The organism is Paenibacillus sp. FSL P4-0127, from assembly GCF_038007325.1.
GTDB classification, from domain to species: Bacteria; Bacillota; Bacilli; order Paenibacillales; family Paenibacillaceae; genus Fontibacillus; species Fontibacillus macerans.
Genome location: NZ_JBBOWY010000001.1, coordinates 1,737,501 through 1,968,186 on the forward strand (window position 1 = coordinate 1,737,501; position 230,686 = coordinate 1,968,186).

The following is a 230,686-nucleotide window of genomic DNA, read 5'->3' on the forward strand; positions in this document are numbered from 1 at the left end:
AGGACTTCGAAGCAGGAGTGAAGTCGATTCAGGGGTAGGGGAGCGTTGTGTATGCGTTGAAGGTGTACCGTAAGGAGCGCTGGAGAGTACACAAGTGAGAATGCCGGTATGAGTAACGAAAAGATCAGTGAGAATCTGATCCGCCGAAAGCCTAAGGGTTCCTGAGGAAGGTTCGTCCGCTCAGGGTAAGTCGGGACCTAAGGCGAGGCCGAAAGGCGTAGTCGAAGGACAACAGGTTGAAATTCCTGTACCACCGTAATCCGCTATGAGCGATGGGGTGACGCAGGAGGGTAGTGACGCGGGGCGATGGAATGCCCCGTCCAAGCAGTGAGGCTGGTGTGTAGGCAAATCCGCACACCGTAAGGCTGGGCTGTGATGGGGAGGGAAAATTTACAGTACCGAAGGTCATGATCTCACACTGCCGAGAAAAGCCTCTAGCCAGGAGAAGGTGCCCGTACCGCAAACCGACACAGGTAGGCGAGAAGAGAATTCTAAGGCGCGCGGAAGAACTCTCGTTAAGGAACTCGGCAAAATGACCCCGTAACTTCGGGAGAAGGGGTGCCCCGGTAGGGTTTATAGCCCGAGGGGGCCGCAGTGAAAAGGCCCAAGCGACTGTTTAGCAAAAACACAGGTCTGTGCGAAGCCGCAAGGCGAAGTATACGGGCTGACGCCTGCCCGGTGCTGGAAGGTTAAGGGGAGCGGTTAGGGGTTAAACCCGAAGCTGTGAACCGAAGCCCCAGTAAACGGCGGCCGTAACTATAACGGTCCTAAGGTAGCGAAATTCCTTGTCAGGTAAATTCTGACCCGCACGAATGGCGTAACGACTTGGGCGCTGTCTCAACGAGAGATCCGGTGAAATTTTAATACCTGTGAAGATGCAGGTTACCCGCGACAAGACGGAAAGACCCCATGGAGCTTTACTGCAGCTTGATATTGGACTTTGATACGATTTGTACAGGATAGGTGGGAGCCTAGGAAGTGGGAGCGCAAGCTTCCATGGAGGCGCCGTTGGGATACCACCCTGATCGTATCGGAGTTCTAACCCGGTACCGTAAGCCGGTACGGGGACCGTGTCAGGCGGGCAGTTTGACTGGGGCGGTCGCCTCCTAAAGAGTAACGGAGGCGCCCCAAGGTTCCCTCAGAATGGTTGGAAATCATTCGCAGAGTGCAAAGGCAAAAGGGAGCTTGACTGCGAGACTGACAAGTCGAGCAGGGACGAAAGTCGGGCTTAGTGATCCGGTGGTACCGCATGGAAGGGCCATCGCTCAACGGATAAAAGCTACCCTGGGGATAACAGGCTTATCTCCCCCAAGAGTCCACATCGACGGGGAGGTTTGGCACCTCGATGTCGGCTCATCGCATCCTGGGGCTGAAGTAGGTCCCAAGGGTTGGGCTGTTCGCCCATTAAAGCGGTACGCGAGCTGGGTTCAGAACGTCGTGAGACAGTTCGGTCCCTATCTGTCGTGGGCGCAGGAAATTTGAGAGGAGCTGTCCTTAGTACGAGAGGACCGGGATGGACGCACCGCTGGTGTACCAGTTGTTCCGCCAGGAGCACAGCTGGGTAGCTAAGTGCGGACGGGATAAGCGCTGAAAGCATCTAAGCGTGAAGCCCCCCTCAAGATGAGATTTCCCAATTAGTAAGACCCCTTGAAGACGACGAGGTTGATAGGCCTGAGGTGGAAGTGCAGCAATGCATGGAGCTGACAGGTACTAATCGGTCGAGGGCTTATCCAAAACTCTACCCACCAAAGTGACGTGAAGCTTCGAAGCTGAGTCCGAGTACTTTGGCGGGGCCCAAAAATATACCCCAAAAAGTGACGCGAGGCTTCGTAGGTAATTCCGATTACTTTTCGGGGACCCCGGGAACTGAATAGGGGCTAACACGCAAATCAAGTTTCGTATCCAGTTTTCAAGGATTAACCTTGAATCGTTTGGTGGCGATGGCGGAGGGGTTCCACGCGTACCCATCCCGAACACGACCGTTAAGCCCTCCAGCGCCGATGGTACTTGGACCGAAGGGTCCTGGGAGAGTAGGACGCCGCCAAGCATGAAGAAGAGCACCGCCGATCACTCGGCGGTGTTTTTTGTATTTTCGGAATGCTGCAGCGGGATGAGATGGATAGGGTACTAAGTTATACAGCAGACTCCGAGAGGATATTTCCGACTTTTTTTAAAACCCAGCTTTTCGAATCAATACTGTTGCCCACCTATTGCCCATCGGAACTCTAACGGTTGCAGCAGCGGCTATTTTACGAAAAGGGGCCTTATCCAAATTCTAACGGTTGTGAGCGCCCTTATCTGCCTGAATTTAAGCAAAATCAGCCGGATTTCAGTGAAATAAGCGCCGTGGCATCCGTTACAGTTTGAAATCCAACGTTTTTGGAATAAATAGCGGTTGTGGCAACCGTTAGAATTGTTTCGTGGTCGGAGATGTATCTGTCAGACCAGAATTTGATGCAATATTAGCGGGAAATCCCCGGGTAATGACGTTTAATGTCATTTGGGGGCAAAAGGGGCCAAGCTTGTTTCGCTAAAATGTCGAAAAACCGATTAAGCAAGTCCAATGGGCCGGATACTGCGTTTTTCGCTTTTTTGATGCCCCTGGAGCACGAATATTTTCGCCGCTGGTCGATCACACTGAAATTGATTGCGGAAACCCTCTTGGCAAATGATCAAAATATGGTATAATGAGAATAAAGTCAAAGAAAGTCAAAGTCAACAGAAGCCCGGTGGCGGCATATTCTGCTGATAGCCGGTAGAACAGTACAGCATGAGTTTTTAGGAGCTTCACGTTTGGAACAATGGAGGATGAGTGAATGCGTAATATCTCAGATATCATTGAAAAATATCTCAAGAGTATTTTGCATGAAAGTCCTGAAGGAACGATAGAAATTCAGCGTAACGATCTTGCCGACCAGTTTTCCTGCGTGCCGTCGCAGATCAATTACGTGATCAGTACACGGTTCACGCTGGAGAAAGGGTACCTTGTCGAAAGCAAGCGCGGCGGCGGCGGTTACGTGCGGATTCGGCGGATTGAGCTGCCGGGTCCAACCTCGCTGCACACCCACCTGCAGCAAACGATCGGGGACGAGATCGGGCAGACCGCGGCCGAAGGGCTCATTTATCAACTGGAAGAAGCCCGGTTCTTAAGCCGCCGGGAAGCGGCGCTGATGCGTTCCGCCATCTCCCGTGACGTCCTGGCGATCAAATTGCCGTACCGCGACCAGATTCGGGCAAAACTAATGAAAGCGATGCTGATTGCTTTGTTGAGTTAGGGTGAGCGGAGGTTATTAGCAGTCAATCCATAAAGGAGGGACACCTATGCAATGTCAAGAATGCGGCAAGCGCCCGGCAACCCTGCATTTCACCAAAATCGTGAACGGGGAAAAGACGGAGTTTCACATTTGCGAGGCCTGCGCCCGTGAAAAAGGGGAGATGCTTCCGGGGACCTCGGGCGGTTTTTCGATCCACAACTTGCTGTCGGGTTTCCTGGATTTGAGCCCGTCAAGCAAAGGCCAGATTTCCGGAACCAAAAGTCCCGAAAGCGTACGCTGTGAAGAATGCGGCATGACCTACTCCCAGTTCAGCAAAATCGGCCGTTTCGGCTGCAGCTCTTGTTACAAATATTTTAACGACCGCCTGGACCCGCTCTTCAAGAGAGTTCACGGCAACACGGTCCATGTCGGGAAGGTGCCGAAGCGGACCGGCGGCCACATTCAAGTCAAACGCAAGCTCGACGATCTTCGACGCGAGCTGCAGTATCGGATCCTGCAGGAAGAATTCGAGGAAGCCGCAGCGCTGCGGGACCAGATCCGCGAGCTTGAGAAGAATATTTCCGCAGAGTAGGAGGGATGCAGGGTGTCAAAACTCCGTTTTACAGAACAGCCGCTAAGCGAGTGGATGAGACGGGAGGGCAAACAGTCGGACATCGTCATCAGCAGCCGGGTGCGGATCGCCCGCAACCTCCAGCACCAGCCTTTCCCGATGCTGGCCACCAACCAGCAGTCGGAAGAGGTGCTGAAGCAGCTGCAGACCGTGCTGTCCGACGAGCGCTTGAAGTCCTACGGCAAGCTTCATCCGGTCCTGCTTGCGGACCTCGACGAGCTTGACAAACGGGTGTTGGTGGAAAAGCACCTGATCAGCCCCAACCTGGCGAACGAATCCAGAAGCGGGGCGGTGTTCATCAGTGAAGACGAAAGTCTCAGCATTATGGTGAACGAAGAAGACCACCTGCGAATCCAATGTTTGTATCCGGGATTCCAGGTGCAGGAGGCTTGGGAGAAAGCGACGGCGATCGACGATATTTTTGAAGCTCATGTCGATTACGCTTTTGACGATCGCCGCGGTTACTTAACCAGCTGCCCGACGAATGTCGGCACCGGCCTGCGGGCTTCGGTGATGATGCACCTTCCGGCATTGGTACTGACGCAGCAGATCAGCCGGATTTTGTCGGCGGTGTCGCAGGTGGGATTGACGGTGCGCGGCATCTACGGGGAAGGCAGCGAAGCGACGGGCAACTTGTTTCAAATCTCAAATCAGATTACACTAGGACAAAGCGAAGCGGAGATTATAGAAAATTTATACGGGGTTGTCCTGCAGATCATTCAGCATGAGAAAACGGCCAGAGAGAAGCTGATCGGGGAATCTCGGCTTCGGATGGTGGACCGGGTGATGCGCTCCTACGGGATTTTGTCGCACGCCGCCATCATCGATTCCAAAGAAGCCGCGCAGCGGCTGTCCGACGTCCGGCTCGGCGTGGATCTCGGACTGATCGATTCGGTACCCACGGAGGTGCTGAACGAATTGAACGTGCTCACGCAGCCTGGTTTTTTGCAAAAGAAATTCAGCGGGAGCATGTCCCCGGGAGAAAGGGATATGTACCGCGCCAAACTCATTCGTGAACGAATGGGGAAATAAAAGGTAAATTAACTATGGAGGTGTAGGAGAAGATGATGTTTGGAAGATTTACGGAACGCGCCCAGAAGGTGCTGGCCTTAGCCCAGGAAGAAGCCGTAAGGCTTGGACATAACAATATCGGCACGGAGCACGTGCTGCTTGGCCTCATTCGCGAAGGCGAAGGCATTGCCGCCAAGGCTTTGATCGGGCTCGGACTTGGCCTGGAGAAAATCCAGGACGAAGTTGAAACCTTGATCGGCCGCGGACAAGAGCAGCCCACCAATATCGCCTATACGCCGCGCGCCAAAAAAGTAATCGAACTGTCGATGGACGAAGCGCGCAAGCTGGGCCATACTTACGTCGGCACGGAGCATATTTTGCTCGGGTTGATTCGTGAAGGCGAAGGTGTCGCCGCGCGCGTACTGAACAACCTTGGCATCAGCCTGAATAAGGCGCGCCAGCAAGTGCTGCAATTGCTCGGCAGCAGCGAAGCCGTCTCCAGCCATCACGGCGCGCCGGCCAATGTCAATACGCCAACCCTGGACAGCTTGGCCCGCGATTTGACGGCCTCCGCCAAGGAAGGTAACCTTGATCCGGTCATCGGCCGCAGCAAGGAAATCGAACGGGTTATTCAGGTGCTCAGCCGCCGGACGAAAAACAACCCGGTCCTGATCGGGGAGCCGGGGGTCGGTAAAACGGCGATCGCCGAAGGGTTGGCGCAAAAAATCATCAACAACGAAATTCCCGAAACGCTGCGCGACAAACGCGTCATGACGCTCGATATGGGCTCCGTCGTAGCGGGAACCAAATATCGCGGCGAATTTGAAGACCGCCTGAAAAAAATCATGGACGAAATCCGCCAGGCCGGCAACATTATCCTGTTCATCGACGAGCTGCATACGTTGATCGGGGCCGGCGGCGCGGAAGGCGCGATCGACGCTTCGAACATCCTGAAGCCGGCGCTGGCCCGCGGCGAACTGCAGTGCATCGGGGCGACGACGCTCGATGAGTACCGCAAGTACATCGAAAAAGACGCCGCGCTGGAACGGCGCTTCCAACCGATTACGGTCGACCAGCCGTCGGTGGAAGAAGCGATCCAAATTCTGCACGGGCTGCGCGACCGCTATGAAGCGCATCACCGCGTGAAAATCACCGATGAAGCGATTGATCAAGCCGTTAAGCTGTCCGACCGCTATATCCAGGACCGCTTCCTGCCGGACAAAGCGATCGATCTTATCGATGAAGCCGGGTCCAGAGTAAGGCTCAACACCTATACGGTACCGCCGAATCTGAAGCAGCTGGAAAGCCGGCTCGAGGACATCCGCAAGGAGAAGGACGCGGCCGTGCAAAGCCAGGAATTCGAAAAAGCGGCGGCGCTTCGCGATACCGAACAGAAGATCCGCGAAGAGCTTGAGCTGACGAAAAACCAATGGAAAGAAAAACAAGGCCGCACCGATTCCGAAGTGACGCCGGAAGATATCGCCCAGGTCGTCGCCAGCTGGACGGGAATCCCCGTGAACAAGCTGAAGGAAGAGGAAACGGAACGCCTGCTCAATATGGAGAGTATTCTGCATGAGCGGGTGATCGGCCAGGATGAAGCGGTGAAAGCCGTGAGCCGGGCGATCCGCCGGGCCCGCGCAGGCCTTAAGGACCCGAAACGGCCGATGGGTTCGTTCATCTTCCTTGGCCCGACGGGCGTCGGGAAAACCGAGCTGGCCCGAGCGCTGGCCGAAGCGATGTTCGGCGACGAGAACGCGGTGATCCGCATCGATATGTCGGAGTACATGGAGAAACATTCGACCGCCCGCCTCGTCGGAGCGCCTCCGGGATATGTCGGCTATGAAGAAGGCGGCCAGCTGACCGAGAAGGTGCGCCGCAAACCGTATTCCGTCGTGTTGCTCGATGAAATCGAGAAAGCCCATCCGGAAGTGTTCAACATCCTGCTGCAGGTGCTGGAGGACGGCCGGTTGACCGACTCCAAAGGCCGGGTCGTCGACTTCCGCAACACGCTGATTATCCTGACTTCGAACGTGGGCGCCGAAGCGATCAAGCGCAATACGCGCCTCGGCTTCACGGCGGTGCAGGATGCGGGAGCGGATTACGACAACATGAAGGGCAAAGTGATGGAAGAGCTGAAGAAGAGCTTCCGTCCGGAGTTCCTGAACCGGATCGACGAGATTATCGTGTTCCACTCGCTGGAGCAAGAGCATATCGGTCAAATCGTCTCGCTTATGTCCGAGGAGCTGCGCAAGCGGCTGCGCGAATACGACGTTGACTTTACGCTGACCGATAAAGCGAAGGAGTTCCTGGCCAAAGAGGGCTACGATCCCGCCTACGGGGCGCGGCCGCTGCGCCGGGCGATCCAGAAGCACATCGAGGACCGCCTGTCTGAAGAGCTCTTAACCGGCAACGTCAAGAAAGGCGATTCGTTGACGATCGACGAACAGAACGGCGAATTGACCGTAGAGCGCACAGGAACTTTTGTCAAAAATGCGTAAATCTAGGCTAAAAAGTCCTTGACTTTTAGGTAAGGCCTAAAATAGAACCATGTTAAAGCCGATGAAATATATGAAAGGCAGCTTCCAAGCGGTGCTTTGGAGCTGCTTTTTTTCATCCAGTTTCTTTTTTTGCAAAGGCTTTAAAAACTTTACGTGAATTCTCAAAGAATGGTAAAATTTGAATATACATCAGCGGAACCGGATTTGCAAGATTTGTCATATTTTGCGTCGATGAGAAGGAGAGATAAATGGTTAAAGTAAAAACAAAGTTTTTTTGCGGCGAATGCGGCTACGAATCGCCCAAATGGTACGGCAAGTGTCCGGGGTGCGGCGCGTGGAACTCAATGGTGGAGGAAACGGTGAAAACCGTCAAAACGCAAGGGCTGAATTCCGGGTTATTTCATGCGAAAGAAAAGCCGCTTTCGATCATAAATATAGAGAGCGGCAAGGAACCCCGGATTCAAACGGGAATCGGTGAGCTGAACCGGGTGCTTGGCGGGGGAGTTGTCCCCGGGTCGCTGGTGCTCGTCGGCGGAGACCCCGGAATCGGCAAATCGACGCTGCTGCTGCAAACGTCTCATGAATTGGCCCGGTCCGGGCTTAAAGTATTGTATATCTCGGGGGAGGAATCCGTACGCCAGACCAAACTGCGGGCGGAGCGTCTCGGCGCGCTTTCTCCCGAACTGTTCGTTTTGTGCGAAAGCAGCATGGACGGCATCGAAGAGGCGATCGAAAGCGTTGCGCCGGATTTTCTCGTCATCGACTCGATTCAGACGGTGTACCTGCCGGAAGTGACCAGCGCGCCGGGCAGCGTATCGCAGGTGCGGGAATGCACGGCCCGGTTCATGCGCATCGCCAAAGGGCAGGGAATCGCCACCGTGCTGGTCGGACACGTGACCAAGGAAGGCGCGATCGCCGGCCCGCGGCTGCTTGAGCATATGGTTGACTGCGTGCTTTATTTTGAAGGGGAACGGCATCACTCTTACCGCCTGCTGCGGGCGGTCAAAAACCGTTTTGGCTCGACCAACGAAATCGGCATTTTCGAGATGAATGAATCCGGCCTGACCGAGGTCGCCAACCCGTCGGAGCTGTTCCTGTCGGAACGGCCGCTTGGGGTGGCGGGCTCCACGGTCGTGGCCAGCATGGAGGGAACGCGGCCGATGCTGGTGGAACTGCAGGCCTTAATTGCGGCCACGCATTTTCCCTCCCCGCGCAGGATGGCGACCGGCGTGGATCATCAGCGCATGAACCTGATTCTAGCCGTGCTCGAAAAAAGAATGGGCATGTTCCTGCAAAATCAGGACGCCTACGTCAATCTGGCCGGCGGCGCCAAGCTGGATGAACCGGCGGTGGACCTGGCGATCGCCGTCAGCGTGGCGTCCAGCTTCCGCGATATACCGACCAAGCCGTACGACGTCATATTCGGAGAGGTGGGCTTGACCGGCGAGGTAAGGGCGGTGTCCCGGGCCGAGCAGCGGGTCAAGGAAGCAGCCAAACTGGGCTTTAAGCGGGTGATTTTGCCGGAGAAGAGCATGAAAGGATGGAAAGGACCGCAAGGAATCGAGTTGATTGGCGTAAATACCGTTGCAGATGCGCTAGCTGTTGCGTTAGATTAGGGGGCATTGAATGATGAAAGAAACTACCCAAACGGAAAAAATGAATGAATTGCTGAGGCTAGTCGCTCCGGGGACGGCCTTTCGCGACGGGCTCGAAAACGTGCTCCGGGCCAAAACCGGGGGGCTGATCGTCGTCGGCTACAGCCCGGAGGTGATGGAGGTCGTGGAGGGGGGCTTCTCCATCAACTGCGACTTTTCGCCGAACTATCTCTATGAGCTCGCCAAAATGGACGGGGCGATTATCCTCAGCGAAGATTTAAAGCGGATTCTGTACGCGAACACGCAGCTGATCCCGGATTCCTCCATCTCCTCCGCGGAAACGGGGATACGTCACCGCACCGCCGAACGGGTGGCCAAACAGACCGGCAAGCTTGTCGTTTCCATCTCCCAGCGCCGCAACATCATTACGCTGTATCAGGGAAACATAAGGTACGCGCTTAAGGAAATCGGCGTTATTTTGACCAAGGCGAATCAGGCGATTCAAACGCTGGAAAAATACAGAGCGGTGCTCAATCAGGCTTTGACCAATTTGACCGCCTCCGAATTTGAGGAGCTGGTCTCATTGCCCGAAGTGGTGAACGTGATTCAGCGGGTGGAGATGGTGATCCGCATCAAGATGGAGATCAAGCGGTACATTAACGAGCTCGGGACGGAGGGGCGCCTGATCAGCATGCAGATGGAGGAGCTCGTCAGCAATATGGAGGAAGAAGCTTGGCTGTTGTATAAAGACTACGCCAAAGAAGACAGCGACGAGGCGATTCGCGAGATTATTTTGGGCCTCAAGCGGTCGACCGATGACGAACTGCTTGACGACAATCACATTACCCGGCTGCTCGGTTATCCCGCCGCGATGGCGACGTCCGAGGAACTTATTTCTCCGCGCGGCTACCGGGTGCTGAATAAAATCCCGCGTCTGCCGAACGTGATCATTCACAATTTGGTGGAGCGGTTCCATCAGCTGCCGAACGTCATGATGGCCAGCATCGAGGAGCTCGACGAGGTGGACGGGATCGGCGAAGTTCGGGCACGGGCGATCAAGGAAGGGCTGAAACGCCTTCAGGAACAGGTATTCATTGACAGACAAATTTAATTCCCCTATCATCTGCGGATGATGTTCGGGAATATCTTTCGAGGTGAAAGAAATGTTTACGAAATCGATTCCTAACATGTTCACCTTGGGGAACATGCTGCTCGGAATGCTGGCGATCATAATGGCGCTGGAAGGACGTTACAGCTTAGCGGCCATTATGGTGATCGTCGCCATGCTGCTCGACGGATTGGACGGACGGGTCGCGCGGGCGCTGAATGCCCAAAGCGAATTCGGCAAAGAGCTCGATTCCTTATCGGACATTATTTCATTCGGCGTCGCTCCTGCACTGATTATGTATTTGGTCTCTTTTCCGGAACTTCAGCCCGGTTTGGCGTGGGTGGTGACGGCTCTTTTCCCGATGTGCGGAGCTTTGAGATTAGCAAGGTTCAACGTGCAAAAGGGAGCTCCGGGATATTTTGTCGGATTGCCGATCCCGGCGGCGGGCGGTGTGGCGGCCACCCTGTCATTGTTTAATAAAGATATCTCGGCGGTTTATTGCGCAGCGGCCATGGTTTTGTTGTCTTATTTGATGGTCAGCACCGTCAGGTATCCGAATTTCAAAAAAATCGGCCTGCCGAAAAAAGCGGTCGTATATACGCCCATCGTCGTCATCGCCGCCGTTGTGCTCGCCGTGGCATTTCCGGATCAGCTTTCCAAGCTGATTTTCATTCCGCTGCTGCTGTACGCCGCCTATGGACTGCGGCAAAATATCGGCAGGGTGCTCCGCCGTAAACGAAGAGACGAAAACGAAACGGAAGAATTGTATCGGCCGAAACGCTGATATGCGAAAAAAGGCATGGATCTCCGCCGGACGGAAGGATCGATGCCTTTTTAAGTATAAGTATGATAAGCGCTGCTGCGGTTGACTTTACGGCATGAGAAACCCTCTCTGTTACCAAATGCAAAAGCACAGTTCATTTATCGTAAATCTCCGTTTTTGGGCGATTGAAATGCAAAAGCACATCTGAATATCGGTAATTTGAAGAAAAAGTGGCTTTTAACCGGAAATGAACTGCACATTTGCATTTGACGAGCCGATTCAGGGGCACTTAGGCGAAAAAGGCCTGCACTTTTACATTTCGTGGATTGTTAAGCGCCTTAGTGTCACCGGCAGCCCCTTACGATAAATTAAAAAGTCCCAACGTGGCGCATTTCTGGGATTCCCGCTCGATGATCTCGTCCATTTGAATCCCGAGCAAATTGCAAAGGGCGGACATATAGAAAAGGTTGCGTCCGAGCTCATTGATAATGGCGTCTTTGCAGTTTTCGCATAACTCGCCATGAACATGCTTGGCAATCGTCTCTTTCGCGTGCTGCAAGTCCATGCCCGGCTCGAAATCCTGCTTGGTGGCATGCAGCTCGATGCAGCCGCATTCGGTGACGGACTTGGTCACGGAACGGACGGCGGCCGCGTTGGTTTGTCCCATTTTCGACAAAACATCCAGCAAACTGCGGTGACGGAGCAACAGTTCGGAAACTTGTTCTTGAAAAGACTGAAGGCTTGGTGCGCTCATTTTCCATCCACCTCAATATATATGAATTGAATTCATTATATGCCACATTTTCCCCACTTATCAACCAGAAATCCCATAGCGATGGGCCTTCTCCTTCATATCGGCCGTTTGCCGTTTTCCAAAAAAAGTTATCCCCCACCGATTACGTCTCCAAAATTTGGATCATACTGGATAACGAAGATAGTTATTCAGGAGGTGAAGATAGACGTGCTGAAAAAATACTTACGGATCGCAGCCGGCCTGTGCGGCGCATGGTTCGGGTACACCGAGGGCGGATTGCTGGGCGTAATGCCGGAACCGGTTCGTTCCTGGTCCGACGGCATGAGCCCTTTGGCGGTGAACCTGATCATGGCGGCTGCCGGAGCCGCGCTGTTCATGTTCCTGTTTTCGCTGGCTGCAGATGTCGTATCCGCGAGAATTAAAGCGTGGATCGCCGCGTTGACCCGGATTCCGATGAATGACATGGCGGCCGGCGCGACCGGATTGACTGCGGGACTTCTTCTTTCTTTAATGGTCTATCCGCTTGCGACCTGGCTCGGATCTCTGGAGAGCTTCGCCCGGTTCGCCGTATCGGCGCTGTTTGGGTACATGGGGCTTTGCGTTGGACTTGCCAAGAAGGAAGAATTGTCATCATTCTGGAAATCGGGAAAATGGGGAGGCACCGTCCCCGAGGATGAACACGGGTCTAAAGAACATAAAATTTTGGACACGAGCGTGATTATCGACGGGAGAATCGCGGATATCTGCAAAACCGGATTCATTGAAGGGACGATCGTGATTCCCGAATTTGTGCTGGAGGAACTGCAGCATATCGCCGACTCCTCGGATTTGCTCAAACGCAACCGGGGGCGCCGCGGCCTGGACATTTTGAACAAAATCCAAAAAGAGCTGGACGTTAAAGTCATGATTTATGAAGGGGATTTTGAGGAGATCTCCGAGGTTGACAGCAAGCTGGTCAAATTGGCCAAGGTGCTGCAGGGCAAAGTCGTCACCAACGACTTTAACCTTAACAAGGTATGCGAGCTGCAGGGCGTGTCGGTGCTGAATATCAACGATCTTGCCAATGCCGTGAAACCGGTCGTGCTGCCGGGCGAGGAAATTATGGTACAAGTCATCAAGGACGGCAAGGAGCATGGACAGGGCGTGGCTTATTTGGACGACGGCACGATGATCGTTGTTGAAGGCGGACGCGATTACATCGGGATGATTACGGAGGTTCTGGTGACCAGCGTGCTGCAGACTTCGGCGGGACGGATGATTTTTGCCAAGCCAAAACTGTTGGAAAAAGCCCAGTAATTCGGTATGATGGGAATAAAAGCGCCGGGGGCGGGCCCCCGCGTTTTATTCTGGGCTAAGGTGAGGCAGATTACGATGGCGGCTGGGCAAAAAGGAATTTTCGGAGCGGTGGTGGTGGCGGCGGGACGGGGAAGCCGGATGGGAACGCGCGAAAGCAAGCAGTATTTGATGCTTGAGGACAAGCCGATTTTCATCCATACCCTCGAGGCGTTCGACCGCCATCCCGAGATCGCCGAAATGGTGCTCGTCACCGGCAGGCAGGATGTGGACCGCTGCCGGTCCTGGATTGCCGAATTCGGCATGACCAAACAAGTGCAAGTAATTCCGGGCGGCGCCGAGCGTCAGCAATCGGTATACCAGGGGCTGCTGCATATCAGTGCGCCATGGGTACTGGTGCATGATGGCGTCCGCCCTTTTGTTACGCGGGAACAAATCAGCGCCTGCTGCGAGGCGGCCATCGAGCATGGAGCGTCCGTACTGGCCGTTCCGGTGAAGGATACGATCAAGCAGGCCGACGGCCGGGGCTGGGTCGCGTCTACGCTGGACCGCCGCGTGTTGTGGGCGATTCAGACGCCGCAGGCTTTTCGCCGGGACGATCTGCTGGCCGCGCACGAACGGGCCGAGCGGGAGGGCTTCACGGGCACCGATGACTCGATGCTGGTGGAGCGGCTTGGCATTCCGGTCAAGCTCGTTGAAGGCGCGTACAGCAATATTAAGATTACGACGCCGGAGGACCTGGACTATGCGGAGTTTATCCGCGGGAAGGAGCGCCCGCAAGGGGAGGGGCACCCAGAAGTGAGGGAGTGCCCGGAAGGAGGGAACACCCGGAAGTGAAGGAGCAGTAGACTTGTTGTAGTCACAATACTTTCGGGATTTTCCGGTAGAAGTACAGGTTATCGATGGGGCTCCGGAGGCGGCGGAATTCTAACGGTTGCAGCAGCCGCTATTTTGCGAAAAAAGGCTTTTTTTATATTTTAACGGTTGTCAGCACCGTTATCGGCTTTAATTCGCAGGCGAAATAAGCGGCATGGCATCCGTTAGAACTTGAAAACAATGTTTTTGGGGCAAATAGCGGCTGTGGCAACCGTTAGAAAATTTTGTAGCTAGAAACGAAGCTGGTCAGATTTTTAGCAAACGTTAGTGCGTCGCTAGATGTGTTTTGTAAAAATTCGCAGGGAGAGGGATTCACACATGTTTATCGTGGGACAAGGTTTTGACGTGCATCAGCTCGTGGAGGGCAGGCCGTGCATCATCGGCGGAGTAACGATTCCGTATGAAAAAGGGCTGCTTGGACATTCGGACGCCGACGTGTTGCTGCATGCGGTAAGCGATGCGATATTGGGGGCGCTGGGGCTTGGGGACATCGGACGCCATTTCCCCGATACCGACCCGGCTTTTAAGGACGCGGACAGCGTCAAGCTGCTCGAACGCGTCTGGGAAATGGCCGTGGAGAAAGGATACCGGCTGGGGAACCTGGACGCCACCATCATTGCCCAGAAGCCTAAAATGGCGCCGTACATTCCGCAAATGGCGGAAATTATCGCCCGGGCGGTCGGGTCCGACCCGCGGCGGGTCAACGTGAAAGCCACGACGACGGAGCAGCTCGGCTTTACCGGGCGGGGCGAAGGGATTGCCGCCCAATGCATCGTTTCTCTTGTCTCCAATGGGGCGTCATTATAAGATTATCGAGTTTTGATATATAATACGTGTTTTCGCGATAAAAAGACGATTTTTGAACAACCTTTTATAGAGTTTTTGAGCGTGACTGTTTATAATCGTATACATCGTGTATTTATAGGGAGGGGATTGTGATGACAGAGGTTCGCGTGCGTTACGCGCCGAGTCCGACGGGTCATTTACATATCGGAAACGCCAGAACGGCGTTGTTTAATTATTTGTTTGCCAGACATCACGGCGGGAAATTCATTATTCGGATTGAAGATACCGACGTGAAACGGAACGTGGCCGGCGGCGAAGAAAACCAGCTGACCTATTTGAAATGGCTTGGCATGGATTGGGACGAAAGCGTGGACGTTGGCGGAGATTACGGGCCTTACCGTCAGACGGAGCGGCTTGATCTGTACCGTCCTCATGTGCAGGACCTGCTTGACCGGGGACTGGCTTACCGCTGCTACTGCACGGAAGAAGAGCTGGAAAAAGAGCGCGAAGAGCAGATGGCGCGGGGCGAAACGCCGCGTTATTCCGGGAAATGCCGCCATCTGACGCCGGAGCAGCACGCCGCTTACGATGCGGAAGGGCGGCCGTACAGCATCCGTTTCCGCGTCCCGGAAGGGCGCACCTTCGCGTTTGACGATTTGGTCAAAGGCACGATTTCGTTCGAGTCGGACATCAGCGGGGATTTCGTCATCGTGAAAAAAGACGGCATTCCGACCTACAACTTTGCCGTCGTGCTGGACGACCATCTGATGAAGATCAGCCACGTGCTGCGCGGGGAGGACCATGTATCCAACACGCCGCGCCAGCTGATGATTTACGACGCATTCGGCTGGGAGCCGCCGGTATTCGGGCATATGACACTGATCGTCGGCGAGAATCACAAAAAGCTGAGCAAGCGCGACGAATCGGTCATTCAGTTTATTGAGCAGTACGATCAGCTCGGTTATTTGCCGGAGGCGCTATTTAACTTTATCGCCCTGCTGGGCTGGTCACCGGAAGGCGAAGAGGAGTTCTTCACCAAGGAAGAGCTGATTTCGATCTTTGACGCGGGCCGTTTGTCCCGCAGCCCGGCGGTTTTCGACACGAACAAGCTGGCTCATCTCAACAACCATTACATTAAAAACGCCGATTCCGAGCGGATCGTCCGCCTGGCCATTCCGCATCTGCAGAAGGCCGGCCGGCTGCCGGCGGAGCTGACGGCCGAGCAGGAGGCTTGGACCAAAGCGCTGGTCGCGTTGTACCAGGAGCAGATGACGGCGGCTTCCGATATCGTGGCGTTGTCGGAACTGTTTTTCCGCAGCGATCTGGAGCTTGAGGAAGAGGCGGCCGCCGTATTGGCGGAACCGCAGGTGCCGGCCGTGCTGAACGCCTTCCTCGCCAAGGTGGAAGGGCTGGGCGAATACACCGTGGAAAATATCGCCGCCGCGATCAAAGAGGTGCAGAAAGAAACGGGCAGCAAAGGAAAAGGCTTGTTTATGCCGATCCGCGTGGCGCTGACCGGTCAGATGCACGGCCGCGACCTGAACCAGACGATTTTCTTGCTGGGTCAATCCAAGGTTGCGGATCGCCTTAAGGAGCGGATCGCCCGCCTGTAGCTATACTAATCTGCGGCAGCCCCGTGTTTTTTTAATTCTTGTCAGTTCATGAGCCTTTAGGTAATATAAAGGCAGATATACAACATCATTTAAGGCGGGCGAAGCGACGAAAGGGAAGCTTGACGGCCGCCTTAATTTCCACCGGCATAGATCGGGAGAAGTACGCTTGGAAGCCGTATTCACCAGAGAGGATAACCGGGACCCTTCATGCGGACCGCGCACAGAAGAATCCAGGCTGGAAGTTATCCGGATACGCCCGGCGGAAATGCACCCGGGAGCTGCGGAAGCGAGCACGCCTTGACCGGGCGAGGTAGCTTCCGCCGTTTCGTCCGCGTTAAGGACGGCGAAGAGGGAGGGGGGGCCGCCGCTCTGCCGGCCGCTCAAGCGATGCTGAAGTTCGGCCCAAGCTTGGGGCAACACGGACCGCACCGGGCGCCTGTCCGGGCGGCCTGCGGCCTCGGGCGCTGTGCGCCTGGCGCGCTGGCGAAGGATTGTACGGCCGCCCCATCCGAAGCAGAGTGGAACCGCGCGCAAAGCGCCTCTGCAGCGAAAAGCTGCAGGGGCGCTTTTCTTGTTTCTGTGCACCGGTGCTGATTGGATACTTCCAATAGATCAGGCTCGTTAGGCCGCAAAATGGGGGGCGGAATCTATTGGAACTTTTCCAATCGGCTCTCGCGCTCGGGGCACCAATTGTGGATGATCGCCATAGGAAAAAGAAGGTGGGGGGAAGCTATGTTCAAGAGAGTCAGATCCGATATCCAGGCGGTGTTTGATAACGACCCGGCGGCAAGAAGCTGGTTTGAAGTGATTTTTACGTATTCCGGCCTGCATGCGATTTGGAGCCACCGGATCGCTCACTTCTTCTACCGCCGCCGCTGGTTTACGGTTGCGCGAATCATCTCGCAGGTCAGCCGGTTTTTCACCGGTATTGAGATCCATCCGGGAGCCCGGATCGGCAAGCGGCTGTTTATCGACCATGGCATGGGCGTCGTCATCGGGGAAACTTGCGAAATCGGGGACGATGTGGTTATCTATCAGGGAGTCACCTTGGGCGGAAGCGGCAAAGAAAAAGGCAAACGCCACCCGACGATCGGCAATAACGTCGTGATCGGGTCGGGCGCGAAGGTGCTCGGCTCGTTTAAAGTCGGGGATCAAGTGAACATCGGGGCGAACTCCGTCGTCCTGAAGGAGGTTCCTCCCGGCAGCACCGTCGTGGGGATCCCGGGGAAGGTGGTCCGTCTGGACGGCAAGCGGCTCGACCGCCTCAGCCATCAGCTGCCCGACCCGATGGTCGACGCGATGCGGGAAATGCAGCGGGAAATCGAAGCGCTGCGGGGCGAGGTCCGCGATTTGAAGCAGCGGCTGCGCGAGGAGCAGCCTTCGGAGCTGTAAACGCCGCGTGAAGAGCGGCCCTTTAACCGTAAGAACTCCGCTGGTCATGGGCGTTTCACATACGCTTCGAACCGAGTAGGACTTTTGTCGAATAACCTTCAGTCGAAAGGAAAGTGAGTATGGCACTGCAGATCTTTAATACGTTAACCCGGAAAAAAGAAGAGTTTGTCAGCATCACCCCGGGTAAAGTCAATATGTATGTTTGCGGACCGACCGTTTATGGTTATATCCATATTGGGAACGCGCGGCCGATGATTTTTTTTGACGTTGTACGCAGCTATTTGGAAAACCAGAATTACGATGTGAACTATGTCGTCAATTTCACCGATGTGGACGACAAGCTGATCCGCAAAGCCGAGGAGCTGGGCAAAACGGTTCCTGAAGTGGCCGAGATGTTCATTCGGGCCTATTACGAAGATTTGGAAGGGCTTGGCATTCGGCGGGCCACGGCGAATCCGCGGGTGACGGAAAATATGGACGTGATCATCGGCTTCATCCGCGATTTGGAGCAGAAAGGTTTTGCTTACGAGAACGGCGGGGACGTTTTCTTCCGCACCCGCAAGTTCCCGGAATACGGCAAGCTGTCCGGCCAAAACATCGATGAGCTGCAGTTCGGGATCCGGATCGATGTGGATGAGCGCAAGGAGCATCCGGAGGATTTCGTGCTGTGGAAAGCGGCCAAGCCGGGTGAAATCCATTGGACCAGCCCATGGGGCGAAGGGCGTCCGGGCTGGCATATCGAATGCTCGGCGATGTCCCGGCTTCTGCTTGGCGATACGCTGGACATTCACGGCGGGGGCCAGGACCTGCAGTTTCCGCACCATGAATGCGAGGTCGCGCAGTCGGAAGCGGCTACCGGCAAACCGCTGGCAAATTATTGGATGCATAACGGTTATATTAATATCGGCGGCGAAAAAATGTCGAAATCGCTCGGCAACGGGGTTCTCGTCAAAGATTTGCGCGAAAAATACAAGCCTGAAGCGTTCCGTTATTTTATGCTGTCGGCTCATTACCGCAACCCGCTGAACTTTACCGAAGAGACGATGGTTCAGGCGGAGCGCAGCGTGGAGCGGATCGGCAACGCGGCGAACAATCTTCGCCACCGCCTGCAAGGGGCCGGAAGCGGAGCCGATGCGGCGGCGCCGGCCTGGGAAAGCAAGCTGGAGCAAATCCGCGATACCTTCCATGCGAAAATGCAGGATGATTTCAATACGCCGGACGCGATTACGGCCGTGTTCGAGTGGGTCAGCGAAGTCAATGCTTTGCTGCAGCAGCCGGAAGTCGGGCGGGCCGACCTGGAAGCGGCGCTGCGGCTGTTCGACGAGATGAACGGCGTGCTGCGGATTGCCCCCGCGCCGGCGGAAGCCGAGCTGCTGGATGCCGACATCGAGGCGCTCATCGCGGAGCGGGCGGAAGCGCGGAAAGCCAAAAACTGGGCGCGCGCGGATGAGATCCGCGACCTTTTGGTCGCGCAGGGCATCGTCCTTGAAGATACGCCCCAGGGCATGAGATGGCGCCGGAAATGACGGGACGAGGCCAAACGGATAAAGAACGCCCGGCGGGCGAGGCGGCTGAGGCTTCGGCAATGGGGAGCGCTGCGGACGGTATTGCCGCCTCCGGCGCTGCCGGCCGCGCTGTCGCGCCGGCCGCCATTCCCCCCGCGGCGCCCCTGTGGTTCCCCGACGCGCCCTCCAAACCGGCGCGGCTGCTGCCGCCGCTGGCGCTCGCCTACATCGGAGACGCCGTGTTCGAGGTCGCCGTCCGCCAGCATGTGATGTCCCGCGCGAACCTGCGGCCGCATCATTTGCACCGGGAGTCGACGAGGTACGTCTCGGCCAAAGCGCAGGCGCAGCTGCTCGCCTTGCTGGAGCCGCAGCTGACCGAGGACGAAAGGACAATCGTTCGCCAGGGCCGCAACGCGAAGTCGGGGACGATCCCGAAAAACGCCGATGTCCTGGAATACCGGCACGCCACCGCCTTCGAAAGCCTGGTCGGCTACCTGTACTATACGGGCGCCCACGACAGGCTGCGCCAGCTGGTGGCCCAAGGCTTTGCGCATTTGGATAGCGGAAGGCGGGATTGACAACAGCATTATTTTCATAACAACGGGAGACTTATGCGCTCTCTGGGAGGATTACGATGGAGGATCAAGAATGGATCGGCGGCAAGCATTCGCTGCTTGAGGCGCTGCATGCCGGCCGCGCGATCAACAAAATCTGGGTGGCGGAAGGAGCCCAAAAACACCTTACCCAACCGATTTTGGCAGAGGCCAAAAACCGCGGCATCGTCGTCCAGTTCGTGGACAAAAGAAAGCTGGACCAAATGGTGCCGGGGCTGCAGCATCAAGGGGTGGTCGCCCAGGTCGCCCCTTATGCCTATGCGGAGGTAGACGATTTGCTGGCCGCTGCCAACGAGCGGGGAGAAGCGCCTTTTTTGCTGATTCTCGACGAAATCGAAGACCCGCATAACCTGGGTTCCATTTTACGGACCGCCGAGTGCACGGGCGTGCATGGCGTTATTATCCCCAAGCGTCGTTCGGCCGCCGTGACGGCTACGGTATCGAAAACCTCGGCCGGGGCGGTGGAATATGTTCCCGTCGCACGGGTGACGAACCTGGCGCAGACGATGGAACGGCTGAAGGAGGAGGGGATCTGGATCGTCGGGACCGACGTAAACGCCAAGCAGGACATGTATCAAGGCGGCGGCGTGCTGAACGGTCCGGTGGCGGTCGTCATCGGCAACGAAAACAAAGGGATGGGGCGCCTCGTTCGCGAAACCTGCGACGTGCTGCTGAAACTGCCGATGAACGGGCGGCTGAACTCCCTGAACGCTTCGGTGGCCGCGGGAGTCATGATGTACGAAGCGCTGCGCAGACGACGCGCCGAAGGTTAACGGGTATGCGCGACCTGCGCGACGTGCTGCTGGTTGACGGGTACAACATGATCGGCGGGTGGCCCGAGCTGGCCGAGCTGTCCAAGCGGGACCTGCAGGAAGCCCGCGACAGGCTGCTTGAGCGGCTCGCCGATTATCAGGCTTTTTCCGGAAGGAAAGTGATCGTCGTATTCGATGCTTACCGTGTGCCGGGACTCGGCAAAACCTTCGCCCAAAATAAAGTGGACATGTACTTTACGAAGGAGAAGGAAACGGCCGATGAATGCATCGAGCGGCTGGTCGGCGAATTCAGTCACCGGCGGCGGCAAATTTACGTGGCAACAAGCGACATGGTGGAGCAGCATGTGATTTTCGGCCAGGGGGCCCTGCGCATTTCGGCCCGGGAATTGTTGACTCAGGTGGAGCAAAGCGAACAGGAAATCCAGCGCAAAATCGCCGAACGAAGCGAGAAATCCAGCCGGAATACGCTGGATGCCAAGCTGAGTCCGGAGGTGCGCCAGCTGTTTGAAAGATGGCGCAGGGAATAAAAGGGCATTCTTTTATTCTCCTCCCAAATACTCTTGACAAAGTTCGACTTTACATCTTTTGGTACTTTTGTTGTTGACGCTTTTATGGACCTTCATATATACTGTTCGTATTACTTGACTGAGTGACGGGGTACCGTGCGTTGCAGCCGGAGGGATTTGTGGTGAGTGTCAAACTCGAATCATGGGTTAGGTTTGACTATGAGATCCAAAATGACGAAGACATTGTCGAGGCGGTCCGCGAAGGCGACAGCGACGCGCTCGAGTACTTGATCAACAAGTACCGGAGTTTCGTGCGCGCCAAAGCCAGGTCCTATTTTCTGATCGGAGCCGATCGCGAGGACATCATTCAGGAAGGCATGATCGGACTTTACAAATCGATCCGGGACTTTCGAGGGGATAAGCTGGCTTCGTTCAAAGCGTTCGCCGAACTGTGCATTACGAGGCAGATTATTACGGCGATCAAGACGGCGACCCGCCAGAAGCACATCCCGCTGAATTCCTATGTTTCCCTGGACAAGCCGATCTACGACGAGGAATCCGATCGCACTTTGCTTGACGTGATTTGCGGTTCTCAGGTGAGCGATCCGGAGGAGCTGATCATTAACCAGGAAGAGTTCAGCGGACTTGAGGACAAGATGTCCGAGATTCTCAGCGACCTGGAGCGGAAGGTGCTTATGTTGTACCTGGACGGGCGTTCTTACCAGGAGATCGCCGTGGACCTGAACCGTCACGTCAAATCGATCGACAACGCGTTGCAGCGGGTCAAGCGCAAGCTGGAACGATATCTGGAAGTTCGCGACGGCAGTATTTAAGTGCGGGAACTGATTATTTTTCATATAAAATCGAGTTCAAAAAGTGCTATAAAAAAAGAATAGACGAGGGCGCCTGTATGTAACGGGAGGCCCTTTTTTTGGAAAAGTCCGCCCGTTCGCAGGCTCTACGCTTAAGGCCGATTTGAGGGCGCAGGGTTTATCTTCCAAAATCGTGACCAATACTATAAATATTCGTAGGGGTTGGCTTGTTGTCTCGTTGACACGACTATGGCCATGTGATAAAGTGTTTTAGGTAGGCCTAAATTTGTGCTTGCATTTTTTAGAATGCCGAATTTTAGGTCAATATAGAGACGCTCATAAGAATGTCTTCGGGAGGTGCACATCATGCGGGTAATAATTACGTTGGCTTGTACGAACTGTAAACAAAGAAACTACACGACAACGAAAAACAAGCGTAACCACCCCGACCGCATGGAGATGAAGAAATTTTGTAAGTTTTGCAACGAGCAAGTTCTTCATCGCGAAACCAGATAGCCTTTGGAGGTGTAGTCGCGCATGAAACGCAGTTTCAAGTCGTTTTTTTCTTTTTTCTCTGAGAGCTGGGCTGAGCTTAAAAAGGTTCGCTGGCCTAATCGTAAAGAGCTGACTAATTATACGCTGATTGTGCTCGGTACAATTGTCGTTGTGGCGATTTATTTTTGGGTTCTGGACATCGGCATTTCTGCTGTGATCGAAGCGATAATTTAAGAAGGGTCCCTAGGTGGCTTGATATGGAAAAAAGATGGTATGTCGTTCATACCTATTCCGGGTATGAGAACAAGGTCAAAGCCAATTTGGAGAAGCGTGTCGAGTCCATGGGCATGGAAGACAAGATATTCCGCGTACTTGTTCCGATGGAAGAAGAAGTGGTGAACAAAGACGGCAAGAAGAAAACCGTCATGCGCAAAGTTTACCCGGGGTATGTCTTGGTGGAAATGATCCAAACCGACGATTCCTGGTACGTTGTCCGCAACACGCCGGGTGTCACGGGATTTGTCGGCTCCACGGGTTCCGGTTCCAAACCTACTCCGCTGCTTCCGGAAGAAGTGGAGCAGATCCTGCATCATATGGGCATGGAAGAGCCGAAGCCGGTGATCGAGTTCGAACTCAAAGAATCCGTACGCATCAAAGTTGGCCCGTTTGCTAATTTTGTCGGCTCGATTGAAGAGATTTTAACGGACAAGAGCAAGCTGAAGGTTCACGTCAACATGTTCGGCAGAGAAACCCCGCTTGAGCTGGATTACACTCAGGTGGAGAAGATATAATTAAGTGTTCAAAAGATGTTTTTTTTGAACTACTTCTAAAGGTTTCTTAGGGTTTCAAAGTGGGAGGAACTGTGTTCCGTCTACCACTATTAGGGCAAGGAGGTGTTTTACATGGCGAAAAAAGTTATTAAAGTGGTAAAACTGCAAATTCCTGCGGGTAAAGCGAACCCTGCACCTCCGGTAGGTCCGGCGTTGGGTCAAGCGGGTGTCAACATCATGGCATTCTGTAAGGAATTTAACGCACGTACCGCCGATCAAGCAGGTTTGATCATTCCGGTTGAAATTTCGGTGTTTGAAGACCGTTCTTTTACTTTCATCACCAAAACTCCTCCGGCAGCCGTTCTGCTTCGCGTCGCAGCGAAGATCGAGAAGGGTTCCGGCGAACCGAACAAGAAGAAAGTGGCTACCGTGAAGCGCGACACCGTTCGTCAAATCGCGGAGCAAAAAATGCCCGACCTGAACGCAGCGTCCGTCGAAGCGGCTATGCGCATGGTTGAAGGTACGGCCCGCAGCATGGGCATCACGATCCAAGACTAAGTTTGGATCCACGGATGGAGTTTTATAAATGATCGAAGCATATTTATAAAATTCATCCCAAGTGGGAGGATATTCCGCTAATACCACAAAGGAGGACGAATTCATGGCTAAACACGGTAAGAAATACCTGGAAGCCGCTAAGCTGATCGACAGCGAAGCGACTTACGAGCCTTTGGAAGCCGTTGAACTGGTGAAGAAGGCGGCGACTGCCAAATTCGACGAAACCGTCGAAGCAGCGGTTCGTTTGGGCGTAGACCCTCGTAAACAAGACCAAGCCGTTCGCGGTGTGGTTGTCCTGCCTCACGGCACAGGCAAAACCCAACGCGTACTGGTATTCGCCAAAGGCGACAAAGCGAAGGAAGCGGAAGCTGCCGGAGCTGATTATGTAGGCGATCAAGACATGATCAACAAAATCCAACAAGGCTGGTTCGAATTCGATGTCTGCGTAGCTACGCCGGACATGATGAGCGAAGTTGGTAAACTCGGCCGTCTGCTCGGCGGTAAAGGCCTTATGCCTAACCCGAAAGCAGGTACCGTTACGTTTGACGTAGCGAAAGCCGTTCAAGAAATCAAAGCAGGTAAAATCGAGTACCGTCTGGATAAAGCAGGTCAAATCCATGCGCCAATCGGGAAGGTTTCTTTCGGTGCTGAACAACTGAACGAAAACCTGAAAGCTCTTATTGACGCGTTGAACCGGGCTAAACCGGCTGCGGCCAAGGGCGTTTACTTGAAAAATATCGCGATTTCTTCGACCATGGGCCCGAGCGCTCGCGTTAATACAGCATCTTACAGATAATACCAGTGCCCCGACGGCAATACGGATTGACAACAAAGTGAATCCGCTGGTATACTGAAATGGTTGTTTTGATGTGAGACTGACATGTGAATATGCTTACCGTAGACAGTAGGTGCCGCAAGGCTTAATTTCCTACCGAGGTGTTCTGATAGAACGTAATTTCATGCGGGTTTTCCGCGTGAAATGCTTCATTCAAGCCTTCGTGATTCTACGGAGGCCTTTTTAATGGTGTGAAAGGCTCATGCAATTCTAATAGGAGGTGTACAGTTTGGCAAACGCAAAAGTCATTCAAGCGAAACAAGAAGCGGTTGACGCGTTGACTGCGAAGCTGCGCGAAAGCGCAACGACCGTCGTGGCGGACTATCGCGGATTGAATGTTGCACAAGTTACCGAACTCCGCAAACAGCTTCGCGAAGCCGGCGTGGAATTCCAAGTGCTGAAGAATACGCTCGTTCGCCGCGCAACCGCCGCTGCGGAACTTTCTGAACTGGACGAAGTGCTGACCGGTCCAACGGCCATCGCTTTCAGTACGGAAGACGCAGTAGCTCCGGCAAAAATTTTGAGCGATTTCGCCAAAAAGAACGATGCATTGAAAGTGAAGGGTGGCGTGGTTGAAGGCCGTGTAGTTGGCGTCGACCAAATCAAAGCGCTGGCGGATCTTCCGTCCCGCGAAGGTCTCCTTTCCATGCTCCTCAGCGTGCTGCAGGCTCCGATGCGCAACTTCGCGCTCGCGGTCAAAGCCGTTGCCGAGAAAGAAGAGGGCGGCGCAACCGCTTAAGCCTCTTCGGCAGTTCGTGATTTGAAGTACCACAACCCATAAACTATTAAAATAATGGAGGTTCAACCATGAGTAAAGAATCCATCTTGGAAGAGATTAAAGGTATGACCGTTCTTGAACTGAACGATCTTGTAAAAGCAATCGAAGAAGAATTTGGCGTAACTGCAGCAGCTCCGGTAGTTGTAGCAGGTGGCGGCGGCGGCGGTGCCGAAGCTGCTGAACAAACTGAATTCGACGTGATCCTGACTAACGCTGGCGCATCCAAAATCAACGTTATCAAAGTGGTTCGCGAAATCACGGGCCTCGGCTTGAAAGAAGCCAAAGACCTGGTAGACAACGCTCCGAAGCCGCTGAAAGAAAAAGTGGGCAAAGAAGAAGCAGACGGCATCAAAGCAAAATTGGAAGAAGCAGGCGCAACTGTAGAAGTAAAATAATCGTCTCTTCATCTCAGGCAAACCCCTTGAACCCGATTCAAGGGGTTTGCTTTGCTGTTAAAGCTGCTGCCGAGCCCCTACTGGCTGCGATCGACTGTCGGCCTTCGAAATAGCGGAACTTTATGTACCTATTATACGAAGCCCCAGCATTTTCTCTCCATTAGCGGCACTTTGTGTACTTATTTTTCCAATGAATGGTTCAGAATGTGGCCATTTCCTTGTGACTGGAGAGAATAGCGGCATAAATTCCCCTTACTTCTCTTAAATGGGCTGATATCGCGAAAATAATGACATTTTTTGCACCTATTTTTTGGGGAGGGGGAGTTCTCGGTTAGGCAGTCTGATTTTTCTAAGTGTTCTCAGCGCAATACAAAAGAGCCGTGCTGGCTTAACGGCGGATGAATCGGCTAAAATAGTAAGGCAGGCGTTAGCCGGGAACGAATTAATCGATGTAACGGAGGACGGTATCGATGTCGGATCACTACTATTCCAGCAACCCAACGGCTGAGCATGACCGCAAAGTGTGGGACGCAACGCTGCGGGGGCAGACTTTCCGTTTTGTAAGCGATGCGGGGGTGTTCGCCAAAGGCGGCGTGGACTTCGGCAGCCGTACCCTGATTGAAGCAATGGAAATTCCGCAGGATGCCAAAGTTCTCGACGTGGGCTGCGGCTACGGACCGATCGGGCTTGCGGCGGCGAAGCTGGCCGGCCGGGGGCATGTGACGATGATCGACGTCAATGCAAGAGCCGTGGATTTGGCCCGGGAAAACGCGGAGCTAAACCAAGTGAGCAATGTAACGATTCTGGAAAGCGATTTGTTTGCGGCCTTGAAGGACCAAAAGTTTGATGTGGTGCTGACCAATCCGCCGATTCGCGCCGGCAAAAGCATCGTGCATGCGATTTTTGAGGGGGCTTATGAACGGTTGGAGTCCGGCGGCGCATTGTGGATCGTGATCCAGAAGAAACAGGGCGCCCCGTCGGCTAAGGCAAAGCTGGAGTCGCTTTTTGCGCAGGTAGAGGAAGTTACCAAAGATAAGGGATACCGAATCTATAAAGCGGTCAAAGCATAAACCTCATAAATTGAGGCCTGCTAATCGATAGTTGACTTGACAAATTCGCTATGTTATTATTATAAAATGTCAGCATTAGGATGCCCTCCTTGGCTTTAGTTGCCGAAAGTGTCAATAGTTATGCGTAAATCACGCATAAAAATCGGCTGTTTTACGTATAATATGCACATTTTGGGCAAACTATTGAATACGGGGTCATCAGGGCAGATAGACACGGATAAATGATGCTCTTTTTTCGAAGGCATTCGATAAGGGCTTTTCTTTATTTGTGGATGAATCCGTATGGTCCTATTATAAGGGTACAAACACGGGTTCGCAATGAATTTTTAAGTGAGTAGACATTGAGGGGTGAGTTTAAGTTGGCAGGACATCTTGTTCAATATGGTCGACGCACTCGGCGCAGTTATGCGCGAATTAACGAGATACTCGAAGTTCCGAACCTGATCGAAATCCAACAGAAATCCTACGAGTGGTTCTTGGAAGAAGGCCTGCGGGAAATGTTCCAGGATATCTCGCCAATCCAGGATTTCACCGGAAATTTGGTGTTGGAGTTCATCGATTACAGCCTGGGCGAACCGAAGTACACGGTGGATGACGCGAAGGAACGCGACGTAACGTATGCGGCGCCGCTGCGGGTTAAAGTCCGGCTCATTAACAAGGAAACCGGGGAAGTCAAAGAGCAGGAAGTATTCATGGGAGATTTCCCGCTGATGACCGAAACCGGCACATTCATTATCAATGGTGCGGAACGGGTTATTGTCAGCCAGTTGGTTCGCTCTCCTAGCGTCTATTTCAGCACAAAAGTGGATAAGAACGGCAAAAAGATGTACACCGCAACCGTTATTCCGAACCGCGGAGCCTGGCTCGAGCTGGAGACGGATGCGAAGGATATTATTTACGTGCGGATCGACCGTACCCGCAAAATCCCTGTCACCGTGCTGCTTCGTGCGCTTGGCTTCGGCACGGATGCCGAAATTTTGGATTTGCTGGGCAACGACGAATATATCCGCAACACCCTTGACAAAGACAATACGGATTCGACGGAAAAAGCGCTGATCGAAATCTATGAACGTCTTCGTCCGGGCGAGCCGCCGACGCTTGAAAACGCGAAGAGCTTGCTCGTGGCGCGCTTCTTTGACCCTAAACGTTACGATCTGGCCAATGTCGGCCGTTACAAAATCAATAAAAAGCTGCACATCAAAAACCGTTTGTTCAACCAGCGCCTCGCCGAGACGTTGATCGATACGGTTACGGGCGAAATCATCGCCGAAGCCGGTCAGATGGTGGACCGCCGTTTGCTGGATGAGATTCTTCCTCATTTGGAAGACAGCGTCGGCTTCCGGAATTACCATGTGACGGGCGGCGTGCTGGATTCGGAGGATATCCCTCTGCAGACGATCGATGTGTTCTCGCCGATCGAAGACGGCAAAGTAGTGAAGGTCATCGCCAACCGCAACATCGATAAATCGGTGAAGCATATCACCCCTGCTGATATTATTTCTTCGATCAGCTATTTTATCAATTTGTTGCACGGCATCGGCAGCACGGACGATATCGACCATCTCGGCAACCGCCGTCTGCGCTCCGTGGGCGAACTCTTGCAGAACCAGTTCCGGATCGGCTTGTCCCGGATGGAACGCGTCGTTCGCGAAAGAATGTCGATCCAAGACGCCAACGTGATTACGCCGCAGGCGCTGATTAACATCCGTCCCGTGATCGCTTCGATCAAGGAGTTCTTCGGCAGCTCGCAGTTGTCGCAGTTTATGGACCAGACGAATCCGCTTGCGGAGCTTACGCACAAACGCCGTTTGTCCGCGCTCGGTCCGGGCGGTTTGACCCGGGAACGCGCCGGCATGGAAGTGCGCGACGTTCACCCGTCCCACTACGGCCGGATGTGTCCGATCGAAACGCCGGAAGGTCCGAACATCGGTCTGATCAACTCGCTGTCCACGTTTGCGCGGATCAACGAATACGGCTTTATCGAAGCGCCATACCGCTGGGTCGATCCGAAGACCGGCACGGTTACCGACCAGGTGGCTTACCTGACGGCGGACGAGGAAGACAACTACGTCATCGCCCAGGCGAACGCGAAGCTGACCGAAGACAACAAGTTTGAGGATGAGTTTGTTATCGTCCGGTACAACAAGCAGTCCGACAACATTTTGACGATGCCGAGCAACCGGGTCGATTACATGGACATTTCGCCGAAACAGGTCGTATCCGTGGCGACGGCGCTCATTCCGTTCCTGGAGAACGACGACTCCAACCGCGCCCTCATGGGATCGAACATGCAGCGTCAGGCGGTGCCGTTGCTCATTCCGAAGGCTCCGCTCGTCGGAACCGGCATGGAACACAAAGCAGCCAAGGACTCCGGCGTCTGCATCGTCTCGAAATACGACGGCTTCATCGAACGCTCGGCCGCCAACGAAATTTGGCTGCGCCGCGTCGAAGTGGTGGACGGCAAGGAAGTCAAAGGCGACATCGTCAAATATAAGCTGCACAAATTCATGCGTTCCAACCAAGGGACCTGCATCAACCAGCGTCCGATCGTCAAACGCGGCGATATCGTCAAGAAAGGCGACATCCTCGCCGACGGTCCGTCGACGGAAATGGGCGAATTGGCGCTTGGCCGCAACGTGGTCGTGGCCTTCATGACTTGGGAAGGTTACAACTACGAGGATGCGATCCTGCTGAGCGAGAAGCTGGTGAAGGAAGACGTGTACACCTCGATCCATATCGAGGAATATGAATCCGAAGCCCGCGACACCAAGCTCGGACCGGAAGAAATTACCCGCGATATTCCGAACGTAGGGGAAGAGGCGCTGCGCAATCTCGACGAACGCGGCATTATCCGCGTCGGGGCGGAGATCGCCGCCGGCGACATCCTCGTCGGCAAAGTAACGCCGAAGGGCGTGACCGAACTGACGGCGGAAGAGCGCCTGCTGCATGCGATCTTCGGCGAGAAGGCGCGCGAAGTCCGCGATACGTCGCTGCGCGTGCCGCATGGTACCGACGGGATCGTCGTTGATGTCAAGGTGTTCACCCGCGATAACGGCGACGAGCTGCCGCCGGGCGTAAATCAGCTTGTCCGCGTCTACATCGCGCAAAAACGGAAAATTTCCGAAGGTGACAAAATGGCCGGACGCCACGGCAACAAAGGGGTCGTAGCCCGCATTTTGCCGGAAGAGGATATGCCGTTTATGCCGGACGGAACGCCGGTACAAGTCGTGCTTAACCCGCTCGGCGTGCCTTCGCGGATGAACATCGGACAGGTGCTGGAAATCCACCTCGGCATGGCCGCCCTGCAAATGGGCATCCACGTCGCTACTCCGGTATTCGACGGCGCGAACGAAGAGGACGTGTTCGACACGATGGAAGAAGCCGGCATGCAGCGCAACGGTAAAACGATGCTGTACGACGGCCGCACGGGCGAACCGTTCGAACGGGAAGTTACCGTCGGCGTCATGCACATGATCAAGCTGGCGCACATGGTTGACGATAAAATCCACGCCCGCTCCACCGGGCCGTACTCGCTCGTTACGCAGCAGCCGCTCGGCGGTAAAGCGCAGTTCGGCGGACAGCGTTTCGGGGAGATGGAAGTGTGGGCGCTGGAAGCTTACGGCGCCGCTTATACGCTGCAGGAAATTCTCACCGTCAAATCGGACGACGTGGTCGGCCGCGTGAAGACGTACGAATCCATCGTGAAGGGCGAAAACGTGCCTGAACCGGGCGTTCCGGAATCGTTTAAGGTTCTGATCAAAGAACTGCAAAGCTTGGGGATGGACGTCAAGATCCTGACCGAAAACGAAGAAGAGATCGAGATGAAGGAAATCGACGACGAGGAAGATGCCTCCGGCGATAAGCTCAGCCTCAACCTGGAAGGTTCGGAAGTCGGAGTAGAATAGAGCGTAGATAGTCAATATCAGGACTAGGTTAAGGAGGGATGCTCCTTGTTGGACGTCAACAACTTCGAGTTTATGAAAATTGGGCTTGCTTCCCCAGACAAAATTCGTTCTTGGTCCCGCGGAGAAGTGAAGAAACCGGAAACGATCAACTACCGCACGTTGAAACCGGAAAAGGAAGGGCTGTTCTGCGAGAAGATTTTCGGCCCGACCAAAGACTGGGAATGTCATTGCGGTAAATATAAGAGAGTTCGCTACAAAGGCGTAGTCTGCGACCGCTGCGGCGTCGAAGTGACGAGAGCAAAAGTGCGCCGCGAGCGGATGGGCCATATCGAGCTGGCCGCTCCGGTGTCCCACATTTGGTACTTCAAAGGGATTCCGAGCCGCATGGGCCTTGCGCTTGACATGTCGCCGCGTTCGCTGGAAGAGATCATTTATTTTGCATCTTATGTCGTGACGGATCCGGGTGAAACACCGCTGGAGAAAAAGCAGCTTTTGTCCGAGAAGGAATACCGCAGCTATCGCGAGAAATACGGTTACGGTTTCCAAGCCGGCATGGGTGCGGAAGCGGTGAAGAAGCTGCTTCAGGATCTCGATATCGACAAAGAGCTCGAATTTTTGAAAGAAGAGCTGCGCACGGCACAAGGCCAGCGCCGCAACCGGGCGATCAAACGGCTTGAAGTGATCGAAGCGTTCAAGAGCTCCGGCAACGAGCCGGAGTGGATGATCCTCGACGTGCTTCCGGTCATTCCGCCGGAACTCCGTCCGATGGTTCAACTCGACGGCGGACGTTTCGCCACGTCTGACCTGAACGATCTGTACCGCCGCGTCATCAACCGGAACAACCGTTTGAAACGGCTGCTTGATCTCGGCGCGCCCGATATCATTGTGCAAAACGAAAAACGGATGCTGCAGGAAGCGGTGGACGCCTTGATCGACAACGGCCGCCGCGGCCGCCCGGTAACGGGCCCGGGCAACCGTCCGCTTAAATCCTTGAGCCATATGCTGAAAGGGAAACAAGGCCGTTTCCGGCAAAACCTGCTCGGGAAACGCGTCGACTACTCCGGACGTTCCGTTATCGTTGTAGGACCGTATTTGAAAATGTATCAATGCGGCCTGCCGAAAGAAATGGCGCTGGAGCTGTTTAAGCCTTTCGTGATGAAAGAGCTGGTCAACAAAGGCCTGGCGCACAACATCAAGAGCGCAAAGCGCAAAGTCGAACGCGTAAGCCCCGAAGTTTGGGATGTGCTCGAAGAGGTTATTAAGGAACATCCGGTTCTGCTGAACCGTGCTCCTACGCTTCACCGTCTCGGTATTCAGGCGTTTGAACCGATTCTTGTCGAAGGACGCGCCATCCGTCTTCACCCGTTGGTATGTACGGCTTACAACGCCGACTTCGACGGCGACCAGATGGCCGTGCACGTGCCGTTGTCGGCGGAAGCCCAAGCGGAAGCGCGCATTCTGATGCTGGCTTCCGGCAACATTCTGAACCCGAAAGACGGCAAGCCGGTCGTTACGCCTTCGCAGGACATGGTTCTGGGCTCCTACTATCTGACGATGGACAACAAGGACGCTCAAGGCTCCGGCATGATTTTGTCCTCGGTCAACGAAGCGGTATCCGCTTATCAACGGGGAACGGCTTCCCTGCATGCGCGGGTGGCTATCCCGGCGAAAGCTTTGGGCAAAACGAGCTTTACGGAAGCGCAGCAAAACGCTTTGCTGATCACTACGGTCGGTAAAATCATTTTTAATGAAATTTTCCCGGCCAGCTTCCCGTACATTAATGAACCGACCCGCGTGAACTTGTTCCAAGGAACGCCGGATAAATATTTTATCCATGAAAAAGGCGTGGACATCGTGGAGCGGATCATGAATGCGCCGCAAGCGGGCGGGGTCGGCAAAGAATACCTCGGGGAAATTATCGGACGCTGCTTCGAAATCTACCAAACGACGGAAACTTCCGTCATTCTGGACAGAATCAAGCAAACCGGCTTTACTTACTCCACACGTGCCGGCGTAAGTATTGCGGTGGCGGACGTTATCGTTCCGCAGGAAAAGCAGGACATTCTGCGCGAATCCGAGGAGAAAGTACGGGTTGTCACCAATCAATACCGCCGCGGTCTAATCACGAACGAAGAGCGGTACGACCGCGTTATCGATATCTGGTCCAAGTGTAAGGATCAAATTACCGATATCCTAATGAAGTCGATGGACCGCTACAACTCCATCATGATGATGGTCGATTCCAAGGCGCGGGGGAACAAATCGCAGATCACCCAGCTGGGCGGTATGCGGGGCCTCATGGCCAACCCGGCCGGCCGCATCATCGAACTTCCGATCAAATCGAACTTCCGCGAAGGCCTCACGGTCCTGGAATACTTCATTTCGACGCACGGCGCGCGGAAAGGTCTGGCCGATACCGCGCTGCGGACGGCGGACTCCGGTTATTTGACCCGCCGTCTCGTCGACGTGGCTCAGGACGTTATCGTGCGCGAGGAAGATTGCGGTACGGATAAAGGCTTTACCGTCGGCGTGATTCAGGACGGCAAAGAGGTTATCGAAAATCTGTACGACCGGATCGAAGGCCGTTACTCGTTCGAAACGGTACGGCATCCGGAAACCGGCGAGATCATCATTCACCGGAACGAGCTGATCGATTCCGACAAAGCGCATGAAATCGTGGACGCAGGAATCACGAAGCTGCAAATCCGTTCCGTGCTCAGCTGCCGTGCCCGTCATGGCGTCTGCAAAAAGTGCTACGGCCGCAACCTGGCCACCGGCAAACACGTGGAGATCGGCGAAGCTGTCGGCATTATCGCCGCTCAGTCGATCGGCGAACCGGGAACCCAGCTCACCATGCGTACGTTCCATACCGGGGGCGTTGCGGGCGACGACATTACCCAAGGTTTGCCGCGGATTCAGGAACTGTTTGAAGCCCGGAATCCGAAAGGTCAAGCCACGATCAGTGAAATCGACGGCGTGATCAAGGAAATCCGCGAAGCGAAGGACCGCCGCGAAATCGAGGTACAAGGCGAAGCGGAAACGAAGGTCTACTCCGTCACCTACGGTTCCCGTCTGCGCGTAAGCGAAGGCGACCAAATCGAGGCTGGGGACGAACTGACCGACGGTTCCATCGACCCGAAAGAAATTTTGCGCATCAAAGGGATTCGCGGCGTACAGAACTACATTTTGCAGGAAGTTCAGCGCGTATACCGCAACCAGGGCGTAGAAATCAACGACAAGCACGTCGAGGTTATGATCCGCCAGATGCTGCGTAAAATCCGGATCGTCGATTCCGGCGATACGCCGCTTCTGCCGGGCTCTTTCGTCGATCTGCACGAGTACGAAATGGCGAACAAGGAAGCCATCTTGTCCGGCCAAGAGCCCGCTGTGGCCAAACCGGTTCTGCTCGGGATTACGAAAGCGTCGCTCGAAACGGATTCCTTCCTGTCGGCCGCTTCCTTCCAGGAAACGACGCGCGTGCTTACCGACGCTGCCATCAAAGGCAAAGTCGATAAGCTGCTCGGCCTGAAGGAAAACGTCATTATCGGGAAGCTGATTCCGGCCGGCACCGGCATGAACCGTTACCGCAGCCTCCAGTTTGAGGAATCTGAGCTGGACGAGACGAGCGAGGAAAGCCTTGAGCCTGTTTCCGTTGAATAAGTGATTTGAAGAGCTGCGCCGATGCGGCCCCGGGCGGTCTGATTACCTGCCGGGACGCATCGGCGTTTATTCTTTTGAAGCTGAGGAACGACAAATATATGCTTGACATCGCCTATACCGGAGTGCTACTATATCATAGTGCGTGAGTACGGATACCCTGTGCTTTGGAGGACGTTTAGGATGTCTAATGATAAAGGACTTCGGGACGCACCAGTGAAAATCGGCACCAAGCAAACCATGCGAATGGTAGAGCTAGGACGCGCCGTGGAAGTTTATGTGGCTGAAAATGCAGATCCACGTCTTACATCGAAAATCATCGCCTTATGCAATGAGCGCGGCGTCAAGGTCACTCTTGTGGACACGATGGCGGCTCTTGGCAAAGCCTGCGGGATTGAAGTGGGCGCGGCGATGGCGGCGATTGTAAAACCATAGCTGATCGAAATGTTTTTGCATTCGAGCGAAAGCTCGCCGGCAAAAACATTTCCTTTGCTCTTTTATGAACCGCCTGGGTCTGTGGGCTTAAGTAAACGGTTTGTAAAGCAATATGAATTCTGAGGAAGGGGGTGGCAACAACATGCCAACAATTAACCAATTAGTACGCAAAGGACGCCAAGAGAAGGTGTACAAATCCAAATCGCCAGCGCTGCAAAGAGGGTTTAACGCTCTGAAACGCGAGGCTACCGATTTGAGCTCTCCGCAAAAACGCGGCGTCTGCACTCGTGTAGGTACGATGACTCCGAAAAAACCGAACTCCGCGCTTCGTAAATATGCCCGTGTTCGCTTGACGAACCGTGTAGAGGTGACGGCTTATATTCCGGGGATCGGACATAACCTGCAAGAGCACAGCGTGGTGCTGATTCGCGGCGGCCGGGTCAAAGACCTCCCAGGTGTACGTTATCATATCGTACGCGGAGCTTTGGATACCGCTGGAGTTAACAACCGGATGCAAGCCCGTTCCAAATACGGCGCAAAACGTCCGAAAGCGAAAAAATCCTAAGATTAATCGCTATAGATGAGTGTTCAAAAAGTCAGGTTATGACTTTTTGAACTACCGTCTCAATGAAGTTCAAAAAGTCGGCTTTTCAGCACCGAGAAGGTTGGATGAAGCTAGGGACGAAAGGAGCGGAGCGTAGACAGATCTACGTGAGCAACGGAAGGCCCGGCTGAATTCAAAATTCGATGCCGAATACCCTTCTATGTATATCTACGTGATCCGAAGATGACTTTTTTGAACTACTGTTTCAATGGAGGTTCAAAAAGTTAGGTTTGGAGCACCGAGAAGGTTGGATGAAGCTAGGGACGAAAGGAGCGGAGCGTAGACAGATCTACGTGAGCAACGGAAGGTCCGGCTGAATTCAAAATTCGATGCCGAATACCCTTCTATGTATATCTACGTGATCCGAAGATGACTTTTTTGAACTACCGCTATTAGGTTTGAATTATTGCTGAAAGGGGGATAACTATATGCCACGCAAAGGTCCAGTTGCCAAAAGAGACGTGTTGCCGGATCCGGTGTATAACAGCAAGCTGGTTACCCGCTTGATCAACCGCATCATGATCGACGGTAAACGCGGTGTTGCTCAAAGCATTCTTTACAACGCGTTCAACATCATTCAAGAACGCACGGGGAACGACCCGATGGAAGTATTTGAAGCAGCGCTCAAGAACATCATGCCTGTACTGGAAGTTAAAGCTCGCCGTGTCGGTGGTGCGAACTACCAGGTTCCGATCGAAGTTAAGCCGGAAAGACGTACATCCCTGGGATTACGTTGGCTCGTAAACTACTCTCGCACCCGCGGTGAGAAAACGATGGAGGAGCGTTTGGCTGCCGAGATTATCGACGCATCCAACAACACAGGCGCTTCCGTGAAGAAACGCGAAGACACGCACAAAATGGCGGAAGCGAACAAAGCGTTCGCACACTACCGCTGGTAGGATTTCGCTCGTAATTCAAAACTTCTATTTTGAAGGGAGACAGATTCATGGCAAGAGAGTTCTCCTTGAAAAATACACGTAACATCGGGATCATGGCGCATATTGACGCCGGTAAGACAACCACGACGGAACGGATCTTGTTCTACACAGGCCGTACGCACAAAATCGGGGAAGTTCACGAGGGTGCTGCAACGATGGACTGGATGGAGCAGGAGCAGGAGCGCGGAATCACGATTACGTCCGCTGCGACCACCGCTCAATGGAAAGGTCACCGCGTAAATATCATTGATACCCCGGGACACGTCGACTTCACCGTTGAAGTCGAACGTTCCCTTCGTGTATTGGACGGGGCTGTAGGGGTATTCAGTGCAAAAGAAGGCGTTGAGCCTCAGTCCGAAACCGTCTGGAGACAAGCTGACCGTTACGGCGTTCCGCGGATCGCCTACGTCAACAAAATGGATATTATCGGTGCGGACTACCTGAACGTTGTAAATGATATGCGCGATCGTCTGCAAGCGAACGCAGTTGCTATTCAACTGCCGATCGGTGCGGAAAATGATTTTGTCGGGATCATCGACATCATCACGAAGAAAGCCTACATCTATAAAGACGATTTGGGTCAAAACATCGAAGAGGCCGAGATCCCTGCGGATCTTGCCGATAAAGTAGAAGAACTCCGCGCGGAACTGGTCGAGAAAGTTGCCGAGCTGGATGAAGACTTGACGATGAAATACCTCGAAGGCGAGGAAATCACCGTTGAAGAACTGAAAGCCGCACTGCGCAAAGGCGTTTGCGAAGTGAAAATTTTCCCGGTCGTTTGCGGATCTTCCTATCGGAACAAAGGGATTCAGCTGATGCTGGACGCCGTTATCGATTATCTGCCTGCACCGGTTGATGTACCGAACATTCAAGGTCACTTGGAAGACGGTACGGAAGTGGAACGCCATTCTTCCGACGAAGAACCGTTCGCGGCGCTGGCATTTAAAATCATGACCGACCCGTACGTGGGTAAGCTGACGTTCTTCCGCGTATACTCCGGTATTTTGCAATCCGGTTCTTACGTGCTGAACGCGACTAAAGGCAAACGCGAACGGATCGGCCGTATCCTGCAAATGCACGCAAACCACCGTCAAGAGATCAACGAAGTATACGCTGGTGACATTGCGGCGGCCGTAGGTTTGAAAGATACGGGCACGGGTGATACACTGTGTGATGAGAAGAGCCCGGTTATTCTTGAGTCGATGAACTTTCCGGATCCGGTTATCGAGATCGCCGTTGAGCCTAAGACAAAAGCCGACCAAGATAAATTGGGCGTTGCTCTTGGCAAGCTGACGGAAGAAGACCCGACGCTTCGCGCTTATACGGATGAAGAAACCGGCCAAACGATCCTTAAAGGTATGGGTGAGCTTCACCTCGATATCATCATCGACCGGATGCGCCGTGAATTCAAAGTTGAGACGAACGTGGGTAAACCGCAAGTTGCTTACCGCGAAACGTTCAGAACGCCAGCGCGCGTTGAAGGCAAATTCGTACGTCAGTCCGGCGGCCGCGGTCAATACGGTCACGTCTGGGTTGAATTCGAACCGCTGGAGCCAGGTACAGGCAACCAATTCGACAGCAAAATCGTCGGCGGCGCCGTACCGAGAGAATATATCGGTCCTGCACAGCAAGGTATCGAAGAAGCGATGCAGAACGGTGTTCTTGCCGGCTTCCCGGTAGTGGACGTGAAGGCGACGATCGTCGACGGTTCCTACCACGATGTCGACTCCAGTGAAATGGCGTTTAAAATCGCCGGTTCCATGGCGCTCAAAGCGGCCAAGGACAAATGTAATCCGGTTCTGCTTGAGCCGATTATGAAAGTTGAAGTAACTGTTCCGGAAGAGTACATGGGTGATGTAATGGGTATGCTGAACTCCCGCCGTGGTCGGATCGAAGGTATGGATTCCCGTGGCGGCGCGCAAATTATCCGTGCCAAAGTGCCTCTTTCCGAAATGTTCGGTTACTCGACCACGCTTCGCTCCGGTACGCAAGGACGCGGCGTATTCTCGATGGAACTTTCCCATTACGAAGAAGTTCCTAGAAATATCGCCGAAGAAATTGTGTCCAAGAACAAGGGCGGAGAATAATTAGTTGTACTTGCTGATCGGAAGAATTCATCTTCCGGTCGGTCAAACATAACAATCCATATTTTAAGGAGGAACTGTTTAAAATGGCAAAGGCTAAATACGAACGTACAAAACCGCACGTTAATATCGGTACGATTGGTCACGTCGACCATGGTAAAACAACTCTGACTGCAGCCATCACGACTGTATTGTCCAAAAAATACGGCGGTGCTGCCGTAGCTTTCGACCAAATCGACAAAGCTCCGGAAGAACGCGAACGCGGTATCACAATCTCGACGGCACACGTTGAGTATGAAACTCCGAACCGCCACTATGCACACGTTGACTGCCCAGGGCACGCCGACTATGTTAAAAACATGATCACCGGCGCAGCTCAAATGGACGGCGCGATCCTGGTTGTATCCGCAGCTGACGGCCCAATGCCGCAAACTCGCGAACACATCCTGCTGTCCCGTAACGTAGGCGTTCCTTACATCGTCGTATTCCTGAACAAATGCGACATGGTTGAAGACGAAGAGTTGCTTGAACTGGTTGAAATGGAAGTTCGCGACCTGCTGAACGAATACGAGTTCCCTGGCGACGACACTCCGATCATCCGCGGTTCCGCTCGTGAAGCTCTGCAAAATCCTGATGGCGAATGGGCTCAAAAAATCGTTGAAATGTTCGAAGTTATCGACGAGTACATTCCGCTTCCGGAACGTCCAATCGACAAACCGTTCTTGATGCCTGTCGAGGACGTATTCTCGATCACTGGCCGCGGTACCGTTGCTACGGGCCGTGTAGAACGCGGTACGGTTAAAGTCGGCGACGAAATCGAAATCGTGGGTATCCACGAAGAAACGAAAAAGTCCGTCGTTACCGGCGTTGAAATGTTCCGTAAATTGCTGGATTCCGCTGAAGCGGGCGACAACATCGGCGCATTGCTTCGCGGTGTTGACCGTAAAGAAATCGAACGCGGTCAAGTATTGGCTAAACCGGCTTCCGTTAATCCGCATACTGAGTTTACCGCTCAAGTATACGTATTGACGAAAGAAGAAGGTGGACGTCATAAGCCTTTCTTCACTGGCTACCGTCCGCAATTCTATTTCCGTACAACGGACGTAACAGGTGTTATCAACCTGCCGGAAGGTACTGAAATGGTTATGCCTGGCGACAACATCGAAGTTACGGTTCAACTGATCTCCCCGATCGCGATCGAAGAAGGAACTCGCTTCTCCATTCGCGAAGGCGGCCGTACAGTTGGATCCGGCGCTGTAGTATCCATCAACAAATAATAAGGCGCTTTTAAGCGGCTTTAACCGAAAAGGGCTTCTTCCCGGTTTACCGGGGAGGGGCCCTTTTTTTGTGCCATCGCTTGTAAGTTAGCAGAAATTATCCGCCGGAATTTCCAGGCATTGCGGAAATAATTTTCGAGCCGCTGAATATATATGGTTCAAAAGCTTGAAAGGATGTTGTCCATGACAAAAACGATGCTGAAAGCTCCGCTCCTTCTGCTGCTTACGGCATGGATCGCCGGTTTGCTCGCCGGGTGCGGCGGCGGACCCGAACCTAGTCAAGGGGCTGCGGCGAACACACCTCAGAAGGCTGGCGGTTCCGAAGGGGATCAAGCCAAGGAACCCGTCACGCTCCAGTTCTGGACCATCGCTTTGCAGCCCACGTTTAACGACTACTTTCATGAATTGATCTCACGCTATGAAAAAGAAAACCCCCACGTCACCATCGATTGGCAGGACTTCCCGTTTGACACCGTATCGCAAAAGCTGCTGACCAGCATCGCCAGCGGCAAAAGCCCGGACGTGGTAAACCTGAATACGGAATTTGCCAGCCAAATCGGCAGCAAAGGCGCGCTCGCCGATTTGGAAGAGTATCTTACTCCGGAGGAAAAAGCCGCTTATTTTGAAGGGATATTTAGTTCTACCGTTCTCGACGGTCACGCTTATGCCTTGCCTTGGTATACCGGAACCGAAGTGCTGTTCATGAACACGAAGCTGCTAAAGGAAGCGGGCTTGGACCCGAGCAAGCCGCCGCAAAGCCGCGAGGAGCTGGCCGACTGGGCACGGCAAATCAAAGCGAAAACCGGCAAAAACGGCTACGCCATCCAGCTGATCTCCAAACTGTTTGCGATCGACGGCATTCCGTTCGTCAACGAAGATAAAACGGCCGCCGCCTTTAACACGCCGGAGGCGGAAGCGATGCTGCAAAATTTGCGGCAGTTGATGGAGGAAGGCGTGATCATCAAGGATGATGCGAAATTTGACAAGCAGATTCAGTATTATTCCGCCGAGCAGGTGGCATTTGAGTTGGCCGGTCCTACCTTTATCAACTTCCTGAAAACATCCGCCCCCGACGTGTACAAAAATACCGTAGCCGTCCCGCTGCCCACGGGCAAAGCCAACCTGCGGCTTTCCAACTCGATGAACGTCGTGGTGCCGAAGGCTTCCAAACATACGGAAGAAGCCGTCAAGTTTGCGGTTTTCGTAACGAATGCCGAAAATCAAACCTCTTTTGCCAAATTGGCCAATACTTTGCCCTCCACCAAAGCATCGATCAAAGATCCCTTTTTTACCGAATCGGACAACACACTGGAGGCGCAGGCCAAAATCGCTTCCGCGCAAAGCCTGGATAAAGCGACGGACTTTATGGTCGGCGTGCCCAGCGCGACGGACATCAATGCCGCATTGGGCCGGGGGCTGCAGGAAGTGCTCCTGAACGGCCAGGATATCAAGAAAACGCTGGATAGCGTAGAAAGGGAAGTCAATACAATCCTAAAAAAGTAGAGTCTGATGGATTTGCGGGATAGGGGGTGAAACGCCTTGAAGAAATGGAGTCATTCGGAGACCTGGACCGCCTGGACGTTTATGACGCCCGGACTGCTTCTGATCGGAATATTCGTGTTTTGGCCGATCCTTTACGGAATACCGCTGTCATTTACCGATTATTCCGTTATTGCCGAAACGAAGTACGTGGGCCTGGACAATTATGCGGCCGCTTTTCAGGACCGGAATTTTCTGATCTCGCTGTGGAATTCGGTGAAATACGTGTTGATCGTTCCGTTCATCCAAATCGCCTCGATCCTGATGGCCGTGCTGGTGAACAGCCGCCTTCCCGGGGTGAAGGCTTTTCGGACGGCATACTATATTCCGGTCGTCACCTCGATGGTGGCCGTGGCGCTGATTTGGAGCTGGCTGCTCAGCAACAACGGGGTCGTCAATTACATCCTGATCCGGCTTGGCATCATCAGCGAACAGATTTCCTGGTTGGCGGACAGCAGCACGGCACTTTTTGTGCTTATGTTCATTACGATGTGGAAAGGCTTAGGGTATTACATGGTGTTGTACCTTGCCGGGCTGCAGGGGATTCCCGCGGAACTATACGAGGCGGCCAAAGTCGACGGAGCCGGCGTGTTGCGAGCCATCTACCGGATTACTTTGCCGCTGCTCCGGCCGCATATTCTGTTTTGCAGTTTGATTTCCCTGATGGCGGCGATCCGCGTGTTTGATGAGGTGTATATTCTGACCAAAGGCGGCCCCGGCACGGCGACCTTGACGTCGAGTGTTTATATTTTTCAAAAAGGGCTGGAACAGTTTAACTTCGGTTACGCTTCGGCGCTGGGGTTGATCGTCAGCATGATCATCGGGGTTCTCAGCGTCTTGATCTTCTATGTCAACCGGAAGGGAGGCGTCAATCCATATTGATGATCAAACCGTCTATCCCGAAAAGGGCATTTCGGCCGGGAACGGTCATCCGGTACGCAATCATTTACGTCCTGCTGGCGGCGCTGGCGTTATTTATGATGGGACCGTTTCTTTGGCTGCTCAGCGTGTCGCTGATGCCCGGCAAAAACGTGTTTTCGGTGCCGCCGGCCATTTTCCCGAGCTTTATCGACTTTGCCAATTACGCGGGTGTGTGGAAATTCATGGACTTTCCCAAATATATGATGAATACGGTCGTTATTACCGCGCTGGGGATTGCCGCGAATGTCGTCTTGTCCAGCATGACCGCCTATCCGCTGGCCGCCTTCCGCTTCAAAGGGCGAAATCTGGTGTTCGGCCTGCTGATTTCGACGATGATCATTCCTTCCTCGACGGCGATGATCGTTCATTATCTGACGATTCAGGCTTTCCGTCTGGGGGACAGCTACGTTGGCGTCGTATTGCCCGCGGCGGTGTCGGTGTTTAACATTTTTCTGATGCGGCAGACCTTTATGTCCGTTCCGGCGGATATGCGGGATTCCGGGAAAATGGACGGGGCCTCCGAGTTCCGGATTTTTTGGCAGTTGATGCTGCCTTTGGTGAAGCCCGGCCTCGCGGTTATCGCTTTGCTGGAGATGATGGCGTTCTGGAACAACTTCCTGTGGCCGATCGTCATTTTGAACGATCCGTCCAAATATCCGCTGGCGGCGGCTTTGACCTATCTCAACGGGCAATTCGCCTACAACTTCGGCTGGATTGCCGCCGGCACGATGATTTCCGTGCTTCCGATCATCGCCGTTTTTCTGCTGACTCAACGTTATTTCATCGAGGGTATGTCGGGAGCGCTTAAAGGATAAAAGGATTCCTTGCCTTCAAACCATGGCTGGAGGAGATGCCTGATCATGATCAAAATCGTTTATGTGCCTTTGGACGAACGGCCGTGCAATTTGTATTTTCCCCCGGCGCTGGCCGCCGGAACGGATTTTATGGTGGTGACGCCTCCCGTGGAGCTCTTGGGAAACAAAAAACGGCCGGCCGATACCGAGGGGTTATGGGATTGGCTGCTGCGGGAGGCGCGAGGGGCGGACGGTGCGATTTTGTCATTGGACACCTTGGTGTACGGGGGAATCGTGCCTTCCCGGCTGCACCGGCTGCCGTTCGAGGAATGCCAACACAGGCTCGGCCAATTAAGAAAATTGAAGGAGGTCGTTCCCGGGCTGCAGGTTTACGCGATGAATCTGATCATGCGCTGCCCGCAGTATTCCAGCAGCGACGAAGAACCTGACTATTACGGGGAATGGGGCCGGGAAATTTTCCGCCGGGGATACATTGGCCACCGGTTGCAGCTTGGCCTCGCCACGGAGGCCGAGAAGTTGGAGAAAAAGCAAATCGACGCGCAACTGCCCGCCGGTGTGTTGAGCGATTATTTGCAGCGGCGGGCGGTTAACGCCGAGCTCAACCGCTGCGCCGTGGAATTGGCGAAGGAGGGCGTCATCGATTTCCTTGTCATTCCGCAGGATGATGCCGCCCCGTTCGGATGGACCGCTTTGGATCAGCAGAAGGTTCGGGATACCGTCAAAGAGCTTGGCGTTTCCCTGAAGGTATACATGTATCCGGGCGCCGATGAGGCGGGCTGCACGCTGCTTGCCCGCATGATCAACCGGTTTAAGCAAGCCGTTCCCCTCGTATATCCGCGGTTTTCCAGCGTCCAAGGGCCGTTTGTGATTCCTTTGTACGAGGACCGCCTGCTGTTCGAGAGCGTAAAGTACCATGTGCTGGCGGCCGGCGGGTTGCTGTGCTCCAGCATGAGCGAAGCGGATATCGCCCTATTTATCAATGCTCCGGGGGAAACGATGATGGAAAGCGCGTCGCAGCATCATCCCAACGCGGGCTATAACGTGATGCGAAACACGGCCGAGTTGATCGAAACCGCGGATTATCTCATCGGCCGGTTCAATAAACCGTGCGTGATCGCGGACGTGGCTTTTGCCAACGGGGCGGATCTTGAACTGATCCGGTCGCTACGGGAGAAGAAGCTGCTGTTTCGAGTGGCGGGCTACGCGGGCTGGAACACCAGTTCCAATACGCTTGGCACCTGCATCGCCCAGGGCATGATTTACCGTCATTACGGGCCAAGCCGGGCTCATCTCGATTTCCTGTCCCTGCGCTATACCGAGGATGCCGGCTACTGCGCCTTTGTACGGCAGCACGTCAAAGAGCATAAGCTGCCCGGGCTCGGGATGGATTATTTTTCGGTCGACGGACCGCGCGGCGTGGCTGCCGGCGTTGTCAGGGAAGAGTTGGAGCGTTTCGTGGAACAGTATATTAATGATGAAACTTACCGCGTCAGCATCGATGATGTATTTTTGCCGTGGAGCCGGATGTTTGAAGTGGGGCTGAAAACGCATTTGATATCGTCATAGAGACCCCGGGGGCTATCTGTTAAATAGGAGAATGATCATGACGGATACGAATAAAAACGCGCGGTTTGCCAATATCAGAACCCCCATGGATTTGATCGCGGAAATCGGCAGCTATTACCCTTCGCTGACGAGATCGGAGCAGAAGGTCGCCAGGCGGGTGCTGGAGCATGCGGATGAGGTGCTGTATTCCTCGATTACCGAGTTTGCCGAAGCTTCGGGCGTCGGGGAAACGACGGTGATTCGCTTTTGCCGGAAAATCAAATTTAAAGGCTACCAGGAGTTCCGGCTGGCGCTGGCCCAGAGTCAAATGCTGCGCAAAATCGAGGAGAACAAACTCGAAGAGCGCGAGGCGCATTATATCGAGCGGGTGTGCGGCAACGTTGTGAAGGTGCTGCAGGCCAGCCTAAGTTTGCTTGACCGGAACACGCTGGAAGCGGCGGTCGAGTTGATCGACAAAGCCCGGCACATCCAGTTCATCGGCGTCGGCTCCTCCGGCATTACGGCACTGGATGCCAAAAACCGTTTATTGCGGTTGGGCAGACGTTCCGAAGCGGCCTTTGACAGCCATATGCAGGCGATGAGCGCCGTGCTGCTGGAGGAGGGGGACGTGGCCGTCGGCTTCAGCGTTTCCGGGAGCAGCAAAGATACGAACGACATTCTGGCCAAAGCCAAAAGCGGCGGAGCCAAGGTCATCGCCGTGACGAATTATGCCAAGTCGCCGATTACAAGCATCGCGGACCTAGTGCTGCTGACGGCGGGGAAGGAATCACCGCTTGAGGGAGGCTCCATGAGCGCGAAAATATCGCAGCTTTTTGTCATAGATCTGCTATGCGAAGGATTGTCCTTAAAGGATCTTGAGCGTGCGAAACATATGAAAGAGAAGACGGCCCGGGCCGTCATCGATAAAATCTACTGACAGACGGAGGGATGCAAGGCATGGAAAGAGAAAGAATAGCGGACGTTATCGTGCTTGGCGGTGGGCTTGGCGGCTGTATGGCCGCTTTGGCCGTCGCCAAGGCGGGTTATTCCGTCATCTTGACCGAAGAAACGGACTGGCTGGGCGGGCAGTTGACGAGCCAGGCGGTTCCGCCCGACGAGCACAAGTGGATCGAAAGCTTCGGCTGCACCGGAACGTACCGCGAATTCCGAAACCGGGTAAGGGAGTACTACCGGCAAAATTATCCGCTGACCGGACAGGCGATGAACGATCCGCTGTTAAACCCGGGCAACGGCTGGGTCAGCCGGCTGTGCCATGAGCCGAAAGCGGCGCTGCGGGTGCTCTGCGATATGCTCGCGCCCTATGTGAACAGCGGCCGAATCACGGTAATGTATCGGGTGCGCGCTGTCCGGGCGGAGACGCGTGGAGATGCGGTGAAATCCGTTGCCGTCAGAAGGCTGAACCGGGATGAGGAGTGGACGCTGCGGGGGACGTATTTCCTCGACGCTACCGAATGCGGGGATATTTTGCCCTTGGCCGGAGTCGAATACGTAACCGGAGCCGAATCCAAGACGGAGACCGGGGAGCCGCATGCGCTGGACCAAGCGAGGCCGTATGACGTTCAAGCATTTACGCATGTGTTTGCGCTTGATTATGTTCCCGGCGGAGACTATACGATTTGCAAGCCGGCGTCCTATGAGTATTGGCGGCGGTACACGCAGCCTCACTCGAGTCTGCCGAAGCTGGGCTGGATTGTGGGGGATGGGGTGGACCCGGATAACGACCAGGAGTTTACGCTGTTCCCGGACGACAGCGGGCGGCCGTCCCTTTGGACGTACCGCCGCATCATCGACCCCGCCCTGTTCTGCGGCGCACTTTATCAAAGCGACATCTCCCTGATCAACTGGGCGCAGAACGATTTCGACTTGGGCATGATCTACGAAGTGTCCGAGGAAGAACGCCGGCGGCATTTGGAAGGAGCGCGCGAGCTCAGCTTGTCCCTCCTGTATTGGCTGCAGACGGAGTCTCCGCGGCCGGACGGCGGGAAGGGATACCCGGGCCTGCGGCTCCGCGGGGATGTGCTCGGAACGGAAGACGGACTGGCCAAGTACCCTTACATCCGGGAATCCCGGCGCATTAGGGCCCTCTACACGATTACGGAGCATGACGTCAGCAAGGAGCTGCGCGGGGAGCTTGGCATTAAGCGGTATGAGGACAGCGTAGGGGTAGGCAGCTACCCGCTTGATTTGCATGCCACGACCCAATCGCGCCGCGGCTTCTATATACCGAACTATCCGTTCGAAATTCCGATGGGAGCGCTGCTGCCGGTGCGGGTGCAAAATCTGCTGCCCGCCTGCAAAAACATCGGGACAACGCAAATTACGAACGGCTGCTACCGGCTGCACCCGATCGAATGGAATATCGGCGAGGCCGCCGGGCACATGGCCGCTTATGCTTTGAAGCATCATATCCGGCCCCGGGAGATTCGGGAGCGGGAGTACCATTTAAAGACATTTCAGGCGTGGATCGAATCGCAGGGAGTCCAGCTTCACTGGCCCTCCTCCATTAACGATGAAATCTAGCGCAACGATACGTGCCATCATTACCGAAACCACCTGTCCCCCCCGGGGATTTGTGGTTTTATTTTTTAAGTGCATGTTCAAAAAGTCCGGTTTTCAGCACCGAGAAGGTTGGATGAAGCCAGGCGCTGAGTAGCGGAGCGTACGTTTTGGGTACGTGAACAACGGAAGGCCCGGCTGAACTCAAGATTCGATGCCGAGTTACTTCCTGATTCACTTCGTGATTAAAAGCGGACTTTTTGAACTACCTTAAAATAATTTCTTGCATTCCGCCTACCTTTTCTATATAATAGTGAATGTTGTTCTGTGACGTTGCGATGATGTGAGAGGTTACTGACACACCCGGCCCCTTTGCCATGGGAGGGCGTCAGAAAATTTTCACGGAGTATGTCCGATACTAAATTGGGCGATAGAAGGAGGGACTAAAATGGCAAAGCAAAAAATTCGTATTCGTTTGAAAGCTTACGACCACAGAATTCTTGATCAATCCGCAGAGAAAATCGTTGAAACGGCAAAACGTTCGGGTGCCGGCGTATCCGGGCCGATTCCGCTTCCTACGGAAAAACAAGTCATTACCATTCTCCGTGCGGTGCACAAGTACAAGGATTCCCGGGAACAATTCGAAATGCGGACGCACAAACGTCTGATCGACATTGTGAACCCGACTCCGCAAACCGTGGACGCCTTGATGCGCTTGGACCTGCCGTCCGGTGTAGATATCGAAATCAAATTGTAATACCCACATTATCGTAAGGTAATCAGGAAAGGAAAAGAGGTGTCAACATGAAAGGTATCTTAGGAAAAAAACTCGGAATGACTCAAGTATTTACCGCTGAAGGGAATGTCATTCCCGTAACGGTAATCGAGGCGGGCTCCAATGTGGTTCTGCAAAAGAAAGACGTGGAGAACGACGGTTATGAAGCCATTCAGCTCGGCTACTCCGACAAGAAGGAAGCCAGAGCCAACAAGCCGGAAGTTGGGCATGCGAAAAAAGCAGGCGCAACGCCTAAGCGCTACGTTCGCGAAATTCGCGGTGTTGATTTGGCGGGATACGAAGTTGGCCAGGAGGTCAAAGTCGATATTTTTGCCGAGGGCGAATTTGTTGACGTAACCGGCATTTCGAAAGGTAAAGGGTTCCAAGGCGTAATCAAACGCTGGGGACAAAGCCGCGGCCCGATGGCGCACGGTTCCCGTTACCATCGCAGACCGGGTTCCATGGGTTCGATCGCGGCCAACCGCGTATTCAAAGGCAAAAACCTGCCTGGACATATGGGACATGAAACCGTGACGATTCAAAACCTTGAAGTTATCCGCGTTGATGCGGAACGCAACGTTCTGCTCGTTAAAGGCTCCATTCCGGGCCCGAAAAACAGCTTCGTCAAAATCAAGCAAACCATTAAGAAATAATAGCCCTCAAGAAAGGAGGAACATCAAATGCCAAAAGTAGCACTTTTCAATATTAGCGGTAGCCAAGTGGGCGAAGTGGAATTGAATGACGCGGTATTCGGGATCGAGCCGAACACGCACGTTCTTCATGAAGCTGTTGTCATGCAGCGCGCTTCCCTGCGTTTCGGCACCCACAAAGTCAAAGGACGCTCCGAAGTTCGCGGCGGCGGCCGTAAACCTTGGAAACAAAAAGGTACGGGCCGTGCGCGCCAAGGTTCCATCCGTGCCCCTCAATGGGTAGGCGGCGGCACCGTGTTTGGTCCGACTCCGCGCAGCTATGCTTACAAGCTGCCGAAGAAGGTTCGCCGTTTGGCGATCAAATCGGCCTTGTCTTCGAAAGTGATCGATCAAGACATCATCGTGCTTGACGCGCTGAGCTTGAACGCTCCGAAGACGAAAGAGTTCGCGGCGATTTTGAACAACCTGAAAGTGGATCGCAAAGCTTTGGTTGTAGCTCCAAGCTACGACGACAATGTGGCGCTTTCCGCACGCAACATCCCAGGCGTTAAATTCGTAGCGGCAGACGGCATTAATGTTCTCGACGTGCTGACGCACGACAAACTGATCATTACGAAAGAAGCAGTTCAGAAGGTAGAGGAGGTGCTCGCGTAATGAAAGATCCTCGCGATATTATCAAACGCCCGGTGATTACGGAACGTTCGACCGAATATATGAATGACCTGAAATACGTTTTCGAGGTTGATATTCGCGCCAACAAAACCGAAATCAAACAAGCCGTAGAGTCGATCTTCGGTGTGAAAGTCAAAAACGTAAACACCTTGCGCGTACCAGGGAAGCTGAAACGTTACGGACGCTACTCCGGATACACTCCTGAATGGAAAAAAGCGTTTGTTACATTGACCGCTGACAGCAAGCCGCTCCAATTTTTTGAATCGGTATAAAATCGTTTAAAGTAAGGAGGGAAATCTCGTGCCTATCAAAAAGTACAAACCGACATCCCCGGCAAGACGCGCGATGAGCGTGTCGACGTTCGAAGAAATCACGACGGATCAGCCGGAGAAATCTTTGCTTGCGCCGCTGAGCAAAACGGCCGGCCGCAACAACCAAGGTAAAATCACCGTTCGTCACCATGGCGGCGGACATAAACGCAAATACCGCATCATCGACTTCAAGCGGAACAAAGATGGAATTCCAGGCCGCGTTGCTACGATCGAATACGATCCGAACCGCACCTCGAACATCGCTTTGATCCACTACGCCGATGGCGAAAAACGTTATATCATCGCTCCTAAGGGCCTGAAAGTAGGCGACGTGATCGAATCCGGCGCAGGTTCCGACATTAAAATCGGGAACGCGCTGCCGCTCGAGAACATCCCGGTGGGTACCGTAATCCACAACATTGAGTTGAAGCCCGGCAAGGGCGGACAATTGGTTCGCGCCGCCGGTACGGAAGCCCAATTGCTCGGTAAAGAGGAGAAATATGTAACGATCCGCCTTTCATCCGGCGAAGTTCGTAAAGTCCTGAAAGTTTGCCGCGCAACGATCGGTTCCGTAGGCAACGGCGACCACGAGCTCGTGAAAATCGGTAAAGCGGGACGCAGCCGCTGGCTCGGCAAACGTCCGGAAGTCCGCGGTGTCGTCATGAACCCGAACGATCACCCTCACGGTGGTGGTGAAGGCCGCGCTCCGATCGGCCGTAAATCTCCGTTGTCGCCTTGGGGCAAACCGACCCTGGGTTACAAAACGCGTAAAAAAGGCAAAGCTTCTGATAAATATATCGTTCGCCGCCGTACGAAGTAATCCGCATCACGCGGATCACTTCGCGGCTTGTGGATAAAACGGCGAATTCTGCAGTCAGACGAAGGGAGGATAAATGAATGGGTCGCAGTCTGAAAAAGGGGCCTTTTGTTGATGGTTACCTGTTGAAGAAAGTGGAGGAAATGAACGCGTCGAGCAAAAAAGTCGTGATCAAAACCTGGTCCCGCCGCTCCACGATCTTCCCGCAATTCATTGGTCATACGTTTGGTGTATACGACGGACGCAAACACGTTCCGGTATACGTAACCGAGGATATGGTCGGACACAAACTGGGCGAATTTGCCCCAACCCGTACCTACAAAGGTCATACGGATGACGATAAGAAAACGAGACGTTAATTCCAATAAGTTCTTCGCTTGAGAGGAGGTCATTACACATGGAAGCTAAAGCACATGCAAGATCTATCCGCATTGCTCCGCGCAAGGCTCAGCTCGTAGTCGATCTGATCCGCGGCAAGCAAGTCGGCGATGCGATCGCGATTCTGCGCCACACGCCAAAGGCGGCTTCCCCGATCGTGGAGAAGCTTTTGAATTCGGCGATTGCCAACGCTGAACATAACTATTCTATGGACGTTAATAAATTGGTGATTACGCAAGCGTACGTCAACCAAGGCCCGACGATGAAACGTTTCCGTCCGCGGGCAATGGGTCGCGCTAGCCGGATCAACAAACGCACCAGCCACATTACATTGGTGGTATCCGAAAAATAAGGAGGGAAAACGTGTGGGCCAAAAGGTAAATCCGGTCGGACTACGAGTAGGGATTATCCGTGATTGGGAATCCAAATGGTACGCTGGCAAAGATTTTGGTGATCTTTTGCTGGAAGACGTTAAAATTCGTGAACACCTGAAAAACAAACTGAAAGACTCCGCGGTATCTCGGATTGAAATCGAGAGAGCGGCAAATCGTGTGAACGTAACGATCCACACAGCCAAACCGGGCATGGTTATCGGTAAAGGCGGTTCGGAAGTGGAAATCCTGCGCGGGGAAATTACGAAAATCGCAGGCGGCAAAAAGGTTCACATCAACATTTCTGAAATCAAACACCCTGATCTTGACGCGATTCTGGTCGCAGAAAGCATCGCACAACAACTGGAACGCCGCGTTTCTTTCCGTCGTGCGCTGAAACAAGCGATTCAAAGAACGATGCGTTCGGGAGCGAAAGGGATCAAAACGGCAGTCAGCGGCCGTCTCGGCGGTGCTGAAATTGCCCGTACGGAAGGCTACAGTGAAGGAACTGTTCCACTTCATACGCTCCGCGCCGACATCGATTACGGTACGGCAGAAGCGCATACGACTTACGGCCGCATCGGCGTAAAAGTATGGATCTATCGTGGAGAGGTTCTTCCTACGGCTAAGAAACAACAAGCTGCTCAGGAAGGAGGCAACTAATCATGTTGGTACCAAAGCGCGTAAAACACCGCAAGCAGCAACGCGGTAATATGAGAGGCCAAGCTAAAGGCGGCACCGAACTGAACTTCGGCGAATTCGGCCTGCAGGCTCTTGAGCCGACTTGGATCACCAACCGCCAAATTGAAGCGGCGCGTATTGCAATGACGCGTTACATCAAACGGGGCGGTAAAGTATGGATCAAAATTTTCCCTGACAAGCCGATTACTCAAAAGCCTCTTGAAGTCCGGATGGGTAGCGGTAAAGGTAACGTAGAAAAATGGGTCGCAGTTGTGAAGCCTGGCAAGATTCTGTTTGAGCTTGCCGGTGTATCGGAGGAAATCGCACGCGAAGCTATGCGTCTTGCCGCCCACAAACTGCCGATCAAAACGAAGTTTGTGAAACGTGAAGAATTGGGTGGTGAAGCAAATGAAAGCTAATGAACTTCGCAACTTAACCACTGCAGAAATCGAACAAAAAATCGCCGGGTTTAAAGAAGAACTCTTTAACCTCCGTTTTCAGTTGGCTACCGGCCAACTCGATAACCCGACTCGGATCCGTGACGTGCGCAAGGAAATAGCTCGTGCTAAAACCGTATTACGTGAAAGAGAACTCGGGATCATCAGTTAAGAAGCGCCTAAGCGTTAAGCGAAATGCCAAGTCCAGGAAGGAGGCTAACCATGAGCGAACGTAACAGCCGTAAAGTGCAAATTGGTAAAGTCGTCAGCGACAAGATGGACAAAACGATCGTTGTTGCTGTAGAAACGTACAAGAAGCATGATCTGTACCACAAGCGCATTAAATACACGAAAAAATTTAAAGCGCATGATGAGAACAATACCGCGAAAATCGGAGATACCGTAAAAATCGCCGAAACTCGCCCGCTGTCCAAAGACAAACGCTGGAGACTCGTTGAAGTCGTAGAAGAAGCGGTTATTATCTGATAGCGAAGGCTACAGGCTGAAAGGAGGAAATATCGATGATTCAACCATTTACACGTTTGCAGGTTGCCGACAACTCCGGCGCGAAGGAATTGATGTGTATTCGCGTTCTGGGCGGTACCGGTCGTCGTACAGCACAAATCGGGGATCTGATCGTTTGTTCCGTCAAACAAGCAACACCAGGCGGCGTTGTCAAAAAAGGAGACGTAGTCAGAGCGGTTGTCGTTCGTACGAAACGTGCGGTTCGCCGTAAAGACGGTTCCTACATCGCATTCGACGAAAACGCGGCGGTTGTTGTCAAAGAAGACAAAAGCCCGCGCGGAACGCGTATCTTCGGTCCGGTTGCCCGTGAACTTCGCGACAAGGACTTCATGAAGATCGTTTCCTTGGCTCCGGAAGTTATCTAAATAACCCCTACCCCGATTTAACAGGAGGTGTAAACCAAGTGCCTAGACTGAAAAAGATCCTTGAATCTCATAACAATAAGCTTCACGTTAAGAAAGACGACACGGTCATCGTGATCTCCGGTAAAGACAAAGGGAAGAAAGGCCGCGTCATCGCCGCTTATCCTCGTGAGAACCGCGTGCTTGTGGAAGGTGTGAACATGATCAAGAAACACCAAAAGCCTAACCAGCTGAATCCGCAAGGCGGCATCATCGAGAAAGAAGCTCCGATTCACGTTTCGAACGTTATGCATGTTGATCCGAAGAGCGGAAAAGTAACCCGTATCGGTTACAAAGTATTGGACAACGGCAAAAAAGTTCGCGTAGCCAAGAGATCCGGAGAAGTAATCGACTAATCCAGGAATGTAAGAAAGGAGGTCCATGATTCATGGCAGCAAGATTGAAAGAACGCTTTTTGAACGAAGTGACGCCTGCTTTGGTTCAAAAATTCAACTATACAACCGTAATGCAAGTGCCTAAAATCGAGAAAGTCGTTATCAATATGGGCGTCGGCGAAGCCGTGGCCAACTCCAAGGTGCTTGATTCCGCAGTGAACGATATGCAGCTGATCGCTGGCCAAAAGCCGGTTATCACGCGTGCGAAGAAATCGATTGCCGGTTTCAAACTTCGTGAGAACATGCCGATCGGCGTGAAAGTAACGCTTCGCGGCGACCGCATGTATTACTTCCTAGACAAACTGTTTAACATTGCGCTTCCTCGCGTGCGCGACTTCCACGGCGTATCGACGAAAGCTTTCGACGGACGCGGCAACTATACGCTTGGCCTCAAGGAACAGTTGATCTTCCCTGAGATCGTATACGACCAAGTCGACAAAGTTCGCGGTATGGATATCGTTATCGTGACGACAGCAAAAACCGACGAAGAAGCCCGTGAGCTGTTGACGCAGCTGGGCATGCCTTTTGCAAAGTAACCAAGTCGTTATTCTCCGAAACTATCTGGGAGGTGTCAGGCTAAAGTGGCAAAAACTTCGATGAAAGTTAAACAACAACGTGCACCGAAATTCAAAGTGCGGGCGTACACCCGCTGTGAACGTTGTGGTCGTCCACACTCGGTATTGCAAAAATTCAAAATTTGCAGAATTTGTTTCCGTGAATTAGCTTATAAAGGCCAGATTCCTGGCGTGAAAAAAGCAAGCTGGTAATTTATCAACAACGGGAAGGAGGTTTACACGTATGACTATGTCAGATCCAATTGCAGATATGCTTACACGTATTCGCAACGCGAACACAGTGCGTCACGAAACGGTAGAACTGCCTGCTTCGACGATCAAGAAACAAATCGCTGAAATCCTGAAGCGTGAAGGTTTCATCCGCGATGCAGAATATATCGATGATAACAAGCAAGGGATCATCCGTATTTTCCTGAAATACGGCCCTAACAACGAACGCGTTATCTCCGGTTTGAAGAGAATCAGTAAGCCAGGCCTTCGCGTGTACACGAAAAGCAACGAAATCCCTCGTGTCCTCGGCGGTTTGGGTATCGCGATCATCTCCACATCCAAAGGAGTTATGACCGATAAGGAAGCTCGTCAGTCCAAAGCCGGCGGCGAAGTTGTTTGCTACGTTTGGTAATTAACGTCTTATCACAAGGAGGTGCAAATACATGTCTCGTATTGGTCGCAAACCAATTACAGTACCAAGTGGCGTGAACGTCACACTCGACAACACCGTGATTACGGTAAAAGGACCGAAAGGTACTTTGTCTCGTGAGCTGCATAAGGACATCAAGGTAACGGTTCAAGACAACGTGATTACCATTGAGCGTCCTTCTGATAATAAATTACATCGTTCTCTGCATGGCACGACCCGTTCGGTAGTGAACAACATGGTCAGCGGGGTAACGGAAGGCTTCTCGAAGTCGCTTGAACTGGTCGGCGTCGGATATCGCGCAAGCTTGTCCGGCAAAAAGCTCGTTCTGAACGTAGGTTACTCTCACCCGGTTGAAATCACTCCGGAAGAGGGCATCGAATTTGAAGTACCTTCGAATACAAAGATCATCGTTAAAGGGATCAATAAGGAGCGCGTAGGCGAATACGCCGCTAAAATCCGCTCCGTTCGCGAGCCTGAGCCTTACAAAGGCAAAGGGATCAAGTATGAAGGTGAACGCATCATTCGTAAGGAAGGTAAAGCCGGTAAGAAGAAATAAGTTTCTGCTTAGCGGCCCTGTCCTTCTGGCGTCTTGAAGGTAAACCGAAGGGAGTGAAAGGAAAGTCATGATTACAAAAGGCGATAAGAACAAAGCTCGTCTGAAAAGACATCTGCGCGTGCGGACGAAAGTTCAAGGTACGGCTGAACGTCCAAGACTGAACGTATACCGTTCCTCCAAACATATCTATGCCCAACTGATCGACGATGTGGCAGGCGTAACGCTGGCTAGCGCTTCGACCGTGGACAAAGAGCTGAACGGATCGATCGGCAACGGCGGCAACGTGGAATCCGCCCGTAAAGTCGGCGAACTGATCGCGAAACGCGCTGTAGGCAAAGGCTACAAGAGCGTTGTGTTTGACCGTGGGGGTTACCTGTATCATGGACGGATTCAGGCTTTGGCTGACGCAGCCCGCGAAGCAGGTCTGGAATTCTAAAATATTCACTAAAAGGAGGTTAACGACTTGCGTGTAGATCCGAACACTTTAGAACTGACTGAAAGAGTTGTAAATATTAACCGCGTAGCTAAAGTAGTTAAAGGCGGACGTCGTTTTAGCTTCAGCGCGCTCGTGGTTGTCGGCGACGGCAAAGGTTGGGTTGGCGCCGGCATCGGTAAAGCAGGCGAAGTTCCCGATGCGATTCGCAAAGGGATTGAAGATGCGAAGAAAAACCTGATTCACGTTCCGCTCGTAGGCACGACGATTCCTCACCTGGTTACCGGACATTTCGGTGCCGGCCGTGTGCTCCTGAAACCGGCGTCTGAAGGTACCGGGGTTATCGCCGGCGGTCCGGTTCGCGCTGTGCTTGAGCTGGCTGGCGTGGGCGACATTTTGACAAAATCTCTAGGTTCTTCGAATTCCATCAACATGGTCAATGCGACTTTGGAGGGTTTGTCCCGTCTGAAACGCGCTGAGGATGTTGCGAAATTACGCGGTAAAACCGTCGAAGAACTTCTCGGTTAAGGAGGGAATCTCATGGCTAAACTGCAAATTACCCTCGTGCGTAGTTTGATCGGTCGTCCGGAGAACCAACGTACTACCGTGAAAACCTTGGGTCTTCGCAAAATCAACCAAACCGTGGTTCACAACGACAATCCGGCCATCCGCGGCATGGTGAATCAAGTAAGCCACTTGGTTTCGGTTAAAGAAATCGAAGCCTAACAGGTTTTGAGTATTATATAAGAACCAACAATAAATAAGGAGGTGCAACGAACGATGAAGTTACATGAGCTTTCTCCGGCTCCCGGATCCCGCCACGAGCGCAAGCGCGTTGGCCGCGGTACGGGGAGCGGAATGGGTAAAACGTCTACCCGTGGTCACAAAGGTCAAAACGCTCGTTCCGGCGGTGGTGTCCGTCCGGGATTTGAAGGCGGTCAAAACCCGTTGTATCGTCGCTTGCCGAAACGCGGATTTATTAATCCGACGCGGAAAGAGTATGCGATTGTCAACATCCAAGATTTGAACAAATTTGCGGCGGATACGGAAGTAACTCCTGAACTGTTGTTTGAACAAGGAATCGTGAAAGACGCGAAGAGCGGCATCAAGATTCTCGGCAACGGCGAAGTTACTGTCAAATTGACAGTGAAAGCGAACAAGTTCTCCCAATCTGCGGTAGAGAAAATCGAGGCTGCCGGCGGTAAAACCGAGGTGATCTAATGTTTAAAACCATTAAGAACATATGGCATGTTCAGGACCTGCGCACCCGCATTCTCTTTACGCTGTTTATTTTTCTCATTTACCGAATCGGATCTTTCGTTCCGGTTCCGGGCGTTGATGCGTCGGTATTTCAGACGGTAAACGAATCGGGAAACAATCTGCTCGGGCTCTTGAACACCTTCTCGGGAGGCGCTTTGGCGAATTTCTCGATCTTCGCCCTCGGGATCATGCCTTATATCACGGCTTCCATCATTGTGCAGCTCTTGTCCATGGACGTCGTTCCGAAGTTTGCGGAATGGGCTAAACAAGGGGAGCACGGGAAAAAGAAGATGGCCCAGGTAACCCGCTACGGTACGGTTATATTGGCTATCGTTCAGGCGTTTGCCACATCGATTGGCTTCAATCGGTTGTATGGAACGCAAATGGTGCCTAACGCGACCTTTGCGGATTATCTGGTTATTGCGATCGTGTTGACCGCAGGCACTTCGTTCTTGATGTGGCTTGGTGAGCAAATTACCGATAAAGGCATCGGCAACGGGATCTCGTTGATCATCTTTGCCGGAATCGTTGCGTCGTTTCCTACGCATATCACAACGATCGCCCAATCGGAATTTATCGTTGAAGGGCAAGCATTCATGAACGTGGTGAAATCCATCGCGATTCTCCTCGTGTGCGTACTGATCGTCATCGGTGTCATTTACATCCAGCAGGCCGTCCGGAAGATTCCGGTGCAGTACGCCAAACGCGTTGTCGGCAATAAGATGTACGGCGGGCAAAATACGCATATTCCGCTGAAAATCAACGCCGCAGGCGTTATTCCGGTCATTTTTGCGGTCTCCTTGCTGCAGTTCCCGGTCGTGATCGCCAGCTTCTGGTCGACGCATGCCTGGGCGCAATGGGTCACCCACAACCTGTCCACGAATGCTCCGCTTGGAATCGTGCTGTATGTGGTCATGATCATCGGCTTTACGTTCTTCTATACGTTCGTACAGATGAACCCGCAGCAAATGGCTGAGAATATGAAGAAAAACGGCGGATACATTCCGGGAATTCGTCCGGGGAAAGCGACCGAAACTTATCTCATCCGGGTTCTAACCCGCTTGACGATGACCGGTTCCCTGTTCCTCGCGGCCATCTCCATTCTGCCTATGGGCCTCGGCGCATTGGCTAATCTGCCGCGTACGGTTCTTATTGGCGGTACTTCGATCCTGATCGTTATCGGCGTTGCGCTGGATACGATGAAGACGATCGAAGGTCAGCTGATCAAACGTCACTATAAAGGCTTTATCAATAAATAGGCGATAGGTACCAGGATCGGGCTGCTGCTGGGCTCGCCTGGGACCTATCGTGCTGTTTATTGACATGGTGCGATTTTTGGAGGGAGTGAGAGACATGAACCTGCTTTTCATGGGACCTCCCGGAGCGGGAAAAGGAACACAGGCCGAAGTCATTGTCAATGAATTCGGTATTCCTCACATCTCCACCGGCGATGCGTTCCGCTTGGCCATCAAACAGGGAACGCCCGTAGGGATGAAAGCCAAGGAGTATATTGATCAAGGCCTTCTGGTGCCTGATGACGTCACGGTGGGCATCGTCCGCGAGCGCCTGCAGCAGTCCGATTGCGAAAAAGGTTTTTTATTGGACGGCTTTCCAAGAACCCTTTCGCAAGCGGAATCGCTGGAGGAACTGCTTAAGGAACTGGGACGCAAGCTTGACCACGTTATCGACCTGAAAGTGGACCGGAACAAGCTGCTGGCGCGGCTGACCGGACGCCGGATTTGCAAATCCTGCGGCGCCACTTATCATGTGATCTTTAATCCTCCCAAGCAGGAGGGTGTCTGCGATAAATGCGGCGGCGAGCTGTACCAGCGCTCCGACGATACCGAGGAGAAGGTAGGCACCCGCTTGGACGAATATATCAACAAAACGGCACCGCTTCTGAAGTTTTATGAAGACAAAGGTTTGCTGCGCCAAGTGGACGGCGAACAGGAAATCGATGCGGTCTCGAAAGAAATCGTATCTTTACTGCGAGGTTAGGTGTAATGATCATCTGTAAATCCGAAACGGAACTGGGCTTTATGCGAGAAGCTGGGCGAATCGTAGCGGAAACGCACAGGCTCATGGCGCAATCGATTGAGCCAGGAATTACGACGGGGGAACTCGATCAGATCGCCGACAAATTTATTCGCAGTCAGGGCGCCGTGCCGTCTTTCAAGGGTTACAACGGTTTTCCTTACAGCATTTGCGCTTCGGTCAACGAAGAATTGGTACACGGATTTCCCGGCAAACGCAAATTGAACGAAGGCGATATCATCAGTTTGGATATCGGCGCGGAGTATCGCGGCTACCACGGCGACTCGGCGTGGACCTATCCGGTGGGCGAAATTTCGGCGGAAGCCAAGCGGTTGCTTGAAGTGACCGAAGGATCGCTGTACGCGGGCCTGGCGCTCGTCAAGCCGGATGTCCGTTTGTTCACGATTTCGCATGCGATTCAGCAGCATATCGAGGCTGCGGGTTTTTCCGTCGTTCGGGAATATGTCGGACACGGCATTGGATCCAAGCTGCACGAAGAACCGCAAATTCCGAACTACGGCATGCCTGACCGGGGGCCGCGGCTCAAACCCGGGATGGTCCTGGCGATCGAACCGATGGTTAACATGGGGAAAAGGTATGTCAAAACGCTGGATGACAATTGGACGGTCGTTACGGTGGACGGTTCGTTGTGCGCTCATTTCGAGCATACGGTGGCCGTAACGCCTGACGGTATGGAAATTTTCACAAAGCTGGACGCGTAGGTGATGAATGTGAAACAACGTTCGGAAGCGCAGCCGGGCCAATTGGTGAAAGTTCTAAAAGGCAGGGATGCCGGGACGGTGAATGTGATCGTGCAGATCGTGGACGACAGGTTCGTCCTGATCGCGGACGGGGACAAACGCAAGTTTGACCAGCCGAAACGAAAAAACCTCCAGCATCTTGAGCTACTGCCCACGGTCAGCAGCGAGGTTGTTCATAGTTTGCAGGAGAGCGGCCGGGTTACAAATGCGAAGCTGCGTCACGCCGTGCTTGTCTATTTGAAATCCGAAAGTTCCGAGGCTGAAGAGAAAGGAGACTGACTGTGGCTAAAGAAGATGTCATTGAAGTCGAAGGCACGGTCATTGAACCGCTGCCGAATGCAACATTCAAGGTTGAGCTGGAGAATGGCCATCAAATTCTCGCTCATGTTTCCGGGAAGCTGCGGATGCACTTTATCCGTATTTTGACCGGGGACAAAGTGGTTGTCCAACTGTCGCCTTATGATTTGTCAAAAGGCCGGATCACTTACCGTAAATAGTTGGCTCTGGCATATGCCGCTGTTTTGTGGTACAATATGCAGGTTGAGTTGTTTCAAACCAATGCTGACGAGAAAGTTTTACATCCGTAAAACTTGGTTTATCTTACGAAGAGCGTTTTGCTGCGCAAAACATGCTCGTGCTTTCGAAGTTAGTTTTACTTAACGTAAAACTTTTAGGAGGTAATCAACATGAAGGTAAGACCTTCTGTAAAGCCGATTTGCGAAAAATGCAAAGTCATTCGTCGCAAAGGCAATGTCATGGTGATTTGCGAAAATCCGAAACACAAACAAAAACAAGGTTAATAGAAGGGGGTGTAGCGTAAAATGGCACGTATTGCTGGTGTGGATTTGCCACGTGATAAACGCGTTGAGATCGCCTTAACTTACATTTTCGGAATCGGTAAAACGACTTCCCAGAAAATCCTGAAAGAAACAGGCATCAATCCGGACACTCGTGTTCGTGATTTGACGGAAGATGAGGTTAGCAAACTACGCGAAACGATCGACAAAACGGTCAAGGTGGAAGGCGACCTGCGTCGTGAAATTTCCTTAAATATTAAACGTTTGATCGAAATCGGCTGCTACCGCGGTGTGCGTCACCGTCGCGGCTTGCCGGTTCGCGGACAACGTACGAAAACGAATGCCCGTACTCGCAAGGGTCCTCGTCGTACGGTAGCGAACAAGAAGAAATAAGAAGGGGGGATAACAGACAATGGCTAAACCAAAAAAAGTCGTACGCACGAAACGTCGTGACCGGAAAAATATCGAATCTGGTGTGGCACATATCCGCTCCACCTTCAACAATACGATCGTTACCATTACGGATCCGCACGGCAACGCGATCTCTTGGGCAAGCTCCGGTAATCTCGGTTTCAAAGGCTCCCGTAAGTCGACGCCGTTTGCCGCGCAAATGGCCGCGGAATCGGCTGCAAAAGCGGCTATGGAGCATGGCATGAAGACTGTTGAAGTTATGGTCAAAGGTCCTGGCGCCGGCCGTGAAGCCGCTATCCGCTCGCTGCAAGCGGCAGGTCTTGAAGTAAACATGATTAAAGACGTGACTCCGATTCCTCACAACGGCTGCCGTCCTCCAAAACGCCGCCGCGTTTAATGAAGCCGTACTGAATGTGGTATAACAACAGCGCCACTTGGTAACAATGGTTGTTTAGGCATACTACATGATCGACTTCAGCAAACAAGGCAGTTTCAAAGGAACGACGTTTTGAAGGAGGGGTACTTCGTGATAGAAATCGAAAAACCAAAAATTGAGACCGTAGAAGTTAACGAAGAAGGCACCTATGGGAAATTTGTAGTAGAACCACTTGAGCGTGGATATGGCACCACACTGGGCAACTCGCTTCGCCGGATTTTGCTATCTTCTTTGCCGGGTGCTGCGGTAACCTCGGTCCAAATCGATGGAGTTCTGCATGAATTCTCGACCATCCCGGGCGTCATGGAAGACGTTACGGAAATCATCCTGAACCTGAAAGCTCTCTCGCTGAAAATCCACTCCGATGAAGAGAAAATTCTCGAAATCGATGCGGAAGGCGAAGGCGTGATTACGGCAGGGGATATCCGTGCGGACAGCGACGTGGAAATTTTGAATCCGGATCTGCATATCGCAACGATGGAACCGGGTTCGAGACTTCACATGCGCATTTATGCGGGCCGCGGCCGTGGTTATGTTCAGGCAGATCGGAATAAACGAGATGATCAACCGATTGGTGTCATTCCCGTCGATTCGATCTATACCCCGATTACTCGCGTCAATTATGTGGTGGAGAACACCCGCGTTGGCCAAGTGACCAACTATGACAAGCTGACGCTTGAAGTGTGGACCGATGGCAGTATCAAACCTGAAGAAGCGGTTAGCCTCGGCGCGAAAATTTTGACCGAGCATCTCTTCCTGTTCGTCGGATTGACGGACGAAGCGAAGGACGCTGAAATCATGGTTGAGAAGGAAGAAGACAAGAAAGAAAAAGTGCTTGAAATGACGATTGAAGAGCTTGATCTCTCCGTTCGTTCCTATAACTGCCTCAAGCGTGCCGGCATTAACACGGTGCAAGAGCTGACGACGAAAACCGAAGAAGATATGATGAAGGTGCGCAACCTTGGCCGCAAGTCTTTGGAGGAAGTTCAAGAGAAGCTCGAGGAGCTTGGTTTGGGACTACGCACTGAAGAATAAGATCACGATTCGTTTTAGCGAAGGAGGGAAAACTCATGGCATACCAAAAATTGGGCCGCGATTCCAGCGCACGTAAAGCTTTGTTCCGTGACCTGGTAACGGACCTGTTCTTGTACGAGCGCATCCAAACGACGGAGGCGAAAGCGAAAGAAGTTCGTTCGATCGCTGAAAAGCTGATCACCAAAGCTAAACGCGGAGATTTGCACGCCCGTCGTCAAGTGGCGGCTTACGTTCGCCGCGAATCGATCGACGGTGAGCAGGACGCAATCCAAAAGCTGTTCACTGAACTGGCGGCTCGTTACTCCGGGCGTCCGGGCGGATATACCCGTATCTTGAAATTGGGACCCCGCCGCGGCGACTCTGCTCCTATGGTTTATCTGGAACTGGTAGACCGGGCGTAATTTACGGGGATCTCCCCAAACAAAGCGTGTAAAACTCTCTGTCGGCTCGCCTTATGGCTAAGCTTTCGGAGAGTTTTTTTCTGTGAGTCTGCATAAGCTGAGCTTGAGACAGGGAGGAAAATAGGCAAGAGGCTGAAATGATTCTGAAGAAGCGGAGCGTTCGCCTTTGTGAGCGGATTTCTACCATGTTTGAATTTACTAAATCAAAGAAATCCGCGAACAGCAGCGATCGTAAGAACATTTCACACGTCTGCCTCCATCCGACCAGCCATTAATTCAACATATGTAGACCACTCAGCGACTCAGGAAGGAAGGAACCGATGCGCAACTTGCTAATGACCGTCAGTTACGACGGCACGAACTATTACGGTTTTCAAACCCAGCCAGGCGGCAACACCGTGCAGGACCATTTGGAAGCAGCGATCTTCGGGCTCACCGGGGAGCGGGTGAAAATCCACGGCTCCGGACGCACGGATGCCGGCGTACACGCCCGCCAGCAGCCGTTTAATTTCCCGACGGCGGCGAAGATTCCGGTGGAACGCTGGTGCCTGGCGCTGAACAGCCGTCTTCCTTCCGATATCCGGGTGACTTCGGCCAGAGAGGTGCCGCTATCCTTTCATTCCAGACGGTCGGCCAAACGCAAAACATATCGCTATACGATCAACGGGAACCGTTTTCCCGACGTGTTTCAACGAAACTACCAGCTGCACCATTACGGCCGGCTCGATATTGAGGCGATGCGCTTAGGGCTGGCCTTTTTGGTCGGTACGCATGATTACACCTCCTTCGCCTCGCGCCATTCCACGCAACCCAGTCATGTTCGCACGATTTATGATGCCCGGCTGGAAACGGAGACATCGCCGGATGCTTCCGGCAGTGATGGGCAGGGCGTTATTCACTTGTATTTTACCGGCAACGGCTTTTTGCAGCACATGGTTCGCATCATTGTAGGCACGATGCTGGAGATCGGAGAGGGCAAGCGTAAGCCGGAGGACATTCCGCTCATTCTCGAAGCGCGCAACCGCGAGGCAGCCGGCCCCACGGCCGAAAGCAAAGGCTTGATGCTGTGGAGCGTCGAATACGACGAAACAGCCCTTCAGTTGTGAAACCCCGGACGGACTCATACGTAACATATTTAAAAATGTGATTATTGGCATAGCCCAAGGAGGTTTTTTGCATGAAATGTCCGGTATGTAATGATGTGCGCATGAGAGAAGTGGAGAAGGATGGCGTCTTGATCGATGTTTGCCCGGATTGCAAAGGGGTTTGGCTGGACCGCGGCGAGTTGGAGAAGCTGATGAGCGAAGTGCGGGAAATCCGGCCGGCTTTCAACGAGTGGTACGAGCGGGATTACGACCGGCCAAAGCCGAAGTCCAACGAGGGGTACGGCGGCTACCCCCAACAGGGGCAACAGGGATATGATCCGCGATACTCGCAACACGGTTATGACAAACACTATAAGCATAAGAAGAAAAAGTCCGTGCTTGATGTGTTTGGCGATCTGTTCGATTAACCGCAAAGCGATATTTTAGCGGTAAAGCTTTAAAAAAAGCTTGCGTATTATTTGCCCTTCCTGTAAAATAAAAGTTGTGTTTTCTTGATGGCTCTCCCACAGCCCCGCTCAAGAGAACCGACCTAACATATGACATTGCATTACCAACTTGGAACGAAACGATCGAAGATAAATGTGCCGGAAGGTCCTGCGCCCGAAGAGCATGATCGTTTGCGGCATGATGGAAACATTTCGGAAGATATTGAAGGAGGATCATTACATGCGTACCACTTATATGGCGAAGCCGGGCGAAGTAGAGCGCAAATGGCATATCATCGATGCCGAAGGCAAGACGCTGGGCCGTCTGGCAAGCGAAGCTGCCGCTCTCATCCGCGGTAAACATAAACCACAATTCACTCCACACGTTGACTGCGGTGATTTTGTTATCGTCATCAACGCGGAGAAGATCGCCCTGACCGGCAAAAAAATGGACAACAAAAAGTACTATCGTCATTCCCTGCATCCGGGCGGTTTGAAAGTGACTACAGCCAAGGATTTGCTGAGAACGAAACCTGAACGTGTAATCGAGTCCGCCGTTCACGGCATGCTGCCGAAAACTCGCCAAGGCGAGAAAATGAAGCTGAGATTGAAAGCTTACGCTGGCACAGAGCATCCACATGCGGCACAAAAACCTGAAGTTTACGAACTTCGCGGATAATTAAAAGGGAGGACAGTTTCATGGCACAAGTACAATACTATGGGACAGGTCGTCGTAAACATTCGGTAGCTCGTGTTCGCCTTGTACCGGGTGAAGGACGCATTGTCATCAATAAACGCGATATCAACGATTATTTCGGTCTGGAAACGCTGAAGCTGATCGTAAAACAACCTCTGGCTTTGACGGAAACGCTCGGCAACTACGACGTTATCGTTATCGCTCATGGCGGCGGTATTTCCGGCCAAGCCGGCGCAATCCGTCACGGGATTTCCCGCGCTCTGCTCAAAGCGGATCCGGAATTCCGTCCGGCGCTGAAAAAAGCAGGCTTCCTGACTCGTGACCCGCGGATGAAAGAACGTAAGAAATACGGCTTGAAAGCAGCCCGTCGCGCTCCGCAGTTCAGCAAGCGCTAAACTTTATCAAAAGTGGTCAAAAACCCCGGAACTACGCGGTTTCCGGGGTTTTTCCTTTTCAAATGGTTTGATGCAATTTGACAGAACGAAGCCTCTTTTAACCCATTTTCTATGGGTTAAATGGTGGACAACCACCCCCAAAAGAGGGCTTATGGGTTAAAAAATAGGACAACCGAGACGTGATTTTGGGCTGCTAAGGGGATGTTTATTTATACATCTCCAAAATACCTTTTCCGTGAAAACGGTTTGTCTGAATCTGACCTAATTTGAACAAAAGAGAATAAATTTAATCGCCAAGCGCTCAGTATTTTTTACTGGGCACTTTTTGCATTTCCGGGGAATTTCATTCCGGGATAAGAAAAGGCCGTCACTTTCAATTTTTGAAGTGGCGGCTTTTTCTATTTCCAGAAGCCATAGAACAATTTAGAAATGAGGTGAAGTCATTGAACACGCAAATCATCGCCATCGCCAACCAGAAAGGCGGCGTTGGCAAGACAACCACCTGCGCGAACCTGGGGATTGGGCTGGCGCAGGCCGGAAAGAAAGTGCTGCTGATCGACGGGGACCCGCAAGGCAGCCTGACCATCAGCCTGGGCCACCCCCAGCCGGACAAGCTGCCCTTTACCCTGTCCGACGCGATGGGCCGTATCCTGATGGACGAGCCGCTACGCCCCGGCGAGGGTATCCTGCACCATCCGGAAGGCGTTGACCTGATGCCCGCCGACATCCAGCTCTCCGGCATGGAGGTCTCCCTGGTGAACGCCATGAGCCGAGAGACCATCCTGCGGCAGTATCTGGACACGCTCAAGGGACAGTATTCCCACATCCTGATTGACTGCCAGCCCTCCCTGGGTATGCTCACGGTCAATGCCCTGGCCGCCGCCAACAGGGTCATAATCCCCGTCCAGGCAGAGTATCTGCCCGCCAAGGGCCTGGAACAGCTGCTCCAGACCGTAAACAAGGTGAAGCGGCAGATCAATCCCAAGCTCCAGATTGACGGCATATTGCTGACGATGGTGGACAACCGCACCAACTTTGCCAAGGAGATCGCCGCCCTGCTGCGGGAGACCTATGGCAGCAAAATCAAGGTGTTCGGGAGCGGGATTCCCCATTCCGTCCGGGCCAAGGAAATCAGCGCCGAGGGCAAGAGCATTTTTGCCCATGACCCCAATGGCAAGGTGGCCGAGGGGTACAAAAATCTGACCCAGGAGGTGATAAAACTTGAAAAGCAGCGCGAAAAAAGTAGAGCTGGCCTCGGTAGATGATCTGTTCTCCACCGAAGAAGGCCGTCAGGATGCCAAGCTGGAGAAGATTCAGGAAATCCCGCTGTCTGAGCTGCATCCTTTCAAAAACCACCCCTTCAAAGTCAAGGATGACGAGGCCATGATGGAGACCGCCGACAGCGTTCGGCAGTATGGTGTTCTGGTTCCGGCGATTGCCCGCCCGGACCCGGAGGGCGGCTATGAGCTGGTGGCCGGTCACAGACGGCACCGGGCCAGTGAGCTGGCCGAGAAAGAAACCATGCCGGTCATTGTCCGGGACCTGGACGATGATGCCGCCACCATCATCATGGTGGACAGCAACTTGCAGCGGGAAAGCCTGCTCCCCAGCGAGAGAGCCTTTGCCTACAAGATGAAGCTGGAGGCCATGAAGCACCAGGGGGAACGCTCTGACTTAACTTCTCGCCAAGTTGGCGAGAAGTCGCAGACTTCTATTCAGCTTGTTGCAAGCCAAGCCGGTGAAAGCCAGAGGCAGGTGCAACGCTATATTCGCCTGACGGAGCTGATTCCTGAACTGCTGAATATGGTGGATGAAAAGAAAATTGCCCTCAATCCGGCCTATGAGCTGTCTTTTCTCAAAAAAGAGGAACAGCGGGACTTGCTGGACGCGATGGACAGCGAACAGGCCACCCCCTCTCTCTCCCAGGCCCAGCGGCTCAAGAAATACAGTCAGGAGGGGCATCTGACCCTCGATATGATGCGCGTCATCATGGGTGAGGAAAAGAAAAGTGACCTGGACCGGGTGACTTTCACCTCCGACACCCTGCGAAAGTATTTCCCCAAGAGCTACACGCCCCAGCGGATGCAGGAGACCATCATCAAGCTGCTGGAGGCGTGGCAGAAGAAGCGCCAGAGAGACCAGGAACGATGAAAGGAGCCGCCTATGAGGGATATTTCAGCCCGTGAGCTGAAAGGACACAACATTTTGGCCGTGGAGCGTTTTCAGGACAACACCCGCTGGATGATCGAATTTTCCATCCTGCGTCCCTGTTCCTACGGCAGCCCCGGCGATGAAATGCGGCTGTTTCTCACCGAGGACGGGTATCAGGCCGCTCTCGTAAGCCAGAAGCGCCGGGAAATCAAAATCAAGCGGTATGCCCGTGTGATCGAGGGCCATGTTCTCGACTTCAAGCCGGACAAGCGCCGCCGCCACCCGTAAACCCGCCACTACCACGAAAGGAAAGGAATGAATATGTGTACTGTCCAGAGCATCAAGGATGCTATCCGGGAAAACTGCCAGTCTCTGTATGACATGGAATCCACCGACATTGACCGGGTTTTGCAGACCCTCCCGTTTTCGGGGCATGATTCGTTGTTCGACCAGCCGCCGCTGCCCAAGCGTCCCTACCGGCCCCGGAAGAACACGAAAACCAAGAACAGCTGAACGCCACAGTCTTTTTTACGAAAGATTGTGGCGTTTTTCATGCCCTGAGAACAGAAAGGAGTGAAGTCAATGGCGGTCTTTCGGATTGAAAGAACCCGCGACTATACGGTTATGAGCAATCATCACCTGCGGAACCATGAATTGTCCCTGAAAGCAAAAGGGTTACTTTCCATGATGCTGTCCCTGCCGGATGACTGGAACTATACCACCCGTGGCCTTGCAAAAATCTGCAAGGAGGGCGTGGACGCCATCGGGAATGCGCTGCGGGAGCTGGAAACTGCCGGTTACATCGTGCGCCACCAGCTGCGGGACCGGCAGGGTCGGATCAGCGACACCGAGTATGTCATATATGAGCAGCCCCAGCCCCGACAGCCGGATACGCCCCAGCCGGATACGGATGCACCAGATACGGCTTCACCAGATACGGAAAACCCGTATCTGGATAAACCGGATACGGAAAAGCCCGCAGAATTAAATATAGAGAAATCAAATACCCAAAAATCAATTACTCATGGATCAAGTACCGATTCCATTCCCTTCCGGGAGCCCGCGGCAGCACAGCTGCCGGAACGGAAAGGAAGGGATGCGATGTCACTCACAGAGATGGAAAGTTATCGGGATTTGATTCTGGAGAACATCGAGTATGACCACCTGTGCCGGGAGTTTACCACCTACCAGGAGGACCTGGACGAGATTGTGGAGCTGATGGTGGAGACCGTCTGCGCCAAGCGGAAAACCACCCGGATCGCTGGAAGCGACTTCCCCCATGAGGTAGTCCGCTCCCGTTTTTTGAAGCTGGACAGCTCCCACATCGAGTTTGTCATGGAGTGCCTGCAGAACAACACCACCGAAATCCGCAACATGAAGCAGTATCTGCTTGCGGTGCTGTTCAATGCGCCGACCACGATCAGCAATCACTACACCGCACAGGTCAACCACGATATGTACGCAGGCGGCTGGTAAACAGCCGCTTTTGTGCTGCCCGGGCACACCGGGAGAAAGGATTTTGCCATGAAACGACCCCTTGCTTACATTACGGCTCCCTGGAGCAACAGCCAGTACGAGAACGCCGAGAACGCTGCGGCCTACTGCCGTCAGGTGTACGACGCCGGGTATTCGCCCATCTGCCCGGTGCTGTTCCTGCCCACCTTCCTCAAGGACGAGATTCCCCAGGAACACAAGGACGGGCTGGATATGGCGCGGGACTACCTGCGCCGGTCCCATGTGTTGGTGGTCTGCGGCCACGGTATCGACGAGACCGTGAAGAATGACATTGCCACCGCCGAGCGCCTGCGGATCACCGCCACCACCCTGGACGGCATCCTGACCGTGAAGGGCCAGGGGCGCGGGAAAGGAGGTGCGCGCCATGCCTGAGCGTAAGACCGTGGGCCAGCTGATGGAGGAAATGCGCCTCAAGGCCGGGGCGCAGAACTACCACGGCCACGAATACATGGATTTGCAACGGTTTGCCGAGAACACCCGGCACATGATTATCTTCGATGTGCTGACCCACGATTCGCCGGTGGGCTGGAAAGGCGAACGGACCCGCCTGTTTCTGACGGAGGCCGGATACCAGAAAAGCCTGGAGAACCAGGAAAAGGGCCACATCAAGATTCTCAGCCATGCCAAGGTGCGCCAGGGGCATCTGTACTATGACCGCTCCGACCAGCTGCGTTGAAAGGAGCCTGCCATGATGAAATACCTGCTGCGGCGGCTGGTGGTCCCGCCTTAGTATCAAGCGCCACCCCTGCAAAATCCGTGGAAAGGAGGCGATGACCTATGCAGGAGGAAGTGGAAAACAGGACTTTGACGCTGGTAGTCAGCGGAACAAAGTTTACCGGGCGGCTGTTTAAGGCCGCCATCACCAAGTACCTTGCCCACCGCAAGGAAAAGAAGCTGCAAAAGCAGAAAAGCCGGGATACCCCCGTGATTCCCCACGGCAAACAGACGGTGAAGCAGCTGATCGGCCAGAATCAGGGCGTTTCCAACATCGAGATCACCGACCCCTCCATCAAGGAGTTTGAGAAGATCGCCCGGAAATACGGCGTTGACTATGCGGTGAAGAAGGACCGCAGCAGCTCCCCGCCCAAGTACCTGATCTTTTTCAAAGGCCGGGATGCGGATGCCCTGACCGCTGCCTTTACCGAGTACACCGGCAAGAAGGTCAGAAAGGCGCAGAAAACAGAGCGTCCGTCCGTGCTGGCAAAGCTGAGCCAGTTCAAAGAGCTGGTGAAACACGCCGTCGTGGACCGGAACAAGCGGAAGGAGCTGGAACGATGAAAAAGCCGCTTGACATCAAAAAGCTCCTTTTGCTGAATATGCCGTATATCCTGATGGGACTGTTCGCCACCAACTTCGGTGAAGGATGGCGGATGGCCGTGGGTGCGGACGCTTCGGCAAAAATGCTCTCGTTCTTCTCCACGCTGCCGGTGGCACTGGCAAGCTGGTGGCCCAGCTTGCACCCTCTGGACCTGCTGGTGGGTCTGTGCTGCGGTGGTGGCCTGCGGCTTGCGGTCTATCTCAAGAGCAAGAACGCCAAGAAGTACCGGCACGGTATGGAGTACGGCTCCGCCCGCTGGGGAACCCATGAGGACATCGCGCCCTACATCGACCCGGTGTTCCAGAACAATGTGATTCTGACGAAAACCGAGAGCCTGACCATGAACAGCCGCCCGAAAGACCCCAAGACTGCCAGAAACAAAAATGTTCTGGTGATCGGCGGCTCCGGTTCCGGCAAGACCCGGTTCTGGCTGAAGCCGAACCTGATGCAGATGCACAGCTCCTATGTGGTCACAGACCCCAAAGGCACCATCCTGGTGGAGTGCGGCAAGATGCTCCAGCGCGGGACGCCCAAACTGGGCAAGGACGGCAAGCCCATGAAGGATAAGCGCGGCAAGGTCATCTATGAGCCTTACCGGATTAAAGTCCTCAATACCATCAACTTCAAGAAGTCCATGCATTATAACCCCTTTGCTTACATCCACTCCGAAAAGGACATCTTGAAGCTGGTCACGACGCTGATTGCCAACACCAAGGGCGAGGGCAAGGCCGGGGACGATTTCTGGGTCAAGGCGGAAACGCTTTTGTACTGCGCCCTCATCGGGTATATCCACTACGAGGCTCCGGTGGAGGAACAGAATTTCTCCACCCTTATCGAGTTCATCAACGCGATGGAGGTCCGGGAGGATGACGAGGAGTTCAAGAACCCCGTAGACCTGATGTTTGACGCGCTGGAGGCGGAGAAGCCAAATCATTTTGCGGTCCGGCAGTACAAGAAGTACAAGCTGGCCGCCGGTAAGACCGCCAAGAGTATCTTGATTTCCTGCGGTGCGCGTCTTGCTGTATTTGACATTGCGGAGTTGCGGGAGGTCACTTCCTACGATGAGCTGGAACTGGATACACTGGGAGATCGCCGGACTGCATTGTTTCTCATTATGAGCGACACGGACGATAGCTTTAACTTCCTGATCTCCATGTGCTACACCCAGCTGTTCAACCTGCTCTGTGAAAAAGCGGACGATGTGTACGGCGGGCGGCTGCCGGTCCATGTGCGGTGTCTCATTGACGAGTGCGCCAACATCGGCCAGATTCCCCGGCTGGAAAAGCTGGTCGCCACCATCCGCAGCCGCGAGATCTCTGCCTGCCTGGTGCTGCAAGCACAGTCCCAGCTCAAGGCCATCTACAAGGACAACGCCGATACCATCATCGGCAACATGGATACTTCCATCTTCCTGGGCGGCAAAGAGCCGACCACCCTCAAAGAGCTGGCCGCCGTGCTGGGCAAGGAGACCATCGACACCGTGCGCCCAGATAGGGCATTAAGTAAAGTAGCATAAGGCACTACCCCGTAAGATAACGCGGGAAACAACCTGCCCAACCGAAAGGCGAAAGCTGATACGGGAATGCAGCATGGCAGAAAAGCGGTAAGTCACCTAAAGATACTTTGGTGCGACTGAACCGCAATGTTAAGCGGATATGAGGCTCAAGTTTTGTTTACTGAACGCAAGTTTCTAATTCCTGTTATTGGTCAGGCGGAGGAATGTATCTGAAACCTCTGGCACGAGAACGGTTGACTATATGTGTCAGTCAATCGGTTATCACTATCGCCGTGCAATCTGTAGGAGAACCTATGGCAAAGAAACGAAAGCGAAGTCCGCCAATCCGCATTTGCCTGTACTTAATGCTAACTGGGGATACCCTAAACAGGAACGCCAGTAGGAGGAGGTGAAATACCGGCTATGGCAATAGCGCCTGAAAATCCTGCATGGGTACGGAACGCCCATAGTAGTCCGCGAGGGTTAATGACCCTTACATGGCGAAGGGGCGTAGTTATTGTGTACTAAAATTTACGTTGATTAGGGAGGAAAGCCTCATAATGCAACCAACAACCGACATTTTAGCAAGAATCAGTAGAAACTCACTCGCAAACAAGGATGAAATATTCACCAGACTGTATCGCTACCTGCTGCGCCCGGATATTTATTTCGTGGCATACAAAAACCTATACGCAAATAACGGCGCGGCAACAAAAGGCGCAAACGATGACACGGCGGATGGGTTCAGCGAAGTCAAGATCGCAAATATTATCCAGAAACTCGCTGATGAGACCTATCAGCCTACGCCGGTGAGAAGAACCTATATTCAAAAGAAGAGCAACCCGAAAAAAAAGCGTCCGCTTGGAATACCTACGTTTACGGACAAATTGATTCAGGAAGTTCTGCGGATGATACTTGAATCGGTGTATGAACCAGCTTTCCTGCCAGTATCGCATGGATTCAGACCCAAAAGGAGCTGCCATACAGCACTCAAATCCCTGAAAATGGAGTTTAACGGTGTGCGTTGGTTTGTCGAGGGCGACATTAAAGGTTGCTTTGACAACATTGACCACGCTGTACTTGTGGGGCTGATACAAAGCAAAATCAAGGATGCTCGAATCACTAAGCTAATTTATAAATTCTTGAAAGCCGGGTATTTAGAGGATTGGCAATACCACAAAACGTATAGCGGAACGCCGCAAGGCGGCATTATCTCCCCGCTGCTTGCCAATATCTATCTGCATGAGCTGGATAAATTTATAATGAAACTGAAAAGCGATTTTGACACGCACAACAAAGAACCCATAATGCCGGAATACCGTTTATTGAGCAACGAAGTCCAAAAGCTCTCCTACCATATTGGAAGAACTGACGGAGCAGAAAAAGAGCGGATGCTTGCGGAGTATAACCAAAAACGTAAGCTAATGCTGAAAATCCCCTGTACCGCACAGACTGACAAGCGCATCAAGTATATCCGATATGCGGATGATTTCATCATTGGTGTAAAAGGGAGCAAAGAAGATTGCCATTGGATAAAGAGCAAATTGTCCGAATTCATTGGACAAGTCCTGAAAATGAAACTCAGCGAAGAAAAAACGCTCATTACCCACAGCAGTCAGTGTGCAAGGTTTTTAGGTTACGACGTAAGGGTTCGGAGAAGCGGAGTCATTAAACGAGGCGGACCGGGCAATAAAACAAAACGAACACTCAACAATTCGTGCGAACTGGCAATACCCTTTGAGGACAAAATTCATAAGTTCATCTTTGCCAACAAAATTGCGAGGCAGAAAAGTGATGGGACATTGTTCCCGGTTCATCGCGCATCGCTCCTGCGACTCACAGATTTGGAAATCGTCTCTACTTACAATGCTGAATTACGAGGTATCTGCAACTACTACAGCATCGCAGGAAACTATTACAAGCTGTGCTATTTCTCGTATCTTATGAAGTATAGCTGCCTGAAAACTCTTGCGGACAAGCACAAATGCACCATATCCAAGGTCGTTTCCACGTTCAAAGACGGCAACGGAAGATGGGGCATACCTTACGAAACCAAGGCAGGAGCAAAGCGGTGTTACTTTGCAAAGTATTCCGAGTGCAAAGGCGCAGCCACCCCGGCAGATACAGTATGCAATGCAGCAGTTATGTACGGATATTCAAAAACAGCCTTTGAGCAGAGGCTAAAAGCAAAGGTCTGTGAGTTATGCGGAACTACGGAGAGCAATTGTTATGAAATCCATCATGTCAATAAGCTCAAAAATCTAAAAGGCAAGCAGCAATGGGAAATCGTGATGATTGCCAAACGCCGAAAAACACTGGTAGTATGCGAAAAGTGCCATCATGCAATACACAATCAGTGAGTTAATACTGACCAAACGATAACAGAGCCGGATACATTGAGAGATGTAAGTCCGGTTCCCGGAGAGGGTGGTGCAAACCTACCATAGCAATATGGCAAGGCGGCGCCTCCCTACTCCACTACAACACCGGCGAGAACCGTGGGCGGGAAACCTCCCATTCCCTCAACTACCAGAAGCTCGGCAAAGAGCTTATGAGCCAGGATGAACTGGCCGTCATGGACGGCGGCAAGTGCATCCTCCAGCTGCGTGGTGTGCGGCCTTTCCTCTCGGACAAGTACGACATCACCAAGCACCCCAATTACCCATACACCGCCGACGCGGACCCAAAGAATGCCTTTGACATTGAGGCGTTCCTGTCCACTCGTCTGAAACTCAAGCCCAACGAAGTCTACGATGTGTACGAAGTAGACGCATGAATCTGTTCCGCTGTGAAAGGAGTGGTCTTATCTATCCGCCTCAACTGCCCTTTTGGGGCCATCGGCGTACAAAGCGGACAATCACCAAAAAATAATGAAAAAAGGAGGACAGCCGGAATCAGGCCCCGGAAACCGGGTGCCGATTGTTCCGGCTTTTGTATGCCTATGAACCATGACTAATCAATCTTGCAAATGATTCCGGCTAATTTTGTATATGGCATTTTTCAATCAGGCTATCACCGTTCTTCAGACCCTCGTTATCGCCCTCGGCGCTGGTCTCGGCATCTGGGGCGTCATCAACCTGCTGGAAGGTTACGGCAACGACAACCCCGGCGCGAAGTCCCAGGGCATGAAGCAGCTCATGGCTGGCGCTGGCGTGGCCGTGGTCGGCATGGTCCTCGTACCCCTGCTCTCCGGCCTGTTCACCGTCTGATCGTTCCCGTCGTTAAGCTGTCATAAGAAATCCTTGCCGCCCCTGCCCCCAAGCGGGGGCGGCTGAAAGGAGGTTGACACCGTATGGATTTCTTACTCGATGCCCTTACTGACTGGCTCAAGGAAATGTTGGTAGGCGGCATTATGAGCAACTTATCGGGGATGTTCGATAGCGTGAACCAGCAGGTCGCAGACATTGCGACACAGGTGGGCCAGACCCCCCAGGGCTGGAACGGGAGTATTTTCAGCATGATCCAGAACCTCTCCAACTCCATCATGGTGCCGATTGCTGGCGTGATCCTGGCTATCGTGATGACGCTGGAGCTGATTCAGATGATTACCGACAAGAACAACCTGCATGATGTGGACACCTGGATGATCTTCAAGTGGGTGTTCAAATCTGCCGCCGCCATTCTTATCGTCTCCAACACTTGGAACATCGTAATGGGCGTGTTTGACGCAGCTCAAAGTGTGGTGGCGCAGGCGGCGGGCATCATCGGTTCCGACGCTTCCATCGACATCTCCTCTGTCATGACCGATATGGAGTCCCGGCTGATGGATATGGACCTGGGGCCGCTGTTCGGCCTGTGGTTCCAGTCGCTCTTTATCGGCATTACCATGTGGGCGCTTTACATTTGCATTTTCATCGTGATTTATGGCCGTATGATTGAGATTTACCTTGTGACTTCGGTGGCCCCCATCCCTATGGCCACCATGATGGGCAAGGAATGGGGCGGCATGGGCCAGAACTATCTGCGCTCGTTGATCGCCCTGGGCTTCCAGGCATTTCTCATTATCGTCTGTGTGGCGATCTACGCCGTGCTGGTGCAGAGTATTGCCACCGAATCCGACATCATTATGGCCATCTGGAGCTGTGTGGGCTATACGGTCCTGTTGTGTTTCACCTTGTTCAAAACCGGGAGCCTCGCAAAATCTGTGTTCAATGCACATTAACCAGGAAGGAGGTAATCCCTTTGGCTTATGTACCCGTACCCAAAGACCTGACGAAAGTCAAAACCAAGGTCGCGTTCAACTTGACCAAGAGGCAGCTGGTCTGCTTCGGCGGCGGGGCGCTCATCGGCGTACCGCTTTTCTTTTTGCTCCGGGGGCCTGCGGGAAACAGCGTGGCGGCCATGTGTATGATGCTGGTCATGCTGCCCTTCTTCATGCTGGCGATGTATGAAAAGCACGGCCAGCCTCTGGAAAAGATCGTGGGCAACATCATCAAGGTGGCCGTCATCCGGCCCAAGGAGCGCCCGTATAAGACCAACAACTTTTATGCCGTTCTGGAGCGGCAGGAAAAACTCGACAAGGAGGTGTATGACATTGTTCACGGCAATCAAAAGCTGGCTGCACCGGCTGTTCGGAAAAAACGAAAAGACCGCGCAGCCGGTTAAACCCAAGAAGATGAAAAAACTGTCCCGCGCCGACAGAAAGCAGATCGAGGCCGCCATCGCCCGCGCCAACCGCACGGACCGAAAAGAGAAGTCGGCTCAGGACAGCATCCCCTATGAACGGATGTGGCCGGATGGTATCTGCCGTGTGGCAGGCAGCCACTACACAAAGACCATCCAATTCCAGGACATCAACTATCAGCTCTCGCAGAACGAGGACAAGACGGCGATCTTTGAGGGCTGGTGCGATTTCCTCAACTACTTCGACAGCTCCATTCAGTTTCAGCTGTCCTTTTTGAACCTTGCAGCCTCCGAGGAAACCTTTGCCCACGCTATCAACATCCCTCTCCAGGGGGATGACTTTGACAGTATCCGGGTGGAGTATATGACCATGCTGCAAAACCAGCTGGCAAAGGGCAACAACGGCCTTATCAAGACCAAGTACCTGACCTTCGGTATCGACGCTGACAGCCTCAAGGCCGCCAAGCCCCGTCTGGAGCGTATTGAGACCGACATCCTCAACAACTTCAAACGCCTGGGCGTGGCCGCCGAGACCCTGGACGGCAAGGCGCGGCTGGCACAGCTCCACGGTATCTTCCACATGGACGAACAAGTGCCGTTCCGCTTTGAATGGGAGTGGCTGGCTCCGTCCGGTCTGTCCACCAAGGACTTCATCGCGCCGTCCGGCTTCGAGTTCCGCACCGGCAAGCAGTTCCGTATGGGTAAAAAATACGGGACTGTTTCTTTTTTGCAGATTCTCGCGCCGGAGCTGAATGACCGGATGCTGGCTGATTTTCTGGATATGGAAAGCTCCCTGGTGGTCAGTCTGCACATCCAGTCCGTGGACCAGGTGAAGGCCATCAAGACGGTCAAGCGCAAAATCACCGACCTGGACAAATCCAAAATCGAGGAACAGAAAAAGGCCGTCCGGGCCGGATATGACATGGACATCATTCCCTCCGACCTTGCTACCTACGGTGCCGAGGCCAAGAAGCTCTTGCAGGATTTGCAGAGCCGGAACGAGCGAATGTTCCTTGTGACTTTCCTGGTGCTGAACACGGCGGACAATCCCCGGCAGCTGGACAACAACATCTTCCAGGCCAGCTCCATCGCACAGAAGTACAACTGCCAGCTGACCCGGCTGGACTTCCAGCAGGAAGAAGGGCTGATGTCCGCGCTGCCTCTGGGCCTCAATCAGATCGAGATTCAGCGGAGGTTGACCACCAGTTCCACGGCTATCTTCGTGCCGTTTACCACCCAGGAGCTGTTCCAGAACGGCAAAGAGGCGCTGTACTACGGGATCAATGCCCTGTCCAACAACCTTATCATGGTGGACCGAAAGCTGCTGAAAAACCCCAACGGCCTGATTCTCGGTACGCCTGGTTCCGGCAAGTCCTTCAGTGCCAAGCGTGAGATCGCCAACTGCTTCCTGCTCACCAATGATGACATCATCATCTGTGACCCGGAGGCCGAGTATGCACCTCTGGTGGAGCGTTTGCATGGGCAGGTCATCAAGATTTCGCCTACCTCCACCAACTACATCAACCCGATGGACCTGAACCTGGACTACTCGGACGATGAAAGCCCGCTGTCCCTCAAGTCTGACTTCATCCTATCTTTGTGCGAGCTGATCGTGGGCGGCAAAGAGGGCTTGCAGCCGGTACAGAAAACCATCATTGACCGCTGTGTGCGGCTGGTCTATCAGACCTATCTCAACGACCCGCGCCCGGAGAATATGCCCATTCTGGAGGACCTGTACGACCTGCTGCGGGCGCAGGAGGAAAAAGAGGCACAGTACATCGCCACGGCGCTGGAAATCTATGTAACCGGCTCCCTCAATGTATTCAACCACCAGAGTAATGTGGACATCAACAACCGTATTGTCTGCTATGACATCAAGGAGCTGGGCAAGCAGCTCAAGAAAATCGGTATGCTGGTGGTCCAGGACCAGGTGTGGAACCGTGTCACCATCAACCGCGCCGCCCACAAGTCCACCCGTTACTACATCGATGAGATGCACCTGCTGCTGAAAGAGGAACAGACCGCCGCCTACACGGTGGAGATTTGGAAGCGATTCAGAAAGTGGGGCGGCATCCCCACCGGCATCACGCAGAATGTCAAGGACCTGCTTTCTTCCCGCGAGGTGGAGAACATCTTTGAAAACTCCGACTTCGTGTATATGCTCAACCAGGCGGGCGGGGACCGGCAGATTCTCGCCAAGCAGCTGGGCATTTCCCCGCATCAGCTCAGCTATGTGACCCACTCCAGCGAGGGCGAGGGCCTGCTGTTCTATGGCTCCACGATCTTGCCTTTCGTGGATCACTTCCCGAAGAATACCGAATTGTACCGCATTATGACCACCAAACCCCAGGAACTGAAAAAGGAGGATGAATGACCATGAAACCCAATACCGAACTGAACACCATGATGTTTTTTGACGATGCCCTGGAGAGTGAGCGCACCTATCTGCTGACCGAGCTGGCCGATGCCGTCAGCGAGACCCGCACGGCGGCGGATCAGGCGGCGGAGCTGAACGAGGACGGCGAGGCGGGCCTGCTGCGCCTGACAGAAATCTGGTGCGCCATGAACGGTGTTCCCGCCATCGTCATCTTCGAGGGCAGCCAGTCTGAGCTGCTGGCCAATGTGGTGGCGCAGATCTACGCCCATCTGCTTCAGCACCCCTTCCATGACCCTGTGGGGCTGGCCGTCTGTGTGGAGCTGCGCTACATGACGGACGCCCTCATGCTGGGGGAATGGTTTGAATAAGGAACCGCGCCTGCGCTTTACAGACGAGGAACGCTCTGACCCGGCGCTGGAGAAGCCCATTCGTAAGGCAGACAAGGCCGCCGCCAAAGCGGATAAGGCGCAGGCTAAAATCCCCAAAAAGCAGGTCCGGCAAAAGACGGTGGACCCGGAGACCGGCAAAGTGACTACCAAGCTGGTGCTGGAGGACAAGAAGAAGCCGCCCTCCAAGCTGTCCCATGCGGTGCGGGATACCCCCGCCAATGCCGCCCTGGGAAAACTCCACAAGGAAATCCGGGAGACCGAACAGGACAATGTGGGCGTGGAGAGCGCCCACAAGTCCGAGGAGGCTGCCGAGACCGGCGTTAGGCTTGCGCGGGAGGGCTACCGCAGCCACAAATTGAAGCCCTACCGTAAGGCGGCCCAGGCCGAGCAGAAGCTGGAAAAGGCCAATGTGAACGCCTTGTATCAGAAGTCCCTGCGGGAAAATCCCCAGCTTGCCAGCAACCCCGTCTCCCGCTGGCAGCAGAAACAGGCCATCAAAAAGGAATACGCTGCCGCCAAGCGCGCCGGTCAAGCTGCCGGGAACACCGCCAAGACTGCGGAGGCCACCGGCAAGGCGGCCAAGACGGTCAAGGAGAAAGCCCAGCAAGCGGGCGCGTTTGTCATGCGCCACAAAAAGGGCTTTTTGATTGCGGGCGCGATCTTCCTGCTGGTCTGTATGCTGCTCAACACCATGTCCTCCTGCTCCATGATGGCGCAGAGCATCAGCTCTGTGGTGTCCGGCACCACCTATCCGTCGGATGACCCGGAGCTGGTGGCGGTGGAGGCGGACTACGCTGCCAAGGAAGCGGCGCTGCAAGCCGAGATCGACAACATCGAAAGCAGCCATCCGGGGTATGACGAATACCGCTATGACCTGGATATGATCGGGCATGACCCCCATGAGTTGGCGGCTTATCTCTCCGCCGTGCTGCAAGGCTACACCCGGCAGAGCGCCCAGGCAGAGATGGAGCGTGTATTCGACGCACAGTATGAACTGACGCTCACCGAGGAAGTGGAGATACGATACCGCACCGAAACTTCCACGGACCCTGTGACCGGCGAGACAACCACCGAGGAAGTCCCGTATGAGTATTACATTCTGAATGTGAAGCTCACCAGCAAGCCCATTTCGTCTGTTGCCTCGGAGCTGTTGACCACGGAACAGCTGGAGATGTACCAGGTGTACCGGCAGACGCTGGGCAACAAACCGCTGATTTTCGGCGGCGGTTCCTCCGACACCAGTGATTCCGAGAGTTTAGCCGGTGTTGAGTTCGTCAACGGCACCCGCCCCGGCAATCAGGCCGTGGTGGATATAGCCAAAAGTCAGGTGGGCAATGTGGGCGGTCAGCCCTACTGGAGCTGGTACGGCTTCAATTCCCGTGTGGAATGGTGCGCCTGCTTCGTGTCCTGGTGCTACGGCCAGATGGGGCTGTCTGAGCCGCGTTTTGCCGCCTGCCAGTCGCAGGGTATCCCGTGGTTCCAGTCCCACGGACAATGGGGCGGGCGTGATTACGCCAATATCGCCCCCGGCGACGCCATCTTCTTTGACTGGGACCTGGATGGCAGCGCCGACCATGTGGGCCTTGTGGTCGGCACAGACGGCAGCCGGGTCTACACCGTGGAGGGTAATTCCGGTGACGCCTGCAAGATCAAGAGTTATTCCCTGACCTACGAGTGCATCAAGGGCTACGGCCTGATGAACTGGTAAGGCCGATTTATGAGAAAAGGAGTGATTGAAATGGCTAAGAACAAAATCCAGCGCATTGACCAGGAGATTGCCAAGGTCCGCGAGAAGATCGCGGAGTACCAGGATAAGCTGAAAACCCTGGAGGCGCAGAAAACCGAGGCGGAGAACCTGGAGATCGTCCAGATGGTGCGCGCCCTGCGGCTGACCCCGGAGCAGCTGAACGCTATGCTCTCCGGCGGTACGGTCCCCGGCATGGCCGCTGCCTCCGCCGACTACAACGAACAGGAGGACACCGACCATGAAGAATAAGAGAATTTTCAAGACCTTTTCGGCCCTCTGCGCCGCCCTGGTGCTGATGATGGGCCTTTCCGTGACCGCCTTTGCCCAGGGAACAGACCAGCCCCCGGCGGAGGACGCCACCAACGACGCCAATGTGGTGGTGGAGGAAATCGAGGACAGTCCGGCCCTGACCCCGGATGGCAACGCCGCCCTGGTGGATGACTTCGGCGGCAACAAGCAGCTTATCACCGTCACCACCAAGGCGGGCAACTACTTCTACATCCTAATTGACCGGGCCAACGAGGACAAGGAAACCGCCGTCCACTTCTTAAACCAGGTGGATGAAGCCGACCTGATGGCGCTGATGGAGGACAGCCAGACCGCCCAGGAGCAGCCCGCCACCTGTACCTGTACGGAGAAATGTGTGGCTGGTGCGGTGAATACGGCCTGCCCGGTGTGCGCCACCAATATGAGCGCCTGCACGGGCAAGGAGCCGGAACCGGAGACCCCGGAGGAAACCCCGGAGCCGGAGGAACCGGCGCAGAAAACCACGGGGCTGAATCCAGCCCTGCTTTTGGCTGTGCTGGCCCTGATGGGCGGCGGCGGTGCCTTTGCCTACTTCAAATTCATCAAGAATAAGCCCAAGACCAAGGGCAGCGATAATTTGGACGATTACGACTACGGCGAGGACGATACCGACCAGGAGGACGAGGACTCCTGGGAGACCGAGGAATCCGACGAGCCGGACGCTGACGGGGGCAGCGACGAGGAAAGCGAGGACAAGACGGTTTGACCCGCTTCACCGACAGCCCCTATGAACGCATGATGACACGCAGGCCGGAGGGCGGGAAGGAAACTTCCCGCTCTCCCTCTTTATCTCCCGGCCACCCCTGTTATGGCTGTGGGAATTACCGTGACGGTCAGCCCTGCGTGGGATTCTGCCACCGGCAGCTGACCGCATGGCTGCGGGAAAGGAGGATGAAAAACCATGAAGCTGGTGATCGCTGAGAAACCGTCCGTTGCCCAAAGTCTGGCCGCCGTGATTGGGGCCACCTCCCGCAAGGACGGCTATCTGGAGGGCGGCGGCTGGCGGGTCAGCTGGTGTGTGGGCCATCTGGCTGGTCTGGCCGACGCCGACGCTTATAACCCGGACTACGCCAAGTGGCGCTATGACGATCTGCCCATTCTGCCGGAACCTTGGCAGATGGTGGTGAGCAAGGACAAGAAGAAACAGTTTGATGTGCTGAAACAGCTGATGAACGCCCCGGATGTGACTGAGGTGGTGAACGCCTGCGACGCCGGACGCGAGGGGGAGCTGATCTTCCGCGCCGTCTACGAGCTGGCGGGCTGTCAGAAGCCCATGAAGCGGCTCTGGATTTCCTCGATGGAGGATTCCGCCATCCGGGAGGGCTTTGCAAACCTGCGCCCCGGCGCGGACTATGACGGCCTGCGAGATGCGGCCCTCTGCCGCGCCAAGGCGGACTGGCTGGTGGGTATCAATGCCACCCGGTTGTTTTCGGTGCTGTACCATCGGACCCTCAACATCGGGCGCGTCATGTCCCCGACGCTGGCCCTCATCGTCCAGCGGGAGGCCGAGATCGACACCTTTAAGCCGGTGCCGTTCTACACGGTCACGCTGGAGCTGCCCGGTTTCTCTGTTTCCGGGGAGCGCATGGCGGACAAGGCCGCCGCCCAGCAGCTGAAAAAGGCCTGCCAGGGTGCGGCTGCTACGGTGAAAAAGGTGGAGCGCAAGGACAAATCCGAGAAGCCGCCCGCCCTCTATGACCTGACCACCCTCCAGCGGGACGCCAACCGGCTGTTGGGATACACCGCCCAGCAGACCCTGGACTACCTGCAAAACCTGTATGAAAAGAAGCTCTGCACCTATCCCCGGACAGACAGCCGCTATCTGACTTCGGATATGGCGGCCAGTCTGCCGGAGCTGGTCCGGCTCACCGCTGGGGCGCTGCCCTTTGCCGGTGGTATGGAGATTTCCTGCAATACGGCCCAAGTTATCAATGACAAAAAAGTGACCGACCATCATGCGGTGATCCCCACCCGCAACCTCCAGGGCGCGGACCTGTCCGGCCTGCCGGTGGGTGAAAAGGCGGTGCTGGAGCTGGTGGCCCTGCGGTTGCTGTGCGCCGTGGCCCAACCCTATACCTTTGCGGAAACCGTCGTGACGGTGGAGTGCGCCGGAGCGGAGTTTATCGCCAAGGGCCGCACGGTGAAAAATCACGGCTGGCGGGCGCTGGACGCTGCCTATCGCGCAGGGCTGAAGAATGCGGAACAGGACAAAGAAACCGAGGACAAGGCGCTGCCGGAGCTGACGGAGGGCCAGAGCCTGTCTCTTTCCGACGCTGCCTTCAAGGAGGGCAAGACCACCCCGCCCAAGCACTTCACCGAGGATACGCTGCTTTCCGCAATGGAGACTGCCGGGAAGGACGATATGCCGGACGATGCCGAGCGCAAGGGGCTGGGAACCCCGGCCACCCGCGCCGGTATCCTGGAAAAGCTGGTGTCCACCGGCTTTCTGGAGCGCAAAAAGAGTAAGAAAACCGTGCAGCTCCTGCCGTCCCATGATGCGGTATCCCTTATCACCGTGCTGCCGGAGCAGCTGCAATCGCCTCTGCTGACCGCTGAATGGGAGTACCGGCTGGGCGAGATCGAGCGCGGCGAGCTGGCCCCAGAGGACTTCATGGCCGGGATCAGCGCCATGCTCCAGGAGCTGGTGAGGACCTATCAGGTCATCAAGGGAACCGAGTATCTGTTCACGCCGCCCCGCGAAGTGGTGGGCAAATGCCCCCGCTGCGGCGGCGATGTGGCGGAGCTGCAAAAGGGGTTCTTCTGCCAGAACGAGGGCTGCAAATTCGCTATTTGGAAAAACAACAAGTGGTGGGAGCTGAAGCACAAGCAGCCCACCAAGACCATCGTGACGGCGCTGCTCAAAGATGGCTGCGCCCGTGTGAACGGCCTGTACTCGGAAAAGACCGGCAAGACCTACGACGCCACGGTGGTTCTGGAGGACGATGGGAAGTACGCCAATTTCAAGCTGGCGTTTGACCGGCAGAAAGGAGGCGGCAAATGAAACTGAGCCTTTATGAACAGGAAACAATCATCCTCTACAACCAGGCCGAGGCCGCCGCCGAGGTCTATACCCATGACCCACGGCTGCTGGAAAAGCTGCGGCGGCTGGCGGAGAAATACCCGGACCAGATCGTAAAAAAGGACCGGCAGACCTTTCTCGTCCCTAAACGCTGCGTATCGGTCCGGGAGCCGTACAGCGCCGAGCGCCGCAAAGCAGCCAGTGAACGGGCCAAAGCTTTGGGCATTGTACCACCACAAAAGAAAAATACTTATTAAAGGGCCATTTCTTATAGACGCCTTATCTGAATGTGCTATAATGTGAATATAAATGTGAGGAGGTGCGCAATGGAAATTTCACAGGTTAAAGAAGATATTAGTATAAGCTATATTTCTGCGCTATGCGCATATTCTGGCATTTCTTATGACATTATACGGCATGATGATGATAGCACAGATGGAATACTAAAAAAGCAAATTGTGTTAGAAGATGGTCGTAAGTACAATGCGGAATTAAGGATTCAATTGAAATGCACATCTTCACTTTCTCAATACACCGATAATGGAAACACCATTAGTTATAAACTCAAGGTAAAAAATTATAACGATTTATGTTCTCCTTCTACAACCCCTGTCGTTTTAGGACTACTTATTTTGCCGGAATCTCAAGAAGAATGGGTTAGATGGTCAACAGAGGAACTTCTTTTAAGGGGCTGTATGTATTGGGCCAGTTTTTCAGGTGAAGCTGAGTCTCATAATAAGGATTCTGTGAATGTGAAAATTGACAAAAAGAATGTGATTAATGATTCAACTTTATGTGACATCTTAAATAAAATAGCAAAGGAGGAATGGGAATGATTTATTCCATTGATTTTTTGGAATTAACCGAAAAGATCAACCCGTTTGCCTTTGTGAAATATCTCAAAGATACAGGATGGACATATTACCCAACAAAAAAGGACTATATCAGGGTATTTCAACTTGAACGGGAAGACAATTTTTATCAAGTTACAATCCCTATGGAAAAGATTCTGCGAGATTACCGAGAGGCAATGTATAAAGCAGTTAGTATAGTAGCTGAAGTAGAATCTAAATCCATTGAGCAATTGATGCTTTATCTGTTAAATCCTAATACCGACATATTGAAGATACGGTTAGACAAAAAAGGTGTCGAAACAGGAAGTATACTATTTGACGATGCGATTAGGATGTATGAAAACGCAAAAAAACTATTAGCAGCAACAGCATTAGATATTATACACCCCAAAAAATATCACCAAGGGCGTGTAGATGATGCAATTTTGTCGTTTCTTTCTAATTGCCGATATGGGCAGACAGAGATTGGAAGCTATGTTGTCTCTGTTGTATGCCCCTTTGCCGAGCTTGATATAAGCAATGGTTTTCGCCAACTGAGTATTTTTTCTGAAGAGGAGGAATGCAGAAATTCTCTTACCAGAAAAGTTACAAGTCGTTTGATGACTAATGTTGCAACTATTAAAAAGCATATAGACGAGGGAGAGATCTCCCAATTACTTGACCTAAATGGCAATAATACAATAAGTGCAAATTTTTATGAAGCGTTGGTTGGGTTAAATTTAAGTTCTGAGAACACGGGTGTTGAGTTTTTAGCAGAATGGTCTCCTGTTGTAACCCCTCCAGCCAATGTGCAACAGCGAGTAATGCTGACCCATGATTACTATCAACCAATTCAGACGGCTATTGATAAACTGAAAGAGGAAACAAGCAAAGCAACAAAAATTATTGGTAGAATCAAAAAACTTGAATCCTCGCCAGATGTCCAAACAAGGACAACAGGCAAAATTACCGTTGTTTATCTTGATGAAGCAGAACAGCGTAAGACTGTTACTATTAAATTAGAAAAAGCTGATTATGATAAGGCGATTGAAGCCCATGAAAAAGGGTCTCATGTTGAAATAATTGGCGAACTATTACCCGGTAAAAGACCGACAATGGAATGTGAATCTTTTGGAATTATTGATTGACAACCTCAAAACACCATTTAAGAGCAACCGTTTTGGTTGCTCTTTTTTTGTTCAAATTTAGATGGAAGGATTAGAGAGATGGCGCAAAACACATTTGAGGCCGTCAAACAGTCCATCTCCGTCCGGGAAGCCGCACAGATGTATGGGATCGAGGCCAACCGGAGCGGCATGGCCTGTTGCCCGTTCCACGATGACAAGAATCCCAGTATGAAGCTGAACGAGGAATACTTCTACTGCTTCGGCTGCGGAGCCACCGGCGATGTGATCGACTTCACCGCTCGGCTATACAATCTGTCCCCCAAGGAGGCCGCTGAGAAGCTGGCCCAGGATTTTGGCCTGGCTTATGACAGTCAGGCCCCTCCCCGGAGGCGCTATGACCGGCAGAAAACCGAGGCACAGAAGTTCAAAGAGGATCGGGACCATGCCTTTCGTGTCCTGGCTGACTACTTTCATTTGCTCCGCAAGTGGGAAACGGACTACACACCCAAAACACCGGAGGAAAATCCACATCCCCGATTCATGGAGGCAATCCAGAAAAAGGACTATGTGGGCTATCTGCTGGATTTTTTCCTGGAGGATACCCCTGATGAACAAAGACTGTGGATTGCCGAACATCAATCAGAAATCGCCAATTTGGAAAGGAGAGTGAAAATCATGGCTGATAAGCCCACCAACCGGGAGCGGTTGCAGGAAATCACGGCAGGCATTGAACAGGGTATCAAGGAGCTGTTCGAGAGTGAAAAGTATATGCGCTACCTGTCCGTCATGTCCAAGTTCCACCGTTACTCCGTCAACAACACCATGCTCATCTATATGCAGCGCCCGGACGCCACCCTGGTGGCCGGGTTCAACAAGTGGAAAAACCAGTTTGAACGCCATGTGAAAAAGGGTGAGCATGGCATTACCATCATCGCCCCTACGCCCTACAAAAAGAAGATCGAGGAAATGAAGCGCGACCCGGACACCCAGGCTCCTATTCTGGACGCGGATGGCAAGGCCGTCATGGAGGAAAAGGAAATCGAAATCCCCATGTTCCGCCCGGTTAAGGTGTTTGATGTTTCGCAGACGGACGGAAAGCCTCTGCCGGAGCTGGCCTCCAGCCTGTCCGGGACGGTGCCGCACTTTGAGGCGTTCCTGGAGGCGGTGCGGCGCTCCGCCCCGGTTCCCATCGAGTTTGAGCCGATGGCTGAGAACATGGACGGCTATTTTTCCTCCGAACAGCAGCGGATCGCCCTCCGGGAAGGCATGAGCGAGGTGCAGACCATTTCCGCCGCCGTCCATGAGACCGCTCACAGCAAGCTCCACGACCCCAAAAAGCATGAAGCGGAGCCGACCTGGAAGATCGTGATGGTGAGCGAGGGCGGCACCAAGCAGGACTTCCGCCTGGACTTTGCCACCGAAGCAGAGGCGGAACAGGCCGCCGCCGAGGAAGGCTGGCGCTATGTGGACGAGAATCAGTTTGAGTGGCGGCTGGAGGTAGAGGAAGATCTGACGGCGATGAAACAGGCCGCCAAGAACTGTAACACTGAGGAAGTGGAGGCAGAAAGCATCTCCTATGCAGTCTGCCAGTATTTCGGTATCCAGACCGGTGAAAACAGCTTCGGATACATTGCTTCCTGGTCCAAGGATAAGGAGCTGAAGGAGCTGCGGGCCAGCCTGGAGACCATCAACAAGACTTCCTGCGAGCTGATTAACGACATCGAGCGCAATTACAAGGAAATCTGCAAGGAGCGTGGCATTGACCTGACTGCCGCCCCGGAGCCGGAGCAGACACCCCCGCAGGCTGCGGAAGAAGTATCCCAGCCCAGCGCCGAGTACCGGGAGGCCCTGCTGGTGCTGGATGATACCACCTATCTTCATGTTCAGCCCTGCGACACCGGCTGGGACTACACGCTCTACGATGTAGCGACCATGAAGCAGCTGGACGGCGGCCAGCTGGATGGGACCAACATGGGCCGTTCCGCAGCAGTCAGCCATATCTGCGAGGATCTGGGGATGGGCAGCAAGTCCATCAAGTATGCCCCGCTTGCCATGATCGAGACTTTGCAGGAGGCCGCCTACCAGCATACCGCAGAAGCTGCCGCTACCCAGCTGCCGGATGCCCAGGAGCAGGCGTTGGACGAATATCCCATGCCGGACCCGGCGCTGACCCAGGATGATCTGGAAAAGTGCGGATACCTGGACAGCGACCTTCTACCGCTCTCCAAAGAACGAGCCTATGAGCTGATGGAGCGTGACCTGACCGTTTACATTATCCAAGAGGGCGAGAATCCGGCGATGGCCTTTGATACCGCCGACCTGGACGCCCATGACGGCATCTTCGCCGTGTCCCGCGAGGAATGGGAGAAAAGCCCGGAGTTTGATAAGCTGGTCAAGGACCGCATGGCCCACCAGGAGGAACGGGAGCAGGCGTTTCTCACCCACAAGGGGGACTGCTTCGCCATTTATCAGGTGAAACACACCGACGAGCTGCGGGACATCCGCTACGAGGGCCTGGAATGGCTCCAATCCATCGGGCAGACGGTGCAGCGGGACAACTATGAGCTGGTCTACACCGCTCCGTTGCTGCCCTCTGATCTGAAAGGCGATACCGCTGAACAGCTCTTTTACCGCTTCAACAATGAACATCCTGTCGATTATGGCCATCCGTCCATGAGCGTAAGCGACATCGTTGCCATCAAGCGGGATGGCAAGGTATCCTGTCATTACTGCGACAGCTTCGGCTTTGAGCAGGTTCCCGGATTCCTGCCGGACAATCCGTTGAAAAATGCGGAAATGGTCGTGGAGGATGACTATGGCATGATCGACGGTATCATCAACAACGGCCCCAAGGAGCCGACGGTGGCCCAGCTGGAACAGCAGGCCCGCAGCGGCCAGCCGATCTCTCTCATGGATTTGGCTGCCGTCGCCCACCGGGAGGACCGAGAAAAGAAAAAGTCCGTCATGGAGCAGCTGAAAAGCCAGCCCAAGGCGGAACACAAAAAGACAGCGCCAAAAAAGAGCGCGGAAAGGGAGATTTGATATGGGAAACTTCACTTTTGAGGAAACGAACCTGCTTTGTATCTACAACACCGGCAGCCGCACCGGGCTGATCGAGGCTCTGACCGAGATGCGCGGTGAACTTTCGCCGGAGGAAATCGAGCTTCGGGAACTGACGGACAGCGCCCTGGGGAAACTCCAGGCTATGAGCGACGCCGAGTTTGCCGAGCTGGAGCTGTACCCGGATTTCGACGAGTAAAAACCACACCAAGACCCAGCGGGGCGGCCTGATGTGCCGCCCCATTTCTATTTAACATGAAGGGAGGACAGAAAACCATGCCATCCAAAGCTGAATTTTACCGGCAGATGGCCGAACAGGTATCGACCCGGCTTGTGGGCAGCTGGAAGGAATGGACGGCCTTTCTCACTACTGCCGCCCGCCTCTACAAATACCCGTTCCATGAGCAGATGATGATTTATGCCCAGCGCCCGGACGCCACCGCCTGCGCCGAGTACGACCTGTGGAATGAGAAAATGGGCCGGTATGTGCGTCGTGGCTCCAAGGGCATCGCCCTGGTGGACGATTCCGGCGACAGGCCCCGGCTGCGCTATGTGTTTGATATTTCCGACACCGGGACCCGTGAACATTCCCGCATCCCCTGGCTGTGGCAGCTGGAGGAGCAGCACATCGGGCCTGTGTCGGCCATGCTGGAGCGCAACTACGGCGTTGTCGGTGACGATCTTGCCCAGCAGCTCACCGATGTGGCCGGAAAACTGGCGAGTGAGTATTGGGACGAGCATCAACAGGACTTCCGCTACATCGTTGACGGTTCGTTTCTAGAGGAGTACGATGAACTCAACATCGAAGTCCAATTTAAGTCCGCTGCCACCGTTAGCATCGCCTACGCCCTGATGTCCCGCTGTGGGCTGGATACGGAACAATATTTCCAGCATGAGGACTTCATGCCGATTTTCGATTTCAATACCCCGGCCACGGTTGGGGCGTTGGGAACGGCGGTCAGCCAGATCAACCAGCAGGTGCTGCGGCAGATCGGCGTCACCATTCAGAACTATGAGCGCGAACAACTCGCGGAAAGGAGCGTTACACATGGAGAACAACCTGACTTACACGAGGAACGGCGATTACCTGATTCCCGACCTGAAGCTGAGCGAACAGCCGGAGAAGCCCCTGGGCAAGTACGGCAGGATGCGGAAAGCGTACCTGAAAGAACACCGGCCCCTGATCTACAACCAGCTGCTGCAGACCGAGAAGCTGTACCCGCACCTGCTGGAGATCGACGAGACGGCGAACAGCCGTCTGGAGCAGATGATGCCCCAGCTGGCGGAGTCGGCGGGCGCGACGGAGGAGCTGAAAGCCCGCGATCCGATGCGCTGGGTGGGCCTGATGAACACCTGCAAGGCCCAGGCCGAGGAGATTCTGATGGCGGAGCTTATCAACAGCTGACCTTAAACCTGTTCCTCTCCGAAGCGGAACAAATCCAAAGAATAGATGAAGCAGAGAATGTGCAAACATCCTCTGCTTTTTCTTTTGCCCAGACCGACATCGACCATGTGCTGCGGATGGGCGGTAACACCTATCGCCAGAGAGAGTGCATTGTCGCGGCCTTTGAGGAACAGAAATCCATTTCCGAGATTGCGGCCTATCTGCAAACCCTCTATATCGGTGGCAACGGGGTTGGCAGCATCACTGCATGGTATGCCGAGGACGGCATCCACCTGTCTCACGGAAAGTCTGCCCGTTATGATAAGTCTGCCCAGGTCATTTCCTGGGAGAGTGCCGCCGAGCGTATCGGGCAGCTTTTGAAGGATGGCCAATTTGCCACCAATGTGGAGCTGACCGAAGCCGAGGGCTATGAACGCTTCCGTTTGGCTGAAAAAATCTGGCATCTGTACCATGATTTCAGCGATGAAGCCAGAGAATCCGGGTATCTGCCCAGCCTTGCCAACAATCCGGGGCGCGGTTTCCCGGAAGAATCCGCATGGCTTACCGAGCAGCTGAAAAGCCCGGAGTTCCGCCAGACCCTTGCAGAAGAATATGCAGCATTCTGGACAGCCTATCAGCAGGACCGGGATTTGCTGCGGTTCCACTACCACAAGCCCAAAGAGATTTGGGAAAACCTGCAAGATCTGTCCTTACCCCGTACTACCTTTTCCTCTCAGCTGACAGAAGTACCTGCGGCCAAGCAGTTCATTTCCGATGACGAGATTGACGCCGCCATGACCAGAGGCAGCGGCGTGTCCGGTGGAAAAGGCCGCATTTTTGCCTTTTTCCAGGAAGTTCACACCGATAAGGAAAAGGTGGATTTTCTCCGGCATGAGTACGGGATCGGTGGGCGCTCCCATGCCCTGTCTGGCGCAATGGGCAGCCATGAAGATCGCGACGGAAAAGGTCTGCGCTACAAAAAAGGCGGCTGCCCGGATGTGCATTTCACCTGGGAGAAAGTTGCCAAGCGGATTACCGGACTGATTCAGAAGGGCCGCTATCTTACCGAACAGGAACAGGCGGAGTACGATAAAATCCAGGCAGAAAAGGCCCTGGCTGAAGGAGAAACCGTGGAAACGCAGCAGCCGGACCCGGCTGTGTGGGAATACAACGACATCAAGGAGCGCCACCCGGATGATATGGTCCTGTATCAGATGGGCGATTTCTTCGAGCTGTATGGTGAGGACGCCAAAGAAGCCGCGCCGGAGCTGGGGCTGCAACTGGTCTCCCGTGCTATCCCTGGCGGTGGTCGTGTGGAGATGTGCGGGTTTCCGGCAAACCGGCTGGAGCAGTACCTGGAACAGCTTCGCACAAAGCATGATGTGACGGTTTCCGCCACCCTGGAGGGCAGCGCCCAGCGCCGGGAATATTCCGTCCTCTCCATCGACCACGAAGCAGAACAGGACATCAGCGCCCATGAAGCAGAGTACGGTGCTGACGGGTTCCGGGCATTCCGGGATGAAGAAGCCATCCAAGCTGCCACCCTCCGGGAGCTGCATGAGCGATACAAACCCATCGTGCTGGAGGCTGTTACCCAGGACATCAGATACCGGAACGCCTGCGGACACAGTGACCATGAAAGCGCCGTAATCGAAGGGAGATCGGCTATCCAGGACTGGAATGGCAAGATCGAGAGCAAACACGCCGTTGTCCGCTACATGAAAGACCATGCGCGGGAAAAAGACACCGCTGCGTGGCTGGCCCGTGAGTTTGACGGCGGCGATGGTAAAACCCCGTTTGCGGTCCGCCCGGAAAGCCCCAACGGAACGGTGCTGCCCTGGCCCAAGGTACAGCGCCGGATCGCCCAGCTCATCAAGGAGGAGCGTTTCTACACCCAAGTCGAGCAGGACAATCTGGACGATGTGGACCCCATCGCCATCCGGGAGGCCCTGGCCCAGCGCGGCATTGTGGACGGCCATGTGGTGGACCCGGAAAAGCTGGACAACGATCCCTTTGTTCAGCAGGTCATGCGGGATGTGGAGGCCATATCCAGAGAGACCGCCCAAGCAGACCAACAGGAACGCCCCGAACCGGCTGCCGAACCCCCGGCTTATCACGCCGAGACCGTGGCCGTCTATCCAGGTGACAAGAACCATCTGCCCTATGATGTGGTGGTTCAGACCCTGCGTACCAATGAGCCGGAACCTCCCACACCTACCGCCGAGCCGGAAAAGACCCATGATGAAGTGCTGGATGAACACCCTGTATCCGTCCAGGTCAATGGCGAGTGGCAGACCTTCCCCAATGCCAAAGCTGCCGAGGAAGCCTCTTATGAGGAATCCAAGGCCAACCTGCGCCGCACCGCCGAGAATTTCCGTATCACCGACGATCACCTGGGCGAAGGCGGCCCCAAGGCCAAGTTCCAGGCCAACATCGAGGCAATCAAGCTGCTGAAATACCTGGAGGAAACCACCGGGCAGGCAACACCGGAGCAGCAGGAAGTCCTCTCCCGGTATGTGGGCTGGGGCGGCCTTGCCGATGCCTTTGACCCCGACAAGAAAAGCTGGAGCAAGGAATATGCCCAGCTGAAGGAGCTGCTGACCCCAGAGGAATATGCCGCTGCCAGAGGTTCTACCCTCAACGCGCACTACACCAGCCCTACGGTCATCAAAGCGATTTACGAGGCTGTGGGCCGTATGGGATTTGAGACCGGCAACATCCTGGAACCGTCCTGTGGTGTGGGTAATTTCTTCGGTATGCTGCCGGAGGAAATGCGGAACAGCCGTCTGTACGGCGTGGAGCTGGATTCCATCAGCGGGCGGATCGCCCGGCAGCTCTATCCCAAGGCCGACATCACCGTGGCCGGTTTTGAAACCACCGACAGGCGGGACTTCTATGACCTTGCCATCGGCAATGTACCTTTCGGCCAGTATCAGGTTCGCGACAAAGCCTACGACAAGCTGAATTTCAACATACACAACTACTTTTTCGCCAAAGCTCTGGACCAGGTGCGTCCCGGTGGTGTGGTGGCTTTTGTCACCAGCCGCTACACGATGGATGCCAAGGATTCCACCGTGCGCCGGTATCTTGCCCAGCGCGCTGAGCTGCTGGGGGCTATCCGTCTGCCTAACAATGCGTTCAAGGCCAATGCGGGGACCGAGGTTGTGTCGGACATCATTTTCCTGCAAAAGCGGGACCGTCCGCTGGACATCGTGCCGGAGTGGACGCAGACCGGGCAGACCGAGGACGGCTTTGCCATCAACCGCTATTTCCTGGACCACCCGGAAATGGTGTTGGGGCGACCCACCGCTGAAAGCACCCAATACGGCAAGCAGGATTACACCGTGGCCCCCATCGAGGGGCTGGAGCTGGCCGATCAGCTGCACGATGCCGTGAAGTACATTCGCGGCACCTACCAGGAGGCCGAGCTGCCGGAGCTGGGCGAAGGTGAAGCCATCGACACCTCCATCCCCGCCGACCCCAATGTGAAGAACTATTCCTACACCGTGGTGGACGGCGCTGTGTATTTCCGGGAGAACAGCCGCATGGTGCGCCCCGATCTCAACGCCACCGCCGAGGCCCGTGTCAAAGGCATGGTGAGGCTGCGGGATTGCGTCCAGGAACTGATCGACCTGCAAATGGACGCAGCCATGCCGGACAGTGACATCCGGGAGAAACAAGCGGAGCTGAACCGGCTTTATGACGATTTTTCAGCCAAGTACGGCCTTATCAATGACCGGGCGAACCGGCTGGCCTTTGCCGACGATTCCAGCTATTATCTGCTCTGCGCGCTGGAGATCGTGGACGAGGACGGCAGGCTGGAGCGCAAGGCGGATATGTTCACCAAGCGGACCATCAAGCCCCATGAGGCGGTGACTTCCGTGGACACCGCCAGTGAAGCCCTGGCCGTATCCATTGCGGAAAAGGCCCGTGTGGACATGGAGTACATGGAACAGCTCACCGGCAAGACCAGCGACGAGCTGGCTGCCGAGCTGCAAGGCGTGATCTTCCGTCTGCCTGGGCCGGTGCCGGAGGGAGAACGGCCTATCTATGTGACCGCTGACGAATATCTTTCCGGTAATGTACGGCGCAAGCTGCGGCAGGCACAGCGGGCCGCACAGCAGGACCCGGCCTTTTCCATCAATGTGGAGGCTTTGACCGCTGCACAGCCCAAAGACCTGGACGCGTCGGAGATCGAGGTGCGCCTGGGTGCTACCTGGATCGACAAAGAGTACATCCAGCAATTTATGTATGAGACCTTCAACACCCCGTACTATCTCCAGCGCGCCATCCAGGTCAATTATGCCTCTTACACAGCTGAATGGCAGGTCACGGGCAAAAACTCTGTATCCGAAAACGATGTGGCGGCCTACACCACCTACGGAACCAGCCGTGCCAACGCCTACAAGATTTTGGAGGACAGTCTGAACCTGCGGGATGTCCGCATTTACGACACCGTGGAGGACGCAGACGGCAGGGAGCGCCGGGTGCTGAACGCCAAGGAGACCACCCTGGCCGCCCAAAAGCAGCAGGCCATCCGGGACGCTTTCCGCGATTGGATTTGGAGAGACCCGGAGCGCCGCCAGGCCCTGGTGCGCCAGTACAATGAGGAAATGAACTCCACCCGGCCCCGTGAATACGACGGGTCTCACATCACCTTCGGCGGCATGAACCCGGCCATCACCTTGCGGGACCACCAGCTGGGCGCTATTGCCCATATCCTCTATGGCGGCAATACGCTGCTGGCACATGAGGTGGGCGCGGGCAAAACTTTTGAGATGGTGGCCGCCGCGATGGAATCCAAGCGCCTGGGGCTGTGCCAGAAATCCCTCTTTGTGGTGCCGAACCACCTGACCGAGCAATGGGCGTCGGAGTTTTTGCGGCTCTATCCCTCTGCAAAAATCCTGGTCACAACCAAGAAAGACTTTGAGACCCACAACCGGAAGAAGTTCTGCGCCAGGATCGCCACCGGTGACTACGACGCCGTTATCATCGGCCACTCGCAGTTTGAGCGTATCCCCATCAGCCGGGAGCGCCAGGAGCGGCTCCTTCAGGAGCAGATCGACGAGATCACCGAGGGCATTGCCGAGGTGAAGTACAGCGGCGGTGAGCGTTTCACGGTCAAGCAGCTGGAGCGCACCAAGAAATCCCTGGAGGCGCGGCTGGAAAAGCTCCAGGCCGAGGGTCGCAAGGACGATGTGGTGACTTTCGAGCAGCTGGGTGTGGACCGGCTATTTGTGGACGAGGCACACAACTACAAGAATCTGTTTTTATACACGAAAATGCGGAATGTGGCTGGCCTCTCCACCAGCGACGCCCAAAAGTCCAGCGATATGTTTGCGAAGTGTAGATATATGGACGAGATCACCGGCAGTCGTGGTGTTATTTTCGCCACCGGCACGCCGGTCAGCAACTCGATGACAGAGCTATACACCATGCAGCGGTATCTCCAGTATGACCGCTTGCAGGAACTGAGCATGACCCACTTTGACTGCTGGGCGTCGCGCTTTGGTGAAACGACGACGGCGCTGGAGCTGGCACCGGAAGGCACCGGCTACCGGGCGCGCACCCGCTTCTCCAAGTTTTTCAATCTCCCGGAGCTGATGAACCTGTTCAAAGAGGTGGCGGATATTAAAACCGCCGATCAGCTTCATCTGCCCACCCCGGAGGTAGAATACCACAACATCGTGGCCCAGCCCACCGAGCAGCAGCAGGAAATGGTGAAGGCGCTATCCGAGCGTGCTTCCCTGGTACACAGCGGCACGGTGGACCCCTCCCAGGACAATATGCTCAAGATCACCGGCGATGGCCGCAAGCTGGGCCTGGATCAGCGCATTATCAATCAGGCGCTGCCGGACGAACCCGGCACCAAGGTCAACCAATGTGTCGCAAACATCATGCAGATCTGGCGAGACGGCGAGGCTGACAAGCTGACCCAGCTGGTGTTCTGCGATATTTCCACGCCCCAGGCGGCCCCTTCCAAAAAGGCAGCCAAGGCGCTGGACAACCCCACGCTCCATGCGCTGGAACAGGCTGTGCCGCTGGAAGAGCCGGAGCCGGTCTTTACCATCTACGAGGACATCCGGCAAAAGCTCATCGCCCAGGGGATGCCCGCCGATCAGATCGCCTTTATCCATGAGGCCAACACCGAAGTGAGGAAAAAGGAGCTGTTCGCCAAGGTCCGTACCGGCCAGGTGCGCGTCTTGCTGGGCAGCACCGCCAAGATGGGCGCTGGCACCAATGTGCAGGACCGGCTTGTGGCGCTCCATGACCTGGACTGCCCGTGGCGACCGGGAGACCTTGCACAGCGCAAGGGCCGTATCGAGCGCCAGGGCAACCAAAATCCCCTGGTCCATGTGTACCGCTATGTGACTGAGGGAACCTTTGACGCCTATTTGTGGCAGACGGTGGAGAACAAACAGAAATTCATCAGCCAGATTATGACTTCCAAATCGCCGGTGAGAAGTTGCGACGATGTGGACGAAACGGCATTGTCCTTTGCCGAGATCAAGGCCCTGTGCGCCGGAGACCCCCGTATCAAGGAGCGCATGGACCTGGATGTGGAGGTCTCCAAGCTGAAGCTGATGAAAGCCGACCACCAGAGCAAGCAGTATCGTCTGGAGGACCAGCTGCTGAAATACTTCCCGGAGGAAATCGAAAAGCACAAGGGCTTCATCCAGGGCTTTGAAGCAGACCTGGAGACCCTGGCCGCCCACTCCCACCCGGAGGACGGCTTTGCCGGTATGGAAATCCGGGGCGATACCCTGACGGACAAGGAAAACGCCGGTGCAGCCCTGCTGGACGCCTGCAAGGAGGTCAAAGGCTCCGAGCCTGTGCAGATCGGCAGCTACCGGGGCTTCACTATGTCCGTGGAGTTTTCGGCCTGGAAACAGGAATATACGCTCCTGCTGAAAGGCCAGATGACCCACCGGGCGAGCCTCGGCACAGACCCACGCGGCAACCTGACCCGCATTGACAATGCGCTCTCTCAAATGCCCCAGCGCCTGGAGGCGACCAAGGCCCAGCTGGACAATCTGTACCAGCAGCAGGCTGCCGCCAAGGAGGAAGTGGGCAAGCCTTTTCCCTATGAGGATGATTTGCGGGTAAAATCCGCCCGTCTGGTGGAGCTGGATACGCTTCTGAACCTGGATGGCAGAGGCCGTTCCCAGCCGGAGTCCGTGATCGCCAAGAGCGCACGGCCCTCGGTGTTGGACAGCTTGAAGCGCCCGGTGCCGCCCCGCAGTCCCGAAAAGAAACCGAAACAGCATGAGGAGGTGCGATAACATGAAACCCAACGATCTGAATACGGCCCTCTATGAGAAGATGGCCGCCGAGCAGGACAAATACCGGGACTGGTTGAAAAGCCAGCCCCCGGCAGAGGTCCTGAACCACGCCTACGAATACACCATCCGGGAGGACATCGTGATGGCGATGGAGGAATTGGAACTGACCGACGCCCAGGCCCAGGCGCTGCTGGATTCGCCCACGCCGCTGGCCGATGTATACCGGCACTTTGAGCAGCTGGAGACCGGCTACATGGATGTGATCCGGGACAGCATTGAGAACCGGGCCGATGATGCGTGTAAGGCTCAGGCCGAACTGCGGAAGGCTGCCATTTATCCTCACTCCGCTGCCTATGCGAAAGAGCATGGGGAGCTGGAGCAGTACCGGGCCTCCAATCGGGCCAATCTCCAATGCAAGGAGGCCATTGAAGCAGCGGTGCGGGAACACTATGACGGGATGTATCTCAGCCACGATGCCGCCAAAGGTGTGATCGAGACCTACGGCATGGACCGGGTCATGCTGGTCCTGGCCAACACCGTCCAGCTCCAGGACTGGGATGGGCGCTATTCACCCCGTAACAAAGAATGGGCAACGACCATCCCCAACTACAACTCCGATACCGTTCGGTGCGGCTATGCCGTAAACAGCCACCCCGCTGTCCTGAATGGGTTTATTGATCTGGTGCGCGAGGAACATCTGCGCCGCCAGCCCTTGACGGCAGAGGACATCCAAGCAGAGGCGGAACGGATTTTGCGGGAGCTGCGTGCGCCGGATGTGCCGAACAGCCCCCACGGGACCCATTACATGGCCCGCATTTCCCCGGAGTTTCTGAATCGTGCCGGGAGCAAAGACCATGACCGGCTGATGAACCTCCTGCCGTTCCGCAGTCTGGCCTTTACTGGCATGAAAGGGCTGCCCGGAACCTATGCCACCATCCTGGCCAGCGAGGATCGCTCCAAGGAGCTGCGCCAGCCCCGGCCCTCTGTCCGGGAGCATTTGAAGCAGGAACCGAAACAGGCAGCCCCGAAAGCTCCGGCCCATAAGAAACGGGAGCCGGAACGGTGAGCGCCCCCAAGCGCAAGCGGGATGTCCAGGTGAATTTCCGGGTCTCCCCGGAGGAGCTGGCGTTGATTGAACAGAAAATGTCCCAACTTGGGACGAAGAACCGGGAAGCCTATTTGCGGAAGATGGCTCTGGACGGTTATGTGGTGCAGCTGGACCTACCGGAGCTGAAGGAGCTGGTATCCCTGCTGCGCCGGAGCAGCAACAATCTGAACCAGCTCACCCGCCGGGTGCATGAGACTGGGCGTGTCTATGACGCTGACCTGGAGGATATAGCCCAGCGGCAGGAGCAGCTATGGGAGGGCGTGAAGAAAATCCTGACCCAGCTCTCCAATCTTTCGTGACAGGGGTATTATCCCATCTGCGGAGGGAGGAACGGCGTTCTTTTCGCCGCGCCTCCCTCCGCTTTTTCTTTTTGCCTGTATCCTTGCCTTTTGACGGGCCTTGCCGGATAATAAAGGCAGATAGGAAAGTGTTCTCACATCTCACAAAGGAGTTGAGATACCGATGTTGACCTTTGAAAAGGTTTTAGAAATTTTCGAGGACTATCTGGCCCAGGATATGGAGCTGGAAGTTTACAAGAGCCGGTACGGATATGTCTGCGTGTCCTTCAACGGCTCGCCCCCGGACCCACCCTATTGCGAGGGTGATGTGTGCCGAACCCCGGAGGAACTGTTTGACCATCTGCTGGTCGAGTATGAATCCTTTGCCTCCATTCAGCTGACAAAGGGACGCCGGGAAGAAAACGAGGCCGACGAGGACCAGGTCCGCCGTCTGTGCCAGAAGTATTTGGATCGTCGAGAGGAGGCTATGAAATGACTGCATTGAAGCTGATTTTGAAGATTGTGATTGCGCCGGTGATCCTGCTTCTCACCCTGGCCATCTGGATTTGCGTGGGGCTGGTCTATGTGTCCGGTTTAGTGCTGGGGCTGCTCAGTACGGTGATTGCCCTGCTGGGCGTGGCCGTCCTGGTAACATACTCTCCGCAGAACGGCCTTATCCTGCTAGTGATCGCGTTTCTCATAAGCCCCTTTGGGCTACCTAAACTGGCCTTCTGGTTGCTGGGCAAGGTGCAGGATTTGAAGTTTACGGTTCAAAATGTGATATACAGATAAAACTATCTGGAAATCCCTCTAGCAGCACGATAAGGTTGCTTGCTAGAGGGATTTTTACTTGGGCGGAATTCTCAAAACAGCAATTCAAAATAGGAAAACAACGCGCAAAAAAATTGAAGGGTAATGAGACATGAGTTATACTATATATTACTAGAAATACGGACCAATAAATAGGATTGATGCCACCTAAATAATAAGGCGTGTTTTATTATATGGAACGAGTTACAAACAAGGGGGATATTATGTATCTAAAATATATTCAGATTGTTAATTTCAAAAATCTCAAAACAGCGCGTTTTGAATTTTCCAAAGGAGCCAATACCATAATCGGAGAAAATGATTCAGGCAAATCAAATGCGTTGACTGCTATTCGAATTCTTCTTGATGATAATTACTACTACAATACGAAACGTCTCAAAGAAACAGATTTTTCGTACGTTCTTGGAGACTGGAGAGGACATTGGATTATAATATCTGCTTTTTTTGACGAAATTTCAAGTGAAGATAAAAGTAATGAATTTTGTGCTGAACTTACTCCAGAACAGGAAAATGCTGATTTCTTAAAGTCGTATATTCGTTGTAGAGATAAAGATTTTGGAACAGTTTCTCTTTTTATTCGCCCTTGTAGAGCAAAAAGAGCAGAACTGGCTGAAGCTGCTCAAAATGGTACATTTGAGGCAGTTCGTTCTCAAATAAAATTAAGTGACTACGAATTTTATTATACATCACGTTCACAGGCAGATTTTACAAACGAAAATGTATATAAATCTATCGTTGGAGATATTTGCGCCGGCCAGTATGTAAACCCTGAGGATGATGACCAATCTGTTCTTGGTAGCAAAATCGATATCATGAACGTATGGCAGCATATATCAACTGTATTTATCGATGCTCTTCGCGATGTTGAGTCAGAACTTAGAAAACCGAAAAACCCCATCCGTCAAATTATTGACACTATTGAAGGAAATATTGAAGAAACTGATATCGATGATATAAAGAGAAAAATTTCCGAACTAAACCAAAAAATATCTCATATTCCTCAGGTTTCCGATATTGGGAGTCAGGTAAACCAAAAATTACTTGAAATGATTGGCGCAATTTATTCGCCAGAAATCAAGTTAGAGTCACGGCTAAAAGAAGATTTTGCTACACTTGCTAGGTATTTGACGATTTCTCCTTCCAATCAGAAGGATATAGACTTGTTGGGATTAGGGCATCTTAATATTTTGTATATTGCTATGAAGCTGGTTGAATTCGAGGTTAATCGTAATCGCGAACTTCTCAATATTATGATTATTGAAGAACCAGAAGCTCATATTCACACACATATTCAGAAAACCTTATTCAATAATCTCCAAGTTACACATACATATACCCAAGTTGTGATGTCCACACATTCAACTCATCTTTCTGAAGTATCAGATATTGAAAAGGTCAATGTCATGAAAAAAGTTGATGAACAGACATCGCTTGTAATGAAACCTACCAATGGATTGGATCAGTTTGGAGCAGATATTTTAGAATATAAAGGGATATCTTTTTCGAAAATACTATCGAGATATTTAGATGCAAAGCGGAGTGTTTTATTGTTTTCTAAAGGGGTTATTTTGGTTGAAGGGGACGGTGAAGAGATACTGATCCCAGCGTTGGTCAAAAAAGTCCTTGGAGTGTCTCTTGATGAGATGGGAATTGGTCTGATTAACATTGGAAGTGTTGGATTTGAAAATGTTGCATGCATTTTTGACGAATCACGATTACAGCGAAAGTGCTCCATCGTGACAGATTTGGATGTAGTAGTTGATGGAGCAAAAAAGTCAAGCCAAGTTGCAATGGATAGAGGTGCCTCGCGAAGAGAAAAGTTGTCCCGGCTCTTTGATGCAAATCCTTATGTTAGTGCATTTTATGCCCCGCATACCCTTGAAGTTGATTTCGCAAGCGAAGATAATAACAAACGTTTTGTTTGCGCAATCATAAAACGTGCATATAAAGATGCTGCTACAAAAGAGAAACATGTTTTAGCAGTTAAATCAGGAACAGAAGCAGAAAGATACGACTCGGTAATGACTGTTGCAAAGAATATCAAAAAGGGCTGGTACGCAACATTGCTCGCTGAGAAGATCGATGCTGGTGCCACGATTCCAATGTATATTCTCGATGCAATTGCATTTGTTGCAAAAGACATTTTGTCCGAGAAATTATTATGGAAAATGACAAGCTATTCTTTTAATGCGTACGATTTGGAAGAAGACTATGACGATTTGAAAACTGCATTTAAAGAAGCAAGAAGCTCAAAAGAAATTAGAGAAACAATAGAAATGTTCTGCGATGAGTTTCCGAATGATATGGTCTCCTTATTTATAGCTAAGGCAGGTGGTCTGAGTGTTTGAAGGTGTAGATGAAATACTTAAGGAACTTTCCCCTGAACAGCAGGCTGCATGTACAGCTCCAAATAATGTTTTGTTGACCGCTTGCCCAGGCAGTGGTAAAACTCGTACACTCACACACCGATTGGCATACCAGGTACTCCAAAAATCAGATTCAAGAAAGATAAAAATAGCAATTACGTATACTAATCGTGCCGCTGAAGAAATTATCAACCGTTTAGAAGACATGAATATTGACCTATCAAGCATTTGGGCAGGTACAATTCATCAGTTTTGTATGCGTTATATCATTCGTCCTTATGCCATGTATTCAAAAAGGCTTTGTAAGGGCTATCAAATCATTGACGATTATTGTAAGAAAAAGTATGGACGTGAGATAGCGGAGCGCCTTGGCATACGCCTTAGAAATTTTGATGATCCTTTTCAATACGAAAACATTAGGACTGAATACGAACGCTTATTAGAGAAAAAGAAGGAAATCGATTTTGATACAATTCTGCTTCTTTCAGAGGAATTGCTGTCGTCTTGCCCATTTATTAGTTCAAATATAGCATCAGTCATAAGTAGTATTTTGGTGGATGAATTTCAAGATACCAATGAACTTCAATACTTGATATTGTCAAAAATTTATAAAGCAAATAAGTCAATAACTTTGATGTTTGTGGGTGATGCTAATCAAGCTATTTATGGCTCTTTAGGTGGAGTGGCAAAAACCAAACAAGAGCTAGAAACACTTTATGAAACAGATTTTGATTCTATGTCACTAAGAGGCTGTTATCGTTCTACTCAGAGATTGGTGGATTTATATAGCAGATTCGAAGTTTCTAGAACTGAAGCTCACTCAGTTGCAAAGCATAAGGATGAACTTGGTGAAATACATTTTTTTGATTCCGTTTATTACACAGATCTGGCATCTGAAATTGCAGCCTTAATAAAGGAAGAACTTGAAAATGGAACAAAGGCTGAGGAAATTTGTGTTATTGCTCCTCAATGGGGTATGTTGTTCGATCTATCTAGAAAACTACGTATAATACTTCCGGACATTCCATTTGATGCACCAGATATTTCTCCAATAAAGTATGATCCCATGAATCCTTTGTTTCTGATAGCGAAATTGCTATTTCTTCCATCCGGAAAAAATGTGACGTTAAGAAAGCGAATTGCAACTGAATTTATTTCAATCGTTAGAGATGACTTCAGAATCATGGTGCCTGATAATATACAAAACTATGATGTCCTTTCCGCTGTTAATTGTTGTCGCGGCACAGATGCAGATGGCATAACCTGTTTAGGCTCCGCAATTGAAAAGGTTTTTGCAATTCTACATGTTAGAATAAGCAAAGAAGCAGCTTTGTCAGCATTAACAAATTCTTTTTTTGATGAAATTCGCTCAAGAGTAGATAGGTATGCGCTTTCCACAGATTTTAATTCAATCAGTAAGTATTTTGGAGAAAAAAATGGTGTGGTAATTTCTACCCTTCACGGCGTTAAAGGCGAAGAATATACTTCAGTTATAGCAGCCGGTCTGTTGAACGGATACCTACCGCATTGGGACTATATTCGGGATCCCATAAAAAAATTGTGTAGAAAAAATGAAACCTATAAGCTTCTTTATGTTCTTTGCTCTAGAGCTAAAAAGAATTTGTACTTATTTAGTGAAAGTGGGCGAACCACAAGAAACGGTTCCCAATATACTTCAACCGATGAACTTTCCTTAATTGCTGATATGCTCTAAAATTGAGACTAAATGATAAAAAATATACCTACGGCGGTCTGCTTCGGCAGGCCGCTATTCTTTTTCAGAGGAGGTTTGATAGCAATGGCGACCACGCGTATCATGCCGCTGCATATTGGCAAGGGCCGGACCGAGAGCCGTGCCATCAGCGCGATTATTGACTATGTGGCCAACCCGCAAAAGACCGACCACGGTAGACTCATCACTGGTTATGAGTGCGACAGCCGTGTGGCCGACGCCGAGTTCATGCTGGCTAAGCGTCAGTATATTGTCACCACCGGACGGGTCCGTGGAGCCGACGATGTGATCGCCTACCATGTCCGCCAGTCCTTCTGCCCTGGGGAAATCACCCCGGAGGAAGCCAACCGGCTGGGCGTGGAATTTGCCAAACGGTTTACGAAGAAAAAACACGCCTTCATCGTCTGTACCCACATTGACAAGGCTCATGTCCATAATCATATCATTTGGAGTTCAGTCAACCTGGACTGTGACAGGAAGTTTCGTAACTTTTGGGGCAGCACGAAAGCTGTCCGTCGATTGAGTGACACCATCTGCATTGAGAACGGGCTATCCATTGTCGAGAACCCAAAGCCACACGGGAAAAGCTACGATCAGTGGCTGGGGGACAAGGCGAAACCGTCCCATCGGGAATTGCTCCGTGCTGCCATTGACAACGCCCTGGCACAAAAACCTGCTGACCTGGACGAGCTGATGAAGCTGCTCCGGGAATCCGGCTGTGAAGTATCCAAGCGTGGGAAATCCTACCGTTTGAAGCTCCCCGGCTGGGGTAAAGTGTCCCGCTTGGACAGCCTGGGCGATGGCTACACCCTGGAGGACCTGCTGGCTGTCCTCGCTGGTCAAAAGGAGCATACACCCCGTCGGAAGCCGGTCAAGCAAGCAGATCCGCCGAAGGTCAATCTGCTGGTTGACATCCAGGCAAAGCTCCAGGCCGGAAAAGGTGCCGGGTATGCGCGGTGGGCCAAGGTTTTTAATCTGAAACAGATGGCGCAGACCGTGAACTATCTCACCGAGCATAACCTGCTGGAGTATGCGGTGCTGGAGGAAAAGGCTACGGCGGCCACGGCCCACCACAATGAGCTATCTGCAAAAATCAAGGCGGCGGAGAAACGCATGGCGGAGATCGCCATCCTGCGGACCCATATCGTCAACTATGCCAAGACCCGCGACACCTATGTCGCTTACAGACACGCCGGTTACTCCAAGAAATTCCGAGAGGAACATGAGGAAGAAATCCTGCTCCATCAAGCGGTCAAAAATGCCTTTGACGATATGGGTGTCAAGAAGTTGCCCAAGGTCAAGGAGCTGCAAGCCGAGTATGCCAAGCTCCTGGAGGAAAAGAAAGAGACCTATGTCGAGTACCGGCGCTCCCGTGAGGAAATGCGGGAGTTGCTGGCGGCAAAGGCCAATGTGGATCGGCTCTTAAACATGGAGGCGGAACATGATACGGGAAGAGAAAAAGACCACGAGCAGCGGTGAGCTGATCGTGGTCCAAAGCGTTCGCAGAACGCGCAGCCGCAGAATGAAATTCTGCGTTCATGGGGGCTTGGGGGATACCCTCAACAAGCAGCGCCGGAAGCCGAATGGCTATCCAGGGGCATTGCTTGCCTCTTTCCCGCAGGAATAAAATAAGCCAGTGACGAAACCTTCAAATTTCGCTCACTGGCCTACTTTGTTTCAAGTTTCTTGGAAAGTTCCTTTAGCTCCTCGGTAAATCCTCGCGTGTGGTGCAATAAGGTTTCTCGCATCTCCGGCGGACAGTTCATATACAGCAGCTTCATCTCATTCTGTCCTGCTTCGTCCGACGTGAGGTCCGGGTACATAAGCGAGTCCAGAGAAAGATGAACCACCTTTGCCAATGCTTTCAAGATCAGATAAGAAGGATTTCTCCTTGCTTTTTCAATATCGGCAATCTGTTTGGTAGAAACATGAGCTTCATCAGCTAACTGTTCCTGCGTCAGATTTTTTTCTTTTCTTGCTGCGCGGAGTGCCTCCCCCAAGGCAGCCAAATCATCAATCGGCATTATCGTTCACCTCAATAATATTGTATCGTTCCGGTTTGATTTGAGGAATAACCTTATCATTCCGGCTTACCAGCACGATTATACCGATTTTTTCGTTGGGAGCATGGTTGTAGGCTTGTATTCTTCGAGCGATAGAAATATAATAGAATGGATTGCTGGAGGTGTGAAGATGGATTACATGATGCTCAAAGAGGCAAGTGAAAAATGGAAAGTTTCAGTTCGACAGGTAAATTACTATTGTACCGATGGGCGCATCCCCGGTGCAGTAAAAATGGGAACTGTCTGGCTGATACCCAAAGATTCTCAAAAACCAGCTGACAAAAGATATAAAAGCACTCGCAGTAAGGAGGGTGAAGTCAAATGAAGCACATTTTCTTTGTAGAAGATGATTTAAGTTTAATCAATGGATTGTCATTCGCAATTCAAAAGCAAGGATATGAGTTGACGATTGCTCGTACAATCGCGGAGGCGGAACAACTATGGGCAAATGGTAATTATGACTTGGCGGTTTTGGATGTAACTTTGCCGGATGGTTCCGGCTTCGATCTTTGCCAAAAAATCCGGGCATCTTCTAAAGTCCCGATTATGTTTTTGACTGCTGCCGACGAGGAAACAAATATTATTATGGGCCTTGATATTGGCGGTGATGACTATATTACTAAACCGTTCAAGCTGGCCGTTTTTCTTTCGAGAGTCAATGCCCTTCTCCGTCGCAGCGAAAATTATAATCAGGCACAAGATAACAACACTGCCTTGAAATCGAATGGTATAGAGGTTCAGCTTCTCAAACAGGAAGTAACTAAAAACGGTGTCACAGTTAGCTTGACCGCCAGCGAATATAAGCTGCTGTGTCTGTTCATGGAAAATCCTAATATCGTCCTTTCACCTGAACAGATTTTGAGCAAGCTGTGGGATTGCGATGAAAAATACATTGATAACAACACCCTGACTGTATATATCCGGCGGCTTCGCACGAAAATCGAAGATAATCCTGCCGATCCTCAAAAAATAGTGACGGTTCGCCGCATGGGATACAAGTGGAACGAAACAGATAGAGGTTTGTTATGAAAATACTGGTCAATCGAAAAATCAACCGCCTTTTTCTGTGTCTATTGCTGATAATGGCAGTTTTCACCGCAACTGCAATCATTTTTATTGCTCTGAAATTGGAGAATACAGTCTTTTATGTGTTAGCAGCCGCCGTGTTGATGATACTGCTTGTTCTTATCGCCCTGTATTTGTATTTTCGAGAACAAAGCAAAATCATGAATGGAGCCATAGAGCAAATTCGGGAATACATTGCAGGAAACCGAAATGCGCGTATCGAGTGTGATGATGAAGGCGACTTATACCGGCTGTTCCATGAGGTCAATTCCCTGGTTGCGATTTTGAACGCTCATGCCGAGAACGAAGGCCGCGACAAAACCTTTATGAAGAATACCATCTCCGATATTTCCCATCAGTTAAAGACGCCTCTTGCTGCACTTAATATTTACAATGGTTTGATTCAACAGGAAGTGAGCGATAACCCGGAACTGAGGAAATTTGCCTCCCTCTCTGAGCAGGAACTGGATCGGATTGAAAATCTTGTGCAAAATCTTTTGAAAATCACTAAGCTGGATGCAGGGACGATCACTCTGGAAAAATCCATCCAATATGTTGCAGATATGATGGAATATGTTAAAAGGCATTTTTCCTATCAAGCACAGCAACAGGAAAAAACTCTCATACTCTCTGGCGATGACGAAATCACCCTTTTCTGTGACCAAACCTGGTTAATAGAGGCAGTCAGCAATTTGGTGAAGAATGCCATTGACCATACAAAGGCAGGCGCAACAATCTCCATTTCATGGAGAGCCTTTGCGTCTGTCATTCAGATCATTGTAAGTGATAATGGCAGCGGCATTCACCCGGAAGATCTGCCCCACATTTTCAAGCGGTTTTACCGCAGCCGGTTTTCAAAAGATATGCAAGGGATCGGGTTGGGCCTGCCGCTGGCAAAGGCCATTATAGAAGCACACAATGGAACGATTGAGGTGGATAGCACACTTGGGGTTGGAACAACCTTTACGATCAACTTTTTGATTCCTACAAAATTGTAGGGTTCCTGTCATAATGCAGTAGGGTTGACGTGCTACTCTTTCTATACCAAGACAGAAAGAGGTGTAATCTGATATGAATTTGTTAGAGGTCAAGAATATCTCTAAAACATACGGGACCGGCGAAGCTACGGTCCACGCTTTGAAACAGGCGACTTTCTCCGTCCCCAAGGGCGAGTTCGTTGCGATTGTCGGTGAGTCCGGCTCCGGTAAAAGTACGCTGCTGAACATGATCGGCGCGCTGGATACCCCCACTTCTGGGAAAGTGTTCATCGACGGCAAGGATATTTTCTCGATGAAGGAACGCAACCTGACGGTATTCCGGCGGCGGAACATCGGCTTCATCTTCCAGAGCTTCAACCTGATCCCGGAGCTGACGGTGGAGCAAAACATTATCTTCCCGGTGCTGCTGGACTATCAAAAGACTAACAAAAAGTATCTGGAAGAACTGCTGACGGTATTGGGCTTGAAAGAACGGCGCAACCATCTGCCCAGCCAGCTTTCCGGCGGCCAGCAGCAGCGTGTGGCGATTGGCCGTGCGCTGATTACCCGCCCGGCTCTGATCCTGGCTGATGAACCCACCGGCAACCTGGACACCCAGAATACCAGCGAAGTGATTGCCCTGCTGAAAGAAGCCTCCCGGCTGTATGAGCAGACCATCGTGATGATTACGCACAGCCAGAGCATCGCTCAGACCGCTGACCGTATCCTGCGGGTGTCGGATGGCGTGGTGACTGATTTTGGGAGGTGCCGGGAATGAGAAGTTATTTAAGCCTGATCCCAATTTCTGCAAGGGTTCACCGGCGGCAAAACCGCATGACGCTGCTCTGCATCATTTTCGCCGTGTTTATGGTCACGGCTATTTTCAGCATGGCGGAAATGGGCGCTCGGATGGAACAATCCAGACTGTCAGATAAGCATGGTGAGTTTTCGCTTATCAACAGTCTAATGGACACCGCAATGGGGCAGACATTGATGGTTACGGCGGCTGGAATGTTTCTGCTGGTTCTGATTGCCGGGGTATTGATGATCTCCAGCAGCATTAACAGCAGTGTGGCGCAGCGCACCCAGTTCTTTGGCATGATGCGCTGCATCGGTATGAGTAAGCAGCAGATTATCCGTTTTGTCCGCCTGGAAGCCTTAAATTGGTGTAAAACCGCCGTTCCCATTGGTCTTGTCCTTGGAATTTTGGTTTCCTGGGTATTATGTGCTGCTCTACGATTTCTTGTTGGGGAAGAATTTTCAAACATTCCGCTGTTTGGGATCAGTGGCATTGGAATAGTCAGCGGTATTTTGGTGGGTGTGATTACTGTCCTGTTGGCGGCGAGAACCCCAGCCAAACACGCTGCAAGGGTTTCCCCCGTTGCGGCGGTTTCTGGAAATTCCGAAAAAACAAAAACAGGTCATCACGCTGTCCATACAGTTTTTCTCAGGATTGAAACGGCGCTGGGGATTCACCATGCTGTGGCCGCAAAGAAAAACCTGTTTTTGATGACTGGCTCCTTTGCTTTGAGTATCATTCTGTTTTTGAGCTTTTCTGTGCTGATTGATTTTGTTGATCACCTGATGCCGCAATCGGCTGCCACCTCTGATATTGATATTTCAAGTAGTGACGGAGGCAATTCCATCGACAGCGATTTGGTACAGACGCTTTCAGCAATGGAGGGCGTAAAACAAGTCTATGGTCGCAGAAGCAGCTTCGACGTGGCTGCCGGTCTGGATGGTGACGCGACCCTTTCCAGCACTTTGGATTTGGTTTCCTTTGACGATTTTGACCTGAAGGCTCTCCAAAAAGACGGTACACTCCGCTGGGGAAGCGACTTATCAGAGGTTTATGGTGACAGCGAGTTTGTCCTTGCAACTTGGGATCAGAACAGTCCCTGGGCCGTGGGAGATACCATTCTCATAGGGGACGAGCAGATCACGATTGCCGGGCTGTTGAAATATGACCCGTTCAGTGGGGATGGTCTCACTGGTGGCAAGATCACCCTGATTACATCTGACGAGACATTTACCCGGCTAACAGGTATCACCGATTATTCGCTCATTATGATTCAGACTACTTCCGACGCAACGGATGAAGATGTAGCCGCCATTCGTCAAATCGTGGAGGAAAGCGGTTATACCATGAACGATAAGCGGGATGAACGCACATCTGGCACTTATTTTGCCTTTGTTGCCTGCGTCTATGCTTTTCTTGGCATTATCACGCTGGTTACTGTGCTGAACATCGTGAACAGCATCTCCATGAGCGTATCGGCCCGTATTAGGCAGTATGGCTCTATGCGGGCAGTCGGCATGGATGGCCGACAGCTTTCCAAAATGATTCTGGCAGAAGCCTTCACCTACGCCTTTTGGGGCTGTATTATCGGCTGTGCGGTTGGTCTGCCTTTCAGTAAAGTAATATATGACTTCCTTATCACGGATCACTTTCCTTATGCGTCCTGGAGCCTGCCTATCGGATCGCTGGCCGTCATCGTACTGTTTGTCATTGCTGCGGCGGTGCTTGCCGCATATTCTCCGGCCAAACGAATGCGGACAATCTCGGTGACGGAAACCATCAACGAACTGTGACAGGAATTATGAGCCGGTACAAACACAGGAAAAAACGTGCCATGAGAAAAACCATTTTGCGGTTGTTGCTCCTTGTAGTAGCCGTTGCGGTTATGGCGGGTTGCGTATTGATTGGCCGTGGTTACCAGATGTATCAGGCGGCGCTGACCCAGCAAAGTCTTGAAAGCAAAGTAGAGGAAATCCAGTCTGATTCGAGCTATACGGAGTTATCAGAACTTCCCAAAATATATCTGAATGCCGTTGTAGCCGTTGAGGATCACCGTTTTGAACAGCATTTTGGAATTGACCTGATTGCCATAGGTCGGGCTGCATGGAATAATCTGACCACCTGGAGCCTGCGGGAAGGCGGCAGCACAATTACGCAGCAGCTTGCCAAAAATATGTATTTTACGCAGGAAAAGAGCTTTATTCGTAAGGTTGCAGAAATGTTTGTGGCGTTCCAGTTGGAACACACCTACACGAAAGACGAAATCCTGGAGCTGTATGTCAATTCCATATATTTTGGGGATGGCTATTACGGCATTGGTGACGCCTGTAAAGGATATTTGAATAAAGCGCCCATTGAGATGACGAATTATGAGTGTACCCTTATGGCGGGCATTCCCAATGCCCCCTCTGTGTACTCCTTAACAGAAAACCCGGCCTTGGCGGAGCAACGGCAGAAATATGTGGTCAGACAAATGGTAAAATACGGCTATATCACCGAAGATCAGGCACAATCAATCTTCAAATAATTCAGCTATACAGGCAGCGGCCTTGATGGAACCATCAAGGCCGCTGTTTTTTAATTGCAATTCCTACAAAATTGTAGGGTCGCTGTCATAATGCAGTAGGGTTGACGTGCTACTCTTTCTATACCAAGACAGAAAGAGGTGTAATCTGATATGAATTTGTTAGAGGTCAAGAATATCTCTAAAACATACGGGACCGGCGAAGCTACGGTCCACGCTTTGAAACAGGCGACTTTCTCCGTCCCCAAGGGCGAGTTCGTTGCGATTGTCGGTGAGTCCGGCTCCGGTAAAAGTACGCTGCTGAACATGATCGGCGCGCTGGATACCCCCACTTCTGGAAAAGTGTTTATCGACGGCAAAGATATTTTCTCGATGAAGGAACGCAACCTGACGGTATTCCGGCGGCGGAACATCGGCTTCATCTTCCAGAGCTTCAACCTGATCCCGGAGCTGACGGTGGAGCAAAACATTATCTTCCCGGTGCTGCTGGACTATCAAAAGACTAACAAAAAGTATCTGGAAGAACTGCTGACGGTATTGGGCTTGAAAGAACGGCGCAACCATCTGCCCAGCCAGCTTTCCGGCGGCCAGCAGCAGCGTGTGGCGATTGGCCGTGCGCTGATTACCCGCCCGGCTCTGATCCTGGCTGATGAACCCACCGGCAACCTGGACACCCAGAATACCAGCGAAGTGATTGCCCTGCTGAAAGAAGCCTCCCGGCTGTATGAGCAGACCATCGTGATGATTACGCACAGCCAGAGCATCGCTCAGACCGCTGACCGTATCCTGCGGGTGTCGGATGGCGTGGTGACTGATTTTGGGAGGTGCCGGGAATGAGAAGTTATTTAAGCCTGATCCCAATTTCTGCAAGGGTACGGAAACGTCAAAATCGAATGATGATTCTTTGCATCATTATTTCTGTTCTGCTTGTAACTACAATCTTTAGTGCTGCGGATATGATTATCCGAGGTGAAACAGTTACTATGCAAGCTAAGCACGGCAACTGGCATATCCAGGTGAACAATATTTCAAATGAAATTGCTGAAGAAATCAGCAACCGTCCCGATGTCACCGCCGTTGGATGGTCAGCGGTATTCAATGAGGATGCCGACCAGCCCTATACCATAGGTGAACGAAAAGCAACACTATATGGCACGGATGAACACTATTTGGCGCAACTGGCCGATGGTATGGAGGAAGGCGTTTTCCCTCAGAGTGACCAAGAAGTGGTGCTCAGTTCAAATGCCAAACTCGCGCTGGAGGTGGAGTTGGGCGATTCTGTAACAGTTCAAACACCGGCGGGAAATGTGGATTTTATTATATCTGGCTTTGGTTCAGACGATCAGGAGTATTACGAAGGACAGACATATCTGGTTGCCGTTTATATGACAAAAGGTGCTTTTGTATCACTAATGAACGAAAATGGCGTTTCGGACTATGACCCTGCTTGCTATGTGCAGTTTCAAAACGCGGCCAAAGCTGCTGACGCTATTGCTGAAATTCAAGCACAGTACAATTTGCCAGAGGGCAGTATTCATGAAAATACAGCTATTATGGGCCTTGCCGGACAAAGCAGCAATGAATCCATGCGGAATGTTTACGGGTTAGCGGCCATCTTGTTTGTTATGGTTCTATTGGCCGGGGTGCTGATGATTTCCGGTAGCATGAACAGCCAGGTGGCTCAGCGGACAAAGTTCTTTGGCATGATGCGCTGCATCGGTACAAGCCGTAAACAAGTGATTCGGTTTGTAAGACTGGAGGCACTCAACTGGTGCAAAACAGCAATCCCGATTGGCCTTATTTTAGGTACAGTCATCACATGGGCCGTATGTGCATTGCTTCGCTACGGAATTGGCGGCGAATTTGCGGGTACTCCAGTCTTTTCGCTCAGCCCGATTGGATTGATTAGCGGTGCGGTGGTTGGCCTTGTGACCGTTTTGCTGGCGGCGCAGGCTCCCGCAAAACGTGCGTCAAAGGTTTCTCCAGTGGCAGCTGTTTCCGGAAACATCGAGTCAATTCCCACGACACACCACACCGCAAGACTGATTTTGGGAAAAGTCGAATGTACATTAGGCGTTCATCATGCAACTGCTTCTAAAAAAAATTGGTTCCTCATGACGGCCAGTTTTTCCCTGAGCATCATCCTGTTCCTTTGCTTCTCTGTGGGGCTTGATTTTGCTCATGAATTGGTGCCATCCCTGCGATCCTGGCAGCCGGATATTACTTTGAACGGGTATGCAAATGCCCTTCTGCTGGAGCCGGACCTGCTGAATGAGATTCAAGAAATCCCACATGTGGAAGGTGCCTATGGTGTCGCATATCTCGAAAATGTTCCTGCAACTTCATCCAGAGAAGGGATCGACCATGTTAGCCTTATGTCTTATACAGACTACTTGCTGGATAGCTCATCAGGTAGCGTAGTGGAAGGGGATTTGTCGGCCATCTACGGGAACAACAGACAGGTTATGACGATCAGCAACAAAGATAACCCTTTACAGGTTGGGGATACGATTCAGATTGACGGCAAGGAAGTTACCATTACCTGTGCTGTTTCTGATGGCGTATATTCCAGTGAATACAGTGTGATCTGTTCTCCTGAAACCTTTGAATGGCTAACAGGAGAAACAAATTACAGCTTGGTTGGCATACAACTGGACGCCGATGCAGACGATAAAACGATCCGGCAAATCAACAATCTGGTTAGCAATGATGTTATTTTTGATGATTTGCGGCAAGGCAATCAGGAAGATGCGGCGACTTACTTGGCTGCACAATTCATATTATATAGTTTCCTTGCAATTATCGCTATGATTACGCTGTTCAATATTATCAACAGCATTTCGATGAGTGTGACAGCCCGCATCAAACAATATGGCGCAATGCGAGCGGTTGGAATGGATGGCAGTCAGCTTGCGCGCATGATTACAGCAGAGTCTCTCACTTATGCCATTTCTGGCCTTGTAGTGGGTTGCGTAGCCGGATTGCTTTTGAGCCGATATTTGCACATCATGTTGCTTACGAAGTATTTTGGTACAGCCTGGAGCTTACCAGTACCACTGCTCTGTATTATTTTCCTGTTCGATTTTGCAGCAGCTTTCCTGGCAGCCTATGCGCCGTCTAAACGGATACGCGGAATGGCAATTACAGAAACCATCAACGAATTGTAATAAATACTAATCTGCCGCACGACGGCAAAAGAAAAAAAGCCGTCGTACAGCAGCCCTTTTGACACGCCCATATACCCAGCGGCGGCTTTGAGAAATCAAGGCCGCCGCTTTCTTTATGTCTGAAGGAAAGTGATACCAGGACCGGCGGCCCAAGGAGGGAGCCGCCATGAGAGCAGTAATATGTAGTTCATCAAAAAAAGCCTTGCTCATGCCCCGGCTCCCTATACTCCGCCACCGGCATTATCCTACCGGCTGACCGGCAGCTATAAAAGAAATGTGCTTGACGCCAGTTTCCCATTGCGGGAGACTGGCGTTTTTGTTTGTCGTTTTTTGTGGAATAGCCCCGAATTATGCCGGTGCCGTTCTCCGCCCCATTTCGGCTCACCCGTCAACTGGACCCGTGAACCGAAATGGAGGTACATAATGCAGAAGATCAATCTTCGGGAGCTGTATCCCGAAATTTATAAAACGGACACCTATCTGGAAGTAACCGATGAAGTGCAGGCGGTGTTTTTGGCCGACAAACGAGCGGAAGCACGCTACCTGCGGCAGATGTATAACTACAAAGCGCACTACTCCTTGGACTGTGATAACGGCATTGAGAAAGCTATTGTGCAGCACCCGCTTACCCCGGAAGAAATTCTGGAGGACAAGCAGCTCCGCAATCAGCTCTACGCTGCGGTGATGGAGCTGCCGGACAAACAGGCCAAGTGGATTTATGCCCGGTTCTACCTGGGAATGACCGTCAAGGAGATTGCCCAGGCGGAAGATATTGATCTCAGTTGGGTATATAAGAGCATCAAGCGCGGCTTAAAACATCTGGCCAAGAAAATGGAAAAAGTTTAATTTACATGGACAAAATATCGCCGTTTTCTTCACTACTATTAGAAGGACAATTCTTCCCCTTCATTGGTACATTGACAACCGAATAGACGGCATTTCTGGTACATAACCCATGTACGAGCGAATCAGGCGCGCCGCCAAGAAGGACAAGCCAAGGAGGTGATGAACCGGCTGTCCTGAGCGATCAACGCAAGCCTGAGACCCGGAGGCGGCACTTCGGGGCGCGGTGACTGCATGGGGGCCTAAAGATACTTCCTCACGGCCTCCTAAAGACTTGGGGGGAACCCTGCGGCGCACGAGTAAAACGACGCTGCAGAGTTATGACATCCGCGCCAGCGGAGACCAGGAATGTCCCTATCGTCAGGGGCGCGTGGCAAATGTGGCGAGTAAATCTTTCAAAGTCAGATACCATGCGCTGGCAGCTTCGGTTGCCAGCGCATTCATGTGATTTTGAAAGCCACAACCACATCCTTGACAGAAAGGGGGACTACCTATGGAAAAATTGATTTCGCGGAAAGAGGCTGCCAAATTACTGGGGATTAGCATTGCCACTTTGGATGCAGCTCGAAACAGTGGGCTAATTTCCTATGTTCAGTATGTGCAAAATGGTTGCGTGTACTTTACAGATGCTGGCCTTCAGGAGTATATCGCAAAATGCACCCATCGTGCAAAGCCGGTGGAAAAAAGCACTACATACCGTAAGCCGCGAAGCGCCAGAGCTTGAGCTATTCCGTATCCTTGCTGGAACCCAAAATGTCTGATAAAACAAAGTTACAGCGCTGGACATTATTCTTAGGAGGTGACGGAATTGGCAAAAAGAAAAAGGGCAATTCCTCAATATGGTACGGTCGTGCTTAACGGCATTGAATATTATAGAACCAGAGTCGAAGATTCGGATGGAAACAGAGTTGCGCTTTATGCAAAGACGCCGGAAAAACTCTATGACAAGGAGCTGGAGGCGTTAGAGCAGATTGACAGCACTACATTCCGCCGGAGATCGCCTACGGTTGCTGAATACTGTGAAAAATGGCTGCTGATGCAGTCTGTCCATGTTCGGGCTACCACCTTGACAGATTATACCTCCAAGGTGCGGCGGCATATTATCAGCGGGCTGGGAGAGAAGCGGATGGCTGATGTATCTCTGGATGACATTCAGCTTGCCCTTGTACCTGTTTCCAAGAAGTCTGCTTCGGTCTATAAATCTGTGGTGATCCTCTGCAAGTCCATTTTCCGGGCAGCCAAAGAAAGCCATGTGATTGACGAGGACCCGACCATCTATCTGGATGCAAAGGGCGGAGGAGTTCCCCAGGAAGAAAGACAAGCGTTGACGGATGAACAGGTCGAGCAACTTTTGAATACGATCCGGGACTTGCCGCCCTATGTATTCGTGATGATTGGTTTATATGCCGGTCTGCGGCGGGAGGAAATTCTGGCGCTGCAATGGGATTCCGTGTATCTGGATGCGGAGGCTCCGTATTTGACGGTACGACGGGCATGGCATACAGAGCATAACAGGCCGGTCATTCTTACCGAGCTAAAGACCAAAGCTGCACAGAGAAACATTCCTCTCCCGGTTTGTCTGGTAGAGTGTCTGAAAGAGGCAAAGAAAAAATCCACTTCGGATTATGTGGTTGCCAATGGGGACGGCGATCCGCTGTCCTACACGCAGTTTAAGCGACTGTGGCAGTATATTGTGACGAGGACTGCAAAGCCGAGAATGGCCAGAAAACTTGTTGACGGGAAGTATGTAAAATATATGCTTTACCCGAAACTCGGAGAAAAAGCCAGGAATAACGGCCATGTGGTATATAGCCTGGATTTTGAAGTGACACCGCACCAGCTGCGGCACACATACATCACAAACTTAATCCATGCTTCAGTGGACCCCAAAACAGTTCAATATTTGGCGGGCCATGAAAGCAGCAAAATCACAATGGATATTTACGCAAAGGTCAAATACAACAGACCCGATGATCTTGTCAAAACGATGGGCTGTGCCTTTGACTTATGGGACGCTGTGTAAGTCCCGAATAATTCAGAAAATGAAGCAAGAGCGAGACAAGGATGTCTCGCTCTTAGTTTTTCCTTGGCCGTATCTTTGATTCAATTTGAAATCTCTGATAAAAAGGAGGTGTAGATACATCACCACGCGAGAAAGGAAATTCATTATGGCAAAGAAGAAAAAACATACCTCAATATGGAACAGTCACACGAAAGGGTGTCCTGTATTACAGAACCCGGATTCTGGACGCAGACGGTAAGCAGGTGAGCTTGTATGGGACTACCTGTGAGGAACTGTACGATAAGGAGCAGGAAGCGAGACGCCAGGTAGCGGAGATCATCTTCCATCGGGAGCATCCTACTGTGGCCGAGTATTGTGAGAAGTGGCTGTTGATGCAATCCGCAAAAGTGTCACCGGCTACACTGAAGGGCTATGCCTCCAATATGAAGAACTACATCATCAAGCCTTTGGGAGATATGTATATGGAGGAAGTAACAGCGGATGATATTCGTCTGGCGCTGATCCCATTGTCCAATAAGTCCGAGAGCCTGCACAATACGGTGAATATGCTCCTCAAGTGCATTTTTTACTCGGCAGAGCGGAGCCAGTTGCTGGAATACAATCCGTGTGAGGGAATTTCGGCAAAGGGTGGGAAACCGACCCAAAAGAAAGATTCGCTGACAGACCAGCAGGTGGAAGTGCTGCTGGAAACCGTTAAAGGACTTCCGCCGTATCTGTTTACCATGATCGGTTTATATGCCGGTCTGCGCCGGGAAGAAGCTCTCGCCTTGCAATGGGATTGTGTGTTCCTTGATGCACCCACTCCATATATCTCTGTGCGGCGCGCATGGCGAGCAGAGCATAACAGACCAGTTATCTCTACAACGCTTAAGACGAAAGCGGCCAGAAGGGATATTCCCATTCCCAAATGCCTTGTGAATTGTCTGCGGGAAGCCAAGGCTGCCTCCAAATCGGAATATGTGATTGCCGATAGTGAGGGACAGCCCTTGTCATATTCGCAGTTCAAACGTGTCTGGCAGTACATCGTTGTTCGGTCTACCAAGGAGCGTACCTATTATAAGTATGTGAACGGACAGAGCATCAAGTACACTGTTCAGCCAAGCCTGGGAGGACATCAGAAAAACAATCCCAACATTGTGTATAGCCTGGACTTCGATGTGACACCGCACCTGCTGCGGCATACCTACATCACCAATCTTCTGTATGCAGGTGTTGACCCCAAGACGGTCCAGTACCTTGCCGGACATGAGAACAGCAAGACAACTATGGACATCTATGCAAGAGTAAAGTATAATAAACCAGAACAGCTATTCGATGTAGTAAATGCTGCATTTCATCAAGCTGTCCCCTCATAAAAGTGGCCTATTCTTTGGGTTAAGGAATAGGACAACCGAGGGGCCGAGGTTCAAAAAAGCCCGGAATATCAAGGAAAATCAGCGCTCAGACGATTGAAATACGGTCTCAAAGCCGCTCGTCGCGCGCCTCAGTTCTCGAAACGTTAATATTTGCAAATACAGCCCTTCTCCGATCCCGGAGGAGGGCTTTTTGCCTTTTCGTACATACACATAAAAGATGTCCCAATTCATATATATCATTGTAGCAATTTACACACTGGCCTAGTCTTTCCAAGTTGGAAAGCTGGGCTTTTTTCCAAAATGAAATTTTTGGGTTGACTTCTCATGTTTATGTTTTATACTTAAAAATATAATTCTAATCTGATTAGTCGGTTTTATTCCATTCTTAGACAAACCTGAACGGGAGGTCGGAATCATTGAATTTATTGGAAAAAGAACAGCTGATTCACACGAAGGCGGAGGAATTTGAAAACTCTACCCCGCAGGAAGTTATTGCCTGGGCGGTCGAGGCGTTTCCAAACATCACTTTCGCCTGCAGCTTCGGCGCGGAAGATGTCGTAATTGTAGACATGCTGCAGAAGATCAGTCCATCCACCGATATTTTTTATTTGGACACCGATTTTCACTTTAAAGAGACCTATGAGACGCGCGATGCGATTGCGGCCCAATATAATCTGGAGTTTGTACGTGTATCCCCGAAGCTTACGCCGGGGGAGCAGGCGGAGAAGTACGGGGATGAATTGTGGAAATCCGATCCGAACGCCTGCTGCAATCTCCGCAAGGTGGAGCCGCTGACCCGCGTGCTTGGCGGCTACGAGGCTTGGATTACGGGAATTCGCCGCGACCAGGCGCCGACCCGGGCCAATGCCAAGAAGGTCGAATACGACGCAAAATTCGGGCTGGTCAAATTTAATCCGCTGGCAGCCTGGACATCGGACGACGTATGGAACTACATCCGCGAGAACAAGCTCATTTACAACCCCCTGCACGATCGCAATTACCCGAGCATCGGCTGTAAGCACTGCACGCGGCCGGTTATGCCTGGCGAAGATCCGCGGGCAGGGCGTTGGTCCGGCACGGAAAAGACGGAATGCGGCTTGCACAAGTAAGACGCGGGTTGCGAAAGCTACAACCGAAATGGAAATTGGGGGAGATCTAATGACGGCGATATTACCGCATGGCGGCAGCCTGGTGAACAAACTCGTAACCGGCGAGGAGCGTAATGAATTATTGGCGTTGGCGCGGGAACTTCAGTCGATTCCTATCAATGCCTGGACGATATCCGATTTGGACCTGATTGGGGTCGGCGCTTTTTCCCCGTTAACCGGGTTTATGAACGAAGCGGATTACCGTTCCGTGGTACAGCGGATGCGTCTGGCCGACGGTACCGTATGGAGCATCCCGATTACCCTGTCCGTCAGCAAGGAGCAGGCGAAGCTGCTGGCCGTAGGGGAAAAGGTCGCGTTGACCGGAGAACAGGACGGCGTTATTTACGGGCTGCTTGAAATTGGAAGCATTTATGAAGTCGACCATGGGGAGGAAGCCAAAAACGTCTTCAAAACCGACGATATCGAGCACCCTGGCGTAAGAAAGCTGTTTGAACGTTCGCCGTATTATGTCGGCGGTTCGGTACAGGTGCTGAATCGGCCGCAGCCGGCCCGCTTCCGGGAGTTTTACTTCGATCCGGCGGACACGCGCCGTATATTCGCCGAGAAGGGCTGGAAGACGGTCGTGGGCTTTCAGACCCGCAACCCGGTGCACCGGGCCCATGAATATATCCAAAAGAGCGCGCTGGAGATCGTGGACGGCCTGTTTTTGAACCCCCTGGTCGGCGAGACCAAGTCCGACGATGTTCCGGCGGACGTGCGGATGAAGAGCTATTTGACGCTGCTCGAAAATTATTACCCTAAAGACCGCACGTTCTTGGGCGTATTCCCTGCGGCGATGCGTTACGCCGGCCCGCGTGAAGCGATTTTCCATGCGATGGTGCGGAAAAACTACGGCTGCACGCATTTCATCGTCGGGCGCGATCATGCCGGGGTCGGCGATTACTACGGAACGTATGAGGCGCAGGAGATTTTTACGAACTTTACCGCCGAGGAGCTTGGCATTTCGCCGCTCTTTTTCGAGCACAGCTTCTTTTGCACGAAATGCGGCAACATGGCTTCCAGCAAAACCTGCCCGCATCCGAAAGAGGATCATCTGACTTTATCCGGCACTAAAGTGCGGGGACTGCTCCGCGAGGGGATCTGCCCGCCGCCGGAGTTTACCCGCCCCGAGGTGGCCCAGGTGCTGATTGAAGGCATGAAATCGCAAGTAACAAGTTAACGGCCAGTCATATTTGTCCACCTTGTCCCATATCATGGTTAATGTCATGAGGGAGAAAGGTGGCTTTTTTATGGGCGGAAAAGATAAGGTAACGTTATGGATAACCTTGAACCATATCAAAAAAGCGCTGATCGGTGCAGTCCTTATTGCCCTGCTCATCGGCATAGCGATGTATCAAGCTCCTGCGCAAAAGGTGTGGAAATACTGGAGCCTTCCGCTTGCGGGGCGGATTATTGCGCTTGATGCGGGGCACGGCGGTCCGGACGGGGGCGCGGTCAGCCGGCAGGGGCTGATCGAAAAGGACATCAATCTGGCCGTATCGCTGTATTTGCGCGATTATTTGCAGCAGGCCGGGGCGGTCGTCGTCATGACGCGGGAAGTGGATAAGGATCTCGCGAGTGAAGGAACGCAAGGGTACAGCAAACGCAAAACGGAGGATTTGAAGCGCAGGGTCCGTTTTGTTGAGGAGAAGCAGGCTGATCTGCTGGTGAGCATTCATATGAACAGCATTCCGTCGCCGCGCTGGCGCGGGGCCCAGTCGTTTTACTACCCCAATCATGCGGATAGCGCCAATTTGGCGGCGCTTGTTCAGGAAGAGCTGAAACGCAACCTGGAAAATACGGACCGGGTCGCCAAGCCGTCGGATAAAACCGTTTATTTGCTGGAGGCGGTGCAGGTACCTTCGGTGCTCGTGGAGGTCGGCTTTCTGTCCAATCCCGATGAAGCCTCGCTGCTCGGCAGCGAAGCCTACCAGCGTAGAGTCGCCGCTTCGATTTATCAAGGGATACTGCGCTATTACTCCGGCGAAAAAATCAAAAGCCCAGCAGACGGCGTCAGGTAATGCTATAATAAACATCATGATGAACCAGCCAATTATCTGATGAAGTCGAGGTGCTTTCATTGTTAACGAAGGATGAACTTCAGGCTGCCTTGCGTCCCGTTGCCGAACCGACGACAAAGCGAAGCCTGGTGGAGATGCAATGGATTCGCGATATGATGATCAAAGAGGACCGGGTGGCTTTAACCGTAGTTTGCATGGACAAGGACAGCGGGGAACTGGCGCAAGTAGAGCGGGAAATCCGCTATCGTTTGGCCGAGGCGGGCGTGCCTGACGTACATATTCGATTCCGTGAAGCGTCGGAGCGGGAGCGGGAAGAAGCCGGCGGCTTCGGCGGCGGCGCATCCGGGCAGGCGGAAGGCGGCAGGGAACTGAAGGGTCACGGCGCCGGATTGGAGAGCCTGCCGATTCTCGATCCTGCGTCCGGCGTGCATTTTATTGCCGTGGCCAGCGGGAAGGGCGGAGTCGGCAAGTCGACCGTTACGGTAAATGTGGCGGCCGCGCTGGCCCGCCAAGGCAAGCGGGTCGGATTGATCGACGCGGATATTTACGGGTTCAGCGTGCCCGATATGATGGGCATTGAGGAGGCGCCCGGCGTGGAAGACGGGGCGATCATTCCGGTGGAGCGGTTTGGCGTAAAAGTCATGTCGATGGGCTTTTTTATTCAGGACAACAATCCCGTCATTTGGCGGGGACCGATGCTCGGCAAGATGCTGCGCCAATTTTTTAACGATGTTCATTGGGGCGAACTGGATTATCTGCTCCTTGATTTTCCGCCGGGAACGGGCGATATTGCGCTCGATGTGCACCAAATGATCCCGCAGAGCCGGGAGATCATCGTAACGACGCCGCATGCCACGGCGGCCTTCGTGGCGGCCAGAGCGGGGGCGATGGCGTTAAGAAGCGAACACGAGGTGCTGGGCGTCGTCGAGAACATGGCGTATTATGAATGCTCGAAATGCGGGGAAAAGGAATATATCTTCGGCAAAGGCGGCGGCGCCCGGTTGGCGGAATCGCTCCATACCGAGCTGCTCGCGCAAATTCCGCTGGGCGCGCCGGACAATCATCCGGCGGAGCCCGACTTCTCGCCTTCGGTATATAAAGCGGATACGCCGACCGGTAAACTGTATGATGAGCTGGCCGTAAAGATCGCCGGCAAATGCGAAAAAGACTGACCTCCGGCCAGTCTTTTTTCGTATTCGCGCGGGGTTTAAGACGAACCTCCGCCAGCGCCGCCGCCTTCGTTGCTCTGTCCGCCTTCGCCGCCGCCTTCTTGGCCGCCGCCTTGGCCTTCGCCTTGTTTTTTCGGCGCTTTTTCAACCTTCGGCTGCAGTTCTTCCTGAACGACCGTTTTCAGCAGTTCCCGCACTTCCATGCGGAACAGCGGGCTTTGCATCGATTCCTGCATGATGGTCATCGCTTGCTTGCGGTAATCCGGGGTTTTCGTCAAATCCAAAAACATCTTCATGACTTCCGGCGATTTCATCATGTCGGTCATCGATTTTTGGTACGTCGGATCTTTGATTAACTGCATATGGAGCTCTTTGTTCTGCGAACTGATGGCTTTGGCAAAATCCCCGGCAAATTGAGGATCGGTCATGATTTTCTCGATTTCCTTTTTATATTCCGGAGAAGTAATGGTTTCTTTAACGGCCATCCTCACTTCATTCGAGGTTTGCGACGGAAGGAGCATTTTCACGCCTAAGGTTCCGCCGCCGCTTCCTCCGCCGCTTCCGGAGCCGCTTCCTCCGCCCGAACCGGATCCTGAACCCGATTCGGAATCGGAGCCCGAGCTTCCGCCAGCGCCGCCGCTGCTTGGGGAGCTCAACGCTTCGTAGATCGCTTTTTTGCCTTCATCCGTTTTCAGGATATCGATCACCATCGATTTCGTTTCTTTATACCCTCCACCCTGGGAAGAAGAGGAGGAGCTTTGTTCAGAACCGCAGGCCGCCAGCGGAAGAGCAAATGTACATAAAAAGCATAAAAACCAACGGGTACCCCGCAATTTCATGGTTCCCTTCCTCCTTATCATCATTACTGCTGATTTTAGTATGCGGCGACAAAACGGAATTATCCCAATGAAAAGGCTGAAAAGAATGGTTTTTTGCCGGGATCGTTGGTAAAATATTTCGATAGTGGGGGTGTAAGGGCTTGAACCTGAAAAAATGGCTTTATCTGTTCTCGACTTCTATAGGCGTGGGCGCGGCCGTATCGCTGATCGTCGGCTTGCTGATTCAGTGGACCGGCACGGTAAAATATAACGGCGCAGCCGATGTTTTGGTGAATATTGGCATTTTGCTAGGCGTTGGGATTATGGTCAGCGTCTACTCGCAAATGGGATTTTTTGCGTACCTAATGATCAATTACATGGGGACCGGCGTATTTTCCAGAAGATCGTGGCAGTATGTACAACTCGTGCTTACGGCGCTGGCGCTGCTGGAGCTCCTGTTTTTCCGGACATTCGTCGGCGGAGACAAACGCGGGATTTCCGACATCGTCCTTGGCATCATCATACTCGCGGTGGCCATCGTAACCGCCTACTTCAAGGCCAAATTCACGAACGGAACGGCATGGATTCCTACCTTGTTTTTCATGGTGGCGGTTACGATCGTGGAAACCGTCGGCGTGCTGAAAATAGGGGTCGCCGAGGCGACGGCCTGGATCGTTGCCCCCCTCATCGCCTGCAACGCATATCAAATCCTGATTTTGCATAAAGTTCTAAAGTCGGAGCGTTAAGGATAGGATATACATAAAAAGGCCCAGCGATTCACTGGGCTTTTTTTATTCACTTCGCTGATCGCTTGCCGGGTTCATAAACCCGCGGCGAAGTCCAATTGCTCCTGCAGCCAGGCTTGATCGCGCACCTCGTTGCCCTGCACGTTCGCTTCCTGGAGCAGATCGGTGACCGTGACGAATTCGTAGCCTTTTTTTCGCAGCTCGTCGATGATGATCGGCAGCGCTTCATGCGTTTGCTTGACCGAATCGCTGGCATGAAGGAGGACGATGTCTCCGGGATGGGCTTTGTTTACGACGCGATCGGCGATCGTGCGGACGCCTTTGTTCATCCAATCCTGGGAGTCCGTATCCCATTGGATAACTTGGTAACCTTGGCTGGCCGCGATTTTCAGCACTCTTTTATCAAAATCGCCGTTTGGCAGTCTAAGCAGCTTCGGCGGTTGTCCGGTTACCTTGGTAAGAACGGCGTGGGCGGACGAAATTTGCTGCGCTATCTCTTCATCGGTGAGGCCGCTGTAGTTGACATGCTTATACCCGTGACTGCCGATTTCGTACCCCTGCTGCTGAATCGCTTTTACGAGTTCGGGGTGGGTTTTGCTCCAGGGGGCGGAAAGGAAAAAGGTGGCTTTTTGCACGTTTTTATCCTTCAGCACTTTGAGGATCGGTTCGGCACGTTTGTCTCCCCAACTGATATCGAAGGTCAGGGCGATGACTTTTTTGTTCGTGGAGACACTATAAATGGCTGAAGGCGCGCTTTCTTCGGAAAACACGGTAACTTGGCCGCGTTCCACGTAAATGACGCCGGCGGCAAACAGGGCCGCAGCGAAAACAAAGAAAAAACGTTTGATTTTCTTCCCGTTCAGGACATAGAAGAAATTGTTCATTAGCAATTTAGCCCCTCTCGTCATCAGAATGAAATGATCAGAACTGATCCGCTTGTACCAATGTATGCTTTTCTCACTGCATTATGACGCCCTTGTCCCTGAAATTAAGGAGGTTGCCATGTTTTCCTTTAAAAGATTTGTGACGGATTTGATGCTTTACCGCAAGGCTATGCTGGTTTCCCTTTTGATTTTTGCCGCAGGAGTCGCCTTGGGAGCCGCCAACGCCGATACGCTTACGCGGTTGATCCTGTCGGACTTGGAGAAATTAGGGGAATACAGCCGGCAGCTATCGCAAACGAAGACGCCTGAGCTGCATTTCTTCACGTTTATTTTCTTGAACAATGCCTTAAAAAGCGTTGCCATCATGGTTTTGGGCGGGCTTTTGGGAATAATGCCGAGCGTGTTTCTGCTGATGAACGGGGTGGCGCTCGGGTATGTGGTGGCGGCGGCCGCCAGCCGGGGGGAACATGTCTTGGATGTGATTGTACGCGGACTGCTTCCTCACGGCATTATTGAAATTCCGGCGATTCTGATCGCCTCCGGGTTTGGTTTGCAATTCGGTTATTTGGTCATCAAAAGTTTGGGCGAGCTGGGCGCTAGAGATCCGGGGGAAAGAACGGTCGATTGGCGGGGGTTTTTTAAGACATTCTTCCGCGGGGCTTGCTGGGTTGTACTGCTTTTGGTCGTCGCGGCCGTTATTGAAAGTACGCTGACTTTTTATTTGGTTCGATCTTGATAGACTTAACTGTTTGGCTTATGAATTTGCTCCTTGCATTCATAATTTTCCCAAAATGTGTGCATAACATTAAAGCACAACTGGCGAGTCCAGGTGAACAATGCATCCCCTAATTCTGCATTTGAATCTAAGACCAAAGAGGAGTTGTTCTGTCATGCTGGGAATGTTATTCAGCGAGAAAGAATGCAAGGAACTTGACTATGTGCTGCGAAAAGAGCTGGATGAAATGCTGCTCGATATGAGCGACCATCGGCTTGATCAGGACATTCGGAACGCGATCGCCAATCGGTATAAAACGATATTCAGAATGTACGCCCGCTTTGCGCCTTCCAAGGAGCTTTCCAAGTATGCCCGCCGGGCCCGTTTTCCGCAAGTGAAACAATAAGCGCAAATGGGTGTTGACGATTGGGCCCGGATTATGTTAAATTAGCATTCGTCCCGTTATTGAGGGGATAATGTTGCAGCGATGCAGGTTTGAGCGGTTGGGTTAAAGTGGAAATAAAAAAATCAAAAAAACTCTTGCAAAAACCTAGATCACTGTGATATATTATAAAAGTCGCCGCTGAAACAACGGCAACAAATGAAAAGCGAAGTTGATCTTTGAAAACTGAACAACGAGTGAGTATAAATGAGAATTAAAATTCTCGTCAGTTTTTCTAAATGAGCAAGTCAAACAACCTTTATTGGAGAGTTTGATCCTGGCTCAGGACGAACGCTGGCGGCGTGCCTAATACATGCAAGTCGAGCGGAGTTGATCGGGAGCTTGCTCCTGATTAACTTAGCGGCGGACGGGTGAGTAACACGTAGGCAACCTGCCCGTAAGACCGGGATAACTACCGGAAACGGTAGCTAATACCGGATAATCAAGCCTCTCGCATGAGAGGCTTGGGAAAGGCGGAGCAATCTGTCACTTACGGATGGGCCTGCGGCGCATTAGCTAGTTGGTGGGGTAACGGCTCACCAAGGCGACGATGCGTAGCCGACCTGAGAGGGTGAACGGCCACACTGGGACTGAGACACGGCCCAGACTCCTACGGGAGGCAGCAGTAGGGAATCTTCCGCAATGGACGAAAGTCTGACGGAGCAACGCCGCGTGAGTGATGAAGGTTTTCGGATCGTAAAGCTCTGTTGCCAGGGAAGAACGTCTTCTGGAGTAACTGCCAGGAGAGTGACGGTACCTGAGAAGAAAGCCCCGGCTAACTACGTGCCAGCAGCCGCGGTAATACGTAGGGGGCAAGCGTTGTCCGGAATTATTGGGCGTAAAGCGCGCGCAGGCGGCTGTTTAAGTCTGGTGTATAATCCTGGGGCTCAACTCCGGGTCGCACTGGAAACTGGACGGCTTGAGTGCAGAAGAGGAGAGTGGAATTCCACGTGTAGCGGTGAAATGCGTAGAGATGTGGAGGAACACCAGTGGCGAAGGCGACTCTCTGGGCTGTAACTGACGCTGAGGCGCGAAAGCGTGGGGAGCAAACAGGATTAGATACCCTGGTAGTCCACGCCGTAAACGATGAGTGCTAGGTGTTAGGGGTTTCGATACCCTTGGTGCCGAAGTAAACACATTAAGCACTCCGCCTGGGGAGTACGGCCGCAAGGCTGAAACTCAAAGGAATTGACGGGGACCCGCACAAGCAGTGGAGTATGTGGTTTAATTCGAAGCAACGCGAAGAACCTTACCAGGTCTTGACATCCCTCTGACCGCTGTAGAGATATGGCTTTCCTTCGGGACAGAGGAGACAGGTGGTGCATGGTTGTCGTCAGCTCGTGTCGTGAGATGTTGGGTTAAGTCCCGCAACGAGCGCAACCCTTGACTTTAGTTGCCAGCAAGTAAAGTTGGGCACTCTAGAGTGACTGCCGGTGACAAACCGGAGGAAGGTGGGGATGACGTCAAATCATCATGCCCCTTATGACCTGGGCTACACACGTACTACAATGGCCGGTACAACGGGAAGCGAAGGAGCGATCTGGAGCGAATCCTAGAAAAGCCGGTCTCAGTTCGGATTGCAGGCTGCAACTCGCCTGCATGAAGTCGGAATTGCTAGTAATCGCGGATCAGCATGCCGCGGTGAATACGTTCCCGGGTCTTGTACACACCGCCCGTCACACCACGAGAGTTTACAACACCCGAAGTCGGTGAGGTAACCGCAAGGGGCCAGCCGCCGAAGGTGGGGTAGATGATTGGGGTGAAGTCGTAACAAGGTAGCCGTATCGGAAGGTGCGGCTGGATCACCTCCTTTCTATGGAGAATCGCTTCCTGCGATGGAAGCATTCAAATAGCTAACTCGGGTTAGCGAACTTACTCACTCGTTGGTCAGTTTTGAGAGTTCAACTCTCAAGCTTATCCTTCCAACACTTGCCGGTTGAACGGTAAGGCAGGAAATGATAAGATATTCTTCCGCCGGTAAAACGGCGAAGAAACTTGATCCTTGAAAACTGGATAACGAAACGAAATTTGCGTTTTAGAACAATCCTTTTAGCTGAACTTGTGTCAAAACAAGTGAAGATATTAGTGGTTTGATATTTTCCTTCGGGAAAAATCATGGTTAAGCTACTAAGAGCACACGGAGGATGCCTAGGCGCTAGGAGCCGAAGAAGGACGTGGCGAACAACGAAACTGCCTCGGGGAGCTGTAAGCAAGCATCGATCCGGGGATGTCCGAATGGGGAAACCCGGCTGGGGTAATACCTAGTCACTCATCACTGAATCCATAGGTGGTGAAGAGGCATACCAGGGGAACTGAAACATCTAAGTACCCTGAGGAAGAGAAAACAATAGTGATTCCGTCAGTAGCGGCGAGCGAACGCGGATTAGCCTAAACCGAAGAGCTTGCTCTTCGGGGTTGTGGGACGTCTCACATGGAGTTACAAAGGCGGAGGTTAGACGAACAGGTCTGGAAAGGCCGGCCAGAGAAGGTAAAAGCCCTGTAATCGAAAGTCTCCGCCCTCCGAGACGGATCCCGAGTAGTGCGGGGCACGTGAAACCCCGTATGAATCCGCCAGGACCATCTGGTAAGGCTAAATACTCCCTAGCGACCGATAGTGAAGCAGTACCGTGAGGGAAAGGTGAAAAGCACCCCGGAAGGGGAGTGAAAGAGAACCTGAAACCGTGTGCTTACAAGAAGTCAGAGCCCTCTATATGGGTGATGGCGTGCCTTTTGTAGAATGAACCGGCGAGTTACGTTTGCAAGCAAGGTTAAGCTGAGAAAGCGGAGCCGCAGCGAAAGCGAGTCTGAATAGGGCGAATTTAGTTTGCAGGCGTAGACCCGAAACCGTGTGATCTACCCCTGTCCAGGGTGAAGGTGCGGTAACACGCACTGGAGGCCCGAACCCACGTACGTTGAAAAGTGCGGGGATGAGGTGGGGGTAGCGGAGAAATTCCAATCGAACTCGGAGATAGCTGGTTCTCCCCGAAATAGCTTTAGGGCTAGCCTCGGTGTGACAGTCGTGGAGGTAGAGCACTGATTGGGTGCGGGGCCCGCAAGGGTTACCAAGCTCAGTCAAACTCCGAATGCCATAGACTGATTCACCGGGAGTCAGACAGTGAGTGCTAAGATCCATTGTCAAAAGGGAAACAGCCCAGACCATCAGCTAAGGTCCCCAAGTGTGTGTTAAGTGGGAAAGGATGTGGAGTTGCACAGACAACCAGGATGTTGGCTTAGAAGCAGCCACCATTTAAAGAGTGCGTAATAGCTCACTGGTCGAGTGACTCTGCGCCGAAAATGTAACGGGGCTAAACACACCACCGAAGCTATGGCTTGAATCGACTTCACTGCTTCTTTGAGGCGGTGATAACCAGGTACATTTTTGCCGAAAGCAACCGATGAATATTGTTCAAAGGTTTCGGCCAAATGCACCTCGGGGTTAAACACAGGACTTCGAAGCAGGAGTGAAGTCGATTCAGGGGTAGGGGAGCGTTGTGTATGCGTTGAAGGTGTACCGTAAGGAGCGCTGGAGAGTACACAAGTGAGAATGCCGGTATGAGTAACGAAAAGATCAGTGAGAATCTGATCCGCCGAAAGCCTAAGGGTTCCTGAGGAAGGTTCGTCCGCTCAGGGTAAGTCGGGACCTAAGGCGAGGCCGAAAGGCGTAGTCGAAGGACAACAGGTTGAAATTCCTGTACCACCGTAATCCGCTATGAGCGATGGGGTGACGCAGGAGGGTAGTGACGCGGGGCGATGGAATGCCCCGTCCAAGCAGTGAGGCTGGTGTGTAGGCAAATCCGCACACCGTAAGGCTGGGCTGTGATGGGGAGGGAAAATTTACAGTACCGAAGGTCATGATCTCACACTGCCGAGAAAAGCCTCTAGCCAGGAGAAGGTGCCCGTACCGCAAACCGACACAGGTAGGCGAGAAGAGAATTCTAAGGCGCGCGGAAGAACTCTCGTTAAGGAACTCGGCAAAATGACCCCGTAACTTCGGGAGAAGGGGTGCCCCGGTAGGGTTTATAGCCCGAGGGGGCCGCAGTGAAAAGGCCCAAGCGACTGTTTAGCAAAAACACAGGTCTGTGCGAAGCCGCAAGGCGAAGTATACGGGCTGACGCCTGCCCGGTGCTGGAAGGTTAAGGGGAGCGGTTAGGGGTTAAACCCGAAGCTGTGAACCGAAGCCCCAGTAAACGGCGGCCGTAACTATAACGGTCCTAAGGTAGCGAAATTCCTTGTCAGGTAAATTCTGACCCGCACGAATGGCGTAACGACTTGGGCGCTGTCTCAACGAGAGATCCGGTGAAATTTTAATACCTGTGAAGATGCAGGTTACCCGCGACAAGACGGAAAGACCCCATGGAGCTTTACTGCAGCTTGATATTGGACTTTGATACGATTTGTACAGGATAGGTGGGAGCCTAGGAAGTGGGAGCGCAAGCTTCCATGGAGGCGCCGTTGGGATACCACCCTGATCGTATCGGAGTTCTAACCCGGTACCGTGATCCGGTACGGGGACCGTGTCAGGCGGGCAGTTTGACTGGGGCGGTCGCCTCCTAAAGAGTAACGGAGGCGCCCCAAGGTTCCCTCAGAATGGTTGGAAATCATTCGCAGAGTGCAAAGGCAAAAGGGAGCTTGACTGCGAGACTGACAAGTCGAGCAGGGACGAAAGTCGGGCTTAGTGATCCGGTGGTACCGCATGGAAGGGCCATCGCTCAACGGATAAAAGCTACCCTGGGGATAACAGGCTTATCTCCCCCAAGAGTCCACATCGACGGGGAGGTTTGGCACCTCGATGTCGGCTCATCGCATCCTGGGGCTGAAGTAGGTCCCAAGGGTTGGGCTGTTCGCCCATTAAAGCGGTACGCGAGCTGGGTTCAGAACGTCGTGAGACAGTTCGGTCCCTATCTGTCGTGGGCGCAGGAAATTTGAGAGGAGCTGTCCTTAGTACGAGAGGACCGGGATGGACGCACCGCTGGTGTACCAGTTGTTCCGCCAGGAGCACAGCTGGGTAGCTAAGTGCGGACGGGATAAGCGCTGAAAGCATCTAAGCGTGAAGCCCCCCTCAAGATGAGATTTCCCAATTAGTAAGACCCCTTGAAGACGACGAGGTTGATAGGCCTGAGGTGGAAGTGCAGCAATGCATGGAGCTGACAGGTACTAATCGGTCGAGGGCTTATCCAAAACTCTACCCACCAAAGTGACGTGAAGCTTCGAAGCTGAGTCCGAGTACTTTGGCGGGGCCCAAAAATATACCCCAAAAAGTGACGCGAGGCTTCGTAGGTAATTCCGATTACTTTTCGGGGACCCCGGGAACTGAATAGGGGCTAACACGCAAATCAAGTTTCGTATCCAGTTTTCAAGGATTAACGCCTTGAATCGTTTGGTGGCGATGGCGGAGGGGTTCCACGCGTACCCATCCCGAACACGACCGTTAAGCCCTCCAGCGCCGATGGTACTTGGACCGAAGGGTCCTGGGAGAGTAGGACGCCGCCAAGCAATGTTCCCTGATAGCTCAGTCGGTAGAGCACTCGACTGTTAATCGAGTTGTCACAGGTTCGAGTCCTGTTCGGGGAGCCATTTGCTCTCATAGCTCAGTAGGTAGAGTGCATCCATGGTAAGGATGAGGTCACCGGTTCGATCCCGGTTGAGAGCTTTTTACATAAGGCCCGTTGGTCAAGGGGTTAAGACACCTCCCTTTCACGGAGGTAACAGGGGTTCGAATCCCCTACGGGTCATTGCTTCCTTCATTACTTCAAAGTAGGGTGAGAAACCCTTATAGGGGTTCGTCGGAGCATGAGCTTCGTTAGGAATACTTCGCAGTCTCTCGCGAAGCGAGAGTATCCCCTACGGGTCACCATACATACGGAGGCTTAGCTCAGCTGGGAGAGCATCTGCCTTACAAGCAGAGGGTCGGGGGTTCGATCCCCTCAGCCTCCACCATTGTTAATGGGGATTAGCCAAGCGGTAAGGCAACGGACTTTGACTCCGTCATGCATAGGTTCGAATCCTATATCCCCAGCCATTTTGGGTATGAGCCATTAGCTCAGTTGGTAGAGCACCTGACTTTTAATCAGGGTGTCGAAGGTTCGAGTCCTTCATGGCTCACCAGTTTCCTCAAGTTAACGAGGGAAATGATGATTACGCGCGTGTGGCGGAATTGGCAGACGCACTAGACTTAGGATCTAGCGTCTTTGACGTGGGGGTTCAAGTCCCTCCACGCGCACCAGATTATGCGGACGTGGCTCAGCGGTAGAGCATCGCCTTGCCAAGGCGAGGGTCGCGGGTTCGATTCCCGTCGTCCGCTCCATAATTTGCGCCCTTAGCTCAGCTGGATAGAGCGTTAGACTACGAATCTAAAGGTCAGGAGTTCGAATCTCTTAGGGCGCGCCATTTTAACAAAATAAATGTTTGGCATAAAGATTGGCCAACATATCTCGGGACGTAGCTCAGCTTGGTAGAGCACCTGGTTTGGGACCAGGGGGTCGCATGTTCGAATCGTGTCGTCCCGACCATTAAAGTTTTGGGTGTTATGCGGGTGTAGTTCAATGGTAGAACTCCAGCCTTCCAAGCTGGTAGCGTGGGTTCGATTCCCATCACCCGCTCCATATATAACAGCAACATCATCGGAAGATGATGTTTTTTGTTATAGATATCGGAATAATCATTTTGAAAGTTGGCCTCATGATAACTGTAGCTTATTGAACAAAAAAATTTATTTATATTCTTGTATTTTATTGCTTTACCGTGTTAAGGTAAGTAATGGTTGCTTAAACGGGACGTCGCAACGCACTGTCTTGGTCCCCGGCTGCGGGTGGAAAGTTCTTCCTTTAGAGGATTGCGCTGTAGTGAGTGTATTAGCCCTATCATGCATAAATATGAAATGATTAATTTTTCATTTTAAACATGATTTATTTTAAATATAATGGTGCACATAATCTTGAGGCTGCTGTATCTTATTAGTGAATATGAATATTTACTCAATGTTAAGTTTGTAATCCAACCGTCTCACCGCGAAATCTTACAAATTAGGTGAAGATTTTCGGGGGAGATTATTGTATTATGTTAAGAAAGCTTTAGAAAAGACGGAATAGGGATGAAATGGGGGAGAAACATGACTGAACTAACGGTTACCGCAGGCACAAGCAACTCAAACAACCTGCTCCGGCGCGACATTCGTTTTTTGGGCAATATTCTAGGAGAGGTCCTGGTACATCAGGGCGGTAACGAGCTCTTGGATATTGTCGAGAAGATTCGTGAAGCCAGTAAATCGCTGCGGGCTGTATTTTTACCCGAATTGCATGATGAGTTTAAGGAAATGATCAATTCTCTTGAACCCGGAATTCGTCACCAAGTTATCCGTGCTTTTGCCATTTACTTTCAGCTCGTCAATATTGCCGAGCAGAATCATCGGATTCGCCGCAAGCGGGATTACGAACGTTCGGCCGGAGAAGCCGTTCAATCGGGAACGATCGAGGCCGCCATTAAAGGCCTGAAGGAACAGGGTTTCACTTATGTCGAAGTTAAGGAAATCATGGAGGGTATGTCCCTGGAGCTTGTGATGACGGCACACCCTACCGAAGCGATGCGGCGGGCGATCTTGGATATTCACAAACGGATTGCCGACGATGTCATGCAGCTCGATAATCCTACCCTTACGTTCCGCGAGCGTGAACAGCTTAGAGAGAAGCTGCTAAATGAAGTGATCACGCTTTGGCAAACCGATGAGCTGCGCGATCGTAAGCCCACGGTGCTCGATGAGGTCAGAAACGGGATGTACTATTTTCATGAGACGCTGTTTCATGTGCTTCCCGAAGTATATCAGGAACTGGAACGCAGCCTGACCAAATACTATCCGGAGCATTATTGGCACGTGCCCGCTTACCTGCGCTTTGGTTCGTGGATCGGCGGCGACCGGGACGGCAACCCGTCCGTTACCGCGGTCGTGACCTGGCAAACGCTGCGGATGCAGCGGAAGCTGGCCGTGCGCGAGTATCAGCACATTTTGAGCGATTTGTTCAAGCATCTGAGCTTCTGCACCACGATCATCGACGTGACCGACGAGCTGATGGCCTCCATTCAACGCGACCGGCTTCAGGTAAAGCTGCAAAAAACGCAGCAGTGGAACAACGAGAAGGAGCCCTATCGCATTAAACTGACTTACATGGTGGAGAAACTGCACAATCTGCTGGACGACGCGAAAAAGGACACTCCGGAGCGCTACGCCAACGTGAGCGAGTTTATCGAGGACTTGAAAATCATCGACCGCAGTCTGCGCCACCATTATGCGGACTATGTAGCCGATACGCATCTTAAAAAGCTGATCCGCCAGGTGGAGCTGTTCGGCTTCCACACGGCGACCCTGGACGTTCGCCAGCACAGCAAAGAGCACGAGAACGCCATGACGGAAATCTTGGCGAACATGAATATCGTGCCGAACTATTCCGAACTGGAGGAAGAGGAGAAGGTCAAGCTGTTGGAAAAACTGCTGAACGATCCTCGTCCGTTGACGTCGCCTTATCAGGATTACAGCGAAAGCACCAATGAATGCCTGGAAGTATACCGTGCGATATACCGTGCGCAACAAGAGTACGGAAAGCAATGTATTACCAGCTACCTGATCAGTATGACGGAAGCGGCCAGCGATATTCTCGAAGTTATGGTTTTTGCCAAAGAAGTCGGATTGTTCCATAAGGAAGCGGACGGCAGCGTAACCTGCACACTGCAATCCGTGCCGCTGTTTGAGACGATCGATGATCTGCATGCCGCGCCGGGCATCATGAATCAGTTGTTCACCATGCCGATCTATCGGCAATCGGTGGCGGCGATGAATGATCTGCAGGAAATTATGCTGGGATACTCCGACAGCAACAAGGACGGCGGCGTGGTCACGGCCAACTGGGAGCTGCGCGTCGCGATGAAGCAAATTACGGCGACGGCCAACCAATACGGAGTTAAGCTGAAGTTTTTCCACGGCCGCGGAGGCGCGCTTGGCCGCGGGGGCATGCCGCTGAACCGCAGCATTCTGGTACAGCCGCCGGAAACGATCGGAGGAGGCATCAAGATCACCGAGCAGGGTGAAGTGCTCTCGTCGCGTTATTCTTTGCGAGGCATCGCCTACCGCAGTCTGGAGCAGGCTACCTCCGCATTGATCGAGGCCAACAAGCTTGCCAAGCTGCGTCAGAAGTGCAACCCCGAGGAAGAGCGCTGGGAAGAAATCATGGCCGGCATCTCGGAGACTTCGCTGAGCAAATACCAGGATCTCGTGTTCCGCGAACCGAATTTCCTGAAGTTTTTCCGGGAATCTACGCCGCTTGTCGAGATCGGCGAACTGAATATCGGCTCGCGCCCGTCCAAACGCAAAAACAGCGACCGGTTTGAGGATCTCCGGGCGATTCCTTGGGTATTTGCCTGGACGCAAAGCCGCTATCTATTCCCGGCTTGGTATGCCGCCGGCACCGGACTGATGAATTTTTATCAGAACAAAGAAGAAAATCTGAAAATACTGCAGGAAATGTATCAGCACTTCTCGTTTTTCCGCTCCGTGATCGATACGCTGCAGTTCGCCTTGATTAAGGCGGACTTGGTAATCGCACAGGAATACGCCAATATGTGTTCCGATTCGGAAGCGAAGGAGCGGGTCTTTGGTCAGATCGAAGAAGAATTCCGGTTGACGCGGGAGATGGTCCTGAAGATCGCCGGCATCTCCGAAATTCTCGACAATGTCCCGGGGCTTCAGGAATCGATCCGCCTGCGGAATCCTTACGTTGATCCGCTGAGTTACCTGCAGGTTCAACTGCTGGCCGAGCTGCGCTCGGTTCGCGAGCAAGGCGAGGATGACGCGCACCTGCTGCGCGAAGTTCTGCTTACCATTAACGGCATTGCCGCAGGGCTCCGGAATACGGGCTGATACGAACTTAAACGCTGCATTTCATCATATGCCGGTCCTTTGGTAAAAGGGCCGGCTTTTTGATTGGCTTCTATTGCATTTTGCTGGCAGTTGCATTAACATTTGAATGAAGTACAGGCAGGGAATAGATTTAAGCCCGTCCATGGATCTGGGGGAAAATACGGTGGTAGATCATTTCGACGCAAGGCTGGTGAAGCTGGCCCGGAAAGGGGATCAGGGAGCCTTTGCCGAACTCGTTGATTTATATAAGGATAAACTGTTTCATCTGGGCTACAGGATGTTGTCGAACCGGCACGAAGCGGAGGATGTCGTGCAGGAGACGTTTTTAAGGGTTCACAAAAACTGGAGCCGTTACGATGATAAACAGAAATTTTCGACATGGATATACCGCATTGCGACGAATCTTTGTATCGACCGGTTGCGCAAGCGGAAACCGAGTTACTATCTCGATGCCGAAATGAACGACCAGGAAGGTATGGACGGTTATACGCTGATTCCCGGTGACGACAAAACGCCGGAAACGGAATATCTGCTTTCGGAAACGCAGCGGACGATTCATCAAGCCATAGCGGGCTTGCCGGCGAAATATAAGTCCGTCATTATTTTAAGATACCTGCAGGAAATGTCGCTCCAGGAAATCAGCGAAGTGCTGGACATGCCGGTAACGACGGTCAAGACGCGGGTTCACCGGGGACGCGAGTTTCTGCGAAAAAAGCTGGAGCACAAAGTGCTTTAAAACCGCGGTTAATTTTGCCGATATTTTTTTATGAAACGAAATTGTTTGCACTACGTAATGTAATGGTAGGACGAATAGGTTCCGGGGATCCGCCGGGATTTTCCGCATACGCATAGATTGATACTGAAAGGATTGGCTGATATGGAATGCAAGCAAGCCTCCTCATTAATGCATGATTATTTGGACGGCGAATTGAGCCGCGACGAAGCCCTAGCGTTGAAGCAACATATGCAAACCTGTCCGGTATGCCAGGAGCGGTTCAAAGAATTGGAGCAAACCGAAATGATGCTGTTTGCGACCATCAAGCACACGAGCCTTTCGGCGCCCGATGAGTTGGTCAACCGGATCATCAGCCAGATCCCGAATCAGCCGAAACAGCAGGCCTGGATCAAGTGGATCAAGCGGCACCCGGCTTTGACCGCGGCTGCCATGTTTCTGCTGGTGATGCTGTTCAGCGCCGTCTCTTTTTGGGATACCGATGATCAACTCGTGGTCAAAGGGACTAATCTCGATCAGGTGATCATCCATGGCGACACGGTGACGGTACCCGACAACTCAAAAATCGCCGGGAACTTGACGATAGAAAACGGCAAGGCCGAAATCTATGGTGAAGTTGAAGGCAATTTAACCGTCATTGACGGTACGTTTTATCAGGCTTCTACCGCGCATATTTCCGGTCAGGTCAAAGAAATCGATCGGGCACTGGATTGGATCTGGTATAGGATTACCAATACGTTCACGGAAGTCGCCTATAGGTAAACGTTTGGCTGGATGCAAATTTTTGGCGCCTCCCCTCGGGAAAACGGCGCTTTTTTTATTTTCGCTCAATCAGGAAAATAATGTAATTCATTACGAAAAGCGCCTATTTTTTCCCGGACGCTTGCATCTCACATGTGAACGTTATAACCTAGTAGTTAGGGGAAACTTATAGAGACAAGCATCCAATGCTGTAAATAATCGTTTCCTTATCAGCGGGCGAAGGATGCCCGTCAGGAACAGTCCCGGGGGTTGCATCATGAGTTATTTTTCGAATATGACTTGGCAGGACACCATCAAGGATGTCATCGATATCCTCATCGTTACCTACATCATTTACCAACTGATCTTGCTTGTGCGGGGAACGCGGGCCGTTCAACTGCTCAAGGGGATTCTCGTTCTGGTGGTTATTTGGGCGGTAAGCACGTGGTTTGATTTATATACGCTGAAATGGCTCATGAACCAAATGTTTACGTTCGGCGTGCTGGCGATCTTCATTATTTTCCAGCCGGAATTAAGACGCGCGCTGGAGCAGCTCGGTAGAGGCAAGCTATTTGGCCGCAGTTCGGCCGATGAGGAACAATTCGGTAAAGAAATCGGCGAGATTATTAAAGCCGTTAATTATTTATCACGTAGAAAAATCGGGGCGTTGATCGTCTTTGAACGGGATACGGGGCTCAATGAATATACCGAATCCGGGATTCCGATGCAATCGCTCATCTCTTCGCAGCTGCTGATCAATATTTTTATCCCGAATACGCCGCTGCATGATGGAGCGGTCATTATTCAGGGTCATAAAATATCGGCCGCGGCCTGCTATTTGCCGTTGTCGGAAAACCCGTTCATCAGCAAAGAACTGGGCACCCGGCACCGTGCGGCGATCGGGATCAGCGAAGTCGGCGATGCCGTTTCGATCGTCGTGTCCGAAGAGACCGGTCAAATTTCCCTGGCGATCAACGGCCAAGTCGTGCGCGATATAAATGAGGAGTCGTTGATTTCCAAGCTTTACGAAGAGCTTGGGCCGGATTCAAGCGCCAACGAAAAGCGCAGACCTTTCCGTAGAAGGAAGGAGGCCGGCAAAAATGGATAAGTGGCTGACCCACAACAACTTTGCTAAGGTTTTGGCCCTGGTCGTCAGCATTATTTTATGGGCGATGGTTCATTTGGACAGCGGAACGCCCGTCGATTCGACGACGCTGGCGCAGCCTAAAATCATCGATAACGTGAATATAGAAGTTACCGGATTGAACGATGAGAAGTATGTGTTGTATGACCTCGAACCGACTAAGGTACGTATGGAGGTTAAAGGAAAACGCATTGATTTAACGACGAGTTTTTCCGATTATAAAGTGAAATTGAATTTGAAAAACGTGGGTCCGGGGACGTTTACGCTTCCTTTGACCTATGAGCTTCCTCCCGGCGTGCAGCTGGTGTCGATTGACCCTTCGATCGTGAAGGTCACGGTTGAAGCGAAAGAAACCAAGACGGTTCCCGTGAGCATCGTGACGAAAGGGCAGCCTGTGAACGGGCTGCTTCTGGGCAGTCCGATCGTAGCCGGAAGCGGCACCGTTGATGTCACGCTGCCGGCCAGCGAAATCGGCGAGCTTAGCAAGGTGCAGGGAACCGTGGACGTAACGGGGCTCAAGGATTCGGTCAAAGGCAAAAGCGTAAAGCTTACGGCATATGATAAGCAGGGGAAAGCGATGGAAAGCGCGGAGATCTCTCCAAGCTCCGTCGAGGTCGACGTTCCTATCTCCAAAATGTATAAAACCGTGCCGATCGAACTGCGGTACATAGGGCAGCTTCCGGCCGGTTACGTGCTTGCGGGCGCGGAACCCGACGTGGAGGGCGTCGCCTTATATGGGACGAAGGAAGCGCTCGCGGGCATAAGTTCCTATCCGATCACCGTCGATTTAGGGCGCTTTGACGGCTCGAATGCGACCAAATACTCGGTGGACTTGACGCCGCCGGAAGGTTTTGAGAAAATCGAGCCGAGCTCCGTCACGGTGACACTAAATGTGAAGCCTGCCGAGCAGAAGCAGGTGGAAGGCATACCGATCACCTTGGAAAACGTGAGTTCGCTGTACAATGCAAAAGTCATCCGGCCGGCTGACCGGCTTGTTTCGCTCACGCTATTAGGTGCGGACGACGTGCTCGCCAAGCTTGCGGCGGCCGATATTCAAGCTGCGGCGGACTTGTCCGATCTAGGTGCGGGCCTCCACACGGTTCCGGTAAACGTGAAGCTCCCGGCCTATGTGGAGCTGGCGGATGCAAGCAAGGGCTTGACGATTGACGTAGAGCTGACGGAGAAAGATATGCCGGCCGCCACCGAACCGGAAGAGGATACGGGGAAGCAGGAAAATCAGACTGACCCGGGAACTTCGGGAAATGGGGGGAACCCGGGGAATCAGCAGAGCGAAAACAATGCCGAGAGACCTGCGGGCAATGATTCTTCGGCCAATCAGGGGGACGATGCCGGAACGGCCAACAATGGGGCTGCCGGCGGAGCGTGAGCTTTCAAGCCGGCTTACTGAAATCAGAGACGGAAAACGGCATATTTGCCGGATCGGGCAACAGGGGAGAACGGCTGAGGTGCTTGAAATTGTTGAAGGAGTGAAACTATGGGGAAATATTTTGGTACAGATGGTGTAAGAGGCATTGCCAATAAAGAGCTGACGGCGGAACTGGCGTTTCAGATCGGCCGCTGCGGCGGATATGTGCTTGCGGGCCAAGCTCCGAAGCCTAAAGTTGTCATTGGGATGGATACGCGTATTTCCGGCGTTATGCTGGAATCCGCGCTTGTGGCGGGGCTGTTGTCGATCGGGGCAGATGTCGTCCGCCTTGGCGTCGTAACAACACCGGCGGTCGCTTATTTGACGCGGCTGCTGAAAGCCGATGCAGGCGTGATGATTTCCGCGTCGCATAATCCGGTTGAGGATAACGGGATCAAGTTTTTCGGAAGCGATGGCTTCAAGCTGTCGGACGAAACGGAGCTGCAGATTGAAGAACTGCTGGATAAATCTGTCGACGAACTGCCCCGTCCGATCGGCGGCGGATTGGGCAACGTAACGGTAGACTACGAATCCAAGCTGAAATATTTGGACCATCTCAAGATGACGATTACTTCTTCGTTCCAAGGTCTCAAGGTAGTGCTTGATTGCGCCAACGGTGCGGCTTATGAGCTGGCGCCAAGGCTGTTTAGCGAACTGGGCGCCGAAGTGCACGCTATTGCGGCCGAGCCGAACGGGCTGAACATCAACGATCACTGCGGATCGACCCATCCGGAGCGGCTGAAGGAAGAAGTCGTGCGCCTGGGAGCCCATCTGGGCCTGGCGTTTGACGGAGACGCGGACCGCCTGATCGCCATCGACGAGCATGGGCAAGAGGTCGACGGAGACTATATCCTCTGCATTTGCGGGGACGCCATGAACAAGGCGGGCAAGCTGAAGGACAGCACGGTCGTATCGACGGTCATGAGCAACTTCGGGTTTTATAAAGCCGCGAAGAAGCTGCAGTTGAACACTCAGCAGACGGCGGTGGGCGACCGTTACGTAATGGCGGAAATGCTCCGCGGCGGCTATAATCTCGGCGGGGAGCAATCCGGGCATGTGATTTTCCTGGACTACAATACGACCGGCGACGGGATACTCACGGCGATTCAACTGGTCGACACGATGCTGAAGTCCGGTAAGCCGTTAAGCGAGCTGAAAAAGGTGATGAAGCAGTATCCGCAGGTGCTCGTCAACGTTCGCGTGCAGGATAAGAGCAAATTTGCCGGAAACACGGCGATTGCCGAAGCGGTCGCCACCGTGGAGAAAGAGCTTGGCGATAACGGCCGGGTACTCGTTCGCCCTTCCGGAACGGAATCGCTTATTCGCGTCATGGCTGAGGGACCGGAGAAAACCGAGCTTGAGAAGCTGGTGTCGCAGATTGTCAGCGTGGTTGAGAAGCAACTGGTATAATAGACGTTTTTCATGGACTACTAAAAGAAATAATTCTAAAAATATGAGCCGCCGGAACGAGGAGAAGATCCCGTTTCGGCGGTTTTTTGCTGGGAAAAAGGAAACAGGGGCGGAAAAAAACAATCAGGACAAGATGATCATTGCCAAATGACGTAAAGGTGCATATAATTAAGCATATTCGGAGAAAGAAAGCGAGGGTAGTGAGGTTTACAGAAGCAGTTAAGCGCCAGAGCTTCATTTCGCGCGAATGTGTCCGAGTCTGAGAGTGGAGGTTTGAGGCATGTTGATATCTCGGCGGGGTTGGCCAGGGTCTGTGACGGCCTGACAGGCAGCCATGCCGGTGATGCCTTAGGCGGTTCGGATGGGGACGTATTCGGCAAAGAGAAGCTGACGAGGTGGAGGTGTTCGGAATGTTCGGCGGGGGCCTCCCGGTGCTGCATCGCACCGTAACCGCATTGGCAAAAGGAATGGGCGACCGTTCCCACAAACCTTGCGGGCAGATGGAAATCACATTCATAGTTAATCATGAGTGTACGTAAGCGAAAGACGCGGCAGATCCGCGGTGAACGGAGCACATGGACATTCATGAAAATTTTTTGGCGAAAGCCGCGAATTTTACGTATTTTCTGAAAATTGAATAGTTCTGTCTCGATGATTCCCGCGCGAAGGGTCTTCCGCTTCTTTTCTTACGCCCAAAAACCATCTTGTAAGAATGAAACGGAGGATTATATATCATGTGTGGTATTGTTGGATACATTGGGAAAAGAGATACGCAGTCGGTGTTGATCGAGGGTCTGAGAAAGCTCGAATACCGGGGATATGACTCGGCAGGCATCGCCGTATTTACTTCGGACGGGCTGAAAATCGCGAAATCGCTGGGCCGCCTGGCTAATCTGGAATCGAAGCTGGAGAACGCTCCGCTGCAAGGATCGGCGGGGATCGGCCATACGCGCTGGGCTACCCACGGCAAGCCGTCTGACGTCAATTCTCATCCGCATACCGACCATACCCAGAAGTTTTCCGTCGTGCACAACGGCATTGTCGAAAACTATCTGGAATTGAAGGAAGAGCTGATCGGGCAAGGCTACGTCTTTGTCTCCGAGACGGATACGGAAGTGATTTCGCACCTGATCGCTCGCGAATACCAGGGCGACATCGTTAAAGCGGTCCAGAAAGCGATCAGCTATATGCGCGGCGCTTATGCGCTTGGGGTGCTGACGGAATACGAACCGGAAAAGCTGGTCGCCGTGCGTCAAGCCAGCCCGCTGATTATCGGGATCGGGGAAGGCGAGAACTTCATCGGCTCCGATATTCCGGCGCTGCTCAACTATACGCGCAACGTGTATATCTTGAATGACGGCGAGATGGCGGTATTGACCCAGGATTCTGTCGAATTGATGACGATTGAGGGGAATTTTATTTCTCGGGAAATGATTCGTGTCGATTGGGACGCGGTAACCGCGGAAAAAGGCGGCTTTGATCATTTCATGCTGAAGGAGATCCACGAGCAGCCGAAGGCTTACCGCGACACGATGCTGGGCCGGATCGACGAAAGCGGCCGCAAAGTGGTGCTGCCGGGGCTGAAGCTGAGCGAGGATAAAATCCGCAGCCTCAAGAGCGTTCATGTCATCGCCTGCGGTACGGCTTACAATGCCGGTCTTGTCGGCGGGACGGCGATCGAGCAGCTTGTGCGCATTCCGGTAATGAACGACGTCGCTTCGGAATACCGCTACCGTTCGCCGCTGATTACGCCGGACACGCTTGTTATCGTCGTCAGCCAATCCGGCGAAACCGCGGATACGCTGGCCGCACTGCGCGAAGCGCAGGCGAACGGCGCGCATGTCCTGGCGATCACCAACGTGGTCGGCAGCTCGATCGCCCGCGATGCGGACGACGTCATCGCGACGCTGGCTGGACCTGAAATCGCCGTCGCTTCGACGAAGGCGTACACGTCCCAGTTGATCGCGTTCTACCTGCTCGGCCTGTACATGGCTCAGGTGCGCGGCACGCAGAGCGAAGACGAGGTCGCTCATATCATCGCCGCCATGCAGTCGCTGCCGGAGCAAGTCGAAAGCATGCTGGCTCAAGCGGACACGGTCAAGGCGTATGCCGAGCAAATCGCCGGCCATGAGCATCTGTTCTTCATCGGCCGTGGCCTGGATTACTCGGTGGTGCAGGAAGGCTCGCTGAAGCTGAAAGAGATTTCCTACATCCACTCCGAGGCGTATGCCGCCGGCGAACTCAAGCACGGCACGCTCGCTTTGATCGAGGAAGGCGTTCCGGTGATTGCGTTGGCGACTCAAGACACCGTACTGGAGAAAACCGTCAGCAACATCAAGGAAGTCAAAGCCCGCGGCGCTGACGTCATGGCCATCACGCACGAGGAGCATGTTCCCGGCCTGCTGAAATCGGTTGACCAGGCGCTGGCCATCCCGCAGACGCTGCCGCTGCTCACGCCGGCCCTGTCCGTCGTGCCGCTGCAGTTGCTCGCCTACTACGCTGCGCTCGCCCGCGGCAACGACGTCGACAAGCCAAGAAACCTGGCGAAGAGCGTGACGGTGGAGTAAGGGACGGGAATAAAAAGGCCCGGTGTCACGATGTAAAAAAGTTTGTCCTGATGAAATAAACATCGTCCTGATGTAAAAAGGATTGTCCCAGGATTGGGGATGCTGGAGCCAATGTCCAGTTAATCTCCGATCCTTTTTTTATTTCAAGAAGGGTGCGGCAGGTGAAGGGGCCAACATATAATGGTTGAGAAATATCCGGGATATATGAAGTGTGAATGTATTGACAATGGCTAAAAAGGAATTTTCCGTTTTGAAAATCATACTAAGCGCATAGGAGAGGCTTGCTAAAAAAAACGCACAGGAAAATTAAACAAATGATAAGTAGGCACCCGAGCATTCCCGATGCTATTTTGGCCGGTAACCGATCGTGGCAAGAAATATCGGCAGATCAACATCCGCTGTCCGGACGCTTAGCACGATTATCCCATTTGATCCGGAAGCAGAGAGGAAGGTAAATTCAGGAGAAGAAAATAGGTTTGGGAGCAGGAGTTTTAGGAGAAGTGAATAAGACCCGACGGGAGGAATGGGGCAAGACACCGGGAAAAATGAAAGAACCGTGATTAGCCCCCAACATCTACCCCCTGAACAAGAGGGATAATCGTGCAAAGCAGCATGCAGGGATACCAAGACACGAACGCTATTGATAGCCACCTCAGTGCCCAGACATATAGGTCTTGCCTAACACAACAAAAAGGGTTGGAGCAGGGGATAACCCCGATCCAACCCTTTTTGTTATCTCCTTACGGCTCGATCCCCCATACAAGCTGATCGTTGATATACCCGGTAACTTGTTCATTGTTTACAAACTGATTGGTGGATGCCTTAAACGAGTAATCGTCAGCCTGGTTGTAATTGGTCCAGTCGGTTTTGGAGAAGCGTGCTTGAATTTCTACGCTCTGGCCGGGGTTAAGCGTTCCAGCCGAACTTGTAAAGCCGATTTCCAGAGCATAGTCGGCTCCGGCAACCGGAGCCGCCAGTTTAACGAATTTGCCGGTTACATTGGCACTCCCGATACTGGACCAGTCGCACCAGAAATTTTGTGCTTTTTCCCCGTCAATCGTATAGTAATACCGAAGTTTTACCTCGCTTAACTGAATCGCCGAATCCCCGTTGTTGACTAATTTGAATTTTGGTGAAATTCCGTTGGTGGAGGCACTCGTGTTGCCGTTAAAAGCTTGGATCGTCAAGTCTCCCGCGGGTACAGGAGCACTGCTGTCCACTACATTTACCGTAAGAACCGCGTCATTTCCTCCGCTGAAATGAAAGGTTATCGCATGCTGGCCCAGCGGCAGCTTGGAAAGATAGGATTGGTTCAGAACGACGGCAGCGCTTGATTCCGTATAATCCTTGCCTAATGTAAGAGTGTAATTTCCATTCGTTATGCTTGCAAGCTGGTGTCCGTTTAAAGTAAGGGATACGGAAATATCCCGCCCTAGATTCTCCGCTTTATCATATGTCGCATTCACGGGCGTAATCGCAGCGCTTGGTGTTGAATCGACAATTTTGACTTTTAATACGGGATCTTTTCCTTGATTAAAATCAAAGACGATCGAATGCTCGCCAACCGGCAGCCCGGCCAGGAATTCTTTTTTCAGCAGCAGCGTATTTCCGCTCAAGGTATAGTCCTGATTCTCGGTCAATGCATTGGCGCCTGCCCGAAGGGCGGTTAACGTATTGCCGTTAAAATTCACGGTGATGGCTATGTCGCTTCGACTCGGCGCGTATTTGTCGAATTCAACCTTTGCAGGTGTGATGGATGCGCCTGGGGCTCCATTGCCGGCCTTTAAATCGGGCAGTTCATCCAAGGTAATTACATAATCACTTTGATAAAGTGTTTTCAGGGTCTCCGGATAATTAAAGGCGGTACTCATGAGATGCTCGCCATACCAGGGGCAGAAGTAGAGCCATCCCGCTTTTTCCTCCGTCAGATTCTGTACGCTTGGAACGGTGTCGTTCTCCGTCATGGCCACCATTTTCGAGCCGCCCGTTAATTTAACAAGCTGATAGAAAATCGAAGTAATGGCATCCTCGTTGGGGACGCCGGACAAACCGTCATGGCGGTTGTAGATCGTATTGTATTTATCGTAGCCGACAATATCCACCTTGTCGTCGCCGGGATACCATGCGGGAGAAGTGTTATACACGTAGCTGTTGTAGGTCCAGATCAAATTGTGCAAGCCGTACGTCTCCGTAAGTTCGGTATAGAGCAGATCCCACAGCTGCTTGTACACCTCCGCGCCAGCCGAAGCCCACCAGAACCACGCGCCTTCCCCATTCAACCCGCCGTTGCCCTCCGCCTCATGATAAGGACGGAAAATAACCGGCACATTGTTATCCTGCAGAATCTGCAGCTGTTCGGCCAAATTCTCAATGGTCATCATCACGTATTGATTTTCTTTCGTACCGGGAACCACCGCATTGGCTGTATTAAAATTGGTTTCCGTCGGCTTGTAGGTGGCGTTCTTCCAATCCACAAACTCCCCGAGCTGATAGGCGTTGAAATCTCGGGGCACATTGATATGCCAGGAAGCTGTCGCGATCCCGCCCCGGTTATTCACCCAATCGATCATCCGCTCGGTTGTGCCGTCTTCCCAACCGTAGAGCGGATTATAGTTCATAAGATCGAAGCCGCGGATGGCCGGATACTTTCCGGTTAAATTGTAAATCCAATTAAACTCCAGCTCAGAATCGCCGTTATTTCCGCCTCCGTAAATCTCCTGCTGGCCGGAGATAATATGGTTGCCGTAAACCTCCGTTAAATAATTCATCAAAGTTTGCGTTTCCGGCGTGGCTAGAGGATCGGTAAGAACGGGCTGCACATCCAAGGGATCAAGATCGGCGTAATCCACGGTGAAGGTGTCAAAATAAGCGAACCCCCAACCGGCCTTCAGTTGAATGGTGTTGCTTCCTTGCTTCAGCTTATGAAAGCCAAAATCAAAATTCGACCACTCGGTTGTGTAGGGCAGCATATATGAGCCTTTGGTAACGCCGTTAACCGTTAAGTATTGAAGCCGGCCATCTGGACTGAGCTCCTGCATATACCGGGTGGAGATTGCATACATGCCGGTTTCCGGGACGGTCACTGTGAAGGTGATTGTACCGGAATTCTGCATCCAGACAAACCCGCTCCCCGAGAATCCGGGCTTAGGTTGTCCGTAAATTTCAGTCGCCACTTGAAGATCGGAGGTAAGTTGAGCATCTTCGCCTTCAATGGTGAAAAGCGGACTCGGACTGTCTGCATGAACGGGCGCTGTCATCAATCCAGGCAGCAGAGTAAATACCAGAGTAAATGCCAGCATGATTGCGCTTACTTTTTTCAGCAAATTTTTCATTATCATCATTCCTTTCCATGTAAAATATGAAAAATAATCGCGAAATCTATCAACTCATGGCGGCGATTTACAGTAAATATAGCACATGTACCAAATTATGTAAATATATGAAAATTGAAATATTTCTGCATCTTGAACAAAGTTCAAGTCATAAGTTAAGTTGAAGATGCCCCAAAAGCTTCGCTTTTGAGACACCTTCAAAATGAAATCACTTATATAAATTATTTACACAACTCACATTGTGCTAGTGTCAATCACGAACCGATATTTCACATCCGAAGCTAACACTCGTTTATAGGCTTCATCAATCTGGTCGGCCGAGATCACCTCGATCTTAGGAACAATGTTGTGTTTTGCGCAAAAATCCAACATTTCCTGGGTCTCACGGATGCCTCCAATCATGGAGCCTGCAAATGAACGGCGGTGACCGATGAGGGACATGACATTTAGGGACAACGGCTCTCCAGGGGCACCGACGTTCACCAAAGTTCCGTCAAGCGTGAGCAGTCCGAAATAAACATCCAAATCGATGCTGGCGCTTACCGTGTTTATAATCAAATCAAAGTGCCCGGCAAGCTTTTCGAATGTTTCCGGATCGCTTGTGGCATAGTAGTTGTCTGCGCCTAATTGCAAGCCATCATCCTTTTTCTTCAATGATTGTGACAGCACGGTGACCTCAGCACCCATGGCGTGGGCAATTTGCACAGCCATATGACCAAGACCGCCCATACCGACAACAGCTACTTTTTTACCCGGGCCAGCTCCCCAGTGATTTAACGGAGAATATGTCGTAATACCTGCACAAAGTAATGGTGCTGCGACATCAAGCTCAATGCTGTCGGGAATTCTGACAACGAAGTCCTCAGTGACGACAATATGGGTAGAGTAGCCGCCTTGAGTTGGTTCGCCGTATTTGTCCACACCCGCGTAGGTCGGGACATTTCCTTTAAGGCAGTATTGTTCTTCCCCTTTTCGGCAGTTCTCACATTCGCCACAGGAGTCGACCATACATCCTACCCCAACCCGGTCACCGACCTTGTATTTCGTGACATTAGGTCCTACAGCCGTGACAATTCCCGCAATCTCGTGTCCGGGTACGAGCGGATAGTTTACAGGTCCCCATTCCCCGTGAGCCGTATGGATGTCGGAATGGCAGATTCCTGCATATTTAATCTCAATTAAAACATCATGTGAATCAAGATCACGTCTTTTAATTTCAGCCTCTCGAAACGGTTTGTCCGGACCATCGACAGCGCGTGCTTTAGCGGTAATCATTCATAAATCCTCCTATCATTATTTTTTACAATCCCTTACAAAACAGATTTTACTCCTTAGAGTTAACTCTAGGTCAAGTGCCGATTTTATGGTATAGTTGTTTTATATATTAGAGTTAGCTCGAGGTCTATATTTTTTTATGAAAGGAAGAGCCAAGTTGAAGACATATTCGATCAGCGAAGTTGCCAAAGAACTGAATCTAACGCCATATACCTTGCGTTACTACGACAAAGAAGGACTTATCCCTTTTGTAGAACGGACAGCCAGCGGAACACGTTTGTTTAAAGAATCCGATATCGAAGCTTTAAAAATAATAGAATGTCTAAAATCCACGGGGATGCCGATCAAGGAAATTAAAAATTTTATTGACTGGTGTTCTGAAGGGGACGCCACCTTGCAACAAAGATATGACATGTTTCTGGAACGAAAAGCTGCTGTAGAAGCGCAGATGGAAGAACTTAAAAAAACGCTGGCAGTCATCGAACATAAGTGCTTCTATTACAAGACCGCGCTGGATGCCGGAACGGAAGATATTCATAAGAACAACATTGGGAGTCTTATGGCTAATTAACAGAAAACCACCTAGTAATTCATAACTCCGTAAGAATTGCAGGTGGTTTTGTTTGTAATATTATCGTCGTAGCCATCAAACGCGCGTTTCCTCTAGCCATAGAGTTAACTCTAGCCCTTATACTCAATCCTGTAAATATTACAAAGGGGGGGATTATGGAGTTGCGAAGGTATTTATAGGAGTATCTGCCGGTATGGTAGCCAGCGTACCGATCGCCAGTTATTTGGATAGTGCCGTTTCGTATGAAATGGCGATGGCTTTCTTTGCTATTGTAAATGCTATTGTATTCATTGCCACTTTACTATTTGTGCCGTCTATGCCTGTTGAAGAAAAGCGGCACGCAATTTTCCATAAGATGGTCTATTACGAAAAAACGGTAACCGATTTAGAGTCGATATAAAATTTATAAGTAAATCAACGGAGAACAATAGCAATCTGTAAGAAATCCGGCTGCCGCGTACATGCTAAAATAGGCGTGAGTAAAATCGTTTCTCAGGTTTCACGAGGTTTCGCAGTGAATGGCGGGTGGGAATACTGGGGGTTAAGATATTTAAACATGGAGGTTATGTCATGGGTAATGGCAATCCGGTAACGATCAAAGTGGAAGCAATCGTTCATGCTCCTGTCGAAAGCGTGTGGGAGTATTGGACGGAACCGAAGCATATTACGAAGTGGAATCAGGCTTCCGATGACTGGCATACGCCATACGCGGAAAATGATCTGAGAGCCGGCGGTAAATTCGTTTCGAGAATGGAAGCTAAAGACGGCAGCTTTGGATTTGATTTCGGTGGAGTATATGACGAGGTGAATATGAACGAGAGCATTTCTTATACGCTAGGCGACGGCAGAAAGGTGAAGATCGATTTTATCCGCCAAGGGGACGACACGAAAATCATCGAAGTGTTTGAAGCCGAGGAGACTAACGCTATCGAGATGCAGCAAGCCGGGTGGCAGGCGATTTTGGACAATTTCAAAAAATATGCGGAAGGTGCCAAAGTGGAATAAAAAAAACTTGTCGCAACCTTAAAAGCGCATGCCAATGTTGGTATGCGCTTTACTTTATGACTTGGTCGTCTGTGGACAATCAATCCGGACGCGTCTTTTCTTCTCGAGGGGAAAAGGCACAGCTCTTTCAAGTGAGGCCGTCATTATAACGGTTGCAATTGCCGTTATTTTGGCAAAATGGAGGGGAACTCCAATTTAACGGATGTAGCAGAGCTTATTTAGCCCTTTTTCTGCGAATTCGTAGCCCTTTTTACCATATAAGCTCGCCTGCAACCGTTAGAAATAAAATTCTCGTCTTTTCAGCTAATTAGGCGCGACTACAACCGTTAGCGAGAGTTTCATGCACCATACCGCAGAACTGACCGTAACCCACTCCACCTCACATTGGAAAAATCCAATAGCTTGCCGGAAATCGAACGCTATTTGGGCCTCTTATTGGAGAAATCCAATAGATGTCGCACAAATTCCCCATTTTAGGCCTGCTAAGCCTAATCTATTGGAAATATCCAATCTAGCTGCTTACGTTCTGCTTCATCTCCCATTCTATTGGATTTTTCCAATCAGAGCGATGTAATCATCAGGCTCCGGGAACTTACCGCCGGATTTTTATATAAAGCCCCCGGTCTTTCTTTTGTCCATTATCCCTTTTAAACTGGTAATAGTATGAAGAAAGGAAGGGATGGAAAATTGTCTTACCTCATTGTTCCTTATCAGGAAAAGTATCACGATCAATTAGTAGAGATTTGGTATCAAGCCGTAGTACATACGCACAAATTTTTGGCCGGGCAAGATCTTGAATTTTACCGGCAACTGGTTCAAAACGGGGCCTTAAAGGAAGTTGAGATTTGGGTTGAATTAAAAGAAGGTTCGGAACCTATTGGGTTTATCGGGCTTGATGGAGCGAAAATCGAGATGCTGTTTGTCGATCCGAATTACCATGGAAAGGGAACGGGCAGACGTTTGATCCAATATGCCGAAAAGCTAAAAGGCCCAAATCTGCAGGTCGATGTAAACGAGCAGAACGACGGGGCCTGCACCTTCTATAAACGGCTTGGATTTGTGCGGGTCGGCCGCTCCGAATTGGACGGTTCGGGCCGGCCGTATCCCCTGCTTCACCTGGAAAAAACCCGCTAGGTGTCTTTATTAGGGTCACAATGCTAACGGACCCCAGAGACCCTAATTGATCCAAACCGGGGTTTACCGAATGTTACTGAAAAAGACCTTTTCGGCTCTGGTCCGAAAAGGTCTTGGAGGTTGAGCGGACTCCTGCAATCCGGCTCATCCTGCAATCCGGCTCGGCGAAAATCAGCTCAGCGTGCCCAGCGCCTCGCGGGTGAACGGCTGCAGTTCGTCCAAACGGCCGTCCCTGATCTTGGCCGCCCAGGCCGGATCGGTCAGCAACGCGCGGCCGACGGCGACGAGATCGAACTCTTCGCGTTCCAGGCGTTCGATCAAATTGTCGATGCTGGCGGTTTCGCCGCCTTTGCCGGACTCGAACAGGCTGGTGAACTCGGAGTTCAAGCCGACGGAGCCGACCGTGATCGCCGGCTTGCCGGTGAGCTTGCGCGTCCAGCCCGCAAGATTGAGGTCCGAGCCCGCGAACTCCGGCTCCCAGAAGCGGCGCGTGGAGGCGTGGAAGATGTCGACGCCCGCGGCGGACAGCGGTGCAAGGAAGCGCTCCAGCTCTTCCGGGGCCGCCGCCAGCTTGGCGCTGTAATCGACCGGCTTCCATTGCGAGAAGCGGAAGATGATCGGGAAATCGGGGCCAACTGCGGCCCGCACCGCCTCGATCACTTCTACGGCGAAGCGGGTGCGGCCCACCAGGTCGCCGCCATATTCATCCGTCCGTTTGTTGGTCGCTTCCCAGAAAAACTGATCGATCAGGTAGCCGTGCGCGCCATGGAGCTCCACCGCGTCGAAGCCGATGCGTTTCGCGTCGGCCGCGGCTTGGGCATAGGCCTGAACAAGCTCTTTGATCTCGCTGACCGTCAGCGGCTCCGATACCCGCTCGCCGGTCAGGCTCAGGCCCGACGGGCCGATTGGATCAGCGTCCGAATCGGGAAATTTCTCGCGCTCGCGGGCGGTGCCGGTATGCCAGATTTGCGGAGCGATTTTGCCGCCGGCTTCGTGCACTTCGCGGACGACGCGCGCCCACCCTTCCAGCGCCGCTTCTCCGTAAAAATGCGGCACGTCATGATCAGCCCCTGCCGCCGGATGGTTAATGAGCGTTCCTTCGGTGATGATCAGGCCGACGCCGTTTTCCGCTCTCCGGCGGTAATATCCGGCCACATTGGGTCCGGGAATGCCGTCCGGCGAAAAGGAGCGGGTCATCGGCGCCATGACGATACGATTGTCCAGCTTCAGGCGTCCTCCTTCAAAAGGCTTGAACAGGGCTGCTGCTTTGGATTGGGTCATATTTCTCTCCTCCTATATTTAGGATAAAGTCGTAAAAATCAATATCTATACATCTAAATATATAGATGCATAGATCGAAATGCAACCCTGCGGGGCAACCTGGGGTTACCTCCCGGTTTGCAGTTTGGCGGCGAGCTCTTCCATAAATGCGGCGATCCCCGCTTCATTTAGCCTGTAATACGTGTATTGGCCATAGCGGCGGGACTCCAGAAGGCCGGACTTCTGCATTAAGGCAAGGTACGAGGAGATCACCGACTGCGTCAGTCCGGATTTCTCCTGAATGTTCCCCACGCAAACGCTGCCGGGAAACTCTTGTTTTATGGCGTCCGGCAGTTTACAGTCCAGCTTTTCCGGTTCCCGCAGCCAGCAAAGGATGTTGAGGCGGGTCTCGTTCGACAGAGCCTTCAGCACGGCAATCAGATCTTCATTATTCATGAGGCAGCACCCATTCCTAGTTGTTTGTTACAGTATACCAAAAGTTTCGCCTGTGAAAAACGATTCAATGGTTAGCCGCAAGCCGTTGTCTCATGCGCGGCCGTCCCTTGCCGCCCGATAACCTAACGAGACGAATACGAAAACCAACGCCAGGCAAATTCCCAAGCCGATCGTAAAGACGGTTTGATAAGAACGGAGCGTTTCCCCGGCGGATTCGTTCAGAAAACCTAAGCCTATAGCTGCACCAAGCACGAGTCCGACATTGCGCGTCAAAGCGATTAGTCCTCCGAACGAACCAATGAATCCGGCCGGCACATGGGCAAAGATATAGTTGTTGACCGGGGAGGCGATCATGCCCATGCCAAATCCGAGGAAGGCCAGAATTAACAAGATTGCAGCGATCGGAAGCTGTTCCGGAAATAAGATCAAGCCCAGATAAGCCGCTCCCATGCAAGACAAGCCGCTCCCTATCAGTGGGAGGGAGCCGTAACGGTCGGACAAAGCACCGGCAAGAGGCCCGGACAATGCCATGCAAACCGGATAGGCGATAAGGACGTAACCGGACCAGAGCGGCGAAAGCGCGGCGACCCGCGTCAAATAAAAAGGCATGACGACTAACGCGATATTGGCAACGGCAAACGTACCGCAGCTGATGATGAGTCCGTGAGACAGAGCCGGGCTTCGGAACGACGCCATGGCCAGGAACGGTTTGGGACAACGCCGCTCCCACAGCCCGAAAAACGCAAACGAGCCGGCAGCGGCAAAAAAGGCAAGGAGGCTTTTGACGGACATAAAACCCCAAGCGTGAACGTTTGAGACCCCGGCGACGGCTACCGCCGTTCCTCCAGCAAACAAAACCAAACCCGCGATATCAGGCTTGCCGGATTTTTGCGCCTGTCCACGGGCGGGAATGTAGCGTATGGCTAGCAAGCTAGCCGCCAAAATCAAAGGGACATGGATGAGGAACAGCCATTCCCAAGGCAGCCGCTCCGCTATAAAACCGCCGGCGATCGGTCCCAGCATGGCCCCGGCGGCAACTGCGGCGCTGACGGCGCCAAGGGACCGGCCCCTTCTGTCGGCAGGGGTATGAATCGTAATCAGCGCCATATTGGTAGCCATGAAACATGGACGCACCGACAGCCATCATGATGCGAACGCCGAGCAACAGCCGGATGTCCGGCGAGAAGGGGGCCAGCAGTGAACTGACGGTAAACAGAATATAACCAAGATTATGAATAAAGCGATGGCCGAACCGGTCCCCCAAGCTGCCCATCACAGGGAGCAGGGCGGCGACGGTTAGCAGATAGCCGATCGTAACCCATTGCACGGCGCCAAGGTCCGAGCGAAATGTCTCCGCGAGATAAGGAAGGGAGGTGTTCATGACGCCGGCCGTAAAATGAGAAACGAATGCCCCCGTGCATATGGCGGTCATCATGATAAAGTGGCGGTTGGCGGTCTGAAAATAGGATCTCATCGAGCCATCCCGCCTTTTTCTTCATGACTTTCGATGTCAATGATTCGCTCCTCCAACGTAATAACGTCTTCCAGCTCCATAAATAATTCTGCAGGCTGAAAAAGTTCTTCGCTATGAAATACCCCAAAGGGCTGGCGCTCCCGGGCCAATTTTCCGGCTACATACGCCGCGACCCTTCCCGTAACATAACCTTCTCTAACGCCGCACACCGAACCTTGATAAATCGTCTGACGGCCATCCTTTTCACCCCAAACGTCAACTTTTGCCGCAAAATTCTCCGAGCCCCACCGCCACGATTCCATGAGGTCGACCGCTTTATTTCGGATCGAGGGCCGCTCGAGCCAGCCGAGACCGCCCGCACGTTTTAAACCCGCCGCCGTGCGCGTCACCAGCGGGGAATCGAAGCAAAGACGCGTGGATACGGAGGGGATATCCAACGTACGGGGGATGACATGCTGATCCGAGAAGTTGAACCGGTATGCCGTCCGTTGTCCAAATGGGGCGGGAAAACGCGTTTTTTTACCTTCGGTGAAGCTTGCCACCTGACGTTTCCTGCCGTACTCCAGCACGGAAAAATCGGCCGCCAAATTGTCTATCGTCCATTCAATGGCGGCCCGCCCGTGCGCCTCCCCCAAACCGAGCAAAACATAAATATCCGCCAGCCGGGCCGTATCCAGCCGCTGTTTGCCTTGTTTGGCCAGCATATTGGTCAGGCCGGGGGCGAGTCCGACGCTTAAAACGACGGTGGATCCGGCAGGGCTGAGCTTTTCGATGCCCGCTATGACCGAATAGTCGGCCGTGATATCGACGTAATCGACCTGGTGGTCGATGCAGGCCTGGACAAATCCCGTATCCCGCAGATCAAGGCACATTACCACCAAGGAAACATCTTGAAAAAAGTCCTCCGGTATCCCTTCGTTTATATCCATCTGCAAAGGAAGCACGCGCCCCCCTTGATCATCCGAAAAGCGTTTGGCTTTTTCATATGATCGGCCGGCAGCATATACGTTGCCGGGGAAGAATTTTGCGAGTTCATGGCAGACGACCTGACCAACCTGCCCATAGCCGCCTACAACGACAATACCCTGTTTCATCATTGATCCCCTCATTTTCAAATTGGATTTTAATTTAGTTACTAAACTATTCGTGCAAAAATTACTCCGTCGTCAGATGACGACAGAGCTTTTCCAGGCACTTATCGAAGATCTCGATTTCCCGCTCGTCGAGCTGCGAGCTCAAATCGCGTATAAAGTTCAAATGCATCGCCTCGTGGGCGCGGTAAGCCTCAAGGCCCGCATCCGTCAAGGAAACGAGCGTGCTTCGGGAATCGGCCGGATTCGGCGTCCGCCTTACGAGATTTTTCTCCTCCAGACGGAGGATCATTTGCGTCACGGCCCCCTTGGTGATGGCCAGCCGATGGGCCACCTCGCTCATGAATACGCCTCCTTCCGGGCCGATCGCATCGATGGTATGAATCTCGCCAGGCGTTAAAGGTCCCGCCTTTCCGAAAACAAACGGATGTTTTTCCAGCCGCCCGAGCTGTACAATAAAGCGTCTTAAATTTTTGATCACAGCCGGATTACGGTGAGTTTCTGCTTGATTTTCCATGATTTTAGTTTAGTAATTAAACTAAATGATGTCAAGCACCGGAAATTCTGTTTACTCCAAGAGAAATTTTGTATAAACTATTGATTAATCAATTACAACTAAAAAAGGCGGAGAGAAATATGGCAAAAAACGGCGCAACCTCGGTGAATCGGAAGGAAGAGATTATTTCTGCGGCGATCGAAGTTTTTTCCGAAATCGGTTATTTTCGGGCGACGACCGCGCAGGTTGCGGAACGGGCGCAGATATCCCAGCCTTACGTATTTCGTTTTTTTAAGAGCAAGGAAGCCCTGCTTTTGGCCGCGCTTGAAGTTTCATGGTCCAGGGTCATCCGCTCTTTTCGGCAAGTCGTCGAAACGGCGTCTCCGGAACAGTTGGAAGGCGGGCTGATTGCGGCGTACGAGGATATTTTGGCATCTTATAAAAATGAAATCATGCTGCAGATGCAGGCCCAGACGATCCCGGAGGATTCCATCAAGAACGCGATGCGGCAAGGGTTCGGCGAAGTCCGCCAAATGGTTCTGGAGGCGTTTCGCGGAATCGGCAGCGAAAATCCGGAGGAGCGGACGATGCTGTTTCTGGCAAGGGGAATGTTATGCAATATATCCGTCGCGATCGACATGCCGGAATTAAAGGAATTTTGACGTCCCCGGCCGAATCCCCGATCTTGGTATCTAGTGGGGGGCTTTGCTGTACGTTCATGAGCGGATGGATTTTCCGGTCACCGGTCCGTTGCTCCGGAACCTTTCGGAATCCTTATCTTCCATTGACGTCCTAGGCGCTGTCGCAGGTCAAATCCGATGATGCATGGATCCGTTCCGTTATGAATTGAAACATTTTAGCGGCTGCCGGGGAGAGATTGTCCCTGGAAATCGCGGCAAGCCCGATCGTCCGGTAATGTTCGCCTTCCAACGGCCGCAGGCACAGGTTGTAAGGCATCTGGGCGAGGACCATTTCCGGGAGAATGCTGATCCCCAGACCCTGCTCGACCATGGACATAATGACATGATCATTTTCCAGCTCATATTTGATATTTAGCGGCCCCTTATACTTCATGAAAATCCGCCGGACATCCGTGTCGCAGCCGGAGATCGGTATAATAAAAGGCTCGTTGATGATTTGGTCCAAGCAAATGCTGGACTGGCCGGCCAGAGCATGACCGGGAGGGAGAACGCAGAGCATCCGGTCTTTTTTTAGCTCGGTTACATCAAGCGGCTGCAGTGTGGGCAAACTGACAAAACCTAGATCGACTTGGCCGGTGGCAAGCCACTGCTCGATTTCTTGATAATGGCCATCGTACAGCTTCACTTCAATATGGGGGAACTTCGAGTTAAAAGCCTTCACCATTCCCGGCAGCCACTGGATCGATACGCTTGAGAAGACGCCGAGCTTAACGGTGCCCGCCACCAATCCCTTGATCAGGGCGATCTCTTGATACAACCTTTCCTTCAGTTGCAAAATGCCTTGAAAATAGGGAATCAACCGTTCTCCGCTGCTTGTCAGGCGGACCCCCGAACGGTTTCGGATGAGCAAGGTGAGCCCCAGTTCCTGCTCCAGACTGGAAATCGCGTGACTGACCGCAGATTGGGTCAAATTCAGCTGCTCCCCTACCTTTGTCAAACTTCCCGTTTCAACCGCCTTGAGCAAAATCTCGTATTTTTGCAGACTCATGGCCTCTCCTTTAATATGAAAAAAATAAATGCAAATCATCATAAACATTCATTTTATTTATCTATGTTCGCTGTATATAATCATAGCAGCAAAAAATATTTTTGATAAGTGCGGTAGGGCATACTATGGGAAAAACAAGGGGAAGCGGACTACACCGCATTATGGGCCGCTTTTTTGGAACGGGAATTTCGTTTGAAGGTATTCGACTCCTTGGTGCTAAGGAACTATGGCGGTCCTGGTGCGGTTGAAAATACCAGGACTTTTTTGCTGATTTAACAAGAATTTTATTAATATTTCTGAAAGTAATCCGATATATTCTAAAGCAGGAGGGCAAAAGCTAACAATCAATTTAAGAAGAGGTGGAGTTTTACATGCAATGGTATTTGAAGGTATTGAAAAACTACGTCGGATTTCAAGGGAGAGCAAGGCGCAAGGAATTTTGGATGTTTGCCCTGTTCAACGTGATCGTATCGTTCATCCTTGGGTTTGTGGGAGGACTCATTGATGTAAGTGTAGGTACGATTTTAGGGTACATTTACGCTCTGGCGATTTTGCTGCCGTCCCTGGCGGTTGGGGTTCGCAGACTGCATGATATCGGAAAAAGCGGATGGATGATTTTGCTCGGGCTGATTCCGATCGTCGGCGGCATCATTTTACTCGTATTTTATTGCCTTGACAGCGAGCCGGGCGATAACAAATACGGGCCGAATCCTAAAGCTTACGATCCCGTACATAATACATTCGCACAATAATTAACGAATGTTTTTGCCCACGCTAAATGAAGGAATCACAGGCATGCTTGCCTGTGATTTTTTCGTCTCAACGACATTGTGGAATTTATAACTCAACTTTCGCAGAGCAAAAATCAGCTTGAGTCCTTGAGCCGGAGGTGTTCAAAGAATTAAGATAGGCGGACAGAAGAGGTGTCTGGCTCAACCTTATAATCTTTGCTTGCCAGTCAAATCAAAAAACGATTGTGGCAAGAAATACGGGAAGGGCGTTGAAAGCTTAAAGCTCGGGAAGTGGGGGGGCGGCAGATCTATACCCGCTGCCCGGACGCTTTGCACGATTGTCCCGTTTAATCAGGAAGCAGAGAAACAGACAAGCTCGAGAGAAAAAAATATTTGTGGAGGAGCATATTTATGGAGAAGCAGACAGGTACGAGATAATGTAGACGGGCTTAGGAGAAAAAATCAGGTTTAAGGGAGGTGAAACAGATTGGACCAGAGATCAAGTCAGGAGATCAAGGACCCATTAAGTTGATCTGCATCAAACTCCCCCCATCGTTTCCAGCGTCTCGATCATGCCGCAGCCCCAAGGGGCTGGTTCGGTTGGCGTGCGATCAGCCGGCGGTAAGGGATCGCCGGAATCGCCACACACATTTGCAGCAACTTCTGCCGCATCGTTTCTTCCGCTTCGGGCAGGCGCAGCCGGCGGCGTACGGTGTATTCGTTTAGGTACGCCTGCAGATGCTTCAGTCCCAAGGCTCCATACGTACTCTTCAGCGATTCCCACGCCTCTCTCACCACTCTCCGCAAGGGCGCATACAGCCGAAAGGCCTGAGGGAACAACTGTACCGCCGATGTACGGACATCCACATGCCCGCCAATAAACGCGGTTAGATCGTGACGGTTTGCCCTCTTTTCGCCTCCCCGCTTATGCGGCACCAGGCGGATTTTGACGTGCTCCGGCTCGCCCGACTCCGTGACCGTGCAGCCGGCTACGACCGCCGAGGCGTACGGATGCGAAAGCTGACACCGGGACGGATTACGCCCATACTGATCGCTGTTCACCTTCACGTCTCCGGAGAGCAGTTCCCGGGCATCGAACTCCCCCACGGCATGGCGTATTTTGTGCAGCATCGACCAGGCGGTCTTGTAGGTGACCCGGATCACCTGGCGCAGCCGCAGCGCCGAGATGCCGCCCTCCAGCAGGAATAAATCCAGGGCCTCGAACCACTTGAGCAAGGGCAGATGCGTTCCTTCAAAAATCGTGCCGACCAAAGGCGATGTTTGATGCTTGCATTTTCCGCACTCGAACAAGGGGATATGCCGGGAGGTCAGATAGCTGCACCGGGTGTGAGCGCAGCGCGGGCAGACGAAGCCGCTTGGCCACTTCATCGCGATCAGCGCCTCCATGCAGTCCTGCTCGCTGTTAAAACGGCTGCTGAATGGCTGAAATTCCGTTCCCGCATTAGCTTCCATATCCGCTTACCTCCCAAATCAAGAATACACGAACATAAATTCCATTTATTTCATTATAACAAACATACGTTCTCTAATCAAGCCGAAAATCTCACCTGAACCGCCTCATTTTTTCCTCATCTTTTTTGATTTTTCTTCTCTCTTTTTTTGGACCCCTTGCTCCCTGCTCCATGAACAAAAGGGATAATCGTGCAAAGGCAGGCAGCAGGCAGGGACACCAAGACATGAGCGCTTTAGACAGTCCCTTTAGACACCCTCCTCACCTGGCGTCGATTTGTGACAATGCTCGAAACGGCCACGGTGCAAAAGATTGATACGCTGACCCCGCCGGATCGTGACGCCTCTGCATCGTTGACGCTTCCTCAACGAAGTAGCCCAAAAACGAACCTATTCCTTGGTTAGTGACCGACCTTATTTTAAAGTTTGACACTAGTGTCAAAGCCAACCCCGTTCTTTTGAGCGGCCCGCAGGCCCCCGGAGGAAAGTAAATTCGGGTTTATAAAACGCACGCAATACGTTATCATGGACTAGGATTATGACATACTTGCGGATAGGAGCCAGTAAATTATATGATCGGAACACTCGTAAACGTTGGGGCGATAATCGCCGGAAGCCTCATCGGCAGCATTTTCAAAAAAGGCTTAAGCGAAAAATACCAGGCCGCGCTGTTTACGGCCATCGGTTTTGCCGCGACCGTGCTTGGCATCAACGCCGTAGTTACCAACATGAAAAACAGCGCGTTCCCGGTATTGTTTATCATCAGCTTGGCCGTTGGCAGCCTGATCGGCACCGCGCTTGATATCGACGGCAGGTTTCAAAAGCTGGTTGGCCGCTTTTCGACCTCGAATTTGGGACAAGGATTGTCCACGGGGATTTTACTGTTCTGCATCGGAACGTTGTCGATTCTGGGGCCGATCGAAAGCGCCATCCGCGGCGACCACACTTATTTGTTCATGAACGCCACCCTCGACCTGGTCACCTCGATGGTATTGGCCTCTTCCTATGGCATCGGGATTATTTTGACGGCGGCGGTGTTGTTTGTCTGGCAGGGCGCCATCTACATGAGCGCCGATTATTTGGCCCCCTTCCTGACGGCCGATCTGCTGACGGAAGTTTCGATCGTAGGCGGCGTCCTGATCGCCAGCTCGGGGTTGTCCATTCTCAAAATCAAGGAAAGCAAAACGCTGAATATGCTGCCCTCGCTGCTCGTGCCGGTTGTCTGGTTTTTGATCAAAAGCTGGATCGGTTAAAACCCACACAAAAAGGCCCTCCGCAGTTTCCGGCAGGAAACCGCAGAAGGCCGCTTTATCCTCTTATTTTACTCCAGGCTGGCCAGCTTCTCCAAAAAGTCGGCCACGATTTCCAGCGACGCTGGATCGAAACTTGCCAACAATTCCATCTCCTTTTGATCTTGCTCCCGGTGAAAGAGCCGGTGCAGCTCGGCCAATTCGGCGCCAAGCGGAGTCACGGAGAAATAAATTTCTTTCAGGTTGGTCGGCAGCTGGGTTTTCCGAATCAGGTCCTGCTCTAGCAATTTGCGGGTGATTTTGGAGACGGCGCCTTTCGTTACGCCCATCTCGCGCGCGATATCAACCCCTTTGATGTTGTCATGGGCACTGATAACGTCCAAAATGTGCAGGCTTGAGACGGAAAGGCGGGGCAGCAGTCTTTTCAGCCGGTCGTCGGCGATGCGCTCCGCGAGCCAAAGCCGATCATTGTCCTCGTCCGTTTTGCTGATGAGGATCCGGTACATTGATTTTTCGATGCGGTTTTTGAGCCGAAGCAAATCATCATTCATCTCTGGCATAAAGCGAGCCTACCTTTTTTCTCCCCATTATAACATAGTTTCCGTTGAAACCATTTGACAGCACCTGGTTTTCTTGCTAATATGGTTTCCGTGGAAACTATATATTGAAGAGGAGAGAATTTTTATGAACGAGGTCATTCAAGTGATCCGCCGGCACCGCTCCATCCGCAAGTTTAAAAATATCCCGTTGACCGGCGAACAAGTCGAAACCATTGTCGACGCGGCGCAAATGGCGCCCACTTCGGCGCATATGCAGCCGTTTTCGATCATCGGCGTCACGGATTCAGAGCTGCGGAAGAAGATCGCGGTGCGTTCGAAAAATCCGGCGATTGAGGAATGCGGGTACTTTTTTGTTTTTTGCGCCGATCTTCACCGCATCGTGCTGGCCGCCGGCCCGGACCAACAGGAAAAAGCGGCCCGCAACCTGAGCTTCTCGTATTTTTACCAAACCGCCGTGCTGAGTGCCGCGCTTGCCCTGCAAAACGCCAATTTGGCGGCCGAATCGATGGGGCTCGGAGCCGTGATCATCGGCGGGATTAACGAGGCTCTGCCCGAACTGGACGAATGGCTTGGGCTGCCGGACTTCGTCATTCCTTTGGTCGGTTTTGCGGTAGGCGTTCCCGACGAATCCCCCGACCGAAAGCCGCGGTTGCCGCGGTCCGCCGTGTTTTTTGAAAACCGGTATGATCGCGATCTTAAAGCACGGGTCGAAAGGTATGACCGGGAAATGGAGGAGTATTACGGCGGGCGAACGAACAACAAGCAGAAGGCGAACTGGTCCGGGAAATTCATCGCCATGCTGAATCAGGATATCCCGCTGGGCGGGTATACGGAATACGTGAGGAGCAAGGGATTCGATCTGCAATAATCCGAAATCGGTTTTAATGATATTCCCGCAGTAACCGGCGCCTGAAAAAAGAAAATCACAGGCGGATTGTGCCCGTGATTTTCTTTTGCCCGTTTGGCGGCGGCTGTCCTTTCGGCGTCGCGGTAACGCAAGAGGTTGCAGGGACCGCCTAATAAAAATAGCGGAGATTTATGGCCTTATTTTCCGGAATTGAACATGTTCATCCCCATTAGTGGAATTATATGTCCTTATTTTCCAAGGAGCGGGGCAAAAGTCGGCCATCGCCCTGTGATTCAAGAATTTAGCGACATAAATTTCCTTTATTTCTCTCCAAATGGGTGATCCTGTCAAATTAGCGACATTTTTTGTCCTTATGCTTCCACCTTGAGCTTATCAACAGGCTAATGTTTGCCGTTTTTTAAGAGCTAGAAACTCTCTAAGCGCGCATGCTCCGGTAATCTTCCTCCTTTTCCTTGATACTGGCCAGCACGTCTTGCCGCACCTGGCGATCCGTCAACGTTTGCAGCAGCTTGCTTTGGATGTCGGCGGCGGCCTCGGGATTGCCGGCCCGGGTGGCAACCGATTCGGAGAGGCGGTCCATATAATGCCGGTAATCGATATGCCCGAGCGTGGCCGCGGCTAGATGGCCGTTCTCCAGCAGGCTGGGGGCCAGCGTTTTGCGGGCTTCTTCGACCGCGGGAGGGATGATGTGAATCCGCCCGTCCTGGCCCAGCAGCTTGTAAGGCTTGGTCATCGGCATGGCCAGCGCGACTTGCGCATGTACGGCCGCTTTGCGATGGGGCAGCCGTTCCGCGATCGCCTCCAGCACGCCGTTAGTGCTCTCCGCATATTTTGTCCCGTCAAAATAAAGGGTTTTGGCCGTCGCTTCCGTGAAGAAATCCTGCGCCAAAAATTCCTCCATCCGGTCCATGGGCGGCTCTACGCGAATCGTTAGCGGATTGGACACGACATCCTCATGTTTGAAATGCAGCGCCACCTGCACCGTATAATCCCCCGGTTCGGCCACCTCCCAGCCGTTTTTTCCCACAGCGATAAATAACGAGTTGTACACCGCTTGTCCCGCGGCCAGCACTTCATGCTCCCGCTTCCGAAAATAATGGACGAAAGGCGATACTTTGCGCGCGGTTTTCCCTAGTTTTTTCACGATAATGGTCATGTGGTCCGGGTCGCTTAATATCCGCCGGTCGATGATTTGCGGTTCGGAAGTCCAATTGGTCAATTTAAGTTCAAGCACAACGGGCTCCATGAATTCAAAGCGCAAGGTTTCGCGATTGGCCCGGAGCAGCAGCTCGAAGGACGGTTTGGCCAGCAGGCGGTGCTGCTCGAAGCCGTGGTGGTCGAACCATTCGGCGTTGCCCATTTGCACGAAACGCTCCGGGGCGTGGCGCATGAACAGCAGCTCGTTATCGGAGAAACGGTATTCGAAGTTGGCGAAAAAGGCGGTTTCCCCGCCCCGAACGCTGTAAGGGTAGTTCATGAAGCTGCGCGCTTCCGCTTCGTTCCGTAAAGGAATCCACGGCTCGCCAAGCGCTTTTTGCCAGGAGTGGGCAAGATTGAACCCGTGTCCCATCTCATGGCAGGCGGTCCAAAATTTCATGCGTTCCGTCCACGCCTCCGGCCGGCTTTCACCTTCCGGGGGAACGCTGATGAACGAGCGATTGAAAATCGCCGTTCCCTGGCGGTGCTGCGGGCCGATACTGTCGAACATAATTCCGCCCACGGAAGCCCCTTCCTCATACAGGGAAGAGAAGAATACCCATAAGGCCCATTTCGGCTCATTGGCAAACTGCGACCAATGCCTTTGCATGGCGTCATGCATCTCCGCGTCGCTCCAGCGCACATCCAGCCCGGCTTCGGAGATCGGAATCGAGCTTGCGCCTGCGGATAGGCTTACGTCGAAGCCGGCGCGGCGGAACACATTTTCAATCGAGAGTTGTTCACTCGGCAGGGTGGCGGGATGGTTGGGATGCGCGTGCGTGTCGATCGCGAGAACGGGAGTTACCCCGTCTTCACTGTCAAATTCGAACTGAACGGGATGGAAATAAGGAGAAGTCCAGCGGTAATAAGAAGTATGCGTAAAAGAACTGCCGTCGGAGAAAATCACTTTTAGAAGGTTGGAGGGCGCTTCCTCCAGGGCGATGTTGACGAACGTATACGGGAACTGCGAAGTATTCCCATCCTTGTAAATGATGTGCCCTTCCCAGGCTGACGAGCCAAGCGCGGCCAACTTGGCGGTCCAATGAATGTACAATTCAGGCTGTTTCCAGGCACCGCTGGCCGCCATTAGCGGATAAGGGCCGTCCACATCGAGCCGCAGCGTTTCCTGAACGGCCTCGGCGGCCGCCGGGGTCCGGTTCAGCAGCTGGTCCTTGAACAAGTCCTCCGCGTGGTCCAATTCCCATAATCCGCTGATACGATGAGCCTCTTCAGAGCAGGATACGAATGCCATGATGATCACACCTTTCTATTAAAATATGGAATTTTATAAATATTTAACCATAAAAATCGACGATTGAAACCTTAAAATTTCTAAAAATGGTAAAAAAGATGCTTTTGTCCACAAAAAAAGAACGCTCCCGGCGTTCTTTTTTTCGATATTCAATCTGCTCCCTGCATCCATCTCCTCCTACCGCTTGCACGCCCCCGTCGATTCGCGTTCGATCAAATGGGTGGGGAGCAGGATTTCCTGGTACGCTTCTTCCGGATGATCGATCCGCCAGAGCAGCTGGGAGAAGGCTTTGTGGGCGAACAGGGGCAGATCGATGTCCATCGTTGTGATTTTCGGCAGCGACATTTGCGAGAAGTGGGTGTTGTCGAACCCGCAGATGGAAATGTCATCGGGAATTTGATGCCCGGCGTTCCGTAGCGAAGAGCATACGTAAAAACCGAAGCCGTCGTTTAAACAGAACCAGGCGCTCGGCTGGCTGGTCATGCCGCGCAGCGCATCGTCGATCGTCGTTTCATCCTCGGCGACGTGAACGAGCATGCGGTCCTCGCGGGGTTCAATGCCATGCTCCCGCAAAGCGAGCAGGTAACCCTCCCAACGCTCCTGGTAGCTGGGGGAAACATCGACGTTGCCGATCACGGCGATGTCCCGGTGGTGCAGGTCCAGCAGATGCTTAACGGCCGTGTACGCGCCGAAGCGGTTGTTCGTAAGCACGGCGTCGGCGTGCAGCAGCGGATGGTGATGGTCGATCAGCACCGCCGGAATCTCCTGGGCGATCACCTTCTCGATATAGGGCGTGCTGATATGGGAAAGAATGAGGATTCCGTCAACTCCGTCGTCGCCGATGAAGGAGGGAAGGATTAGACTGTCCCTCATGTCGGGCGTGATCGATTGGATCAGCAGCTTGATCCCGTGGCGCGTCGCTTCCCGCTCGATCGACAAATAGATTTCGCCAAAAAAGTTCTTCATCGAAAAAGCAAATTCGGAGGCAATGAGTCCAATCGTCTTCACCTGCTTGTCGCCGCCCGATTGCTTTTTGGCGTATTTGTAGCCCATTTCCTCGGCCGTTTCGATAATTTTCCGCCTCGTCTCCTCGCTGACTCCATCTTTGCCCGACAGAGCCTGGGAAACCGAGTTTTTGGAAATATTCAAACGGTCGGCGATATCCTGCATAACGACTTTTTTACTCATTTTATGAAATCCTCTCTCTATTATCTTTTGGAAAACGCAGTTTTGTAACGTTACAAATTGAATATAACATACGCTTGTGCAAAAAGTAAACAATGATAGCTTTATATTAAGGTTATCATGATGTCGAAAGTTTGCGAAAAATATCTTGACAGCGCTGTCACTAGATTGGATAATTAACTTGTAATTTGAAAGTAACGTTACAAATAAGATTACAAAAGGAACGGCTTATGATGTTCCATCCGCATCATCCTTATTTTAACCATTAGGGGGTCATTCATTTGAAAAGACGTGTTTTATGGTTAATGAGCTTGGCGCTGACGTTTGTTTTGACGTTGTCCGCTTGCTCCGGCAATGGCGGCGGAAGCGGAAATCAAGCTGGCGGCGAAGGGGGCGGACAGGCCGGGGGATCCGGCGGCAAAGTCGAAGTGCGGCTGACCACCTGGGCCGGGGCCGATGAGGCGAAAGAGCTGCAAACCATCCTCGACGAGCTGAACGAAAAGTCGGCGACGTATAAGATCGTGCAGGACTCGAATCCCGCGGAATACGACACCCGGCTGATTACGCAATTGACGGGCGATTCCGGGCCCGATCTGTTCTGGATCAACGCGCAGCGCGCGGCCCAGTTCGCGGCGGAGGGGGCCATGCTGGACATTGCCGAGCGGTTGAAGGGATCGAGCCATGACGCCGCCAAACTGGACGATTATTACGAAGCATCGCTAGGCCCATTTACGCATGACGGCAAAATTTACGGCCTCCCCTGGATTCAGCAGCCGGTCATGCTGTATGCCAATAAAGCGTTATTCGATGAAGCCGGGGCCAGCTATCCGGATAAAACCTGGACCTGGGATCAGTTCATCGATGCCGCGACGAAGCTGACGAAGGATAAAACCGGCAAGCATCCGGGCGAAGCCGGGTTCGACGAAAAATCGGTTGTGCAGTGGGGCTTTACGCTTAACGGCTGGCCGCCTTCGCAAATGTTCGTTTGGCAAAACGGCGGCGAGGTGTTGACGGAGGACGGGAAGTCGCCGATCGACTCCAAAGAAGCGACCGCGGCCTACAAGTTTTACGCCGATTTGGTGAACGGCCCGCTGACGCCGTCACAACAAATCATCCGCGACCGCGGCTTCGACAAAATGTTCCGCGACGGCCAAGTGGCCATGTTCATGGGCGGGGCGGCCGACGACCTCGATTCGACCGTCGCGGGCGTGCAGGCGTTTATGGTGCCGGCCGGGCGCTCGGGAATTCACGCTACGTTCGGGGACATCCTCGGCATGGGCATCAACGCCAAAACAAAGCATCCGGACGCCGCCTTCGACGCGCTGCTCGATTTGACCGATGCGATCCACCATTGGAAGATCATGCCGCCGCGCAAATCGCTGGCCGATCTTAAGACCCTGCAGGAGCTGCATCCGGAGAAGGCCCATTCGCTGGAAGCGATCATCGCGTCCATGGAATATGCCAGACCTTACCGCTATTCCGCGAAATATCCGGAGTGGGACAACGTGTACTCGACGCAGCTGATGGATCCGCTGATCAACGGCGGCGACGATCCGGAAAAGCTGATTCCGCAGGTCAAACCTTTGTTGGAAAATGCGATGAAATAGTGCGGTTTGCTATGCAAAAGCGCGGAAAGGAGGAAGCGGCATGGAAAACCACATCGCTACGCTGGCCAGATGGTTGCTGGTGCCCGTTTTCCTGTTGATCGTTGCCGGCCTGCTGTACTTTGTATTTTCAAAACTCGGGTGGAAAAAAAAGCAGGCGTTTGGCCTGGCGCTGGTTTCCCCTTGGATCGTCGGCTTTCTGATTTTTACGCTGTATCCGTTGTTCGAATCCCTGTACTTAAGCTTCACCGAGTCCACCATATTCGGCGGCAACAAATGGGCGGGGGCCGGCAATTACATCAAACTGTTTACGAGCGACATCGAGTTTTGGCCGTCGGTGCGGATTACGCTGCTGTACGCCGCGCTTTCCCTGCCGATCGGGGTGATCGGAGCCCTGCTGGTCGCCATGCTTCTGAACAACAAGATCAAGGGGATCGGCGCGTACCGGACGATCTATTTTCTCCCGGCGGTGATGCCGGAAGTGGCCGTAGCGCTGCTGTGGCGATGGATGTTCAACAGCGAGTCGGGGATTATCAATTACGTATTGTCGCCGTTATTCTCGGTGTTTGGCGTCGACAAGCCGAACTGGTTCGGCGATCCGCATTATGTGCTGGGGGCGTTCATCATTATGAGCTTATGGGGCATTTTCGGTACGAATACCGTTGTGTTTCTGGCTGGGCTTCAGGGCGTTCCAAGCTCCCTGTACGAAGCCGCGGAAATCGATGGGGCGGGGAGATTCGCCAAATTCAAGAACATTACGATTCCGCAGATCTCCCCGGTTATTTTGCTGCAGGTGATCATGGGGATGATCGGAGCGCTGCAGATTTTTACGATCGCCATGTTCGTCCGTCCGACCACGGCGGCCGGCAAATTTATGAACCAGCTCGTGTACGAGCGCGGATTCACGCAGCTGCACATGGGCGAAGCGTCGGCGGTCGCCTGGGTGCTGTTCATCATCATCCTGGCGCTGACGCTGCTCGTGTTCCGCTCCAGCCCGGCCTGGGTTCATTACGAATCGGATGTAAGGCGCTAAAAGAGGAGGTGTGCTTTTATGGCCAAGGTATCAGCTGTCCCCGCCGGGGGGATTTCCGGCAAACCGCTGAAATGGCTGAACAAAGCTGTGATCTACGTGGTCGTCACGTTTTTGGCCGCCGTCATCCTCGTTCCGTTTTTTTGGATGGTTTCGACGGCCCTGCAGGCCGAAGGGGATATTTTCGCCTGGCCGCCGCAGTGGATTCCCGATCCGCCGCAGTGGCACAATTTCCGGGAGGCCTGGATGGCGATGCCTTTTAACCGCTACCTGTTCAACACGGTTTTTATCGTAGCGCTCGGGCTCGTTGCCGAGCTCATCAGCTCGACGGTTGTCGCTTACGGGTTTGCGCGCTTCCGGTTTCCCGGCAGCGAATTCATCTTTCTCGTCCTGCTCGCCACGATGATGCTGCCTTTTCACGTCACGCTCATTCCGACGTTCCTGATCTGGCAGAAGCTTGGCCTGACGGGCCAGTTCGACCCGCTGGTGCTGCGCGCGTGGACGGCCTGGGGACCGTTTTACATTTTTCTGCTCCGCCAGTTTTTCATGACCCTGCCGCGGGAGCTGGACGACGCCGCCGAAATCGACGGCGCGAATTTCCTCCAGACGTTCCTGCACATCATGCTGCCGCAGGTGAAGCCGGCTTTGCTGGCGGTGGCGATCTTCGCTTTCCGCGGATATTGGAACGATTTTTTGGGCCCGTTGATCTACCTGTCCGATATGAAGATGTATACGCTGAACGTGGGCATGTACTTCTTTATGGGCGGCGTCAACGAGGCGCCGCAGTGGAATTATTTGATGGCGATGTCGACGCTGGTGGCGCTGCCGGTCATCCTGCTGTTTTTTATGGCCCAGCGGTATTTTATCGAAGGCATTACGTTTACGGGAATGAAAGAATAGAGCTTTGAGATTCAGGGATAGGAGGAGAAAAAATGATCCAGCAACAAATCAAAATCGAGCGCTTGGCCGCCAACCCGCTGATCGCGCCCGGCGATGTGCAGCCTTCCTTTCCGGATTGGGAGGTGCTTGGGGTGTTTAACGCCGGGGTGGCGCAGTACGGGGACGAGGTGATTTTGCTGCTCCGGGTGGCCGAGCGGCCCCGGCAGACCGATCCCGGGCGTGTGCTTGTTCCGGTGCTGAACGCGGAGCGGAGCGGCGATGATGCGGAGGAGCCGATCATGAACATCGTGGCTGTGGACAAGGAAAATTCCGGTTTGGATTTTTCCGATCCCCGGGTGATTCGCGATCGCAAAGGCGCTACAATATATTTGACTTCGATTTCCCACCTGCGCGTGGCGCGGAGCCGGGACGGCGTGCGGTTCACGGTCGACGGGAAGCCGACCGTTTTGCCCGAGGGCCCGCTGGAACGCTGGGGGATCGAGGATCCGCGGATTACCCGCGTCGGGGATCGTTATCACATCGCGTACAGCGCCGTCTCGGAGCGAGGCGTCGCGGTCGGGTGGATGACGACGGAAGATTTTGCGTCGTTTACCAGAGAGGGGTTGATTCTGGCGCCGACGAACAAGGATGTTGCGATATTTCCTGAGGCTATTGACGGCAAGTATTACATGCTGCACCGCCCGGTTCCGGATGGCATCGGGGAGCCGGAAATTTGGCTGGCCGAATCGCCGGATTTGCGGCATTGGGGCAATCACAGGTTCCTGATGGGACTCCGGAAAGGCAAGTGGGACGGCGCACGGATCGGTGCCGGCTGCGTTCCGATCAAAACGGAGGCCGGTTGGCTGATTCTCTACCACGGGGCGGACCAAAGCCATCGTTACTGCATGGGCGCCGCGCTGCTGGATCTGCAGCGGCCGGACCGGGTGCTCGCCCGCATGGAGGAGCCGTTTATCGTGCCGGAAGCGGACTACGAGACCAGCGGATTTTTCCATAGCGTCATTTTTGCCTGCGGCGCGTTTGTCAAGGAGAATCAGGTGCTGATGTACTACGGGGCGTCCGACGATTCCGTGGCCTGCGCAGCGGTTGATCTCCCGCAGCTTATGAGTGCATTACAACAAACCGAATGGAAGGGATAACGGGAATGGTATTGTTCGGAAACGGCAACGTGAAGTCATGCGCCGAATTGGTGGAAGCTTACAGAACGAAGGAAAACAAACCTCAGCCTGCTCAAGCCGAAAAGCTGCTGTTTGACGGCGTTGAGGGGCGCGACGTTTATAATATTTCGGCTCCTTTCGAGGATGAAGGGGAACCGGTCATTGCCGGGCGGGTGGAAAACCGGGACAGCGAAGTATCGGAAATCCATTTCTTCGTGCGCCGCGAGGAGCGGTGGACGCCGCGGGACGGTGCTCCGGTATTCGCCCTGCAGGATCCGTTCTTGACGAGAATCTCCGGCGAGCTGGTGTTCGGCGGGGTTGAAACCTTCCCGCATCCGTCCGAGGAGGGCAAGGTTAGCTGGCGCACGGTGTTTTATAAAGGCCCGAGCCTCGCTAACCTGGAGCAGTTTTTCCGGGGGCCGGACCAAATGAAGGACCTGCGCTTGGTCGAGCTGTCCGACGGGACGATCGGCGTGTTTACGCGCCCGCAAGGGGAGAAGGGGGGAAGAGGGAAAATCGGGTTCGCCCGCGTGAATGCGCTGAGCGAGCTGACGGTCGAGGCGGTGCTGGAGGCGCCGCTGCTGGAGCAATTCCGGGATGAGGAATGGGGCGGCTGCAACGAGATCCATGTGCTCTCGAACGGGAAGCTTGGCGTACTGGGCCACATCGCCCGGTTCGACGAGCAAGGGGACCGCCACTATTATCCGATGGTGTTCGTTTATGATCCGGCAAACGGCACCTACTCGGATATGGAGATCATCGCGGAGCGCGCCGATTTTCTGGAGGGGCCGTCCAAGCGGCCGGACCTGGCGGATGTCGTGTTCAGCGGCGGACTTGTCCGTGGCGAGGGCGGAAAGGCCGAGCTGTACGCCGGCGTCAGCGACGCCGAAGCGCAAAAGCTGAAGATCGACGACCCGTTTGCGGGATATGAAAATGAAGCAAACCAGCCGTAAGCTGGCGCAACCTCTGTGCGGTTTTTGATCCGCGCGGAGGTTTTTTAGTAAAATCTATAAAAATGGCGGCGGCGCCAGACGGCTTACATGCCATCCGGTGCCGCCACTTTGCCGGTCTTCTCTTCACCCCGGCAACCCCTCGGCCGCGTCGACGACCTGTCCCATCGTAAACGAGACGCAGGGAAGGCGCTCCGACCGGACCGTCTCCTCGCGGTCAAACACTTCCAGCAGCTCGTATTTGCCGTCCTTCAGCACATATTGCTCCAGCGACTCGTGGGCCGGATCGATGATCCAATACTCCGGGATTTGATAGGCGGCGTACACTCTCAGCTTGCTTTGCTTGTCCCGCTTGACGGAATGAGGCGAGAGGATTTCCGCGACCAGATCGGGAATCCCTTCGATGCCCCGGCGGGTGATAATTTCAATCCTGCTGCGGTGCACCATAACCAGATCCGGCTGACGGACCTCCGTTTGGGACAAAATGAGATCAACGGGCGAGGCGAAAATGATATACTCTGTTTGACAACTATTGGTTAGTAAATTCTGAATTTGGTTGCTTATCACTTGATGCTTGGGCGTCGGGGCAGGCGACATTAGCTCCAGCACGCCGTCCGCCAACTCGTAGCGCTTCCCGTCGTCGGGCAGCCGGGCATAATCGTCGTAGGTGGCAGGCTGCTCTTTAATGATAGGTTTTTGCTTATCATCTCGGGCTTTCATAGGGTCCCCCTTAAGAACGATTTGCTTAAAAGAGGTTGCTCAAAAAGTCATCTTTCCATGACGAAGCCGTTTATGAAGAGGGGTCGGCGTCGAATCTTGAATTCAGCCGGGCCTTCCGTTGCTCACGTAGGCTCACCTACGCTCCGCTACTCAGTCCCTAGCTTCATCCAACCTTCTCGGTCCTGAAAACCTGACTTTTTGAACTCGCATTTAAATTATACCATACAGCCCCTGGCCCGGCGTTTGAAGGATCGACGACATTTCTCCGGATGCAGGTATATTCAGGAAAATATTAGCAATAATAGAGAGCAACTCTATACGGAAGGAGCAAAGCTAATGGATGCTACTCTTGGAGCCGATGAGGTTGTCCGCAGAATCAAGCAATTGCAAACGGAAGGCAGTTCGCTAAGCAAAAAGCAGGTCAAGCAGCATGATCCGGAGTTGATGCGCAACGCTTTGTTTTACTTTCCCAGCTGGGAACATGCCGTAAAAAACGCCGAAGGTCTATAAATGTAAGCCCCGTTTAAGCTAGAGCCGAGCCGTGGCCGGACTTTGTTCCTGTACCGCAGCGAGGCTCTTTTTGTACCCATAACTTACTTTATATCTCTATTTTTTTTGACACTGCCTATTTCTCAGGCCTCAACCTTAACTCGGCGCTTGACAGCCAGCTATAAATGGAACGACGCTGCCGTCGCCCTTCAAAATAGCGGCACTTTATGCACTAGCGTTGCATAAAACCTAACGCGAATAATCAAATATTAGTTAAATATGGGTAATTATGATCATTTTTCATGGAAAAAGCATAAAAAATCTCCTATTGTAAAGAGGTAGGTACGTTGTCCATAACTCTCTACAAAAGGAGACCATCCATGGATAACGTTAAAGCTAAAACGGTCATTCGTCAACTGATTTCCTTACTGCCCATCGATGTGCATCAACGTTTACTCTTCGACCATTACACCAAGAAACTTACCACGATGAAAGCGATCATGCTCTTCATCAATGCTCAGTTGAAACAATGGTCATCTTACGGTGAAATGGAAATTGCACTTCGTGCTGAGCCGAAACTTCAGCAGCTTCTACAGTTGGAGAGTATCAGCGGCTCGCAATTATCCCGAAAACTCGATCAGATCCCAACGGAGCTGTTGGAGTGGATGTTTCAGCATCTGGCATCACAAACACAGCAACGTGCTTGCCACCAGGGCCAGAGCGGGAAATTGCACATCATTGATTCTTCCAGCATTCGACTGCCGCTTCAACTTGGAAGTTGGGCCAAGATGTCAAATAAGAGTAGCGGCGTCAAGATGCATCTGCGCCTCGTTGTTACAGCTCCCGACAAGCTATTTCCTGATGCCATGATCCCCAGTTCGCTCAATGTAGGGGATCGTGCGGGGGCCGTTGAACTGGTCGTCCCCTCGGATGCGATTTATGTGATGGATCGCGGTTATGATGATTATGCCCGGATGGATCAATGGGTCCAGGACAACATCCAGTTTGTGATCCGTATGCGAGATCGCGCGCTTGCCACCGTCATTGAGGAGTATCCTGTTCCGGAAGGCTCGAACATCACGCGGGACGCCAAGGTTTGCGTGGGCAGTTCCTTCCGATCCATGGAACATTCCGTTCGTTTGGTGGAGTTTTATGACGAGCAGGAACGGACTTATCGTATTTTTACATCGGTATGGGATAAGACCGCTGAAGAAATCGCGCAGATCTACAAAAATCGCTGGCTCATCGAGTTGTATTTTAAATGGCTGAAGCAACATTTGCGATTGAAGAAGCTGCACAGTCATAAACCACAGGCTATTTGGAACCAGTTATTCTTGGCTTTAATTACTGCCTTGCTCGTGGAGCACATCCGGCACAGCACCCAAACGGCAAAAACAAACTGGCAAGTGCTCCGGATTCTCCGCGAGTATTTGTACCGTTCATGGCGATCCTTTCGAACCGAACTGGATCGGAAACCCAGTCGAAGTAGTCCGGGGAGACGTCCGGGGTCAGGTCCCAAAGCGTTATCGGTGCGCACAATGGTTGGGATAATTAAGCCAAGCAAGTTCAAGGAATAATATCCATTATATACATTTAATGGGACATCGCGACCTACGCATTAGGTAACCTTGGCTTTTTGGTCTTAAGCTTAAAAAATGACTGTAAAAAAATCCATTTATAGTTTCAATAATCCAAATGTGGGTTTTGCTGAAAATTGATGTTAGTGTTCTTGCAACGCTAGTGCACTTTATGTACTTATTATCCGCAACCGGGCATGTTTTTCCCCATTAGCAGCACTTTATGTACTTATTTTGCTACGAATGGTCCAGAGCGCATCACATCTCCTCGCGATGAGGAAAATAGCTTCATAAATTGCCCCTATTTCTCTCAAATGGCCGGATATCGCCAATTAACGGCATTTTATGTACTTACTTTTCAAACCAAGGGCTCAGCATCCACAATATCCCATTTAGGTTACTACTCATCGACCTCCCCCTTCCACAACTTCAATTGAACTTTATATCAAAATAGCTGATGCTCTTCTTTTTTCTCTTTTGCCGGCTTCGAAAACAAGCTGTTTATTTTACCACCCTCTGCCTATAAGATGAATGTATACGATTTCATAGCAGAGGAAGCCGAAAATCGATGAAAAAATACATCCCTTTTACCTACAAAATGCTGATCCCCTATTTGCTGCTCGTCTTGTTGACGGATGCGGTCATTGGCTACGTTTCTTACTCGATGCTGATCCAGTCGAGAACGGAGATGGCGGAGACGAATATTCGGACGGGCATGGAGCAGGCGCGAAACAACATCCGCTATCAAATGGACGAAATCCAGCGGATGTCGGACACGCTGTTCAGCAGCCTTGCGTTTCAGCGGGCGCTGCAGACCAAAGGGGAGGCCTACGACATCTACTTGGCCATGCTGGATAAGATCGTGCCTGAAATCACGGCGCCGCTGAAGTTATTCGGAAACGATATCCGGTTAATGTTATATACGCTCAACGATGAGCTGTATTTCGTATCGGGCGATAACCTGGAGGAGCCGATCAAGGACAGCGATTACTATATTCTGCCGTTCGAGGACATCAAGGACAGCGCCTGGTACAGAGAGTTCAAGGATTCGGAGCGGGACAACATCTGGCTGCAAATCGACACGGACCAGCGGCTCGGGAACATCTCTCACATCCGCAGGCTGGTGTCGTACAGCGGAAATATGACCGTCATCGGCTACGTCCGCATCACGGCCTCGCTCGACGACCTGTTCGGCGATTTCTCCACCTTTCCCGTCGAGGAAGGCATCACCATCCGCCTGATCGATACGGCTTCATCCGGGGAGCTGCTGTACCAGCGGGGCAGCGCCGAACAAAGCTATGACGGAAATTCCTACTTAAGCCTGAAGGAACTGATACCGGGAACGGATTTCGTGATCGAAGCGCTGGTGCCCAAAGCTTATTTAACGAAGGACGCCGGCCGGCTGCAGCGGGTGATATTTACCGTCTGCTCGATCAGCTTCGCCTGCATGGCGGCCATCGGGTATATCGTCGCCCGCTTGTCCGGCCGCAAGATGAAGCGTATCGTTACGCTGGTGCGATCGTTTCAGGACGGCAACTTTCAGAAGCGGATCCGTTTTTCCGGCAACGATGAATTTGTCCACATCGCCGATGCGTTTAACGTCATGGCCGCCAATATCCAAACGTTGATCAACAGCGTCTACGTGCAGGGAATCCAGAAAAAACAGGCCGAGCTGGAGGCGCTGCAGGCGCAGATCAACCCGCACTTTCTATACAACACACTGTCTACGATCAGCAGCCTGGCCAATTTGGGAGAAGCGGAAAAAGTGACCCAAATGGTGCAGGGCCTATCCCGCTTTTACCGCCTCACCTTAAACCAAGGCAACGTGTTTACGCCGCTCGAAAACGAATTAAAGCAGGTCGAGACCTACCTGGACATTCAGCGCGTCAAATACGCCGGGGCGTTTACGGTCCATATCGATGTGGCCCCTTCCATTTTGCAGGTTCAGGTCATGAAGCTCATTTTGCAGCCTTTTGTGGAAAACAGCTTTAAACATGCCTGGTTTGGCGAAACGATCGCCATCATCATCAAAGGGCAAAAAATAGGCGATCAAATCGAGCTGAAAGTGATCGACAACGGCATCGGCATGCGGCCGGAGACGGTGAGCCGGTTATGGATCGGACCAAGCCAAACCGGAGGCTACGGCGTCAAAAACGTAAACGAACGAATCAAGCTGAGGTACGGCGATAAATACGGGATTCGGATCGCTAGCGTTTACGGCGGGGGGACGACGGTGCGCATCATGCTCCCGGCGAACACGGAAGATCAGCCCGCTTTGGAGTAGCCCGGAATTTTGGGCATGGGAATATTCGCCAAAATTCTTAAAATCGGTGAATTTGTATAGGTTTTCATTGAAAACCGCTATATTCTTGGCAAGTACCTGCAAGTATGCTCGAAATATAAGAACCTTTTTTCGGTGCTGAAAAGCCACTTTTTGAACCTGCACTTTAAGGAAACCGTCCGGAGGATGACAGATATGAAAATCAATGTGTTGCTGGTTGATGACGAAGCGATTGACCTTGAGTGGCTGCGCCGCAGGGTGCTGGCCGGTGAATTGAATCTCCAGGTGGCGGCCACGGCCAACAATGGCTTCAATGCGTTAAAGGCGATGGAGCAGGAGCGCATCGACTTGATTCTGTCCGATATCCGCATGCCGATTATGTCGGGAATTGAATTTGCCCGGAAAGCGAAAGAAATCAATCCGCATGTCAAAATCATATTCATCAGCGGCCACGACGATTTCGAATACGCCAAGGAAGCGATCAGAATCAGCGTGTCGGGTTATTTGCTGAAACCTGTAGAGGACCAGGAATTGTACAAAATGCTCGGCGAGCTTTGCGCCGAAATCGAACGCGAACGCGACCAGGACCGAACGTTTGCGGAAGCGCTGACCCTGGTGAACGAGGAGCTGCTGCTGCGCTGGCTGAACGACATTTCCCCGGAACAGGTGGAAGGCCATATCCGCGGGTTTTTGGACATGCTCCTGAAAACGGGGACGGCGGCCGCTTTGGTGGAAATCGATGACCTCGAGTGGAAGACCGGAGCGATGGACGAGGACGAACGGCGCCGGCAAATCCATAAGGTGATGGATTTCGTTCAGCAGTTTTCGCTGCAAATGAAGATGGGCACTTTTCTCGTCAATCATCCGACGAGGTTCGTCCTGCTGTCGGCCGTTCCGGAAACGACGTTTCTGGAAATGCTCGAAGAGTTGATCCGCGCCGTTCGCCAGATTTCTCCGTTTTCCGTCACCGTCGGCGTCGGCGGATTTGCCTATGACGGGCAGCAGCTGCGCGAGTCTTACCGCCAGGCCCAGGCGGCGCTGAGCGCGAAGTGGCTCGTCGGCAAAGACCGGCTGATCCGGGAGGCCGGCGTGTTTTCGCCGGAAAGCCGGTTTGCGGCCAAACGGACGGACGAAATCCTCGAACGGATGCTGAAGGCGATTCTCAACTATGACCTGGTCACGATCGACGACTGCCTGCTGGAGCTTTTTTATCAAGGGGCGCCCCTCGCCCAGAAAAACGACGTCTACGACCTGATTATCCGGATTACGACCAAACTTCATGCCGATTTGCGGGAAATGGGCGAAAACTTGTACGAGCTGTTGAAGTGGGATTCGCATCAGCCGTTGCTGCTGTTCCAGTTTGAAACGATTCATGACATCATGTCATGGCTGCGGAGACGGTTTTTCGAGCTGTCGGAGCTGCTCTACGCCAAAAAGCGGAAGCAAAAGCGCAAGCTGATCCGGGACATTATGCAGTACGTGGAGAACAATCTGGAGCAAAAAATTACGCTGAAGGAAGTGGCCGCGCAGTTTGACTTTACCCCGAATTATTTGGGTTATTTGTTTAAGGAAGAAACCGGCGTCCATTTCAGCGAATATTTGAACGATCTGAAGACGAAACGCGTATGCGAGCTGCTGACCGAACCTACCTTGAAAATCTACGAAATCGCCGAGCGGATGGGGTATAAAAATATCATTTATTTTAACCGCCAATTCAAGCAGGCCACCGGGATGACCCCGGGCGAATACCGCAAAGCGCAAAAAATATAAGCGGGCACCGTGGAATTAGTATTATTTTTTGTTGCTTTGCTGAATCCCCCGCGAAACCGCTCCCTTCTATAATGAGACATATAGTGCATGTTCAAAAAGACGACTTTTTGAACTGCCTCATATAGAGACAAAGAGGGGAGTATGGATCGGATGAAGGGACGCGGCTTTTGGAGCGATGTGAAGAAATATAAAGTGCTGCTGCTGATGCTGGCGCCGGCCGTTTTGTTTTTTCTGCTGTTCGCTTACATTCCGATGGCGGGCATCGTATTGGCCTTCAAACAGTACAACTACACCGGCGGGGTGTTCGGAAGCCCGTGGAACGGGCTCGACAATTTCCGGTTTTTCTTCGACTCCGGGGACGCCTGGCGGGTTACGAGAAACACCGCGCTGTACAACTTGGCGTTTATCGTCGTCAACAACGCCGTGCAGATTTTTGCGGCGGTTTTGCTGTTTGAGGTGGCCGGGAACTGGTTCCGCAAAATTACCCAAACCGCGCTTTTTCTGCCTTATTTTATCTCCTGGGTTGTCGTCGGCGCGATCGCGTACAATCTGTTCAACTACGATTACGGGACGATCAACGCGCTGCTGAACGCCGTCGGACTGGAATCGATCGACATCTACAATACTGCGGCCTATTGGCCGGTGATCCTCATCGTCGTGTCGGCCTGGAAAACGCTCGGGTACGGTACGATCATGTACCTGGCGGCGATTACGAGCATCGATACGGAAATGTACGAAGCAGCGGAAATCGACGGGGCCAACGTGTTTCAACGGATTTTTAAAATTACGATCCCGAATCTGTATCCTACCCTCATCATTTTGGTTCTGCTCGCCATTGGGAACATTTTCCGCGGCGATTTCGGGATGTTCTACAATATGGTCGGCAACAACGGCCTCCTGTTCTCGGCTACGGACGTTATCGATACTTTCGTGTTCCGGTCGCTGACAACCTCGAACGAAATCGGCATGTCCGCCGCCGCCGGCTTCTACCAGTCGATCCTGGGTTTTGCCACGATCATGCTTGCGAACTATGCGGTGCGCAAATACGACAAGGATCGCGCTTTGTTCTGACGGCCGGGGCGACCTAAGAACACGGACGACTTATACAGGAGGTTAACGATATGAGTACTATGGCTCCGAAGTACGGCAACCTGGAACCGGCGGTGAAGCCGGGAGAGAAAAAACGCAAATCCGCGGACCGCCTGCTGCTGCAAATCATCGGGTATACCGTATTAACGTTGTTCTCCTTATTTTGCATCTTTCCGTTTATCCTTGTCATCTCTTCCTCGCTCACCGAGGAGAGCAAAATCATCGAGGACGGGTTCCAGCTCATTCCAACGGCTTTCTCTTTGGAAGCCTACGGCATTCTGTTCAAATATCCGCAGGAAATGCTCAAAGCTTACGGCATCACGATATCGGTCACTTTGCTCGGCACCTTTTTCGGCCTGTTTTTGACCTCGATGACCGCTTACGTGCTGTCGAGGAAAGATTTTAAATGGCGGAACCATTTCTCGTTTTTCTTTTTCTTTACAACGCTGTTCAGCGGCGGGCTTGTCCCGTGGTATTTGCTGATCGTCAATTACCTGAACCTGAAAGACACCTTTATCGTGCTGATTCTGCCGATGCTGCTGAACGTGTTTTATATCATCGTGATGAAGTCGTTTATGAGCAACATCCCCGAGGCGATCATTGAATCGGCGAAAATCGACGGGGCCAGCGACTTTCAGATTTTTATCCGCTTTGTCCTGCCTTTATCGAAACCGGCTTTGGCCACGATCGGCTTGTTTATCGCCTTGGGTTACTGGAACGACTGGTACAATGCGCTGCTCTTCATTTCCAACTCCGATCTGATGCCGCTGCAATACTACCTGTACAGGCTGCTCGGCAATATGGACGGCATGCGCAAGGCGATGATGGCCGCGGGCGCCGTCATGAGCGTCGATCTTCCTACCGAAAGCCTGAAAATGGCGATGACGATCGTCGCCACCGGCCCGATCATGATCGCGTATCCGTTTATTCAGCGCTATTTCGTGCAGGGCCTGACGATCGGCGCAGTCAAAGGATGAATCAGGGGGAAAAAACTGCTTATCGGTATAGTGTGAGTTCAAAAAGTCAGGTTTTCAGCACCGGGAAGATGGGAGGCGTAGGAAGCCAGCCCGCGATTAGCGGTAATTTTCTTGCGATTTAAGAAGCTGATACTTGGATGCCTATTTTTTCTTAGTAGCTTCAAAAGATGACTTTTTGAACAATCTTATATAGCATTTCATCATATCATTAGGGGGAAACTCTAGTATGAAAAAGATGAGAAAGAAAGCGACGTTTCTGCTGGCCATGGTGTTGGCGCTGACGACTTTGCTGGCCGCTTGCGGCGGCGGAGGGGGCAACAAAGCGGCAAGCGAAAATACCTCCGGCGCGGGGGCCGCGAACAACACCGCTTCGAATACCGCTGCAACGGCGGACGGTTCTCCGGACTTGTCTCAGGAAGTGAAGCTCAAAATGCTGCTTATCGGCGGGAAACCGACCGATTATGATGAAGTGTTCGGCAAGCTGAACGAGTTGCTGAAAGAGAAAATCAACGCTACCGTGGAAGCCGAGTTTCTTGATTGGGCGGACTGGACGCAGAAATATCCGCTGAAGTTCGCCGCCGATGAAGATTTTGACATCGCTTACACCGCAAACTGGGCGTTTTACAACGACCAGGTGCAAAAGGGCGGGTTCCTGGAGCTGACGGATGAAATGCTGCAGAAGTACGCGCCGCAAACCTGGGCGGCGATGCCGAAAAGCTCCTGGGACCAAGCCAAAGTGGGCGGCAAGCTGTACATGGTGCCGAACAACAACCAGGAAGTGACCGACAAAGTGGTGCTGGTCCGCGAAGACCTGCGCAAAAAATACAATCTTCAGCCGGTGAACAGCCCGGAAACCTACGCTGCCTATTTGAAGGCGATCGGCGCAAACGAAAAAGGCGTCAGCCCGTTTGGCGCCAAACCGGCCGACGGCTGGAAATGGCACGAGCTGGACCAAATTCTGCTGGAGCAGCAGAACGAATGGAACCTGGTCGATTACAACTTCCCGCTCGCTTATAAAATCGACGATCCGGCCGGCAATTTGTTCAACGTTTACGATACGCCCGAATTCAAAAGCCTGATTGCGTACTACAAAGATTTGGCCGACAACAAAGGCTGGTCCAAAAACATCGTCAGCAACAAAAACGACGTATTCCAGGACATCAAAGCCGGAAAAACCTCCTCCTACGCGCAAAACCTGGGTACGATCTCGAGCAACGTCGGCGAAATTCGCCGCGACAAGCCGGAGATGGAGGTCACGGTTGCCGATCTGACGCCGGACAAGAAAAAAATCGGCGCGATCTCGACGCAAAACGGTCTGGCGATTCATGCCTCCTCCAAAAACGCGGAGCGCGCGCTGATGCTGATCGACCTGCTGCAAAACGACAAAGAAATCCATGATCTGACGATGTACGGCATTGCCGGCAAGCACTACGAGCCGGTGGGCGACGACAAATACAACCCGGGACCAAACTTTACGAATTATAACTTGTCGGGCTTCTCCGTCTGGGGCTGGAACTCGCTGCTGAACCGCACCGACGCTTCTTATCCGGAAGAAGGCACGAAAATGCTGGACGACTGGCAGTCGAAGGTGTACCACTTCCCGCTGGAAACGTTCGTCTTTGACGATACGAAGGTGAAGAACGAAATCGCTAACGTGGGCAACGTGATGCTGCGTTATGCGATTCCGCTCGAATACGGGCTGATTAACGATCTCGATAAAGGCCAAGCCGATTTGATCAAGCAACTGCAAGCCGCCGGTCTGGACAAAATCCAGCAAGAGCTGCAAAGCCAAATCGACGCTTTCCTGGCCGCACAGCCGAAATAAGCCTGGCGCTTTCCTGGCCGCACAGCCGAAAAAAGGCCTTTCGCTTGAAGGAGGGGACGCCCGTCCCCTTTTTTCGCTTTCATACAGCCTTGATGCAGGAAATGCAACTCCATAAAAAATAAGCAATGTAAGGAGAGGAAGATTCCATGAGCACAAAAAGCAAAAAATCCCCCCCGATCAGCGCCAAACTCCCGGCATTTATGCACGGCGCCGACTACAATCCCGACCAATGGCTGCATGACCCGCAGGTGCTGGCCGAAGATATCCGGATGATGAAGCTGGCCCATTGCAACGCGATGGCCGTGGGGATTTTCTCCTGGGCTGCGCTGGAGCCGGAAGAGAACGTGTACCGGTTCGAATGGCTGGACCGCGTGCTGGACACGTTTGCGGAAAACGGCATCTACGCCTGGCTGGCCACTCCCAGCGGCGCACGCCCGGCCTGGATGTCGGAAAAATATCCGGAGGTGCTGCGCGTAGGCGCGAACCGCCAGCGCAATCTCCATGGCATGCGGCATAATCACTGCTTCACCTCGCCGGTTTACCGCGAGAAGGTGACGCAAATGAACACGCGCCTGGCGGAGCGCTATTCCGGGCACCCTGCGGTGCTCGGTTGGCATGTGTCCAACGAATACGGCGGGGAATGCCATTGCGATTACTGCCAGGAGGCGTTCCGCGGCTGGCTGAAACGCAAATACGGATCGCTGGACGCGCTGAACCGCGCCTGGTGGACGGCGTTTTGGAGCCATACGTACACGTCTTGGTCGCAGGTGGAATCTCCGGCGCCGCAAGGCGAGACGATGGTGCACGGGCAAAACCTCGACTGGCGCCGCTTCGTCTCCGATCAGACGATCGATTTCTACAAGCATGAAATCGCCCCGCTCAAGGCGGTAAATCCCGATCTGCCGTGCACGGTCAACATGATGGATCTGTTCTACGGGCTGGATTACCGCGAGTTTGCCAAGGCGGTGGACGTTATTTCCTGGGACGCCTATCCAACCTGGCACGAAGCGGAATCGGAAGCGGGGGTGGCGTCCTGGTTCGCTTTCAACCACGACCTGTTCCGCTCATTGAAGAAACAGCCGTTTATGCTGATGGAGAGCACGCCCTCCTTGACGAACTGGCAGCCGGTCAGCAAGCTGAAGCGCCCGGGCATGCACCGGCTGTCCTCGCTGCAGGCGGTGGCCCACGGCTCCGACACGGTGCAGTATTTCCAGTGGCGGAAAAGCCGCGGCTCCAGCGAAAAGTTCCACGGCGCGGTCATCGACCATGTCGGCCATGAGCATACCCGCGTATTCGAGGATGTGGCTTCGCTCGGGAAGACTTTGGCCGGACTGACGGAGGTGCTCGGCACAACGGTTCCGGCGGAGACGGCGATCCTGTTCGACTGGGACAACCGCTGGGCGGTCAACGACGCGCAGGGGCCCCGAAACAAAGGGATTCACTATGAAGAGACCGTCATGCAGCAGTACCGCGCTTTGTGGGAATTGGGCGTACCGGCCGACATCATCGGGTCCTTCGACGATTTTTCCGGGTATAAGCTGCTGGTTGTACCGATGGCGTATCTGCTCCGCGAAGAAACCGGGAAAAAGATGGAGCGGTTCGTCGAAAACGGCGGTACGCTGTTTGTCACCTATTGGTCGGGCATCGTCGACGAAAACGATTTGTGCCATCTGAACGGTTTCCCGGGACCTTTGCGGAAGACGCTGGGCATATGGGCGGAGGAAATCGATGGGCTGCACGACCATGATCGGAACGGCTTGGTAATGGAGAGCGGGAACGAGCTTGGCCTGACCGGCACGTTTGAAATTCACGAGCTGTGCGAGCATATCCACGCCGAAGGCTCCCGGGTGCTGGGCGTCTACAGCGATGATTTTTATGCCGGCAAACCGGCGTTAACCGTAAATCGCTTCGGCGCAGGCAAAGCGTATTATTTGGCGGCCCGCGTCAGCGACCCGGCGTTTTACGAAGCGCTGTACGGCAAGCTCGCCGAGGACGCCGGCGTGCGCCGCGCGCTCGATGCCGCGCTGCCGGCGGGGGTGACCGCGCAGCTGCGCACGGACGGGGAGCACGATTACGTGTTCGTGCAGAACTTCTCCGGCCAAGCGGCTCGCGTGGAGCTGGACGGACGCGGCTACACGGATGCCGAAAGCGGCGAAGCGCTCCCCGGCCCGCTGCTGGAACTGCCCGTGCATGGCTTCGCGATTTTGAAGCGTAAAGCGCAGGCGTAAACGCTGCCTTAAAGGGAGGGGATTCGGCACGAAATAAGGGAAATAAATGCCGCTATTCTCAGCTAAAACCGGGGGATGAGCAAAATAGGGGAATAAAAAGTACTTATTTTCCTCCGGCTGGATAAAAACAGCTAAATAAGCAGGCCCTGCAAAAATAAAGCCAAAAAGTGTCGTTATTCCGGTGAAATGGTGTGGAATGACGGAAATAACGACATAAAATACCGCTATGCGCCAGGCTCGCCTGATTGCAAGAACCGCAGTATGACAGCCGCTGACCGGGTCAGCGGCTTTTTCAATGCCGGAAAAAGAAGTAAAATGAAAAACAACGTTTACTTAACACCGCGAAAGGATGAATTGCACGGATGTCCTCATTGATCTTTGACCCCGCCAGCTATACGGTAACATGCGGTTCGGATTCCATCGGCTTGCTGGCGAAGGAGTTCGCGCTTCTGCAATTTCTGTACGATCACCGCCACCAGGCGTTCACGCGGGAGCAGCTGCTCGACCGGGTATGGCTGCTGGAATATCCGGTTGAGCGGACGGTGGACGACCATATTTACCGCCTGCGGAGGAAGCTCCGCCACTGGCCGCATATCGCCATCAATACGGTGCGGGGATACGGGTACAGCCTTACGGTCCGCGACAGAAGAGCGGTCGGCAATCCCTCGGTGCAAGATCCGGAAGTGCAAGAGGCGATGAGGGAACTGTTCAAAAAATACCACTTGCTGGGGCAGGGCAGATCGCTGCTTGCTTTGGCCGACCGGCAGGAAGTGCTGGGGTTTGAAGTGGATGAATTTTATACGCTTTACGTTCATTTCATTCAAGGCGATATCCCCTGGTTTCTGGAAGAGAACGGAATCCCCTTCCGGGAAAAATTGTATTGGATGCTGCTCATGTATCGGGGAATGGCGCTGCGGCGGGAGGAGGTTCTTTCTTTTCTGCAATTATGCGAGAGAGTGCTGGCGCTGCGCATTCTTCCGGACCGGCAGCACCGGGAAATGGAGATTTTAAACATCCTGGACGTATATGCCGATGCCGGACGGCCCGGGGAGGCGATAAACCGATTCGAAAAGGCGCGGCAAACGGTGGAATCTGACGGACTATCCGGCTTTGTCATCCCTGTTGCGATTATGGAAATGTACGTTCAGGTCGTTGCCGGCCAGAGCTCTGAAGCGGAACGCGCCTCCGGCCGGATCGAGCGGCTTTTGCAAGGTTCGCCGTATCTCCGGGAGATCGGACGTTACCATATTGTCAAAGGTCTGCACCTGCTCACCCAAGGGCAGCGGCAGGCCGGAGCCGATTTGATCGACGAAGGACTGGAAGTGCTGCAAGCGTCCATGCATGTGCCGATGCTGCTGGGAGCGGTTTGCCAAATCGTGTTGTTCCTGCAGGAACGTCTGCCGGATGCTCCACGGCTTGAACAAAAATACCGTGCCTTTTACGATGCCTTGGATAAAGAGTTCGGCTTGTCCCGCTATCGGACCGATCTAAAAGAGGGTATTCAAAAAGCCATCTTTCCATGACGAAGCGGTTTAATGAAGCGGATTCGACGCCGAATCTTCAATTCAACCGGACCTTCCTCCGAAGTAAGTCGGATTCCGTCTGATTTTCCTCTGACATTGTTCCGTTACGATGTGGCTGTAAGCTGAACGTGAAACGGAGGAATGCCCGGTGCAAAATCAAAATAACGAATCCTGTCCATCCCTGCGGTCGAACCGCAGCTTCCGGCACATGTTTGCCGCCTATGCCCTGGCCACCTTTGGCGATTGGTTTGACGCCCTGGCGATCCAGGTGATCGTCGCTTACCGTTGGGGAGTTGATCCGCTTTTGCTGGCGCTGATTCCGGTCACCATGGCGCTGCCGGGAGTCCTGCTGGGCTCTTTTGCCGGAGCGCTGGCCGACCGGCTGCACAAAGCGAAGCTTATGCTTCTGTGCGATCTGGTGACCGCGCTCCTGACCGCGGCCATACTGGCTGCGCCGAACCTGTATTGGCTGCTGCCGCTGCTTGCCTTTCGTGCGGCGGCGGGCGTCTTCCACGTACCGGCCCAGCAGGCACTGACACGCCAGATTGTGCTGCCCGGCCAACTGCTCCAGGCTACCGCGCTGAACGGGTTGGTCGGGCAAGGCTCCAAGGTGGCCGGGCCGCTGCTGGGAGCCGTGGCCCTGGCGGCGTTTGGCCCCAAGGCGTGCATCGCGATCAATATTGGCGCGAGGCTCCTGTCCGCAGCGCTGCTGTATCCTCTTGGCCGGCTGCCGAATGGCAACGCGGAACGCATCCACGTTTCCGGCGCCCGGCGTCCGCATATGCTGCGCGGACTCCTTGACGAATGGCGGGAAGGCTGGCTGCTTCTCGCGCAAACGAAACTGCTTAGAAATACGATGCTGTTTGGACTCGTTGCGCTGATCGTTTTGATGATGGTCGATTATCAGTTTGCCGCGCTGTTGCGCGGGATCGCGCCCGGCAACGAATCGCTGATCGGCTGGCTCGTATCCGCGATCGGAGCCGGAGCCGTGCTGGTCCTCCTGCTGCTTAACCGGTTCCGCCGGATTTCCTCAGGCTGGGGACTCGGTGGCGGCTGCGCCCTGATCGGCGGGGGGATCGCCCTACTGGGCCTCTGTCCTCCCGGAATGGGACCGGCATGGCTGCTCGGATTCGGCCTGCTGATCGGTATCGGCAACGGCGCGTATATGGTGACGCAAAATTATGTCCTGCAGAAGGAATCGCCAGAGCAGGCGATCGGCCGCGTATTCGGCATTCAAAATACGATCTCCAGCGCGATCATGCTGACCGCTCCGCTGGCCGGGGGCGTCTTGATCCGGCTGGTTTCGGCAGGCACCGCGTTTCTGCTGATCGGCCTGCTGCTTGCCTCGATCGGGACGGCGGGCGTGCTGTTTCGCGCGGCCTTATGGCCCGTTTCGCCGCCGGAGAGTGAAGAAACCCACCTACCGCCTGCGGCCGAGCGTTCTTATCCGGGCGGGGCGTGACCGCCAGGCATTATTTGATACTAGAATTTATAACTCAACTTTCGCGGCAAAACATCGGCAGACAAGCCTTGATGTAGCTGGGTAAAGCAGCAATCCATTGGCGGAGTTGACGCTGAATCAGAGGCGGACAGTGTCTTCCCGGTTTTTTGGGCTGCTTCGTTGATCAAGTCGAGCAACTGTTGTAAGTCAATCAGCCAATCGAGTGTGCCGGGCTTCGTCGCACAGCCAATAAAACAAGCTACTCAACCGCTTTGCTGCGATTCCGCTCAAACATGGAAGCATGGAAGCGTCAACGATGCAGAGGCGTCACGATCCGGCGGGGTCAGTGTATCTACCTTTTGCACCGTAGCCGTTTCGAGCCGTGTCACAAATCGACGCCAGGTGATGGGGCTGTTTAAAGGGACTGTCTAAAGGGTTCGTGTCTCGATGCTCCTGCCTCCTGCCTGCCTTTGCACGATTATCCCTTTCGTTCATGGAGCAGTGAGCAGGGGGGGCTAGAGCAAGGGTCCCAAAAAAGGAGAGAACAAAAAAACAAAAAAAGATGAGGAAAAAATGAGGCGGTTCAGGTTAGATTTTCGGCTTGATAAGGGAACGTATGTTTGTTATAATGAAATAAATGGAACTTATGTTCGTATATTCTTGATTCGGGGGCGAGTAAACATGGAGATCAATCCGGGAACGGAACATCAGCCATTCAGCAGCCGTTTTAACAGCGAGCAGGACTGCATGGAGGCGCTAATCGCGATGAAGTGGCCAAGCGGCTTCGTCTGCCCGCGCTGCGCTCACACCGGGTGCAGCCGTCTGACTTCCCGGCATATCCCTTTGTTCGAGTGCGGAAAATGCAAGCATCAAACATCGCCTTTGGTCGGCACGATTTTTGAAGGAACGCATCTCCCCCTGGTGAAGTGGTTTCACGCTCTGGAGTTGTTCCTGCTCCCTGACGGCATCTCGGCGCTGCGGCTGCGCCAGATGATCCGGGTCACCTACAAGACCGCCTGGTCGATGCTGCACAAAATACGTCATGCCGTGGGGGAGTTCGATGCCCGGGAGCTGCTCTCCGGAGACGTGAAGGTGAATAGCGATCAGTATGGTCGTAATCCGTCCCGGTGTCAGCTTTCGCATCCGTACGCCTCGGCGGTCGTAGCCGGCTGCACGGTCACGGAGTCGGGCGAGCCGGAACAGGTCAAAATCCGCCTGGTGCCGCATAAGCGGGGAGGCGAAAAAAGGGCAAACCGTCACGAACTCGCCGCGTTTATTGGCGGGCATGTGGATGTCCATACATCGGCGGTACAGTTGTTCCCTCAGGCCTTTCGGCTGTATGCGCCCTTGCGGAAAGTGGTGAGAGAGGCGTGGGAATCGCTGAAGAGTACGTATGGAGCCTTGGGACTGAAGCATCTGCAAGCGTATCTGAACGAGTACACCGTACGCCGTCGGCTGCGCCTGCAAGGAGGACGGCCCGGAGCGGAAGAAACGATGCGGCAGAAGTTGCTGCAGATGTGTGTGGCGATTCAGGCGATCCCTTACCGCCGGCTGATCGCGCGCCAACCGAATCAGCCCCTTGCGGCTGCGGCTTGATCGGGACGCTGGAACGGTGGGGGGGAGTTTGATGCAAATCAACTTAATGGTTTCTTGATCTCCTGTCTTGATCGCTTGTCCGGTCTGTTTCACCTCCCCTAAACCTCATTCCTTCTCCTAAGCCCGTCTAAATTATCTCGAACCTATCTGTTTCTCCACCAAATATTTTTTTCTCCCGAACTTGTCTTGCTCTCTGCTACCTGATTAAACGGGATAATCGTGCAAAGCCTCCGGACAGGGAGTGTTAGATCTGCCGCCCCTCACCCCCCACTTCCCTATCCTCAAGCTTTCAACGCCCTTCCGCGTTCTCTTGCCACGATCGGTTTGCGACGAAAACCTTCAATTTAGGGACTCAAGCTGATTTTTGCTCTGCGAAAGTTGAGTTATTAAATTTCCGGCGGGGTAGAGGACGATACGCAGGAGAGGGGAGGAGCAGGGGAAGGGTTTTCGTAGTCGAACCGAAGAGGGAGTGGGTATGGGGTGGAAACCCTACCCATTCCCTCCCGTGCATCCAAGGTATGGGTTTGCAGGGGCAAAGGACCTCGCCAGCGGCGATGTTTTTCTAATAATATCCATCATATTGTTGATTATTCAGGCCGGGAATTCGGGCCCGGATATAGTATAATGGGGGCACTCGGATAGGAGAGGTGAAGTTTATTGTCAGGCGCAGAACTTAGCATGATGGATTATTTTACGGAACAAAATATAGAGCTCTTCCTGGAGCGCTTCCGCTCTCTAGGGCCGCTGCCCGGCATTCTGCTGACCTTCCTGAAATCGTTCGTTCCGCCGCTGCCGACGATTGTGATCGTGGGGGCCAATGCCGCGATTTACGGGATGTGGCTGGGCTTCTTATACTCCTGGATTGGGCTCGTGAGCGGGAGTTTGCTGACCTTTCTGCTGATCCGAAAAGCGGCCGAGACTCCCTTCATGCGCCGCTGGGCGGCCAAGCCCAAGGTGCGGAAAGCGATGATATGGGCGCGCAGAAACGGATTCAGCTTCGTATTTCTGCTCAGCATGCTGCCGGTAGGCCCGTTCGTCGTGATTAACATGGCCGCGGGGCTAACGCGGATGTCGGCCGTTTCCTTTGGCACAGCGGTAGCTTTGGGGAAGGCCGTCATGGTCTTCTGCGTGTCCTATATCGGCACGCAATCTGTCCGACTTTGCCGCGCAGCCGGCCAAGCTCCTTGGCGTCGCGGCGTTTATTGCGGCCTCCTTGTGGTTGAACCGGAAGCTGCAGAGCTACTTCACGGCAGCCGCAGCCGAGCCCGCCGAGTAAACATGGGATAACAAGACTGGAGTTGGTTTGGCGTTATGAAGACCTGCGTGAAATCCCCCCAAATCAAAGAACCCCCAACTTCTGCGGACTTTCTTTCAAACAGAGCGTAACCGGTTCGAGATGCTGCTGCGGGGCATCCTGCCCGTGCAGTTGGCCTTTGAGCAATTCAACGGTTTTTCGGCTGACCTCCTCAATATTTTGCGCAACGTAGGACACACCGGGCAATTCGGGGTTGTCAAAAGTCATGAGCTCGATCCGGTCCAGTAAATGCTGCTCGCTCAAATAATCGTACACGTAATGGGCTAATTGAACATTGACGGTAAAAACGGCGGTAATTTGCTCCCTGTCCTTTAAAAAATCGGTGATTTCCCGTTTCGCCTGATTTTGCTGAAGCGATTGCAATTCAAGCATGCACCATAACGTTTTATCGATAGGAAACTGGTGTTTCAAATAGGCTTTTTCATAACCGGCGGCCCGGTCTTCCGTGACCGAATTCGTAATTTCCGGAGAAATATAGGCGATATGCCGGTGTCCCTTGGACAGCAAATACTCGATAGCTTCAAAGGTTCCTTGCATATTATCCGAGGTTACGCTGGCCATGCGAATATTTTTAAAAAACCGGTCTACCAATACGACCGGAAACTTGTCGAACGCCAGCTGAATAATGGTCTCGTTATAGTTCTCCGCTTCGGTCGGAAAAATGATCAATCCTTTAACCCCAAAATCCAATAATTGACGAATCGCCAAGGTTTCCCCTTCGGCGGACTCCCGCGTGATCCGCAGCATAATTTGGAATCCGTCCTCGCTGGCGTATTTCTCAATATAGTTGAGCAGCTGTTGATCTATTCGGGTTTTCATGCTTGGGAAAACGACGCCGATCATCACCGGAGAGTTCGAAACAGGCCGCAATTCCGCGGACTGGCGGGAGACGAAGGTCCCTTTTCCCTGGATTCTTTCGACCCACCCTTCCTCGGCGAGGCCAATGAGCGCGTTTTTGGTCGTGATTTGACTAACGCGGTATAAGCTCGACAATTCCTTCTCCGATCCGACCCGATCTCCCGGGCGGAGCACGCCAAGCCTAATCTGTTCTTTGATGCTCTCCTGGATTTGTTTATAAAGCGGCAGTTCTTTCATAGATTCGCTCCCACACCTAAATAGAATTATAATATACTAAGTTGATTATATATTTTGTGTAAAGAAGTGTCTACAGAAATTGGAAACACCAGTTAAATATATTATGTAATGTTTATTTAAACGAAGTGGGGAACGGGGATGGTTATCTACGCCTATAACTTTATACTATATTTAGTATATATTATTTGGATGGTATATACTAATATAGATTTTGCAGATGGAACCGCGTCATAGTATATCTTGCCAATGTTTATAGCCGGGAGGTGGCGGAGTACTGAAGCTGCAGTGCAGGAAAACTACAAGTGAAAATTTCAAGCCATTGAAAGCGCATCCAGAAAGGAGGGAGGGAAATGATTGTGAAAGCGGACACAGGGCAAGCTAAAAAGTTTTCAGAGAGAATGCTGCCCTATATCTTTATTGGACCTGCCGTAATACTTATCACTTTATTGGCTATCGTGCCTTTGTTTTACTCCGTTTATATCAGCTTGTTGAACTATAATCTGTCTCTGCCAAGCACGATGATCAAGTTTGCCGGGTTGGAAAACTACCGGTATATGTTCAGCAACGGTCCGTTTATGAAGTCCATCGTATGGACGCTGGTCTTCACTTTCTTTACGGTATCCTTGAACGTAACGTTGGGGATGGTCCTGGCGCTTATTTTAAATAACGAGAAAATCAGCAGACAGACGCGGATATTCAAAAGCTTGTTTATTCTTCCGATGATGCTGGCTCCCGTCGTTTCAACAACGATGTGGAAAATTATGTTTGGCGCCATTTACGGGCCTATCAATTATATTATCGAATCCCTCGGACTGAAAGCGGTGGCCTGGACGGGGGAGACGCTGCCGGCAAAGATCGCCGTCATCATGATCGATGTGTGGGGTTCAACGCCTTTTTGCATGCTCATCCTGATCGCCGCTTTGCAAACGGTGCCAAAAGATATTTATGAAAGCGCGTATATCGACGGGGCAAACCGGGTAAACACATTCTTCAAGATTACGTTGCCGCTGATTCGTAATTTTATAGCGCTCGTCGTTTCGCTGCGCGTGATGGATGCTTTAAAAATATTCGATTCGATCATGATTTTGACGGATGGCGGCCCCGGGGATACGACCGAAACGATGGGAACGATGATCTACAAGACGGCCTTTCGTTATATGAACGTTGGGGCCGGTTCCGCGGGAGCGATCATTTTCTTCGCGATTATCGTCGTCGTCACGCTTGTGTTCCTGAAAGTGCTTCGTAACGATCGGCAATAGGAAGGGGGGAGAACATGAAAAAATATTATGCCGAAAAAAGCGCGCTTTATTTGCTGCTTCTTCTTTTTATCGTCCTGTTTTTGTTTCCGATTTATTGGGCGGTAACGACTTCATTCAAGTCTGTCGGCCAGATTATGAAAGTACCTCCGGAATTTTTTCCCTCCAAGTGGGTTTTGCAGAATTATGTAGAGGTGTTTACGGAGCATCAGATCGGAACATATTTTCTCAACAGCCTGATCGTTGCCGTTGTTACTACGTTGTGCACTTGCCTTGCGGCTACTTTTGCCGGATACGGCTTTTCGCGTTTCAAGTTCAGCGGGAAAGCTTTCTGGCAGTATGCCATCATTGTGATGCGTATGGTTCCGGGGCTGGTATTCATCATTCCCTACTATATTATTTTCCAAAAGCTAGGCATTCTTGATACGCTTTTCGGGCTTATTATCGTTTACATTACCGCCTCTCTTCCGTTGGCTATCTGGCTGTTTATGGGATTCTTCGACGAAATGCCGGCAGAGATGTTCGAGGCGGCCAAAATCGACGGCAGCAGCGAGTTCGGCATTTACTGGAGGATCGCCCTGCCCCTGATCGTGCCGGGGATCGTTGTGGCTTCTATACTCGTGTTTCTGGCTGCGTATAACGAGTTCAGCCTTTCTCTCGTGCTTGTGTTTACGGACCAGAACAAAACGCTTCCGCTCGGTATCAGCGGCATGATTCAACTGCAGAAGGATACGCCATTCGGCACTTTGGCCGCCGCCGGCACCATCGCCTTCATTCCGGCGCTCATTCTGGCGTTGACGACGCAAAAGTATGTGCAAGCCGGGATTACTGCCGGAGCGGTCAAAGGTTAAACAACCATAACAACAAAATTTTGATCAGGGGGTTTCAGATATGGGAAGAAAATTGCAGTTAACGATGACATGCCTGCTGGCAACGACGCTGATCCTCAGCGCATGCGGTTCCAAAAAGGCCGAACCTTCGGCTCCGGAAGGCGAATTTAAGGAAATTACGGTACAAGCCCCGGACGTGCTCGGCATTAAATTGAACGATCTGAACGGGGGAGGAACGCTTGGCGGACAATATGCGGGGCAAAAAATCGTAGTGGCGACAAGAACGGGGGACTTTGCGGACGCGCTGAAAAATGCCGCGAAATACTTTGAGCAGGCTTCGGGAGCGTCGGTGGAGGTACAAAGCTTTCCGGCAGGCACCGATGTCGAGAAAATTCAATTGGATTTGAACACGGGACATCACTTTGACGCGGTGTTGATGCCGGTGGCCAATGTGCACGGCTATGCGGAGGGAGGACTTATCCAGGACTTGCAGCCGTACGTTGATTCCATTGCAAGCCCGAATCTGGATTTGGATGATTTTATTCCAAGCTTATTGCAAAGTTATGGCAAGTATAAAGGAAAGCTGGTTGCTTTCCCGTACAAACCGGATTCGCAGTTGTTTTTCTACCGCAAGGATCTGTTTGAGGATCCGAAAATCAAAGAGCAGTATAAAGCGAAAACGGGCAAAGAATTGGCGGTGCCGACCACGGTTGAAGATTTCTTGACGACGGCCGAATTTTTCACGCAGAAGTTCAATCCGGAGTCTCCGACCAAATACGGGTACAGTTCTATGGCTTCCAAAACCAACAGCCGGTTGATTTGGCAAAATCGTTTGGCGGCTTTCGGCGGGAAAGACGTGGATGAAAATTTCAAGCCGGCATTTAACAATGAAGCGGGGCTGAAAGCGATGGAAACGATGGTGGAATTGCGGAAATACGCCCCTTCCGAGTGGCTGCAATTGGGCTGGGACGAGGCGAATGCGCTGTTCGCCAGCGGTGAAGTTGCCATGATGGAACAATGGCCGGGGCTTTATAGCACCATTGAAGGCGATCAATCGAAGGTGAAGGGCAAGGTCGGCTTTGGAGTTACTCCGGGCGGATCGCCTACGATGGGCGGTTGGGCGATCGCGATGACGAGTACGACGAAATATCCCGAAGCTACTTATAAATTTTTGGAGTATGTCACTTCGAAGGACGGGGAATTGCTGAAAATCGATTATACCATGGACCCGACACGTACTTCCAATTACGAACGTCCGGAAGTGATGGCTTCCAATCCGATGTATCCGGCACTGCTCGACTCCTTGTCCGCGGCGAAAATTTTGGTGGATCCGGACGTGCCGTTCGTATCGTCAAAACTGAACGATATTATGGAAAATGCGGTTCAGGCCGTGCTGAGGGACTTCCTTACTCCGCAAGCGGCGCTTGACGAGATGCAGCAAGAGTTCGAAAAAGAAATTAAATTTGCCGGTTTAAGTCAATAGTTGAGGGGAGTTGCGGACAGCATGAGCGGTATGCATACGCGCGGGGAGTATCCGCGTCCACAGTTTGAACGGAGTTTGTGGTTAAACTTGAACGGCGAGTGGCAATTTCAATTCGACGACAAACAGGTCGGGGTTGCCGAACAATGGTTCAAGGACAAGATTCTGGAGCAAAAAATCCGCGTGCCTTTTTGTTACCAAAGCAAATTGAGCGGAATCGGGGTTTCGGAGTTTCACGATACGGTCTGGTACAAAAGGACGGTCGACATTCCCGAGGAGATGAAGGGCAAGCGGATTATCCTGCACTTTGGAGCGGTTGATTACGCTTCCCGGGTTTGGGTGAACGGCCATATGGTCGCTGCACATGAGGGTGGACATACCCCGTTCGCCGCAGACATTACGGATGCGCTGAAGGAGAACGGCCCGAACGTAATTACGCTGCGTGCGCAAGACTTCAGCAGGGATGTTACCTTGCCGCGAGGCAAGCAATATTGGAGAGAAAAATCCGAACTGATCTTTTATACTTCGACAACGGGAATCTGGCAGCCCGTGTGGATCGAGGCGGTAGAACCGATTCATTTGCGCCGGGTTTACTATTATCCTGATATTGACCGGAATGAAATCGGCATTCAATATGTAGTGGAAGGCTGGACGGAAGATACGGAGATTACGATCCGGACCCAAATCTCTTTTGAAGGGGAAACGCTCGCGGTCGATGAGTGTAAAATGACGGCATCCCGGCAAAAGCGCCGGATCGAGCTGCATGATTTTAACGATCACGGGATGGGGCGCTGGTGGAGCCCGGAGCATCCGCATCTGTACGATGTGGAATACCGTTTGTATGCCGGAGGGGCTTTGCTGGATACGGTCCGCAGCTACTTTGGGATGCGCAAAGTGTCCGTGGACAGCGGCAAACTGTGCCTGAACAACCGCCCGTTTTACATGAAGGCTATCCTGGATCAAGGCTATTTTCCTGGCGGCATCTTGACAGCCCCGGCGGATGAGGATTTAAGACGGGATGTGGAGCTGACCAAACAAATGGGGTTCAACGGTGTCAGAAAACATCAAAAAATTGAAGATCCGCGTTTTCTGTACTGGTGCGATAAACTGGGACTCGTCGTTTGGGGGGAGGCCGCGAATGCCTATGCTTTCAGCGAAAGCTATGTGAAGAAATTTACGGCGGAATGGGCCGAAGCGGTGGATCGCGACTTCAACAGCCCTTCGATCATCACCTGGGTTCCGCTGAATGAAAGCTGGGGCATCCCGAACGTGAAGGTGGACGAGCAGCAACGGCAGCACGCCATCGCAATGTATCATTTCACAAGATCGCTGGATCCGACAAGATTGGTCATTTCCAACGACGGCTGGGAGCACGCGCAATCGGACTTGTGCACGATCCACGACTACCGGTGGGATTACGGCGAACTAACCCAAAAATACAGCCGGATCGAAACAGCGCTGGATGCGCCGCAAAATCGGGATATGTATGTGAAAGGGTATCGGTATGAGGGCCAACCGGTTTTAATGACGGAGTTTGGAGGGATTTCCTTCCAGTCCGGAGACCAGAGCGGCTGGGGCTACTCGGGGGCGATCGACGCCGCGGACTTCGAGGTGCGCGTGCGGGCGGTGATCAAAGCGATGCATGATTCACCGCTGATTCAAGGTTACTGTTATACGCAATTAACCGATGTCGAGCAAGAAATCAACGGGCTGCTGACCTTTGACCGCGAATCGAAAATTCCTCTGGAAACGATACGGCGATTTAACGAGGGCAAATTTGAACCGGAGGAGGACCTATGACAACAACGGCAATACCAAGAGCGGAATATCCGCGTCCGCAATTCGTCAGAAATAGTTGGCGCAGTCTGAACGGGATATGGTCTTTTGCGTTTGATGACCGGAACGTCGGGGTTAAGGAAAAATGGTATCAAGGAAAGGCGAATTTTCCGCTGGAAATCACGGTGCCTTTTTGTTATCAGAGCGAACTGAGCGGGATCGAAGACAAGCAGGTGCACGAATGCGTGTGGTACGAAAAAACCTTTGCGGTCCCCGATGAATTTGCGGGCAAACGGGTAATCCTGCATTTCGGAGCGGTGGATTACGAATGCAGCGTGTGGGTGAACGGCTTGCCGGCCGGGAAACACCGCGGCGGGTTTGCCTCTTTTTCGCTCGAGATTAGCGATCTGATCGCCGGGAAGGACAACCGGATTACCGTAATGGCCCGGGATTATCTACGGGATTTGACGATTCCCCGGGGCAAGCAATACTGGAAGGCTAAGGGGGAAGTCATGTGGTTTACGAACATGACCGGTATCTGGCAGTCCGTGTGGCTTGAATTCGTTGACGAAATTTATATGGAAAAGGTGCGGTTCACACCGCATTTGGATACGAATGAAATCGAAATTCAGGCGTTTATCGACGGCTGGGATGACCGGCATCGGATAGAGCTGGATACGCGTATCGAATTCGCCGGGGATGTCGTCGCGGAGGAAAGCAGAAGAATCCTGGCGGGCACGGAGGCTTGGCGCGTGAATTTGCGGGATTTTAACGATCACGGCCTGGGACGCTGGTGGTCGCCGGAAACCCCCAACTTGTACGACGTCAGCTTTGAACTTAAAGTCGATGGAGTGACCGTCGATCAAATTGGCAGTTACTTCGGGATGCGCAAAATATCCGCCGACGATGGGAAACTGTGCCTGAATAACCGCCCATACCGTATGAAGCTCGTGCTGGATCAAGGTTATTTTCCGCAAAGCTTGCTGACGGCCCCAACGGAGGAAGCGCTTCGCCGCGATGTCGAATTGTGCAAAGAGATGGGATTCAACGGAATGCGCAAGCATATGATGGTAGCGGACCCGCGATATTTATATTGGTGCGACAAGCTTGGCGTGTTGGTTTGGGGAGAGATGGCGGCCGCCTACGTATATAACGAACAATATGCCTACCGCATGATCGAAGAATGGAAGGAGGTCATCGACCGTGACTACAACCACCCTTCCATCGTCGTTTGGGTTCCGCTGAACGAAAGCTGGGGAGTTGCGGATATTTATTATAACGAGAAGCAGCAGCATCACGCGCAATCCCTTTACCATATCACCAAATCGGTCGACTCAACCAGACTGGTCATATCCAATGATGGCTGGGAGCATTGCAAATCGGATTTATGCACGGTGCATGATTACTGCAAAGACCCTGAAATTCTGAACCGGCGCTACTCGAGCATCGAAAATATCATCGCCGATATGCCCGGCCTGGAAGGAAGAAAGTTTATCTACAACCCGGGTTTCTCCTATCAAGGCGAGCCGGTGCTTTGCACGGAATTCGGCGGGGTAAACTACCATGTCGAGCCGAGTTCTCCTGTCGTTGAGCCCAAAGCGGAGAACGGCGAGCAGTTTGTGTCGCAACTGGTGGACGTGATTCGGCCTTTCGTGGTTTCGGGGCTTGTCCAAGGCTACTGTTATACGCAATTAACCGACACGGAAACCGAAATCTGCGGCTTATTGACATGGAATCGGGAGCCCAAGGTTCCGGTGGAAGTCATCCGTAGAATTAACGAAGGATATGCTGACTTTTAATCGAAGATTGCTAACGATGGGCCCACCGGTATCCGGGAGGGCTCATTTTGTTTTGGTTCGATAAGAAAATATTTCTTTTTTGTGAAAGCGTTGACAATTATTATGGAAAGCATTATTGTTGTAAAATAAATAAAATATTTGTATTAAAACAAATATTTTATTTATTTGCCAGACTCAATTTATAAAGGAGGCCAAACATGACTCAACATTCGTTCCGTAATCCGATTTTGGCGAATGGGGCCGATCCCTGGATTATCCGGCATCGCGACGGGAGTTATTATATGTCGGTGACGCTGGGAGACCGCATCGCGCTTTGGCGCAGCGCGACCCTGACCGGACTGGCCGAGGTTCAGCCGAAGACGATCTGGGTTCCCGCTGCGTCCGGCCCGTATTCCCGCAATTTATGGGCGCCGGAGCTCCATTATATCGAGAATCGCTGGTATATCTACTATACGGCGAACGATGGCGGCGGGGACGACACGAGAAGAGTGTGCGTGCTTGAACTGTCGGGGGATGATCCGCTGAACGGCGAGTGGCGTTTTAAAGGCGCCGTCAATACGGAATTTCCGGGACTCGACGGGACGGTCATTGCACATCGGGGAGAACTATATTTCTTCTATTCCGGATACGGATATTTTCCCGATTACGGATCGGCCGTTTATGCCGCCCGCATGGCCAATCCCTGGACCCTGACCGGGCCGAATGTGCTGATTACGGCACCGACGCTAGGCTGGGAAAAGCAGGGAGGGATGGCGATTAACGAAGGCCCGGTGTTTTTGCGGCGGGGCGGCTGGATTTTCCTCGTGTTTTCGGCGAGCGCCACCTGGTCGGACGACTACTGCCTGGGAATGACGAGGATTGCGGAGTCCGCGGATCTTCTGGACGCGAAAGCCTGGATCAAACATGAAGGCCCGGTTTTTGTTAAAAGTCCGGAGTCGGGGGTCTATGCTCCGGGACATAACAGCTTCACCGTGTCTCCGGACGGCTCCGAGGATTGGATCGCTTACCACGCCTACTCCTATTCCGAGGCGGAGCAGCCGCGCTCATCGGGATCTCCCCGCAGCACGCGCCTGCAAAAATTCGGCTGGAAGGAAAACGGTATGCCGGATTTCGGCGTTCCTCTAGGAATCGATATTCCTGTACCCCGCCCTTCGGGAGAATAAAAAAACATCTTCGGAACAAAGGTTTTGCAACTAGAAAAACTCCCAAAAAATCAGGGTTGCGGAAAATAAAGGCGTTGACATGCCGCAAATGCCGGATTACAATCTATCAAAATATACAAAATTATTGTATTAAAATATAATATTAGTTTCGACCGTGCCGATTTTGCTGGTATTCAGGGACTCCGTCAGCTTGTATGTCACCCGTAAAGGCTGGGAAAATGGGGGGGCTGTCCACCGCCAAAATCAGGCTGCAGAACGGCGCGAACCAAATCCGGTTTACGGGGGATACCAGGTACGTTGAGCTTGATTTCTTCGATATACGGCCGGTAAAATGAGTCTGCTGATCGTGAAATGAATAACGTTGATTTATTGCGGCTTTTTATAGTAAAGTCAATAAAGATAGAACAATTTTTGGGAATACGGTTACGGAGGTTCATATGCTGGAAGTCGGTATACATGAACCAGATAAGCTGGTTCAGGTCGCTCACGCTCTCTCGACGCGCTCTCGGGTCGACATGCTTCGTTTGCTCAACACGCGAAGCATGAATATTATTGAACTTGCCGAGGCCCTTCAGCTTCCGGTGTCGACGGTGGCGAACAACGTGAAGGTGCTGGAAGCCGCCGGGCTGATCAATACGGAACTGCTTCCGGCGGTACGCGGAGCGATGAAGGTATGCAGCCGGAATTATGACGATATTCAGATCTCGCTGAACTCAAGCATCCGGACCTCGAAGGACGGGATGAAATATTACGAGGTCGAGATGCCGATCGGCCATTACAGCGATTGCGAGGTGCATCCGACCTGCGGCATGGCATCAAGCGAAGGGATGCTGGTGCGGGAAGACGAGCCGGCGAGCTTTTATCATCCCAAGCATGTGGCGGCGCAGATTTTGTGGTTCCGCAAAGGTTATGTGGAGTATCAGTTTCCGCTGGAGATTCCGCAAAACGCACGAATCCAGTCGCTCGAACTGTCCATGGAAATGTGCTCGGAAGCGCCGAATTACGACAATGATTGGCCTTCGGATATTTCCGTGTGGATCAACGGCGTGGAGATCGGCATGTGGACGAGTCCCGGCGATTTCGGCGATCGGCGCGGGGCGCTGAATCCGCCGTGGTGGGAAGATTGGTCGACGCAATACGGCCTGCTGAAGACATGGCGGGTTGACCACGAGCGGACCACGTTGGATATGCAGAAAGTGTCCGATGTGACGCTAAGCGATCTGGGCCTTGACCAGCGTCCGAGCCTGCGGGTGCGGATCGGCGTGAAGCCGGACGCTGTCCATAAAGGCGGGGTCAATCTGTTCGGCAAGCAGTTCGGGGATTATGAACAGGATATGATCATGCAGGTTGCGTATACGCTCGATCCGGTCGAATAAACGATCGGAAACGAAACCATGAACTGGATCTGCTCATGTGCGTTATGTATACATTGAATGAAAATGAGTGAAAAAAGAAAGCCGAGCCGTTAATTCCGGTTTCCCGGAGTTGGCGGCTTTTTCTTATGGGTGAAGCTAGCTGTCGGTATGTCATTGGGGAAAGGGGCCCCTGCATACGTTTTGGTGGGGGCCACCGTGGAAATAGCGGTAAAAAAGGTTCTTATTTCCACCAAAAAAGGGGTAGATGAGGAATAGGGGATTTTTTTACCGCTATATTTTGAAAGCTAGGGGCAAAAAGCGCTTTTTCCAGGCTTCGACTTCAAATAGGGACAAAAAGTTCCGCTATTTTCCGCAGGAGGAGCAAAATCGTAAAGATAGCGCCCCAAATTACCTCTATTTCCGGCAGAGGCGGTAGCAGAGAGCTTCCCGCCTCATTCCTGCCCCGCCTAAAGTCCCGAACCACCGCAGCTGACCGCTGCTGACGCTTACCTGCGCATGCTTCTTGCTTACCTGCGCATGCTTCTTGCTTACCTGCGCATGCTTCTTGCTTACCTGCGCATGCTTCTTGCTTACCTGCGCATGCTTCTTGCTTACCTGCGCATGCTTCTTGCTTACCTGCGCATGCTTCTTCACAACATCCCTGCAGGGTTGCCGCAGGAGTCAATTCCTCCGGCACTTCTTCTTCTAGCTCGTCCGTTTATTATAATCAGCCGCAGCAGCTTGCATTATAAATTACAAAATTATTGTAACAAACAAAAATATTACAAAAAAATCAGTATGAAACCGTTGACAAAGTAACCTTCCATCATTATATTAGGTACAAAGGTTCGGAATTTATGTAATAAATCATAAATTCTGTTCCATATTTCACCAAAGTGAAAAGGGGAGGCCAACATGAAAAAAAGCTTTGCAATGCTGCTCGTTTTGTTGCTGTCAATCTCTTTTGCGTTAAGCGCGTGCGGCGGCGGCGGAAATAACGCTGCGGCGCCATCCGGTAATGAAGGGACGAACGGGCAAAGTGATGAAAGCGCTTCAAGTGGTGGCGGCGAGAAGATCCAGTTATCGTTCTGGACGCTTTTCTCCGGCGGAGACGGCGACAATATGCAGGCGATGATCGATGCCTTCAACAAGGAACATCCCGACATTCAAGTGAAAAATACGAAGCTGGAATGGGGCGAGTATTACACCAAGCTGATTACCGCGGTCGGAAACGGCAACGGGCCGGATGTCGGCATCTCCCACATTTCCCGGCTGCCCGATCTGATCGACCAGGGGGTCGTCACCGAGCTTGACGATGTGGCCGCCGAAGCCGGCGTGGACTGGTCTTCCTTCAACCAAAACATCCTCGACGCCTCCGTGGTGGATGGCGCGCATTATGCGGTGCCGATCGATACGCACCCGTTCATTATGTACTACAACAAGAAGCTGCTGAAAGACGCCGGGCTGCTCGGCGAAGACGGCAAACCGGTCATGGAGCAATCGGCCGACGGCTTCGTTGCTTTCCTTAACACGTTGAAAGAAAAACTGCCGGCAAAAGTGACTCCGTTTGCTTTGTCCAACGCAAATGACGATCCGTTCCGTTTGTGGTGGGCGCTGTACTCCCAGCTTGGGGGCAATGACGTCGTTTCCGACGACTTGACCACCGCCCAGGTAGATACGGACAAGGCGGTTCAGGCGGCCCAATATGTCCAGGATCTTTTCCATAAATATAAAGTCATCAAACTGAACGACCCGGACTTCTACAAAAATTTCCAAAGCGGTACGGCCGCCATTATGATGACCGGGGTTTGGGCCACAGGCACCTGGGAGTCCACGGAAGGGCTGGATTTCGGCGCGATGCCGATCCCGAAAATCTTCGATCAGGAAGCGACCTGGGGCGATTCCCATACCGTGATTCTTCCGGTGACCAAAGATGAAGACCCGGCCAAGCGGAAAGCGGCGATCACGTTTGCCAACTGGCTGGCCGACAACGGCCAAGTATGGGCGAAAGCCGGTCATATCCCATCCAAACCGTCCGTGTTTGAGAAACAGGAGTTTAAGGATCTGCCTTACCGGAGCGATTATGTATCCGTGGCTTCGACCGTGAAGTTCAGCAAACCGTCCACGAAAAACTGGCAAATCCGCGATTTGGCCATGTTCAAATATTTGAATGAAGTATGGGCCAACAAAATGACGCCGGCGGACGGCATCGCCAAAATGACCGAGGAAGTCCAAAAGGTATTAAACGAATAGCGGTTAGATCATGACGCCGGCCGGCTTTGAGGCAAAACGCAAGGTCAAAGCCGGCCGGCCAATGGGGAGGCTTGAAACGATGAAGATGAACAAACTGAGAGCGGACGTGCAGGCATTCCTGTTCCTGCTCCCCTTCTTGGTCGTTTATTTCCTGTTTACGATCTGGCCGATGATCAAGGGCGTGGAAATGAGCTTCTATAAATGGACGCTGATCAAAAAGATGAAATACCTCGGCTTGGGCAACTACGAGCGGATGTTTCAGGACCACGAATTTTGGGCGGCGATCGGACACTCGGCCATTTTCGTCATCACTACGACCCCGGCGATGCTCGCTCTGGCCATCGTACTGGCGCTGATCGCCAACCGGAACTCCAGGCTGCAGCGGTTTTACCGCAGCGTGTTTTTTATCCCCAGCATTTTGTCCGTGGCGGTCGCGTCCTATCTGGGCTTGTTTCTGTTCCAGCCTTATACGGGACTGGTGAACTCCCTGCTTCACCTGCTGAGGCTGCTTCCGGAAGGCGCGGAAATTTTCTGGTTGTCGGAAACGGGGCTGGCCTGGATCGCCGTTTCACTGCTCACGCTCTGGTGGACGGTCGGCTTTTACTTCATTTTATATTTGTCGGCGATGCAGGATGTCCCGGATGAGGTTTACGAAGCGGCGCGCCTGGACGGGGCCACCGATTCCCAGGTTTTTTGGAAAATCACCCTCCCGCTGCTGAGCCCGATCACCAAAACGATCACCATGCTGCAAATTATCGCTTCATTTAAAGTTTTTATGCAGATCTACGTCATGACCGGCGGCGGTCCTTTGGACCAAACCCGTCCCGTCATCCAGTACATTTGGCAAACGGGTTTCCGCAAAAACGACCTCGGTTACGCCTCGGCCATGTCCTACATGCTGTTTGTCATTTTGCTGGTGTTGTCCGGGCTGCAGTATTGGGTGAACAACCGGAAGGAGGCGAGATAGCATGAAGTGGTTTTACCGGATTTTCTCCCTGTTGATGGCGCTGCTGTTCGCTTTTCCGTTAATTTGGATGCTGGTCGTTTCGGTCAAAAAGGAAGGCATGAAAATCATCTCCGTCGTCGACTGGTTTACCCCGCCCTATTCGCTGGCGGTTTACAACGAAGTCATTACCGGCACCAAACTGTTGGCCTGGTCCTGGAACAGCTTTTTCATCGCCGTCTGCGTCACCGTGCTTACGCTGATCATCGCCGCGATGTCCGGGTTCGCCATGTCCAAAATTCCGTTCCGGTACCGGACGTTTATGTTCTTTTTCATTTTGGCGGGGCTGCTGATTCCCGGCGAAGCGACTTTGATTCCGCTGTATCAGGTGGCCAAGGACATGGAGATTCTCAACACTTACATGGGGCTGATTTTTCCCGTTTTGGCCTCCCCGTTTGCGATCATCGTGCTGAAAAGCTTTTTCGACGGCATTCCGAACGACCTGCTGGAAAGCGTGCAGATGGACGGCGGCGGCATCTGGCGGATTTTCATCAACATCATGCTTCCGCTTACTCGTCCCGCGCTGGTGTCGATCGCGATTCTAACGTTTATCGGCTCCTGGAACAACTTCCTGTGGCCGTTCCTGTCCGTCACCGACGACAACCTGTTTACTTTGCCGATGGGAGTCCCGACGTTAATGAATCAATATACCGAAGATTATGTCAAACCGATGGTTATCAACACGGTGGCGTCCCTGCCGATCATGGTGCTGTTCCTGATTTTCGAACGGCAGATCATCAAAGGCGTCAGCCTCTCGGGGATCAAAGGGTAACTATATTTGAACTAAAGAAATGGCGGACTTAGGCAAGAGTGTGAAATGATTCTGAACATTTTACACGGCTGCCCCTTTCCGTACAGTTATTAGTTCAACTCATATACTTGAACTTACGATAGATAGAGAAGGAGAGAAGACGATGACAAACCAACTTATGCGCGGTGAATATCCGCGGCCCCAGTTCGTCCGCGAGAAGTGGGCGAGCCTGAACGGAGAATGGGAATTCGCCTTTGACGATGACGGGATAGGGGAGCGGGAAGCCTGGTATGAGCAGGGAAAAGGGCGGTTCAGCCGGAAAATCACGGTTCCCTTCTGTTTTCAAAGCCGGCTGAGCGGGATCGGAGACACGGCCGTTCACGATCAGGTCTGGTACCGCAAATCATTCACCGTTCCCAATGAATACTACGCGGGCAGAGTGCTGCTGCATTTCGGCGCCGTCGATTACGAGGCCAAAGTATGGGTTAACGGCAAGCTGGCGGCGGTTCATGAAGGCGGACACACGCCGTTTCATGCCGACATCACGGACGTTCTCGTCAAGGGCGGCAATACCGTCGTCGTGAAGGCGACCGACTACAGCCGCGACGTCTCGTTGCCGCGCGGCAAGCAGTATTGGGAGGATCAGTCGGCGGGGATCTTCTACACGCGCACGACCGGGATTTGGCAGAGCGTATGGCTTGAGCCGGTGCCCGAAACGTATGTGGAGCGCATTCGGATGATTCCGGACATCGACAAAAACGATCTCGATCTGGAGGTGTTTCTGGCGGGCTGCCGGCCTGGCGTACAGGTTAGCGTTAAGGCCGTTATATCCTTCAAGGGCGAGTTTGTATCCGAAGATTGCTTCGCCTTGATCCATGTTACGGGGCGCCGCTCCATCCATCTGGAGGATTTTAACGATCACGGCCTGGGGCGGTGGTGGACACCGGAACACCCGAACCTTTACGATTTGGAGCTGACGCTGCTGGTGGACGGGGAAACGGTGGATTCGGTAAAAAGCTATTTCGGCATGCGGAAAATCTCCATTGAAGACGGCAAGCTGCTGCTCAACAATCGGCCTTATTATATGAAAATGGTGCTGGATCAAGGTTATTTTCCGGAAGGGCTGCTGACCGCCCCCAGCGACGACGACTTGCGCAGAGATGTGGAACTCACCAAGGCGATGGGCTTTAATGGAGCAAGGAAGCATCAAAAGATCGAGGATCCCCGGTATTTATATTGGGCCGACCGGCTTGGCCTTCTGTTATGGGGGGAAATGGCCAATGCTTTCCGTTTTTCCGAAACTTACGCGGGCCGTATTACCCGGGAGTGGATTCAGGCCGTGGAGCGGGATTTCAATCACCCGTGCATCGTGGTTTGGGTGCCGCTGAACGAGAGCTGGGGCGTCACCAACATTTTGGTGGACCGGCAGCAACAGCAGCACGCTTTGTCTCTGTATCATTTAACGAAATCGCTGGACCGGACACGCCCCGTCATCTCCAATGACGGATGGGAGCTGGTCGCCACCGACTTGCTCACCATTCACGATTATGAATGGCGGCGGGAGGTGCTGGCGGAACGGTATGCCGCGCGGGCAACCGCTTTGGCCGCCAAGCCGGGCAACCGCTGGATTCTCGTACCCGGGTTCCCGGACGAAGGCCAGCCGATCCTGCTGACGGAGTTTGGCGGCATTTCCTTCAAAGCCGGCGATTGGGACGGATGGGGTTATTCCGGGGCCGAAAATGAGCAGGATTTTGCGGCGCGTTTGCAGAATGTAATTGAACCCGTTTTGCAATCGCCGGTGGTGCAGGGCTTTTGTTACACCCAATTTACCGATGTGGAACAGGAAATCAACGGCCTGTTGACCTATGACCGGAAGCCGAAAATTCCGCTGGAAACCATCCGTTCGATTGTTGCGGGAACCTAAAAGCCAGAGGAGAGCAAAATGACCGATTCAATCCGCAAAGACGCCGGCCTGACCCGCCAAGGCGCCGCCCTGATCAATGAAGTCATCCGCACCGAGGTTCCTTACGGAACGCTTGCGCTATGGTTTCTGGGGCAGGAGAGCGTGATTATTAAAGGAGACGGAATTACGCTTTATGTGGATCCATACGTCTCGGGCGACCTTGATTCCGGAGACTGGAGACGGACTTTTCCGGCCCCGATCGAACCGGGAGATATTCTGGGGGCCGATTTATGCCTGATCACGCATGAGCATGACGACCATATGGATGGGGGGACCTTGCCCTATTTTCACCGGCAGAACCCGGCGGCGCCGATCGTGGCCCCGGCCTGCTGCAAGCCGGCTTTGCAGGAGATGGGGATTGCGGCCCCGCAAATTTGGGAGGCCGATGACCGCCGCCAGTTGGAGCTGTTCTCCAAACTCCGCCTTACGGTCATTCCCGCCGCTCACGAACAGTTGGAACGGGATGAGGAAGGAAAACCCCGTTACGTCGGTTACGTGATCGAACTGAACGGCGTCACGCTGTACCATGCCGGGGACACGCTGGTGTACCCCGAATTGATCGAGCGGCTGCGGGCGGTCCGGCCGGACGTCGCCCTGCTGCCGATCAACGGCCGCGATTATTTCCGCGGGCAGCGCGGCATCGTCGGCAACATGAACTACCGGGAAGCCGCGGAGCTGGCGGCCGCTATCGACGCCGACACTGTCATCCCGCTGCATTACGACTTGTTTGCCGTCAACGCGGAGAAGCCCGGCCATTTCGTGGACGATTTGTACGAACGTTTCCCGGAGCAAAAATGCCATGTCATGGCCCGGGGAGAGCGGTTCGTGTACGTGTCGCCGCGGGCGTTTTTGTAGTTGGATTGGCCGCGGGCCCGCGCCGGCCGTCACTCGCCCGACCCGGAGTACAGCTGGGAGATCGACTCGGCCTCGCGCCTTACCCGTTCGCGCAGCTCCGGCGGTTCCAGCACCCTGGCCTCCGGGCCGCAGGCGAGCACGATCTCGCACGCCGATTCCAGCGTCTGAAATTCGATATCCGCTGTGACAAACCCCTGTTCGTCCGGTTTTGCGGCATGGAGCACTTTGGCGTAACGCTCTCTGCGCAGCCGGTCCAGCCGGGGTTCTTTGACGTTCACCCGCGCCGGATAACGGGGCAACCGGGATTTGAAGTCGGCGGTGGACCGTTCCCAATATTCCGCCAAATTAAAACCGGCCGGCCGCGCGAAGGTTTCAGCGAGCAGCTCCGCGTCTTCCAGCCGGGAAATGCGGTACGTCCGCATCTCGCCGCCGTCCTCCTGCGCCGCCGCCAGGTACCAGACGCTGCGTTTGGCGATAAGGCCCAGGGGGAGCAGCGTGCGTTCCACGGCCGCATCGTCTTTCCGGTAGCGGATGCGCAGCTTCCTTTGCGCCCATACGGCTTCCTGTACAGTGGCCAGCCAGGGGAAGGCTTCACCCGAAGCGTGCCAGCCGGCGCCGTCGATATGGATGCGCTGGCGGATCAGTTCGGCGTCCTGCCGGATCGGGGCGGGGGAAGCGGCCAACAGCTTTTGGTAAGCCGTTTGGAAATGCCCCTGGATTCCCAAATCGCCGAGCAGCTCGTTATGGCTGGTCAGCAGCAGCGAAACGATTTCCTCCGGCCGCATGCCGGTCAGGTTCGTCCGGTAGCTTTCCGCCAGCATCCACCCACCTTGCGAGCCTCTTTCCGCATAAACCGGGATGCCGGCTGCGCTTAACGCCTCCATATCCCGCCCGATCGTCCGCTCCGATACCTCAAGCTCCTTCGCCAATTGGCGGGAGCTCATTTTCCCCCGATTTTGCAGCAGCAGCAAAATGGCCAGCAACCGATCCGCTCTCAAGTGGCGCTCCTCCCTTACAACGTTTTAGAGATTGTTTCAAAACGTCCGCTCTGCTCCTTACGCCCTAGCTTCATCCGACCTCAAGCGTTTTGAAAAAGCGCACTTCGTAAGCATACGCTTCAGTGCTGAAAGCCGACCTTTTTGAACACTTTATTTAATTTTACCATGAATATAAGACAACGGATGTCGTATATGCCCTGTTACACTGCTATAGAATAAACAACACAAAATGGTCAGGGAGGATGTTGACACGATGGACTTAAAGGACATGCAAAGAGAAAAACCGCTGCAGGGGAAAGTGGCGGTCGTCGCCGGGGCTACGCGGGGAGCGGGGCGGGGCATCGCCGTCATGCTGGGTGCCGCCGGAGCGACCGTTTACTGCAGCGGGCGGAGCGTTCGCGGACAGGCGTCGGATATCGGCCGCAGCGAGACGATCGATGAGACGGCCGAAATGGTTACGGCCCGCGGCGGCAAAGGCATTCCCGTACGCACGGACCATACCTCCGAGGAACAGGTGCAGGCTTTGTTTGCGCGAGTGGAGGAGGAGCAGGAGGGGCGTCTCGACATTCTCGTCAACGATATTTGGGGCGGAGAAAATCTGACCCATTGGAACACGCCGTTTTGGGAGCAGCCGCTGGCCGACGGCCTGCTGATGCAGGAGCGCGTGGTCAAGACGCACATGATTACCAGCTACTATGGCGCTCCGCTGATGGTGAAGCGGAAGGCGGGGCTGATCATCGAGGTCACCGACGGCTCCACCTACAATTATCGCGGCAATCTGTATTACAGTCTGGCGAAAATATCGCCGATCCACCTGGCCGCCGCCATGGCCGAGGAGCTGCGGTCCTTTAATGTGACGGCGCTGGCGGTTACCCCCGGCTTTTTGCGGTCCGAACAGATGCTGGATTATTTCGGCGTTGCCGAGAGCAACTGGCGGGACGCTATTCAGAAGGAGCCGCATTACGCCGAATCGGAAACGCCGTATTTCGTAGGCCAGGCGGTGGCTGCATTGGCTGCGGACCCGAAGGTTGCGGACAAAGCCGGTAAGGCGCTCACCAGTTGGGACTTGTCCGACGAGTACGGATTTGCCGACATCGACGGCCGTAAGCCGCATTGGGGCAACTACGCGCGGCGGCAGGGTCTGCCGGTCAACTGAGGCGGGGAGGAAAGACGAGCTAACGCAAAAGCGCGAGCGCAGCGTTCCAACCGCTGCCGCTGGCGCTTTTCAGTTTATCCGCCGGCGACAGGTTCCCTCTCCGGGTGGCCTGACAGACCGTTCTGATTGGAAATATCCAATAGAACTAAAATTGAATGGCAGATGCACGAGCGGTTTGATTGGATTTTTCCAATAGATTTGGCTCGCTTGCTGCTAAACGGGCGATTTGAGTGAAATCTATTGGATATTTCCAATGAGAGCTCCAAATTGCGGATGATGCGTGTCAATCTGTTGGATTTTTCCAATGGGAGGTAAAGCGGCGCGCCTCATATTTTCAGAATCCATTTGCGGTCTGCCCCATTTATTTTCACCGGCGCATTAAGGTCCGCCCCTTTAAAATGTCCCGCCGCTGCGGTTTTGCGCCATATCGCGTTCGAACGCCACGATCCAATCGCCCTGAACGGCCGCGTATCCGGCATCGCCTTCGGCAACAAGGCCGTACAGGTTTTTCACGTCAAGGTACTCCACGCGTTGGCCGTTATCGAATTCCAGCGTAATGTAATAATACGTCCGGGACGAGGAAGAATGCATATGATTATCGCCGTGGTGGCTTGATGAGCTGTGCCGGACGTCCATCCGTTTGGACACGATGCGGGCATACCGGGTTTCGCGGGGGGAGCGGGCGTTTTGGACATATTTGACGCCGCTTCCGATGAGCCCTACAATCACGATAACGAAGATAATGCCTATAAAAATCGGGACCAGCGTAAACATAAAATCAAAACCGCCTCCGAAGCCACCTCCAAAGTCCCCTCCAAAGCCTGCACCGCCAAACAGCGAATGAAAACCGCTCATGATAAGCCCTCCTTAAGTCTCTTTGTGGTTTCCTTATGTTCCCTATGTCCCCTTGTGTTCTGCTATATGATATCAACCTGCCTAATCTCGCCGATGTTCTTCCTTATTTACGCAAAACGGGGAGATATGTTTCATCTTACCATGCTTTTCGCAACGATTGTGAACGAATACGAATTGTGATAAACTGGAACCATCTTAAGAAGAACGGAGGGTTCCCCGTGTTGTACATTAAATTCCGTTTTACCACTTTGCGCGGCTAATTGAATAGTGCCAAAGGCTCCGCGCCTGTGCGGGGCAAACGGGATAGGTGTGCTATGATAAAGGGAACCTGCAGGAACTTTAGAATAGAATATGCCTTGTGACCTGCCGCTTTCGGCTGGCGTTTTTCGCTGCCGGGGCGCTTTTTGCCATAGGTCCGTTTGCTTGTAAACACAGGTGTGGCGCCTGTGTTTATTTTTTTCTCAAGGGAGGAAGCAACTATATGGAACAACAACAGCTCGAACAAAAAGCCATCTTGGTTGGCGTGAACTTAAACCATCAGGAAGATTTCGAATACTCTATGGAGGAACTGGCGAATTTGGCGGAAGCCTGCGACATCGAAGTCGTTGGGACGCTTGCGCAAAATCTGCTCAAAATCAATACCTCGCATTATATCGGAACGGGGAAATTAACCGAGGTCAGGGCGCTGCTTGAGGCGCACGAAGGCAATCTCGTAATTTTCAACGATGAGTTGTCCCCTTCGCAAATCCGCAATCTGGAGGCGGACCTGGATTGCAAAGTGATCGACCGGACTGTGCTGATCCTCGATATTTTTGCGCAGCGGGCCAAAACCCGGGAAGCGCAGCTGCAGGTGGAGGTCGCGCAGCTCAAATACATGCTGCCGCGCCTCGTCGGGCTGCGGGAGTCGCTGGGCCGCCAGAGCGGCGGCGTCGGCACGAAAAACCGCGGCGCCGGGGAAACGCGCCTCGAGCTTGACCGCCGGCGGATCGAGGAGAAAATTACGGCGCTCAGCAAGGAACTGGAGCTGCTTGTGGCGCATCGGCAAACGCAGCGCAAGCAGCGCAAAAAAAACGAACTGCCCGTCGTCTCGCTGGTCGGCTACACCAATGCGGGCAAATCGACGATCATGAACGCGCTGATGGAGCTGTACAACCCGTCCCCGGAAAAGCTCGTGCTGGAGAAGGATATGCTGTTCGCCACGCTGGAAACGTCGGTCCGCAGCATTCCGCTTCAGGATAACAAAGCTTTTTTGCTGACCGATACGGTCGGGTTTGTCAGCAAGCTGCCGCACCATCTGATCAAAGCGTTCCGCTCGACGCTGGAGGAGGTGGCGGAAGCCGACCTGCTCATCCACGTCGTCGATTATTCCAACCCGGAGTACGAACGGCTGACCGAAATCACAAACCGGACGCTGAAGGAGATCGGCATAACGGACATTCCCACGGTTTATGCCTACAATAAATCCGATCTGACCGATCAGGCTATTCCGGAGGTTCGCGGAGATATCGTCTATATGGCCGCAAAACCCCGGATCGGCCTCCAGGAGCTGGTCTCCGAGATCCGCAGCCGGATTTTCAAAGACTATGTGCAATGTCAAATGATGATCCCTTACGATCAGGGGGCATTGGTTTCTTACTTTAACGAGCACGCCAACGTCTTGGAAACGAGCTATGAACCGGAGGGCACGAAACTGTCCCTGGAATGCAAGCTTAGCGATTACGGAAAATACAAGGAATACGTGATCGAGGCGTTGAAATAACTTAATAATAGCCCTCAAATCACGAACTTTCCAAAGGAGACTTAAGCGATGTCGGATATGCTGGTCAAGTTGTACGATTTGCCGCCTTTTGAACCGGTGGAGCAATATGAAGCGCGCACGGGGGTGACGATCCGGCGGGCGATCGCCCCGGAAAAGCACGTCGTCGCCAAATGGGTCGGCGAGCATTTCAGCCCGTTTTGGGTCAGCGAATGCGAAGTGGCTTTTGCCCGGGCGCCGATCACCTGCATCATCGCCATCGATAACGGCAAACTGCTCGGCTTTGCCTGTTACGACACGACGGCCAAAGGATTCTTCGGCCCCACCGGGGTCGATGAACAGGAGCGCGGCAGAGGCATCGGCAAAATGCTGCTGCTGCACACCCTCGATTTGATGCGTCTCGACGGCTACGGATATGCGGCGATCGGCGGGGCGGGGCCCAAGGACTTTTACGCCAAAGCGGCGGGCGCGGTCGTGATCGAAGGCTCGGAGCCGGGGATTTATAAAGGAATGCTTCGCTAGTTAGCGTAGCGGGAAGCAAAAAGAGCCTCATCCATTGTCGTTTGGATGGGGCTTCTGCTTTTTTTGAGAGTGATTGCTGCTCAGACCAGTAGGTAGACCATTGAATAGTTGTAAAATAAACAGTTGCTTATCCGGATATATAACCAAACACTTGTTTTAGTGTAAAACATGCAATTAGATCTGTTTAATCTGAAGAGCTGAAGAAGATGGTTGGATGGTAGTTGCAGGAAATGCAATTAAAACCTTTAAATCCGTATCTTAAATTGAACCTAGGTGTAAGTTTTGCAATTATGGCCTAAAGACCATCGATGGATGTTGTTGGCGCGTATACACGTAAACCGGATATGAGCGATTAACTTCATTGGCTCGATCAAATGCAAAAATGCATTTCATTTTCTCTAAATTTCCACTCTAGAGCGATTGAAATGCAAAATACATCTCATTCAGGGCTATATAATAAAAAAGTAACTTCTGACCGGAAATGAACTGCAGTTTTGCATTTGAACCACCCGTTTCGAGGGATTCGACGAAATTCGCCTGCCCTTTTGCATTTCGCGATAGTGAGCTACGTGCATAACTCCGTAGCCCGTAGCCTGCTAACCGTTTCTTTTTTTATGCTAACGCGGAAGTGAGCCTGGACGGAGGCCAGGCTTCTCTTATTCGTTTGGGACCATCGTACATCATACTATCTTCCATAAAACTGTCCTCTACAGCGCCGGCAGCACAACGGTAAACGTCGCTCCCGCCCCAAGTTCGCTGGCTGCGGAGATTTGCCCGCCGTGCGCTTCGACGATCGACTGGGAGATCGCCAGCCCCAGTCCGGCGCCGCCTTGTTTGCGCGTCCGCGAGGCGTCGCTGCGGTAAAACCGCTCGAAGACGTGAGGCAGATGCTCTTTGGCGATCCCCGGCCCGTTATCCTTGACCTGAAGCAGTGCCCGTCCGGGCTCGTGAGTCAAGGTTACCGCAATCCGGCCGGTTTGCCGGTCGGTATGCTGAACGGCGTTATGAAACAGGTTCAGCACGACCTGTTTGATTTTATCGTTGTCGCACATCGCGGCCAGCCCCGGATGCAGCGCAAACCGGACCTCCCGGTCTTCGGCCAGCATCCGGAGGTGCGGTTCCATTTCCCTTATCAATTCGTCCAGCAGAACCTGCGTCCGCTGCACGACCGGAGTGCGGTCCAATTTGGCCAGCGTCAGCAGGTCCTCCACCAGCTTCTTCATCCGCCCCGATTCGCCAAGCATGCTGTTCAGCGCCGCGTGAAGCTGCTCCGGCCGGTCGGCGGCCCCGCGCAGCAGCACTTCGAGGAACCCGTGAATCGAGGTCAGCGGGGTGCGCAGCTCATGGGAGGCGTCGGCGACGAAGCGGCGCATCTGCTCCTTCGCCTCCCGCTCCGCCTCAAAGGCGTTCTCCAGCCGCTCCATCATTCCGTTAAACGAAACGCCGAGCCGGTCGATTTCCGATTGCCCCGAAGCCGCCGGAAAACGGTTGCCGAGATTGCCCGCGTTCGTATCCTCCACCGTTTTGACCATCTGGTTCAAAGGATTAAGCGTGCGCCGCAACACCGGGAAATACAACGCCAATCCCCCGGCTAACGCGAGCAGGGAAAGCCCGGCGAACGTCAGCAGCTGCCGAAACACCACCTTCAGCATCGGAGCGGTGTAAATCCCCATTTGCACAAGCCAGGCCTGCTCCCCGTTGTCCCCGGGAAACACCACTTCGCGGAATACGACAAGCTGCTCGTTGCCTTCCCCGTCCTTCATGACACGGTATTCGCCAGGACGCGATTTGCCCCAGTTCCGGTTAAACAGCTTTCCGTATTCGCTATCGGTCAGGCGGGGGGCGGTAATGCCCGTTTCGGAGGCCAAATCGATAAATTTATAATCGGAGTTGATGATGGCCAGCGAGGAATCGGGCAAAAACAGGAGCGGACGCGGCTCCGGAACGTTTTTGTTTCCGGACCCGGCCCCGGCCCCGGGGCCTGCAGGCGCAGGTCTTTGCCCTTCGCCTTCCCAATGCTCGGGAGTTTGCCCGCTCCGGTCGAACACTTCTCTTAACGGACCTCTCATCTGTGAAGCCATTTTCTCGGCCTGATTTTTATATATAAAATCCTTCATAATTACGTATTGGAACGCTCCGATCAAAACGAGCAAAGCGGCCAAAATGAACAGGGAACGCGACAGCAGTTGAAACCGCAGCGAACCCGGCAAAAACAAGCTTCGCCATCTTTGCCCAAAATTGCTTTTGTTGGGTTTGGGGCTATTCATCATCGCAAGTTCCTTTCCTTATTAAGAAGGGCTTCAGGGCAAATCGACGCGATAGCCCGCGCCGCGAAGCGTGCGGATCAGCCGGTGCTCTTTGTCGTGCAATTTTTCCCGAAGCGAGCGGATATAGACTTCCACGATATTTTCCTCGCCGCCGAAATCGTACCCCCATACTTTATCCAATATCGTGGTTTTGCTAAGCACGATCCCGTGGTTGAGGATCAGGTATTTGAGCAGCTCGTATTCGGTCGGGGACAGCTCCAGCGGCTGCTCCCGGTATATAATTTCTTTTCTCCGGTCGTCCAGGCGGAATGGTCCGATAACGACTTCGCCGAACAGCGCCGGAAACTGGTTGCGCAGGCGCGCCCCGATGCGGGCCAGCAGCTCCTCGAAGCTGAACGGCTTGACGACGTAATCGTCGGCGCCGATCGTCAGCCCCTTCACCCGGTCGTCCACTTCGTCCTTGGCCGTCAGCATAATGATCGCGACGTTGTCTCCGTTTTTGCGCACCAGCCGGCACACTTCCCAGCCGTCCATACCCGGCATCATGACGTCCAGCACAACGACATGCGGTTGAAATTCCGCCGCCACGCTGACGGCGCTCATCCCGTCCGCCGCGGTCCGGACCTCAAAGCCTTCATTCGCCAGACCCAGCTCCAGAAACTGCACGATATGCGGCTCGTCGTCCACCAGCAATATTTTTGCGCCTTTCACGTTATTCATCATAAAAATGCCTCCTAATAATATAAAGCCGCAGCCTGTCGTCTTCGGATGATCTCTATTATGGCCGATAACGCTGAACGTTTGCTGAAAGCCGCCTTAACGCCGACTTAAACTGAGCGGGCAGGTAAACTGCCCAGGCAGGCGGAACGCGCCGCCGTACATAGCGGATCAGGGTATTTAGCGAACCTTAATCGCCTTCTTTCATCCTGATCGTACCCGGTTTGCGCCGCGATGTAAATTATTTGCATTCCGCCGGTTCGTCCTTGCCGCTCTTGATTGCCACTCAATTTATAAGCTATACTTTTGTCATTAAGTCTTTGAAAAGGGGAGTAACGAGATGGAAAAAGTGTTGATTTTCGGACATAAAAATCCGGACACGGATACGATCTGCTCGGCGATCGCCTATGCCGATTTGAAATCGAAGCTGGGCTGGAACGTGGAGCCGGTGCGGCTTGGGGAAGTGAACGGGGAAACGGCGTTTGCGCTGGAGCGGTTCGGCTTTGCCGCGCCCCGGCTGGTGGAAGCGGTGGCCGGGGAGGCGAAGGAGGTCATTTTGGTCGACCACAACGAACGTCAGCAAAGCGTGTCCGACATCGATCAGGTTCGCGTGGTCGAAGTTATCGACCATCACCGGATCGCCAATTTTGAAACGAGCGGCCCGCTCTACTATCGCGCTGAGCCGGTAGGCTGTACGGCAACGATTCTGGGCAAAATGTACAAGGAAAACGGCATCGAAGTTCCGGCCAATATCGCCGGGCTGATGTTGTCCGCGATCATTTCCGACTCGCTGCTGTTCAAATCGCCGACCTGCACCGAGCAGGATGTGGCCGCAGCCCGCGAACTGGCCGGCATCGCCGGCGTCAACGCGGAGGAATACGGACTCGATATGCTGAAAGCCGGGGCCGATCTGAGCGACAAGACGATCGAACAGTTGATTACGCTTGACGCCAAGGAGTTCGACATGGGCGGGTCTAAGGTGGAAATCGCTCAGGTGAACGCGGTGGACGTAAACGACGTCCTGTCGCGGCAAAGCGAAATCGAAGCCGCGTTAAACGGCATCATCGAACGTAAAGGATTGGACTTGTTTTTGTTCGTCGTCACCGACATTCTGAACAACGATTCCGTGGGCCTGGCGCTCGGAAAAGCGGCCGACGCGGTTGAGCAGGCGTACAGCGTCAAGCTGGCCGGCAACAAGGCGGTGCTGAAAGGCGTCGTATCCCGCAAGTCGCAAATCGTGCCGGTGCTGACCGACATTTTCAACAAGCGTTAATCGCAAGTTCGAACTGATATTACGGAATGAAAAAAGTCTTGAAGCGGCGGGTGTGGCCCGTTTGCTTCAAGACTTTTTTGTTGTAAATACCGTGCGCCGTCTAAGGGCAGGCGTTTTTCGCGCCTACGGCTGCTCGGCCGCCGGAGTAGGGGCCGGAGCCGGCTTTTTATATTTGAAGATCGGGATCAGAATCGCCGCCCCGGCCAGCATGATGATGCCGGAGACCGCATAGATGCCGACCAGCGGGAAAAACTTTTTGAGCACGCCGGACAACGACATCATGATGACCATCATGCCCATGAACATCGGGCTAAGCACGCCGTTGACGCGCCCGACGTATTCCTGCTCCGTCCATTGCAGAATGAGCGTGTTAATGCCGATTTGGATGCAGGGCATCGTCAGGCCGTTAATAAATTGCAGCGTCAAGGTGAGCGGAACGCTTGTCGAGAAGCCCATGCCGGCGATACACAACGCGCTGATCGTTATTCCGAACGCCAGCAGGATCTGCGGCGGGATGCGTTTGGCCAGCGTCATGACGACCGCTCCGCCGATCAGCATGGCGATCCCGTTCACCATCAGCAGAAATTGCAGGAACTCCTCGCTTTTCCCCAGGTTTTCCGTGACTAAAAACAACCCCAATGTCTGAATCGTACCGACGGAAAAACCGGCGATCGCAAAGGTCGCGCCGAGCACTTTGAGCACCGGGCTGCCCCAGACGTAGCGGAAGCCGGCCGCCAGTTCCTGGCGGATATTCGATTGCCGGGGCGATTTTTCTTCCGGCGTTTCATCGGCCGGGATGCGGAACAGAACAACCGCTGACAGCAGAAAGGCCACGCCCATCACGCCGATCGAAAGATGAATGCCAAATTGATGATAAGCAAAGATGCCGAGCGACGGCCCCAGCACCATAAAGATGGCGATCAGCGACTGGAACAGGGCCATGCCTTGCTGCACCTGATCGGGATGGACGTGCTGCTTGAACAGCTTCATCACCGACGGCTGAGAGAACTGCGACAAAATCGCCGAAATGAAGGTGGCGAAATAAACGGTTTCCCATGATTCGTACAATAGCGTGATCAATACGACAAACACCGACACCGCAGAAAGAAAGTCGCACCAGATCATCGTTTTTTTCGGTTTCCAACGGTCGGCAAAGGCGCCACCGATAAAGGAAAACACAAAAATCGGCGCAAACTCCACCACCGAAATCAGCGAGATGGCCAGCGGGTCGTTATGCGTTTTTTCCGAAACGAACATCAAAATGGCGAAATTGCGGACCCAGATCCCAATCTGCAAAAAAATGTTGGAGATCAGAATCGTCTGGTAAAATTTGTTGCGAAACAAACTGGGAGCGGGGGAAGCATGCGCTTGATTAGTCATTATTACCACCTCAATATGGTCTCGTTTTATTAGTGAAGCTTACCCAACTTTCATATAATAAGTGTTTTTGGTTGTTTAGGAAAGAGAAAAAACGATTATAATCGGACATTCCTAAAGTGGTATATTTCAATTTTTAAGCATTTTCGCGGATACCGGAGTATTCGGGAGCATACTTGCCGATTAAGCGATTTTCTCGGGTGAGATGTATTTGAGCGGGGCGGCGTTTCTTTTATATAATCGGGAGCGTTGGCGTTGCACCGGACCTTTAAATCCATCAATTATTATAGGAGGTATTTTTATTTTGCTAAAACAACTTCATATTAAGCGGGCCTGGTTTTCGAATACGCAAAGCGATATTCTGTCCGGATTGACGGTTGCTTTCGCCTTGATTCCCGAAGCGATCGCCTTTTCCATTTTGGCCGGCGTCAGCCCGATGGTCGGGCTTTACGCCTCGTTCACAATCGCGGTCGTGATCGCTTTCGCCGGCGGGCGCCCGGGCATGATCTCGGCGGCTACCGGCGCGATGGCGCTGCTGATGGGCGGTCTCGTCCGCGACCATGGCATCGAATATTTATTCGCCGCCACGATTTTGGCCGGGATCCTGCAGATCATCATGGGCATGCTGAGACTGGGAAAATTCATCAGCTTTTTGCCGCATTCGGTCATGACCGGCTTTGTGAACGCGCTGGCGATTTTGATCTTTATGGCGCAGCTGACGCATTTTTCCGGCCAAGGGTGGATGATGTACGCGCTGGTGGCGTTGACGCTGGCGATCATTTACCTTTTTCCGCTGATCACCAAGGCGGTTCCGTCCGCCCTTGTGGCGATCATTGCCGTATCGGTGCTCGCGATCTCGCTGCGCCTTGATGTCAAAACCGTAGGCGACATGGGGGAAATGACGGCGTCCTTGCCCGTTTTCCATATTCCCGATGTCGCGGTTTCCTGGGAGATGCTGAAAACCATTTTCCCGGTGTCGCTGTCGCTGGCCTTTGTCGGCCTGTTGGAGTCGCTGATGACGGCGACGCTGATCGATGACATCACAAATACATCCAGCAGTAAAAACCGGGAAATGAAAGGCCAGGGCCTGGCCAACATCGTGACCGGATTTTTCGGCGGCATGGCCGGCTGCGCGATGATCGGACAGTCGATGGTCAATATGAAATCCGGCGGACGGACGCGGCTGTCCACGCTGGTGTCCGGCATCGGCCTGCTGTTTCTCGTCATCGTGCTTGGGGACGTCGTCAAGCAAATCCCGATGGCGGCGCTCGTCGGCGTCATGTTTATGGTATCCATCGGGACGTTCGATTGGAGCTCCCTCAAATCGCTGCCCAAAATTCCGCTGTCCGACGCGCTGATTATGGCGATCACGGTTGTGGCCGTGGTCGCTACCGATAATTTGTCCATCGGCGTAGGGATCGGCGTGCTGCTGAGCGCGCTCGTGTTCGCCTGGAAGATGGCGAGCATCCGCATCTCCGTAAGCCTGGAACAGGGAGTTAAAACGTATACCGTAACCGGGCAGATGTTTTTTGGCACGGTGTCCCATTTTTTAAATGAATTCGATCCCGAAGGCGATCCGGAGCATGTGACCGTCGATTTCGCGAAATCGCATGTCTGGGACCAGTCGGCGGTTAACGCGATTTCCAAATTGCTGCACAAGTACCGGCTGCAAGGCAAAAACGTTACGATTGTCGGGCTCAACGAAGAAAGCACCCGGCTCGTCGAACGCATCGGTTTGTCTACGCCGGCCGGGCATGGTTGATCTTGATCCGCTCCCGCCGGAAGCTGAACAAAAAAGCTGTCCCAAAGTCTGTTGGCTTTGCGGGCAGCTTTTTTCAAGATTATAGGCGGTCTGGTGGGATGAGCTGCAAAAGTGCAGCTTATTTTCCGTCTTCAGCCCCTTTCAGGGCTATTGAAATGCAAAAGTACATCTCATTTAAGGCTATACGATAAAAAAGTAACTTTTGAGCGGAAATGAACTGCACATTTGCATTTGAACTGCCCATATTGAGGAGTTTCGACAAAAACCGCATGCACTTTTGCATTTCGCAGGAGTACACCATTTTCCTTATATCGTAACGTGGCGGGAGTGGGAGTGGTATATAGTTCCTTTTACGCGCCCCTTGCTTTTAAGTGGATTTTTGTTCTGGCGGTCCGTTCAATTTAAACCGCTCCAATTGCGACCAAAGCCCTTCTTTGCGCAAAATTTCACGCTGCTTGGGGCCGATCAGGTCGAAATGGGGAAACGGCGAGCGGTTATGGATATATTTCGGGTCAAGCCCGTGCTCGCGGCACCAGGAGGCCAGGCGCCCCAAGTCCGAGCAGCCGACCTTCGTCACCGTTTTGGCGCCGGGAAAACGCGGGTCCAGCCAATAATGGGTCAAATAGGCGATGTCGCCGCGGGCGACGTTTCGTTTCCATTCGTTCAGTTCTTCGCGTGTCACGCCAAAAGCCATGGCCAAGCCTCTTTTCTTTGAGATGTGACTTATTATATCACAGGCCATTTTGCGGTAAAACGCTGCTTACATATTTCCCGGGATTCGGCTGCAATATAAAGAAGTGGCTAAAGACCTGATCATACATTTTACGGAAATGAGGGAACTGAAATGGCAGAAGCGAGGGGCGAAGAGGAAGAAAAGGGGACCCTCCGATGGTGGCAGCTGTCCCTGCTTGGGGTGGCGTCCACGATCGGGACGGGGTATTTTCTGGGTTCGGGAATCGGCATTCGCATGGCCGGACCGTCGATTCTGATTGCTTTTATCCTTGCGGCCATCGGCACTTATACGGTGTTCGAGGTCCTGGCCCGCATGACGGCGGACCGCCCGGAGAAGGGGTCCTTCCGTTCCTATGCGAAACGGGCGTTTGGCCGTTGGGCCGGTTTTTCCAGCGGTTGGATGTACTGGTGCTCCGAACTGCTTATCATGGGCAGCCAATTGACCGCTTTATCCCTGTTTTCGCGGTTTTGGTTTCCCGGCATGCCGATGTGGATTTTTGCGATTATTTATGCCGTGCTTGGATTAGCCGTTATCTTTTTGGGCAACCGGGTATTCGATTCGATGGAAAATGTGCTGTCCGTCATCAAAATCGCCGCGATTTTGATGTTCCTGATTGTGGCCGGGGCGGCGCTCATGGGATGGATACCGGGAGGCGGCAAAGCCCCGGCGTTTCCGCATACGGCGGACACCTTTTTCCCTACCGGCTACCGCGGTTTGTGGTCAGGGTTTATTTTCGCGTTTTATGCCTTTGGCGGTATTGAAGTGATGGGCATGCTGGCGGTGCGCCTACGGAACCCGAAGGATGCGCCGAAGGCGGGCACGGTGATGCTGGTGCTGCTGGCGATCGTGTATTTGCTGTCGATCGGGCTCGCGCTGACCTTCATTTCGTATAAGGCCATCGATCCGAAACGCAGCCCGTTCATTACGGCTTTGGCGAATTACAATCTTCCGTTTATCCCGCATGTTTTTAACGGTGTGCTGATCGTCGCCGGATTCTCCACGATGGTGGCCTCCTTGTATGCCGTAACGACGATGCTGGTCACCCTGGCCAAAGACAAGGATGCGCCCCTGTTGTTCGCCCGTAAAGCCTGGGGTAAACGGCCTTTGTACGCGATCGGCCTGACCGCCGCCGGGCTGGCCGCTTCCGTTGTGATGTCGTTCGTGATGCCCGGGCGCATTTACGAGTACATTACCACCTCTGCCGGATTGCTGCTGCTTTACAACTGGTTTTTCATCTTGGTCACGGCGGGCAGGCTGCTGAAGTTCAGCGCGTTTGGCCGGATCAAACGCTGGACGGGCATGACGCTTATCGTGCTTGCGGTGCTCGGTACACTATTCCACGGTACAAGCCGCTCCGGTTTTTGGGGCAGCTTGATTTTTATTGCCGTCATCGGCATGGTCACGCTAATTATGCAGTTTGCCGTTTGGAAGCGCCGGAAAATCGCAAGACGGCGGCAAGGCAAACCGCTGGTGCTGCGCCCGAAGCGCACGACATAATTAAAGTGCTGATCAAAAAGGCCGTTCCTCTTAAGTTCAGCACTTTATATAGCGCCTTAAAATACTGAACTGACCTTGTAGTACTACTACATCACAAGCTTTAAAACTCTGTCAATTTATATAGTTCTTTATTAAATGAAATCCGTGGCTTGTAAAGTATACATCTATCCTGTTATAGAGGGCGAAAAAATATGGTTATACAAGTAGCCTAAACCGGGAATTATATTTTGTCTCGCCCTTTTCTTGTATTTTAAAAATTTTCATTACAACAGATGTTCAATTTTTCATTGTTCTTTGTTTAAAGAAAATAGCAAGTACAGAACATAGACAATAAGAGTTAAAATAATAACCTCTAAAAAGACTCTGGTAATGTCTATTTGATAGAATGGAACGTATCCATCAATTGTAGAAGTATCTTGTACTTTCCAAATAGGTACATATTCCATCGAGTCTATTGTACCATTTGGCCCCCATTTTCTTGTTGCAGGAACCTTTAACACACCAATTATGACAAGTGATATTAAATAAAATGTAAGTAAATATTTTTTGATTTTTTTCATTTATATTCCTCCATAGTTATTTATTCCATTATATTAAAAATATCACATTCAATAATCTGATTCCATTATATACTAATAATGTAATATAAATAAAAGGAGGAAGCAAATTGAAAAAAAGATTTCTGTTGTCAATGTTGTCGTTGTCTGTTTGCCTGGCTTTCTTACCAATGACTTCTTATGCGGAGCCAAGAGAAATCGTTAATTCAACAGGACAGTCGATTACTGATTTAAACACCGATGCTAATGCAGAAAGAGTTCCCGAAGAACTATTGAAGCAAGCCAGCTTGAATGAAAGCGCTAAAATAACTATCACTGACAGAAATGAATTGGAAAAAATAGCCAAAGAGGAAGGGGAGGATGAAATCCCAGTTAGTATTGAGTATGAATATATTCCCAATGATATTAGTAGTGTAAATCCTAACACCGGAAATATCATTAAACCGCAAGCAGATTACCCAAGAATAGCAACTTGGGACCATGGAAATGGACACTATGACAAACAAAAGGATTTGTACAAAGAGTTTTATGTATATGGGCCAGATGATTTTGAAATTTCCGAAACCACTAAAGATTATAATAAATGGGATGGGACTTTTGGTATTGTAAAAAAAGATGCGTTAGAAGCTAAATTAGGCTTTGAAATAGGCCATGAGAACACTCTTGAATGGAAGAGTACAACCAAAATCAAAGATGGAGAAAAAATACGTTTTCAATTATATAAAACCCACCATTGGGTGACATATAGCCTTATCACTGAATGGAAAACCTATAAAGGAGAGGCATATGAACCTAATGGTACGCTGATAAAGAAAATAAAATATTGATATTACTTACGTCAGGCCAGCTATTGCTGGCTTTTTTTTATCGATTTAATACCAGCAGGAGCGCGGCTTCGTAACCGAAGTATATCCCGAAGCCAATCAGGGACAGGCCGGACAATATGGAGATGACGACGAGAATCCGGTCGGTCAGAAATCTGCGGAATACGCTGGCGAACCCGGCCATCGCCAAATCCCAAACGATCAGTCCGGAAATGATCGCGCAGCTGTTGACGATCAGTTCCTGCGTTCCGGCGGCGGATGCCGCCTGGGCCAGCACCGAGCCGTAAATGCCGAGCCAGAACAAAATGGACAGCGGATTGCTGACGGACATCATGAATCCGAACAGCAACGATTTCATCAGCGGTTCGCCGCCCCGCATTTCGTTCAAATGGATGTTTCCCGCCTGTTTTAAGCTGTCGATGCCGGTATAAGTGAGGATGAAAAAGCCGAACAGCCACAGGAACGTTTTCATAAACGGGGTGTTCAAAAAATGAACAACGCCGAAGTATACGAGCAGCATGTATAAAATATCGGCGGCAAGCGCCCCGATCCCTACAAACCAGGCATGGAAAAAACCGCCGCGTATCCCTTTGTCGAGTTGGGCCGCATTGACCGGGCCGATCGGCGCGGACAGGGATAACCCCAGCAGCACGTAGCTGATGAAACTGTTCATTCAACCCTTCCCTCCAGACTGCGATTTTATCGTGCTTGTACATCCTATTCGGAAAATGCGGCTTGTACGACTAAAAAAAAACAGTTGCGAAACTAATGGTATTAGTTTAAATTAAAACTAAAGGTCTTAGTTTTGGAGAATTCATTTTCGTAAACCAGTTTGGGGAAGAGGGAATTAATAATGAGAATCCGCAAGTATGGAAAGTTAACGCAACTGTCGTTTCTTCCACGGCTTTTTCCGGTAAATTGCTATTTGGTCGAGGAGGAGGATGGCGTTACGCTGATCGACGCCGCTTTGCCCTACAGCGCCGCCGGGATTTTGCGGGCGGTGCAATCGACCGGCAAGCCGCTTGCCCGCATCGTCCTGACGCATGTTCACGACGATCATGTGGGGGCGCTGGACGCGCTGAAGGCGATGCACCCGGATGTTCCGGTGCATGTCTCCGCCCGGGACGCCCGGCTGATGAGCGGCGACGTGACGCTCGACGCAGGCGAACCGCAAACGCCGATCCGCGGCGGCGTCCCCAAGCGGCTGAACACGCGCGCCGACGTCCTGTTCACGGACGGAGAGCGCATCGGCTCGCTGCTCGCCGTAGCCTCGCCGGGGCACACGCCGGGCTCGTATTCGCTGCTGGACACGCGCAGCGGCGCGCTGATCGTGGGCGACGCCTTTCAGACGCGCGCCGGCATCGCGGTCAGCGGCACCGTCCGCCCGCTGTTCCCGTTCCCGGCGCTGGCCACCTGGAATAAGCCGGCGGCGCTTAACAGCGCGCGCAAGCTGGCCGCCCTGCAGCCGTCCTTGCTGGCGGCCGGGCACGGCGATGTGCTCGAGCGGCCGGGCGCCGCGCTGGAGCGGGCCATCCGCGCCGCAGAGCGGGCGCTTGCGGGCGGTGCGGATCGCCGGCCGCGGGAGGTGTAGCGGCATGTCGCCAAGAATCGGCCTTGACAGTACCGCCGTTTTGATGGCGGCGGTAGAGGTGGCCAACGCCGAGGGAGCCGCTGCCGTCAGCATCTCATCGGTCGCCCGGAAGCTGGGGATCCGGCCGCCTTCTTTATACAATCACGTCAGCGGGCTGGACGAGATTCGCGCCATGCTGGCCAAATATGCGCTGGAGCGGCTGTACGAACACATCGTGGCCGAGGTTGGCGGCCTGAGCGGCGAACATGCTGTCCGCCGCTTTGCCGACGCCTACCTCGATTTCGCGCACGAGCATCCCGGGCTGTACGAAGCCGTGCAAATGGCCCCGAGCCAGGAGGGACGCGAGCTGCAGGAAGCCTCCGGCCGCATCGTCGCGCTGACGCTGCGTTATCTCGGCGGCTTTCCGCTGACCGAGGAGCAGGCGCTCCACACCGTGCGCGGCCTCCGCAGCCTCATTCACGGCTTCGCTTCGCTAGATCGGCAGGGAAGCTTTGGACTTCCGCTGGAGGTGCGGGACAGCCTGCATTTCAATCTCGATTTGCTGCTTGGGGGGCTGGAGCGTTTGGGGGGCGAAAGAAACTGACGGATGCGGTCATATCGGCCGCCCCTTTAATGATCGGCGGAGTTGGCCGGCCCCTCCCTGACGCCGGCTCCTCCGGCGATCCTCCGACGACGCTTCGGCGATCCTCCGCCTTCCACCTCTCTACCAATGCGCCCTTGCGCCTGCTCCGCCCTCCACCGCTCTTCCACGGTACGTCCTTCCGCCTTTTGCACCCTCCATCGCTTTTCCAATGTTCGCCCTTCCGCCTCCGCCTCTCTACGAACCTCCGCGTCTTTCCGCTGTACTTGCGCTATATTCCGCTATCTTATCACCGTTCTTCCGCCATTCCTTCCATTGACAACCTTCCGGAGGACGGTGATAATTTAGGCATAAACCAGTGGATCGCCCCGGGGATAACGTGCGTTTAAGCTGGAGTTGAAGGGAACCGAACGGTTTATTTTTCAACCCGGCAGAAGAGGGGCGTCGCATTTTAACGGACCACAGCGCCGTTATTTCGGCGGGATCGGAATGTCATGCCGCTGGCGATGCATTAACTTTTGCTCAAGCTTTCCCGTAAAAGCTATCCGAAATCATCTAACGGTTGCAGCAGCGGCTATTTGCCGAAAAAAGACCTTTTCTAAATTTTAACGGTTGCCAGCGCCGTTATTTGCCTGATCCAAGCAAAAATTACCGGTTTTCAGCGAAATAAGCTCCATGGCAACCGTTACAATTTGAAATCAACGGGCTTGGAACAAATAGCGCTTGTGGCAACCGTTAGAAAATTGGTGTGCTCAGCAAATGTATCTTGCCAGATTTAAATGCACCGCTAGTGATGTCTTGCGATGTAACGGACACAGTTGACCTTGTTTGGCATTTCAGCGCAAGTTTCCAGCCGTTTTCGGGGAAATAAGCGCATCTCGGTCCGTTAGAAAGTGAAACCCGCCTTTTTTGGGGAATAGGAGCATCCATGTCCGTTGCTAGCGAAGTGACGCTAAACCGGATTAACAGCTAACGCTGTTTTGGAGCTGTCTACCGGCGAGGCTTTAAAGAAAACGAGGTGAAACGTGATGGGAAAGAAAAAAGGACAACGGCCCGCTCAGGCCGCGGCGTCCTCCGCGGATAAACCGGCGACGCTGAAAGACCTGCTGGGCGGGGATACGATCGCCAAGCTGAAAGCCCAGGCTGAAGAGCTGAAGAAAGAAGAGGAAGCGCGCAAGGAGCAGGCCCGCATCCAGGCCGAGGAGGCCCGCCGGGCCGAGCAAAAGCGGCTGGACAACGACTTCGAGCACCTGCTGAACACGAGCGATATGGACTGGCACAAGTTTAAATCCTGACTTTGACAACCGGGTTTGGCCCATGTTACGCTTGATTAGTCCAAAACTTTTGACATTTGGGGGATGCCCTTGAACAATAAAATCAAGCAGTTCCGCAAGCGGCTGGGGTTAACCCAACAGCAGCTGGCCGCCGCCTGCGGCGTCGCCAGGCAGACGATCAACAGCGTGGAAAACGACCGGTACGATCCGACGCTGGAGCTTGCGTTCAAGCTTGCGCAAATTTTACAGACGAAGGTGGATGATTTGTTTATTTATGAGTAAATTCAACAGCGATTACATCATAATGATGGATGACATCGTTCGCGAAGGGGCGCCCATTTTGCGCGTTGTGACCGAGCCGGTCAGCGTTCCTCCCACCGAGGAGGACCGCGAGGAAATGGCGGCGATGCTGCGCTTCCTCAAAAACAGCCAGGATCCCGAGACGGCCAAAAAATACAACCTGCGCGCGGGCGTGGGCCTGTCGGCCAATCAAATCGGTCTGAACAAGCGGATGTTTGCCGCCCTGCTGACCGACGACCAGGGACATCCCCGCGAAATCGCCATGTACAATCCGAAAATCATCAGCCATTCGACCGCGATGATTTATCTGCCGGAAAGCGAAGGCTGCCTGTCGGTGGACCGCCCGGTGCAGGGCTTTGTGCCGCGCTACGAGAAGGTGCAGGTCAAGGCGTACGACGAGCAGGGAAATGAGGTCAAACTGCGGTTCAAAGGCTACGACGCGATCGTGATGCAGCATGAAATCGACCATCTGAACGGCATCATGTTTTACGATCATATCAACAAAGAGCACCCGTTCAAGCTGCCGAGCGGCGTGCAGATCTCCAGCTTATACTAAAGGAATCGAGAACGGAGGAGTTCATTTGTCAACAAAATCAATTGCCGCCATGATCGACCACACCCTGCTGAAGGCGGAAGCGGGACAAGCGGCCATTCTCAAACTGGCCGAGGAGGCGAAGCAATACGGATTCGCTTCGGTTTGCGTCAATCCGGTATGGGTGGAAACGGCCGCGGAGGCGCTACAAGGCTCGCCGGTAAAGGTATGCACGGTCATCGGCTTTCCGCTCGGCGCGTCGGCGCCTGAAGTTAAGGCGTTCGAAGCGGCCCATGCGATCCGGCAGGGGGCCGGCGAGGTCGATATGGTCATCAATATCGGCGCTTTAAAAGACGGGAACGACGAGCTGGTCGCCCGCGATATCGCCGGCGTCGTGGAGGCCGCGAAAGGCAAGGCGCTGGTGAAAGTCATTATCGAAACGTGCCTGCTGACGGATGAGGAAATCGTGCGCGCCTGCCGGCTTTCCGTTTCGGCCGGGGCCGACTTCGTCAAGACGTCCACCGGATTTTCGACGGGCGGAGCCACGGTGGAGGCGGTGGCGCTCATGCGCCAAACGGTCGGACCGGACGTGGGCGTGAAAGCTTCCGGCGGCGTCCGCACGCTGGCTGACGCGGAGGCGATGATTCGGGCCGGTGCCACGCGCCTCGGAACGAGCGCGGGCGTGGCGATCGCCCAGGGTCAAAGCGGCGCAAGCGACTATTAAGCATGCAGCTGTCCATAGGCGCCAGCGGCGATTAAGCCGGGCTGCCCGGCGGCGAAAGCGCGCGGGACAAACCCGCGTATCCCGAATAAAACATATCATGGAAAACAGGGTGCCATTCCAAAGC

General features: G+C 52.9%; 211 protein-coding genes, 11 tRNA genes, 5 rRNA genes, 4 pseudogenes and 1 other annotated feature (1 of these 232 running past the window's edge). Of the genes and pseudogenes, 200 read left to right on the forward strand and 31 right to left on the reverse strand.

From position 1 onward, the window contains the following. From NYE74_RS07540 to pssA, 9 genes are all read left to right on the forward strand, one after another. A 23S ribosomal RNA gene (locus tag NYE74_RS07540) occupies nucleotides 1-1,734 on the forward strand (it extends 1,327 nt beyond the left edge of the window). Nucleotides 1,735-1,930: 196 nt separating this feature from the next. Further along, nucleotides 1,931-2,047: ribosomal RNA gene (gene rrf, locus NYE74_RS07545) — 5S ribosomal RNA — on the forward strand. 769 nt (nucleotides 2,048-2,816) lie between these two features. Next, the gene (locus tag NYE74_RS07550; protein WP_036619456.1) at nucleotides 2,817-3,275 is read left to right on the forward strand and encodes a CtsR family transcriptional regulator; all 459 of its coding nucleotides are present in this window, start codon (nucleotides 2,817-2,819) and stop codon (nucleotides 3,273-3,275) included. Nucleotides 3,276-3,321: 46 nt separating this feature from the next. Next, the gene (locus NYE74_RS07555; protein WP_036619458.1) at nucleotides 3,322-3,846 is read left to right on the forward strand and encodes a UvrB/UvrC motif-containing protein; all 525 of its coding nucleotides are present in this window, start codon (nucleotides 3,322-3,324) and stop codon (nucleotides 3,844-3,846) included. A gap of 12 nt (nucleotides 3,847-3,858) precedes the next feature. Next, entirely contained in the window at nucleotides 3,859-4,917 is a 1,059-nt protein-coding gene (locus NYE74_RS07560) for a protein arginine kinase (RefSeq protein ID WP_036619460.1), read from the forward strand. 32 nt (nucleotides 4,918-4,949) lie between these two features. Next, nucleotides 4,950-7,394: an ATP-dependent protease ATP-binding subunit ClpC gene (gene clpC, locus NYE74_RS07565; protein WP_036619462.1), complete on the forward strand. Its 2,445-nt coding sequence runs from the start codon at nucleotides 4,950-4,952 to the stop codon at nucleotides 7,392-7,394. Nucleotides 7,395-7,642: 248 nt separating this feature from the next. Further along, nucleotides 7,643-9,010 (forward strand): DNA repair protein RadA, encoded by a 1,368-nt coding sequence (radA, locus tag NYE74_RS07570; protein ID WP_036619463.1) that lies wholly within the window; start codon nucleotides 7,643-7,645, stop codon nucleotides 9,008-9,010. 13 nt (nucleotides 9,011-9,023) lie between these two features. After that, complete coding sequence (gene disA, locus NYE74_RS07575) at nucleotides 9,024-10,100, forward strand: DNA integrity scanning diadenylate cyclase DisA (protein WP_036619465.1); 1,077 nt, start codon at nucleotides 9,024-9,026, stop codon at nucleotides 10,098-10,100. A 52-nt stretch (nucleotides 10,101-10,152) separates the two neighbouring features. Next, on the forward strand, nucleotides 10,153-10,881 hold the full coding sequence (gene pssA / locus NYE74_RS07580) for a CDP-diacylglycerol--serine O-phosphatidyltransferase (RefSeq protein WP_124333527.1): 729 nt from the start codon (nucleotides 10,153-10,155) through the stop codon (nucleotides 10,879-10,881). A 337-nt stretch (nucleotides 10,882-11,218) separates the two neighbouring features. Here the strand turns inward: pssA and NYE74_RS07585 are convergent, their stop codons facing one another. Next, entirely contained in the window at nucleotides 11,219-11,614 is a 396-nt protein-coding gene (locus NYE74_RS07585) for a hypothetical protein (RefSeq protein WP_036619468.1), read from the reverse strand. 207 nt (nucleotides 11,615-11,821) lie between these two features. Here NYE74_RS07585 and NYE74_RS07590 point away from each other — a divergent pair, with 207 nt between their 5' ends. From NYE74_RS07590 to NYE74_RS08050, 92 genes are all read left to right on the forward strand, one after another. After that, nucleotides 11,822-12,910: a PIN/TRAM domain-containing protein gene (locus NYE74_RS07590; protein WP_036619470.1), complete on the forward strand. Its 1,089-nt coding sequence runs from the start codon at nucleotides 11,822-11,824 to the stop codon at nucleotides 12,908-12,910. Between the two features lie 75 nt (nucleotides 12,911-12,985). After that, nucleotides 12,986-13,744, forward strand: coding sequence for a 2-C-methyl-D-erythritol 4-phosphate cytidylyltransferase (gene ispD, locus NYE74_RS07595; RefSeq protein ID WP_036619472.1), 759 nt, complete (start codon nucleotides 12,986-12,988; stop codon nucleotides 13,742-13,744). Nucleotides 13,745-14,101: 357 nt separating this feature from the next. After that, nucleotides 14,102-14,590, forward strand: a complete 489-nt coding sequence (gene ispF, locus NYE74_RS07600) for a 2-C-methyl-D-erythritol 2,4-cyclodiphosphate synthase (protein WP_036619474.1) — start codon at nucleotides 14,102-14,104, stop codon at nucleotides 14,588-14,590. A 128-nt stretch (nucleotides 14,591-14,718) separates the two neighbouring features. Next, nucleotides 14,719-16,182, forward strand: a complete 1,464-nt coding sequence (gltX, locus tag NYE74_RS07605) for a glutamate--tRNA ligase (protein ID WP_172531734.1) — start codon at nucleotides 14,719-14,721, stop codon at nucleotides 16,180-16,182. A gap of 207 nt (nucleotides 16,183-16,389) precedes the next feature. Continuing rightward, nucleotides 16,390-16,776: a hypothetical protein gene (locus NYE74_RS07610; protein ID WP_036619478.1), complete on the forward strand. Its 387-nt coding sequence runs from the start codon at nucleotides 16,390-16,392 to the stop codon at nucleotides 16,774-16,776. 138 nt (nucleotides 16,777-16,914) lie between these two features. Then, complete coding sequence (cysE, locus tag NYE74_RS07615) at nucleotides 16,915-17,574, forward strand: serine O-acetyltransferase (RefSeq protein ID WP_036619481.1); 660 nt, start codon at nucleotides 16,915-16,917, stop codon at nucleotides 17,572-17,574. A gap of 119 nt (nucleotides 17,575-17,693) precedes the next feature. After that, nucleotides 17,694-19,100 carry a cysteine--tRNA ligase gene (gene cysS, locus NYE74_RS07620; RefSeq protein WP_036619482.1) on the forward strand — a complete coding sequence of 469 codons (1,407 nt, stop codon included), beginning with the start codon at nucleotides 17,694-17,696 and terminating at the stop codon, nucleotides 19,098-19,100. Between the two features lie 125 nt (nucleotides 19,101-19,225). After that, nucleotides 19,226-19,657, forward strand: coding sequence for a Mini-ribonuclease 3 (locus tag NYE74_RS07625; RefSeq protein ID WP_036627484.1), 432 nt, complete (start codon nucleotides 19,226-19,228; stop codon nucleotides 19,655-19,657). Between the two features lie 56 nt (nucleotides 19,658-19,713). Next, a complete protein-coding gene (gene rlmB / locus NYE74_RS07630; protein ID WP_036619483.1) occupies nucleotides 19,714-20,466 on the forward strand; it encodes a 23S rRNA (guanosine(2251)-2'-O)-methyltransferase RlmB in 753 nt (250 codons plus the stop codon). Nucleotides 20,467-20,471: 5 nt separating this feature from the next. Continuing rightward, nucleotides 20,472-20,993, forward strand: a complete 522-nt coding sequence (locus NYE74_RS07635; RefSeq protein ID WP_036619484.1) for an NYN domain-containing protein — start codon at nucleotides 20,472-20,474, stop codon at nucleotides 20,991-20,993. Between the two features lie 158 nt (nucleotides 20,994-21,151). Next, entirely contained in the window at nucleotides 21,152-21,805 is a 654-nt protein-coding gene (sigH, locus tag NYE74_RS07640) for an RNA polymerase sporulation sigma factor SigH (protein WP_371861015.1), read from the forward strand. A gap of 345 nt (nucleotides 21,806-22,150) precedes the next feature. Next, nucleotides 22,151-22,300 (forward strand): 50S ribosomal protein L33, encoded by a 150-nt coding sequence (rpmG, locus tag NYE74_RS07645; RefSeq protein WP_082207653.1) that lies wholly within the window; start codon nucleotides 22,151-22,153, stop codon nucleotides 22,298-22,300. A 21-nt stretch (nucleotides 22,301-22,321) separates the two neighbouring features. After that, complete coding sequence (gene secE / locus NYE74_RS07650) at nucleotides 22,322-22,513, forward strand: preprotein translocase subunit SecE (RefSeq protein WP_036619486.1); 192 nt, start codon at nucleotides 22,322-22,324, stop codon at nucleotides 22,511-22,513. A gap of 23 nt (nucleotides 22,514-22,536) precedes the next feature. After that, nucleotides 22,537-23,070 (forward strand): transcription termination/antitermination protein NusG, encoded by a 534-nt coding sequence (nusG, locus tag NYE74_RS07655; protein ID WP_036619487.1) that lies wholly within the window; start codon nucleotides 22,537-22,539, stop codon nucleotides 23,068-23,070. 111 nt (nucleotides 23,071-23,181) lie between these two features. Beyond that, on the forward strand, nucleotides 23,182-23,607 hold the full coding sequence (rplK, locus tag NYE74_RS07660) for a 50S ribosomal protein L11 (protein WP_016310704.1): 426 nt from the start codon (nucleotides 23,182-23,184) through the stop codon (nucleotides 23,605-23,607). A 103-nt stretch (nucleotides 23,608-23,710) separates the two neighbouring features. After that, complete coding sequence (gene rplA / locus NYE74_RS07665; RefSeq protein ID WP_036619488.1) at nucleotides 23,711-24,403, forward strand: 50S ribosomal protein L1; 693 nt, start codon at nucleotides 23,711-23,713, stop codon at nucleotides 24,401-24,403. A gap of 81 nt (nucleotides 24,404-24,484) precedes the next feature. Further along, nucleotides 24,485-24,636 (forward strand) — a sequence feature (ribosomal protein L10 leader region). 35 nt (nucleotides 24,637-24,671) lie between these two features. After that, nucleotides 24,672-25,181 carry a 50S ribosomal protein L10 gene (gene rplJ, locus NYE74_RS07670; protein ID WP_036619489.1) on the forward strand — a complete coding sequence of 170 codons (510 nt, stop codon included), beginning with the start codon at nucleotides 24,672-24,674 and terminating at the stop codon, nucleotides 25,179-25,181. 68 nt (nucleotides 25,182-25,249) lie between these two features. Continuing rightward, complete coding sequence (gene rplL / locus NYE74_RS07675) at nucleotides 25,250-25,615, forward strand: 50S ribosomal protein L7/L12 (protein ID WP_036619490.1); 366 nt, start codon at nucleotides 25,250-25,252, stop codon at nucleotides 25,613-25,615. Between the two features lie 470 nt (nucleotides 25,616-26,085). Further along, nucleotides 26,086-26,685, forward strand: coding sequence for a class I SAM-dependent methyltransferase (locus NYE74_RS07680; RefSeq protein WP_036619491.1), 600 nt, complete (start codon nucleotides 26,086-26,088; stop codon nucleotides 26,683-26,685). Nucleotides 26,686-27,044: 359 nt separating this feature from the next. After that, complete coding sequence (rpoB, locus tag NYE74_RS07685) at nucleotides 27,045-30,590, forward strand: DNA-directed RNA polymerase subunit beta (RefSeq protein WP_036619492.1); 3,546 nt, start codon at nucleotides 27,045-27,047, stop codon at nucleotides 30,588-30,590. 45 nt (nucleotides 30,591-30,635) lie between these two features. Then, on the forward strand, nucleotides 30,636-34,250 hold the full coding sequence (rpoC, locus tag NYE74_RS07690; RefSeq protein WP_036619494.1) for a DNA-directed RNA polymerase subunit beta': 3,615 nt from the start codon (nucleotides 30,636-30,638) through the stop codon (nucleotides 34,248-34,250). A gap of 180 nt (nucleotides 34,251-34,430) precedes the next feature. Further along, nucleotides 34,431-34,682, forward strand: a complete 252-nt coding sequence (locus NYE74_RS07695; RefSeq protein WP_036619496.1) for a ribosomal L7Ae/L30e/S12e/Gadd45 family protein — start codon at nucleotides 34,431-34,433, stop codon at nucleotides 34,680-34,682. A gap of 142 nt (nucleotides 34,683-34,824) precedes the next feature. Continuing rightward, complete coding sequence (gene rpsL, locus NYE74_RS07700) at nucleotides 34,825-35,247, forward strand: 30S ribosomal protein S12 (RefSeq protein WP_036619497.1); 423 nt, start codon at nucleotides 34,825-34,827, stop codon at nucleotides 35,245-35,247. Nucleotides 35,248-35,714: 467 nt separating this feature from the next. Next, complete coding sequence (rpsG, locus tag NYE74_RS07705) at nucleotides 35,715-36,185, forward strand: 30S ribosomal protein S7 (protein WP_036619498.1); 471 nt, start codon at nucleotides 35,715-35,717, stop codon at nucleotides 36,183-36,185. 47 nt (nucleotides 36,186-36,232) lie between these two features. Then, the gene (fusA, locus tag NYE74_RS07710) at nucleotides 36,233-38,311 is read left to right on the forward strand and encodes an elongation factor G (protein WP_036619500.1); all 2,079 of its coding nucleotides are present in this window, start codon (nucleotides 36,233-36,235) and stop codon (nucleotides 38,309-38,311) included. An 83-nt stretch (nucleotides 38,312-38,394) separates the two neighbouring features. After that, nucleotides 38,395-39,585: an elongation factor Tu gene (gene tuf, locus NYE74_RS07715; protein ID WP_036619502.1), complete on the forward strand. Its 1,191-nt coding sequence runs from the start codon at nucleotides 38,395-38,397 to the stop codon at nucleotides 39,583-39,585. Between the two features lie 183 nt (nucleotides 39,586-39,768). Further along, on the forward strand, nucleotides 39,769-41,088 hold the full coding sequence (locus NYE74_RS07720; protein WP_082207654.1) for an ABC transporter substrate-binding protein: 1,320 nt from the start codon (nucleotides 39,769-39,771) through the stop codon (nucleotides 41,086-41,088). Nucleotides 41,089-41,124: 36 nt separating this feature from the next. Beyond that, entirely contained in the window at nucleotides 41,125-42,006 is an 882-nt protein-coding gene (locus NYE74_RS07725; protein ID WP_036619504.1) for a carbohydrate ABC transporter permease, read from the forward strand. Further along, a complete protein-coding gene (locus NYE74_RS07730; RefSeq protein ID WP_036619506.1) occupies nucleotides 42,006-42,860 on the forward strand; it encodes a carbohydrate ABC transporter permease in 855 nt (284 codons plus the stop codon). The genes NYE74_RS07725 and NYE74_RS07730 overlap by 1 nt, the downstream gene beginning before the upstream one ends. A gap of 45 nt (nucleotides 42,861-42,905) precedes the next feature. Then, on the forward strand, nucleotides 42,906-44,426 hold the full coding sequence (locus NYE74_RS07735; RefSeq protein ID WP_036619508.1) for a DUF4127 family protein: 1,521 nt from the start codon (nucleotides 42,906-42,908) through the stop codon (nucleotides 44,424-44,426). 85 nt (nucleotides 44,427-44,511) lie between these two features. After that, nucleotides 44,512-45,342 carry a MurR/RpiR family transcriptional regulator gene (locus tag NYE74_RS07740; RefSeq protein ID WP_036627487.1) on the forward strand — a complete coding sequence of 277 codons (831 nt, stop codon included), beginning with the start codon at nucleotides 44,512-44,514 and terminating at the stop codon, nucleotides 45,340-45,342. Nucleotides 45,343-45,362: 20 nt separating this feature from the next. Then, nucleotides 45,363-46,946 carry an FAD-dependent oxidoreductase gene (locus NYE74_RS07745; RefSeq protein ID WP_124333530.1) on the forward strand — a complete coding sequence of 528 codons (1,584 nt, stop codon included), beginning with the start codon at nucleotides 45,363-45,365 and terminating at the stop codon, nucleotides 46,944-46,946. Nucleotides 46,947-47,370: 424 nt separating this feature from the next. Further along, on the forward strand, nucleotides 47,371-47,679 hold the full coding sequence (rpsJ, locus tag NYE74_RS07750; RefSeq protein WP_006676490.1) for a 30S ribosomal protein S10: 309 nt from the start codon (nucleotides 47,371-47,373) through the stop codon (nucleotides 47,677-47,679). A gap of 47 nt (nucleotides 47,680-47,726) precedes the next feature. Beyond that, nucleotides 47,727-48,350: a 50S ribosomal protein L3 gene (gene rplC, locus NYE74_RS07755; RefSeq protein WP_036619511.1), complete on the forward strand. Its 624-nt coding sequence runs from the start codon at nucleotides 47,727-47,729 to the stop codon at nucleotides 48,348-48,350. A gap of 27 nt (nucleotides 48,351-48,377) precedes the next feature. Next, on the forward strand, nucleotides 48,378-49,001 hold the full coding sequence (gene rplD / locus NYE74_RS07760) for a 50S ribosomal protein L4 (RefSeq protein ID WP_036619512.1): 624 nt from the start codon (nucleotides 48,378-48,380) through the stop codon (nucleotides 48,999-49,001). Then, entirely contained in the window at nucleotides 49,001-49,291 is a 291-nt protein-coding gene (gene rplW, locus NYE74_RS07765; protein ID WP_036619513.1) for a 50S ribosomal protein L23, read from the forward strand. Before rplD ends, rplW begins: the two co-directional genes overlap by 1 nt. A gap of 28 nt (nucleotides 49,292-49,319) precedes the next feature. Continuing rightward, complete coding sequence (gene rplB / locus NYE74_RS07770) at nucleotides 49,320-50,150, forward strand: 50S ribosomal protein L2 (protein WP_036619514.1); 831 nt, start codon at nucleotides 49,320-49,322, stop codon at nucleotides 50,148-50,150. A 77-nt stretch (nucleotides 50,151-50,227) separates the two neighbouring features. After that, a complete protein-coding gene (rpsS, locus tag NYE74_RS07775; RefSeq protein ID WP_036619516.1) occupies nucleotides 50,228-50,506 on the forward strand; it encodes a 30S ribosomal protein S19 in 279 nt (92 codons plus the stop codon). A gap of 38 nt (nucleotides 50,507-50,544) precedes the next feature. Continuing rightward, nucleotides 50,545-50,877, forward strand: coding sequence for a 50S ribosomal protein L22 (rplV, locus tag NYE74_RS07780; RefSeq protein WP_009226643.1), 333 nt, complete (start codon nucleotides 50,545-50,547; stop codon nucleotides 50,875-50,877). Between the two features lie 13 nt (nucleotides 50,878-50,890). Then, a complete protein-coding gene (rpsC, locus tag NYE74_RS07785; RefSeq protein ID WP_036619517.1) occupies nucleotides 50,891-51,559 on the forward strand; it encodes a 30S ribosomal protein S3 in 669 nt (222 codons plus the stop codon). A 2-nt stretch (nucleotides 51,560-51,561) separates the two neighbouring features. After that, on the forward strand, nucleotides 51,562-51,996 hold the full coding sequence (rplP, locus tag NYE74_RS07790) for a 50S ribosomal protein L16 (RefSeq protein ID WP_036619518.1): 435 nt from the start codon (nucleotides 51,562-51,564) through the stop codon (nucleotides 51,994-51,996). Next, on the forward strand, nucleotides 51,986-52,186 hold the full coding sequence (gene rpmC, locus NYE74_RS07795; RefSeq protein WP_018759704.1) for a 50S ribosomal protein L29: 201 nt from the start codon (nucleotides 51,986-51,988) through the stop codon (nucleotides 52,184-52,186). Before rplP ends, rpmC begins: the two co-directional genes overlap by 11 nt. A gap of 50 nt (nucleotides 52,187-52,236) precedes the next feature. Beyond that, nucleotides 52,237-52,500 carry a 30S ribosomal protein S17 gene (rpsQ, locus tag NYE74_RS07800; RefSeq protein ID WP_036619522.1) on the forward strand — a complete coding sequence of 88 codons (264 nt, stop codon included), beginning with the start codon at nucleotides 52,237-52,239 and terminating at the stop codon, nucleotides 52,498-52,500. Nucleotides 52,501-52,535: 35 nt separating this feature from the next. Continuing rightward, complete coding sequence (gene rplN, locus NYE74_RS07805) at nucleotides 52,536-52,904, forward strand: 50S ribosomal protein L14 (protein WP_036619525.1); 369 nt, start codon at nucleotides 52,536-52,538, stop codon at nucleotides 52,902-52,904. 38 nt (nucleotides 52,905-52,942) lie between these two features. Continuing rightward, nucleotides 52,943-53,296: a 50S ribosomal protein L24 gene (gene rplX, locus NYE74_RS07810; RefSeq protein ID WP_082207655.1), complete on the forward strand. Its 354-nt coding sequence runs from the start codon at nucleotides 52,943-52,945 to the stop codon at nucleotides 53,294-53,296. Nucleotides 53,297-53,328: 32 nt separating this feature from the next. Continuing rightward, entirely contained in the window at nucleotides 53,329-53,871 is a 543-nt protein-coding gene (gene rplE, locus NYE74_RS07815) for a 50S ribosomal protein L5 (RefSeq protein WP_036619531.1), read from the forward strand. A 45-nt stretch (nucleotides 53,872-53,916) separates the two neighbouring features. Next, a complete protein-coding gene (locus NYE74_RS07820) occupies nucleotides 53,917-54,102 on the forward strand; it encodes a type Z 30S ribosomal protein S14 (RefSeq protein ID WP_010348808.1) in 186 nt (61 codons plus the stop codon). 31 nt (nucleotides 54,103-54,133) lie between these two features. Continuing rightward, nucleotides 54,134-54,532 carry a 30S ribosomal protein S8 gene (rpsH, locus tag NYE74_RS07825; protein WP_036619532.1) on the forward strand — a complete coding sequence of 133 codons (399 nt, stop codon included), beginning with the start codon at nucleotides 54,134-54,136 and terminating at the stop codon, nucleotides 54,530-54,532. A 31-nt stretch (nucleotides 54,533-54,563) separates the two neighbouring features. Next, on the forward strand, nucleotides 54,564-55,106 hold the full coding sequence (gene rplF / locus NYE74_RS07830) for a 50S ribosomal protein L6 (protein ID WP_036619533.1): 543 nt from the start codon (nucleotides 54,564-54,566) through the stop codon (nucleotides 55,104-55,106). 67 nt (nucleotides 55,107-55,173) lie between these two features. Further along, complete coding sequence (rplR, locus tag NYE74_RS07835; RefSeq protein WP_036619534.1) at nucleotides 55,174-55,542, forward strand: 50S ribosomal protein L18; 369 nt, start codon at nucleotides 55,174-55,176, stop codon at nucleotides 55,540-55,542. Nucleotides 55,543-55,569: 27 nt separating this feature from the next. Then, entirely contained in the window at nucleotides 55,570-56,067 is a 498-nt protein-coding gene (gene rpsE / locus NYE74_RS07840) for a 30S ribosomal protein S5 (RefSeq protein WP_036619535.1), read from the forward strand. Nucleotides 56,068-56,079: 12 nt separating this feature from the next. After that, nucleotides 56,080-56,265, forward strand: coding sequence for a 50S ribosomal protein L30 (gene rpmD / locus NYE74_RS07845; RefSeq protein ID WP_036619536.1), 186 nt, complete (start codon nucleotides 56,080-56,082; stop codon nucleotides 56,263-56,265). Nucleotides 56,266-56,319: 54 nt separating this feature from the next. Continuing rightward, nucleotides 56,320-56,760: a 50S ribosomal protein L15 gene (rplO, locus tag NYE74_RS07850; RefSeq protein ID WP_036619537.1), complete on the forward strand. Its 441-nt coding sequence runs from the start codon at nucleotides 56,320-56,322 to the stop codon at nucleotides 56,758-56,760. Then, entirely contained in the window at nucleotides 56,760-58,058 is a 1,299-nt protein-coding gene (secY, locus tag NYE74_RS07855; protein WP_036619539.1) for a preprotein translocase subunit SecY, read from the forward strand. The genes rplO and secY overlap by 1 nt, the downstream gene beginning before the upstream one ends. A gap of 94 nt (nucleotides 58,059-58,152) precedes the next feature. Continuing rightward, nucleotides 58,153-58,797 (forward strand): adenylate kinase, encoded by a 645-nt coding sequence (locus tag NYE74_RS07860; RefSeq protein ID WP_036619541.1) that lies wholly within the window; start codon nucleotides 58,153-58,155, stop codon nucleotides 58,795-58,797. Between the two features lie 5 nt (nucleotides 58,798-58,802). Beyond that, the gene (map, locus tag NYE74_RS07865) at nucleotides 58,803-59,555 is read left to right on the forward strand and encodes a type I methionyl aminopeptidase (RefSeq protein WP_036619543.1); all 753 of its coding nucleotides are present in this window, start codon (nucleotides 58,803-58,805) and stop codon (nucleotides 59,553-59,555) included. A gap of 3 nt (nucleotides 59,556-59,558) precedes the next feature. Further along, nucleotides 59,559-59,873, forward strand: a complete 315-nt coding sequence (locus tag NYE74_RS07870) for a KOW domain-containing RNA-binding protein (protein ID WP_124333532.1) — start codon at nucleotides 59,559-59,561, stop codon at nucleotides 59,871-59,873. Nucleotides 59,874-59,875: 2 nt separating this feature from the next. After that, nucleotides 59,876-60,091 carry a translation initiation factor IF-1 gene (gene infA / locus NYE74_RS07875; RefSeq protein ID WP_018753971.1) on the forward strand — a complete coding sequence of 72 codons (216 nt, stop codon included), beginning with the start codon at nucleotides 59,876-59,878 and terminating at the stop codon, nucleotides 60,089-60,091. Nucleotides 60,092-60,280: 189 nt separating this feature from the next. Continuing rightward, on the forward strand, nucleotides 60,281-60,394 hold the full coding sequence (rpmJ, locus tag NYE74_RS07880; RefSeq protein WP_003333770.1) for a 50S ribosomal protein L36: 114 nt from the start codon (nucleotides 60,281-60,283) through the stop codon (nucleotides 60,392-60,394). A gap of 21 nt (nucleotides 60,395-60,415) precedes the next feature. Then, the gene (gene rpsM / locus NYE74_RS07885) at nucleotides 60,416-60,784 is read left to right on the forward strand and encodes a 30S ribosomal protein S13 (RefSeq protein WP_016310723.1); all 369 of its coding nucleotides are present in this window, start codon (nucleotides 60,416-60,418) and stop codon (nucleotides 60,782-60,784) included. Nucleotides 60,785-60,803: 19 nt separating this feature from the next. Continuing rightward, complete coding sequence (gene rpsK / locus NYE74_RS07890; RefSeq protein ID WP_036619547.1) at nucleotides 60,804-61,199, forward strand: 30S ribosomal protein S11; 396 nt, start codon at nucleotides 60,804-60,806, stop codon at nucleotides 61,197-61,199. Nucleotides 61,200-61,328: 129 nt separating this feature from the next. After that, nucleotides 61,329-62,273, forward strand: coding sequence for a DNA-directed RNA polymerase subunit alpha (locus tag NYE74_RS07895; RefSeq protein ID WP_036619549.1), 945 nt, complete (start codon nucleotides 61,329-61,331; stop codon nucleotides 62,271-62,273). A 35-nt stretch (nucleotides 62,274-62,308) separates the two neighbouring features. Further along, on the forward strand, nucleotides 62,309-62,674 hold the full coding sequence (gene rplQ, locus NYE74_RS07900; RefSeq protein WP_124333533.1) for a 50S ribosomal protein L17: 366 nt from the start codon (nucleotides 62,309-62,311) through the stop codon (nucleotides 62,672-62,674). Between the two features lie 320 nt (nucleotides 62,675-62,994). Next, nucleotides 62,995-63,780 (forward strand): tRNA pseudouridine(38-40) synthase TruA, encoded by a 786-nt coding sequence (gene truA / locus NYE74_RS07905; RefSeq protein ID WP_124333534.1) that lies wholly within the window; start codon nucleotides 62,995-62,997, stop codon nucleotides 63,778-63,780. Nucleotides 63,781-63,851: 71 nt separating this feature from the next. Further along, nucleotides 63,852-64,187, forward strand: a complete 336-nt coding sequence (locus NYE74_RS07910) for a TFIIB-type zinc ribbon-containing protein (RefSeq protein ID WP_036619554.1) — start codon at nucleotides 63,852-63,854, stop codon at nucleotides 64,185-64,187. 259 nt (nucleotides 64,188-64,446) lie between these two features. Further along, nucleotides 64,447-64,884: a 50S ribosomal protein L13 gene (rplM, locus tag NYE74_RS07915; protein ID WP_036619556.1), complete on the forward strand. Its 438-nt coding sequence runs from the start codon at nucleotides 64,447-64,449 to the stop codon at nucleotides 64,882-64,884. 20 nt (nucleotides 64,885-64,904) lie between these two features. Then, entirely contained in the window at nucleotides 64,905-65,297 is a 393-nt protein-coding gene (gene rpsI / locus NYE74_RS07920) for a 30S ribosomal protein S9 (RefSeq protein WP_036619558.1), read from the forward strand. Between the two features lie 443 nt (nucleotides 65,298-65,740). Further along, nucleotides 65,741-66,562, forward strand: coding sequence for a ParA family protein (locus NYE74_RS07925; RefSeq protein ID WP_341004708.1), 822 nt, complete (start codon nucleotides 65,741-65,743; stop codon nucleotides 66,560-66,562). Continuing rightward, entirely contained in the window at nucleotides 66,519-67,448 is a 930-nt protein-coding gene (locus NYE74_RS07930; protein ID WP_341004709.1) for a ParB/RepB/Spo0J family partition protein, read from the forward strand. The genes NYE74_RS07925 and NYE74_RS07930 overlap by 44 nt, the downstream gene beginning before the upstream one ends. Nucleotides 67,449-67,460: 12 nt before the next feature. Beyond that, nucleotides 67,461-67,736, forward strand: a complete 276-nt coding sequence (locus tag NYE74_RS07935; RefSeq protein ID WP_087307675.1) for a DUF5720 family protein — start codon at nucleotides 67,461-67,463, stop codon at nucleotides 67,734-67,736. A 33-nt stretch (nucleotides 67,737-67,769) separates the two neighbouring features. After that, nucleotides 67,770-67,961: a hypothetical protein gene (locus NYE74_RS07940; RefSeq protein ID WP_341004710.1), complete on the forward strand. Its 192-nt coding sequence runs from the start codon at nucleotides 67,770-67,772 to the stop codon at nucleotides 67,959-67,961. Nucleotides 67,962-68,030: 69 nt separating this feature from the next. Then, a complete protein-coding gene (locus tag NYE74_RS07945; protein WP_341004711.1) occupies nucleotides 68,031-68,924 on the forward strand; it encodes a DUF6017 domain-containing protein in 894 nt (297 codons plus the stop codon). A gap of 48 nt (nucleotides 68,925-68,972) precedes the next feature. Continuing rightward, nucleotides 68,973-69,335: a DUF7768 domain-containing protein gene (locus tag NYE74_RS07950; protein WP_015537377.1), complete on the forward strand. Its 363-nt coding sequence runs from the start codon at nucleotides 68,973-68,975 to the stop codon at nucleotides 69,333-69,335. Further along, nucleotides 69,328-69,639 (forward strand): DUF5720 family protein, encoded by a 312-nt coding sequence (locus NYE74_RS07955; protein WP_341004712.1) that lies wholly within the window; start codon nucleotides 69,328-69,330, stop codon nucleotides 69,637-69,639. The genes NYE74_RS07950 and NYE74_RS07955 overlap by 8 nt, the downstream gene beginning before the upstream one ends. A 101-nt stretch (nucleotides 69,640-69,740) precedes the next feature. Further along, on the forward strand, nucleotides 69,741-70,241 hold the full coding sequence (locus NYE74_RS07960; protein WP_002576352.1) for a PcfB family protein: 501 nt from the start codon (nucleotides 69,741-69,743) through the stop codon (nucleotides 70,239-70,241). Beyond that, nucleotides 70,238-71,797 (forward strand): VirD4-like conjugal transfer protein, CD1115 family, encoded by a 1,560-nt coding sequence (locus NYE74_RS07965; protein WP_445323390.1) that lies wholly within the window; start codon nucleotides 70,238-70,240, stop codon nucleotides 71,795-71,797. The genes NYE74_RS07960 and NYE74_RS07965 overlap by 4 nt, the downstream gene beginning before the upstream one ends. Nucleotides 71,798-72,336: 539 nt before the next feature. Then, a complete protein-coding gene (locus NYE74_RS07970) occupies nucleotides 72,337-74,136 on the forward strand; it encodes a reverse transcriptase/maturase family protein (protein ID WP_341004713.1) in 1,800 nt (599 codons plus the stop codon). Between the two features lie 191 nt (nucleotides 74,137-74,327). Further along, the gene (locus NYE74_RS07975; RefSeq protein WP_445323391.1) at nucleotides 74,328-74,552 is read left to right on the forward strand and encodes a hypothetical protein; all 225 of its coding nucleotides are present in this window, start codon (nucleotides 74,328-74,330) and stop codon (nucleotides 74,550-74,552) included. A gap of 214 nt (nucleotides 74,553-74,766) precedes the next feature. Continuing rightward, nucleotides 74,767-74,985 (forward strand): Maff2 family mobile element protein, encoded by a 219-nt coding sequence (locus NYE74_RS07980; protein WP_027644084.1) that lies wholly within the window; start codon nucleotides 74,767-74,769, stop codon nucleotides 74,983-74,985. 83 nt (nucleotides 74,986-75,068) lie between these two features. Continuing rightward, nucleotides 75,069-75,938, forward strand: a complete 870-nt coding sequence (locus NYE74_RS07985; RefSeq protein WP_002578790.1) for a VirB6/TrbL-like conjugal transfer protein, CD1112 family — start codon at nucleotides 75,069-75,071, stop codon at nucleotides 75,936-75,938. Between the two features lie 20 nt (nucleotides 75,939-75,958). Further along, nucleotides 75,959-76,381, forward strand: coding sequence for a PrgI family protein (locus NYE74_RS07990; RefSeq protein ID WP_341004714.1), 423 nt, complete (start codon nucleotides 75,959-75,961; stop codon nucleotides 76,379-76,381). Next, on the forward strand, nucleotides 76,311-78,773 hold the full coding sequence (locus NYE74_RS07995; RefSeq protein ID WP_445323392.1) for a VirB4-like conjugal transfer ATPase, CD1110 family: 2,463 nt from the start codon (nucleotides 76,311-76,313) through the stop codon (nucleotides 78,771-78,773). Before NYE74_RS07990 ends, NYE74_RS07995 begins: the two co-directional genes overlap by 71 nt. 2 nt (nucleotides 78,774-78,775) lie before the next feature. Then, on the forward strand, nucleotides 78,776-79,144 hold the full coding sequence (locus NYE74_RS08000) for a DUF3851 family protein (protein ID WP_169319127.1): 369 nt from the start codon (nucleotides 78,776-78,778) through the stop codon (nucleotides 79,142-79,144). Further along, the gene (locus NYE74_RS08005; protein ID WP_341004715.1) at nucleotides 79,137-80,873 is read left to right on the forward strand and encodes a CD1108 family mobile element protein; all 1,737 of its coding nucleotides are present in this window, start codon (nucleotides 79,137-79,139) and stop codon (nucleotides 80,871-80,873) included. Before NYE74_RS08000 ends, NYE74_RS08005 begins: the two co-directional genes overlap by 8 nt. Before the next feature lie 30 nt (nucleotides 80,874-80,903). Further along, nucleotides 80,904-81,161, forward strand: coding sequence for a DUF4315 family protein (locus NYE74_RS08010; RefSeq protein WP_205133214.1), 258 nt, complete (start codon nucleotides 80,904-80,906; stop codon nucleotides 81,159-81,161). Further along, complete coding sequence (locus NYE74_RS08015; protein WP_341004716.1) at nucleotides 81,151-81,924, forward strand: DUF4366 domain-containing protein; 774 nt, start codon at nucleotides 81,151-81,153, stop codon at nucleotides 81,922-81,924. Before NYE74_RS08010 ends, NYE74_RS08015 begins: the two co-directional genes overlap by 11 nt. A 195-nt stretch (nucleotides 81,925-82,119) precedes the next feature. Beyond that, nucleotides 82,120-84,219 carry a type IA DNA topoisomerase gene (locus NYE74_RS08025; RefSeq protein WP_341004717.1) on the forward strand — a complete coding sequence of 700 codons (2,100 nt, stop codon included), beginning with the start codon at nucleotides 82,120-82,122 and terminating at the stop codon, nucleotides 84,217-84,219. Further along, nucleotides 84,216-84,494 carry an immunoglobulin gene (locus tag NYE74_RS08030; protein ID WP_087308719.1) on the forward strand — a complete coding sequence of 93 codons (279 nt, stop codon included), beginning with the start codon at nucleotides 84,216-84,218 and terminating at the stop codon, nucleotides 84,492-84,494. Before NYE74_RS08025 ends, NYE74_RS08030 begins: the two co-directional genes overlap by 4 nt. Before the next feature lie 69 nt (nucleotides 84,495-84,563). Beyond that, a complete protein-coding gene (locus NYE74_RS08035; RefSeq protein WP_341004718.1) occupies nucleotides 84,564-85,073 on the forward strand; it encodes a DUF4365 domain-containing protein in 510 nt (169 codons plus the stop codon). Then, nucleotides 85,070-86,218 carry a hypothetical protein gene (locus NYE74_RS08040; RefSeq protein ID WP_341004719.1) on the forward strand — a complete coding sequence of 383 codons (1,149 nt, stop codon included), beginning with the start codon at nucleotides 85,070-85,072 and terminating at the stop codon, nucleotides 86,216-86,218. Before NYE74_RS08035 ends, NYE74_RS08040 begins: the two co-directional genes overlap by 4 nt. 36 nt (nucleotides 86,219-86,254) lie before the next feature. Continuing rightward, the gene (locus NYE74_RS08045) at nucleotides 86,255-89,239 is read left to right on the forward strand and encodes an LPD16 domain-containing protein (protein ID WP_445323393.1); all 2,985 of its coding nucleotides are present in this window, start codon (nucleotides 86,255-86,257) and stop codon (nucleotides 89,237-89,239) included. 1 nt (nucleotide 89,240) lies between these two features. After that, complete coding sequence (locus tag NYE74_RS08050) at nucleotides 89,241-89,456, forward strand: transposon-transfer assisting family protein (RefSeq protein ID WP_341004720.1); 216 nt, start codon at nucleotides 89,241-89,243, stop codon at nucleotides 89,454-89,456. 47 nt (nucleotides 89,457-89,503) lie between these two features. Here NYE74_RS08050 and NYE74_RS08055 read toward each other — a convergent pair whose 3' ends face one another. Continuing rightward, nucleotides 89,504-89,998, reverse strand: a complete 495-nt coding sequence (locus NYE74_RS08055) for a hypothetical protein (RefSeq protein ID WP_341004721.1) — start codon at nucleotides 89,996-89,998, stop codon at nucleotides 89,504-89,506. 307 nt (nucleotides 89,999-90,305) lie between these two features. Here NYE74_RS08055 and NYE74_RS08060 point away from each other — a divergent pair, with 307 nt between their 5' ends. The 9 genes from NYE74_RS08060 (at nucleotide 90,306) to NYE74_RS08100 (ending at nucleotide 105,718) form a co-directional block, all read left to right on the forward strand. Next, nucleotides 90,306-90,662, forward strand: a complete 357-nt coding sequence (locus NYE74_RS08060; protein ID WP_341005305.1) for a TnpV protein — start codon at nucleotides 90,306-90,308, stop codon at nucleotides 90,660-90,662. Nucleotides 90,663-91,576: 914 nt separating this feature from the next. Continuing rightward, nucleotides 91,577-97,924, forward strand: coding sequence for an SNF2-related protein (locus NYE74_RS08065; RefSeq protein ID WP_341005306.1), 6,348 nt, complete (start codon nucleotides 91,577-91,579; stop codon nucleotides 97,922-97,924). 1 nt (nucleotide 97,925) lies between these two features. After that, nucleotides 97,926-98,990 (forward strand): DUF3849 domain-containing protein, encoded by a 1,065-nt coding sequence (locus NYE74_RS08070; RefSeq protein WP_445323394.1) that lies wholly within the window; start codon nucleotides 97,926-97,928, stop codon nucleotides 98,988-98,990. Beyond that, entirely contained in the window at nucleotides 98,987-99,331 is a 345-nt protein-coding gene (locus tag NYE74_RS08075; RefSeq protein ID WP_341004722.1) for a plasmid mobilization protein, read from the forward strand. The genes NYE74_RS08070 and NYE74_RS08075 overlap by 4 nt, the downstream gene beginning before the upstream one ends. A gap of 163 nt (nucleotides 99,332-99,494) precedes the next feature. Then, nucleotides 99,495-99,806 carry a hypothetical protein gene (locus NYE74_RS08080; protein ID WP_087290291.1) on the forward strand — a complete coding sequence of 104 codons (312 nt, stop codon included), beginning with the start codon at nucleotides 99,495-99,497 and terminating at the stop codon, nucleotides 99,804-99,806. Next, on the forward strand, nucleotides 99,803-100,102 hold the full coding sequence (locus tag NYE74_RS08085) for a CD1845 family protein (protein ID WP_341004724.1): 300 nt from the start codon (nucleotides 99,803-99,805) through the stop codon (nucleotides 100,100-100,102). Before NYE74_RS08080 ends, NYE74_RS08085 begins: the two co-directional genes overlap by 4 nt. A 212-nt stretch (nucleotides 100,103-100,314) precedes the next feature. Further along, nucleotides 100,315-102,489 (forward strand): ATP-dependent nuclease, encoded by a 2,175-nt coding sequence (locus NYE74_RS08090; RefSeq protein WP_341004725.1) that lies wholly within the window; start codon nucleotides 100,315-100,317, stop codon nucleotides 102,487-102,489. Next, nucleotides 102,482-104,221 (forward strand): ATP-dependent helicase, encoded by a 1,740-nt coding sequence (locus NYE74_RS08095; protein WP_341004727.1) that lies wholly within the window; start codon nucleotides 102,482-102,484, stop codon nucleotides 104,219-104,221. Before NYE74_RS08090 ends, NYE74_RS08095 begins: the two co-directional genes overlap by 8 nt. 84 nt (nucleotides 104,222-104,305) lie before the next feature. Beyond that, a complete protein-coding gene (locus NYE74_RS08100; RefSeq protein ID WP_341004728.1) occupies nucleotides 104,306-105,718 on the forward strand; it encodes a relaxase/mobilization nuclease domain-containing protein in 1,413 nt (470 codons plus the stop codon). Nucleotides 105,719-105,906: 188 nt separating this feature from the next. On the opposite strand, the gene NYE74_RS08105 is transcribed toward NYE74_RS08100, so the two are convergent. After that, nucleotides 105,907-106,263, reverse strand: a complete 357-nt coding sequence (locus tag NYE74_RS08105) for a helix-turn-helix transcriptional regulator (protein WP_154467165.1) — start codon at nucleotides 106,261-106,263, stop codon at nucleotides 105,907-105,909. Between the two features lie 169 nt (nucleotides 106,264-106,432). Between NYE74_RS08105 and NYE74_RS08110 the strand changes: the two genes are divergently transcribed. The 16 genes from NYE74_RS08110 to NYE74_RS08185 all read left to right on the forward strand — a co-directional run bounded on the left by NYE74_RS08110 (nucleotide 106,433) and on the right by NYE74_RS08185 (nucleotide 123,396). Next, nucleotides 106,433-106,627, forward strand: coding sequence for a DNA-binding protein (locus tag NYE74_RS08110; protein WP_154467164.1), 195 nt, complete (start codon nucleotides 106,433-106,435; stop codon nucleotides 106,625-106,627). Next, entirely contained in the window at nucleotides 106,624-107,331 is a 708-nt protein-coding gene (locus NYE74_RS08115) for a response regulator transcription factor (protein WP_341004730.1), read from the forward strand. The genes NYE74_RS08110 and NYE74_RS08115 overlap by 4 nt, the downstream gene beginning before the upstream one ends. After that, nucleotides 107,328-108,365 carry a sensor histidine kinase gene (locus NYE74_RS08120; RefSeq protein WP_341004731.1) on the forward strand — a complete coding sequence of 346 codons (1,038 nt, stop codon included), beginning with the start codon at nucleotides 107,328-107,330 and terminating at the stop codon, nucleotides 108,363-108,365. Before NYE74_RS08115 ends, NYE74_RS08120 begins: the two co-directional genes overlap by 4 nt. Nucleotides 108,366-108,438: 73 nt before the next feature. Further along, nucleotides 108,439-109,122: an ABC transporter ATP-binding protein gene (locus tag NYE74_RS08125; RefSeq protein WP_341004732.1), complete on the forward strand. Its 684-nt coding sequence runs from the start codon at nucleotides 108,439-108,441 to the stop codon at nucleotides 109,120-109,122. After that, nucleotides 109,119-110,936: an ABC transporter permease gene (locus tag NYE74_RS08130; protein ID WP_316561835.1), complete on the forward strand. Its 1,818-nt coding sequence runs from the start codon at nucleotides 109,119-109,121 to the stop codon at nucleotides 110,934-110,936. Before NYE74_RS08125 ends, NYE74_RS08130 begins: the two co-directional genes overlap by 4 nt. Before the next feature lie 41 nt (nucleotides 110,937-110,977). Next, a complete protein-coding gene (locus NYE74_RS08135) occupies nucleotides 110,978-111,670 on the forward strand; it encodes a transglycosylase domain-containing protein (RefSeq protein ID WP_341004733.1) in 693 nt (230 codons plus the stop codon). A gap of 150 nt (nucleotides 111,671-111,820) precedes the next feature. Further along, nucleotides 111,821-112,504, forward strand: a complete 684-nt coding sequence (locus NYE74_RS08140; protein ID WP_341004732.1) for an ABC transporter ATP-binding protein — start codon at nucleotides 111,821-111,823, stop codon at nucleotides 112,502-112,504. Beyond that, nucleotides 112,501-114,834 carry an FtsX-like permease family protein gene (locus NYE74_RS08145; RefSeq protein WP_341004735.1) on the forward strand — a complete coding sequence of 778 codons (2,334 nt, stop codon included), beginning with the start codon at nucleotides 112,501-112,503 and terminating at the stop codon, nucleotides 114,832-114,834. The genes NYE74_RS08140 and NYE74_RS08145 overlap by 4 nt, the downstream gene beginning before the upstream one ends. A gap of 423 nt (nucleotides 114,835-115,257) precedes the next feature. Next, on the forward strand, nucleotides 115,258-115,680 hold the full coding sequence (locus tag NYE74_RS08150) for an RNA polymerase sigma factor (protein ID WP_316561569.1): 423 nt from the start codon (nucleotides 115,258-115,260) through the stop codon (nucleotides 115,678-115,680). 490 nt (nucleotides 115,681-116,170) lie between these two features. Next, entirely contained in the window at nucleotides 116,171-116,401 is a 231-nt protein-coding gene (locus tag NYE74_RS08155; protein ID WP_316561570.1) for a DNA-binding protein, read from the forward strand. A gap of 84 nt (nucleotides 116,402-116,485) precedes the next feature. Next, a complete protein-coding gene (locus NYE74_RS08160) occupies nucleotides 116,486-117,700 on the forward strand; it encodes a tyrosine-type recombinase/integrase (RefSeq protein WP_341004737.1) in 1,215 nt (404 codons plus the stop codon). A gap of 341 nt (nucleotides 117,701-118,041) precedes the next feature. Next, complete coding sequence (locus NYE74_RS08165; protein ID WP_445323395.1) at nucleotides 118,042-119,055, forward strand: tyrosine-type recombinase/integrase; 1,014 nt, start codon at nucleotides 118,042-118,044, stop codon at nucleotides 119,053-119,055. Nucleotides 119,056-119,471: 416 nt separating this feature from the next. Beyond that, the gene (locus NYE74_RS08170) at nucleotides 119,472-120,164 is read left to right on the forward strand and encodes a phosphoadenylyl-sulfate reductase (protein WP_124333535.1); all 693 of its coding nucleotides are present in this window, start codon (nucleotides 119,472-119,474) and stop codon (nucleotides 120,162-120,164) included. 49 nt (nucleotides 120,165-120,213) lie between these two features. After that, a complete protein-coding gene (gene sat / locus NYE74_RS08175) occupies nucleotides 120,214-121,383 on the forward strand; it encodes a sulfate adenylyltransferase (RefSeq protein WP_124333536.1) in 1,170 nt (389 codons plus the stop codon). A 70-nt stretch (nucleotides 121,384-121,453) separates the two neighbouring features. Continuing rightward, nucleotides 121,454-122,224, forward strand: coding sequence for an N-acetylmuramoyl-L-alanine amidase CwlD (cwlD, locus tag NYE74_RS08180; RefSeq protein ID WP_036619562.1), 771 nt, complete (start codon nucleotides 121,454-121,456; stop codon nucleotides 122,222-122,224). 59 nt (nucleotides 122,225-122,283) lie between these two features. Next, nucleotides 122,284-123,396, forward strand: a complete 1,113-nt coding sequence (locus tag NYE74_RS08185; protein WP_341004738.1) for an Mrp/NBP35 family ATP-binding protein — start codon at nucleotides 122,284-122,286, stop codon at nucleotides 123,394-123,396. A gap of 35 nt (nucleotides 123,397-123,431) precedes the next feature. On the opposite strand, the gene gerD is transcribed toward NYE74_RS08185, so the two are convergent. Next, the gene (gene gerD / locus NYE74_RS08190; protein ID WP_124333537.1) at nucleotides 123,432-124,232 is read right to left on the reverse strand and encodes a spore germination lipoprotein GerD; all 801 of its coding nucleotides are present in this window, start codon (nucleotides 124,230-124,232) and stop codon (nucleotides 123,432-123,434) included. Between the two features lie 140 nt (nucleotides 124,233-124,372). On the opposite strand from gerD, the gene NYE74_RS08195 reads away from it, so the two are divergent. Next, nucleotides 124,373-124,957, forward strand: coding sequence for a KinB-signaling pathway activation protein (locus NYE74_RS08195; protein ID WP_036619568.1), 585 nt, complete (start codon nucleotides 124,373-124,375; stop codon nucleotides 124,955-124,957). Nucleotides 124,958-125,031: 74 nt separating this feature from the next. Here the strand turns inward: NYE74_RS08195 and pdaB are convergent, their stop codons facing one another. Then, nucleotides 125,032-125,841, reverse strand: coding sequence for a polysaccharide deacetylase family sporulation protein PdaB (gene pdaB, locus NYE74_RS08200; protein ID WP_036619569.1), 810 nt, complete (start codon nucleotides 125,839-125,841; stop codon nucleotides 125,032-125,034). Nucleotides 125,842-125,959: 118 nt separating this feature from the next. Here pdaB and NYE74_RS08205 point away from each other — a divergent pair, with 118 nt between their 5' ends. From NYE74_RS08205 to glmS, 23 genes are all read left to right on the forward strand, one after another. After that, entirely contained in the window at nucleotides 125,960-126,577 is a 618-nt protein-coding gene (locus tag NYE74_RS08205; protein WP_124333538.1) for a stage II sporulation protein M, read from the forward strand. A gap of 154 nt (nucleotides 126,578-126,731) precedes the next feature. Then, on the forward strand, nucleotides 126,732-126,962 hold the full coding sequence (locus tag NYE74_RS08210) for a hypothetical protein (RefSeq protein ID WP_036619573.1): 231 nt from the start codon (nucleotides 126,732-126,734) through the stop codon (nucleotides 126,960-126,962). Between the two features lie 295 nt (nucleotides 126,963-127,257). Further along, nucleotides 127,258-128,811: ribosomal RNA gene (locus tag NYE74_RS08215) — 16S ribosomal RNA — on the forward strand. Between the two features lie 304 nt (nucleotides 128,812-129,115). Further along, nucleotides 129,116-132,176, forward strand: a 23S ribosomal RNA gene (locus tag NYE74_RS08220). Between the two features lie 198 nt (nucleotides 132,177-132,374). Continuing rightward, nucleotides 132,375-132,491, forward strand: a 5S ribosomal RNA gene (gene rrf, locus NYE74_RS08225). The 16S, 23S and 5S rRNA genes sit together here with 11 tRNA genes alongside, the layout of an rRNA operon. A gap of 5 nt (nucleotides 132,492-132,496) precedes the next feature. Continuing rightward, nucleotides 132,497-132,572, forward strand: a tRNA-Asn gene (locus tag NYE74_RS08230). 3 nt (nucleotides 132,573-132,575) lie between these two features. Then, nucleotides 132,576-132,648: transfer RNA gene (locus NYE74_RS08235), tRNA-Thr, on the forward strand. A 10-nt stretch (nucleotides 132,649-132,658) separates the two neighbouring features. Further along, nucleotides 132,659-132,730 (forward strand) — tRNA-Glu (locus NYE74_RS08240). Between the two features lie 129 nt (nucleotides 132,731-132,859). Then, nucleotides 132,860-132,935, forward strand: a tRNA-Val gene (locus NYE74_RS08245). Nucleotides 132,936-132,942: 7 nt separating this feature from the next. Next, nucleotides 132,943-133,017 (forward strand) — tRNA-Gln (locus NYE74_RS08250). Between the two features lie 10 nt (nucleotides 133,018-133,027). Next, a tRNA-Lys gene (locus NYE74_RS08255) sits at nucleotides 133,028-133,103 on the forward strand. A gap of 34 nt (nucleotides 133,104-133,137) precedes the next feature. Then, nucleotides 133,138-133,221: transfer RNA gene (locus tag NYE74_RS08260), tRNA-Leu, on the forward strand. Between the two features lie 6 nt (nucleotides 133,222-133,227). Further along, nucleotides 133,228-133,302 (forward strand) — tRNA-Gly (locus tag NYE74_RS08265). 6 nt (nucleotides 133,303-133,308) lie between these two features. Continuing rightward, a tRNA-Arg gene (locus tag NYE74_RS08270) sits at nucleotides 133,309-133,385 on the forward strand. 45 nt (nucleotides 133,386-133,430) lie between these two features. Beyond that, nucleotides 133,431-133,507, forward strand: a tRNA-Pro gene (locus NYE74_RS08275). Nucleotides 133,508-133,526: 19 nt separating this feature from the next. Continuing rightward, a tRNA-Gly gene (locus NYE74_RS08280) sits at nucleotides 133,527-133,600 on the forward strand. 506 nt (nucleotides 133,601-134,106) lie between these two features. Next, nucleotides 134,107-136,902 carry a phosphoenolpyruvate carboxylase gene (gene ppc / locus NYE74_RS08285; RefSeq protein WP_341004739.1) on the forward strand — a complete coding sequence of 932 codons (2,796 nt, stop codon included), beginning with the start codon at nucleotides 134,107-134,109 and terminating at the stop codon, nucleotides 136,900-136,902. Between the two features lie 142 nt (nucleotides 136,903-137,044). Next, nucleotides 137,045-137,638, forward strand: coding sequence for an RNA polymerase sigma factor SigW (gene sigW, locus NYE74_RS08290; protein ID WP_036619577.1), 594 nt, complete (start codon nucleotides 137,045-137,047; stop codon nucleotides 137,636-137,638). Nucleotides 137,639-137,779: 141 nt separating this feature from the next. Beyond that, nucleotides 137,780-138,397: a zf-HC2 domain-containing protein gene (locus tag NYE74_RS08295; RefSeq protein WP_036619579.1), complete on the forward strand. Its 618-nt coding sequence runs from the start codon at nucleotides 137,780-137,782 to the stop codon at nucleotides 138,395-138,397. 256 nt (nucleotides 138,398-138,653) lie between these two features. Continuing rightward, nucleotides 138,654-139,484: a diadenylate cyclase CdaA gene (gene cdaA, locus NYE74_RS08300; protein WP_155621536.1), complete on the forward strand. Its 831-nt coding sequence runs from the start codon at nucleotides 138,654-138,656 to the stop codon at nucleotides 139,482-139,484. After that, a complete protein-coding gene (locus NYE74_RS08305) occupies nucleotides 139,477-140,907 on the forward strand; it encodes a CdaR family protein (protein ID WP_124333679.1) in 1,431 nt (476 codons plus the stop codon). Before cdaA ends, NYE74_RS08305 begins: the two co-directional genes overlap by 8 nt. 108 nt (nucleotides 140,908-141,015) lie before the next feature. Further along, nucleotides 141,016-142,356, forward strand: a complete 1,341-nt coding sequence (gene glmM, locus NYE74_RS08310) for a phosphoglucosamine mutase (RefSeq protein ID WP_036619582.1) — start codon at nucleotides 141,016-141,018, stop codon at nucleotides 142,354-142,356. 734 nt (nucleotides 142,357-143,090) lie between these two features. Continuing rightward, on the forward strand, nucleotides 143,091-144,923 hold the full coding sequence (gene glmS, locus NYE74_RS08315) for a glutamine--fructose-6-phosphate transaminase (isomerizing) (protein ID WP_036619583.1): 1,833 nt from the start codon (nucleotides 143,091-143,093) through the stop codon (nucleotides 144,921-144,923). 740 nt (nucleotides 144,924-145,663) lie between these two features. Here glmS and NYE74_RS08320 read toward each other — a convergent pair. Both NYE74_RS08320 and NYE74_RS08325 read right to left on the reverse strand, forming a co-directional pair. After that, the gene (locus NYE74_RS08320; protein ID WP_326047290.1) at nucleotides 145,664-148,255 is read right to left on the reverse strand and encodes a glycosyl hydrolase; all 2,592 of its coding nucleotides are present in this window, start codon (nucleotides 148,253-148,255) and stop codon (nucleotides 145,664-145,666) included. A 234-nt stretch (nucleotides 148,256-148,489) separates the two neighbouring features. Beyond that, nucleotides 148,490-149,530, reverse strand: coding sequence for an NAD(P)-dependent alcohol dehydrogenase (locus NYE74_RS08325; RefSeq protein ID WP_326047288.1), 1,041 nt, complete (start codon nucleotides 149,528-149,530; stop codon nucleotides 148,490-148,492). Between the two features lie 157 nt (nucleotides 149,531-149,687). On the opposite strand from NYE74_RS08325, the gene NYE74_RS08330 reads away from it, so the two are divergent. From NYE74_RS08330 to NYE74_RS08345, 4 genes and pseudogenes are all read left to right on the forward strand, one after another. Then, nucleotides 149,688-150,101 carry a MerR family transcriptional regulator gene (locus NYE74_RS08330; RefSeq protein ID WP_036619606.1) on the forward strand — a complete coding sequence of 138 codons (414 nt, stop codon included), beginning with the start codon at nucleotides 149,688-149,690 and terminating at the stop codon, nucleotides 150,099-150,101. 160 nt (nucleotides 150,102-150,261) lie between these two features. After that, nucleotides 150,262-150,435: pseudogene (locus NYE74_RS08335) on the forward strand (MFS transporter); the annotation flags it as partial. A gap of 236 nt (nucleotides 150,436-150,671) precedes the next feature. Beyond that, on the forward strand, nucleotides 150,672-151,106 hold the full coding sequence (locus tag NYE74_RS08340) for an SRPBCC family protein (RefSeq protein WP_036619609.1): 435 nt from the start codon (nucleotides 150,672-150,674) through the stop codon (nucleotides 151,104-151,106). A 687-nt stretch (nucleotides 151,107-151,793) separates the two neighbouring features. Beyond that, a complete protein-coding gene (locus NYE74_RS08345; RefSeq protein WP_124333681.1) occupies nucleotides 151,794-152,240 on the forward strand; it encodes an acetyltransferase in 447 nt (148 codons plus the stop codon). A gap of 171 nt (nucleotides 152,241-152,411) precedes the next feature. Here NYE74_RS08345 and NYE74_RS08350 read toward each other — a convergent pair whose 3' ends face one another. The 6 genes and pseudogenes from NYE74_RS08350 to NYE74_RS08375 form a co-directional block, all read right to left on the reverse strand. Further along, nucleotides 152,412-153,521: an NADH:flavin oxidoreductase gene (locus NYE74_RS08350; protein WP_124333682.1), complete on the reverse strand. Its 1,110-nt coding sequence runs from the start codon at nucleotides 153,519-153,521 to the stop codon at nucleotides 152,412-152,414. 105 nt (nucleotides 153,522-153,626) lie between these two features. Continuing rightward, nucleotides 153,627-153,956 carry an ArsR/SmtB family transcription factor gene (locus NYE74_RS08355; RefSeq protein ID WP_036619616.1) on the reverse strand — a complete coding sequence of 110 codons (330 nt, stop codon included), beginning with the start codon at nucleotides 153,954-153,956 and terminating at the stop codon, nucleotides 153,627-153,629. Between the two features lie 90 nt (nucleotides 153,957-154,046). Further along, entirely contained in the window at nucleotides 154,047-155,075 is a 1,029-nt protein-coding gene (locus tag NYE74_RS08360; RefSeq protein WP_326047204.1) for an MFS transporter, read from the reverse strand. Between the two features lie 61 nt (nucleotides 155,076-155,136). After that, nucleotides 155,137-155,430, reverse strand: a pseudogene (locus NYE74_RS08365) (MFS transporter); the annotation flags it as partial. Further along, nucleotides 155,427-156,524, reverse strand: a complete 1,098-nt coding sequence (locus NYE74_RS08370) for a saccharopine dehydrogenase family protein (protein ID WP_326047206.1) — start codon at nucleotides 156,522-156,524, stop codon at nucleotides 155,427-155,429. The pseudogene NYE74_RS08365 and the gene NYE74_RS08370, both read right to left, overlap by 4 nt. A 61-nt stretch (nucleotides 156,525-156,585) precedes the next feature. Further along, nucleotides 156,586-157,038 carry a MarR family winged helix-turn-helix transcriptional regulator gene (locus NYE74_RS08375; protein ID WP_082207660.1) on the reverse strand — a complete coding sequence of 151 codons (453 nt, stop codon included), beginning with the start codon at nucleotides 157,036-157,038 and terminating at the stop codon, nucleotides 156,586-156,588. Between the two features lie 119 nt (nucleotides 157,039-157,157). Between NYE74_RS08375 and NYE74_RS08380 the strand changes: the two genes are divergently transcribed. Then, nucleotides 157,158-157,679, forward strand: a complete 522-nt coding sequence (locus NYE74_RS08380; protein ID WP_036619620.1) for a TetR/AcrR family transcriptional regulator — start codon at nucleotides 157,158-157,160, stop codon at nucleotides 157,677-157,679. A 130-nt stretch (nucleotides 157,680-157,809) separates the two neighbouring features. Here the strand turns inward: NYE74_RS08380 and NYE74_RS08385 are convergent, their stop codons facing one another. Next, a complete protein-coding gene (locus tag NYE74_RS08385) occupies nucleotides 157,810-158,706 on the reverse strand; it encodes a LysR family transcriptional regulator (protein ID WP_036627501.1) in 897 nt (298 codons plus the stop codon). A 371-nt stretch (nucleotides 158,707-159,077) separates the two neighbouring features. Here NYE74_RS08385 and NYE74_RS08390 point away from each other — a divergent pair, with 371 nt between their 5' ends. Continuing rightward, entirely contained in the window at nucleotides 159,078-159,458 is a 381-nt protein-coding gene (locus NYE74_RS08390; RefSeq protein ID WP_036619622.1) for a DUF805 domain-containing protein, read from the forward strand. 549 nt (nucleotides 159,459-160,007) lie between these two features. Here NYE74_RS08390 and NYE74_RS08395 read toward each other — a convergent pair. Further along, a complete protein-coding gene (locus tag NYE74_RS08395; protein ID WP_124333685.1) occupies nucleotides 160,008-160,910 on the reverse strand; it encodes a transposase in 903 nt (300 codons plus the stop codon). A 569-nt stretch (nucleotides 160,911-161,479) separates the two neighbouring features. On the opposite strand from NYE74_RS08395, the gene NYE74_RS08400 reads away from it, so the two are divergent. Next, nucleotides 161,480-162,160 carry a DUF554 domain-containing protein gene (locus tag NYE74_RS08400; protein WP_036619624.1) on the forward strand — a complete coding sequence of 227 codons (681 nt, stop codon included), beginning with the start codon at nucleotides 161,480-161,482 and terminating at the stop codon, nucleotides 162,158-162,160. A 68-nt stretch (nucleotides 162,161-162,228) separates the two neighbouring features. Here the strand turns inward: NYE74_RS08400 and NYE74_RS08405 are convergent, their stop codons facing one another. Next, the gene (locus NYE74_RS08405) at nucleotides 162,229-162,717 is read right to left on the reverse strand and encodes a MarR family transcriptional regulator (protein ID WP_155620841.1); all 489 of its coding nucleotides are present in this window, start codon (nucleotides 162,715-162,717) and stop codon (nucleotides 162,229-162,231) included. A gap of 124 nt (nucleotides 162,718-162,841) precedes the next feature. Between NYE74_RS08405 and NYE74_RS08410 the strand changes: the two genes are divergently transcribed. Then, on the forward strand, nucleotides 162,842-163,585 hold the full coding sequence (locus tag NYE74_RS08410) for an NADPH-dependent oxidoreductase (RefSeq protein WP_036619630.1): 744 nt from the start codon (nucleotides 162,842-162,844) through the stop codon (nucleotides 163,583-163,585). A gap of 415 nt (nucleotides 163,586-164,000) precedes the next feature. Here the strand turns inward: NYE74_RS08410 and NYE74_RS08415 are convergent, their stop codons facing one another. Beyond that, the gene (locus tag NYE74_RS08415) at nucleotides 164,001-166,034 is read right to left on the reverse strand and encodes a hypothetical protein (RefSeq protein ID WP_196427552.1); all 2,034 of its coding nucleotides are present in this window, start codon (nucleotides 166,032-166,034) and stop codon (nucleotides 164,001-164,003) included. 177 nt (nucleotides 166,035-166,211) lie between these two features. Beyond that, nucleotides 166,212-167,222, reverse strand: a complete 1,011-nt coding sequence (locus tag NYE74_RS08420) for a LacI family DNA-binding transcriptional regulator (RefSeq protein WP_155620842.1) — start codon at nucleotides 167,220-167,222, stop codon at nucleotides 166,212-166,214. Nucleotides 167,223-167,500: 278 nt separating this feature from the next. On the opposite strand from NYE74_RS08420, the gene NYE74_RS08425 reads away from it, so the two are divergent. Genes NYE74_RS08425 through NYE74_RS08445 form a run of 5 tightly spaced genes read left to right on the forward strand, consistent with a single transcriptional unit; the run spans nucleotide 167,501 to nucleotide 172,860 of the window. Continuing rightward, nucleotides 167,501-168,826, forward strand: coding sequence for an ABC transporter substrate-binding protein (locus NYE74_RS08425; RefSeq protein WP_230877201.1), 1,326 nt, complete (start codon nucleotides 167,501-167,503; stop codon nucleotides 168,824-168,826). Nucleotides 168,827-168,866: 40 nt separating this feature from the next. Beyond that, entirely contained in the window at nucleotides 168,867-169,856 is a 990-nt protein-coding gene (locus tag NYE74_RS08430) for a carbohydrate ABC transporter permease (protein WP_155620843.1), read from the forward strand. Nucleotides 169,857-169,874: 18 nt separating this feature from the next. Further along, complete coding sequence (locus NYE74_RS08435) at nucleotides 169,875-170,753, forward strand: carbohydrate ABC transporter permease (protein ID WP_230877202.1); 879 nt, start codon at nucleotides 169,875-169,877, stop codon at nucleotides 170,751-170,753. Nucleotides 170,754-170,785: 32 nt separating this feature from the next. Further along, nucleotides 170,786-171,889 carry a glycoside hydrolase family 130 protein gene (locus NYE74_RS08440; RefSeq protein WP_155620844.1) on the forward strand — a complete coding sequence of 368 codons (1,104 nt, stop codon included), beginning with the start codon at nucleotides 170,786-170,788 and terminating at the stop codon, nucleotides 171,887-171,889. Nucleotides 171,890-171,894: 5 nt separating this feature from the next. Continuing rightward, a complete protein-coding gene (locus tag NYE74_RS08445; protein ID WP_155620845.1) occupies nucleotides 171,895-172,860 on the forward strand; it encodes an MTP-1 family protein in 966 nt (321 codons plus the stop codon). 123 nt (nucleotides 172,861-172,983) lie between these two features. Here the strand turns inward: NYE74_RS08445 and NYE74_RS08450 are convergent, their stop codons facing one another. Beyond that, on the reverse strand, nucleotides 172,984-173,577 hold the full coding sequence (locus NYE74_RS08450; protein WP_155620846.1) for a Uma2 family endonuclease: 594 nt from the start codon (nucleotides 173,575-173,577) through the stop codon (nucleotides 172,984-172,986). Between the two features lie 336 nt (nucleotides 173,578-173,913). Here NYE74_RS08450 and NYE74_RS08455 point away from each other — a divergent pair, with 336 nt between their 5' ends. The 10 genes from NYE74_RS08455 (at nucleotide 173,914) to NYE74_RS08500 (ending at nucleotide 188,798) form a co-directional block, all read left to right on the forward strand. After that, entirely contained in the window at nucleotides 173,914-174,087 is a 174-nt protein-coding gene (locus NYE74_RS08455; protein ID WP_164815316.1) for a hypothetical protein, read from the forward strand. 359 nt (nucleotides 174,088-174,446) lie between these two features. Beyond that, a complete protein-coding gene (locus NYE74_RS08460) occupies nucleotides 174,447-175,643 on the forward strand; it encodes an IS4 family transposase (protein WP_115311341.1) in 1,197 nt (398 codons plus the stop codon). 568 nt (nucleotides 175,644-176,211) lie between these two features. Continuing rightward, nucleotides 176,212-177,927, forward strand: coding sequence for a sensor histidine kinase (locus NYE74_RS08465; RefSeq protein WP_240752090.1), 1,716 nt, complete (start codon nucleotides 176,212-176,214; stop codon nucleotides 177,925-177,927). 192 nt (nucleotides 177,928-178,119) lie between these two features. Beyond that, nucleotides 178,120-179,694 (forward strand): response regulator, encoded by a 1,575-nt coding sequence (locus NYE74_RS08470; protein ID WP_240752089.1) that lies wholly within the window; start codon nucleotides 178,120-178,122, stop codon nucleotides 179,692-179,694. Nucleotides 179,695-179,844: 150 nt separating this feature from the next. Then, the gene (locus NYE74_RS08475; protein ID WP_155620873.1) at nucleotides 179,845-180,765 is read left to right on the forward strand and encodes an ABC transporter permease; all 921 of its coding nucleotides are present in this window, start codon (nucleotides 179,845-179,847) and stop codon (nucleotides 180,763-180,765) included. 50 nt (nucleotides 180,766-180,815) lie between these two features. Continuing rightward, a complete protein-coding gene (locus tag NYE74_RS08480) occupies nucleotides 180,816-181,760 on the forward strand; it encodes a carbohydrate ABC transporter permease (protein WP_155620849.1) in 945 nt (314 codons plus the stop codon). Between the two features lie 226 nt (nucleotides 181,761-181,986). Beyond that, on the forward strand, nucleotides 181,987-183,585 hold the full coding sequence (locus NYE74_RS08485; protein ID WP_240752088.1) for a DUF3502 domain-containing protein: 1,599 nt from the start codon (nucleotides 181,987-181,989) through the stop codon (nucleotides 183,583-183,585). Nucleotides 183,586-183,731: 146 nt separating this feature from the next. Continuing rightward, nucleotides 183,732-185,813 (forward strand): beta-galactosidase, encoded by a 2,082-nt coding sequence (locus tag NYE74_RS08490; RefSeq protein ID WP_240752087.1) that lies wholly within the window; start codon nucleotides 183,732-183,734, stop codon nucleotides 185,811-185,813. A gap of 362 nt (nucleotides 185,814-186,175) precedes the next feature. Continuing rightward, entirely contained in the window at nucleotides 186,176-187,336 is a 1,161-nt protein-coding gene (locus NYE74_RS08495) for a winged helix-turn-helix domain-containing protein (protein WP_124333439.1), read from the forward strand. A gap of 148 nt (nucleotides 187,337-187,484) precedes the next feature. Beyond that, nucleotides 187,485-188,798, forward strand: a complete 1,314-nt coding sequence (locus NYE74_RS08500) for an MFS transporter (protein WP_051985248.1) — start codon at nucleotides 187,485-187,487, stop codon at nucleotides 188,796-188,798. A 34-nt stretch (nucleotides 188,799-188,832) separates the two neighbouring features. Here the strand turns inward: NYE74_RS08500 and NYE74_RS33300 are convergent. Next, nucleotides 188,833-189,038 (reverse strand): annotated as a pseudogene (locus NYE74_RS33300) (IS4 family transposase); the annotation flags it as partial. A 420-nt stretch (nucleotides 189,039-189,458) separates the two neighbouring features. Between NYE74_RS33300 and NYE74_RS08505 the strand changes: the two are divergent. Together NYE74_RS08505 and NYE74_RS08510 are read left to right on the forward strand one after the other, a co-directional pair. Then, nucleotides 189,459-190,373, forward strand: coding sequence for an IS1595 family transposase (locus NYE74_RS08505; RefSeq protein ID WP_341004741.1), 915 nt, complete (start codon nucleotides 189,459-189,461; stop codon nucleotides 190,371-190,373). 681 nt (nucleotides 190,374-191,054) lie between these two features. Further along, nucleotides 191,055-191,649 (forward strand): annotated as a pseudogene (locus NYE74_RS08510) (TVP38/TMEM64 family protein). Between the two features lie 63 nt (nucleotides 191,650-191,712). On the opposite strand, the gene NYE74_RS08515 reads toward NYE74_RS08510, so the two are convergent. Then, nucleotides 191,713-192,783: a GntR family transcriptional regulator gene (locus NYE74_RS08515; RefSeq protein ID WP_036619643.1), complete on the reverse strand. Its 1,071-nt coding sequence runs from the start codon at nucleotides 192,781-192,783 to the stop codon at nucleotides 191,713-191,715. Between the two features lie 350 nt (nucleotides 192,784-193,133). Between NYE74_RS08515 and NYE74_RS08520 the strand changes: the two genes are divergently transcribed. The 7 genes from NYE74_RS08520 to NYE74_RS08550 all read left to right on the forward strand — a co-directional run bounded on the left by NYE74_RS08520 (nucleotide 193,134) and on the right by NYE74_RS08550 (nucleotide 202,463). Further along, on the forward strand, nucleotides 193,134-194,042 hold the full coding sequence (locus NYE74_RS08520) for a carbohydrate ABC transporter permease (RefSeq protein WP_036619645.1): 909 nt from the start codon (nucleotides 193,134-193,136) through the stop codon (nucleotides 194,040-194,042). A 14-nt stretch (nucleotides 194,043-194,056) separates the two neighbouring features. Continuing rightward, nucleotides 194,057-194,890 (forward strand): carbohydrate ABC transporter permease, encoded by an 834-nt coding sequence (locus tag NYE74_RS08525; protein ID WP_316561665.1) that lies wholly within the window; start codon nucleotides 194,057-194,059, stop codon nucleotides 194,888-194,890. Nucleotides 194,891-194,930: 40 nt separating this feature from the next. Then, nucleotides 194,931-196,352 carry an ABC transporter substrate-binding protein gene (locus NYE74_RS08530; RefSeq protein WP_036619649.1) on the forward strand — a complete coding sequence of 474 codons (1,422 nt, stop codon included), beginning with the start codon at nucleotides 194,931-194,933 and terminating at the stop codon, nucleotides 196,350-196,352. A 21-nt stretch (nucleotides 196,353-196,373) separates the two neighbouring features. Then, nucleotides 196,374-198,149: a glycoside hydrolase family 2 protein gene (locus NYE74_RS08535; RefSeq protein WP_036619651.1), complete on the forward strand. Its 1,776-nt coding sequence runs from the start codon at nucleotides 196,374-196,376 to the stop codon at nucleotides 198,147-198,149. Continuing rightward, nucleotides 198,146-199,924, forward strand: coding sequence for a glycoside hydrolase family 2 protein (locus NYE74_RS08540; RefSeq protein WP_036619653.1), 1,779 nt, complete (start codon nucleotides 198,146-198,148; stop codon nucleotides 199,922-199,924). The genes NYE74_RS08535 and NYE74_RS08540 overlap by 4 nt, the downstream gene beginning before the upstream one ends. 197 nt (nucleotides 199,925-200,121) lie before the next feature. After that, nucleotides 200,122-201,087, forward strand: a complete 966-nt coding sequence (locus NYE74_RS08545) for a glycoside hydrolase family 43 protein (protein ID WP_124333441.1) — start codon at nucleotides 200,122-200,124, stop codon at nucleotides 201,085-201,087. 437 nt (nucleotides 201,088-201,524) lie between these two features. After that, complete coding sequence (locus NYE74_RS08550) at nucleotides 201,525-202,463, forward strand: ArsR/SmtB family transcription factor (protein ID WP_036619658.1); 939 nt, start codon at nucleotides 201,525-201,527, stop codon at nucleotides 202,461-202,463. A 393-nt stretch (nucleotides 202,464-202,856) separates the two neighbouring features. Here the strand turns inward: NYE74_RS08550 and NYE74_RS08555 are convergent, their stop codons facing one another. Next, nucleotides 202,857-203,096, reverse strand: a complete 240-nt coding sequence (locus tag NYE74_RS08555) for a hypothetical protein (protein WP_341004743.1) — start codon at nucleotides 203,094-203,096, stop codon at nucleotides 202,857-202,859. Between the two features lie 261 nt (nucleotides 203,097-203,357). Here NYE74_RS08555 and NYE74_RS08560 point away from each other — a divergent pair, with 261 nt between their 5' ends. The 5 genes from NYE74_RS08560 (at nucleotide 203,358) to NYE74_RS08580 (ending at nucleotide 209,267) form a co-directional block, all read left to right on the forward strand. Continuing rightward, nucleotides 203,358-204,695, forward strand: a complete 1,338-nt coding sequence (locus tag NYE74_RS08560) for an ABC transporter substrate-binding protein (protein ID WP_155620854.1) — start codon at nucleotides 203,358-203,360, stop codon at nucleotides 204,693-204,695. Between the two features lie 79 nt (nucleotides 204,696-204,774). Continuing rightward, nucleotides 204,775-205,662, forward strand: coding sequence for a carbohydrate ABC transporter permease (locus NYE74_RS08565; protein ID WP_155620855.1), 888 nt, complete (start codon nucleotides 204,775-204,777; stop codon nucleotides 205,660-205,662). Nucleotide 205,663: 1 nt separating this feature from the next. Further along, complete coding sequence (locus NYE74_RS08570) at nucleotides 205,664-206,470, forward strand: carbohydrate ABC transporter permease (RefSeq protein WP_155620856.1); 807 nt, start codon at nucleotides 205,664-205,666, stop codon at nucleotides 206,468-206,470. 142 nt (nucleotides 206,471-206,612) lie between these two features. Beyond that, the gene (locus NYE74_RS08575) at nucleotides 206,613-208,373 is read left to right on the forward strand and encodes a glycoside hydrolase family 2 protein (RefSeq protein WP_341004744.1); all 1,761 of its coding nucleotides are present in this window, start codon (nucleotides 206,613-206,615) and stop codon (nucleotides 208,371-208,373) included. An 18-nt stretch (nucleotides 208,374-208,391) separates the two neighbouring features. Continuing rightward, the gene (locus NYE74_RS08580) at nucleotides 208,392-209,267 is read left to right on the forward strand and encodes an MBL fold metallo-hydrolase (RefSeq protein WP_270620022.1); all 876 of its coding nucleotides are present in this window, start codon (nucleotides 208,392-208,394) and stop codon (nucleotides 209,265-209,267) included. Nucleotides 209,268-209,296: 29 nt separating this feature from the next. Here NYE74_RS08580 and NYE74_RS08585 read toward each other — a convergent pair whose 3' ends face one another. Beyond that, on the reverse strand, nucleotides 209,297-210,265 hold the full coding sequence (locus NYE74_RS08585; protein ID WP_155620859.1) for a helix-turn-helix transcriptional regulator: 969 nt from the start codon (nucleotides 210,263-210,265) through the stop codon (nucleotides 209,297-209,299). A 253-nt stretch (nucleotides 210,266-210,518) separates the two neighbouring features. Between NYE74_RS08585 and NYE74_RS08590 the strand changes: the two genes are divergently transcribed. Then, a complete protein-coding gene (locus tag NYE74_RS08590; protein ID WP_230877203.1) occupies nucleotides 210,519-211,421 on the forward strand; it encodes an SDR family oxidoreductase in 903 nt (300 codons plus the stop codon). A gap of 393 nt (nucleotides 211,422-211,814) precedes the next feature. On the opposite strand, the gene NYE74_RS08595 is transcribed toward NYE74_RS08590, so the two are convergent. Next, entirely contained in the window at nucleotides 211,815-212,276 is a 462-nt protein-coding gene (locus NYE74_RS08595; protein WP_373872272.1) for a DUF2500 domain-containing protein, read from the reverse strand. 481 nt (nucleotides 212,277-212,757) lie between these two features. On the opposite strand from NYE74_RS08595, the gene hflX reads away from it, so the two are divergent. Next, nucleotides 212,758-214,035: a GTPase HflX gene (gene hflX / locus NYE74_RS08600; RefSeq protein WP_213510925.1), complete on the forward strand. Its 1,278-nt coding sequence runs from the start codon at nucleotides 212,758-212,760 to the stop codon at nucleotides 214,033-214,035. Between the two features lie 48 nt (nucleotides 214,036-214,083). Continuing rightward, nucleotides 214,084-214,554, forward strand: coding sequence for a GNAT family N-acetyltransferase (locus NYE74_RS08605; protein ID WP_036619673.1), 471 nt, complete (start codon nucleotides 214,084-214,086; stop codon nucleotides 214,552-214,554). Nucleotides 214,555-215,261: 707 nt separating this feature from the next. Here the strand turns inward: NYE74_RS08605 and NYE74_RS08610 are convergent. Further along, nucleotides 215,262-216,821, reverse strand: coding sequence for a HAMP domain-containing sensor histidine kinase (locus NYE74_RS08610; protein ID WP_213510931.1), 1,560 nt, complete (start codon nucleotides 216,819-216,821; stop codon nucleotides 215,262-215,264). 33 nt (nucleotides 216,822-216,854) lie between these two features. Beyond that, on the reverse strand, nucleotides 216,855-217,541 hold the full coding sequence (locus NYE74_RS08615; RefSeq protein WP_036627522.1) for a response regulator transcription factor: 687 nt from the start codon (nucleotides 217,539-217,541) through the stop codon (nucleotides 216,855-216,857). A gap of 337 nt (nucleotides 217,542-217,878) precedes the next feature. Between NYE74_RS08615 and NYE74_RS08620 the strand changes: the two genes are divergently transcribed. Then, nucleotides 217,879-218,811 carry a manganese-dependent inorganic pyrophosphatase gene (locus NYE74_RS08620; RefSeq protein ID WP_036619674.1) on the forward strand — a complete coding sequence of 311 codons (933 nt, stop codon included), beginning with the start codon at nucleotides 217,879-217,881 and terminating at the stop codon, nucleotides 218,809-218,811. 123 nt (nucleotides 218,812-218,934) lie between these two features. Here the strand turns inward: NYE74_RS08620 and NYE74_RS08625 are convergent, their stop codons facing one another. Beyond that, nucleotides 218,935-220,191, reverse strand: a complete 1,257-nt coding sequence (locus tag NYE74_RS08625; RefSeq protein WP_036619675.1) for an MFS transporter — start codon at nucleotides 220,189-220,191, stop codon at nucleotides 218,935-218,937. Nucleotides 220,192-220,492: 301 nt separating this feature from the next. On the opposite strand from NYE74_RS08625, the gene NYE74_RS08630 reads away from it, so the two are divergent. Further along, nucleotides 220,493-221,950: a SulP family inorganic anion transporter gene (locus NYE74_RS08630; protein ID WP_036619676.1), complete on the forward strand. Its 1,458-nt coding sequence runs from the start codon at nucleotides 220,493-220,495 to the stop codon at nucleotides 221,948-221,950. A gap of 367 nt (nucleotides 221,951-222,317) precedes the next feature. Here NYE74_RS08630 and NYE74_RS08635 read toward each other — a convergent pair whose 3' ends face one another. Next, nucleotides 222,318-222,644 (reverse strand): hypothetical protein, encoded by a 327-nt coding sequence (locus tag NYE74_RS08635; protein WP_036619677.1) that lies wholly within the window; start codon nucleotides 222,642-222,644, stop codon nucleotides 222,318-222,320. A gap of 150 nt (nucleotides 222,645-222,794) precedes the next feature. Between NYE74_RS08635 and NYE74_RS08640 the strand changes: the two genes are divergently transcribed. Continuing rightward, nucleotides 222,795-224,180, forward strand: coding sequence for an amino acid permease (locus NYE74_RS08640; RefSeq protein WP_036619678.1), 1,386 nt, complete (start codon nucleotides 222,795-222,797; stop codon nucleotides 224,178-224,180). A 284-nt stretch (nucleotides 224,181-224,464) separates the two neighbouring features. Here NYE74_RS08640 and NYE74_RS08645 read toward each other — a convergent pair whose 3' ends face one another. Continuing rightward, a complete protein-coding gene (locus NYE74_RS08645) occupies nucleotides 224,465-224,740 on the reverse strand; it encodes a hypothetical protein (RefSeq protein ID WP_036619679.1) in 276 nt (91 codons plus the stop codon). A 107-nt stretch (nucleotides 224,741-224,847) separates the two neighbouring features. Here NYE74_RS08645 and NYE74_RS08650 point away from each other — a divergent pair, with 107 nt between their 5' ends. Continuing rightward, the gene (locus NYE74_RS08650) at nucleotides 224,848-225,564 is read left to right on the forward strand and encodes a hypothetical protein (RefSeq protein WP_036619680.1); all 717 of its coding nucleotides are present in this window, start codon (nucleotides 224,848-224,850) and stop codon (nucleotides 225,562-225,564) included. A gap of 37 nt (nucleotides 225,565-225,601) precedes the next feature. Here the strand turns inward: NYE74_RS08650 and NYE74_RS08655 are convergent, their stop codons facing one another. Continuing rightward, the gene (locus NYE74_RS08655) at nucleotides 225,602-226,234 is read right to left on the reverse strand and encodes a LysE family transporter (RefSeq protein ID WP_036619681.1); all 633 of its coding nucleotides are present in this window, start codon (nucleotides 226,232-226,234) and stop codon (nucleotides 225,602-225,604) included. A 180-nt stretch (nucleotides 226,235-226,414) separates the two neighbouring features. Between NYE74_RS08655 and NYE74_RS08660 the strand changes: the two genes are divergently transcribed. Beyond that, nucleotides 226,415-227,152: an MBL fold metallo-hydrolase gene (locus NYE74_RS08660; RefSeq protein WP_051985250.1), complete on the forward strand. Its 738-nt coding sequence runs from the start codon at nucleotides 226,415-226,417 to the stop codon at nucleotides 227,150-227,152. Between the two features lie 4 nt (nucleotides 227,153-227,156). Further along, nucleotides 227,157-227,735, forward strand: coding sequence for a TetR/AcrR family transcriptional regulator (locus NYE74_RS08665; protein WP_036619682.1), 579 nt, complete (start codon nucleotides 227,157-227,159; stop codon nucleotides 227,733-227,735). A 26-nt stretch (nucleotides 227,736-227,761) separates the two neighbouring features. On the opposite strand, the gene NYE74_RS08670 is transcribed toward NYE74_RS08665, so the two are convergent. Further along, on the reverse strand, nucleotides 227,762-227,944 hold the full coding sequence (locus NYE74_RS08670) for a hypothetical protein (protein WP_341004745.1): 183 nt from the start codon (nucleotides 227,942-227,944) through the stop codon (nucleotides 227,762-227,764). Nucleotides 227,945-228,760: 816 nt separating this feature from the next. Between NYE74_RS08670 and NYE74_RS08675 the strand changes: the two genes are divergently transcribed. From NYE74_RS08675 to deoC, 4 genes are all read left to right on the forward strand, one after another. Further along, nucleotides 228,761-229,027, forward strand: coding sequence for a YqkE family protein (locus tag NYE74_RS08675; RefSeq protein ID WP_036619683.1), 267 nt, complete (start codon nucleotides 228,761-228,763; stop codon nucleotides 229,025-229,027). 69 nt (nucleotides 229,028-229,096) lie between these two features. After that, nucleotides 229,097-229,288, forward strand: a complete 192-nt coding sequence (locus NYE74_RS08680; RefSeq protein ID WP_036619684.1) for a helix-turn-helix transcriptional regulator — start codon at nucleotides 229,097-229,099, stop codon at nucleotides 229,286-229,288. Then, nucleotides 229,281-229,862, forward strand: coding sequence for a peptide deformylase (gene def, locus NYE74_RS08685; RefSeq protein ID WP_036619685.1), 582 nt, complete (start codon nucleotides 229,281-229,283; stop codon nucleotides 229,860-229,862). Before NYE74_RS08680 ends, def begins: the two co-directional genes overlap by 8 nt. Nucleotides 229,863-229,911: 49 nt before the next feature. Then, nucleotides 229,912-230,562, forward strand: coding sequence for a deoxyribose-phosphate aldolase (gene deoC / locus NYE74_RS08690; RefSeq protein ID WP_036619686.1), 651 nt, complete (start codon nucleotides 229,912-229,914; stop codon nucleotides 230,560-230,562). Nucleotides 230,563-230,686: the final 124 nt, after the last annotated feature.

What these genes read in the sequence shown, in the direction of transcription:
- NYE74_RS07550 (WP_036619456.1), top strand. Translation starts at nt 2,817, where the DNA reads ATGCGTAATATCTCAGATATCATTGAAAAATATCTCAAGAGTATTTTG.
- NYE74_RS07555 (WP_036619458.1), top strand. Translation starts at nt 3,322, where the DNA reads ATGCAATGTCAAGAATGCGGCAAGCGCCCGGCAACCCTGCATTTCACC.
- clpC (WP_036619462.1), top strand. Translation starts at nt 4,950, where the DNA reads ATGATGTTTGGAAGATTTACGGAACGCGCCCAGAAGGTGCTGGCCTTA.
- radA (WP_036619463.1), top strand. Translation starts at nt 7,643, where the DNA reads ATGGTTAAAGTAAAAACAAAGTTTTTTTGCGGCGAATGCGGCTACGAA.
- disA (WP_036619465.1), top strand. Translation starts at nt 9,024, where the DNA reads ATGAAAGAAACTACCCAAACGGAAAAAATGAATGAATTGCTGAGGCTA.
- pssA (WP_124333527.1), top strand. Translation starts at nt 10,153, where the DNA reads ATGTTTACGAAATCGATTCCTAACATGTTCACCTTGGGGAACATGCTG.
- NYE74_RS07585 (WP_036619468.1), bottom strand. Translation starts at nt 11,614, where the DNA reads ATGAGCGCACCAAGCCTTCAGTCTTTTCAAGAACAAGTTTCCGAACTG.
- ispD (WP_036619472.1), top strand. Translation starts at nt 12,986, where the DNA reads ATGGCGGCTGGGCAAAAAGGAATTTTCGGAGCGGTGGTGGTGGCGGCG.
- ispF (WP_036619474.1), top strand. Translation starts at nt 14,102, where the DNA reads ATGTTTATCGTGGGACAAGGTTTTGACGTGCATCAGCTCGTGGAGGGC.
- NYE74_RS07610 (WP_036619478.1), top strand. Translation starts at nt 16,390, where the DNA reads ATGCGGACCGCGCACAGAAGAATCCAGGCTGGAAGTTATCCGGATACG.
- cysE (WP_036619481.1), top strand. Translation starts at nt 16,915, where the DNA reads ATGTTCAAGAGAGTCAGATCCGATATCCAGGCGGTGTTTGATAACGAC.
- cysS (WP_036619482.1), top strand. Translation starts at nt 17,694, where the DNA reads ATGGCACTGCAGATCTTTAATACGTTAACCCGGAAAAAAGAAGAGTTT.
- rlmB (WP_036619483.1), top strand. Translation starts at nt 19,714, where the DNA reads ATGGAGGATCAAGAATGGATCGGCGGCAAGCATTCGCTGCTTGAGGCG.
- NYE74_RS07635 (WP_036619484.1), top strand. Translation starts at nt 20,472, where the DNA reads ATGCGCGACCTGCGCGACGTGCTGCTGGTTGACGGGTACAACATGATC.
- rpmG (WP_082207653.1), top strand. Translation starts at nt 22,151, where the DNA reads ATGCGGGTAATAATTACGTTGGCTTGTACGAACTGTAAACAAAGAAAC.
- secE (WP_036619486.1), top strand. Translation starts at nt 22,322, where the DNA reads ATGAAACGCAGTTTCAAGTCGTTTTTTTCTTTTTTCTCTGAGAGCTGG.
- nusG (WP_036619487.1), top strand. Translation starts at nt 22,537, where the DNA reads ATGGAAAAAAGATGGTATGTCGTTCATACCTATTCCGGGTATGAGAAC.
- rplK (WP_016310704.1), top strand. Translation starts at nt 23,182, where the DNA reads ATGGCGAAAAAAGTTATTAAAGTGGTAAAACTGCAAATTCCTGCGGGT.
- rplA (WP_036619488.1), top strand. Translation starts at nt 23,711, where the DNA reads ATGGCTAAACACGGTAAGAAATACCTGGAAGCCGCTAAGCTGATCGAC.
- rplL (WP_036619490.1), top strand. Translation starts at nt 25,250, where the DNA reads ATGAGTAAAGAATCCATCTTGGAAGAGATTAAAGGTATGACCGTTCTT.
- NYE74_RS07680 (WP_036619491.1), top strand. Translation starts at nt 26,086, where the DNA reads ATGTCGGATCACTACTATTCCAGCAACCCAACGGCTGAGCATGACCGC.
- NYE74_RS07695 (WP_036619496.1), top strand. Translation starts at nt 34,431, where the DNA reads ATGTCTAATGATAAAGGACTTCGGGACGCACCAGTGAAAATCGGCACC.
- rpsL (WP_036619497.1), top strand. Translation starts at nt 34,825, where the DNA reads ATGCCAACAATTAACCAATTAGTACGCAAAGGACGCCAAGAGAAGGTG.
- rpsG (WP_036619498.1), top strand. Translation starts at nt 35,715, where the DNA reads ATGCCACGCAAAGGTCCAGTTGCCAAAAGAGACGTGTTGCCGGATCCG.
- fusA (WP_036619500.1), top strand. Translation starts at nt 36,233, where the DNA reads ATGGCAAGAGAGTTCTCCTTGAAAAATACACGTAACATCGGGATCATG.
- tuf (WP_036619502.1), top strand. Translation starts at nt 38,395, where the DNA reads ATGGCAAAGGCTAAATACGAACGTACAAAACCGCACGTTAATATCGGT.
- NYE74_RS07720 (WP_082207654.1), top strand. Translation starts at nt 39,769, where the DNA reads ATGACAAAAACGATGCTGAAAGCTCCGCTCCTTCTGCTGCTTACGGCA.
- NYE74_RS07730 (WP_036619506.1), top strand. Translation starts at nt 42,006, where the DNA reads ATGATCAAACCGTCTATCCCGAAAAGGGCATTTCGGCCGGGAACGGTC.
- NYE74_RS07735 (WP_036619508.1), top strand. Translation starts at nt 42,906, where the DNA reads ATGATCAAAATCGTTTATGTGCCTTTGGACGAACGGCCGTGCAATTTG.
- NYE74_RS07740 (WP_036627487.1), top strand. Translation starts at nt 44,512, where the DNA reads ATGGATTTGATCGCGGAAATCGGCAGCTATTACCCTTCGCTGACGAGA.
- NYE74_RS07745 (WP_124333530.1), top strand. Translation starts at nt 45,363, where the DNA reads ATGGAAAGAGAAAGAATAGCGGACGTTATCGTGCTTGGCGGTGGGCTT.
- rpsJ (WP_006676490.1), top strand. Translation starts at nt 47,371, where the DNA reads ATGGCAAAGCAAAAAATTCGTATTCGTTTGAAAGCTTACGACCACAGA.
- rplC (WP_036619511.1), top strand. Translation starts at nt 47,727, where the DNA reads ATGAAAGGTATCTTAGGAAAAAAACTCGGAATGACTCAAGTATTTACC.
- rplD (WP_036619512.1), top strand. Translation starts at nt 48,378, where the DNA reads ATGCCAAAAGTAGCACTTTTCAATATTAGCGGTAGCCAAGTGGGCGAA.
- rplW (WP_036619513.1), top strand. Translation starts at nt 49,001, where the DNA reads ATGAAAGATCCTCGCGATATTATCAAACGCCCGGTGATTACGGAACGT.
- rpsS (WP_036619516.1), top strand. Translation starts at nt 50,228, where the DNA reads ATGGGTCGCAGTCTGAAAAAGGGGCCTTTTGTTGATGGTTACCTGTTG.
- rplV (WP_009226643.1), top strand. Translation starts at nt 50,545, where the DNA reads ATGGAAGCTAAAGCACATGCAAGATCTATCCGCATTGCTCCGCGCAAG.
- rplP (WP_036619518.1), top strand. Translation starts at nt 51,562, where the DNA reads ATGTTGGTACCAAAGCGCGTAAAACACCGCAAGCAGCAACGCGGTAAT.
- rpmC (WP_018759704.1), top strand. Translation starts at nt 51,986, where the DNA reads ATGAAAGCTAATGAACTTCGCAACTTAACCACTGCAGAAATCGAACAA.
- rpsQ (WP_036619522.1), top strand. Translation starts at nt 52,237, where the DNA reads ATGAGCGAACGTAACAGCCGTAAAGTGCAAATTGGTAAAGTCGTCAGC.
- rplN (WP_036619525.1), top strand. Translation starts at nt 52,536, where the DNA reads ATGATTCAACCATTTACACGTTTGCAGGTTGCCGACAACTCCGGCGCG.
- rplE (WP_036619531.1), top strand. Translation starts at nt 53,329, where the DNA reads ATGGCAGCAAGATTGAAAGAACGCTTTTTGAACGAAGTGACGCCTGCT.
- rpsH (WP_036619532.1), top strand. Translation starts at nt 54,134, where the DNA reads ATGACTATGTCAGATCCAATTGCAGATATGCTTACACGTATTCGCAAC.
- rplF (WP_036619533.1), top strand. Translation starts at nt 54,564, where the DNA reads ATGTCTCGTATTGGTCGCAAACCAATTACAGTACCAAGTGGCGTGAAC.
- rplR (WP_036619534.1), top strand. Translation starts at nt 55,174, where the DNA reads ATGATTACAAAAGGCGATAAGAACAAAGCTCGTCTGAAAAGACATCTG.
- rpmD (WP_036619536.1), top strand. Translation starts at nt 56,080, where the DNA reads ATGGCTAAACTGCAAATTACCCTCGTGCGTAGTTTGATCGGTCGTCCG.
- rplO (WP_036619537.1), top strand. Translation starts at nt 56,320, where the DNA reads ATGAAGTTACATGAGCTTTCTCCGGCTCCCGGATCCCGCCACGAGCGC.
- secY (WP_036619539.1), top strand. Translation starts at nt 56,760, where the DNA reads ATGTTTAAAACCATTAAGAACATATGGCATGTTCAGGACCTGCGCACC.
- NYE74_RS07860 (WP_036619541.1), top strand. Translation starts at nt 58,153, where the DNA reads ATGAACCTGCTTTTCATGGGACCTCCCGGAGCGGGAAAAGGAACACAG.
- map (WP_036619543.1), top strand. Translation starts at nt 58,803, where the DNA reads ATGATCATCTGTAAATCCGAAACGGAACTGGGCTTTATGCGAGAAGCT.
- NYE74_RS07870 (WP_124333532.1), top strand. Translation starts at nt 59,559, where the DNA reads ATGAATGTGAAACAACGTTCGGAAGCGCAGCCGGGCCAATTGGTGAAA.
- rpmJ (WP_003333770.1), top strand. Translation starts at nt 60,281, where the DNA reads ATGAAGGTAAGACCTTCTGTAAAGCCGATTTGCGAAAAATGCAAAGTC.
- rpsM (WP_016310723.1), top strand. Translation starts at nt 60,416, where the DNA reads ATGGCACGTATTGCTGGTGTGGATTTGCCACGTGATAAACGCGTTGAG.
- rpsK (WP_036619547.1), top strand. Translation starts at nt 60,804, where the DNA reads ATGGCTAAACCAAAAAAAGTCGTACGCACGAAACGTCGTGACCGGAAA.
- rplQ (WP_124333533.1), top strand. Translation starts at nt 62,309, where the DNA reads ATGGCATACCAAAAATTGGGCCGCGATTCCAGCGCACGTAAAGCTTTG.
- truA (WP_124333534.1), top strand. Translation starts at nt 62,995, where the DNA reads ATGCGCAACTTGCTAATGACCGTCAGTTACGACGGCACGAACTATTAC.
- NYE74_RS07910 (WP_036619554.1), top strand. Translation starts at nt 63,852, where the DNA reads ATGAAATGTCCGGTATGTAATGATGTGCGCATGAGAGAAGTGGAGAAG.
- rplM (WP_036619556.1), top strand. Translation starts at nt 64,447, where the DNA reads ATGCGTACCACTTATATGGCGAAGCCGGGCGAAGTAGAGCGCAAATGG.
- rpsI (WP_036619558.1), top strand. Translation starts at nt 64,905, where the DNA reads ATGGCACAAGTACAATACTATGGGACAGGTCGTCGTAAACATTCGGTA.
- NYE74_RS07935 (WP_087307675.1), top strand. Translation starts at nt 67,461, where the DNA reads ATGAGGGATATTTCAGCCCGTGAGCTGAAAGGACACAACATTTTGGCC.
- NYE74_RS07940 (WP_341004710.1), top strand. Translation starts at nt 67,770, where the DNA reads ATGTGTACTGTCCAGAGCATCAAGGATGCTATCCGGGAAAACTGCCAG.
- NYE74_RS07945 (WP_341004711.1), top strand. Translation starts at nt 68,031, where the DNA reads ATGGCGGTCTTTCGGATTGAAAGAACCCGCGACTATACGGTTATGAGC.
- NYE74_RS07950 (WP_015537377.1), top strand. Translation starts at nt 68,973, where the DNA reads ATGAAACGACCCCTTGCTTACATTACGGCTCCCTGGAGCAACAGCCAG.
- NYE74_RS07955 (WP_341004712.1), top strand. Translation starts at nt 69,328, where the DNA reads ATGCCTGAGCGTAAGACCGTGGGCCAGCTGATGGAGGAAATGCGCCTC.
- NYE74_RS07960 (WP_002576352.1), top strand. Translation starts at nt 69,741, where the DNA reads ATGCAGGAGGAAGTGGAAAACAGGACTTTGACGCTGGTAGTCAGCGGA.
- NYE74_RS07965 (WP_445323390.1), top strand. Translation starts at nt 70,238, where the DNA reads ATGAAAAAGCCGCTTGACATCAAAAAGCTCCTTTTGCTGAATATGCCG.
- NYE74_RS07970 (WP_341004713.1), top strand. Translation starts at nt 72,337, where the DNA reads ATGCAACCAACAACCGACATTTTAGCAAGAATCAGTAGAAACTCACTC.
- NYE74_RS07975 (WP_445323391.1), top strand. Translation starts at nt 74,328, where the DNA reads ATGAGCCAGGATGAACTGGCCGTCATGGACGGCGGCAAGTGCATCCTC.
- NYE74_RS07980 (WP_027644084.1), top strand. Translation starts at nt 74,767, where the DNA reads ATGGCATTTTTCAATCAGGCTATCACCGTTCTTCAGACCCTCGTTATC.
- NYE74_RS07985 (WP_002578790.1), top strand. Translation starts at nt 75,069, where the DNA reads ATGGATTTCTTACTCGATGCCCTTACTGACTGGCTCAAGGAAATGTTG.
- NYE74_RS08000 (WP_169319127.1), top strand. Translation starts at nt 78,776, where the DNA reads ATGAAACCCAATACCGAACTGAACACCATGATGTTTTTTGACGATGCC.
- NYE74_RS08010 (WP_205133214.1), top strand. Translation starts at nt 80,904, where the DNA reads ATGGCTAAGAACAAAATCCAGCGCATTGACCAGGAGATTGCCAAGGTC.
- NYE74_RS08015 (WP_341004716.1), top strand. Translation starts at nt 81,151, where the DNA reads ATGAAGAATAAGAGAATTTTCAAGACCTTTTCGGCCCTCTGCGCCGCC.
- NYE74_RS08025 (WP_341004717.1), top strand. Translation starts at nt 82,120, where the DNA reads ATGAAGCTGGTGATCGCTGAGAAACCGTCCGTTGCCCAAAGTCTGGCC.
- NYE74_RS08030 (WP_087308719.1), top strand. Translation starts at nt 84,216, where the DNA reads ATGAAACTGAGCCTTTATGAACAGGAAACAATCATCCTCTACAACCAG.
- NYE74_RS08035 (WP_341004718.1), top strand. Translation starts at nt 84,564, where the DNA reads ATGGAAATTTCACAGGTTAAAGAAGATATTAGTATAAGCTATATTTCT.
- NYE74_RS08040 (WP_341004719.1), top strand. Translation starts at nt 85,070, where the DNA reads ATGATTTATTCCATTGATTTTTTGGAATTAACCGAAAAGATCAACCCG.
- NYE74_RS08050 (WP_341004720.1), top strand. Translation starts at nt 89,241, where the DNA reads ATGGGAAACTTCACTTTTGAGGAAACGAACCTGCTTTGTATCTACAAC.
- NYE74_RS08055 (WP_341004721.1), bottom strand. Translation starts at nt 89,998, where the DNA reads ATGCTCGTCCCAATACTCACTCGCCAGTTTTCCGGCCACATCGGTGAG.
- NYE74_RS08060 (WP_341005305.1), top strand. Translation starts at nt 90,306, where the DNA reads ATGGAGAACAACCTGACTTACACGAGGAACGGCGATTACCTGATTCCC.
- NYE74_RS08065 (WP_341005306.1), top strand. Translation starts at nt 91,577, where the DNA reads ATGGGCAGCCATGAAGATCGCGACGGAAAAGGTCTGCGCTACAAAAAA.
- NYE74_RS08070 (WP_445323394.1), top strand. Translation starts at nt 97,926, where the DNA reads ATGAAACCCAACGATCTGAATACGGCCCTCTATGAGAAGATGGCCGCC.
- NYE74_RS08080 (WP_087290291.1), top strand. Translation starts at nt 99,495, where the DNA reads ATGTTGACCTTTGAAAAGGTTTTAGAAATTTTCGAGGACTATCTGGCC.
- NYE74_RS08085 (WP_341004724.1), top strand. Translation starts at nt 99,803, where the DNA reads ATGACTGCATTGAAGCTGATTTTGAAGATTGTGATTGCGCCGGTGATC.
- NYE74_RS08090 (WP_341004725.1), top strand. Translation starts at nt 100,315, where the DNA reads ATGGAACGAGTTACAAACAAGGGGGATATTATGTATCTAAAATATATT.
- NYE74_RS08100 (WP_341004728.1), top strand. Translation starts at nt 104,306, where the DNA reads ATGGCGACCACGCGTATCATGCCGCTGCATATTGGCAAGGGCCGGACC.
- NYE74_RS08105 (WP_154467165.1), bottom strand. Translation starts at nt 106,263, where the DNA reads ATGCCGATTGATGATTTGGCTGCCTTGGGGGAGGCACTCCGCGCAGCA.
- NYE74_RS08110 (WP_154467164.1), top strand. Translation starts at nt 106,433, where the DNA reads ATGGATTACATGATGCTCAAAGAGGCAAGTGAAAAATGGAAAGTTTCA.
- NYE74_RS08115 (WP_341004730.1), top strand. Translation starts at nt 106,624, where the DNA reads ATGAAGCACATTTTCTTTGTAGAAGATGATTTAAGTTTAATCAATGGA.
- NYE74_RS08120 (WP_341004731.1), top strand. Translation starts at nt 107,328, where the DNA reads ATGAAAATACTGGTCAATCGAAAAATCAACCGCCTTTTTCTGTGTCTA.
- NYE74_RS08125 (WP_341004732.1), top strand. Translation starts at nt 108,439, where the DNA reads ATGAATTTGTTAGAGGTCAAGAATATCTCTAAAACATACGGGACCGGC.
- NYE74_RS08130 (WP_316561835.1), top strand. Translation starts at nt 109,119, where the DNA reads ATGAGAAGTTATTTAAGCCTGATCCCAATTTCTGCAAGGGTTCACCGG.
- NYE74_RS08135 (WP_341004733.1), top strand. Translation starts at nt 110,978, where the DNA reads ATGAGAAAAACCATTTTGCGGTTGTTGCTCCTTGTAGTAGCCGTTGCG.
- NYE74_RS08140 (WP_341004732.1), top strand. Translation starts at nt 111,821, where the DNA reads ATGAATTTGTTAGAGGTCAAGAATATCTCTAAAACATACGGGACCGGC.
- NYE74_RS08145 (WP_341004735.1), top strand. Translation starts at nt 112,501, where the DNA reads ATGAGAAGTTATTTAAGCCTGATCCCAATTTCTGCAAGGGTACGGAAA.
- NYE74_RS08150 (WP_316561569.1), top strand. Translation starts at nt 115,258, where the DNA reads ATGCAGAAGATCAATCTTCGGGAGCTGTATCCCGAAATTTATAAAACG.
- NYE74_RS08155 (WP_316561570.1), top strand. Translation starts at nt 116,171, where the DNA reads ATGGAAAAATTGATTTCGCGGAAAGAGGCTGCCAAATTACTGGGGATT.
- sat (WP_124333536.1), top strand. Translation starts at nt 120,214, where the DNA reads ATGACGGCGATATTACCGCATGGCGGCAGCCTGGTGAACAAACTCGTA.
- cwlD (WP_036619562.1), top strand. Translation starts at nt 121,454, where the DNA reads ATGGGCGGAAAAGATAAGGTAACGTTATGGATAACCTTGAACCATATC.
- gerD (WP_124333537.1), bottom strand. Translation starts at nt 124,232, where the DNA reads ATGAAATTGCGGGGTACCCGTTGGTTTTTATGCTTTTTATGTACATTT.
- pdaB (WP_036619569.1), bottom strand. Translation starts at nt 125,841, where the DNA reads ATGAACAATTTCTTCTATGTCCTGAACGGGAAGAAAATCAAACGTTTT.
- NYE74_RS08205 (WP_124333538.1), top strand. Translation starts at nt 125,960, where the DNA reads ATGTTTTCCTTTAAAAGATTTGTGACGGATTTGATGCTTTACCGCAAG.
- NYE74_RS08210 (WP_036619573.1), top strand. Translation starts at nt 126,732, where the DNA reads ATGCTGGGAATGTTATTCAGCGAGAAAGAATGCAAGGAACTTGACTAT.
- ppc (WP_341004739.1), top strand. Translation starts at nt 134,107, where the DNA reads ATGACTGAACTAACGGTTACCGCAGGCACAAGCAACTCAAACAACCTG.
- sigW (WP_036619577.1), top strand. Translation starts at nt 137,045, where the DNA reads ATGGATCTGGGGGAAAATACGGTGGTAGATCATTTCGACGCAAGGCTG.
- NYE74_RS08295 (WP_036619579.1), top strand. Translation starts at nt 137,780, where the DNA reads ATGGAATGCAAGCAAGCCTCCTCATTAATGCATGATTATTTGGACGGC.
- cdaA (WP_155621536.1), top strand. Translation starts at nt 138,654, where the DNA reads ATGAGTTATTTTTCGAATATGACTTGGCAGGACACCATCAAGGATGTC.
- NYE74_RS08305 (WP_124333679.1), top strand. Translation starts at nt 139,477, where the DNA reads ATGGATAAGTGGCTGACCCACAACAACTTTGCTAAGGTTTTGGCCCTG.
- glmM (WP_036619582.1), top strand. Translation starts at nt 141,016, where the DNA reads ATGGGGAAATATTTTGGTACAGATGGTGTAAGAGGCATTGCCAATAAA.
- glmS (WP_036619583.1), top strand. Translation starts at nt 143,091, where the DNA reads ATGTGTGGTATTGTTGGATACATTGGGAAAAGAGATACGCAGTCGGTG.
- NYE74_RS08320 (WP_326047290.1), bottom strand. Translation starts at nt 148,255, where the DNA reads ATGAAAAATTTGCTGAAAAAAGTAAGCGCAATCATGCTGGCATTTACT.
- NYE74_RS08325 (WP_326047288.1), bottom strand. Translation starts at nt 149,530, where the DNA reads ATGATTACCGCTAAAGCACGCGCTGTCGATGGTCCGGACAAACCGTTT.
- NYE74_RS08340 (WP_036619609.1), top strand. Translation starts at nt 150,672, where the DNA reads ATGGGTAATGGCAATCCGGTAACGATCAAAGTGGAAGCAATCGTTCAT.
- NYE74_RS08350 (WP_124333682.1), bottom strand. Translation starts at nt 153,521, where the DNA reads ATGACCCAATCCAAAGCAGCAGCCCTGTTCAAGCCTTTTGAAGGAGGA.
- NYE74_RS08355 (WP_036619616.1), bottom strand. Translation starts at nt 153,956, where the DNA reads ATGAATAATGAAGATCTGATTGCCGTGCTGAAGGCTCTGTCGAACGAG.
- NYE74_RS08360 (WP_326047204.1), bottom strand. Translation starts at nt 155,075, where the DNA reads ATGGCTACCAATATGGCGCTGATTACGATTCATACCCCTGCCGACAGA.
- NYE74_RS08370 (WP_326047206.1), bottom strand. Translation starts at nt 156,524, where the DNA reads ATGAAACAGGGTATTGTCGTTGTAGGCGGCTATGGGCAGGTTGGTCAG.
- NYE74_RS08375 (WP_082207660.1), bottom strand. Translation starts at nt 157,038, where the DNA reads ATGGAAAATCAAGCAGAAACTCACCGTAATCCGGCTGTGATCAAAAAT.
- NYE74_RS08380 (WP_036619620.1), top strand. Translation starts at nt 157,158, where the DNA reads ATGGCAAAAAACGGCGCAACCTCGGTGAATCGGAAGGAAGAGATTATT.
- NYE74_RS08385 (WP_036627501.1), bottom strand. Translation starts at nt 158,706, where the DNA reads ATGAGTCTGCAAAAATACGAGATTTTGCTCAAGGCGGTTGAAACGGGA.
- NYE74_RS08390 (WP_036619622.1), top strand. Translation starts at nt 159,078, where the DNA reads ATGCAATGGTATTTGAAGGTATTGAAAAACTACGTCGGATTTCAAGGG.
- NYE74_RS08395 (WP_124333685.1), bottom strand. Translation starts at nt 160,910, where the DNA reads ATGGAAGCTAATGCGGGAACGGAATTTCAGCCATTCAGCAGCCGTTTT.
- NYE74_RS08400 (WP_036619624.1), top strand. Translation starts at nt 161,480, where the DNA reads ATGATCGGAACACTCGTAAACGTTGGGGCGATAATCGCCGGAAGCCTC.
- NYE74_RS08405 (WP_155620841.1), bottom strand. Translation starts at nt 162,717, where the DNA reads ATGCCAGAGATGAATGATGATTTGCTTCGGCTCAAAAACCGCATCGAA.
- NYE74_RS08410 (WP_036619630.1), top strand. Translation starts at nt 162,842, where the DNA reads ATGAACGAGGTCATTCAAGTGATCCGCCGGCACCGCTCCATCCGCAAG.
- NYE74_RS08415 (WP_196427552.1), bottom strand. Translation starts at nt 166,034, where the DNA reads ATGGCATTCGTATCCTGCTCTGAAGAGGCTCATCGTATCAGCGGATTA.
- NYE74_RS08420 (WP_155620842.1), bottom strand. Translation starts at nt 167,222, where the DNA reads ATGAGTAAAAAAGTCGTTATGCAGGATATCGCCGACCGTTTGAATATT.
- NYE74_RS08430 (WP_155620843.1), top strand. Translation starts at nt 168,867, where the DNA reads ATGGAAAACCACATCGCTACGCTGGCCAGATGGTTGCTGGTGCCCGTT.
- NYE74_RS08435 (WP_230877202.1), top strand. Translation starts at nt 169,875, where the DNA reads ATGGCCAAGGTATCAGCTGTCCCCGCCGGGGGGATTTCCGGCAAACCG.
- NYE74_RS08440 (WP_155620844.1), top strand. Translation starts at nt 170,786, where the DNA reads ATGATCCAGCAACAAATCAAAATCGAGCGCTTGGCCGCCAACCCGCTG.
- NYE74_RS08445 (WP_155620845.1), top strand. Translation starts at nt 171,895, where the DNA reads ATGGTATTGTTCGGAAACGGCAACGTGAAGTCATGCGCCGAATTGGTG.
- NYE74_RS08450 (WP_155620846.1), bottom strand. Translation starts at nt 173,577, where the DNA reads ATGAAAGCCCGAGATGATAAGCAAAAACCTATCATTAAAGAGCAGCCT.
- NYE74_RS08455 (WP_164815316.1), top strand. Translation starts at nt 173,914, where the DNA reads ATGGATGCTACTCTTGGAGCCGATGAGGTTGTCCGCAGAATCAAGCAA.
- NYE74_RS08460 (WP_115311341.1), top strand. Translation starts at nt 174,447, where the DNA reads ATGGATAACGTTAAAGCTAAAACGGTCATTCGTCAACTGATTTCCTTA.
- NYE74_RS08465 (WP_240752090.1), top strand. Translation starts at nt 176,212, where the DNA reads ATGAAAAAATACATCCCTTTTACCTACAAAATGCTGATCCCCTATTTG.
- NYE74_RS08470 (WP_240752089.1), top strand. Translation starts at nt 178,120, where the DNA reads ATGAAAATCAATGTGTTGCTGGTTGATGACGAAGCGATTGACCTTGAG.
- NYE74_RS08475 (WP_155620873.1), top strand. Translation starts at nt 179,845, where the DNA reads ATGAAGGGACGCGGCTTTTGGAGCGATGTGAAGAAATATAAAGTGCTG.
- NYE74_RS08480 (WP_155620849.1), top strand. Translation starts at nt 180,816, where the DNA reads ATGAGTACTATGGCTCCGAAGTACGGCAACCTGGAACCGGCGGTGAAG.
- NYE74_RS08485 (WP_240752088.1), top strand. Translation starts at nt 181,987, where the DNA reads ATGAAAAAGATGAGAAAGAAAGCGACGTTTCTGCTGGCCATGGTGTTG.
- NYE74_RS08490 (WP_240752087.1), top strand. Translation starts at nt 183,732, where the DNA reads ATGAGCACAAAAAGCAAAAAATCCCCCCCGATCAGCGCCAAACTCCCG.
- NYE74_RS08495 (WP_124333439.1), top strand. Translation starts at nt 186,176, where the DNA reads ATGTCCTCATTGATCTTTGACCCCGCCAGCTATACGGTAACATGCGGT.
- NYE74_RS08505 (WP_341004741.1), top strand. Translation starts at nt 189,459, where the DNA reads ATGGAGATCAATCCGGGAACGGAACATCAGCCATTCAGCAGCCGTTTT.
- NYE74_RS08515 (WP_036619643.1), bottom strand. Translation starts at nt 192,783, where the DNA reads ATGAAAGAACTGCCGCTTTATAAACAAATCCAGGAGAGCATCAAAGAA.
- NYE74_RS08520 (WP_036619645.1), top strand. Translation starts at nt 193,134, where the DNA reads ATGATTGTGAAAGCGGACACAGGGCAAGCTAAAAAGTTTTCAGAGAGA.
- NYE74_RS08525 (WP_316561665.1), top strand. Translation starts at nt 194,057, where the DNA reads ATGAAAAAATATTATGCCGAAAAAAGCGCGCTTTATTTGCTGCTTCTT.
- NYE74_RS08530 (WP_036619649.1), top strand. Translation starts at nt 194,931, where the DNA reads ATGGGAAGAAAATTGCAGTTAACGATGACATGCCTGCTGGCAACGACG.
- NYE74_RS08535 (WP_036619651.1), top strand. Translation starts at nt 196,374, where the DNA reads ATGAGCGGTATGCATACGCGCGGGGAGTATCCGCGTCCACAGTTTGAA.
- NYE74_RS08540 (WP_036619653.1), top strand. Translation starts at nt 198,146, where the DNA reads ATGACAACAACGGCAATACCAAGAGCGGAATATCCGCGTCCGCAATTC.
- NYE74_RS08545 (WP_124333441.1), top strand. Translation starts at nt 200,122, where the DNA reads ATGACTCAACATTCGTTCCGTAATCCGATTTTGGCGAATGGGGCCGAT.
- NYE74_RS08550 (WP_036619658.1), top strand. Translation starts at nt 201,525, where the DNA reads ATGCTGGAAGTCGGTATACATGAACCAGATAAGCTGGTTCAGGTCGCT.
- NYE74_RS08560 (WP_155620854.1), top strand. Translation starts at nt 203,358, where the DNA reads ATGAAAAAAAGCTTTGCAATGCTGCTCGTTTTGTTGCTGTCAATCTCT.
- NYE74_RS08565 (WP_155620855.1), top strand. Translation starts at nt 204,775, where the DNA reads ATGAAGATGAACAAACTGAGAGCGGACGTGCAGGCATTCCTGTTCCTG.
- NYE74_RS08570 (WP_155620856.1), top strand. Translation starts at nt 205,664, where the DNA reads ATGAAGTGGTTTTACCGGATTTTCTCCCTGTTGATGGCGCTGCTGTTC.
- NYE74_RS08575 (WP_341004744.1), top strand. Translation starts at nt 206,613, where the DNA reads ATGACAAACCAACTTATGCGCGGTGAATATCCGCGGCCCCAGTTCGTC.
- NYE74_RS08580 (WP_270620022.1), top strand. Translation starts at nt 208,392, where the DNA reads ATGACCGATTCAATCCGCAAAGACGCCGGCCTGACCCGCCAAGGCGCC.
- NYE74_RS08590 (WP_230877203.1), top strand. Translation starts at nt 210,519, where the DNA reads ATGGACTTAAAGGACATGCAAAGAGAAAAACCGCTGCAGGGGAAAGTG.
- NYE74_RS08595 (WP_373872272.1), bottom strand. Translation starts at nt 212,276, where the DNA reads ATGAGCGGTTTTCATTCGCTGTTTGGCGGTGCAGGCTTTGGAGGGGAC.
- hflX (WP_213510925.1), top strand. Translation starts at nt 212,758, where the DNA reads ATGGAACAACAACAGCTCGAACAAAAAGCCATCTTGGTTGGCGTGAAC.
- NYE74_RS08605 (WP_036619673.1), top strand. Translation starts at nt 214,084, where the DNA reads ATGTCGGATATGCTGGTCAAGTTGTACGATTTGCCGCCTTTTGAACCG.
- NYE74_RS08610 (WP_213510931.1), bottom strand. Translation starts at nt 216,821, where the DNA reads ATGAATAGCCCCAAACCCAACAAAAGCAATTTTGGGCAAAGATGGCGA.
- NYE74_RS08615 (WP_036627522.1), bottom strand. Translation starts at nt 217,541, where the DNA reads ATGAATAACGTGAAAGGCGCAAAAATATTGCTGGTGGACGACGAGCCG.
- NYE74_RS08620 (WP_036619674.1), top strand. Translation starts at nt 217,879, where the DNA reads ATGGAAAAAGTGTTGATTTTCGGACATAAAAATCCGGACACGGATACG.
- NYE74_RS08625 (WP_036619675.1), bottom strand. Translation starts at nt 220,191, where the DNA reads ATGACTAATCAAGCGCATGCTTCCCCCGCTCCCAGTTTGTTTCGCAAC.
- NYE74_RS08635 (WP_036619677.1), bottom strand. Translation starts at nt 222,644, where the DNA reads ATGGCTTTTGGCGTGACACGCGAAGAACTGAACGAATGGAAACGAAAC.
- NYE74_RS08640 (WP_036619678.1), top strand. Translation starts at nt 222,795, where the DNA reads ATGGCAGAAGCGAGGGGCGAAGAGGAAGAAAAGGGGACCCTCCGATGG.
- NYE74_RS08645 (WP_036619679.1), bottom strand. Translation starts at nt 224,740, where the DNA reads ATGAAAAAAATCAAAAAATATTTACTTACATTTTATTTAATATCACTT.
- NYE74_RS08655 (WP_036619681.1), bottom strand. Translation starts at nt 226,234, where the DNA reads ATGAACAGTTTCATCAGCTACGTGCTGCTGGGGTTATCCCTGTCCGCG.
- NYE74_RS08660 (WP_051985250.1), top strand. Translation starts at nt 226,415, where the DNA reads ATGAGAATCCGCAAGTATGGAAAGTTAACGCAACTGTCGTTTCTTCCA.
- NYE74_RS08665 (WP_036619682.1), top strand. Translation starts at nt 227,157, where the DNA reads ATGTCGCCAAGAATCGGCCTTGACAGTACCGCCGTTTTGATGGCGGCG.
- NYE74_RS08675 (WP_036619683.1), top strand. Translation starts at nt 228,761, where the DNA reads ATGGGAAAGAAAAAAGGACAACGGCCCGCTCAGGCCGCGGCGTCCTCC.
- def (WP_036619685.1), top strand. Translation starts at nt 229,281, where the DNA reads ATGAGTAAATTCAACAGCGATTACATCATAATGATGGATGACATCGTT.
- deoC (WP_036619686.1), top strand. Translation starts at nt 229,912, where the DNA reads ATGATCGACCACACCCTGCTGAAGGCGGAAGCGGGACAAGCGGCCATT.